The organism is Pseudomonas nitroreducens NBRC 12694, assembly GCF_002091755.1.
GTDB classification, from domain to species: domain Bacteria; phylum Pseudomonadota; class Gammaproteobacteria; order Pseudomonadales; family Pseudomonadaceae; genus Pseudomonas; species Pseudomonas nitroreducens.
The window spans coordinates 840,329-1,063,226 of the sequence record NZ_BDAI01000001.1; the positions used below are offsets into that span (position 1 = coordinate 840,329).

The 222,898-nt window shown below is 65.2% G+C and carries 204 protein-coding genes, 11 tRNA genes and 2 pseudogenes (2 of these 217 cut by a window edge); 98 read left to right on the forward strand and 119 right to left on the reverse strand.

Features of this window, described 5'->3' with window-relative positions; all coding sequences use genetic code 11:
• From wecB to PNI01S_RS03980, 5 genes are all read left to right on the forward strand, one after another.
• Positions 1 to 60 carry the final stretch of a non-hydrolyzing UDP-N-acetylglucosamine 2-epimerase gene (wecB, locus tag PNI01S_RS03960; RefSeq protein ID WP_024764911.1) on the forward strand. The gene continues 1,095 nt to the left of window position 1, outside the view, so only the last 60 of its 1,155 coding nucleotides appear in the window; the start codon falls outside the window, past its left edge; its stop codon occupies positions 58 to 60.
• The gene (gene nfrB, locus PNI01S_RS03965) at positions 57 to 2,231 is read left to right on the forward strand and encodes a cyclic di-3',5'-guanylate-activated glycosyltransferase NfrB (protein WP_084357460.1); all 2,175 of its coding nucleotides are present in this window, start codon (positions 57 to 59) and stop codon (positions 2,229 to 2,231) included. Before wecB ends, nfrB begins: the two co-directional genes overlap by 4 nt.
• Positions 2,228 to 5,413 carry an NfrA family protein gene (locus PNI01S_RS03970; RefSeq protein WP_084357461.1) on the forward strand — a complete coding sequence of 1,062 codons (3,186 nt, stop codon included), beginning with the start codon at positions 2,228 to 2,230 and terminating at the stop codon, positions 5,411 to 5,413. Before nfrB ends, PNI01S_RS03970 begins: the two co-directional genes overlap by 4 nt.
• Positions 5,413 to 6,288, forward strand: coding sequence for a DUF4434 family protein (locus tag PNI01S_RS03975; RefSeq protein ID WP_084357462.1), 876 nt, complete (start codon positions 5,413 to 5,415; stop codon positions 6,286 to 6,288). The genes PNI01S_RS03970 and PNI01S_RS03975 overlap by 1 nt, the downstream gene beginning before the upstream one ends.
• A gap of 96 nt (positions 6,289 to 6,384) precedes the next feature.
• Positions 6,385 to 7,452 carry a GGDEF domain-containing protein gene (locus tag PNI01S_RS03980; protein WP_038803635.1) on the forward strand — a complete coding sequence of 356 codons (1,068 nt, stop codon included), beginning with the start codon at positions 6,385 to 6,387 and terminating at the stop codon, positions 7,450 to 7,452.
• Between the two features lie 53 nt (positions 7,453 to 7,505).
• On the opposite strand, the gene PNI01S_RS03985 is transcribed toward PNI01S_RS03980, so the two are convergent.
• Positions 7,506 to 7,582: transfer RNA gene (locus PNI01S_RS03985), tRNA-Arg, on the reverse strand.
• 92 nt (positions 7,583 to 7,674) lie between these two features.
• Here PNI01S_RS03985 and PNI01S_RS03990 point away from each other — a divergent pair.
• Positions 7,675 to 8,145 carry a GNAT family N-acetyltransferase gene (locus PNI01S_RS03990; protein WP_084357463.1) on the forward strand — a complete coding sequence of 157 codons (471 nt, stop codon included), beginning with the start codon at positions 7,675 to 7,677 and terminating at the stop codon, positions 8,143 to 8,145.
• 2 nt (positions 8,146 to 8,147) lie between these two features.
• Here the strand turns inward: PNI01S_RS03990 and phnN are convergent, their stop codons facing one another.
• Positions 8,148 to 8,711, reverse strand: coding sequence for a phosphonate metabolism protein/1,5-bisphosphokinase (PRPP-forming) PhnN (phnN, locus tag PNI01S_RS03995; RefSeq protein ID WP_084357464.1), 564 nt, complete (start codon positions 8,709 to 8,711; stop codon positions 8,148 to 8,150).
• 486 nt (positions 8,712 to 9,197) lie between these two features.
• On the opposite strand from phnN, the gene amrZ reads away from it, so the two are divergent.
• Positions 9,198 to 9,530: a transcriptional regulator AmrZ gene (amrZ, locus tag PNI01S_RS04000; RefSeq protein ID WP_024764908.1), complete on the forward strand. Its 333-nt coding sequence runs from the start codon at positions 9,198 to 9,200 to the stop codon at positions 9,528 to 9,530.
• 129 nt (positions 9,531 to 9,659) lie between these two features.
• Here amrZ and mgtE read toward each other — a convergent pair whose 3' ends face one another.
• Positions 9,660 to 11,102, reverse strand: a complete 1,443-nt coding sequence (mgtE, locus tag PNI01S_RS04005; protein ID WP_038803637.1) for a magnesium transporter — start codon at positions 11,100 to 11,102, stop codon at positions 9,660 to 9,662.
• Positions 11,103 to 11,423: 321 nt separating this feature from the next.
• Between mgtE and bamE the strand changes: the two genes are divergently transcribed.
• A complete protein-coding gene (bamE, locus tag PNI01S_RS04010) occupies positions 11,424 to 11,948 on the forward strand; it encodes an outer membrane protein assembly factor BamE domain-containing protein (protein WP_084357465.1) in 525 nt (174 codons plus the stop codon).
• Positions 11,949 to 12,016: 68 nt separating this feature from the next.
• On the opposite strand, the gene PNI01S_RS04015 is transcribed toward bamE, so the two are convergent.
• The 25 genes from PNI01S_RS04015 to PNI01S_RS04135 all read right to left on the reverse strand — a co-directional run bounded on the left by PNI01S_RS04015 (position 12,017) and on the right by PNI01S_RS04135 (position 38,289).
• Positions 12,017 to 12,093, reverse strand: a tRNA-Arg gene (locus PNI01S_RS04015).
• Positions 12,094 to 12,191: 98 nt separating this feature from the next.
• Positions 12,192 to 12,268: transfer RNA gene (locus PNI01S_RS04020), tRNA-Arg, on the reverse strand.
• Between the two features lie 109 nt (positions 12,269 to 12,377).
• Positions 12,378 to 12,468 (reverse strand) — tRNA-Ser (locus PNI01S_RS04025).
• Positions 12,469 to 12,528: 60 nt separating this feature from the next.
• Entirely contained in the window at positions 12,529 to 12,714 is a 186-nt protein-coding gene (gene csrA / locus PNI01S_RS04030; RefSeq protein ID WP_003085981.1) for a carbon storage regulator CsrA, read from the reverse strand.
• Positions 12,715 to 12,900: 186 nt separating this feature from the next.
• The gene (locus PNI01S_RS04035; RefSeq protein ID WP_037011532.1) at positions 12,901 to 14,136 is read right to left on the reverse strand and encodes an aspartate kinase; all 1,236 of its coding nucleotides are present in this window, start codon (positions 14,134 to 14,136) and stop codon (positions 12,901 to 12,903) included.
• 101 nt (positions 14,137 to 14,237) lie between these two features.
• The gene (gene alaS / locus PNI01S_RS04040) at positions 14,238 to 16,862 is read right to left on the reverse strand and encodes an alanine--tRNA ligase (protein ID WP_084357466.1); all 2,625 of its coding nucleotides are present in this window, start codon (positions 16,860 to 16,862) and stop codon (positions 14,238 to 14,240) included.
• A gap of 121 nt (positions 16,863 to 16,983) precedes the next feature.
• Positions 16,984 to 17,988, reverse strand: a complete 1,005-nt coding sequence (gene ltaE / locus PNI01S_RS04045; protein ID WP_084357467.1) for a low-specificity L-threonine aldolase — start codon at positions 17,986 to 17,988, stop codon at positions 16,984 to 16,986.
• Positions 17,989 to 18,080: 92 nt separating this feature from the next.
• Positions 18,081 to 19,073 (reverse strand): succinylglutamate desuccinylase, encoded by a 993-nt coding sequence (gene astE / locus PNI01S_RS04050; protein ID WP_024766340.1) that lies wholly within the window; start codon positions 19,071 to 19,073, stop codon positions 18,081 to 18,083.
• A gap of 50 nt (positions 19,074 to 19,123) precedes the next feature.
• The gene (locus tag PNI01S_RS04055; protein ID WP_024766339.1) at positions 19,124 to 19,405 is read right to left on the reverse strand and encodes a GTPase; all 282 of its coding nucleotides are present in this window, start codon (positions 19,403 to 19,405) and stop codon (positions 19,124 to 19,126) included.
• Between the two features lie 151 nt (positions 19,406 to 19,556).
• Positions 19,557 to 20,903 carry an N-succinylarginine dihydrolase gene (gene astB, locus PNI01S_RS04060; RefSeq protein ID WP_084357468.1) on the reverse strand — a complete coding sequence of 449 codons (1,347 nt, stop codon included), beginning with the start codon at positions 20,901 to 20,903 and terminating at the stop codon, positions 19,557 to 19,559.
• Positions 20,903 to 22,369: a succinylglutamate-semialdehyde dehydrogenase gene (astD, locus tag PNI01S_RS04065; protein WP_089285720.1), complete on the reverse strand. Its 1,467-nt coding sequence runs from the start codon at positions 22,367 to 22,369 to the stop codon at positions 20,903 to 20,905. The genes astB and astD overlap by 1 nt, the downstream gene beginning before the upstream one ends.
• Before the next feature lie 25 nt (positions 22,370 to 22,394).
• Positions 22,395 to 23,414: an arginine N-succinyltransferase gene (gene astA, locus PNI01S_RS04070; protein WP_084357470.1), complete on the reverse strand. Its 1,020-nt coding sequence runs from the start codon at positions 23,412 to 23,414 to the stop codon at positions 22,395 to 22,397.
• 11 nt (positions 23,415 to 23,425) lie between these two features.
• Complete coding sequence (aruF, locus tag PNI01S_RS04075) at positions 23,426 to 24,442, reverse strand: arginine/ornithine succinyltransferase subunit alpha (RefSeq protein ID WP_054907242.1); 1,017 nt, start codon at positions 24,440 to 24,442, stop codon at positions 23,426 to 23,428.
• A gap of 152 nt (positions 24,443 to 24,594) precedes the next feature.
• Positions 24,595 to 25,815, reverse strand: coding sequence for an aspartate aminotransferase family protein (locus tag PNI01S_RS04080; RefSeq protein WP_045210109.1), 1,221 nt, complete (start codon positions 25,813 to 25,815; stop codon positions 24,595 to 24,597).
• A gap of 400 nt (positions 25,816 to 26,215) precedes the next feature.
• The gene (gene argR / locus PNI01S_RS04085; RefSeq protein ID WP_084357471.1) at positions 26,216 to 27,199 is read right to left on the reverse strand and encodes a transcriptional regulator ArgR; all 984 of its coding nucleotides are present in this window, start codon (positions 27,197 to 27,199) and stop codon (positions 26,216 to 26,218) included.
• 37 nt (positions 27,200 to 27,236) lie between these two features.
• On the reverse strand, positions 27,237 to 28,001 hold the full coding sequence (gene aotP / locus PNI01S_RS04090) for an arginine/ornithine transport ATP-binding protein AotP (RefSeq protein WP_024766334.1): 765 nt from the start codon (positions 27,999 to 28,001) through the stop codon (positions 27,237 to 27,239).
• A gap of 17 nt (positions 28,002 to 28,018) precedes the next feature.
• Positions 28,019 to 29,131: a succinylglutamate desuccinylase/aspartoacylase family protein gene (locus PNI01S_RS04095; protein WP_084357472.1), complete on the reverse strand. Its 1,113-nt coding sequence runs from the start codon at positions 29,129 to 29,131 to the stop codon at positions 28,019 to 28,021.
• Positions 29,132 to 29,141: 10 nt separating this feature from the next.
• On the reverse strand, positions 29,142 to 29,840 hold the full coding sequence (locus PNI01S_RS04100; protein ID WP_084357473.1) for an ABC transporter permease: 699 nt from the start codon (positions 29,838 to 29,840) through the stop codon (positions 29,142 to 29,144).
• Positions 29,841 to 29,856: 16 nt separating this feature from the next.
• Positions 29,857 to 30,546 (reverse strand): ABC transporter permease, encoded by a 690-nt coding sequence (locus PNI01S_RS04105; RefSeq protein ID WP_017517951.1) that lies wholly within the window; start codon positions 30,544 to 30,546, stop codon positions 29,857 to 29,859.
• A 140-nt stretch (positions 30,547 to 30,686) separates the two neighbouring features.
• Entirely contained in the window at positions 30,687 to 31,466 is a 780-nt protein-coding gene (locus PNI01S_RS04110; protein WP_084357474.1) for an ABC transporter substrate-binding protein, read from the reverse strand.
• 572 nt (positions 31,467 to 32,038) lie between these two features.
• The gene (gene acs, locus PNI01S_RS04115; protein ID WP_065327875.1) at positions 32,039 to 33,994 is read right to left on the reverse strand and encodes an acetate--CoA ligase; all 1,956 of its coding nucleotides are present in this window, start codon (positions 33,992 to 33,994) and stop codon (positions 32,039 to 32,041) included.
• 150 nt (positions 33,995 to 34,144) lie between these two features.
• Positions 34,145 to 35,425: a C4-dicarboxylate TRAP transporter large permease protein DctM gene (gene dctM / locus PNI01S_RS04120; RefSeq protein ID WP_037016050.1), complete on the reverse strand. Its 1,281-nt coding sequence runs from the start codon at positions 35,423 to 35,425 to the stop codon at positions 34,145 to 34,147.
• Entirely contained in the window at positions 35,422 to 36,060 is a 639-nt protein-coding gene (locus PNI01S_RS04125) for a TRAP transporter small permease (RefSeq protein WP_065327876.1), read from the reverse strand. The genes dctM and PNI01S_RS04125 overlap by 4 nt, the downstream gene beginning before the upstream one ends.
• Positions 36,061 to 36,105: 45 nt before the next feature.
• Positions 36,106 to 37,137: a TRAP transporter substrate-binding protein gene (locus PNI01S_RS04130; RefSeq protein WP_024766327.1), complete on the reverse strand. Its 1,032-nt coding sequence runs from the start codon at positions 37,135 to 37,137 to the stop codon at positions 36,106 to 36,108.
• Between the two features lie 204 nt (positions 37,138 to 37,341).
• Positions 37,342 to 38,289, reverse strand: coding sequence for a LysR family transcriptional regulator (locus PNI01S_RS04135; RefSeq protein ID WP_024766326.1), 948 nt, complete (start codon positions 38,287 to 38,289; stop codon positions 37,342 to 37,344).
• 349 nt (positions 38,290 to 38,638) lie between these two features.
• Here PNI01S_RS04135 and PNI01S_RS04140 point away from each other — a divergent pair, with 349 nt between their 5' ends.
• Positions 38,639 to 40,786 carry an FUSC family protein gene (locus PNI01S_RS04140; protein WP_084357475.1) on the forward strand — a complete coding sequence of 716 codons (2,148 nt, stop codon included), beginning with the start codon at positions 38,639 to 38,641 and terminating at the stop codon, positions 40,784 to 40,786.
• Between the two features lie 492 nt (positions 40,787 to 41,278).
• Positions 41,279 to 41,542 (forward strand): DUF2790 domain-containing protein, encoded by a 264-nt coding sequence (locus PNI01S_RS04145; protein ID WP_024766324.1) that lies wholly within the window; start codon positions 41,279 to 41,281, stop codon positions 41,540 to 41,542.
• A 58-nt stretch (positions 41,543 to 41,600) separates the two neighbouring features.
• Here the strand turns inward: PNI01S_RS04145 and PNI01S_RS04150 are convergent, their stop codons facing one another.
• Complete coding sequence (locus tag PNI01S_RS04150; protein ID WP_084357476.1) at positions 41,601 to 42,896, reverse strand: phospholipase C/P1 nuclease family protein; 1,296 nt, start codon at positions 42,894 to 42,896, stop codon at positions 41,601 to 41,603.
• A 221-nt stretch (positions 42,897 to 43,117) separates the two neighbouring features.
• Between PNI01S_RS04150 and PNI01S_RS04155 the strand changes: the two genes are divergently transcribed.
• Entirely contained in the window at positions 43,118 to 44,782 is a 1,665-nt protein-coding gene (locus tag PNI01S_RS04155; RefSeq protein ID WP_024766322.1) for an MFS transporter, read from the forward strand.
• A 59-nt stretch (positions 44,783 to 44,841) separates the two neighbouring features.
• Here PNI01S_RS04155 and PNI01S_RS04160 read toward each other — a convergent pair whose 3' ends face one another.
• Positions 44,842 to 46,179, reverse strand: a complete 1,338-nt coding sequence (locus PNI01S_RS04160) for a DEAD/DEAH box helicase (protein WP_089285742.1) — start codon at positions 46,177 to 46,179, stop codon at positions 44,842 to 44,844.
• A 171-nt stretch (positions 46,180 to 46,350) separates the two neighbouring features.
• Here PNI01S_RS04160 and PNI01S_RS04165 point away from each other — a divergent pair, with 171 nt between their 5' ends.
• The 3 genes from PNI01S_RS04165 (at position 46,351) to PNI01S_RS04175 (ending at position 48,243) form a co-directional block, all read left to right on the forward strand.
• Entirely contained in the window at positions 46,351 to 46,893 is a 543-nt protein-coding gene (locus tag PNI01S_RS04165; protein WP_024766320.1) for a dihydrofolate reductase family protein, read from the forward strand.
• Positions 46,890 to 47,294: an NUDIX hydrolase gene (locus PNI01S_RS04170; protein ID WP_024766319.1), complete on the forward strand. Its 405-nt coding sequence runs from the start codon at positions 46,890 to 46,892 to the stop codon at positions 47,292 to 47,294. The genes PNI01S_RS04165 and PNI01S_RS04170 overlap by 4 nt, the downstream gene beginning before the upstream one ends.
• A 391-nt stretch (positions 47,295 to 47,685) precedes the next feature.
• A complete protein-coding gene (locus tag PNI01S_RS04175; protein WP_413247433.1) occupies positions 47,686 to 48,243 on the forward strand; it encodes a C40 family peptidase in 558 nt (185 codons plus the stop codon).
• Positions 48,244 to 48,285: 42 nt separating this feature from the next.
• Here PNI01S_RS04175 and rarD read toward each other — a convergent pair whose 3' ends face one another.
• From rarD to mtnA, 11 genes are all read right to left on the reverse strand, one after another.
• Positions 48,286 to 49,182 (reverse strand): EamA family transporter RarD, encoded by an 897-nt coding sequence (rarD, locus tag PNI01S_RS04180; protein WP_084357477.1) that lies wholly within the window; start codon positions 49,180 to 49,182, stop codon positions 48,286 to 48,288.
• Entirely contained in the window at positions 49,179 to 50,048 is an 870-nt protein-coding gene (locus tag PNI01S_RS04185; RefSeq protein ID WP_084357478.1) for a carboxylate/amino acid/amine transporter, read from the reverse strand. Before PNI01S_RS04185 ends, rarD begins: the two co-directional genes overlap by 4 nt.
• A 139-nt stretch (positions 50,049 to 50,187) precedes the next feature.
• Positions 50,188 to 51,870 (reverse strand): 30S ribosomal protein S1, encoded by a 1,683-nt coding sequence (gene rpsA, locus PNI01S_RS04190; protein WP_038803317.1) that lies wholly within the window; start codon positions 51,868 to 51,870, stop codon positions 50,188 to 50,190.
• Between the two features lie 396 nt (positions 51,871 to 52,266).
• Positions 52,267 to 52,956 (reverse strand): (d)CMP kinase, encoded by a 690-nt coding sequence (gene cmk, locus PNI01S_RS04195; protein ID WP_084357479.1) that lies wholly within the window; start codon positions 52,954 to 52,956, stop codon positions 52,267 to 52,269.
• On the reverse strand, positions 52,956 to 55,175 hold the full coding sequence (locus tag PNI01S_RS04200) for a bifunctional prephenate dehydrogenase/3-phosphoshikimate 1-carboxyvinyltransferase (protein ID WP_084357480.1): 2,220 nt from the start codon (positions 55,173 to 55,175) through the stop codon (positions 52,956 to 52,958). Before PNI01S_RS04200 ends, cmk begins: the two co-directional genes overlap by 1 nt.
• Complete coding sequence (hisC, locus tag PNI01S_RS04205) at positions 55,168 to 56,280, reverse strand: histidinol-phosphate transaminase (protein ID WP_084357481.1); 1,113 nt, start codon at positions 56,278 to 56,280, stop codon at positions 55,168 to 55,170. The genes PNI01S_RS04200 and hisC overlap by 8 nt, the downstream gene beginning before the upstream one ends.
• Positions 56,270 to 56,905 carry an adenylyl-sulfate kinase gene (gene cysC / locus PNI01S_RS04210; RefSeq protein ID WP_024767048.1) on the reverse strand — a complete coding sequence of 212 codons (636 nt, stop codon included), beginning with the start codon at positions 56,903 to 56,905 and terminating at the stop codon, positions 56,270 to 56,272. Before cysC ends, hisC begins: the two co-directional genes overlap by 11 nt.
• 1 nt (position 56,906) lies before the next feature.
• Positions 56,907 to 58,004: a prephenate dehydratase gene (gene pheA / locus PNI01S_RS04215; RefSeq protein WP_024767047.1), complete on the reverse strand. Its 1,098-nt coding sequence runs from the start codon at positions 58,002 to 58,004 to the stop codon at positions 56,907 to 56,909.
• Entirely contained in the window at positions 58,004 to 59,089 is a 1,086-nt protein-coding gene (serC, locus tag PNI01S_RS04220; protein ID WP_084357600.1) for a 3-phosphoserine/phosphohydroxythreonine transaminase, read from the reverse strand. The genes pheA and serC overlap by 1 nt, the downstream gene beginning before the upstream one ends.
• Positions 59,090 to 59,103: 14 nt before the next feature.
• Positions 59,104 to 61,893, reverse strand: coding sequence for a DNA gyrase subunit A (gyrA, locus tag PNI01S_RS04225; protein ID WP_084357482.1), 2,790 nt, complete (start codon positions 61,891 to 61,893; stop codon positions 59,104 to 59,106).
• Between the two features lie 233 nt (positions 61,894 to 62,126).
• Positions 62,127 to 63,203: an S-methyl-5-thioribose-1-phosphate isomerase gene (gene mtnA, locus PNI01S_RS04230; protein ID WP_024767044.1), complete on the reverse strand. Its 1,077-nt coding sequence runs from the start codon at positions 63,201 to 63,203 to the stop codon at positions 62,127 to 62,129.
• 153 nt (positions 63,204 to 63,356) lie between these two features.
• Between mtnA and PNI01S_RS04235 the strand changes: the two genes are divergently transcribed.
• From PNI01S_RS04235 to PNI01S_RS04255, 5 genes are all read left to right on the forward strand, one after another.
• The gene (locus PNI01S_RS04235; protein WP_038803316.1) at positions 63,357 to 64,682 is read left to right on the forward strand and encodes a TRZ/ATZ family hydrolase; all 1,326 of its coding nucleotides are present in this window, start codon (positions 63,357 to 63,359) and stop codon (positions 64,680 to 64,682) included.
• 133 nt (positions 64,683 to 64,815) lie between these two features.
• Entirely contained in the window at positions 64,816 to 65,514 is a 699-nt protein-coding gene (ubiG, locus tag PNI01S_RS04240; protein WP_024767043.1) for a bifunctional 2-polyprenyl-6-hydroxyphenol methylase/3-demethylubiquinol 3-O-methyltransferase UbiG, read from the forward strand.
• On the forward strand, positions 65,511 to 66,188 hold the full coding sequence (gene mupP, locus PNI01S_RS04245; RefSeq protein ID WP_089285721.1) for an N-acetylmuramic acid 6-phosphate phosphatase MupP: 678 nt from the start codon (positions 65,511 to 65,513) through the stop codon (positions 66,186 to 66,188). Before ubiG ends, mupP begins: the two co-directional genes overlap by 4 nt.
• 53 nt (positions 66,189 to 66,241) lie before the next feature.
• Positions 66,242 to 66,985: a YciK family oxidoreductase gene (locus tag PNI01S_RS04250; RefSeq protein WP_065327882.1), complete on the forward strand. Its 744-nt coding sequence runs from the start codon at positions 66,242 to 66,244 to the stop codon at positions 66,983 to 66,985.
• Between the two features lie 267 nt (positions 66,986 to 67,252).
• Positions 67,253 to 68,179, forward strand: coding sequence for a GGDEF domain-containing protein (locus PNI01S_RS04255; protein WP_024767040.1), 927 nt, complete (start codon positions 67,253 to 67,255; stop codon positions 68,177 to 68,179).
• A 165-nt stretch (positions 68,180 to 68,344) separates the two neighbouring features.
• Here PNI01S_RS04255 and rluB read toward each other — a convergent pair whose 3' ends face one another.
• Positions 68,345 to 69,736 carry a 23S rRNA pseudouridine(2605) synthase RluB gene (rluB, locus tag PNI01S_RS04260; protein WP_084357483.1) on the reverse strand — a complete coding sequence of 464 codons (1,392 nt, stop codon included), beginning with the start codon at positions 69,734 to 69,736 and terminating at the stop codon, positions 68,345 to 68,347.
• 120 nt (positions 69,737 to 69,856) lie between these two features.
• On the opposite strand from rluB, the gene PNI01S_RS04265 reads away from it, so the two are divergent.
• From PNI01S_RS04265 to PNI01S_RS04280, 4 genes are all read left to right on the forward strand, one after another.
• Positions 69,857 to 70,291 carry an NUDIX hydrolase gene (locus PNI01S_RS04265; RefSeq protein WP_024766466.1) on the forward strand — a complete coding sequence of 145 codons (435 nt, stop codon included), beginning with the start codon at positions 69,857 to 69,859 and terminating at the stop codon, positions 70,289 to 70,291.
• 150 nt (positions 70,292 to 70,441) lie between these two features.
• Positions 70,442 to 71,869, forward strand: coding sequence for a cytochrome-c oxidase, cbb3-type subunit I (gene ccoN / locus PNI01S_RS04270; RefSeq protein ID WP_024766465.1), 1,428 nt, complete (start codon positions 70,442 to 70,444; stop codon positions 71,867 to 71,869).
• 1 nt (position 71,870) lies between these two features.
• Complete coding sequence (locus PNI01S_RS04275; protein WP_024766464.1) at positions 71,871 to 72,101, forward strand: hypothetical protein; 231 nt, start codon at positions 71,871 to 71,873, stop codon at positions 72,099 to 72,101.
• 259 nt (positions 72,102 to 72,360) lie between these two features.
• On the forward strand, positions 72,361 to 72,627 hold the full coding sequence (locus PNI01S_RS04280; RefSeq protein WP_024766463.1) for a DUF2790 domain-containing protein: 267 nt from the start codon (positions 72,361 to 72,363) through the stop codon (positions 72,625 to 72,627).
• 105 nt (positions 72,628 to 72,732) lie between these two features.
• Here PNI01S_RS04280 and PNI01S_RS04285 read toward each other — a convergent pair whose 3' ends face one another.
• The 4 genes from PNI01S_RS04285 to PNI01S_RS04300 form a co-directional block, all read right to left on the reverse strand.
• The gene (locus PNI01S_RS04285; RefSeq protein ID WP_024766462.1) at positions 72,733 to 73,257 is read right to left on the reverse strand and encodes a DUF2937 family protein; all 525 of its coding nucleotides are present in this window, start codon (positions 73,255 to 73,257) and stop codon (positions 72,733 to 72,735) included.
• 90 nt (positions 73,258 to 73,347) lie between these two features.
• Positions 73,348 to 74,121 carry a class II glutamine amidotransferase gene (locus PNI01S_RS04290; protein ID WP_024766461.1) on the reverse strand — a complete coding sequence of 258 codons (774 nt, stop codon included), beginning with the start codon at positions 74,119 to 74,121 and terminating at the stop codon, positions 73,348 to 73,350.
• A 3-nt stretch (positions 74,122 to 74,124) separates the two neighbouring features.
• The gene (locus tag PNI01S_RS04295) at positions 74,125 to 74,571 is read right to left on the reverse strand and encodes an HIT family protein (protein ID WP_024766460.1); all 447 of its coding nucleotides are present in this window, start codon (positions 74,569 to 74,571) and stop codon (positions 74,125 to 74,127) included.
• A gap of 64 nt (positions 74,572 to 74,635) precedes the next feature.
• Positions 74,636 to 75,106: an MFS transporter gene (locus tag PNI01S_RS04300; RefSeq protein WP_084357601.1), complete on the reverse strand. Its 471-nt coding sequence runs from the start codon at positions 75,104 to 75,106 to the stop codon at positions 74,636 to 74,638.
• Between the two features lie 98 nt (positions 75,107 to 75,204).
• Here PNI01S_RS04300 and PNI01S_RS04305 point away from each other — a divergent pair, with 98 nt between their 5' ends.
• Positions 75,205 to 77,265, forward strand: a complete 2,061-nt coding sequence (locus PNI01S_RS04305) for a S9 family peptidase (protein WP_084357484.1) — start codon at positions 75,205 to 75,207, stop codon at positions 77,263 to 77,265.
• A complete protein-coding gene (locus PNI01S_RS04310; RefSeq protein WP_024766457.1) occupies positions 77,265 to 77,612 on the forward strand; it encodes a CPCC family cysteine-rich protein in 348 nt (115 codons plus the stop codon). Before PNI01S_RS04305 ends, PNI01S_RS04310 begins: the two co-directional genes overlap by 1 nt.
• A gap of 1 nt (position 77,613) precedes the next feature.
• Here the strand turns inward: PNI01S_RS04310 and PNI01S_RS04315 are convergent, their stop codons facing one another.
• Positions 77,614 to 78,063, reverse strand: coding sequence for a YcgN family cysteine cluster protein (locus PNI01S_RS04315; protein ID WP_024766456.1), 450 nt, complete (start codon positions 78,061 to 78,063; stop codon positions 77,614 to 77,616).
• Between the two features lie 258 nt (positions 78,064 to 78,321).
• Here PNI01S_RS04315 and PNI01S_RS04320 point away from each other — a divergent pair, with 258 nt between their 5' ends.
• On the forward strand, positions 78,322 to 78,915 hold the full coding sequence (locus PNI01S_RS04320) for a nitroreductase family protein (RefSeq protein ID WP_024766455.1): 594 nt from the start codon (positions 78,322 to 78,324) through the stop codon (positions 78,913 to 78,915).
• 87 nt (positions 78,916 to 79,002) lie between these two features.
• Here the strand turns inward: PNI01S_RS04320 and PNI01S_RS04325 are convergent, their stop codons facing one another.
• The 3 genes from PNI01S_RS04325 to rnd all read right to left on the reverse strand — a co-directional run bounded on the left by PNI01S_RS04325 (position 79,003) and on the right by rnd (position 81,651).
• On the reverse strand, positions 79,003 to 79,935 hold the full coding sequence (locus PNI01S_RS04325) for a D-2-hydroxyacid dehydrogenase (RefSeq protein ID WP_084357485.1): 933 nt from the start codon (positions 79,933 to 79,935) through the stop codon (positions 79,003 to 79,005).
• Between the two features lie 249 nt (positions 79,936 to 80,184).
• The gene (locus tag PNI01S_RS04330) at positions 80,185 to 80,478 is read right to left on the reverse strand and encodes a YcgL domain-containing protein (RefSeq protein ID WP_084357486.1); all 294 of its coding nucleotides are present in this window, start codon (positions 80,476 to 80,478) and stop codon (positions 80,185 to 80,187) included.
• A 33-nt stretch (positions 80,479 to 80,511) separates the two neighbouring features.
• A complete protein-coding gene (gene rnd / locus PNI01S_RS04335) occupies positions 80,512 to 81,651 on the reverse strand; it encodes a ribonuclease D (protein ID WP_037007563.1) in 1,140 nt (379 codons plus the stop codon).
• 133 nt (positions 81,652 to 81,784) lie between these two features.
• Between rnd and PNI01S_RS04340 the strand changes: the two genes are divergently transcribed.
• Positions 81,785 to 82,846, forward strand: coding sequence for an SMP-30/gluconolactonase/LRE family protein (locus PNI01S_RS04340; protein WP_084357487.1), 1,062 nt, complete (start codon positions 81,785 to 81,787; stop codon positions 82,844 to 82,846).
• 22 nt (positions 82,847 to 82,868) lie between these two features.
• On the opposite strand, the gene PNI01S_RS04345 is transcribed toward PNI01S_RS04340, so the two are convergent.
• Positions 82,869 to 83,663, reverse strand: coding sequence for a lysophospholipid acyltransferase family protein (locus PNI01S_RS04345; protein ID WP_024766450.1), 795 nt, complete (start codon positions 83,661 to 83,663; stop codon positions 82,869 to 82,871).
• A gap of 80 nt (positions 83,664 to 83,743) precedes the next feature.
• On the opposite strand from PNI01S_RS04345, the gene PNI01S_RS04350 reads away from it, so the two are divergent.
• The 4 genes from PNI01S_RS04350 (at position 83,744) to PNI01S_RS04365 (ending at position 87,506) form a co-directional block, all read left to right on the forward strand.
• On the forward strand, positions 83,744 to 84,598 hold the full coding sequence (locus PNI01S_RS04350) for a sulfurtransferase (RefSeq protein WP_084357488.1): 855 nt from the start codon (positions 83,744 to 83,746) through the stop codon (positions 84,596 to 84,598).
• Between the two features lie 117 nt (positions 84,599 to 84,715).
• Positions 84,716 to 85,369, forward strand: coding sequence for a tetratricopeptide repeat protein (locus tag PNI01S_RS04355; protein ID WP_084357489.1), 654 nt, complete (start codon positions 84,716 to 84,718; stop codon positions 85,367 to 85,369).
• Positions 85,370 to 85,551: 182 nt separating this feature from the next.
• The gene (locus PNI01S_RS04360) at positions 85,552 to 86,031 is read left to right on the forward strand and encodes a hypothetical protein (protein WP_084357490.1); all 480 of its coding nucleotides are present in this window, start codon (positions 85,552 to 85,554) and stop codon (positions 86,029 to 86,031) included.
• A 185-nt stretch (positions 86,032 to 86,216) separates the two neighbouring features.
• The gene (locus tag PNI01S_RS04365; RefSeq protein ID WP_024766446.1) at positions 86,217 to 87,506 is read left to right on the forward strand and encodes an outer membrane protein transport protein; all 1,290 of its coding nucleotides are present in this window, start codon (positions 86,217 to 86,219) and stop codon (positions 87,504 to 87,506) included.
• Between the two features lie 72 nt (positions 87,507 to 87,578).
• On the opposite strand, the gene PNI01S_RS04370 is transcribed toward PNI01S_RS04365, so the two are convergent.
• The gene (locus PNI01S_RS04370; RefSeq protein ID WP_024766445.1) at positions 87,579 to 88,148 is read right to left on the reverse strand and encodes a MarR family winged helix-turn-helix transcriptional regulator; all 570 of its coding nucleotides are present in this window, start codon (positions 88,146 to 88,148) and stop codon (positions 87,579 to 87,581) included.
• 114 nt (positions 88,149 to 88,262) lie between these two features.
• Between PNI01S_RS04370 and PNI01S_RS04375 the strand changes: the two genes are divergently transcribed.
• Positions 88,263 to 88,484, forward strand: a complete 222-nt coding sequence (locus PNI01S_RS04375; protein WP_024766444.1) for a glutaredoxin family protein — start codon at positions 88,263 to 88,265, stop codon at positions 88,482 to 88,484.
• Positions 88,485 to 88,495: 11 nt separating this feature from the next.
• Complete coding sequence (locus PNI01S_RS04380; protein WP_024766443.1) at positions 88,496 to 88,774, forward strand: Rho-binding antiterminator; 279 nt, start codon at positions 88,496 to 88,498, stop codon at positions 88,772 to 88,774.
• A gap of 18 nt (positions 88,775 to 88,792) precedes the next feature.
• Here PNI01S_RS04380 and PNI01S_RS04385 read toward each other — a convergent pair whose 3' ends face one another.
• Positions 88,793 to 89,332: a DUF2058 domain-containing protein gene (locus tag PNI01S_RS04385; RefSeq protein ID WP_024766442.1), complete on the reverse strand. Its 540-nt coding sequence runs from the start codon at positions 89,330 to 89,332 to the stop codon at positions 88,793 to 88,795.
• A 161-nt stretch (positions 89,333 to 89,493) separates the two neighbouring features.
• Here PNI01S_RS04385 and PNI01S_RS04390 point away from each other — a divergent pair, with 161 nt between their 5' ends.
• Positions 89,494 to 90,426 carry an aspartyl/asparaginyl beta-hydroxylase domain-containing protein gene (locus tag PNI01S_RS04390; RefSeq protein ID WP_065086363.1) on the forward strand — a complete coding sequence of 311 codons (933 nt, stop codon included), beginning with the start codon at positions 89,494 to 89,496 and terminating at the stop codon, positions 90,424 to 90,426.
• 102 nt (positions 90,427 to 90,528) lie between these two features.
• On the opposite strand, the gene mazG is transcribed toward PNI01S_RS04390, so the two are convergent.
• The 6 genes from mazG to PNI01S_RS04420 all read right to left on the reverse strand — a co-directional run bounded on the left by mazG (position 90,529) and on the right by PNI01S_RS04420 (position 98,138).
• Positions 90,529 to 91,362: a nucleoside triphosphate pyrophosphohydrolase gene (gene mazG / locus PNI01S_RS04395; RefSeq protein WP_084357491.1), complete on the reverse strand. Its 834-nt coding sequence runs from the start codon at positions 91,360 to 91,362 to the stop codon at positions 90,529 to 90,531.
• Positions 91,355 to 93,613: a GTP diphosphokinase gene (relA, locus tag PNI01S_RS04400; RefSeq protein ID WP_024766440.1), complete on the reverse strand. Its 2,259-nt coding sequence runs from the start codon at positions 93,611 to 93,613 to the stop codon at positions 91,355 to 91,357. The genes mazG and relA overlap by 8 nt, the downstream gene beginning before the upstream one ends.
• A 92-nt stretch (positions 93,614 to 93,705) precedes the next feature.
• Positions 93,706 to 95,076: a 23S rRNA (uracil(1939)-C(5))-methyltransferase RlmD gene (gene rlmD / locus PNI01S_RS04405; protein ID WP_084357492.1), complete on the reverse strand. Its 1,371-nt coding sequence runs from the start codon at positions 95,074 to 95,076 to the stop codon at positions 93,706 to 93,708.
• Between the two features lies 1 nt (position 95,077).
• Positions 95,078 to 95,977 (reverse strand): cysteine synthase CysM, encoded by a 900-nt coding sequence (cysM, locus tag PNI01S_RS04410; RefSeq protein ID WP_037010266.1) that lies wholly within the window; start codon positions 95,975 to 95,977, stop codon positions 95,078 to 95,080.
• Between the two features lie 102 nt (positions 95,978 to 96,079).
• A complete protein-coding gene (locus tag PNI01S_RS04415; protein ID WP_084357493.1) occupies positions 96,080 to 97,426 on the reverse strand; it encodes a HAMP domain-containing sensor histidine kinase in 1,347 nt (448 codons plus the stop codon).
• Between the two features lies 1 nt (position 97,427).
• Positions 97,428 to 98,138: a response regulator transcription factor gene (locus PNI01S_RS04420; RefSeq protein WP_024766436.1), complete on the reverse strand. Its 711-nt coding sequence runs from the start codon at positions 98,136 to 98,138 to the stop codon at positions 97,428 to 97,430.
• Between the two features lie 127 nt (positions 98,139 to 98,265).
• Between PNI01S_RS04420 and PNI01S_RS04425 the strand changes: the two genes are divergently transcribed.
• The 4 genes from PNI01S_RS04425 (at position 98,266) to PNI01S_RS04440 (ending at position 102,941) form a co-directional block, all read left to right on the forward strand.
• Positions 98,266 to 101,037: a response regulator gene (locus PNI01S_RS04425; protein ID WP_084357494.1), complete on the forward strand. Its 2,772-nt coding sequence runs from the start codon at positions 98,266 to 98,268 to the stop codon at positions 101,035 to 101,037.
• A gap of 16 nt (positions 101,038 to 101,053) precedes the next feature.
• Positions 101,054 to 102,043, forward strand: coding sequence for a 2-hydroxyacid dehydrogenase (locus PNI01S_RS04430; RefSeq protein WP_084357495.1), 990 nt, complete (start codon positions 101,054 to 101,056; stop codon positions 102,041 to 102,043).
• 62 nt (positions 102,044 to 102,105) lie between these two features.
• Entirely contained in the window at positions 102,106 to 102,546 is a 441-nt protein-coding gene (locus PNI01S_RS04435; protein ID WP_024766433.1) for a hypothetical protein, read from the forward strand.
• Entirely contained in the window at positions 102,543 to 102,941 is a 399-nt protein-coding gene (locus tag PNI01S_RS04440; RefSeq protein ID WP_024766432.1) for an META domain-containing protein, read from the forward strand. Before PNI01S_RS04435 ends, PNI01S_RS04440 begins: the two co-directional genes overlap by 4 nt.
• A gap of 17 nt (positions 102,942 to 102,958) precedes the next feature.
• Here PNI01S_RS04440 and dinB read toward each other — a convergent pair whose 3' ends face one another.
• The gene (dinB, locus tag PNI01S_RS04445; protein ID WP_024766431.1) at positions 102,959 to 104,017 is read right to left on the reverse strand and encodes a DNA polymerase IV; all 1,059 of its coding nucleotides are present in this window, start codon (positions 104,015 to 104,017) and stop codon (positions 102,959 to 102,961) included.
• A 219-nt stretch (positions 104,018 to 104,236) separates the two neighbouring features.
• On the opposite strand from dinB, the gene PNI01S_RS04450 reads away from it, so the two are divergent.
• The 6 genes from PNI01S_RS04450 (at position 104,237) to PNI01S_RS04475 (ending at position 109,474) form a co-directional block, all read left to right on the forward strand.
• Positions 104,237 to 104,313 (forward strand) — tRNA-Met (locus PNI01S_RS04450).
• Positions 104,314 to 104,428: 115 nt separating this feature from the next.
• Positions 104,429 to 104,505, forward strand: a tRNA-Met gene (locus PNI01S_RS04455).
• Between the two features lie 115 nt (positions 104,506 to 104,620).
• Positions 104,621 to 104,697: transfer RNA gene (locus PNI01S_RS04460), tRNA-Met, on the forward strand.
• 161 nt (positions 104,698 to 104,858) lie between these two features.
• Complete coding sequence (mprF, locus tag PNI01S_RS04465; RefSeq protein WP_084357496.1) at positions 104,859 to 107,492, forward strand: bifunctional lysylphosphatidylglycerol flippase/synthetase MprF; 2,634 nt, start codon at positions 104,859 to 104,861, stop codon at positions 107,490 to 107,492.
• 1 nt (position 107,493) lies between these two features.
• On the forward strand, positions 107,494 to 108,768 hold the full coding sequence (locus PNI01S_RS04470; RefSeq protein WP_084357497.1) for a virulence factor family protein: 1,275 nt from the start codon (positions 107,494 to 107,496) through the stop codon (positions 108,766 to 108,768).
• 142 nt (positions 108,769 to 108,910) lie between these two features.
• Positions 108,911 to 109,474, forward strand: coding sequence for a cytochrome b (locus tag PNI01S_RS04475; RefSeq protein ID WP_024766128.1), 564 nt, complete (start codon positions 108,911 to 108,913; stop codon positions 109,472 to 109,474).
• Positions 109,475 to 109,558: 84 nt separating this feature from the next.
• Here the strand turns inward: PNI01S_RS04475 and PNI01S_RS04480 are convergent, their stop codons facing one another.
• On the reverse strand, positions 109,559 to 110,692 hold the full coding sequence (locus tag PNI01S_RS04480) for a GNAT family N-acetyltransferase (protein WP_084357498.1): 1,134 nt from the start codon (positions 110,690 to 110,692) through the stop codon (positions 109,559 to 109,561).
• Between the two features lie 213 nt (positions 110,693 to 110,905).
• Here PNI01S_RS04480 and PNI01S_RS04485 point away from each other — a divergent pair, with 213 nt between their 5' ends.
• Positions 110,906 to 111,154 carry a hypothetical protein gene (locus tag PNI01S_RS04485; protein WP_024766130.1) on the forward strand — a complete coding sequence of 83 codons (249 nt, stop codon included), beginning with the start codon at positions 110,906 to 110,908 and terminating at the stop codon, positions 111,152 to 111,154.
• A 3-nt stretch (positions 111,155 to 111,157) separates the two neighbouring features.
• Here the strand turns inward: PNI01S_RS04485 and PNI01S_RS04490 are convergent, their stop codons facing one another.
• Positions 111,158 to 112,201: a glycosyltransferase family 4 protein gene (locus PNI01S_RS04490; protein WP_143514242.1), complete on the reverse strand. Its 1,044-nt coding sequence runs from the start codon at positions 112,199 to 112,201 to the stop codon at positions 111,158 to 111,160.
• Complete coding sequence (locus PNI01S_RS04495) at positions 112,198 to 113,007, reverse strand: UDP-2,3-diacylglucosamine diphosphatase (RefSeq protein WP_084357499.1); 810 nt, start codon at positions 113,005 to 113,007, stop codon at positions 112,198 to 112,200. The genes PNI01S_RS04490 and PNI01S_RS04495 overlap by 4 nt, the downstream gene beginning before the upstream one ends.
• Positions 113,008 to 113,145: 138 nt before the next feature.
• On the opposite strand from PNI01S_RS04495, the gene PNI01S_RS04500 reads away from it, so the two are divergent.
• The 3 genes from PNI01S_RS04500 (at position 113,146) to PNI01S_RS04510 (ending at position 115,280) form a co-directional block, all read left to right on the forward strand.
• On the forward strand, positions 113,146 to 113,910 hold the full coding sequence (locus tag PNI01S_RS04500) for an AraC family transcriptional regulator (RefSeq protein ID WP_038803312.1): 765 nt from the start codon (positions 113,146 to 113,148) through the stop codon (positions 113,908 to 113,910).
• Positions 113,911 to 113,984: 74 nt separating this feature from the next.
• Positions 113,985 to 114,326, forward strand: a complete 342-nt coding sequence (locus PNI01S_RS04505; RefSeq protein WP_084357500.1) for a tRNA-binding protein — start codon at positions 113,985 to 113,987, stop codon at positions 114,324 to 114,326.
• Between the two features lie 87 nt (positions 114,327 to 114,413).
• Positions 114,414 to 115,280, forward strand: a complete 867-nt coding sequence (locus PNI01S_RS04510; RefSeq protein WP_084357501.1) for a DMT family transporter — start codon at positions 114,414 to 114,416, stop codon at positions 115,278 to 115,280.
• Positions 115,281 to 115,595: 315 nt separating this feature from the next.
• Here PNI01S_RS04510 and rfaD read toward each other — a convergent pair whose 3' ends face one another.
• Both rfaD and PNI01S_RS04520 read right to left on the reverse strand, forming a co-directional pair.
• Positions 115,596 to 116,588 (reverse strand): ADP-glyceromanno-heptose 6-epimerase, encoded by a 993-nt coding sequence (rfaD, locus tag PNI01S_RS04515; protein WP_024766133.1) that lies wholly within the window; start codon positions 116,586 to 116,588, stop codon positions 115,596 to 115,598.
• 123 nt (positions 116,589 to 116,711) lie between these two features.
• The gene (locus PNI01S_RS04520) at positions 116,712 to 116,996 is read right to left on the reverse strand and encodes an Rdx family protein (protein WP_024766134.1); all 285 of its coding nucleotides are present in this window, start codon (positions 116,994 to 116,996) and stop codon (positions 116,712 to 116,714) included.
• A gap of 70 nt (positions 116,997 to 117,066) precedes the next feature.
• Between PNI01S_RS04520 and PNI01S_RS04525 the strand changes: the two genes are divergently transcribed.
• Positions 117,067 to 119,253 carry a patatin-like phospholipase family protein gene (locus tag PNI01S_RS04525; RefSeq protein ID WP_084357502.1) on the forward strand — a complete coding sequence of 729 codons (2,187 nt, stop codon included), beginning with the start codon at positions 117,067 to 117,069 and terminating at the stop codon, positions 119,251 to 119,253.
• A gap of 133 nt (positions 119,254 to 119,386) precedes the next feature.
• Here PNI01S_RS04525 and PNI01S_RS04530 read toward each other — a convergent pair whose 3' ends face one another.
• From PNI01S_RS04530 to recQ, 6 genes and pseudogenes are all read right to left on the reverse strand, one after another.
• Complete coding sequence (locus tag PNI01S_RS04530) at positions 119,387 to 121,609, reverse strand: FimV/HubP family polar landmark protein (RefSeq protein WP_478369161.1); 2,223 nt, start codon at positions 121,607 to 121,609, stop codon at positions 119,387 to 119,389.
• A 261-nt stretch (positions 121,610 to 121,870) separates the two neighbouring features.
• Positions 121,871 to 122,306: pseudogene (gene slyA, locus PNI01S_RS04535) on the reverse strand (transcriptional regulator SlyA).
• A gap of 119 nt (positions 122,307 to 122,425) precedes the next feature.
• Positions 122,426 to 123,442: a DUF2804 domain-containing protein gene (locus tag PNI01S_RS04540; RefSeq protein WP_037010095.1), complete on the reverse strand. Its 1,017-nt coding sequence runs from the start codon at positions 123,440 to 123,442 to the stop codon at positions 122,426 to 122,428.
• Between the two features lie 97 nt (positions 123,443 to 123,539).
• Entirely contained in the window at positions 123,540 to 124,736 is a 1,197-nt protein-coding gene (locus PNI01S_RS04545; protein WP_065085948.1) for a GGDEF domain-containing protein, read from the reverse strand.
• 67 nt (positions 124,737 to 124,803) lie between these two features.
• Positions 124,804 to 125,073: a hypothetical protein gene (locus PNI01S_RS04550; RefSeq protein ID WP_084357504.1), complete on the reverse strand. Its 270-nt coding sequence runs from the start codon at positions 125,071 to 125,073 to the stop codon at positions 124,804 to 124,806.
• A gap of 103 nt (positions 125,074 to 125,176) precedes the next feature.
• Positions 125,177 to 127,321, reverse strand: a complete 2,145-nt coding sequence (recQ, locus tag PNI01S_RS04555) for a DNA helicase RecQ (protein ID WP_024766141.1) — start codon at positions 127,319 to 127,321, stop codon at positions 125,177 to 125,179.
• 196 nt (positions 127,322 to 127,517) lie between these two features.
• Between recQ and PNI01S_RS04560 the strand changes: the two genes are divergently transcribed.
• Entirely contained in the window at positions 127,518 to 128,105 is a 588-nt protein-coding gene (locus PNI01S_RS04560) for a UPF0149 family protein (protein WP_065085950.1), read from the forward strand.
• Positions 128,106 to 128,156: 51 nt separating this feature from the next.
• The gene (locus tag PNI01S_RS04565; RefSeq protein WP_084357505.1) at positions 128,157 to 128,555 is read left to right on the forward strand and encodes a YbaN family protein; all 399 of its coding nucleotides are present in this window, start codon (positions 128,157 to 128,159) and stop codon (positions 128,553 to 128,555) included.
• Positions 128,556 to 128,632: 77 nt separating this feature from the next.
• Here PNI01S_RS04565 and PNI01S_RS04570 read toward each other — a convergent pair whose 3' ends face one another.
• Genes PNI01S_RS04570 through PNI01S_RS04585 form a run of 4 tightly spaced genes read right to left on the reverse strand, consistent with a single transcriptional unit; the run spans position 128,633 to position 135,033 of the window.
• Entirely contained in the window at positions 128,633 to 130,060 is a 1,428-nt protein-coding gene (locus PNI01S_RS04570) for a heavy metal sensor histidine kinase (protein ID WP_083196222.1), read from the reverse strand.
• Complete coding sequence (locus PNI01S_RS04575; RefSeq protein ID WP_024766145.1) at positions 130,057 to 130,749, reverse strand: heavy metal response regulator transcription factor; 693 nt, start codon at positions 130,747 to 130,749, stop codon at positions 130,057 to 130,059. Before PNI01S_RS04575 ends, PNI01S_RS04570 begins: the two co-directional genes overlap by 4 nt.
• A 46-nt stretch (positions 130,750 to 130,795) precedes the next feature.
• Positions 130,796 to 133,891: a multidrug efflux RND transporter permease subunit gene (locus PNI01S_RS04580; protein ID WP_084357506.1), complete on the reverse strand. Its 3,096-nt coding sequence runs from the start codon at positions 133,889 to 133,891 to the stop codon at positions 130,796 to 130,798.
• Complete coding sequence (locus PNI01S_RS04585) at positions 133,888 to 135,033, reverse strand: efflux RND transporter periplasmic adaptor subunit (protein WP_024766147.1); 1,146 nt, start codon at positions 135,031 to 135,033, stop codon at positions 133,888 to 133,890. The genes PNI01S_RS04580 and PNI01S_RS04585 overlap by 4 nt, the downstream gene beginning before the upstream one ends.
• Before the next feature lie 208 nt (positions 135,034 to 135,241).
• Between PNI01S_RS04585 and lapG the strand changes: the two genes are divergently transcribed.
• Positions 135,242 to 135,943: a cysteine protease LapG gene (lapG, locus tag PNI01S_RS04590; RefSeq protein WP_045210266.1), complete on the forward strand. Its 702-nt coding sequence runs from the start codon at positions 135,242 to 135,244 to the stop codon at positions 135,941 to 135,943.
• Positions 135,944 to 135,954: 11 nt separating this feature from the next.
• Positions 135,955 to 137,910 (forward strand): cyclic di-GMP receptor LapD, encoded by a 1,956-nt coding sequence (gene lapD / locus PNI01S_RS04595; RefSeq protein ID WP_024766149.1) that lies wholly within the window; start codon positions 135,955 to 135,957, stop codon positions 137,908 to 137,910.
• A gap of 437 nt (positions 137,911 to 138,347) precedes the next feature.
• Here the strand turns inward: lapD and pap are convergent, their stop codons facing one another.
• Entirely contained in the window at positions 138,348 to 139,853 is a 1,506-nt protein-coding gene (gene pap, locus PNI01S_RS04600; protein WP_024766150.1) for a polyphosphate:AMP phosphotransferase, read from the reverse strand.
• Positions 139,854 to 139,962: 109 nt separating this feature from the next.
• Here pap and mnmC point away from each other — a divergent pair, with 109 nt between their 5' ends.
• On the forward strand, positions 139,963 to 141,930 hold the full coding sequence (gene mnmC, locus PNI01S_RS04605; RefSeq protein ID WP_084357507.1) for a bifunctional tRNA (5-methylaminomethyl-2-thiouridine)(34)-methyltransferase MnmC2/FAD-dependent 5-carboxymethylaminomethyl-2-thiouridine(34) oxidoreductase MnmC1: 1,968 nt from the start codon (positions 139,963 to 139,965) through the stop codon (positions 141,928 to 141,930).
• Positions 141,931 to 141,985: 55 nt separating this feature from the next.
• Positions 141,986 to 142,735 carry a sulfite exporter TauE/SafE family protein gene (locus PNI01S_RS04610; protein WP_084357508.1) on the forward strand — a complete coding sequence of 250 codons (750 nt, stop codon included), beginning with the start codon at positions 141,986 to 141,988 and terminating at the stop codon, positions 142,733 to 142,735.
• A 3-nt stretch (positions 142,736 to 142,738) separates the two neighbouring features.
• Here PNI01S_RS04610 and PNI01S_RS04615 read toward each other — a convergent pair whose 3' ends face one another.
• Positions 142,739 to 143,227: a MarR family winged helix-turn-helix transcriptional regulator gene (locus PNI01S_RS04615; RefSeq protein ID WP_024766153.1), complete on the reverse strand. Its 489-nt coding sequence runs from the start codon at positions 143,225 to 143,227 to the stop codon at positions 142,739 to 142,741.
• Between the two features lie 132 nt (positions 143,228 to 143,359).
• Between PNI01S_RS04615 and PNI01S_RS04620 the strand changes: the two genes are divergently transcribed.
• From PNI01S_RS04620 to PNI01S_RS04635, 4 genes are all read left to right on the forward strand, one after another.
• Positions 143,360 to 145,129, forward strand: a complete 1,770-nt coding sequence (locus PNI01S_RS04620) for an N-acetylglutaminylglutamine amidotransferase (RefSeq protein WP_084357509.1) — start codon at positions 143,360 to 143,362, stop codon at positions 145,127 to 145,129.
• 70 nt (positions 145,130 to 145,199) lie between these two features.
• Complete coding sequence (gene ngg / locus PNI01S_RS04625) at positions 145,200 to 146,999, forward strand: N-acetylglutaminylglutamine synthetase (protein WP_037009261.1); 1,800 nt, start codon at positions 145,200 to 145,202, stop codon at positions 146,997 to 146,999.
• Positions 146,996 to 148,216: an osmoprotectant NAGGN system M42 family peptidase gene (locus PNI01S_RS04630; RefSeq protein WP_024766156.1), complete on the forward strand. Its 1,221-nt coding sequence runs from the start codon at positions 146,996 to 146,998 to the stop codon at positions 148,214 to 148,216. Before ngg ends, PNI01S_RS04630 begins: the two co-directional genes overlap by 4 nt.
• A 59-nt stretch (positions 148,217 to 148,275) precedes the next feature.
• On the forward strand, positions 148,276 to 148,506 hold the full coding sequence (locus PNI01S_RS04635) for a YheU family protein (RefSeq protein ID WP_037009258.1): 231 nt from the start codon (positions 148,276 to 148,278) through the stop codon (positions 148,504 to 148,506).
• 41 nt (positions 148,507 to 148,547) lie between these two features.
• On the opposite strand, the gene PNI01S_RS04640 is transcribed toward PNI01S_RS04635, so the two are convergent.
• The 10 genes from PNI01S_RS04640 to PNI01S_RS04685 all read right to left on the reverse strand — a co-directional run bounded on the left by PNI01S_RS04640 (position 148,548) and on the right by PNI01S_RS04685 (position 156,849).
• Entirely contained in the window at positions 148,548 to 148,877 is a 330-nt protein-coding gene (locus PNI01S_RS04640; RefSeq protein WP_024766158.1) for a YnfA family protein, read from the reverse strand.
• A gap of 29 nt (positions 148,878 to 148,906) precedes the next feature.
• Entirely contained in the window at positions 148,907 to 149,332 is a 426-nt protein-coding gene (locus PNI01S_RS04645; protein WP_024766159.1) for a hypothetical protein, read from the reverse strand.
• Between the two features lie 229 nt (positions 149,333 to 149,561).
• Positions 149,562 to 150,374 (reverse strand): SDR family oxidoreductase, encoded by an 813-nt coding sequence (locus PNI01S_RS04650; RefSeq protein ID WP_038803310.1) that lies wholly within the window; start codon positions 150,372 to 150,374, stop codon positions 149,562 to 149,564.
• Positions 150,375 to 150,542: 168 nt separating this feature from the next.
• The gene (locus PNI01S_RS04655) at positions 150,543 to 150,842 is read right to left on the reverse strand and encodes a hypothetical protein (protein WP_084357510.1); all 300 of its coding nucleotides are present in this window, start codon (positions 150,840 to 150,842) and stop codon (positions 150,543 to 150,545) included.
• 208 nt (positions 150,843 to 151,050) lie between these two features.
• A complete protein-coding gene (locus PNI01S_RS04660) occupies positions 151,051 to 151,209 on the reverse strand; it encodes a DUF3309 family protein (RefSeq protein ID WP_017522017.1) in 159 nt (52 codons plus the stop codon).
• 120 nt (positions 151,210 to 151,329) lie between these two features.
• Complete coding sequence (locus PNI01S_RS04665) at positions 151,330 to 151,956, reverse strand: 3'-5' exonuclease (protein WP_065085957.1); 627 nt, start codon at positions 151,954 to 151,956, stop codon at positions 151,330 to 151,332.
• Positions 151,953 to 153,743 (reverse strand): DUF294 nucleotidyltransferase-like domain-containing protein, encoded by a 1,791-nt coding sequence (locus PNI01S_RS04670; RefSeq protein WP_065085958.1) that lies wholly within the window; start codon positions 153,741 to 153,743, stop codon positions 151,953 to 151,955. Before PNI01S_RS04670 ends, PNI01S_RS04665 begins: the two co-directional genes overlap by 4 nt.
• A gap of 75 nt (positions 153,744 to 153,818) precedes the next feature.
• A complete protein-coding gene (locus tag PNI01S_RS04675; protein WP_065085959.1) occupies positions 153,819 to 155,474 on the reverse strand; it encodes a cation acetate symporter in 1,656 nt (551 codons plus the stop codon).
• Positions 155,471 to 155,782 carry a DUF485 domain-containing protein gene (locus tag PNI01S_RS04680; protein WP_084357511.1) on the reverse strand — a complete coding sequence of 104 codons (312 nt, stop codon included), beginning with the start codon at positions 155,780 to 155,782 and terminating at the stop codon, positions 155,471 to 155,473. The genes PNI01S_RS04675 and PNI01S_RS04680 overlap by 4 nt, the downstream gene beginning before the upstream one ends.
• 212 nt (positions 155,783 to 155,994) lie before the next feature.
• Positions 155,995 to 156,849, reverse strand: a complete 855-nt coding sequence (locus PNI01S_RS04685) for a glycine betaine ABC transporter substrate-binding protein (protein WP_024763445.1) — start codon at positions 156,847 to 156,849, stop codon at positions 155,995 to 155,997.
• A 285-nt stretch (positions 156,850 to 157,134) separates the two neighbouring features.
• Between PNI01S_RS04685 and PNI01S_RS04690 the strand changes: the two genes are divergently transcribed.
• Positions 157,135 to 157,347, forward strand: coding sequence for a DUF2061 domain-containing protein (locus PNI01S_RS04690; protein ID WP_024763444.1), 213 nt, complete (start codon positions 157,135 to 157,137; stop codon positions 157,345 to 157,347).
• 74 nt (positions 157,348 to 157,421) lie between these two features.
• Positions 157,422 to 158,978: a glycoside hydrolase family 17 protein gene (locus PNI01S_RS04695; RefSeq protein WP_084357512.1), complete on the forward strand. Its 1,557-nt coding sequence runs from the start codon at positions 157,422 to 157,424 to the stop codon at positions 158,976 to 158,978.
• A 1-nt stretch (position 158,979) separates the two neighbouring features.
• On the opposite strand, the gene PNI01S_RS04700 is transcribed toward PNI01S_RS04695, so the two are convergent.
• Positions 158,980 to 159,345: a hypothetical protein gene (locus tag PNI01S_RS04700; RefSeq protein ID WP_038803309.1), complete on the reverse strand. Its 366-nt coding sequence runs from the start codon at positions 159,343 to 159,345 to the stop codon at positions 158,980 to 158,982.
• 111 nt (positions 159,346 to 159,456) lie between these two features.
• Between PNI01S_RS04700 and PNI01S_RS04705 the strand changes: the two genes are divergently transcribed.
• The 5 genes from PNI01S_RS04705 to PNI01S_RS04725 all read left to right on the forward strand — a co-directional run bounded on the left by PNI01S_RS04705 (position 159,457) and on the right by PNI01S_RS04725 (position 163,830).
• Positions 159,457 to 160,023, forward strand: coding sequence for a hypothetical protein (locus tag PNI01S_RS04705; RefSeq protein WP_024763442.1), 567 nt, complete (start codon positions 159,457 to 159,459; stop codon positions 160,021 to 160,023).
• Between the two features lie 70 nt (positions 160,024 to 160,093).
• Positions 160,094 to 160,579 carry a GNAT family N-acetyltransferase gene (locus PNI01S_RS04710; protein WP_024763441.1) on the forward strand — a complete coding sequence of 162 codons (486 nt, stop codon included), beginning with the start codon at positions 160,094 to 160,096 and terminating at the stop codon, positions 160,577 to 160,579.
• A gap of 83 nt (positions 160,580 to 160,662) precedes the next feature.
• Positions 160,663 to 162,012 carry an alpha/beta fold hydrolase gene (locus tag PNI01S_RS04715; protein ID WP_065085962.1) on the forward strand — a complete coding sequence of 450 codons (1,350 nt, stop codon included), beginning with the start codon at positions 160,663 to 160,665 and terminating at the stop codon, positions 162,010 to 162,012.
• Between the two features lie 4 nt (positions 162,013 to 162,016).
• Positions 162,017 to 162,829, forward strand: a complete 813-nt coding sequence (locus PNI01S_RS04720; RefSeq protein WP_024763440.1) for an MlaA family lipoprotein — start codon at positions 162,017 to 162,019, stop codon at positions 162,827 to 162,829.
• 140 nt (positions 162,830 to 162,969) lie between these two features.
• Positions 162,970 to 163,830 (forward strand): pirin family protein, encoded by an 861-nt coding sequence (locus PNI01S_RS04725; protein ID WP_024763439.1) that lies wholly within the window; start codon positions 162,970 to 162,972, stop codon positions 163,828 to 163,830.
• A gap of 33 nt (positions 163,831 to 163,863) precedes the next feature.
• On the opposite strand, the gene PNI01S_RS04730 is transcribed toward PNI01S_RS04725, so the two are convergent.
• Positions 163,864 to 165,048: a patatin-like phospholipase family protein gene (locus tag PNI01S_RS04730; protein ID WP_038803308.1), complete on the reverse strand. Its 1,185-nt coding sequence runs from the start codon at positions 165,046 to 165,048 to the stop codon at positions 163,864 to 163,866.
• Between the two features lie 42 nt (positions 165,049 to 165,090).
• A complete protein-coding gene (locus tag PNI01S_RS04735) occupies positions 165,091 to 166,020 on the reverse strand; it encodes a lipid A biosynthesis lauroyl acyltransferase (RefSeq protein ID WP_084357513.1) in 930 nt (309 codons plus the stop codon).
• Between the two features lie 144 nt (positions 166,021 to 166,164).
• Here PNI01S_RS04735 and minC point away from each other — a divergent pair, with 144 nt between their 5' ends.
• The 6 genes from minC to PNI01S_RS04765 all read left to right on the forward strand — a co-directional run bounded on the left by minC (position 166,165) and on the right by PNI01S_RS04765 (position 170,750).
• Positions 166,165 to 167,079, forward strand: coding sequence for a septum site-determining protein MinC (gene minC / locus PNI01S_RS04740; protein WP_024763437.1), 915 nt, complete (start codon positions 166,165 to 166,167; stop codon positions 167,077 to 167,079).
• 61 nt (positions 167,080 to 167,140) lie between these two features.
• Positions 167,141 to 167,956 (forward strand): septum site-determining protein MinD, encoded by an 816-nt coding sequence (gene minD / locus PNI01S_RS04745; protein WP_024763436.1) that lies wholly within the window; start codon positions 167,141 to 167,143, stop codon positions 167,954 to 167,956.
• Positions 167,953 to 168,207, forward strand: a complete 255-nt coding sequence (gene minE / locus PNI01S_RS04750) for a cell division topological specificity factor MinE (protein WP_017522035.1) — start codon at positions 167,953 to 167,955, stop codon at positions 168,205 to 168,207. The genes minD and minE overlap by 4 nt, the downstream gene beginning before the upstream one ends.
• A 75-nt stretch (positions 168,208 to 168,282) precedes the next feature.
• Entirely contained in the window at positions 168,283 to 168,918 is a 636-nt protein-coding gene (locus PNI01S_RS04755; protein ID WP_065085964.1) for an RluA family pseudouridine synthase, read from the forward strand.
• Positions 168,919 to 168,998: 80 nt separating this feature from the next.
• On the forward strand, positions 168,999 to 170,288 hold the full coding sequence (locus PNI01S_RS04760; RefSeq protein ID WP_037009241.1) for a M18 family aminopeptidase: 1,290 nt from the start codon (positions 168,999 to 169,001) through the stop codon (positions 170,286 to 170,288).
• Between the two features lie 60 nt (positions 170,289 to 170,348).
• Positions 170,349 to 170,750 (forward strand): GFA family protein, encoded by a 402-nt coding sequence (locus PNI01S_RS04765; RefSeq protein ID WP_024763433.1) that lies wholly within the window; start codon positions 170,349 to 170,351, stop codon positions 170,748 to 170,750.
• A 132-nt stretch (positions 170,751 to 170,882) separates the two neighbouring features.
• On the opposite strand, the gene PNI01S_RS04770 is transcribed toward PNI01S_RS04765, so the two are convergent.
• The gene (locus PNI01S_RS04770) at positions 170,883 to 171,599 is read right to left on the reverse strand and encodes a UTRA domain-containing protein (protein WP_084357514.1); all 717 of its coding nucleotides are present in this window, start codon (positions 171,597 to 171,599) and stop codon (positions 170,883 to 170,885) included.
• Positions 171,600 to 171,925: 326 nt separating this feature from the next.
• Between PNI01S_RS04770 and PNI01S_RS04775 the strand changes: the two genes are divergently transcribed.
• The 6 genes from PNI01S_RS04775 to PNI01S_RS04800 are packed head-to-tail and all read left to right on the forward strand — an operon-like array spanning position 171,926 to position 177,111.
• Positions 171,926 to 172,984, forward strand: a complete 1,059-nt coding sequence (locus tag PNI01S_RS04775; protein WP_084357515.1) for an ABC transporter substrate-binding protein — start codon at positions 171,926 to 171,928, stop codon at positions 172,982 to 172,984.
• A 56-nt stretch (positions 172,985 to 173,040) separates the two neighbouring features.
• Positions 173,041 to 173,850, forward strand: a complete 810-nt coding sequence (locus tag PNI01S_RS04780) for an alkaline phosphatase family protein (protein WP_084357516.1) — start codon at positions 173,041 to 173,043, stop codon at positions 173,848 to 173,850.
• Positions 173,847 to 174,689, forward strand: coding sequence for an ABC transporter permease (locus PNI01S_RS04785; RefSeq protein ID WP_024763429.1), 843 nt, complete (start codon positions 173,847 to 173,849; stop codon positions 174,687 to 174,689). The genes PNI01S_RS04780 and PNI01S_RS04785 overlap by 4 nt, the downstream gene beginning before the upstream one ends.
• Complete coding sequence (locus tag PNI01S_RS04790; protein ID WP_084357517.1) at positions 174,673 to 175,461, forward strand: ABC transporter permease; 789 nt, start codon at positions 174,673 to 174,675, stop codon at positions 175,459 to 175,461. The genes PNI01S_RS04785 and PNI01S_RS04790 overlap by 17 nt, the downstream gene beginning before the upstream one ends.
• A gap of 1 nt (position 175,462) precedes the next feature.
• Complete coding sequence (locus tag PNI01S_RS04795) at positions 175,463 to 176,458, forward strand: ABC transporter ATP-binding protein (RefSeq protein WP_065085969.1); 996 nt, start codon at positions 175,463 to 175,465, stop codon at positions 176,456 to 176,458.
• Positions 176,458 to 177,111: an HAD family hydrolase gene (locus tag PNI01S_RS04800; protein ID WP_024763427.1), complete on the forward strand. Its 654-nt coding sequence runs from the start codon at positions 176,458 to 176,460 to the stop codon at positions 177,109 to 177,111. Before PNI01S_RS04795 ends, PNI01S_RS04800 begins: the two co-directional genes overlap by 1 nt.
• 55 nt (positions 177,112 to 177,166) lie before the next feature.
• Here PNI01S_RS04800 and PNI01S_RS04805 read toward each other — a convergent pair whose 3' ends face one another.
• The gene (locus tag PNI01S_RS04805; RefSeq protein WP_024763426.1) at positions 177,167 to 178,129 is read right to left on the reverse strand and encodes an NAD(P)H-quinone oxidoreductase; all 963 of its coding nucleotides are present in this window, start codon (positions 178,127 to 178,129) and stop codon (positions 177,167 to 177,169) included.
• A 138-nt stretch (positions 178,130 to 178,267) separates the two neighbouring features.
• Here PNI01S_RS04805 and PNI01S_RS04810 point away from each other — a divergent pair, with 138 nt between their 5' ends.
• Together PNI01S_RS04810 and PNI01S_RS04815 are read left to right on the forward strand one after the other, a co-directional pair.
• Positions 178,268 to 180,346 carry a carboxy terminal-processing peptidase gene (locus PNI01S_RS04810; RefSeq protein ID WP_024763425.1) on the forward strand — a complete coding sequence of 693 codons (2,079 nt, stop codon included), beginning with the start codon at positions 178,268 to 178,270 and terminating at the stop codon, positions 180,344 to 180,346.
• 89 nt (positions 180,347 to 180,435) lie between these two features.
• Positions 180,436 to 182,184 carry a bifunctional diguanylate cyclase/phosphodiesterase gene (locus PNI01S_RS04815; protein WP_084357518.1) on the forward strand — a complete coding sequence of 583 codons (1,749 nt, stop codon included), beginning with the start codon at positions 180,436 to 180,438 and terminating at the stop codon, positions 182,182 to 182,184.
• A 1-nt stretch (position 182,185) separates the two neighbouring features.
• Here PNI01S_RS04815 and PNI01S_RS04820 read toward each other — a convergent pair whose 3' ends face one another.
• The 3 genes from PNI01S_RS04820 to PNI01S_RS04830 form a co-directional block, all read right to left on the reverse strand.
• The gene (locus PNI01S_RS04820) at positions 182,186 to 182,602 is read right to left on the reverse strand and encodes a tetratricopeptide repeat protein (RefSeq protein ID WP_226046613.1); all 417 of its coding nucleotides are present in this window, start codon (positions 182,600 to 182,602) and stop codon (positions 182,186 to 182,188) included.
• A 70-nt stretch (positions 182,603 to 182,672) separates the two neighbouring features.
• Positions 182,673 to 183,038, reverse strand: a complete 366-nt coding sequence (locus PNI01S_RS04825; protein ID WP_024763424.1) for a hypothetical protein — start codon at positions 183,036 to 183,038, stop codon at positions 182,673 to 182,675.
• Positions 183,035 to 183,352: a helix-turn-helix domain-containing protein gene (locus tag PNI01S_RS04830; protein WP_024763423.1), complete on the reverse strand. Its 318-nt coding sequence runs from the start codon at positions 183,350 to 183,352 to the stop codon at positions 183,035 to 183,037. The genes PNI01S_RS04825 and PNI01S_RS04830 overlap by 4 nt, the downstream gene beginning before the upstream one ends.
• A gap of 97 nt (positions 183,353 to 183,449) precedes the next feature.
• Here PNI01S_RS04830 and PNI01S_RS04835 point away from each other — a divergent pair, with 97 nt between their 5' ends.
• Positions 183,450 to 184,196, forward strand: a complete 747-nt coding sequence (locus tag PNI01S_RS04835; protein ID WP_037009232.1) for a substrate-binding periplasmic protein — start codon at positions 183,450 to 183,452, stop codon at positions 184,194 to 184,196.
• Here PNI01S_RS04835 and PNI01S_RS04840 read toward each other — a convergent pair.
• The 4 genes from PNI01S_RS04840 to PNI01S_RS04855 form a co-directional block, all read right to left on the reverse strand.
• Positions 184,184 to 184,609, reverse strand: a complete 426-nt coding sequence (locus tag PNI01S_RS04840; RefSeq protein ID WP_024763421.1) for a YkvA family protein — start codon at positions 184,607 to 184,609, stop codon at positions 184,184 to 184,186. The genes PNI01S_RS04835 and PNI01S_RS04840 overlap by 13 nt on opposite strands.
• Before the next feature lie 374 nt (positions 184,610 to 184,983).
• Positions 184,984 to 185,733, reverse strand: coding sequence for a BamJ family beta-barrel-assembly machinery protein (bamJ, locus tag PNI01S_RS04845; protein ID WP_024763420.1), 750 nt, complete (start codon positions 185,731 to 185,733; stop codon positions 184,984 to 184,986).
• A gap of 287 nt (positions 185,734 to 186,020) precedes the next feature.
• Positions 186,021 to 186,097: transfer RNA gene (locus PNI01S_RS04850), tRNA-Asp, on the reverse strand.
• A gap of 13 nt (positions 186,098 to 186,110) precedes the next feature.
• Positions 186,111 to 186,186, reverse strand: a tRNA-Val gene (locus PNI01S_RS04855).
• A 177-nt stretch (positions 186,187 to 186,363) separates the two neighbouring features.
• Between PNI01S_RS04855 and rdgC the strand changes: the two genes are divergently transcribed.
• From rdgC to PNI01S_RS04875, 4 genes are all read left to right on the forward strand, one after another.
• Positions 186,364 to 187,284: a recombination-associated protein RdgC gene (gene rdgC / locus PNI01S_RS04860; protein ID WP_024763419.1), complete on the forward strand. Its 921-nt coding sequence runs from the start codon at positions 186,364 to 186,366 to the stop codon at positions 187,282 to 187,284.
• 72 nt (positions 187,285 to 187,356) lie between these two features.
• The gene (locus PNI01S_RS04865; protein ID WP_084357519.1) at positions 187,357 to 188,313 is read left to right on the forward strand and encodes a bile acid:sodium symporter family protein; all 957 of its coding nucleotides are present in this window, start codon (positions 187,357 to 187,359) and stop codon (positions 188,311 to 188,313) included.
• Between the two features lie 133 nt (positions 188,314 to 188,446).
• Positions 188,447 to 188,761: a quaternary ammonium compound efflux SMR transporter SugE gene (gene sugE / locus PNI01S_RS04870; RefSeq protein ID WP_024763417.1), complete on the forward strand. Its 315-nt coding sequence runs from the start codon at positions 188,447 to 188,449 to the stop codon at positions 188,759 to 188,761.
• A gap of 205 nt (positions 188,762 to 188,966) precedes the next feature.
• A complete protein-coding gene (locus PNI01S_RS04875) occupies positions 188,967 to 189,176 on the forward strand; it encodes a cold-shock protein (RefSeq protein WP_024763416.1) in 210 nt (69 codons plus the stop codon).
• A gap of 63 nt (positions 189,177 to 189,239) precedes the next feature.
• Here the strand turns inward: PNI01S_RS04875 and PNI01S_RS04880 are convergent, their stop codons facing one another.
• The 4 genes and pseudogenes from PNI01S_RS04880 to PNI01S_RS04895 all read right to left on the reverse strand — a co-directional run bounded on the left by PNI01S_RS04880 (position 189,240) and on the right by PNI01S_RS04895 (position 195,325).
• Positions 189,240 to 191,114: an MFS transporter gene (locus tag PNI01S_RS04880; protein ID WP_038803305.1), complete on the reverse strand. Its 1,875-nt coding sequence runs from the start codon at positions 191,112 to 191,114 to the stop codon at positions 189,240 to 189,242.
• 168 nt (positions 191,115 to 191,282) lie between these two features.
• Positions 191,283 to 193,448 (reverse strand): TonB-dependent receptor family protein, encoded by a 2,166-nt coding sequence (locus tag PNI01S_RS04885; RefSeq protein ID WP_084357520.1) that lies wholly within the window; start codon positions 193,446 to 193,448, stop codon positions 191,283 to 191,285.
• A 207-nt stretch (positions 193,449 to 193,655) separates the two neighbouring features.
• Positions 193,656 to 194,507: a helix-turn-helix transcriptional regulator gene (locus PNI01S_RS04890; protein ID WP_065085974.1), complete on the reverse strand. Its 852-nt coding sequence runs from the start codon at positions 194,505 to 194,507 to the stop codon at positions 193,656 to 193,658.
• A 231-nt stretch (positions 194,508 to 194,738) separates the two neighbouring features.
• A pseudogene (locus PNI01S_RS04895) lies at positions 194,739 to 195,325 on the reverse strand (GNAT family N-acetyltransferase).
• A 244-nt stretch (positions 195,326 to 195,569) separates the two neighbouring features.
• Here PNI01S_RS04895 and PNI01S_RS04900 point away from each other — a divergent pair.
• Positions 195,570 to 199,046, forward strand: a complete 3,477-nt coding sequence (locus PNI01S_RS04900; protein WP_084357521.1) for a PAS domain-containing hybrid sensor histidine kinase/response regulator — start codon at positions 195,570 to 195,572, stop codon at positions 199,044 to 199,046.
• A gap of 64 nt (positions 199,047 to 199,110) precedes the next feature.
• On the opposite strand, the gene PNI01S_RS04905 is transcribed toward PNI01S_RS04900, so the two are convergent.
• Entirely contained in the window at positions 199,111 to 199,569 is a 459-nt protein-coding gene (locus PNI01S_RS04905) for a DMT family transporter (RefSeq protein WP_084357522.1), read from the reverse strand.
• Positions 199,570 to 199,652: 83 nt separating this feature from the next.
• Between PNI01S_RS04905 and PNI01S_RS04910 the strand changes: the two genes are divergently transcribed.
• Positions 199,653 to 200,561, forward strand: coding sequence for a LysR family transcriptional regulator (locus tag PNI01S_RS04910; protein WP_084357523.1), 909 nt, complete (start codon positions 199,653 to 199,655; stop codon positions 200,559 to 200,561).
• A gap of 4 nt (positions 200,562 to 200,565) precedes the next feature.
• Here the strand turns inward: PNI01S_RS04910 and PNI01S_RS04915 are convergent, their stop codons facing one another.
• On the reverse strand, positions 200,566 to 201,384 hold the full coding sequence (locus PNI01S_RS04915; RefSeq protein ID WP_024763411.1) for a MerR family transcriptional regulator: 819 nt from the start codon (positions 201,382 to 201,384) through the stop codon (positions 200,566 to 200,568).
• A 270-nt stretch (positions 201,385 to 201,654) separates the two neighbouring features.
• Between PNI01S_RS04915 and PNI01S_RS04920 the strand changes: the two genes are divergently transcribed.
• The 4 genes from PNI01S_RS04920 (at position 201,655) to PNI01S_RS04935 (ending at position 206,642) form a co-directional block, all read left to right on the forward strand.
• Positions 201,655 to 202,539: a M24 family metallopeptidase gene (locus tag PNI01S_RS04920; RefSeq protein ID WP_065085976.1), complete on the forward strand. Its 885-nt coding sequence runs from the start codon at positions 201,655 to 201,657 to the stop codon at positions 202,537 to 202,539.
• Positions 202,536 to 204,308, forward strand: coding sequence for an SDR family oxidoreductase (locus PNI01S_RS04925; RefSeq protein WP_084357524.1), 1,773 nt, complete (start codon positions 202,536 to 202,538; stop codon positions 204,306 to 204,308). Before PNI01S_RS04920 ends, PNI01S_RS04925 begins: the two co-directional genes overlap by 4 nt.
• Positions 204,309 to 204,316: 8 nt before the next feature.
• Positions 204,317 to 205,207, forward strand: a complete 891-nt coding sequence (locus PNI01S_RS04930) for a metal-dependent hydrolase (RefSeq protein ID WP_065085978.1) — start codon at positions 204,317 to 204,319, stop codon at positions 205,205 to 205,207.
• A gap of 88 nt (positions 205,208 to 205,295) precedes the next feature.
• Positions 205,296 to 206,642 carry an NAD(P)/FAD-dependent oxidoreductase gene (locus PNI01S_RS04935; protein WP_084357525.1) on the forward strand — a complete coding sequence of 449 codons (1,347 nt, stop codon included), beginning with the start codon at positions 205,296 to 205,298 and terminating at the stop codon, positions 206,640 to 206,642.
• A gap of 43 nt (positions 206,643 to 206,685) precedes the next feature.
• On the opposite strand, the gene PNI01S_RS04940 is transcribed toward PNI01S_RS04935, so the two are convergent.
• From PNI01S_RS04940 to PNI01S_RS04950, 3 genes are all read right to left on the reverse strand, one after another.
• Entirely contained in the window at positions 206,686 to 208,050 is a 1,365-nt protein-coding gene (locus PNI01S_RS04940) for a DNA recombination protein RmuC (protein WP_167632553.1), read from the reverse strand.
• Positions 208,051 to 208,906: 856 nt separating this feature from the next.
• Positions 208,907 to 209,671, reverse strand: coding sequence for an RES family NAD+ phosphorylase (locus PNI01S_RS04945; protein WP_065085981.1), 765 nt, complete (start codon positions 209,669 to 209,671; stop codon positions 208,907 to 208,909).
• Positions 209,672 to 210,040: an MbcA/ParS/Xre antitoxin family protein gene (locus PNI01S_RS04950; protein ID WP_024763405.1), complete on the reverse strand. Its 369-nt coding sequence runs from the start codon at positions 210,038 to 210,040 to the stop codon at positions 209,672 to 209,674.
• A 269-nt stretch (positions 210,041 to 210,309) separates the two neighbouring features.
• Here PNI01S_RS04950 and PNI01S_RS04955 point away from each other — a divergent pair, with 269 nt between their 5' ends.
• Complete coding sequence (locus tag PNI01S_RS04955; protein WP_024763404.1) at positions 210,310 to 210,801, forward strand: RcnB family protein; 492 nt, start codon at positions 210,310 to 210,312, stop codon at positions 210,799 to 210,801.
• A 6-nt stretch (positions 210,802 to 210,807) separates the two neighbouring features.
• Here PNI01S_RS04955 and PNI01S_RS04960 read toward each other — a convergent pair whose 3' ends face one another.
• Complete coding sequence (locus PNI01S_RS04960; protein ID WP_084357527.1) at positions 210,808 to 211,239, reverse strand: hypothetical protein; 432 nt, start codon at positions 211,237 to 211,239, stop codon at positions 210,808 to 210,810.
• A gap of 124 nt (positions 211,240 to 211,363) precedes the next feature.
• Between PNI01S_RS04960 and PNI01S_RS04965 the strand changes: the two genes are divergently transcribed.
• The 3 genes from PNI01S_RS04965 to PNI01S_RS04975 all read left to right on the forward strand — a co-directional run bounded on the left by PNI01S_RS04965 (position 211,364) and on the right by PNI01S_RS04975 (position 212,795).
• Positions 211,364 to 211,846, forward strand: coding sequence for a GreA/GreB family elongation factor (locus tag PNI01S_RS04965; protein WP_065085983.1), 483 nt, complete (start codon positions 211,364 to 211,366; stop codon positions 211,844 to 211,846).
• A 133-nt stretch (positions 211,847 to 211,979) separates the two neighbouring features.
• Positions 211,980 to 212,327, forward strand: coding sequence for a carboxymuconolactone decarboxylase family protein (locus PNI01S_RS04970; protein ID WP_017522075.1), 348 nt, complete (start codon positions 211,980 to 211,982; stop codon positions 212,325 to 212,327).
• A gap of 69 nt (positions 212,328 to 212,396) precedes the next feature.
• Positions 212,397 to 212,795, forward strand: coding sequence for a hypothetical protein (locus tag PNI01S_RS04975; protein ID WP_128082500.1), 399 nt, complete (start codon positions 212,397 to 212,399; stop codon positions 212,793 to 212,795).
• Positions 212,796 to 212,881: 86 nt separating this feature from the next.
• Here PNI01S_RS04975 and PNI01S_RS04980 read toward each other — a convergent pair.
• The 5 genes from PNI01S_RS04980 to dapA all read right to left on the reverse strand — a co-directional run bounded on the left by PNI01S_RS04980 (position 212,882) and on the right by dapA (position 216,586).
• A tRNA-Ser gene (locus PNI01S_RS04980) sits at positions 212,882 to 212,971 on the reverse strand.
• A gap of 95 nt (positions 212,972 to 213,066) precedes the next feature.
• Entirely contained in the window at positions 213,067 to 213,777 is a 711-nt protein-coding gene (gene purC / locus PNI01S_RS04985; RefSeq protein ID WP_038803299.1) for a phosphoribosylaminoimidazolesuccinocarboxamide synthase, read from the reverse strand.
• Positions 213,778 to 213,806: 29 nt separating this feature from the next.
• Entirely contained in the window at positions 213,807 to 214,565 is a 759-nt protein-coding gene (locus PNI01S_RS04990; RefSeq protein ID WP_054910995.1) for an MBL fold metallo-hydrolase, read from the reverse strand.
• Positions 214,504 to 215,694: an NlpB/DapX family lipoprotein gene (gene bamC / locus PNI01S_RS04995; RefSeq protein ID WP_024763380.1), complete on the reverse strand. Its 1,191-nt coding sequence runs from the start codon at positions 215,692 to 215,694 to the stop codon at positions 214,504 to 214,506. The genes PNI01S_RS04990 and bamC overlap by 62 nt, the downstream gene beginning before the upstream one ends.
• A 13-nt stretch (positions 215,695 to 215,707) precedes the next feature.
• A complete protein-coding gene (gene dapA / locus PNI01S_RS05000; protein ID WP_024763379.1) occupies positions 215,708 to 216,586 on the reverse strand; it encodes a 4-hydroxy-tetrahydrodipicolinate synthase in 879 nt (292 codons plus the stop codon).
• 170 nt (positions 216,587 to 216,756) lie between these two features.
• Between dapA and PNI01S_RS05005 the strand changes: the two genes are divergently transcribed.
• Positions 216,757 to 217,314: a glycine cleavage system transcriptional repressor gene (locus PNI01S_RS05005; RefSeq protein ID WP_024763378.1), complete on the forward strand. Its 558-nt coding sequence runs from the start codon at positions 216,757 to 216,759 to the stop codon at positions 217,312 to 217,314.
• Positions 217,315 to 217,326: 12 nt separating this feature from the next.
• On the forward strand, positions 217,327 to 217,797 hold the full coding sequence (locus tag PNI01S_RS05010; protein WP_024763377.1) for a peroxiredoxin: 471 nt from the start codon (positions 217,327 to 217,329) through the stop codon (positions 217,795 to 217,797).
• A gap of 60 nt (positions 217,798 to 217,857) precedes the next feature.
• Here the strand turns inward: PNI01S_RS05010 and PNI01S_RS05015 are convergent, their stop codons facing one another.
• Together PNI01S_RS05015 and PNI01S_RS05020 are read right to left on the reverse strand one after the other, a co-directional pair.
• Positions 217,858 to 218,937 (reverse strand): AI-2E family transporter, encoded by a 1,080-nt coding sequence (locus PNI01S_RS05015; RefSeq protein ID WP_024763376.1) that lies wholly within the window; start codon positions 218,935 to 218,937, stop codon positions 217,858 to 217,860.
• Positions 218,938 to 218,993: 56 nt separating this feature from the next.
• Complete coding sequence (locus PNI01S_RS05020; protein ID WP_024763375.1) at positions 218,994 to 219,245, reverse strand: sulfurtransferase TusA family protein; 252 nt, start codon at positions 219,243 to 219,245, stop codon at positions 218,994 to 218,996.
• Positions 219,246 to 219,471: 226 nt separating this feature from the next.
• Between PNI01S_RS05020 and PNI01S_RS05025 the strand changes: the two genes are divergently transcribed.
• Positions 219,472 to 220,908, forward strand: a complete 1,437-nt coding sequence (locus PNI01S_RS05025; protein WP_024763374.1) for a M48 family metalloprotease — start codon at positions 219,472 to 219,474, stop codon at positions 220,906 to 220,908.
• Between the two features lie 142 nt (positions 220,909 to 221,050).
• On the opposite strand, the gene nadA is transcribed toward PNI01S_RS05025, so the two are convergent.
• From nadA to queC, 3 genes are all read right to left on the reverse strand, one after another.
• Complete coding sequence (gene nadA, locus PNI01S_RS05030; protein WP_024763373.1) at positions 221,051 to 222,109, reverse strand: quinolinate synthase NadA; 1,059 nt, start codon at positions 222,107 to 222,109, stop codon at positions 221,051 to 221,053.
• Positions 222,110 to 222,267: 158 nt separating this feature from the next.
• Positions 222,268 to 222,343, reverse strand: a tRNA-Lys gene (locus PNI01S_RS05035).
• 59 nt (positions 222,344 to 222,402) lie between these two features.
• Positions 222,403 to 222,898, reverse strand: partial view of a 7-cyano-7-deazaguanine synthase QueC gene (queC, locus tag PNI01S_RS05040; RefSeq protein ID WP_024763372.1) — the 3' portion only. The gene runs 197 nt beyond the window's last position; only the last 496 of its 693 coding nucleotides appear in the window; its start codon lies off the right edge, out of view; its stop codon occupies positions 222,403 to 222,405.

The window sequence follows — 222,898 nt, forward strand, 5'->3', positions numbered from 1 at the left end:
ATCGTCGCCCGGCTGCTGTCCTGGTTCGGTGAATCACGCACGCGTAGCGAGTTCGAATGAGCCTCGAACTGGTCGATATCCTCACTTACGTTCTCTATGCCCTGAAGTACCTGGCGATCATCCTGGCCGCGCTGATGTTCCTGCTCGGTCTGGATGACCTGTTCATCGACCTGGTGTACTGGGGCCGGGTGCTGGTGCGGCGCTTCCGCATCTACAACCGCTTCGATCGGGCCGACGAGGAACGCCTGTTCGCCGCGCCGGAAAAGCCGCTGGCGATCATGGTCCCGGCCTGGAACGAAGTCGGCGTGGTCGGCGAAATGGCGCGCCTGGCGGCCTCGACGCTGGACTACGAGAACTACCAGATCTTCGTCGGCACCTACCCCAACGACCCACAGACCCAGGCGGACGTGGACGCGGTATGCCTGCATTACCCCAACGTGCACAAGGTGGTCTGCGCGCGCCCCGGCCCCACCAGCAAGGCCGACTGCCTGAACAACATCATCGACGCCATCCTGCGCTTCGAGGCCGATGCCCGCATCGAGTTCGCCGGCTTCATCCTGCATGACGCCGAGGACGTGATCTCGCCGCTGGAGTTGCGCCTGTTCAACTACCTGCTGCCGGCCAAGGACCTGATCCAGATCCCGGTCTACCCCTACGCCCCGGAATGGAGCGGCTTCACCGCCGGCCACTATGTCGACGAATTCGCCGAGAACCACGGCAAGGATGTGCCGGTGCGCGAAGCGCTGACCGGCCAGGTGCCCAGCGCCGGTGTCGGCACCTGCTTCAGCCGCCGCGCCATCGCCGCGCTGCTGGAAGACGGCGACGGCATCGCCTTCGATGTGCAGAGTCTCACCGAGGACTACGACATCGGCTTCCGCCTCAAGCAGAAGGGCATGAAGTGCATCTTCGCCCGCTACTCCATCACCGATCCGCAGCTGGCGCTGAAAAGCACCTGGGTGCCGGGCATGGACCGGCGCTTCTCACAGGTCATCTGCGTACGCGAACACTTCCCGCGCACCTGGCAGCACGCCATTCGGCAGAAGTCTCGGTGGATCACCGGCATCGTCTTCCAGGGCACGCGCAACCTGGGCTGGAGCAGCAAGGGAATGCTCAACTACTTCCTCTGGCGTGATCGCCGCGGGCTGATCGCCTACCTGCTGAGTTTCCTGGTCAACCTGCTGTTCCTGGTGCTGATCACCATGTGGCTGATCACCACCCTGTCGCCCAACGCCTGGCGCTTCCCGTCGATCCTCGAAGGTAGCCAATTGCTGGTGGTGCTGCTGTTCCTCAACGGCCTGATGCTCCTCAACCGGCTGTTCCAGCGCTTCTGGTTCGTCACCCGCTTCTACGGCATCTTCGAGGGACTACTGTCGGCGCCGCGGATGATGTGGAGCAACTTCGTCAACTTCTTCGCCAACCTGCGCGCGCTCAAGCAGGTAATGGAGATGGGCGATTCGCGCCGCGTCGCCTGGGACAAGACCACCCACGAATTTCCCGCCCTCGCCGGCCCGCAGCGCACGCCGCTGGGCCAGCGCCTCAAGGAAAAAGGCCTGATCAGCGAAGAACAGCTGCAATCGGCACTGACCAGCCCGGTGCGCCGACGGCTGGGCCGCGAGCTACTGCTGCGCAAACTGATCACCAGCACGCAACTGGTGGAAACCCTGGCGGAGGAACTGGGCGAGGAATGGGCGCCGCTCAACCCCTTCACCCTCGATGAAAAACTGATCGAAACCCTGCCGCGCAAGCTGGCCCTGCGCTACGCCGTGCTGCCGGTGGCCGTCGAGGGCGAAACCCTGGTCCTGGCCAGCGAACAGCAGATCAGCCAGGTCTCCCTCGGTGCCATCAGCCGGCAGCTCAAGCGCCCGGTACGCGGCCGACTGGCCCCACAAGGCCGTGTCACCCTCGGCCTGCGCCACTGGTACGGCGGGCGCCACCAGACCGATGAAACCCGGGCCATCGTCGAGGTGCTCCGGCGACGCCAGGGCGACGAATCCCTCATGGAGCGTCTCTGTGGTCACGTGGTGATGTTCGGTGCCTTGCTGCAGGTACGCGGCATGGTCCCGCCCAGCCTGTTCAACCAGGCCCTCATCGACTTCGACCCGGAACAGGACTCGCTCGGCGAACACCTGATCAAGCGCGGCATGATCACCCAGCAGGTGCTCGAGGAAGCGCTCAAGGAACAGGCCAGCGAACAGCACGAGGCCTATCGCATTGCCCGGGAGGCCGTGTGAAACCGCAACAAACCCTGCTTTACGGGCTCATCCTGGCGAGCATCGCCGCGCCGCTGGCGCAGGCCGCCGACGACCAGCTCAGCGAATTCCAGCGCTTCCGCAGCTATCCCTTTCTCGACAAGGGCTACAAGGAAGCGAAGAAGAACAACTGGGCGGAAGTCGAACGCCTTATGCGCCACCTGCTCGACCGCGTGCCGAGCAACACCGAGGCGCGTGCCCTGCTGATCCAGTCCCTGGCCAAGCAACAGCGCTACGCCGACGCCGAGAGGGAGGCCCAGGCCCTGGCCGGGACCGACGCCGGTGCGCAGGCGCTCACCGAGCTGCGCCTGGACCTGATCGAAAACGGCCCACCGCCCGAAGCCCAGGTCAACCAGTGGCTGGCTCACACCAGTAACGCCAACGAGCGCGTGCGCCTGTGGCAAGCCTACAGCCTCAAGCTCGGCCAGACCCAGGGAGCGGCCAAGGCACTGGACTGGCTCGGCACGCTGCCGCCCGGCAACGACGGCCGCGTGCTGCGCGAGGCCCGTGCCAACTGGGCCGAACAGCTGCGCGACTGGGACACCACCATCGCCCAACTGGCACCGCTGGCTGCCGCGCACCAGCTTTCGGCCGACGACTGGCGACGCCTGGCCAACGCCTACGCCCAGCGCCTGGAAGAAAAGCCGCTGGAGCAACTGATCCAGCAGGCACCTGACGCCGACTCGGCGCGCAGGGCACGGCTGGCGATCATCGACCGCGCCATCGCCGTCGAGCAGACCGAAGTGGCCAAGCGCTGGCTGCTCACCCTGCCCGAGCAGGACCGCCGCGACCCGACGCGCCAGGCACAGCTGCTGGAAGTCGCACGCGACAGCAGCGACGCAGCGCTGGTTACACAACTCAGCGACGCGCAGAACCGCCCCTGCCTGGAAACCACCGAATGGTTGTCGCGTCACGACCAGGCAGCGGCACTGACGAAGCTGCAGCAGTGCAAGCCCACTGACGATCCAAAGACCTGGCTGGTCCTGGCCCAACGCCTGGAGGCCACCGACCTGCTGGAAAACACCCGGCTTCCCGAACCCTGGGACACCGCCCGCCGCGACCAACTGGTGGACTCCTGGCGACGCCAGGGGCGCACCGACCTGGCCCTGGCCTGGCTATCCCGCCAGCCTCAGACACCCGATACCGTGCGCCAGCGCGCCGAGCTGCTGCAGGCCCGTGGCCGCACCGGCGAAGCGGCCGCGCTGTGGGAGCAGCGCTACCGCCAGACCGGCGACCTCAAGGCGCTGGACCAGGCCAGCTACCTTGCGCTCAACGCCGGGCGCACCGAGCGCGCCAAGCAGCTGCTGGAAAGCGCCTACGACCGACGCGGCGGCAACCTGCCGCCCACGTTGCTGCAGCGCCTGGCCGGCATCCATGCGCGCAGTGATACACCGCTGGACGTCGCCCGCATCGAAGCCCTGCTGCCCAAGGCAGACCCGGTCTCGCGCGGCTACCTGCTCGGTCGCCTGGCCGAAGCCGGGCGCTGCGATGCCCTGCAACGCTACCTGAGCCCGGATTCCAACACCCCCGGCGACCTGCGCGCCCTGGGCCGCTGCGCCATGCCCGCGCGCCCCGGCGAAGCGGTGGTCTACTACCAGGCCGCCATCGCCCACGGCGACAAGGACAGCCAGCTGCCGCTGGCCTATGCACTGGAGGCCGCCGGCGACCCGGTCGGCGCCCTGCGCATCTTCAATGCCCTGCCCGCCAGCGAACTCAACGACAATGCCCGCCTCACCGCCAGCCGCGCCGCGCTGCTCACCAACGACAATGCCGGCGCCGAGCGCTACTGGCAGCAGGCGAAGAAAGGCAGCGCGGACGATTGGGCACTGGGCGCCAACATCGCCGACGCCCGTGGCGACTATCCCCTGGCACTCACCCGGCACCGCGAGGCCCTGCAACACGAGCCCAACGGCCAGCACTACTACAATGCCGCCGGCAGCGCCCAGAAGGCCGGCGACAAGCAGCAGAGCAAACTCTGGCTCGCCGAGGCGGTACGCCGCGAGCCGAACAACCCGCGCTTCCGCGCCGACTACGGCATGCGCCTGGCCGGCACCGAGACGCCGGAAGAACGCCGTACCGCGATCCCCTACCTGGAGCGCGCCACCCGCGACTACCCCGAGGACTTCCGCCTGGGCGAAACCCTCGCCTGGCGCTACGACGAGGCCGAAGACAGTTTCGCCGCCCGCCGCGAGCTGCGCCGGGTCATCGACCTGGAGCAGGACCCGGTGGCCGCCGACGACGAATACGGCAGCCTCGAAGCTCGTCGCTTCCGTCAGCGCCGCGCGCATCAGACGTTGTCCCAGCGTGACAACCTGACCATCGCCAGTACCTGGTCGCCGGCGGGCGTCACCACAGTGCCGATCCTCAACGGCGACACCCAGACCGGTGACCGCCGGCGCGCCCAATCGCAGAACCTGCAGACCTTCATCTGGGACCACGCACTGGGCGAGGAACCGACACGCAACGGTAGTACCCTCTCGGTATATGGCCGGGCGATCGCCGGCAACGAAGGGCGCAAGAACTACACCCAGACCCTCGCGGCCGGCTTCGGCCTGCGCTACAAGCCTTTCGGCGACTACAACCTCAACCTCTACGGCGAGCTGTACAAGCAGAACACCGTGAACGACGACGTCGATCCTGAGGACGCCTTCGACGGTCTGCGCTGGCACGAGATCGGCACGCCGGAGAAGTTCGAGCGCTACATCCGCAAGCGCGACAAGTACGGTCAGACCAGCACCGACTTCCTGCTGCGCGCCACCGCTTCCTTCCTCGACCAGGGCGAGTACCGCAACGACTGGCGCGTGGACGAGAGCGACTGGGACGAACGCTTCCTCTACACCGACTTCGCCTGGTGGACCCACGCCGGCGACCACCAGTGGGTCTCGCGCTACCAGCAGGGCCACACCTGGAAACTGCCGGTGGATTCGCCGCAGACGATCATGCCCTACGGCTTTGCCGAATTCTCCGCACAGGACCCCAGCAACGACTGGCGCCAGGACCTGCGAAGCGGCGTCGGCCTGCGCTGGCAGTACTGGTACGGCGAGGACCGCTACAACGCCTACCGCGCCCACGTCACCGTGCGCACCGAGTACCAATTGGGCATGGCGGGCAATCTCTATGAAAAGGCCAACGGCTGGCTGGTGGGACTCGAGGTGAACTTCTGATGCGCCGCCTGATTTACGCCCTCGCCCTGCTCTTCTCCACCGTCGCAGCGCACGCCGACGACCAACTGTTCTATCAACCGCTGAATGTCGATGCCGCACTCAGCGAAGCGCAGTGGCAACAGATCTGGCGCGCCAGTGCAGCCCAGGGTGCGAAGACGCTGATCGTGCAATGGACCGCCTATGGCGACTCCGACTTCGGCGGCGCCACCGGCTGGCTCGCACATGCCCTGCAAAGCGCCCACGACAACGGCCTGCAACTGGTCCTCGGCCTGTACATGGACCCGGCCTACTACCAGCGCCAGAGCGAACTGGACACACCCGGTCTGGAGGCCTACTGGCAACACCAGCTCGGCCGTTCCCTGGCGCAGCAACGGCAAGTGAGCGAGCAATGGAAACTCCCTGTCGCCGGCTGGTATCTGCCGATGGAGCTGGATGACTGGCACTTCCAGGCCGCCGAACGCAGACAAGCCCTGCAACGCCAGCTCAAGGACTTCGCCGGCCAGATGAAGGCCCCGCTGCAACTGAGCGCATTCTCCGGCGGCAAGCTCGCACCACAGGTATACGGCAACTGGCTGGGCGAGATCGCCGGCCTCGGCGTACAGGTCTGGTGGCAGGACGGCGCCGGCACCGGCGCGCTGCCCGAGCGAGTACGCCAGGCCTACGCTGCCGCTCTACCCTGCTCGGTTGGCATCGTCCGCGAAGCCTTCCGCCAGACCAGTCCCACCGGCCAGACCTTCCGCGCCGAGCCTGCCACCCCCTCCAGCGCATCCACCGGCTGCCACGCCAGCGCCGTGTTCGAAGTGCGCTACCGGCCCTGGGGCAAGGTGCTGCTGGACAACCAGCGCGCCCACTCCGCCAGCTCCGCAACGCCCTGAAACAGCCGCCCAAACACATGCCCCGCGCCCGTGCGCGGGGCATAGTGAGTTCAGCTATGCTCGCGCAAGCGACCCCACACGCGCACAGGGCGGTTCATGTTCAAGACCATTGAATCCGAAGTACTCAAGCAAAGCGTTCCGGCCGGGATCAGGGCCGAATTCCTCCAGCACGACTTCGAACGACTCCATGGTTTCTGCCTGCTGGTATTTGGCGTCAGCATCGCCATGTGGCTGCTCTTCGACCTGATCGTCAGCTTCCAGGCCGGCCAGGGCTTCACCTGGGTTTCGGTGGCCTTTCTGGGGGCGTTATTCCTCATCACCGCCCTGACCATCTTCGTGCGCAAGGCCGTGCATTTCTACTGGCTCAACCTGGCCTTCGTCTTCGTCTTCTGCCTGGGCGCCCGCCTGGTGATCGACGGCGTTCCCGAGGCCGTCCGCCAGACCTGGCTGGTGATCGCCGCGGCAACTGTGCTCTACAGCGCAACGGCCATGCCGCTGAACAATCCCGCCTTCTATTCGGTCATGACGGTGACCTGGGTCTTCCTCAATCCACTGCTCGGCGACGTGCCGGACTTCGACGCGCGGCGCAGCCTGCTGGTGTGCTACCCGCTATTCATCAGCGCCTTGTCCATCTACATCTTCAACCACCTGAGCAAGGCCAAGCTCTACAACTACGCCATGGCCCGCCTGCTGCTGGACCAGGCCTATCTCGACGTGCTCACCGGCATCCCCAATCGCCGCTCCTTCATGACCCGCGTCGGACAGCGCCTGGCAGACGATGGCGACCAGCGTTACCTGGTGATGATCGACATCGACCACTTCAAGCGCGTCAACGACACCTACGGGCATGACATCGGCGATGAAGTGCTGACTCGCGTCGCGCGGGCCATCAAGAGCGAGATGCACGACTTCGAATTCGCCCGCCTGGGCGGCGAGGAGTTCGGTCTGTACCTGTGGGGCATCAACGCGGAGGACGCGCAGTCTCGGGTCGAACAATTGCGCCGCATCACCGCCGAGTTGCCCGGCACTCCCAGCGTCACCATCAGCCTCGGCCTGGCCCACGTTACCGCCGACGGCACCCTGAGCCAGGCGCTGATCAAGGCTGATCAGGCGCTATACAGCGCCAAGCACAATGGTCGTAACCGGGTGACCTATTCGCCCTGACGCATGACCGGTGCAGAAACGAAAAAGGCCCGCGAATGCGGGCCTTTTCATGCTGGTGTCCCGGAGAGGGGTCGAACCTCCAACCTTCCCCTTAGGAGGGGGACGCTCTATCCAATTGAGCTACCGGGACAATCGGGTCGGCATGTTAACCACCGACAAGCGTTTTGTCATGCCACCGCCACCGGAGCGGTCCATAATTTTGCCGTCAGCCGGAGAATCACCATGACCTCAGAAGACGGCGCCCTGCCCGACTCACCCTTCGCCACCTTCGATGTACGCGTCGCCACAGTCGAGGACGCTGCAGCCCTCGCTCCGCTACTGCAGCAACTGGGCGCCCGCGACCCGCTGCCCGACACCGCGCTGCTGGCCCTGGGCAACCAGTTGCCGTCGCGAGTGACGCTTGTCGCCGAGCGCGATGGAGCCTTGCTGGGCACCTGCACCCTGCACCCGATCGAACACATCGCCCACGGCTTCGCCCGCTCGGCGATCCTCGAAGACATGGTGGTGGACAGCCGTGCGCGCGGCCAGGGCATAGGCCAGGCGCTGATCGCCCGCGCCGTGGAGTGGGCCCGGGACTGGAAGTGCTACAAGCTGGCGCTCTCCAGCCACCAGGACCGGGAAATGGCGCACCGCTTCTACGCCGCAATGGGCTTCGCGCCCCACGGCGTCAGCCTGTCGCTGAGTCTGGACTGACCTCAGCTGGCCTGAGCATCCGGAGGAGCGAGCAGGTTCAGCAGATGGCCGACCGTCACATCCAGGGATACCGAGTTGTCCAACTCCACCAGCGGGCCCGACAGGCCATCGGCGAAGTGCGCATTGCGTGCCAGGCGCTCCTCGATTTCCACCGGCGTCTCCCGCCCACGCTTGAGCAGTCGCTGGCGCAGCACATCGGTCTCGACCTTCAGCAGCACCGCGATCAACGATGGATAGCGACGGCGGGCTTCAGGCAGGTATTTGCGTGAACCATTGACCAGGACGTCGTGACCAGCGGCGAGCCAGTCATCGATCTCGCGGGGGATTCCGTAGTGCAGGCCATTGGCACGCCAGCTCATGGCGAAAGCACCGGAACGCTCCAGGCGAGAGAACTCCTCGACGCTCACCGAAAGCGCCTCCTCGCCACGCGCTTCCGCGGAACGCGTGATGACGCGCCGGACGATCCGGCAATCCATTGCGGCCAGGGGAACGCTGGCTGCCTGCAATACGCTGTCCTTGCCGGATCCCGAAGGGCCCATCAGGAAAATCAGTCTACCTGGGGTCATAAGACTCTCGGTGCACCGGCGGCTCGGCGCTACTTCAATTCTGATCCGCGGGCCGGATAATACGCCGAGCCTTGTGGGATACCAGTGAAACTCGTGATGAAAGCCCCCTGAAGCGGGCATCCGCTGACTCGCCGCCGGGCGCTGTGCCATCATGAAAGCCTGCGTCGAAGCGGGAGTATCGGGCCGCCCAACGGCAGGCAGCCACGGACGACATATCGACTACGCTGACGGATATGGGCACATCGCCAGCTTTCCCCTTAACTCCCATCTAAAGAAGGGTCTGCCTAGGCGGTCTCATTTCGGACGATTGGTGCTGGCATTTAGCCTTCACCCAAGACACAATATGCCGAAGGTTTGACGTCAAGTTATTGGATATTTTCACAAAAGCTTTGACGACGCGCTGAACGGCCATTGGAAATCGCTGTCAAAGGGCCTGAACGAACGCTGACCCATGGCATCGGCCTCCCTGACTTACAGGTTTAAAGTATGCGCCCATTGAAACAGGCAACCCCCACCTACTCCAGCCGTACCGCTGACAAATTCGTCGTACGCCTGCCCGAAGGCATGCGTGAGCGTATCGCCGACGTCGCCCGCAGCCACCACCGCAGCATGAACTCCGAGATCATCGCGCGTCTCGAACAGAGCCTGCTGCAGGAAGGTGCCCTGCAGGACAACCTGGGCATCCGCCTGGACAGCCCGGAACTCAGCCTGCACGAACGCGAACTGCTGCAGCGTTTCCGCCAGCTGACCCATCGTCAGCAGAACGCTTTGATCGCCCTCATCGCGCACGATGCCGAGATGGCGCAGAACGAAGCCTGATTCGTTCGCGATAACCGAAACAGCCGGCCTTGAGCCGGCTTTTTCATGCCCGTGCTTTCGTACCCTCCAAATCCGCATGACGGGCACAAAAAAGCCGCCTCGCGGGCGGCCTTTTCGGCGGGGCGGGCACTACATCAGGAACAGCGTGGCCAACCCGAGGAAGATGAAGAAGCCGCCGCTGTCGGTCATGGCGGTAATCATCACGCTGGAGCCCATCGCGGGATCGCGCCCCAGGCGCAGCAGCGTCATCGGAATCAGCACCCCCATCAATGCAGCAAGCAACAGGTTCAGCGTCATGGCGCCGGTCATGACGGCGCCCAGCTCCCAGTTGCCGTAGAGGTAGAAGGCGACCAGGCCGATCACCCCACCCCACACCAGGCCGTTCACCAACGCTACGCCCAGCTCCTTGCGCAGCAGGCGGTTGGCGCTGCTGGTCTGGATCTGGTCCAGAGCCATGGCGCGGACGATCATGGTGATGGTCTGGTTGCCGGAATTGCCGCCGATGCCGGCCACGATGGGCATCAGCGCCGCGAGTGCCACCAGCTTCTCGATGGAGCCTTCGAAGAGGCCGATCACCCGCGAGGCGATGAAGGCGGTGACCAGATTGGTGGCCAGCCAGGCCCAGCGGTTACCGACCGACTTCCAGACCGAGGCGAAGATATCTTCCTCTTCACGCAGACCGGCCATGTTCAGGACTTCGCTTTCGCTTTCCTCACGGATCAGGTCGACCATCTCGTCGATGGTCAGACGGCCGATGAGCTTGCCGTTCTTGTCCACCACGGGGGCGGAAATCAGGTCGTAACGCTCGAACGCCTGGGCGGCGTCATAGCCGTCCTCATCAGGGCTGAAAGTCACAGGGTCGGTGGCCATGACTTCCGCCACGTCCTTGTCCGGATCGTTCACCAGCAGGCGCTTGATCGGCAGCACGCCCTTGAGCACGCCGTCATAATCGACCACGAAGAGCTTGTCGGTATGGCCCGGCAGCTCCTTCAGGCGGCGCAGGTAGCGCAATACCACTTCCAGGCTGACATCGTCGCGGATGGTGACCATCTCGAAGTCCATCAGCGCGCCGACCTGGTCTTCCTCGTAGGACAGTGCCGAGCGCACGCGCTCGCGCTGCTGCGCATCGAGGGTTTCCATCAGCTCGTGGACCACATCGCGCGGCAATTCCGGCGCAAGGTCGGCGAGTTCGTCGGCGTCCATGTCCCGAGCCGCGGCGAGAATCTCGTGATCGTCCATGTCGGCGATCAGGGTTTCCCGCACGGAATCGGATACTTCGAGGAGGATGTCGCCGTCGCGCTCGGCCTTGACCAGTTGCCAGACCGTCAGACGGTCATCCAGCGGCAGCGATTCGAGGATGTGGGCGATGTCGGCCGGGTGCAACTCGTCCATCTTGCGCTGCAATTCGGCAAGGTTCTGGCGGTGCACGAGGTTTTCGACGAGGTCTTGATGCTGGCCTTCCTGACGGTGCGTCAGGTCTTCCACCAGCTTGTGCTTGTGCAGCAGGTCGACCACCTGGTTGAGGCGGTCCTGCAGGCTTTCCTGCGGCTTCTTGGCTTCTACTTCGGTCATAGCACGCTCCACCCCCAGTGGCAGAACGGGCCAGAGGGGATCAATACATCAGGTCGTGTGTACGCAATCGGGGTTCTGAGTAACTACTGGGTAAGTCCATGGTGGTGTCCCATGCGCCCATCGAGGGCAGATGCGGGAAATGATAACACTCCGGGGTGTATTGCGCGTTACAAAATGGCGGCTAGAACAATCGCTTGCAGGTGAAAGCTCACTGCCGAATCACTGCCCGGTTCGACGCCCGAAAGCTCCCACAGGACACCCGGCTCCGACTGACAAATTCCACTCCTAGTCTGCAGGCAGGCCCGCCATCATGGAGGAACCATGCGCCTGTCTGCCCTGCTCTATTTGCTCCTGATTTTTCAAGTACCGACCAGCCAAGCGGCCTCTGTGTTCCGCTGCACCGCAGCCGATGGCAGCGTGCTGTTCAGTCAGTATGGCTGCCCAACCGAACGGCAGCAGGAAATCCAGGAAGCCAGCAATCAAACACCCGGCTGGGGCGAGCCAGTTCCCATGGCCGCGGTAAAGGCGCCGGCACCACAGAAGGCTCCTGCACGCAGCAAGGGCAAAGGCGGGGAACTCGAAGATCGCTCACTGGTTATCGTGGGAGAGCAGCAGAACGGTTGCGGCAACCGCGTTACCGGCAGCGCGCGGCGCAAGGCGATCATCGAAGGCAGGATCAAGACAGGCATGACCCGCAGCGACGTCGAGAGCGCGTTCGGAAAGCCGGATAAGGTCAGCCAGCACAACGAGACGCTGCGCTATCACTATGACGCGAACAAGAGGCACGGCGCGCGTACCGTGACATTCGACGAGGACGGCTGCGTGACGGGCAAGGCAAAGCGCTGAGCACGCTGCGAAGACTTTTTCGAGAGCAAAGAAAAAGGGCCTGCATTTCTGCAGGCCCTTCCGGTATATGGCGCACTCAGGAGGATTCGAACCTCCGACCGCTCGGTTCGTAGCCGAGTACTCTATCCAGCTGAGCTATGAGTGCGTCGTTGGTAAAGTTTAACCAGATTCACCAACTGGTTGCAGCTAATGGCCTTTCAGCCCTTTCGCCACTGAAGCCCCGCTTTCGCGTTGCCTCGTATATGGCGCACTCAGGAGGATTCGAACCTCCGACCGCTCGGTTCGTAGCCGAGTACTCTATCCAGCTGAGCTATGAGTGCGCTGATGAGGGCGCAAATTCTAGAGCGATTTTTCTGATTCGTCAACAAGATTTTTCAATCTTTTCAGTAACTTACGTTACCTGACAAACCATCGCACCAGAGGATGCAATGGCGGAGAGGGGGGGATTCGAACCCCCGACACCCTTTTGAGGTGTACTCCCTTAGCAGGGGAGCGCCTTCGGCCACTCGGCCACCTCTCCGCAACACGGGGCGCATGATATCCATGTTTTCCCCGTTTGCAAAGAAAAATTTTAGAAAAATTAATGGTTTGGTTCTTGGTCTTTCTCTTTCTGGATGCGCTGGTAGATTTCCTCACGGTGCACAGCAACTTCCTTCGGCGCATTCACACCGATACGCACCTGATTTCCTTTGACGCCCAGTACAGTCACGGTGACGTCATCACCGACCATCAGGGTCTCTCCGACCCGGCGAGTCAGAATCAGCATTCCTTTCTCCTTACGTGTTACGGGATAAGCAGTCTGCAAAAAAAGAAATGGTGGCAGATTCGTATAGATCAAGTGCACGAATCCTTCACCCAAGTATTGACCAGTCCTGCCGGAAAGAAAGTTCCTGTCAGACAGTCAAAAACGACAAAAGGCGCGGGGTAGCCGCGCCTTTCGGTAGTTCTCGCCTTACTCGCCCTGTCGGGCCGGGGCGTCGAGTTCGAAAGCGGTATGCAGAGCACGGACCGCCAACTCGAGGTACTTCTCTTCGATGACCACGGAAACCTTGATTTCCGAGGTGGAGATCATCTGGATATTGATGGTCTCCTTGGCCAGGGCTTCGAACATGCGGCTGGCCACACCGGCGTGGGAACGCATGCCGACGCCGACGATGGAAACCTTGGCGATGTTGGTGTCGCCGGTGGCTTCGCGCGCGCCGATGCTGGCGGCGGTCTGCTTGAGGATTTCCAGAGCGGCCTGGTAGTCGTTGCGGTGCACGGTGAAGGTGAAGTCGGTGGTGTTATCGTGCGCGACATTCTGCACGATCATGTCGACTTCTACATTGGCGGCACTGATCGGGCCGAGAATCTTGAAAGCAACGCCGGGGGTATCCGGTACGCCACGGATGGTCAGCTTGGCTTCGTCGCGGTTGAAGGCGATGCCGGAGATGATCGGCTGTTCCATGGATTCCTCTTCATCAAGGGTAATGAGGGTGCCCGGACCCTCCTGGAAGCTGTGCAGCACGCGCAGCGGGACGTTGTACTTGCCGGCGAATTCCACCGAACGGATCTGCAGCACCTTGGAACCGAGGCTGGCCATTTCCAGCATCTCTTCGAAGGTGATCTTGTCCAGGCGGCGGGCCTGCGGCACGACGCGCGGGTCGGTGGTGTAGACGCCATCGACGTCGGTGTAGATCTGGCACTCATCGGCCTTCAGCGCCGCCGCCAGGGCCACACCCGTGGTGTCGGAACCGCCACGGCCGAGGGTGGTGATATTGCCGTGCTCGTCCACACCCTGGAAGCCGGCGACCACGACCACGCGGCCAGCCTTCAGATCTGCGCGAATGTTCGCATCGTCGATGCTGAGGATACGCGCCTTGGTGTGGGAACTGTCGGTCAGGATACGAACCTGGTTACCGGTGTAGGACACCGCCGGCACGCCGCGCTTCATCAGCGCCATGCTCAGCAGGGCGATGGTCACCTGCTCGCCGGTGGAGACCATGACGTCCAGCTCGCGCGGGATCGGCTGATCCATGATCTGTTTGGCCAGACCAATCAGGCGGTTGGTCTCGCCGCTCATGGCGGACACCACCACGACGATGTCGTCGCCCGCTTCACGGAATTTCTTCACCTTCTCGGCTACCTGCTCGATTCTCTCGACGGTGCCGACGGAGGTCCCTCCAAACTTCTGTACGATCAAAGCCATTTCAAAAGCCGCCTGATTCCTGAAGGGCGCCCATTAAACATGCATCACCGCATGCTGCCAAGGCCCGCCGGACGCGCTGCGGGCCCCGTATTTCAGGGCCTTTAGAGGCCCTGTTCGACAAATGTCACTGCCAGCGCCAGCGCTTCGTCCAGCTTGCCGGCATCCACGCCACCGCCCTGGGCCATGTCCGGGCGACCACCGCCCTTCCCGCCCACGGCCGCAGCGGCCTGCTTCATCAGATCGCCAGCCTTGAGCTTGGCGGTCAGGTCCTGGGTCACGCCGGCGACCAGTACGACCTTCTCTTCGAACACGCCGCCCAGCAGGATCACGCCGCTGCCCAGCTTGTTCTTCAGTTGGTCGACCAGCGCCAGCAGCGCCTTGCCATCGAGGCCGTCGAGACGCGAGGACAGCACCTTCACGCCACCGACGTCCACGGCGGAACCCGCCAGGTCGTCACCGGCTGCACTGGCAGCCTTGGCCTTGAGCTGCTCCAGCTCCTTTTCCAGCTGACGGTTGCGCTCGATCAGGCCGGACAGCTTGTCCAGCAGGTTGTCGCGGCTGCCCTTGACCAGGCCGGCCGCTTCCTTGAGTTGCTCTTCGGCGCCATTCAGGTAAGCCAGCGCAGCAGCGCCGGTGACCGCTTCGATACGGCGCACGCCGGAGGCCACACCGCCTTCGCTGGTGATCTTGAACAGGCCGATGTCGCCGGTACGGGACACGTGGGTGCCGCCGCACAGTTCGACGGAGAAGCTGCCACCCATGCTCAGCACGCGCACCTGATCACCGTACTTCTCGCCGAACAGCGCCATGGCGCCCTTGTTCTTGGCGGATTCGATGTCGGTCTCTTCGGTCTCCACCTCGGAGTTCTTGCGGATCTCGGTGTTGACGATGTCTTCCAGTTGCTTCAACTGCTCGGGCTTGATCGCCTCGAAGTGGCTGAAGTCGAAGCGCAGGCGCTGGCTGTCGACCAGCGAGCCTTTCTGCTGGACGTGATCGCCCAGCACCTGGCGCAGCGCGGCGTGCAGCAGGTGGGTAGCGGAGTGATTCAGCGCAGTGGCCTGGCGCACGGAGGCGTCGACTTCTGCTTTGACAGCCGCGCCAACGCTCAGGCTGCCCTGGGCAACCACACCGTGGTGCAGGTGCGCGCCGCCGGCCTTGGTGGTGTCGCGCACGTCGAAGCGCACGCCGGCACCCTGCAGGTAGCCGCTGTCACCGACCTGGCCGCCGGACTCGGCGTAGAACGGGGTCTGGTCGAGGACGACGACGCCCTCCTCGCCTTCGTTCAGTTGCTCGATGGCCTTGCCGTCCTTGAACAGGGCGATGATCTGGCCGGCACCGGAAACGCCCTGGTAGCCGAGGAAGCGGGTGTCGCCGTCGACTTTCACCAGGCTGTTGTAGTCCATGCCGAAGGCGCTGGCGGAGCGGGCACGCTCGCGCTGGGCCTCCATCTCGCGCTCGAAGCCTTCCTCGTCGAGGGTCAGGCTGCGCTCGCGGGCGATGTCGTTGGTCAGGTCGACCGGGAAGCCGTAGGTGTCGTACAGCTTGAACACCACGTTGCCGGGGATGACGCTGCCCTTGAGCTCGGACAGGTCCTGCTCGAGGATCTTCAGGCCCTGCTCCAGAGTCTTGGCGAACTGCTCTTCCTCGGTCTTCAGCACGCGCTCGATGTGCGCCTGTTGTTGCTTGAGCTCGGGGAAGGCTTCGCCCATCTCGCCGACCAGCGCGGCCACGATCTTGTGGAAGAAGGTGCCCTTGGCGCCCAGCTTGTTACCGTGGCGGCAGGCGCGACGGATGATGCGGCGCAGCACATAGCCACGGCCTTCGTTGGACGGCAGTACGCCATCGGCGATCAGGAAGCCGCAGGAACGGATGTGGTCGGCCACCACTTTCAGCGACGGGGCGTCGTCGTTGGCGCAGCCGATGGCGTCGGCCGACGCCTTCAGCAGGCTCTGGAACAGGTCGATCTCGTAGTTCGAGTGGACGTGCTGCAGCACGGCGCTGATGCGTTCCAGGCCCATGCCGGTGTCCACGCTCGGCGCCGGCAGCGCGTGCATGACGCCGTCCGCGGTGCGGTTGAACTGCATGAAGACGTTGTTCCAGATCTCGATGTAGCGGTCGCCATCTTCTTCCGGCGAGCCGGGCGGGCCGCCCCAGATGTCGGCGCCGTGGTCGAAGAAGATCTCGGTGCAGGGGCCGCACGGACCGGTGTCGCCCATCGCCCAGAAGTTGTCGGAGGCGTATGGCGCGCCCTTGTTGTCGCCGATACGGACCATGCGCTCGGCGGGAATGCCGACTTCCTTGGTCCAGATGTCGTAGGCCTCGTCATCGGTGGCGTAGACGGTGACCCAGAGCTTGTCCTTGGGCAGGTTCAGCCACTTGTCCGAGGTGAGGAATTCCCAGGCATAGGTAATGGCATCGCGCTTGAAATAGTCGCCGAAGCTGAAGTTGCCCAGCATTTCGAAGAAGGTGTGGTGGCGCGCGGTGTAGCCGACGTTTTCCAGGTCGTTGTGCTTGCCGCCGGCACGCACGCACTTCTGGCTGGTGGTGGCGCGGGTGTAGGCGCGCTTTTCCAGGCCCAGGAAGCAGTCCTTGAACTGGTTCATGCCTGCGTTGGTGAACAGCAGGGTCGGGTCGTTCGCGGGGATCAGCGAACTGGACGCTACGCGGGTGTGCCCCTTCTCTTCGAAGAAGCGGAGGAAGGCTTCACGGATTTCAGCGCTTTTCATAGGTTCTTCCACGGAAAAATGCGGCCACGAATCGCCGGCAAAGGGCCGCATTATATCGGCCCCGCATCAAGGTTGTAGTGTCTTTGCGCGATAGTTAACCCCTATCGCGCAATAATTTCTGTCAGGAACGACGAAAGGCGGCAAAAGCTTCGACGATACGCGGGATATCGGTGCTTTTCACATCGAGGTGGGTGACCAGGCGCAGGCGCGCTGCCGGGCTGACGCGGATGCCGCGCTCGGCCAGGTGCTCGCCCAGCACGCCGGCCTGCTCGCCGATGCCAACGTAGACCATGTTGGTCTGTACCGGCTCGATGCTGTAGCCCAGCTCAGCGAGGCCACGGCCCAGCGCTTCGGCATTGGCATGGTCATCGGCCAGGCGCTCGACCTGATGGTCCAGCGCGTAAATCGCAGCCGCTGCCAGGCCGCCGGCCTGGCGCATGCCACCACCGACCATCTTGCGCAGGCGGCGCGCGCGGCCGATCAGCTCCACATCGCCGCAGAGCACCGAGCCCACCGGCGCACCCAGGCCCTTGGACAGGCAGACCGAAACGGAATCGAAGTGACGGGTGATCTCGGCGGCGTCCACGCCCAGCTTCACCGCCGCGTTGTACAGGCGCGCGCCGTCGAGGTGCAGCGCCAGGCCGCGACGGCGGGTCATTTCACGCGCAGCCGCCAGGTAGGTCAGCGGCAGGACCTTGCCTTGCATGGTGTTTTCCAGCGCCAGCAGGCGGGTGCGGGCGAAGTGGAAATCGTCCTGCTTGATCGCTGCCTCGACCTTGGTCAGATCCAGCGAACCATCGGCCTCGCCATCGATGGGCTGCGGCTGGATCGAGCCCAGCACGGCGGCGCCGCCACCTTCATATTTATAGGTGTGCGCCTGCTGGCCGACGATGTATTCGTCGCCGCGGCCGCAATGGGCCATCAGGCCGAGCAGGTTGCTCATGGTGCCGGTGGGGACGAACAGCGCGGCAGCGAATCCCAGGCGCTCGGCCAGGGTCGCTTCCAGGCGATTGACCGTCGGGTCTTCGCCGTAGACGTCATCGCCCAGCTCGGCCCGTGCCATCGCCTCGCGCATGCCGGCGGTGGGCAGGGTCACGGTGTCGCTGCGAAGGTCGATGATGGACATGGCAAGGCTCCTCGGGCATCAGGCACAAAGAGCCGATGCTAAGCGCTCGCCAGTGGGGAAACAAGGCGCGCGATGGGCGCGCGCCGGGGAGATCAGAGCTCGGTGGGAACGACCAGGATGCCGGCGCGCAGGCCGTTCTTCACCCGCGGATTGGGGAAGATGATTCGTGCACCCTGCTCTTCCACGATCCAGCGCGTTCCGCCGATGTCCTCGGCCAACAGGAAGCCATGGTCCAGCTCGGTGAAGTTGTCCACCGCGTCGTCCAGGTGCAGGCGGAAGTGGTCGCTGTGCTTGATCACTTCGCGGGAAACGGCGAACAGCTGCAGGCCGTCGATCTGCGCACCGTCTGCCTCCTGGCCGCTGATCACGGCTTCGAGCATGGCTTCCAGGCGATCCAGGTTCACCGCCTGGTTCTGCCCGAACGGCCGCGCCTTGCCAAGCTCCAGGGTAAAGGCCTCGGCGCCCAGGTGGCTGTAGGTGTAGGCGCTGAAGGTGATGCCCGGCTTGCTCTGCAACAGCACGGCGTCGATGCCGGCGCTGCGCAGGCGCGCCAGCTCCTCGCGGGAATGTTCGCGGCCGCTGGCCCAGGGGTAGAGCGCGAACTGCTCGATCTTCGAGCCGCGGATCGCGGTGTGCAGGTCGTAGTGCAGGCGCGGGCGGCCTTCGCGGGCGAAGAACGCGGCGGCCAGGCGCTCGAGCTCGGCTGCGCGCAGGGCCTCGTTGCCGCTGCCCTCTTCATGGCGACCGCAGAACAGGCGGTTGATGTCCTGTTCCAGGTAGCGCTCGCCACGGCGCATGGCCTCGGGGTTGCCGAGCAGGAACAGCACTCGCGCCGACGGCTTCAGCTCGCCGCGGGCGATGCGGTGCACCAGGCGGTCGAGCAGCTCGATGGGCGCGGTCTCGTTGCCATGGATACCGGCCGAGAGCAGCAGGTCGCGGCCATTGTCCCGCGCCACCGGCGGAGTAATTTCAAGGGCGCCTTCGGCCAGCCAGTGCAAACGGGTGCCGTCTGCGGTGAGCTGAATCTTTTCCGTCGGCTCACGGCCGGCGAGGGTCAGTTCGAGCAGTTTGCCCAGGGCTAGCATGCGGACGCCTCCATCATGTCCTGCGGCCTGGCCGGCCGTGGACTCCGCGGTCAGTGGTGGTGGTCACATCCACAGTCTGGACCATGTTCGTGGACTTCGGCGGCTTCCAGCTCCAGGCTCAGGCCCAACTGGTTCACCGCCTGCGGGCGCACCACCAGCAGCGGGATCTCGGCATCGTCCTCATGGGAGTCGGCGTAGATCACCAGGCCGCCCTTGCCGTCGGCCTCCAGCCACAGCTCGCGGCCTTCCAGGCGGATGGCCAGGCGCGCGGTGTGGGTCTCGCGGCGTTCGCCCTGGTTGTCTTCGAGAATCAGCGGGAGGCTTTCGGTCATGTCGTTCACCTGACCCGTTCAATACCTCGCCGAGCGTAGCTCAGGCGAGGCAAGAACAGGCGAAAGAGCGCAGTTTACGCGCTGTAAATGAGCATCTTGAGCCTGTTCCTAACGCTGCATGAGCAAGCGCAGGCAGGCAGTGGGCGGGTCGTCAGTTCTGCTGGAACGGATAAACCGAGCCCAGTTTAAGGATCTGGCTCAATTCATCCAACGCCGTCCGGCACTCGACCAGCAGTTGCGGGTCGGCCAGGTCGGACTCGGCCAGGCGATCGCGGTAGTGCTTGTCGACCCAGGTGACCAGGGTGTCGTGCAGGGTCGGGGTCATGATCACGCCGGGATTGACTGCCGCCAGTTCGGTGTCGTTCAGCGCCACGCGCAGGCGCAGGCAAGCGGGGCCGCCGCCGTTCTGCATGCTCTGCTTGAGGTCGAACACCTTCACCTCGCGGATCGGGCCGTCCTCGGCCGTCAGGCGCGACAGGTAGTTCCACACGCGCTCGTTCTTGCGGCACTCCTCCGGGACGATCAGCAACATGTTGCCGTCGGTGCGGGTGAGCAGTTGGCTGTTGAACAGGTAGGACTTCACCGCGTCCTCGACCGTGACCTGGTCGCGCGGCACGCACACGGCGCGGAAGCGGCCGCCACGGCGGCCCAGCTTGTCGTGCAGTTCGGCGAGGACGCGCTCGGTGTCGAGGAAGGCGTCTTCGTGGTGGAACAGCACTTCGCCGTTGCCCACGGCAATCACATCGTTATGGAACACGCCCTGGTCGATCACCGCCGGGTTCTGCTGGGCGTACACCACGCCGTCGTCGCCCAGGCCGTGCAGGCGGGCCACCGCCTGGCAGGCTTCCAGGGTCTGCCGCGCCGGGTAGCGCTGCGGCGCCGGGAAGCGGCTGTCGAAAGCGCTGCGGCCGAACACGAAGAACTCCACGCCGGCTTCGCCGTAGGACTTGCAGAAGCGCGTGTGGTTGGCCGCGCCCTCGTCGCCGAACTGGGCGACCGCCGGCAATGCGGCGTGGTGGGCGAAGCGCTGCTCGTCGTTGAACATCGCCGCGAGGATGCGGCTGGTCTGCGGATGCTCGATGGAACGATGGAACTTGCAGTTCAGGTTGGCCGCAGTGAAGTGCACGCGACCATCGGCGGTGTCGGCACTGGGACTGACGGTGGCGGCGTTGGCCGTCCACATGCAGGACGCCGAGCTGACCGCGGCCAGCAGCGGCATGGCCTCCTTGGCAGCCTTGGCGATGACGTCCGCATCAGTACCGGAGAAACCCAGGGCGCGCAGGGACGCAACCGCCGGGCGCTCTTGCGGGGCGAACACGCCCTGCTTGAAGCCCAGTTCCATCAGCGCCTTCATCTTCGACAGGCCCTGTTTCGCCGCTTCGCGCGGGTTGGACGCCGCCTGGCTGTTGCTCTGCGAAGCGACGTTGCCGTAGGACAGGCCGCCGTAGTTGTGCGTCGGTCCGACCAGACCGTCAAAGTTCATTTCATAGGCGGTCATCACAGGCTCACTCCCGGAGTCAGGGTTGCAGGCAGGCTCAGGCTGTCGCTCTCCAGCGAGGCGACCGGGTACGCGCAGTAGTCGGCTGCGTAGTAGGCGCTCGGGCGGTGGTTACCGGAGGCGCCGATGCCGCCGAATGGCGCGCTGCTGGCCGCACCGGTCAGCTGTTTGTTCCAGTTGACGATGCCGGCGCGGCTCTCGATGAGGAAGTCCTCGTAGCGCTCGCGCGAGTCCGACAGCAAGCCGGCAGCCAGACCGTACTGGGTGGCGTTGGCTTCGCGCACGGCGGCGTCGAAGTCGGCGTAGCGGATCACCTGCAGCAGCGGGCCGAAGAACTCTTCGTCCGGGCGCTCGGCCACGGCAGTCACATCGAGGATGCCGGGGGTCAGCAGCGCGGCGGTAGCCAGCGGCTGGGTCATCGCCAGCAGCGGCTTGGCGCCCTTGGCCAGCAGATTGTCCTGGGCCTTGATCAGATGCTCGGCGGCGGCAAGGGAAATCACCGAACCCATGAAGGGCGCCGGCTGCTCGTCGAAGCGGCCGACCTTGATGGTCGAGGCCACGGCGACCAGGCGCTCCAGCAGCGCGTCGCCCCAGGCCCCCTGCGGCACCAGCAGGCGGCGGGCACAGGTGCAGCGCTGGCCGGCGGAAATGAAGGCGGACTGGATGATGGTGTAGACGGCGGCGTCGACGTCTTTCACTTCGTCGACCACCAGCGGGTTGTTGCCGCCCATCTCCAGCGCGAGGATCTTCTGCGGGCGACCGCCGAACTGGCTGTGCAGCAGGTTGCCGGTGCGGCTGGAGCCGGTGAAGAACAGGCCGTCGATGTCGTCGTTGCTTGCCAGCGCCACGCCGGTATCGCGGGCGCCCTGGACCAGGTTGATCACGCCAGCGGGAATGCCCGCCTCGACCCAGGCCTGCAGGGTCAGCTCGGCCACTTTCGGAGTCAGCTCACTGGGCTTGAACACCACGGCGTTGCCTGCCAGCAGCGCCGGCACGATATGGCCGTTGGGCAGGTGGCCGGGGAAGTTGTACGGGCCGAACACGGCAACCACGCCGTGCGGCTTGTGGCGCAGCACGGCGGTCGCGTCGGCCAGCGGGCCGCTTTTCTCGCCGGTGCGCTCACGGAAGGCCTGGACCGAGATGGCGACCTTGTTGACCATGCTGGTCACTTCGGTGGCAGCTTCCCACAACGGCTTGCCGGTTTCCTCGCCGATGGCGCGGGCCAGTTCCTCGGAACGGCCTTTCAGCGTAGCAGCGAAGCGCTCCAGCACGGCGATGCGCTCTTCCACCGGGCGGCGCGCCCAGGCCGGGAAGGCGTTGCGTGCGGCAGCGACAGCAGCGGCGACCTGCTGCTCGGAGGCAGCACGGCCGGACCAGACAACGGCCTGGCTGACCGGGCAGAGCGATTCCAGCGGCTCGCCTTCGCCTGCCAGCCACTGGCCGGCAATGTAGTGGGTATTCATCATCAGGCTCCCCTGACGCCGGGCGGCGTCAGTTGCGTTTTCCGGCGAGAGGCACCGCGCGGACCGAGGCCCCGGCGGACAGGCGCAGGCGCTTGGCAGTCTGCGCATCGACCACCAGCGAACCAGCGGCCAGGCGCGCGGGCGCGGCGGTGATGCGACACTCCTCGCGCTTGCGGTTGTGGATCAGGAAGGGCTCGGCGTCATCGCCCGGCGTGCCGATGGCCAGCACCAGGTTCTGGCTGTCGGCGATGGCGCGGATCTTCTCGGTCGGCGCCTCGATGGCGGGGCCGGCATCGAAGATGTCGACGTAGCCCTGGTAGCTGAAGCCCTCGGCCTTGAGCATGGCCAGCGCCGGCTCGGTGTCCGGGTGGACACGGCCGATCACTTCACGCGCATCCTCGGAGAGGAAGCAGCTGTAGAGCGGGAACTTGGGCATCAGCTCGGCGATGAAGGCCTTGTTGCCCACGCCGGTCAGGTAATCGGCCTGGCTGAACTCCATCTTGAAGAAGTGCCGGCCCAGGCTTTCCCAGAACGGCGAACGGCCAGCCGCGTCGGACATGCCGCGCATCTCGGCAATCACCTTGTCGCCGAACAGCTCGCGGAACTCGGCGATGAACAGGAAGCGCGCCTTGGACAGCAGACGACCGTTCAGGCCGGCGCGGTGGTCGGCATGCAGGAACAGCGAGCACAGCTCGGACTGGCCGGTGAGGTCGTTGGCCAGGAACAGCGTGGGAATTTCGCGGTGGATACCCAGCTCTTGCGAGGCGCTGACGGTCAGGCCGACGCGGTAGTTGTACCAGGGCTCGCGCAGGCCGACAGCACCGGCGACGGCGGAAATCCCCACCACCTTGCCGTCATCGTTTTCGAGGACGAACAGGTAGTCGGCGTCGGCGCGCTCGGCCTCACCGCGGAAGGCTTTTTCGGCCCAGTTCACGCGGTGCTGCAGACGCTGCTCGTTGGCCGGCAGTGTGGTCAGGCCAGTGCCGGTGCTGCGCGCCAGATCGAAAAGAGCCGGCAGGTCGGCGCTGGTTACGGGACGGACGATCATGCTCTCTCCCCTCAGATCGCAACCAGGCGCACGCTGGCGCCCTCGCCGATGCCCAGGGCTTCGGCGGCTTGCTGGTTCAGAGTCACGGGCTTGCCCGGTACCCAATCGAGTTCGACAACGATGGCGCGGAAATCCTGCAACTGGCCGTTGGTCACCAGGTAACCGCGATTGCCCTTGCCGCCCTCGCCGATGCGCACCGGCACCTGGCGACTCTGGGCGATGGAACGGATGCCCGAGGTGCGCGCGTGCAGCGCCGGGCCGCCGTCGAAGATGTCGACGTAGTTGTCGGATTCGAAGCCGTCGCGCATCAGAATGTCGAAGGTGATCTGCGCGCGCGGATGCACCTGGCCCATGGCCTCCTGCGCGTCATCCGGCAGCAGCGGCACGTAGATCGGGTAATGCGGCATCAGTTCGGCGAGGAAGGTGCGGCTCTTCAGCCCCGAGAGCTTCTCGGCCTCGGTGTAGTCGAGGTCGAAGAAGTTGCGCCCGATGGCGTTCCAGAACGGCGACTGGCCCTGCTCGTCGCTGTAGCCGACGATCTCCACCACCACCGCGTCGGCGAAGCGCTCCGGATGGCTGGCCATGAACAGCAGGCGGCCACGGGAGTTGAGCTCGGCGATTGGCGTGTTCACCAGCTCGCGCTCGACGTAGAAGCTGGTCAGCAAGCTGTTGCCGGTGAGGTCGTGGCACAGCGAGAGGACGTGGATCTTGTTGTGGATCTTCAGCTCGCGGGAGGCGTGCACGAAGGTCTCGTTGCGGAAGCTGTAGAACGGTTCGGAGAAACCGGCCGAGGCGACGATGGCCGAGCAGCCGACCAGGCGGCCGGTGTCGGTGTCCTCGAGCACGAAGAAATAGCTCTCTTCACCGTTGAAGCTCACTTCGGCGGCGAACGAGGCCTCCGAAGCAAGGATCTTCTCGCGCAGGCGTTCCGCGTCGTCCGGCAGCGACGTGACGCCGACCGGGCTGTCCGCGGCGAGACGCTGCACTTGCTGCAGGTCGGCCACTTGGGCGGGGCGCATCACCAGCATGGCGTCACTCCTCTAACCAGACAAAATTCGTGATTGGCAGGCGCGACACAACCCGTGCCGCACTCATCAGGGCATTCGAAAGCACCAGCCGGGACGACCCGGCCGGTCAGGCGGCGAGGCGCGAGCCCCGCCGCTTCAGCGTAGCCGGGGGATCAGCCGCGGGTCAGCTTGGCGATGGCGCGCTCGAGGCGATCCAGGCCTTCGTCGATGTCGGCGTCCGGGATCACCAGGCTGGGGGCGAAACGCACCACGTCCGGGCCGGCCTGCAGGACCATCACGCCTTCCTTCTCGGCGGCGTTGAGCACGTCCTTGGCCTTGCCCTTGAAGGCGTCGTTGAGCACCGCGCCGATCAGCATGCCCATGCCGCGCACCTGAGTGAAGATGCCGTACTCGGCGGCGATCTTCTCCAGGCGGACCTTGAAGCGTTCGTGCTTGGCTTTCACGCCTTCGAGCACTTCCGGGGTGTTGATCACGTCGAAGGCGGCGCCAGCGACCGCACACGCCAGCGGGTTGCCGCCGTAGGTGGTGCCGTGGGTGCCGACGACCAGGTGCTCGGCGATCTTCGCGGTGGTCAGCATGGCGCCGATCGGGAAGCCGCCGCCCAGGCCCTTGGCGCTGGAGAGGATGTCCGGGTTCACGCCGTAGTACTGGTGGGCGTAGAGGTAGCCGATACGACCGAAGCCGCTCTGCACTTCATCGAAGATCAGCAGCGCGTTGTTCTCGTCGCACAGCTTGCGCACGCCTTCCAGGTACGCCTTGTCGGCCGGCAGCACGCCGCTCTCGCCCTGCACCGGCTCGATGATCACGGCGCAGGTCTTGTCGGAGATGGCTGCCTTGAGGGCTTCCAGGTCGTTGAACGGAATGTGGGTGATGCCTTCGACCTTCGGGCCGAAACCGTCGGAATACTTGGCCTGGCCGCCGACGTTGACGGTGAACAGGGTGCGCCCATGGAAGCTGTTGACCATCGAGATGATCTCGTACTTCTCGGGGCCATAGACGTCATGGGCATAGCGGCGTGCCAGTTTCAGCGCGGCCTCGTTGGCCTCGGCGCCGGAGTTGGCGAAGAACACGCGCTCGGCGAAGGTGGCGTCGATCAGCTTCTTGGCCAGGCGCAGGGCCGGCTCGTTGGTGAACACGTTGGAGACGTGCCAGATCTTGCCGGCCTGCTCGGTCAGCGCCTGCATCAGCGCCGGGTGGGTGTGACCCAGCGAGCTCACCGCGATACCGCCCGCGAAGTCCACCAGCTCTCGGCCGCTCTGATCCCAGACTCGCGAGCCTTCGCCACGCACCGGAATGAAGGCAGCCGGCGAATAGTTGGGAACCATGACCTGGTCGAAGTCGGAGCGTTGGACCTGAGCTTGCGGAGCGGACATCGGTGTTCTCCTGCCTGGTGAGGCGGCTATCGATGAATGGATTGTAGGGACGATCAGCGGGCCGGCATTGCCGCCATGCGACAACTTGTTATAGCGCCAACCCGCGAATTGCCGAGGCTTACGGAAATGCGACAGAAAGCGTCGGGAAGGCGCAGTGTAAGGCTTGCGGACTGCTGCGGGTACAAGAGGGCGTGGAATTTGTTCGCACGGCGAACGAACGGTCAGGAATAAGACAGAGAGGGTAATTCTGTAGGAGCGAGCTTGCTCGCGAACCGCATGACGCCGACGTATCCGGCGAGAGAGTCGTAGGGCGCATAACGCGCCAGCGTTATCCGCCGTGCCCGGAACGGCGGATAACCTGTTCCAGGTTATTCGCCCTACGGCGCTACAGACTGAGCCGTCAACCGCGCTCGGCGACCACCGGAGCGGCTTCGGCGGCGCCCTGGCCGCGGCGCTGGTTGCGGTCTTCGCGCGGGGTCACGCCGAAGAAGTTGCGGTAGGCGCTGGAGAAGTGCGGGCCGCTGGAGAAGCCGCAGGACAAGCCGATCTGGATGATCGACTTGCTCGTCTGCATGAGCATCTGCCGCGCACGGTTCAGGCGCAGCTCCAGGTAGTACTGGCTGGGCACGCGGGTCAGGTACTGCTTGAAGATGCGCCCCAGCTGGCGGCGCGAGACGCACACATGCTGGGCGATCTCGTCGGTGGTCAGCGGCTCCTCGATGTTCGCCTCCATCAGCAGCACCGCCTGGGTGAGCTTCGGGTGGCTGGAACCGAGGCGGTTCTTCAGCGGGATACGCTGGCGCTCGGAGCCTTCGCGGATGCGCTCCACCACCAGCTCTTCGGAAACCGCGCCCGCCAGTTCCGCACCATGGTCGCGGGACAGCACGGCCAGCAGCAGGTCGAGCACCGCCATGCCGCCGCAGGCGCTCAGGCGGTCGCGATCCCACTCGAACAGGTGATTGGTGGCGATGACCTTCGGGTAACGCTCGGTGAAGTCGTCGTGCCAGCGCCAGTGCACGGCGGCGCGGTAACCATCAAGCAGGCCCAGCTGCGCCAGCGGGTAGATGCCGGCAGACAGCGCGCCGATACTCACGCCACTGCGCGACAGCTGCTTGAGCGCGGCGCCCAGCGGCGCGGAGACCGTCTGGGGAATCTCGTCAGCGACCAGGAAAATACGCTGGCACTGTTCCAGCACACCGTTCCAGGACTGCCCCGGCAGGCGCCAGCCGTCCGCTTCGGCCACCGGCTCGGCACTCATGAACACTGGTTCGTAGAGCGCTTCAGGGTGCAGCCGGCGGGCGACCCGCAGGGCCTCCTCGGCCAGCGCGAGGGTCAGCGCCCGCGTGTGCGGCCAGAGCAGGAATCCGATGCGTTGTGCGGTCATGCGGCAGGTTCACCCAACGGTGCGAATAACAGACAGCTTACTTCAAGCTGCCGGAAAGGAACTGCTTGAGCCGTTCCGATTGCGGATTGGCGAGGACTTCCCTCGGGCAGCCCGTCTCTTCCACCAGGCCCTTGTGCAGGAACACCAGCTGGTTGGAGACCTCGCGGGCGAAGCCCATCTCATGGGTCACCACCACCATGGTGCGGCCTTCCTGGGCCAGGTCCTGCATGACCTTCAGCACTTCGCCAACCAGCTCGGGGTCGAGCGCCGAGGTCGGCTCGTCGAACAGCATCACTTCCGGCTCGACCGCAAGGGCACGGGCAATCGCCACGCGCTGCTGCTCGCCACCGGACATGTGTGCGGGATAGGCATCCTTGCGGTGCGCCACGCCGACTTTCGCCAGGTAGTGCTCGGCCTTCTCCAGCGCCTCTTTCTTCGACACGCCGAGCACATGGACCGGCGCTTCGATGACGTTCTCCAGGGCGCTCATGTGCGACCACAGGTTGAAGTGCTGGAACACCATCGACAGGCGCGAGCGCATGCGCTGCAGCTGCTTGGCGTCGGCGGCCTTGAGCGCACCGTCCTTGTTCGGGGTGAGCTTGAGCTCTTCGCCGTTGAGCAGGATCTTGCCGGCGTGGGGCTGCTCCAGCAGGTTGATGCAGCGCAGGAAGGTGCTCTTGCCCGAGCCGGAGGAGCCGATGATGCTGATCACATCGCCCGCCTTCGCCGCCATGGAGACGCCCTTGAGCACCTCATGGGTGCCGTAGCGCTTGTGCAGGTCCTGGATTTCAAGTTTGTACATGGTGTCGGTTCTCGAATTCAGTCGTTGATCAGCCGGCCCTTGCGGAACGGCTCACGCCCGGCCACCTTGGCCAGCCAAAGCCCTGGCTGGGCGTAGCGCCCACGCTCGATGGCGAACAGCACGCCGGAGGTCCCGGCGCGTACGGTGCTGACCTTGTCGTTCAGCGGGTCGACCACTTCGAACAGCGCGTCGCCCTTCTCCACCCACTCCCCCGCCTTGCGCAGGAAGCTCACGACACCGACGTGGGGCGCGTAGAGGTATTCGGTACCTTCGAAGGGCATGCCTTCGCAGCACTCGGCCGGGGCCGCCGGCCAGTCGCCAGCGATCAGACCCTGCTCGGCCAGGAAGCCGAGGATGGCTTCGCAATTGTCCTGCGCCTGGTCGACGCGGGTATCGCCTACGCCGCCCAGCTCGACGGTGGTCGCCAGGCACGCCAGCGGAATCGCCGCCTGCGGGAATGCTTGCGCCAGGCGCAGCCAGGGCAGCGAGCAGGACTCGTCGAAGGAACTGCCACCGGAGTCTTCGGCGAGCAGCGCCACGCCAGCCTTCAGGCGCGCGGCCAGGGACTTCCAGCGCGGCCAGTGCTGCGGGATCGCGTAGACATGGATGGCGGCGTCGAAGTCGCAGTGCAGGTCGAGTACGACCTCGGCATCACAGGCGTGGCGCAGCAGGATGCGCTGCATGCCCTGCAGCTCGGACGAGGCCGGCGGCAGCGCGTCGAGGCCGTCGCGCATGGCCTGGCGGATCAGCTCGACGTTGGCGGCTTCGTCAGCGCCCAGCTTTTCGCCGACACGCTCGGCAACCAGAGCGCTCAGCTCGACGAAATCGCGGTTGAAGTTCTTCCCGCTGGCGAATTCGAAACGGCCCAGATGACTGGCCTGCAGGGTCTGGCCCAGGCCGATGGGGTTGGCCACCGGCACCAGTTCGACAACGCAGTTCAGTTGCCCGCGCGACTCGAGGTCGGCCAGACGCTGCTTGAGTTCCCAGGCGGTGCGCATGCCCGGCAACTCGTCGGCGTGCAGGCTGGACTGGATGTAGACCTTGCGCGGGCCCTTGCCGTAGCGGAACACGCTCAGGCGGCGCTCACTGCCCAGGCTGCTCCACGGTAGCGGATGATCGATACGTTCCACGGTCTTTTCCTCAGTGCTTGCGCGGCGCGAGATAGGCCAGCCAGCGGCGCTCGGCCAGCTTGAACAGGCGCACCAGGGTGAAGGTCATGATCAGGTAGAAGATGCCGGCGGTAATGAACGCCTCGAACGGCAGGTAGTACTGCGAGTACACGGTGCGCGCGGCGCCGGTGATATCCACCAGGGTGACGATGGACGCCAGGCTGGTGGTCTGCAGCATCATGATCACTTCGTTGCTGTACTGCGGCAGCGCGCGGCGCAGCGCCGAGGGCAGCAGGATGCGGCGATACATCTTCAGGCGCGACATGCCCACGGCCTTGGCCGCTTCGATTTCGCCATGCGGCGTGGCGCGAATGCTGCCGGCGAGGATCTCGGCGGTGTAGGCGCTGGTGTTGATGGCGAACGCGGCGCAGGCGCAGAAGGTGGCGTTGGACAGCCACGGCCAGAGGAAGCTTTCGCGTACCACGGCGAACTGCGCCAGGCCGTAGTAGATAAGGAACAGCTGCACCAGCATCGGGGTGCCGCGGATCACGTAGGTGTAGAGCCAGGCGGGCAGGTTCACCGCCGGGTTCTTCGAACAACGCATCAGCGCCAGCGGCACCGCCGCGAGCAGGCCGAAGAACAGCGAGATGGCCAGCAGCTTGAGGGTCACCAGCAGGCCGCTGAAGTAGAGCGGCAGGCTGTCCCAGATGACGGAGAAGTCGAAGATCATGATCAGGCTCCCGGTCTCAAAGCTCGGCGACTTTCACGCCGACCGAATAGCGGCGTTCGAGCATGCGCAGCAGTACCAGGGAGACGGTGGTGACCACCAGGTACAGCGCCGCCACGGCGAGGAAATAGGTAAAGGGTTCGCGGGTGGCGTCCGAGGCTTGCTTGGCCTTGAACATCATGTCCTGCAGGCCGACCACGGAGATCAGCGCGGTGGCCTTGACCAGCACCAGCCAGTTGTTGGTGAAGCCCGGAATGGCCAGGCGGATCATCTGCGGCACCTGGATGCGGAAGAACACTTGCAGCGGGCTCATGCCATAGGCGAAGCCGGCCTCGCCCTGCCCTTTGGGGATCGCCATGAAGGCGCCACGGAAGGTTTCGGACAGGTAGGCGCCAAAGATGAAGCCCAGGGTGCCGACGCCAGAGGCGAACGGGTTGAGGTCGATGTAGTCGTCATAGCCGACCATCGGCGCGACCCAGTTCACCGCAGCCTGGCCGCCGTAGAAGATCAGCAGGATCAGCACTAGGTCCGGCACGCCACGGATCACGGTGGAATAGAGGTCGCCGCACCAGGCCAGCCACTTCACCGGCGACAGGCGGATGGCCGCGCCGAGCAGGCCCAACGCGATTGCCAGGGCCATCGACAGCAGGGACAGCTGAAGCGTCAGCCAGGCACCATCGACGATGGTGGCTCCGTAGCCATTGAGCATAATTTCCTACCTCATGAAACCGGACGCCGCCCGCAACGACACGGACGCTCAGGGCGAGCGCCATTGCAGGCTCACCCCCAATAAAAAAGTGGCACAAACTTCAGGGTCAGGCCTGGGTTTGCGCCACTTCCGGACGTGGATCAGTTCTCGCCGTAGACGTCGAACTTGAAGTACTTGTCCTGTACTTCCTTGTACTTGCCGTTGGCACGGATGCCGGCGATGGCCGCGTTGAATTTCTCGGCCAGGGCGGTATCGCCCTTGCGCACGGCGATGCCGGCGCCACCACCGAAGTACTTCGGATCGTTGTATTCCGGACCTACGAAGGCGTAGCCCTTGCCGGCGTCGGTTTTCAGGAAACCGTCGTCGAGGTTGACCGAGTCGGCCATGGTCGCATCGATGCGGCCGGAGACCAGGTCCATGTTGGCTTCGTTCTGCGAGTTGTAGCGCACCACTTCGATACCGGCCGGGGCCAGGACGTCGGTGGCGTAGCGGTCGTGGGTGGAGGCGCGCAGCACACCGACCTTCTTGCCCTTCAGGTCGACCAGCGGGTCATTCAGGGTCACGCCTGCCTTCATCACGAAGCGCGCAGGGGTGTGGTAGTACTTGTTGGTGAAGTCGACGGACTTCTTGCGCTCGTCGGTGATGGTCATCGACGAGAGGATGGCGTCGATCTTGCGAACCTTCAGCGCCGGGATCAGGCCATCGAACTCCTGCTCGACCCAGGTGCACTTGACCTTCATCTCTTCGCACAGGGCGTTGCCGATATCCACGTCGAAACCGGCGAGCTTGCCATCGGGCGTCTTGAAGGAGAAAGGCGGATAACCGGCTTCGATGCCGATGCGGACCGGCTTCTCGTCAGCGTGGGCAACCAGGGAAAGCGCGGACAGGGCCAGCGCACCGAGAAGTGCAAACTTCTTCATCAGTAACTCCTTCGAGGGTAGGACTTCGATTGGCAGGAGAAAGGGGTTGGCCCAGGCTGCCCGTGCAGAAGTGAAGGTTATTGTTCGTCTGCGCATTGCCGGCGCGATTCTTGTGAAAAGCGCGCCTACCGGGGTGAGCGGCATTCTAGCGACAGCCCCGAAGCGGTTATTTCTTCAATGCGACAACTAATTATAGAAGCGCCGGAGACAGAGCCCCGGCGGCTTGACGGCGCGGATTTTACGTGATCTTAAAGCGGGGAGTAAAACCTAATTTACTTGCAGTTATTGGGCCATAAACACCCATACCCTCACACTGCGCGGGGTGCGCGATATTGACTCATTCCGCACTGACAGAAAAGACACTCCCAAGCTGTGCGAATTGTTTCCTGACGCCTCATTTTGTCGCAGAGAAATGTTACCGGTGGGCAGGAAGCACACTGTAGGAGCGAGCTGGCGCGCGAACCGGATCGGCTCGGCGTCATGCGTTCGCGAGCAAGCTCGCTCCTACGAAAAGCCAAAACGCAGAAATGAAAACGCCCCGGCAAGCGGGGCGTTTTTCATGGAGCCGCAGATCAGGCCGCGCGCATGGCCTGGTGCGTGTCGATCAGGTGCTGTACCACACCAGGATCGGCCAGGGTGGAGATATCTCCCAGGGTGTCGTACTCGGCCGTGGCGATCTTGCGCAGTATGCGGCGCATGATCTTGCCCGAGCGGGTCTTCGGCAGGCCGGGCGCCCACTGGATCACGTCCGGGGTAGCGATCGGGCCGATCTCCTTGCGTACCCAGGCCTTGAGCTCCTGGCGCAATTGCTCGCTGGATTCCTCGCCGGCATTCAGGGTGACGTAGACATAGATGCCTTGTCCCTTGATGTCGTGCGGTACGCCAACCACCGCGGCTTCGGCGACTTTCGGGTGGGCGACCAGCGCGCTCTCGATCTCGGCGGTGCCCATGCGGTGGCCGGAGACGTTCAGCACGTCATCGACGCGACCGGTGATCCAGTAATAGCCGTCCTCGTCGCGACGAGCACCGTCGCCTGTGAAGTACATGCCCTTGAAGGTCTTGAAGTAGGTGTCCACGTAGCGGTCGTGGTCGCCGTAGAGGGTACGCGCCTGGCCCGGCCAGGAATCCAGGATCACCAGGTTGCCCTCGGTGGCCCCTTCCAGGATGTTGCCCAGGTTGTCCACCAGCGCCGGCACCACGCCGAAGAACGGCTTGGCGGCGGAGCCCGGCTTCAGGCCGTGGGCGCCCGGCAGCGGTGTCATCAGGCAGGCACCCGTTTCGGTCTGCCACCAGGTGTCGACGATCGGGCAGCGCGACTGGCCGACAGTCTCGTAGTACCACTGCCAGGCTTCCGGGTTGATCGGCTCGCCGACCGACCCCAGCAGGCGCAGGCTGGAGCCGTCGGCGCCTTCGACTGCCGCCTTTCCTTCGGCCATCATGGCGCGGATGGCGGTCGGTGCGGTGTAGAGGATGTTGACCTTGTGCTTGTCGACGATCTTCGCCACGCGGGAGATGTCCGGGTAGTTCGGCACACCCTCGAACAGCACGGTGGTCGCGCCGTTGGCCAGCGGGCCGTAGACGACATAGGTGTGGCCGGTGACCCAGCCGATGTCGGCGGTGCACCAGAAGACCTCGCCCGGACGGTAGTCGAACACGCGCTCATGGGTCAGCGAGGCGTAGACCAGATAGCCGCCGGTGGTGTGCAGCACGCCCTTGGGTTTACCGGTGGAGCCGGAGGTGTAGAGGATGAACAGCGGGTCCTCGGCGCCCATTTCCTTCGGCGCGCAGGTGGTGCCGGCGACCTTCATCAGGTCCTCGAACCACACGTCGCGGTGCTGGTTCCACTTGATGTTCGAACCGGTGCGCTTGCAGACGATGATCTTCTGCACGCTGTTGGTTTCCGGGTTGGTCAGCGCGTCGTCGACGTTGGCCTTGAGCGGGGTCTTCTTGCCGCCGCGCAGACCTTCGTCGGCGGTGATCACTACCTTGGAACGGCAGTCGATGATGCGCCCGGCCAGTGCTTCGGGGGAGAAGCCGCCGAATACCACGGAGTGGATCGCACCGATGCGGGCGCAGGCCAGCATGGCGACCACGGCTTCCGGGATCATCGGCATGTAGATGGTCACCACGTCGCCACGGTGCACGTCCTGGCCACGCAGGGCGTTGGCGAACTTGCAGACCTGCTCGTGCAGTTCGCGGTAGGTGATTTCCTTGTGCTCGGAAGGATCGTCGCCTTCCCAGATGATGGCGAGTTGGTCGCCGCGCTCGGCCAGGTGACGGTCGAGGCAGTTGTAGGAGAGGTTCAGGGTGCCGTCGGCAAACCACTTGATGTCGACGTGATGGTCGTCGAACGAGGTCTGCTTGACCTTGGTGAACGGCTTGATCCAGTCGATGCGCTGGGCCTGTTCGCGCCAGAAGCCGTCGGGGTTGACCACCGACTGCTGGTACAGCTTCTTGTAGGTGGCCTCGTCGGTCAGAGTGGTCGCGGCCACTTCGGGACGCACGGGGTACACGGATGCCGCTGTCATGGCGTTTTACCTCGGTGAAGAGTGTTGTTTTTGTTGCCCTAAGTTGTAACGGCGACACCCTTCCCCGAACCATACGACCATGGTCTTACCAATCCTTAGTCGTAGTGATGGGCCCCATAACTCCTACTGCCATGGGGCCGCGACAACCTGTCACATGCCCAGCGCGTGCGGCAGCGCCAGCGAGATGTAGGGCACGTAGGTCACCAGGATCAGGAACAGCAGCAGGATCATCAGCCACGGCAGCGCGGCGCGGATGGTCGAGCCCAGCGGCAGGCCGGTGACCGCCGAGGTGACGAACAGGTTGAGCCCCACTGGCGGGTGCACCAGGCCGATCTCCATGTTCACCACCATGACTATCCCCAGGTGGATCGGGTCGATCCCCAGGCGCATGGCGATGGGGAAGAAGATCGGCGCCAGGATCAGCACGATGGCCGACGGCTCCATGAAGCTGCCGGCTACCAGCAGCACGATGTTGACCATCAGCAGGAAGCCGATTGGCGTCAGCCCCTCCTGCATCACCCACTCGGTGATCTGCTGGGGAATCTGCTCGGTGGTCAGCACGTGGGCGAAGAGCATGGCGTTGGCGATGATGAACATCAGCATGATGCTCAGCCGCCCCGACTCCACCAGCACCTTGGGGCAGTCGCGCAGGCGCATGTCCTTGTAGACGAACAGCGCGACGAAGGCCGAGTAGACCGCCGCCACCGCCGCCGCCTCGGTCGGCGTGAACAGCCCGGAGTAGATGCCGCCGAGGATGATCACCAGCAGCAGCAACCCCCAGCCGGCACGGCGTGCAGCGGACAGCCATTCGCGCAGGCTGGCGCGCGGTTGCGCCGGGAGATTCTTCACCCGCGCGACGATGTAGATCACCACCATCAGGATCACGCCCAGCAGCAGGCCCGGCACCACGCCGGCGACGAACAGCTTGCCCACCGAAGTCTCGGTGGCGGCGGAGTACACCACCATGACGATCGACGGCGGGATCAGGATGCCCAGGGTCCCGGCGTTGCAGATGATCCCGGCGCCGAACTCGCGCGGGTAGCCCGAGCGCACCATCCCAGCCACGGCAATCGAACCCACCGCCGCCACCGTTGCCGGCGACGAACCAGACAACGCGGCGAACAGCATGCACGCCAGCACTGCGGCAATCGCCAGGCCGCCACGGATGTGGCCGACGCAGGCGTTGGCGAAATCGATCAGCCGGCGCGCCACGCCACCGGTGGTCATGAAGGCGCCGGAGAGCAGGAAGAACGGAATCGCCAGCAGCGTGTAGGCCTCGGAGGTCTCGAACAGCTTGATCGCCAGCGAGCGCACCGAGTCCGGGCTGAACAGCAGGATCGTCAGCGCCCCGGAAAGCCCCAGGGAAATGGCGATGGGCACGCCGATGAACATGAAGACGAACAGCAGGAGGAACAGCATCATCACGGTCATGGACGATTCTCCGCGGCTTCTTCGCCAGCCAGTTTCGAGGCCTCCGCAGCCTCGTCGGCAAGGCCCAGGCCGAGCTGGCGGCCGCGCAACAGGTTGACGAGGATTTCCAGGTAACGCAGGAGCACCAGGCCGAAGCCGACGGGCACGATCACCGCGATGTAGGCCTGGAGGATGCCGAAGTGGTCGAGGTCTTCGGCGCCGATGCCGGCGATGAACAACGTCTTCACCCAGTCGAAGCTCGCGACCATGAACAGCCCGGCATAACCCAGGCAGCAGAGGCAGGCGAGCACACCGATGAACCGCTGCAGCGGACGCGGCGCCAGCTTCACCAGCGCATCCACGCCCAGGTGGCCGGCGGTGCGCACGCCATAAGCGATGCCGAAGAAGATCAGCCAGCCGAACAGCGCCTTGGTCAGGGCGTTGCTCCAGGACATGTCCTGGGCGACGCCGAGGATGGCGTCACCGATGGCGTAAAACACTCCTTGCAGCGAGGGCACGCGGTCGCCCAGGTCATAGAACAGGGTGAAGACGTTGGTCATCACCACGTAGACGAAGGTCACCAGCGTCATGGCCGCCAGCAGGAAGGCGATGGCGCCCTCCTCGAAGTGGTTCCAGACGCGCACGAGTCGATTCATGGAAAAGGCTCCAGAAAGCCCCGCCATCCGGCGGAGCCGGACGGATCAATGGGGGCGGTTGGAGGCTTCGGCGGCCTGGAGAAAATCGGCGCCGACGTTGTCGCGGAATTTCTGCCACACCGGCTGCATCGCCTCGCGCCAATCGGCGCGCTGCTGCGCGGTAAGCGTGTGGATCTCGCTGCCGCCGCTGGCGAGGATGCGCTGGCGGGCGTCACGGTTCAGGCGCTCGGCTTCCAGGTTCACCTGCACGGTGACCTCGGCCATGATCTTCTGCAGCTGGGCGCGGATGTCCCGCGGCAGGCCATTCCAGAAGGTCGCGTTGGTGATCACCATGTAATCCACCAGCCCATGGTTGGACTCGGTGAAGTACTTCTGCACCTCGTTGACCTTCTGGCTCTCGTAGTTCGACCAGGTGTTCTCGGTGCCATTCACCACACCGGTCTGCAGGCCCTGGTAGACCTCGGCGAAGGACATCTTGCGGGAGATGGCGCGTAGCGTGCGGAACTGCTCGTTGAGCACATCCGAGGCCTGCACGCGGAACTTCAGCCCCCGCGCATCGCCCGGCTCCAGCAACAAGCGGTTGGCCGACAGCTGCTTCATCCCGTTGTGCCAGTAGGCCAGGCCAAGGATGCCCTTGCCCTGCATGCTGGTCAGCAGGCTCTGGCCCTGCGGGCTGCGCTGGAAATTGTCGACAGCCTGGATGTCGTCGAAGAGGAATGGCAGGTCGAATATCTGCACCTTCTTGGTGTACTGCTCGAACTTGGCCAGAGACGGCGCGAGCATCTGCACGTCACCCAGCAGCAGTGCTTCCATCTCCTTGCCGTCGCCGAACAGCGAGGAGTTCGGGTAGACCTCCACGCGCACCCGGCCGGGCAGGCGCTCTTCGGCCAGGCGCTTGAACATCAGCGCACCCTGCCCCTTGGGCGTGTTCTCCGCGACCACGTGGGCGAACTTGATCACTATGGGTTCATGGATAGTCGGATCATTGGCAGTTTGCGGTTCATCGGCAGCCTGCGTGGCAGTAGCGCAGGCCAACGCCAGGACGGCGAGCATCGCCCGCCCCATGGTTCCAAACATCGCGTCACCCTCAATTTGTTCTTGTGCTTGCGAGGTGAGCCTGGCGGCAGGCTCGCAGGGAGACTGACGTAAATGTTGGCGTTCGGAGAATTCATCTTTTCCCAAAGCAGCGTTCGCCAGAGCGGAACGCAAAAAGCAAAAAGAGGCGCCCGGCAGATGCCGGGCGCGAAAAGATTCAGAAGCTCAAGTCTGCGAGATGACGCGTCAGCCGGTTACCCGCGTCCGGTGGTCGAGCATCATCCGCTCGTGCTCTTCGAGCATGCCCGGCACGCAGTCACGGAGGAACTCCACCCAGGTACGGATTTTCGCATCGAGGTACTGACGCGACGGATACAGCGCGTAGACGTTGAGGTGGAACAGGCTGTAGTCCGGCAGCACGCGCACCAGGCTGCCGTCCTTCAGGCCCTGCACGGCGGAGTACACCGGCAGCGCACCGATGCCCATGCCGGCGCGTACCGCTTCGGTCATCGCGTCAGCGGTGTTGACCTGGAAGTGGCTATGGTTGATGCCGACCATTTCCTGGCCGTCGGGACCATCGAACAGCCACTTGTCCAGCGACATCACCGAATTCACCAGGCGCAGGCAGCGGTGATCGGTGAGTTCTGCGAGCTTCTTGGGCATGCCGTGCCGCGCCACGTACTCGGGGGATGCGCAGAGCACGCTGTAGGTCTTGCCGATGCGCTTGGAAACGAAGCCCGAATCCGGCAGCTCCTGGGCGATGACCACGGAGATGTCGTAGCCCTCGTCGAGGATGTCGGTGATACGGTTGGCCAGCGTCAGGTCGAAGGTGACCTCCGGATAGATCTCGCAGTATTGCGAGATTGCGCGGATCAGGTAGTGCTGGCCGATACCGGTCATGGCATGCACCTTCACCTTGCCGTGGGGCCGGGCGTGGGCGTCGCCCGCCTCGGCCTCGGCCTCCTCGATGTAGCCGAGGATCTGCTGGCAGCGCTGCAGGTAGCGCTGGCCGGCTTCGGTGAGCGCGATGCGGCGGGTGGTGCGGTGCAACAGTCGGGTGCGCAGGTGCGCTTCGAGTTTGGCCACCGTCCGCGAAACGTAGGCGGTGGTGAGGTCCATGCGCTGGGCGGCGGCAGTGAAGCTGCCGGTCTCGGCGACACAGACGAAAGCACGCATGTTGTGCAGCAGGTCCATCATTTCTCCTGAAGAGCCTGTCCCGGCGCCACGGCGGGCGGCCTCTGCAACGGCGCTCGACCGAGCAACGCCTTGTTACAGATTCATGACAGGCGGCGAATTGTCGCACAGGTGCGGCGCAGGGATTATTGTACTTTCAGGTAACAATAATTCGCCCATCCGTCAGCTTATCCTGCCCCCGGCGCACTTCTAGAATCGCCCTCCCCAACGCGGCCTGCCGCGACACCCCAGGATTCGCACCCGTGCTCCGCCTTTCGTGCAACGTGCTTCCAGCCCTTCGCTCCGCCTTCGAACTACAGGGTTCTGAAAACCCGGCCCAGCCCGACCACCGCCTGCCGAGATAAGCCTGATGAGCAGTCTGTCCGTGCGCCTGCCCAAGGCCGCCGCGGTGCGCTTCGCCCTGTCCGACTGGGCGCACACCGACGGCGTCACCTGGATGTTCATCCTCAAGACGCTGATCACCGCCTTCACGGCCTTGTGGCTGGCCTATCGCCTGGAACTGCCGCAGCCCAACACCGTGCTGGTGAGCGCCTTCATCGTGCTGCAGCCGCAGAGCGGCCAGGTACTGGCGAAGAGTTTCTACCGCATCCTCGGCACCCTGGCCGGGCTCACGGTGATGGTCACCTTCATCGCCCTGTTCGCCCAGGAGCGCGTGCTGTTCCTGCTCTGCGTGGCGATCTGGGTCGGCCTGTGCACCGCGGGCGCCGCGCGTTATCGGGATTTTCGCGCCTACGCCTGTCTGCTGGCCGGCTATACGGCGGTGATGATCGGCATCCCCGCAACGCTGCATCCCGAAGGCGCCTTCATGCAGGCGCTGTGGCGGGTGATCGAGATCACTCTGGGGATTCTCTGCACCGGCGTGGTCAGCGCCATCGTCCTGCCGCAGACCAGTACCGCCGCCCTGCGCAATGCGCTGAACACCCGCTTCGGTGACTTCGCCGGTCTTGCCAGCGCCGGCCTCAATGGAACGCTGGAGCGCGAGCGTTTCGAGCAGGCCAGTGCGCGCATTGCCGCCGAAGTGGTGGGCCTGGAAAGCCTGCGCAACGTCACTGCCTTCGAAGACCCGCACATGCGTCTGCGCAGTGGCCGCCTGGCGCGGCTGAACAGCGAGTTCATGCAGCTGACGACACGCTTCCACGCCTTGCAGCGCCTGCTCGACCGCCTGCGCGAGCGGCAGGCCAGCAATGTACTGGAAGTGCTGATGCCCTGCCTGATCGATGTCAGCGAACTGCTCGCCAGCTGGCACGGCCGGCCACTCGCCGAAGCGGATGCCGAGCGCCTGAGCGTGCAGCTCGAACTGTGCAAGCATCACCTCATGCCGCGCATCCGCGAAGCACGCGCCAGCCTCGGCCACACCTGCCCGCGGGAGGCCGACCAGTTGGATTTCGAGACCGCCGCCGAGCTGCTCTTCCGCTTCGTCGACGACATGCACAACTATGCGCAGACCCACGCCTCGCTCGCCGCGCACAAGCACGAGCGCGAGCAGTGGAAGGAGCGCTTCACGCCCAAGGCGAATGCGCTTGCCGCCGCCGTCGCGGGCTTCCGTTGCGCGCTGCTGGTGATAGTCGGCGGTGTGTTCTGGATCGAAACATCCTGGCTCAGCGGCGCCACCTTCGCGCTGACCTCGGTACTGATCGCAGCGCTCTCCTCCGCCTCACCCAATCCCAAGCGCCTGTCGCTGCAACTGACCCTCGGCACGCTGCTGGGCGCCACGCTGGGCTTCATCCTGACCTTCCGCGTGCTGCCGCATATCGACGGCTTTCCGCTGCTGTGCTTCGTGCTCGCCCCGGTGTTCGCCCTCGGCGCCTTCCTGATCACCCGGCCGAAGTGGAGCGGCTACGGCGTCGGCCTGCTGGTGTGGTTCTGCATCGCCTCGCTGCCGGCGAACCTGGCGCACTACGACGCTTACACCTTCATCAACGAATACCTGGCGATGCTGCTGTCCATGGGCATGGCGGTGGTCGCGGCGATCGTCATCCTGCCACCCAACCGGCCATGGTTGTGGGAGCGCCTGGAAGCCGAGCTGCGCCTGCGCGTGGTACGGGTGATCAGCGATCCGCTGAAGGGCCTGTCGTCCAGCTTCGAGAGCGGCACCCGCGACCTGTTGAACCAGGCGTATGGGTTATCCACAGGCCGCCCGGACGTACAGCGCCGGCTACTGCGCTGGACCTTCCAGGTGCAGGAGATCGGCCTGTCGATCATCGAGTTGCGCCGCGAGCAGGAGGCCCTGCCGAAAGAGCCCTGGTACGCCGAGCGCATGCCCTGGCGCCGGGCCATCCGCGCCCTGGGCCGCGCGCTGATCCGGCTGTTCATCCAGCCCAGCGAGAGCAACCGCCAACGCGCGCTGGCCGCGGTGGAACACGCGATCCACGCGACCCGCAACACCGATGACCGCCGCCCGCCGCACTTCGACTCCTCACCCTTGCGCCGCGTGTGCAGCTACCTGCACTTCATCCGCACGTCACTGCTCGATCCGCAGTCGCCGCTGCGCGATTGAGTCGTCGCCATCGCACCGAAGCCCACCCTAACAAGATCAAGAGCCCCTCACCCTAACCCTCTCCCGCAAGCGGGAGAGGGGACCATTCGTGCAGGATGAAACCCTGGTGTCCGCCGGCACGTACGGCTCCCTCTCCCTGGGGAGAGGGCTGGGGTGAGGGGAATGCGCAGGCACCGGACTCACCTGGCTAAGACAGTTGCTCCTACCCGCCCTGCAACCACGTCCCAAACTTGACCGAAACTGCGACGACCCGCCGCAAGAACACCCCTGCAACCCGCGTCAATCCTGGATTGTTGCCTCTGAGTACGAAGTCTTGTTGGCGCCTGGATATATGACTCAGGTCAGGCAAATCCTATTATTTCCGTGCTGTTACAGCGCGCGCCGCAACACCACCCAAGACCCGTAATCAACCCCAACGATTCCCGACGCAGCCATCCGCTGAACGTCACGGACCCGTCACGTCCGGACACCGGGAACAAGGCAGGTAAATTCATGAAAGCTGTAGTCATCCTGGCCATGCTGGGCTTCTCTTCGCTCGCCCTCGCCGAGCAGGTGAACGCCGCCGACCAGGCGCCAAGCGCGGCCGTGGAGCAGTACACCTACGACATGAAACTGGACGTCGCCCACGTGATCTCGACCACCGACGTGTCCAACGAGTGCGGCATCGTGCCGGCGCGCATGACCTACGAAGATACCCAGGGTCAGCGCCACACCGTCGAATACCAGGTGTGGGGCAACGGCTGCTCCGGCGGCTAAGCGACTTGTGCCGTTGCGCCGGGGCCCACGCAGCCCCGGCGCAACGGCCAGCCCTCTTTTACGGCTGCAGGGCCGCCTTCGCGATATTGCGACTGTGCGCACCGAAGTGCCGGATCAATTGCAGAATCTGCTCATCCAACGCCTCATCGTGCCGGAACGGCTCCGGTGAGTTCCCCGTACTGAAATCCCCCGCCGGCGCCTTCTCGTTTTCCAGCCAATGGCCGATCGCTGCATCGAACGCCGCCGCATGGGCATGGGATTCGCTCGCTACCACCTCACGCAGGTACTCCGTCGAGTACGGTGGATAGGTGCCGTCGGTACTGATATCCGCATAGGCCGTCAGCAACGGCGACTGCCCGCCCAGGCGCAGCGTCTCGCGCAGCCAGTCCACCTGATAACGCTCCACGCCCGTATGCCGGTCCGCCACGCGCTGGATCGCCGCCTGCTTGTCGGCATCAAAGCCCGCCATGGACTTGCCCGCCGTCCACAGCATGCTGGCGGTGGTCTCGCCCGGCAGCGGCGTCGAGTGATAGGGCTGCGTCATGTCCTGGATGTAATGCATCGCCCAGCCAAGGAAGCGGTAGCCCCAGTACGGGTGCCCCTTGTCGAAGGCAAAACGGGCCAGGCCGAAGAACTGGTACGCGCGCCACTCCGGCCAGTTGCGCTCCAGGTACGGTGCGCCGGTGAAGATGATCGCGTCCTCGTGGTAGAAGCCCATGTGGAACGGCGCCTGGGAGCTGAACTCGTAGCGCGGGTCGCCGAACGGCTGGGTGCCGAAGCCGTAGCGCTGGCCGGCTTCGCCAGGGTTGTCGCTGAACAGGTTGATGTCGTGACCGAAGTCCGGCTCGTCGGCGGCGCTGGCCAGCACGTCGATGGCCGGAATCTTTTCGCCAGCCTGCAACTGCACGAAGCGCCACTGGTTCCAGCCGGACAGGTTGCGGAACACCAGCACCTCGGCCGGCTGCAACGCCACATGATTCGGCAACTCACCACCAGGCGGAGGCTGCACGGCGGTGGCCAGTTTGATCTCCGGATTCAGGCGCAGCGCCATGAGGAAGGCCTGGCGCAGATCGTCGCGGCCATCCTCGGTGAAGCGCAGGTCATCCGGACGCGGCGGATACTCGCGGAAATGTTCGCGCGCATAGGCTTCCTGCTCGTCCAGCAGCTTCACCAGGCCGGCACGCTGCTGGCTGATGAAGCTCTCCAACGGCTCGACCTCGACGTCCGGCGCCTGGACGACGGCTGGCAACTGCTGCAGGGCGATGTAGCTGCCCAGGGTGTGATTGGACCAGGCCCAGAGACTTTGCGGCAGGACCAGCAGGCCAGCCAGCAGGCAGGTGGAAAGACGCTTCATCGGCTTTTCGCTCTTATTTGGCAATGCAATGCGGAAAATTCCGACGCAGACTAACAACACAAAGCCCTGCCGGCACTGTCGAAGCTTGCCAGCACAAGTCACCGATAACGCCACGCCTGACCATCATCAATGGCGCATACGGCCCCAGCCACTACACTTGCCCGGCATGGACAGGCACCGGTTCCACACGCGTGCCGACCACTTGAAATAAGGGCGTCCCCATGCTGCAGTCCGTTTCACCCAAGCACGACCTCCCCCTCAAGCCCGATCCAGCCGAACCTCGCAGTGGCGTACTCGCCCCCTTCAGCATCGCCGCGTTCCGCATCATCTGGATCTGCAACCTGTTCGCCAACCTGGGCACCTGGGCGCAGTCGGTCGCCGCTGCCTGGGTGGTCACCGAGGCCCACGCCAGCCCACTGATGGTTGCGATGATCCAGGTCGCCTCGGCATTGCCGCTGGTGCTGCTGTCGATCATGTCCGGCGTGCTGGCCGACAACCACGACCGCCGCAAGATCATGCTGGTGGGTTTGAGCGTCGAACTTTCCGGTGCCGCACTGGTGACGGTGCTGGCCTTCATGGGCTATCTCGACCCGCTGATGCTGATCGTGTCGATCCTCTGGCTGTCCCTGGGCAGTTCGATCACCATTCCCGCCTGGCAGGCGGCGGTCAACGAGCAGGTACCACCGCGCATGCTCGGCGATGCAGTGCTGCTCAACAGCGTCAACTACAACGTCGCCCGCGCCGTCGGGCCGGCCATTGGTGGTCTGCTGCTGTCGGCCACCGGCGCTTCCTGGGTATTCCTGTTCAACTGCATCTGCTACGCCTCGCTGATCTGGGCGATCTGGCAATGGCGCCGCGACGTACCCAAACGCACCTTGCCGCCAGAACACATCTTCGAAGGCGTGATCGCCGCGCTGCGTTTCACCCAATACTCCAGTGTCACCCGGCTGGTGATGCTGCGCTCGGCGGTGTTCGGCCTATCGGCCAGCGCCATCTGGGCCCTGCTGCCGCTGCTGGCGCACCGCAACCCGGACGGTAGCGCCTCGGTCTACGGCTACATGCTGGGGGCACTCGGGCTAGGCGCCATCGTCGCCAGCACCGTGGTGAGCAAGGCTCGCCAGTGGCTCGGCAGCAGTCGGTTGATCAGCTTCGCCGCCGCCACCCTGGCGCTGGTCATGCTGACCCTGGGCTGGGTCGACAACCTCTGGGTGATCTTCCCCGCGCTGGTGCTGGGCGGCGCCTGCTGGATCGCCGCGGTGGCCACCTACAACTCGGCCGTGCAGATCCTTGTGCCCGACTGGGTCAAGGCGCGGGCCCTGGCGCTCTACCAGACCGCGATCTATGGCGGGCTGGCGGCGGGCTCCTTCCTCTGGGGCCACTTTGCCGAAACCATGGGCGTACAAGGCGCATTGATCGCCGCCGGCTGCCTGCTGCTGATCTCCGTGGCACTGCTCTACAACTCGCGCCTGCCGGAGCTGAACTCCGCCAGCATCGCCCGTGCACCGGGCGGCGTGCCGGGCCAGCCGACCTTCGTGTTCAACCCCGAGCGCGGCTCGGTCCTGGTGTCCATCGAGTACCGGATTCCCGCCGAGCGCACCCGCGACTTCGTCCGCGCCGCCAAGCCGTTGCGCCGCCTGCGGTTGCGCAACGGCGCGGAACGCTGGGCACTGTATCGCGACGTGAGCAACCCGGAAATCTGGCAGGAATTGTTCCTGGTGGACAACTGGATCGGCCACCTGCGCATGCTCGACCGCCTCACCCTCGAGGACAAGACCATCATCGACAACGTCACTAGCCTGCACGCCGGCGATACGCCACCGGTGATTCGCCACGGGGTGAGCTACGAATCCGGCAGCTACGAGGCGCCGCCGGAAACGCTGGGCTAGCGGCGCACGAACAAAAACGCCTCTCGGTCAGGAGAGGCGTTTCCAGTGACGCGGAAGGCTTACTCCGCCGCCGGCTTCTTGCGTTTGAGCGGCGCCAGGCCATCCTGGCTCACGACCTTAGATGGGCCAGACCTGGGCTTGGCTGCGGGCTTCTTCTTCGCCAGTGACTTGCTGCCGGTCTTCTTCGCATCATCCTTTTTCTTCTTGGTACCGGCGGCCTTGCCGGATGCCTTGACCTTCTTCGGCCCCTTGTAGGTGCCCTTGAGTTCCTTGATGGTGCGCAGCTCGAAGCGCAGCTTGAGGTAGCGCTCGATGCTCGACATCAGGTTCCAGTCGCCATGGCCGACCAGCGAGATAGCGGTGCCGCCGGCGCCTGCGCGGCCGGTGCGGCCGATACGGTGCACGTACTCATCACCGCGACGCGGGATGTCGAAGTTGATCACCAGGTCCAGGCCGTCGACGTCCAGGCCACGGGCAGCCACGTCAGTGGCGACGAGAATCTTCACCGCGCCCTGCTTCAGGCGCTCGATGGCCAGCTTGCGGTCCTTCTGGTCCTTCTCGCCGTGCAGCACGAAGACCTTGTGCCCGGCAGCGATCAGGCGGCCGGTCAGGCGGTCGGCGGCGACGCGGGTGTTGGTGAAGACGATGGCCTTCTCATAGGTCTCGTTGGCTAGCAGCCACTGCAGCAGCTCTTCCTTGTGGCCGACGTGGTCGGTCAGGATCACCTGCTGGCTGACATCCTCGTTCAGCTCGCTGACGCGGTTGAGCTGCAAGTTCTCCGGTTCGCGCAGGACCTTTTCGACCATCTCGTGCAGGCCGTTGCCGCTGGTGGCGGAGAACAGCAGGGTCTGGCGCTCGGCCGGGCACTGCCCGGCGAGCTTGAGCACGTCCTCGGAGAAGCCCATATCGAGCATGCGGTCGGCTTCGTCGAGGATCAGCACTTCCACGTCGCCCAGCGGCAGGTTGCCGGCGTTGAACTGCTCGTTCAGGCGGCCGGGAGTACCGATGATGATTTCCGGATTTTTGCGCAGCCGCGCACCCTGCACCTTGAAGTCTTCGCCACCAGTGATCAGGCAGGCCTTGATGAAGGTGAACTGGGCGAAACGCTCGACTTCCTTGAGCGTCTGCTGGGCCAACTCGCGGGTGGGCAGCAGGATCAGTGCGCGGGCGCCGCTCTTGGGCTTCTCCTCAGCGAGCAGACGGTGCAGCAGCGGCAACACGAAGGCGGCGGTCTTGCCGCTGCCGGTCTGCGCCGTCACCCGCAGGTCGCGTCCCTCCAGGGCCTTCGGGATGGCCGCGGCCTGGACCGGAGTCGGCTCGGTGAAGGACAACGAATCGAGCGCCTTGAGCAGGCGTTCGTGGAGGGCGAATTGGGAGAACAAGGCAGACCTCGATATCACGTAAAGACCAAATAGCTGCATAGCTTAATGTTTGCCGAGCCTGTTCGCTGGAAATATTGCCGCCGACCACCAGGGACGCACTGCCGCGTCAATAATCCGACAAACGCACCGACGCTCTACAAAGGGCGATGCCATGCTCTGATGAGCCTGACAAAAAGGAGCACACAGGTGCCATCTCTCATTTACTACGTTGCGGCCAGCCTTGACGGCTACATCGCTCGCCCCGACGGCAGCGTGGATTGGCTCGAAGGCTATGGCGGCGAAACCGATGACCATGGCTACCATGCCTTCTATTCCAGTATCGACGGCCTGATCATGGGGCGCGCCACCTACTTGTTCTGCCTGAACCAGGGCGAATGGCCGTACCCCGACAAACCCGCGCTGGTCATGACCCGCTCCAACCACCTGCCCAAGGCCGCACCGCAGGTGGAGCTTGAGCACTATGCACCGGTAGACGCCCTCGCCTCTCTGGAGGCACGCGGCTGCCAGCGTATCTGGCTGGTAGGCGGCGGTAGCCTGGCAGGCAATTTCCTCGCCGCAGGCTTGCTCGACGAAGTGATCGTCAGCATCATTCCGCACCTGCTCGGCGCCGGTATTCCCCTGTTCAGCATCGGGCTCGAGCAACGCCTGCAGCTGCTGGAGCAGCGCAGCTTTCCCAGCGGCATCGTACAGATGCGCTACCAGGTTCTGAAGGAAACGCCCTCGCCATGAGCTCCACGATTCGTATCGCCGCCGCCTGCCTGCTCGATGACACAGGACGCTTGCTACTGGTACGCAAGCGTGGCACCCGCGCCCTCATGCTGCCCGGCGGCAAGCACGAACCCGGCGAGACATCCGTGCAGGCCCTGTTGCGCGAGTTGCACGAAGAACTCGACCTTCGCCTTGCAAGCTCCGCACTGACACCGCTCGGCCACTTCCAGGCCAAGGCCGCCAACGAGCCGGATATGCGGGTGGACGCGCATGTCTTCATTGCCACCCTACCCCATGCCGTCCAACCCGCCGCCGAGCTGGAAGAGCTCGCCTGGCTGGACACGACCGGCGTCTACCCGCAAAACCTTGCCCCGCTGCTCCGCGAACAGGTCATTCCCGCGTTACTCGCCCATCTGGGCTGATTCTTTCAGCTCAATTACCTGCATTTCGTCGGGTTTTTCCTTAAGAAGCCTTAAGTGTCTGGCTTTTGGCTACTAGCCCGCCAGCTTTCCGTCGCGTGGCCGAAAGTCCCGTTTTATAGGGCTTCCGGCTATAAGGTCAGGCCGTGACTGATGCGTCTGAACACATGTCACGCAGCGTCCTACAAGTCACAGGGGAATTGTGAGAATCGACAGACGGTACGAACTGTCATGAAAAGTCGTTCAGAATGCGTGGAATTTTTGAGCGGACCAAAGGAAACCACGCCGACAACAATGGCGATCCAGCGGAGTCTGGGCGATATCAACCAGCAAGAAGACATGCCGAATGCGAAGTACCCTTTTGACATGCCTTTCCATAGGCTTGGCGACCCTCTTGGCCGCCACCGAGGCAACCGCCTCCTCCAAGATCACGCGCACCTATCAACCTGCACCGGTTGATCTGCGAGTCCCGGTCCAGGGCAGTGCCCTACTGACCTTCAATGCCAAGTCGGTCAAGCCGACCAAGAGCGAGGCGCACCAGGTCACCCAGCGTGCCTACAGCATGATCGGCACGCCATACCGCTGGGGCGGCACTTCGCCCAAGCGCGGCTTCGATTGCAGCGGCCTGGTGAACTACGTGTTCCAGAACGTCGACGAAGTCGACCTGCCGCGCACCGCGCAGCAGATGTACAGCATGCGCGGCAACTCGAAAGTGGCGCGTGGCGATCTGCAGCCCGGCGACCTGGTGTTCTTCCGCATCCACAATCGCCGCAATGTCGACCATGTCGGCATCTACGTCGGTGACAACCAGTTCGTCCATGCGCCGCGCCGCGGCCAGAAGGTCCGTGTCTCCGACCTCAGTGGCGACTACTGGAAGAAGCACTACACCGCTGCCCGCCGCATCCTGCCGGAAACCCTGGCCAAGGCTGACGTCGGCGGTCGCTACGACTGATACTGAGCGCTCTCCCCTTGCGGGAGAGCGCCTGCCCCTCATCTACAAGCCGCGACGCGCCTGCCGGCGCAACAGTCGCGCGCTATCCCAACCGGTCAGCAGTACAGCGATCCAGATCGGCCCGTAGGTCCAGATCTGCGCCGGGTTGAATGCCTCGCCCAGAAACAGCACGGCGATGGCGAACAGCAGCACCGGCTCCACGTAACTCAGAATCCCGAACAACCCCATGGGCAACAGCCGGCTGGCCGCCATCATGGCGCCGAACGCCAGCGCGCTGATCAGGCCCAGCAGCGGCAGCAGCGCCCACAGGCGCGGCACCTCTTCCAGCACCCCGGCGCTATCAGTTATCCACAAGGCGGCCAGGGCGAACGGCAGCAGCACGATCATCTCGAAGACGAAGCCGGACAACGAATCCACCGCCATCTTGCGGCGCAGCATGAAGTACGGCGGATAGCCCAGCGCGGTAATCAGGGTGAACCACGAGAACGCGCGAGTGAGCCACAACTCGTGCAGCACACCCGCCAGCGCGAAGGCGACGGCAATGCCCTGCAACGTGGTCAGACGCTCGCCATAGAACACCCGGCCGCAGAGCACCATGGTCAGCGGCAGCAGGAAGTAGCCCAGCGACAGCTCCAGCGTGCGCCCAACCATGGGCGCCCAGATGAACACGCCCCACTGGATCAGCATCATCGCCGCCGTCAGCGGGAAGCACGCCAGCAGCCATGGCTCGCGCAGCAGCCTCCGACCCGCATCGCGCAGCACACCGCCCTGACGGGTGAAGAGCACCAGCAGCAGGACCATGGGAATCGACCAGACCACCCGGTGGGCGATCACCTGGATGCTGGTCAGCGGCTCCAGCGAATGGATGTAACCCGGCAGGGTCACGAACAGCACGGAAGACGCCAGGGACAGCGCTACGCCACGTCCGGAGATATTCATGCGCAGCGCTCCTTGCGACGACGCAGGCCAAGGCGATTGACGCCTAGCGACGCAACGATCACCGCACCGCCCAGCGCCAGGCGCGGTAGGTCGGCGGCCTCGTTCCAGATCAGCAGGTTGATCAGCAGGCCCACCGGCACGTGCAGGTTGTTCATCACCGCCAGGGTGCCGGCATCCACCATGGTGCCGCCCTTGTTCCACCAGAACTGCCCGAGCGCGGTGGCCAGCAGCCCCATCCAGATCAGCACACCCCATTGCAGGTCGGTGGTCGGCAGCTTCTGCGGATTGCCGAACAGCAACCAGCCCGGCAGGGCAACCAGCAGCGCACCGACGAAGAAGTAGCCGAAGCGGCGGTACTGCGGGATGTCCGAGGGATAGCGTCGTACCAGGTGTTTGTAGAACACCTGCCCCGCCGCGAAGGTCGCGTTGGCCACCTGCAGCAGGAGGAAGCCCTGGATGTAGTCGCCGCTGACGCCGTCGTAGCGGATGATCCCGGCGCCCAGCACCGCCACCGAGGCCGCCAGCAGCGCCCAGGCATTGAAGCGCCGGTTCAACGCGTCATCGATCAGCGCCACGTGCAACGGCGTCAGCACGGTGAACAGCAGCACCTCCGGGACCGTCAGCACGCGGAAGCTCTGGTAGAGACAGACGTAGGTAATGCCGAACTGCAGCGCGCCTGCCAGCATCACGCCAGCGATAAAGCGCGGCTCGACGCCGCGCCAGCGGGTCAGTGGCAGGAACACCAGGCCGGCGAGCACCACGCGGGTGAGCACGGCGAAATAGCTGTCGACCTGCCCGGCGAGGTATTCGCCGATCAGGCTGAAGGAGAACGCCCAGAGGACGGTGACGAAAAGCAGGTAAGGCATGGAGATAGCGACCGGAACGGGGCGGGCACCATAGCGCCAGTCTCGACTTGGAGAAAGCGCTGCGCGCCCGCGCCAGCGATAGGCAGAAACGAAAAAGGGCGACCGAAGTCGCCCTTTTCCTTGGATGGTGAATCAGGGATTAGCCCTGGTTCTCCATCTGAGCACGGATCAGATCACCGATGGTGGTCGGACCAGTGGCTTCTACGTCTTGCTTGTGACGCAGTTCTTTCATCGCATCTTTCTCGTCATCAACGTCTTTCGACTTGATGGAGAGGGAGATGACGCGGCTCTTACGGTCGATGCTGATGATCTTGGCTTCGACTTCTTCGCCTTCTTTCAGAACGTTGCGAGCGTCTTCAACGCGGTCACGGCTGATTTCGGAGGCTTTCAGGATGCCTTCGATTTCGCCGCCCAGGCTGATGACAGCGCCTTTGGCGTCCACTTCCTTCACGGTGCCGCGAACGATGGTGCCTTTCTCGTTGAGCGATGCGTAGTTGGAGAACGGATCGTCTTCCAGCTGCTTGATGCCCAGGGAGATGCGCTCACGCTCCGGATCAACGGAGAGGATGACGGTTTCCAGCTCGTCGCCCTTCTTGAAGCGGCGAACGGCTTCTTCGCCAACTTCGTTCCAGGAGATGTCGGACAGGTGAACCAGACCGTCGATGCCGCCTTCCAGGCCGATGAAGATACCGAAATCGGTGATCGACTTGATGGTGCCGGAGATCTTGTCGCCCTTGTTGAAGCGGCTGGAGAAGTCTTCCCACGGGTTGGACTTGCACTGCTTGATGCCCAGGGAGATACGACGACGCTCTTCGTCGATGTCCAGAACCTGAACTTCCACTTCGTCGCCAACCTGAACGACTTTCGACGGGTGGATGTTCTTGTTGGTCCAGTCCATTTCGGAGACGTGTACCAGGCCTTCCACGCCCTCTTCCAGCTCGGCGAAGCAGCCGTAGTCGGTGAGGTTGGTGACGCGCGCGGTAACGCGGGTGCCTTCCGGGTAACGGGCTTTGATGGCAACCCATGGGTCTTCGCCCAGTTGCTTCAGGCCCAGGGATACGCGGTTGCGCTCGCGGTCGAACTTCAGAACCTTGACATCGATCTCGTCGCCAACGTTGACGATTTCCGACGGATGCTTGATACGCTTCCAGGCCATGTCGGTGATGTGCAGCAGACCATCGACGCCGCCCAGGTCAACGAACGCACCGTAGTCGGTGAGGTTCTTGACGATACCTTTGACCTGCTGGCCTTCCTGCAGGGATTCCAGCAGAGCTTCGCGCTCGGCGCTGTTCTCGGCTTCCAGCACGCTGCGGCGGGAAACGACAACGTTGTTGCGCTTCTGGTCCAGCTTGATGACCTTGAACTCGAGCTCTTTGCCTTCCAGGTGAGTGGTGTCGCGCACCGGACGCACGTCGACCAGCGAACCCGGCAGGAACGCACGGATGCCGTTGACGTCGACGGTGAAGCCACCCTTGACCTTTCCGTTGATGACGCCTTTGACCACTTCGTCGGCAGAGAAAGCAGCTTCCAGAACGATCCAGCTCTCGGCACGCTTGGCTTTTTCGCGGGACAGCTTGGTTTCACCAAAGCCGTCTTCTACCGCGTCAAGCGCAACGTGGACTTCGTCACCCACATTGATGGTCAGCTCGCCCTGTTCGTTGTAGAACTGCTCGACCGGGATGACGCCCTCGGATTTCAGACCGGCATGGACGGTGACCCAGTCACCATCGATGTCGACCACGATGCCGGTGATGATTGCACCCGGCTGCATGTCGAGGGATTTAAGACTTTCTTCAAAGAGTTCTGCGAAGCTTTCGCTCATGTCTATACCTGTAGTCAAAGGCTTGTAAGCCCGATTCCGCGCCACCAGCGAACACGGTCAAGTGATGAAAAAGAAGCCAGCAGGATCAAGACTGGTATCCTGCCGGCCCCCTGTTGCACCCGCCGAAACGGATGCTCCACATTCAGATTTTAAGGGAACGCTTCGCTCAATATGGGCGAAACCCTCCCGATACAAGGTCTGGAATGGTAGCAACGGATGTCGGTTGCGTCAATCGGCGCCCCCGGTTTCCGATGTCCTTCACGACTCCAGCCTCATTCCTTCATTTTCGCCCAGCCTCGGAAGACGGGAGGACCGCCTGTCAGATCCGTCCTGCGACGCACTCGCCCCGGGAAAGAAAAATCCCCGGCTGGCCGGGGATTTTCGTGAGCCGTTCGACTAGTCCGTCAGGCCGCGACGAGAAACCTCGGCGAGGATACTGTCCACGACCTCTTCAATGCTCATCGAGGTGGAGTCCACCAGGATGGCGCCTTCGGCGGGCTTGAGCGGAGCCACGGCACGCTGGCTGTCACGCTCGTCGCGGGCGCTGATTTCTTCCGCCAGCTGCGCCTGATCGCTGTCGATACCCTTGCCCTTGAGCTGCAGGTATCGGCGACGGGCGCGCTCTTCGGCCGACGCTGTCAGGAATATCTTCAGCGGCGCGCTGGGGAAGACCACGGTGCCCATGTCGCGGCCGTCGGCGACAAGGCCGGGGGCTTCGAGGAAGGCGCGCTGGCGTTGCAGCAGCGCATCGCGCACCGCCGGCAGCGCGGCGACTTGCGAGGCGCCGGCGCCGACCTGCTCCGTACGGATGGTATCGGTGACATCTTCGCCTTCGAGGATGATGTGCTGACCCTGTCCGCCCTTGGCATGGGTGAACTGCACGTCCAGGTGTGCGGCGAGAACCTTGAGGGCTTCCTCGTTGGTCAGGTCGATACCGTGGTTACCGGCAGCGAACGCCAGCAGGCGATACAACGCGCCGGAGTCCAGCAGGTTCCAGCCCAGGCGCTTGGCCAGCAGGCCGGCGACGGTGCCCTTGCCCGAGCCGCTGGGGCCATCGATGGCGAGGACCGGCCATTCGCCGTTCATCAGTTTTTCTCCTCGGCGACGCGGATGCCCGCGCCGGACGCCAGCCCGAGGAAGTTCGGGAAGGAGGTCGCGACGTTGGCGCAGTCGTGGATGCGGATAGGCGCACCGGCACGCAGGGAAGCCACGCTGAAGGACATGGCGATACGGTGGTCGCCGTGGCTCCAGACTTCGCCGCCGCCATAGCTGCCGCCGTCGATGATGATGCCGTCCGGGGTCGGCTCGCACTTCACGCCCAGGGCCAGCAGGCCGTCGGCCATGACCTGGATGCGGTCGGATTCCTTCACCCGCAGTTCTTCCGCGCCGCGCAGCACAGTGCGGCCGGAGGCAGAGGCGGCGGCAACGAAGAGCACGGGGAACTCGTCGATGGCCAGCGGCACCAGGTCTTCGGGGATGTCGATGCCTTTGAGCTGCGCCGAGCGCACGCGAATGTCGGCAACCGGTTCGCCGCCCACTTCTCGCTGGTTTTCCAGGGTGATGTCGGCGCCCATGAGCTTGAGGATGTCGATGACGCCGGTACGGGTCGGGTTGATGCCGACGTGCTCCAGAGTCAGGTCGGAGCCTTCGGCGATGCTCGCGGCAACCAGGAAGAAGGCGGCGGAGGAAATGTCGGCCGGGACTTCGATCGAGGTGGCGGTGAGCTTGTGGCCGGACTCGACGCGAGCGGTGGCGCCTTCGACGTCGACCGGGTAGCCGAAGCCGCGCAGCATGCGCTCGGTATGGTCGCGGGTCGGGGCCGGCTCGGTGGTGGAGGTTTCACCGGCAGCGTAGAGGCCGGCAAGCAGCAGGCAGGATTTCACCTGGGCGCTGGCCATGGGCATGTCGTAGTGCATGCCGGTGAGCTTCTGGCCACCACGGATGGTCAGCGGCGGACGGCCTTCGGGGCCAGTCTCGATCACTGCGCCCATCTCGCGCAGCGGCTTGGCGACGCGGTTCATCGGGCGCTTGGACAGCGACGCATCGCCGGTCAGGGTGGTGTCGAACGGCTGGGCGGCGAGCAGGCCACTGAGCAGGCGCATGGAGGTGCCGGAGTTGCCCAGGTAGATCGGGCCGGGCGGCGTCTTCAAGCCATGCAGGCCCACGCCGTGCACGGTCACGCGGCCGTGGTGCGGGCCTTCGATGACCACGCCCATGTCGCGGAAGGCCTGGATGGTGGCGAGGGCATCTTCACCCTCGAGGAAACCTTGTACCTCGGTCGTGCCTTCGGCCAACGAGCCGAGCATGATCGAGCGGTGGGAAATGGACTTGTCGCCCGGTACGCGAACGCGCCCGGAGAGGCGGCCACCCGGCTGGGCCAGGAAAATCAGGTCATTGTTGTGCATGGCGTCCACATAGGCCCGGCGGGCCAGGATTTTGCTGAAATGCTCGCGGGCAACCCGGGCGCGGGTGAAGACGCCCATCAGTTGTTGCCCGTCCCCTTGATCGACGGCCTCGCGCAAGTCGTCGAGGTCGTCACGGAATACATCGAGGATGCGCAGCACCGCCTCGCGGTTGGCGAGGAAGATGTCGTGCCACATCACCGGGTCGCTGCCGGCAATCCGCGTGAAGTCGCGGAAGCCGCCAGCGGCATAGCGGAAGATTTCCAGATTCTCGCTGCGTTTGGCCAGCGAGTCGACCAGCGTGAAGGCCAGCAGGTGCGGCAGGTGGCTGGTGGCGGCGAGAACTTCGTCGTGGTGTTCGACGGCCATCTGCTCGACATCCGCGCCCAGCTCGCGCCAGAGGCTCTCGACGCACTGGATCGCGTCCGCGTCGGCATTATCCAGCGGGGTGAGGATGACTTTATGACGGCGGAACAATTTCGCGTTGGCCGCTTCCACCCCGCTCTGCTCGGAACCGGCGATGGGATGGCCGGGAACGAAGCGCGCGGGCATGCCACCGAACACGGCTTTCGCAGCGCGCACCACATTGCCCTTGGCGCTGCCCACGTCGGTGAGGATGGCATTGCCGATGTCGAGAGTGGCGAGTTCCCCGAGGACCTTCTCCATGGCCAGGATCGGCACCGCAAGCTGGATCACGTCAGCCTCGCGGCAACCGGCAACAAGGCTTTCCTCGCAGCGGTCGACCACTCCCAGTTCCACCGCCAGGCGACGGGTTTGCGGGTCACGGTCGACGCCGACCACTTCCTCGAACAGGCCCTTTTCGCGGATGCCCTTGGCGAAGGAGCCGCCGATCAGGCCGAGCCCCACCACCACCAGGCGCTTGCGCTGAACAACATCAGGCACGAGCAAGCACCTTGGCCAGCGCTTCGAGGAAGCGGGCGTTCTCGGCCGGCAGGCCGATGGAGATGCGCAGGTGCTGCGGCATGCCGTAGCCACCCACCGGACGGACGATCACGCCTTCGGCGAGCAGCGCCTGGTAGACCGGGCCGGCGTCACGCTTGAGGTCCACGGCGATGAAGTTGCCCTTGGAGGGAATCCAGTGCAGGTCCAGGGCGCGCAGGCCGTTTTCCAGCTGCGCCATGCCTTCGTCGTTGATGCGCTTGCCTTGGGCCAGGTAGTCGGCATCGTCCAGCGCCGCACAGGCGGCGGCCAGGGCCAGGCTGTTGACGTTGAACGGCTGGCGAACGCGGTTGAGCACATCGGCGACCTGCGCCGAGGAGATCGCGTAACCGACGCGCAGCGAGGCCAGGCCGTAGGCCTTGGAAAAGGTGCGGGAGACCAGCAGGTTCGGGTAGCGGGCCAGGTACTTCAAGCCGTCCGGCAGCTCCTCGCCTTCGGCATACTCGATGTAGGCCTCGTCGAGCACCACGAGGACGCTCTCCGGCACCTGCGAGAGGAAGCGCTCCAGCGCGTCCGGGCCGAACCAGGTACCGGTGGGGTTGTTCGGGTTGGCGATGAAGACCACGCGGGTGTTGGCGTCGATGGCCTCCAGCATGGCTTCCAGGTCGTGGCCCCAGTCTTTCGCCGGCACGACCTTGCCCTGGGCGCCGACGGCCTGGGTAGAGATCGGGTAGACGGCGAAGGCGTACTGGCTGAACACGGCGTTCAGGCCAGGCGCCAGATAGGCGCGGGCCACCAGGTCGAGAATGTCGTTGGAGCCGTTGCCCAGGGTGACCTGCGCGGTGTCGACGCCGCAGCGGGCGGCCAGGCGGGACTTCAGCTCGAAGCCGTTGCCGTCGGGGTAGCGGGTCAGTTCGGCCAGTTCGGCGCGAATGGCGTCTAGGACCTTGGGGCTCGGGCCCAGCGGGTTCTCGTTGCTGGCCAGCTTGACGATGCCGGCGGGGTCGAGCTTCAGCTCGCGGGCCAGTTCATCGACCGGCTTGCCGGGAACGTAGGGAGAAAGTTTCTGCACGCCCGGCTGGGCCAGGGCAAGGAAATCACAGCTCATGGACATCTCTCTCGACGGGGGCCGCACAGACTGACTCGATATAGCCGGCGGCAGCCATGTAATCGCAGATACGGTCAACAGATTCCTCTACCGACAGCACGGACGTATCGATGCTCACCTGGGCGGCCAGCGGCGCCTCGAACGGAGAGTCGATGCCGGTGAACTCCTTGAGTTCGCCGGCTCGCGCTTTGCGGTAGAGCCCTTTGGGATCGCGCTCCTCGCACACTTTCAGCGGCGTGGAGACATGCACTTCCACGAAACGCTCGGGTAACAGCTTGCGAACCCTGTCGCGATCCGCACGAAAGGGCGAAATGAACGCGGCGATGGTGATCAGGCCAGCATCCACCATCAGCGCCCCCACCTCTCCAACGCGGCGAATATTTTCACAGCGGTCTTCAGCGCTGAAGCCGAGGTCCCGATTCAAGCCCTGACGGAGATGATCGCCATCGAGCAGGTAGGTGTGCCGCCCGGACGCATGCAGGCGCTGCTCGAGGGCATCGGCCAGCGTCGACTTGCCGGAACCGCTCAGCCCAGTCAGCCAGACCAGGCAGGGGCGCTGGGCCTTGAGGCCGGCGCGCCCTGCACAATCGACCGTCTGCGACGGCCAATGGGCATTTCGCCCCATGTCAAAGCACGGCCTTGGGGTACGAACCCAGCACCTTAAGGGCAACGGCTTCGCTGTTGATCTTTTCCAGCACGTCCTTGATCAGCGGGTCCTTGTGGTGGCCGACGAAGTCGATGAAGAACACGTAGGTCCACTTGCCGCTGCGCGACGGGCGGGTCTCGATGCGAGTCAGGTCGACACCGTTGCTGTGGAACGGCACCAGCAGCTCGTGCAACGCGCCCGGCTTGTTGCGCATGGAGACGATGATGGAAGTCTTGTCATCGCCCGTGGGCGGCACTTCCTGGTTGCCGATCATGAGGAAGCGCGTGGAGTTGTCCGGGCGGTCCTCGATCTTCTCGTGCAGCTTGTCCAGGCCGTACAGGCTGGCCGCCATGTCGCCGGCAATCGCCGCGCTGTTCCACTCGCTCTTCACCCGCTTGGCGGCGTCGGCATTGCTGGAGACCGCCACGCGCTCGACGTTCGGGTAGTGCGCGTCCAGCCACTTGCGGCACTGGGCCAGGGACTGGGCGTGGGAGTAGATGCGGGTGATGTTGTTGGTCTTGGTGTTCTCGCCCACCAGCAGGTGGTGGTGGATGCGCAGTTCCACCTCGCCGCAGATCACCAGGTCGTGCTCGAGGAAGCTGTCGAGGGTGTGGTTGACCGCACCCTCGGTGGAGTTTTCCACCGGCACCACGCCGAAGTTCACCGCGCCGGCAGCAACTTCGCGGAACACTTCGTCGATGGCCGCCATCGGCGTGCTGATCACCGCATGGCCGAAGTGTTTGAGCGCCGCGGCCTGGGTGAAGGTGCCTTCCGGGCCGAGGTAGGCCACTTTCAGCGGCTGCTCCAGGGCCAGGCAGGAGGACATGATCTCGCGGAACAGACGAGCGACTTCCTCGTTGTCCAGCGGGCCCTTGTTCAGCTCCATGATGTGCTTGAGCACCCAGGCCTCGCGCTCGGGCCGGTAGAACACCGGCTTCTCGCCTGCGGGCAGGGCGGCCATTTTCACGCGCGCCACATCGGTGGCGCAGCGTGCGCGTTCGCTGATCAGCTCGAGGATCTTCTCGTCGAGGCTGTCGATGCGTACGCGCAAAGCCTTGAGCTGGTCAGCGTCGCTCATCAGCCGTGCTCCTTCTCGAACTCGGCCATGTAGCCGACCAGGGCTTCGATGGCATCCAGGCCCAGGGCGTTATAGATGGAGGCACGCATGCCACCTACCGAACGGTGACCCTTGAGGTTGAGCAGACCGCGCGCGTCGGCACCGGCGAGGAAGGCCTTGTCGAACTTCTCGTCGGCCAGGCGGAACGGCACGTTCATCCAGGAGCGAGCGCTGGGCTGGATCGGGTTGGTGTAGAAGTCGCTGCTGTCGATGAAGCCGTACAGCATGTCCTTCTTCGCGCGGTTGCGCTGTTCCATGGCGTCGACACCGCCCTGCTCCTTCAGCCACTGGAAGACCAGGCCGGAGAGGTACCAGGAGTAGGTAGCCGGGGTGTTGTACATGGAGCCGTTATCGGCAGCGACCTTGTAGTTGAGCATGGTCGGGCAGATGCTGCGGGCGCGGCCCAGCAGGTCTTCGCGAACGATGACCACCACCAAACCGGACGGGCCGATGTTCTTTTGCGCGCCGGCGTAGATCAGGCCGAACTTCGATACGTCGATCGGGCGGGAGAGGATGTCCGAGGACATGTCCACCACCAGCGGGACATCGCCGACTTCCGGAATCCAGTCGAATTCCAGGCCACCGATGGTCTCGTTGGACGCGTAGTGCAGGTAGGCCGCGTCCTTGGACAGGTTCCACTCGTTCTGGCCGGGGATCGCGAAGTAGTCGTACTTGGATGCGCTGGCGACGACGTTGACGTTGCCGTAACGGCGAGCCTCTTCGATGGCCTTCTTCGACCAGATGCCGGTTTCCACGTAGTCGGCCACGCCGTCTTCGGGCAGCAGGTTCAGCGGAATCTCGGCGAACTGCTGGCTGGCGCCGCCCTGCAGGAACAGCACCTTGTAGTTCGACGGGATCGCCATCAGGTCGCGCAGGTCCTGCTCGGCCTTCTCGGCGATGGCCACATAGTCGTCGCTACGGTGGCTCATCTCCATGACCGACAGGCCCTTGCCCTGCCAATCCAGCAGCTCGGCGCGGGCGCGCTCCAGCACCTCGGTGGGAAGCGCCGCGGGACCGGCGCAGAAGTTAAAGGCTCGCTTGCTCACATCCACTCTCGCTATCAGTCTTCGCTGGCTTGCGGGGCTTCTTCAGCCGCGACTTCGCCTGCTTCTTGGTTCTCGTCCGCTACTTCACCCTCGACGGTCTCGCCGTCGACGATCTCGCCTTCGATCTCTTCGCCTTCGACGACGGTCGGCTCCTGCACCCGCTCCAGGCCTACGACGGTCTCGTCGGCGGCCAGCTTGATGAGGATCACGCCCTGGGTGTTACGGCCAGCGCCACGGACTTCGTCGACGCGGGTACGCACCAGGGTGCCCTGGTCGGAGATCAGCATGATCTCCTCGCCGTCCAGCACCTGCACGGCGCCTACCAGGTTGCCGTTACGCTCGTTGATCACCATGGCGATCACGCCCTGGCCGCCACGACCGCGACGCGGGTAGTCGGCCAGCGGGGTGCGCTTGCCGTACCCGCGCTCGGAGGCGCTGAGGATCTGCGCTTCGCGGCACTCGGGGATCAGCATGGAAATGATCCGCTGGCCTTCGCCCAGGCGCATGCCGCGCACGCCACGGGCGTTACGGCCCATGATGCGCACCTTGCTTTCCTTGAAGCGGATCACCTTGCCGGCGTCGGAGAACATCATCACGTCCTTCGAGCCGTCGGTGATGGCGGCGGCGATCAGCGAATCGCCCTCCTCCAGTTTCAGCGCGATCAGGCCGTTGGAGCGGGGCTTGGTGAACTGGATCAGCGGGGTCTTCTTCACGGTGCCTTTCATGGTGGCCATGAAGATGTACGCGCCGGTCGGCTCGTCCTGGCTGAAGTCGGCGTCGTCGCCCTCTTCGCCTTCTTCGGCTTCCGCCACTTCGGCGACCTGCTCGGCGACCACGTCGTCATCGTCGTTCTCGTCACCGGCGAACTGGGCGCGCACAGCTTCCAGGTCGATCTGCAGCATCGCGGTGATGCGCTCGCCTTCGTCCAGCGGCAGCAGGTTCACCAGCGGACGGCCACGGGCGGTACGCGAGGCTTCCGGGATCTCGAAGGTGCGCAGCCAGTAGACCTTGCCCTTGCTGGAGAACAGCAGCAGGGTGGCGTGGCTGTTGGCGACCAGCAGGTGTTCGATGTAGTCCTCGTCCTTCACGCCACTGGCCGACTTGCCCTTGCCACCGCGACGCTGGGCCTCGTAGGCGGCCAGCGGCTGGGACTTGGCGTAGCCGCCGTGGGAGATGGTGACCACGCGCTCTTCTTCGGTGATCAGGTCGGCGATGGTCAGGTCCATCTGCGACGCGACGATCTCGGTGCGACGGGCATCGCCGAACTCCGCCTTGACCTTCTCCAGCTCCTCGCGGATGACTTCCATCAGGCGCTCGGGGTTGGTCAGGATGCGGATCAGCTCGCCGATCAGGGTGAGGATTTCCTGGTACTCGGACAGGAGCTTCTCGTGCTCCAGGCCGGTCAGGCGGTGCAGGCGCAGTTCCAGGATGGCCTGGGCCTGTTCCGGCGACAGGTAGTACTTGCCTTCGCGCAGACCGTACTGCTCATCCAGGTCTTCCGGACGGCAGGAATCGGCGCCGGCGCGCTCGACCATGGCTTCCACGGCGCTGGATTCCCAGGCCGTGGCGATCAGGCGTTCCTTGGCCTCGGCCGGGGTCGGCGAGGTCTTGATCAGCTCGATCACCGGGTCGATGTTCGACAGGGCGACCGCCTGGCCTTCGAGGATGTGGCCGCGCTCGCGGGCCTTGCGCAGTTCGTAGACGGTCCGGCGGGTCACCACTTCACGGCGGTGGCGAATGAAGACCTCGAGCATGTCCTTGAGGTTCATCGTGCGCGGCTGACCATCGACCAGGGCCACCACGTTGATGCCGAAGACGCTCTGCAGCTGGGTCTGGGCGTAGAGGTTGTTCAGCACGACCTCGCCCACTTCGCCGCGGCGCAGCTCGATGACCACGCGCATGCCGTCCTTGTCGGACTCGTCGCGCAGCTCGGTGATGCCTTCGATCTTCTTCTCTTTCACCAGCTCGGCGATCTTCTCGATCAGGCGGGCCTTGTTCAGCTGGTAGGGCAGCTCGGTGATGATGATCTGCTGGCGGTTGCCGCCCTTTTCCATGTCCTCGATGGTGGCGCGGGCACGGATATAGATGCGGCCACGGCCGGTGCGGTAGGCCTCGATGATGCCCGCACGACCGTTGATGATGCCGGCGGTCGGGAAGTCCGGGCCGGGGATGTACTGCATCAGGTCGTCGACGGACAGCTCGGGGTTGTCCATCAGCGCCAGGCAACCGTCGATCACCTCGGTGAGGTTGTGCGGCGGGATGTTGGTCGCCATGCCCACGGCAATACCGCTGGAACCGTTGACCAGCAGGTTCGGGACCTTGGTCGGCATGACCGCCGGGATCTGCTCGGTGCCGTCGTAGTTGGGCACCCAGTCGACGGTTTCCTTGTCGAGGTCGGCCAGCAGTTCGTGGGCCAGCTTGGACATACGCACTTCGGTGTATCGCATGGCCGCGGCGTTGTCGCCGTCCACCGAACCGAAGTTGCCCTGGCCGTCGACCAGCATGTAGCGCAGCGAGAAGGGCTGGGCCATGCGCACGATGGTGTCGTACACCGCGGTGTCGCCGTGCGGGTGGTACTTACCGATCACGTCACCGACCACACGGGCGGATTTCTTGTAGGGCTTGTTCCAGTCGTTGCCCAGTTCGCTCATGGCGTACAGGACGCGACGGTGCACGGGCTTCAAGCCATCGCGCGCATCGGGCAGGGCACGACCGACGATCACGCTCATGGCGTAATCGAGGTAGGACTGTCGGAGTTCGTCTTCGATGTTGACCGGGAGGATTTCTTTGGCCAGTTCGCCCATGAGAAGCCTGGTTCCTTTTTCAAATGGGTCTCCGTCATGCCCGTCCCGGGCCTGGCGGAGCGCGGTGCGCTATCAAAGCGCCACCGACTCTCTACAAATCAACGACTTGGCCGTTGATCCGCGATGCTGTGGGGGCCGTAAAAATGCCCCATCAAGAACCGTCGGAGCTTACCACAAGCCAGGGTCAAACCCTACCCTCGCCCAAGCCCCTCGATGAATTGCCGCAGGCCCCGTCAATGCAGGCGCTTGCGGCTCATCAACTGGGCCATCCGCTCGGCGTCCGGACGCTCGACGACGCCGCGCTCGGTCACGATGGCGTCGATCAGGTCCGCCGGGGTCACATCGAATACCGGGTTGTAGGCATCCACGTCGGCGGCGACACGTTTGCCGCCGATTTCCAGGAGTTCGCGACCGTCGCGCTCCTCGATCGGGATGTCCTCGCCACTTTCCAGCCCCATGTCGATGGTCGAACTGGGCGCCACCACCATGAAGCGCACGCCGTGGTGCATAGCGTTGACTGCGAGCTGATAAGTCCCGATCTTGTTGGCAACATCGCCGTTGGCCGTGATGCGGTCGGCACCGACGATGACCCAGGTGATGCTTTCGGTCTTCATCAGGTGCGCGGCGGCCGCGTCCGCGTTCAGGGTGACCGGCACACCTTCGTTCGCCAGCTCCCAGGCGGTCAGACGCGCGCCCTGCAGCCAGGGGCGGGTTTCGTCGGCGTAGACGCGCTCGATCAACCCTTCCAGGTGCGCCGCGCGCAGCACGCCCAGCGCGGTGCCGAAGCCGCCGGTGGCCAGGGCGCCGGTATTGCAGTGAGTGAGTATCTTCTGCGGGCCGCCGTGGTGCTTGCGGATCAGCTCCACGCCCAATTGGGCCATGGTCAGGTTCGCCTCGCGGTCGCTTTCGTGGATCGCCACCGCCTCGGCTTCGAGCAGCGCCAGCGGGTCCTCACCCGGCTTCAGGCGCTCCAGACGGTCACGCATGCGGTTCAGCGCCCAGAACAGGTTGACCGCGGTGGGACGCGATTCGGCGAGCACGGTGAAATCTTCTTCCAGCGCCGTACGCCAGTCGCCGCCGGCGGCCAGGCGGGCGCGCAGACCCAGCGCCAGGCCATAGGCGGCGGCAATGCCGATGGCGGGTGCGCCACGCACGACCATCTGGCGGATGGCCTCGGCCACGCCTTCGGCGGTCTCAAAGGACAGCCAGGTTTCCTCCAGCGGCAGCAGGCGCTGGTCCAGCAGTCGGAGTGTGCCCTTGCGCCAATCAATGGCCGTGACCCGTTCGGCCGCCAACAGTCGCTCACGCATGGAACACCTCTTCAATTCAATGGAATCGCGGGCCTTTCCCGGCCCCCAGGAATCTTCCCGCGCAGGCGGGTAAAAGCGCCGAGTATACCGAGCCTGCGGCGGTGGCGCTCGGCTATACTCGGGCGCTTTATTATCGCGCCCAGGATGCGCCATATGCCCACCACCAAAGTCCCGCTCGACCTGCTGCTCTTCCCCACCTGGATTGTCCCCGTGGAGCCCGCCGGCATCGTCCTGCGTGACCATGGCCTGGGCATCCGCGACGGTCGCATCGCCCTGCTCGCCCCGCGCGCCGAAGCGCTGCGCCATCCGGCGGCGGAAACCCGCGAACTGCCGGGCATGCTGCTCTCCCCCGGCCTGATCAACGCCCACGGCCATGCGGCGATGAGCCTGTTCCGCGGCCTGGCGGACGACCTGGCACTGATGACCTGGCTGCAGGAGCACATCTGGCCGGCAGAAGCCAAGTGGGTCAGCGAGGACTTCGTCCGTGATGGCACGGAACTGGCCATCGCCGAGCAGCTCAAGGGCGGCATCACCTGCTTCTCCGACATGTATTTCCTGCCGCAGGTGGCCTGCGAGGTGGTGCACAAGGCCGGCGTTCGCGCGCAGATCAGCGTGCCGGTACTGGATTTCCCGGTCCCCGGCGCCCGCGACGCCGACGACGCCATCCGCCAGGGCCTGGCACTGCGCGACGACCTCAAGCATCACCCGCGCATCAAGGTCGCCTTCGGCCCGCACGCGCCCTACACGGTCAGCGACGACAAGCTGGAAAACATCCTGATGCTTGCCGAGGAACTGGACGCCGGCATTCATATGCACGTCCATGAGACTGCCTTCGAGGTCCAGCAGGCGCTGGAGAAGCACGGCGAACGCCCGCTGGCCCGCCTGCATCGCCTGGGGCTGCTCGGCCCGCGCTTCCAGGCCGTGCACATGACCCAGGTGAACGACGAAGACCTGGCCATGCTGGTGGAGACCAACAGTTCGGTGGTGCACTGCCCCGAATCCAACCTCAAGCTGGCCAGCGGCTTCTGCCCGGTGGAGCGCCTGTGGCAGGCCGGAGTCAACGTGGCCATCGGCACCGACGGCGCGGCCAGCAACAATGACCTCGACCTGCTCGGCGAAACCCGTACGGCCGCCCTGCTGGCCAAGGCCGTGGCCGGCCAGGCCACCGCGCTGGACGCCCACCGTGCCCTGCGCATGGCCACCCTGAATGGCGCCCGCGCGCTGGGCATGGAACAGGAAACCGGCAGCCTGGAACTGGGCAAGGCTGCCGATATCACAGCCTTCGACCTTTCCGGACTGGCCCAGCAGCCGGTGTACGAGCCGGTTTCCCAGCTGATCTACGCCAGCGGCCGCGACTGCGTGCGCCACGTCTGGGTCGGCGGCAAGCAGTTGCTGGATGACGGCAAGCTCACCCGCCTGGACGAAGAGCGCCTGATCGCCGTAGCAGGCGAGTGGGGACGCAAGATCGCCGGTGCCTGAGCCCCTGCCATCCTGTCGCAGCGCCTGCCTCGGTCCAGCGCTGCGACAATCTGTCATGCCGCGCCCCATCCATTCGACGAAGCTGGCATCATAGCCAGTCTTCGTTTCCAGCTTTTTGATCAATAGGGACACCATGAGCAACGTCGACCACGCCGAGATCGCCAAATTCGAGGCCCTCGCCCACCGCTGGTGGGACCGCGAAAGCGAGTTCAAGCCCCTGCACGACATCAACCCGCTGCGGGTCAACTGGATCGACGAGCGCGTCAGCCTCGCCGGCAAGAAGGTCCTCGACGTCGGCTGCGGCGGCGGCATCCTCAGCGAAGCCATGGCCCAGCGCGGCGCTACCGTCACCGGCATCGACATGGGCGAAGCGCCCCTGGCAGTCGCCCAGCTGCACCAGCTGGAGTCCGGCGTGCCGGTGGAATACCGCCGCATCACCGCCGAAGAGCTGGCCGAGGAAATGCCCGAGCAGTTCGACGTAGTGACCTGCCTGGAAATGCTCGAGCACGTGCCCGACCCGGCCTCGGTGATCCGCGCCTGCCACAAGATGGTCAAGCCCGGCGGCCAGGTGTTCTTCTCCACCATCAACCGCAACCCGAAGGCCTACCTGTTCGCCATCGTCGGTGCGGAATACGTGATGCGCCTGCTGCCGCGCGGCACCCATGACTTCAAGAAGTTCATCCGCCCCTCCGAGCTGGGTGCCTGGTCGCGCGACGCCGGCCTGGCGGTCAAGGACATCATCGGCCTGACCTACAACCCGCTGACCAAGCACTACAAGCTGGCCAACGATGTCGACGTCAACTACATGATCCAGACCCTGCGGGAGGAGTGAATCGCATGCTCAAAGCGGTTCTCTTCGACATGGACGGCACCCTGCTGGACACCGCGCCGGACTTCGTCGCCGTGTGCCAGGCGATGCTCGCCGCCCATGGCCGCGCGCCGATCGACGACCAGCGCATCCAGGACGTGGTGTCAGGTGGCGCCCGCGCCATGGTTGCCGCGACCTTCGACATGGACCCGGAAGCGCCTGGCTTCGAGACCCTGCGCCAGGAATTCCTCGACCGCTACCAGGAGCATTGCGCCGTCTTCACCCGTCCGTACGAGGGCATGGCGGAACTGCTGGAGAGCATCGAGCGCTCCCGCCTGATCTGGGGCGTGGTGACCAACAAGCCGGTGCGCTTCGCCGCGCCGATCATGCAGCAGCTGGGCCTGGCCGAGCGCTCCGCGGTGCTGGTCTGCCCGGACCACGTGAAGAACAGCAAGCCGGACCCGGAAATGCTCCTGCTGGCCTGCAGCCAGCTGAACATCGACCCGTCGCAGGTGCTGTTCATCGGTGACGACCTGCGCGACATCGAGTCCGGCCGCGCCGCCGGGACCAAGACCGCCGCCGTGCGCTACGGCTACATCCACCCGGACGACAACCCCGCGCACTGGGGCGCCGACGTCATCGTCGACCATCCCCGCGACCTGCTGGCGGTTCTCGACCGCGCCCTCTGCTCCTGCTGAACCGAACCTCGCGAGCCCGCCAGCGCGCTGACGGGTTCCGCCAAGGAGAAACCATGTTCGACTATTCCGCCCGCCCCGACCTGCTCAAGGGCCGCGTGATCCTCGTGACCGGCGCCGGCCGCGGCATCGGCCGGGCCGCCTCGCTCGCCTTCGCCGCACACGGTGCGACCGTGCTGCTGCTGGGCAAGACCGAGGACTACCTCAACGAGGTCTATGACCTGATCGTTGCCGCCGGCCACCCGGAACCGGTGGTCATCCCGCTGAACCTGGAAACCACCCTGCCGCACCAGTACGACGAGTTGGCGGCCATGATCGAGAAAGAGTTCGGCAAGCTCGACGGTCTGCTGCACAACGCCTCGATCCTCGGCCTGCGCTCGCCCATCGAGCAGATTTCCACCGACAACTTCACCCGTGTCATGCAGGTGAACGTCAACGCCATGTTCAGCCTCACCCACACCCTGCTGCCGCTGCTCAAGCTCTCCGAGGACGCCTCGGTGGTCTTCACCTCCAGCAGCGTCGGCCGCAAGGGCCGCGCCTACTGGGGCGCCTACGCGGTGTCGAAGTTCGCCACCGAGGGGCTGATGCAGGTTCTGGCGGACGAGTGCGAGGACATCACCCGCGTGCGCGCCAACAGCGTCAACCCGGGCGCCACCCGCACCGCGATGCGCGCTCATGCCTACCCGGGCGAGAACGCTTACAACAACCCGGCGCCCGAAGACATCATGCCGGTCTACCTGTACCTGATGGGTCCGGACAGCAAGGGTGTGAACGGTCAGGCCTTCAACGCCCAGGACTGAGGTCCGGCCCTGCACAATCGGTACTGGCGTACCAGCGGCGTCGGCCTGCAGCCCAGCAACCACGCCGCCTCCCGCCATTTTTCTGGCTCCGCCCCGCTCTCCCCTCCGGCAAAGTGCCACTATTTCGCCAGACTTCTGGCGAAACCTTTCCCCGACTGGGAACCCTGACCACCACCGATCGGTCAATACGGCGTCTTTTCAGGCCTTTCCGCGCCCTGGCACGGAAATCGCTCTGTCCCTGCAAACGCCGTAAAAATGGTCGCCGCCATGGTTCCTCCCAAGCACTCCAATACCATCGATTTCGATGCTGCCAAGCTCCAGCGCGCGGCCAGCCAGGACATCCGCACACCCTCGCGGCGTCCGCTGGAGCTGCTGGAACTGCGCCAGCAGCTGAACCTGCAATTGCAGGTGAGCCTGGAGGCTGACCGCATCCTCGCGGTGTTCTTCCGCGAGATCCAGCAGTTGCTGCCAGTGGCCTACCTGGCGTACTACCACGCCGGCGCCGACCTGCGCCTGGAGTTCGGCGAAGCGGCCCGGCACAGTGCCGACTACCGCCTGACCCACGCCAGCGAATACCTCGGCGAGATCAGCTTCCGTCGTGCCCGGCGCTTCTCCGAGGTGGAGCTTTCGCAGCTGGAATCGCTGATGGCCTGCCTGCTCTATCCCCTGCGCAACGCCCTGCTCTACCGCGCCGCCGTGCAATCGGCGCTCCGCGATGCGCTGACCGGCACCGGCAACCGCATTGCCATGGACCAGACCCTGGGGCGCGAGGTCGAGGTAGCCCGGCGCCACCTGCTGCCACTGTCGATCCTCATGCTCGACCTGGACCACTTCAAGCAGATCAACGACGAGCACGGCCACAGCGTCGGCGACGATGCCTTGCGCGCCGTGGCAACGGCGCTGAAGAACAGCCTGCGCAATGTCGACATGGTGTTCCGCTTTGGCGGCGAGGAATTCCTCGTGCTGCTGTCCAACACCCCCGGCGTCGCCGCCGTGCAGGTAGGCGAACGGCTGCGGGCTGCCGTGGAGGAGCTGAACCTGGCCGCCGGCGGCAAACGCTTGCCGCTGTCCATCAGCCTGGGCTGCGCCACCCTCAATGGCGGCGAGTCGGTGGATGATCTGCTGCGCCGCGCCGACAGCGCGCTTTACGAAGCCAAGCGCGATGGGCGCAACCGACTGGCCTGCGCCAGCTGACCCAGCGAGAGCCCCCTGTAGGAGCGAGCTTGCTCGCGAACGGACTTCCCGGTAGCTCTGGCGTCAAGCGGGTTTGCGAGCAAGCTCGCTCCTACAGAAGACTTCCGCTAAATCGCAGGCAAGAAAAAGGGCTCCGAGGAGCCCTTTTCCATTTACCGCTGACGCTTAGCGCTTGAAGCCCGGACGCATGCCGTCACCGGCAGCCTGCGGACGGCGCTTGGCGATCGGCTTGCGCACCGGCTTGCCGGGACGCTCGGCCAGCGGGGCGCCTTTTTCGCGCGCCGGACGGTCGCTCGGAGCCTTGCGCGGCGCACGGTTCTCACCGGCATCGCTACGCGGGCCACGGGCCGGACGATCACCGGCATCGCGAGGAGCGCGAGCAGGACGATCACTGCCAGCGTCACGCGGCTTGCGCGGAGCGCGGCCTTCACCAGCGTCGCTACGCGGGCCACGGGCAGGACGATCACTGCCAGCGTCACGCGGCTTGCGCGGAGCGCGGCTGTCAGCGGAATCGCCACGCGGGCTACGGGCAGGACGATCACCGGCATCGCGCGGGGCACGAGACGGACGCTCGTCGGAATCGCGCGGACCACGAGCCGGACGCTCGCCAGCCGCCGGGCGCGGAGCACGCTGCGGACGCTCGCCTTCGGCGCGCTCGGTGCGGGTGCGCGAACCACGGCCCGGACGCTCGCTGGGCGCGAGCTTCTTGCCGAGCTTGCGCTCCTGGCGCTCGACCTTTTCCTTGGTCTTGGTGGAAACGGCCGGCAGGGCGACCGGGGTCAGGCCGACCTCCTCGCTGAGGATGTCCAGCTCGCGCTGGCCCATTTCGCGGTAGCGGCCCATGGTCAGTTCGGAGGTCAGGAACACCGGTCCGAAGCGCACGCGCTTCAGGCGGCTGACGATCACGCCCTGGGATTCCCACAGACGACGAACTTCGCGGTTACGGCCTTCCATCACCACCACGTGGTACCAGTGGTTGAAGCCTTCGCCGCCAGGCGCTTCCTGGATGTCGCTGAACTTGGCGGGGCCGTCTTCGAGCATCACGCCGGCTTTCAGGCGTTCGATCATCTCTTCGTCGACTTCACCGCGCACGCGTACGGCGTACTCGCGGTCCATCTCGTAGGACGGGTGCATCAGGCGGTTGGCCAGCTCGCCGTCGGTGGTGAACATCAGCAGGCCGGTGGTGTTGATGTCCAGACGGCCGACGTTGATCCAGCGGCCGCTGCGCAGGCGCGGCAGGCGGTCGAACACGGTCGGACGGCCTTCCGGATCGTCGCGGGTGCAGACTTCGCCTTCGGGCTTGTTGTAGATCAGGACGCGGCGCACATGCTCTTCGATCTTCTCGCGCTTGAGCAGGCGGTCATCGACGGCGATGGCATCGCGGTCGCCCACGCGCTGGCCAAGGGTGGCGACGGCGCCATTGACCTTGACCCGGCCTTCCTCGATCCAGGCCTCGACGTCGCGGCGCGAGCCCACGCCCATGCGGGCCAGGACCTTCTGCAGCTTTTCGCCTTCCGGAGCGGGGGTCAGTTCGGTGTTTTCGTGCTGGTCGTTCATCTCGGCACCTCCCGGTGTGTCGTGCAACGAAGAAAAAGGTCGCGCATCATACGCGCTTGTGCGCGGCAAAGCACCGCCCGCAGTCGGGAAAGACTAGTCGACTTACAGGGGAATGAAGCCATGCAGCGCGAAGACGACTTCACCGGGGCCAAGCTGGCGCTGTTCCATGGGGGCCAACTGGTGGTCTACAAGCGCGACGACAAGCCGGGAATCCCCTACCCCGGTTGCTGGGACTTTCCTGGCGGCGGCCGCGAAGGCGACGAGACCCCGGCGCAATGCGCGCTGCGCGAGTTGGAAGAAGAGTTTGGCCTACGCCTGGGCGAGCAACGCATCGAATGGCAGCGCCGCTACCCTGCTACGCACGGCCCCGCGCCCTGGGCCTGGTTCCTGGTGGCGCGGCTGCAACAGAACGAGTTCGAGGCCATCCGTTTCGGCGATGAAGGCCAGTACTGGCGGCTGATGCGCGTCAGCGAATATCTCGCCGAGGAACAGGCGGTGGGTTACCTGCAGGAACGCCTGCGGCATTTCCTCGCAGGGCGCATGGACATCGCCTGAATCCGCGCGCCGGGCCGCTGATACGCATTTGAGCGGCCCATCTGAATCTGTTTCCCCCGCCCGCATTTTCCTAGATTGCCCGCTCACCGGAGCGCCCTGGTTTTCCTCCAGGGGTGCGCCCGGACGTTCTGTCACAAGCGGGAATCCAGCATGAACTCGAGAAGCACGGAGCAGGCGTACAACTACAAGGTGGTTCGCCAATTCGCCATCATGACGGTGGTCTGGGGCGTCGTCGGCATGGCCATGGGGGTACTGATCGCCTCCCAACTGGTCTGGCCGCAACTGAACCTGGACCTGCCATGGACCAGTTTCGGGCGCCTGCGCCCGCTGCACACCAGCCTGGTGATCTTCGCCTTCGGCGGTTGCGCGCTGTTCGCCACCAGCTACTACACGGTGCAGCGCACCTGCCAGACGCGGCTGTTTTCCGACAGCCTCGCGGCCTTTACCTTCTGGGGCTGGCAGGCGCTGATCGTGGTGATGATGATCAGCCTGCCGCTGGGCTACACCACCACCAAGGAATACGCCGAGATCGAATTCACCGGCGCCGTGTGGATGGCCATCGTCTGGGTCGCCTACGCGGTGGTGTTCTTCGGCACGCTGATGAAGCGCAAGACGCCGCACATCTATGTGGGCAACTGGTTCTTCGCCGCCTTCATCCTGGTCACGGCGATGCTGCACATCGTCAACCACCTGGCCATTCCGGTGGACTGGTTCAAGTCCTACCCGGTCTACTCCGGCGCCACCGACGCCATGGTGCAGTGGTGGTACGGGCACAACGCGGTGGGCTTCTTCCTCACCACCGGCTTCCTCGGGATGATGTACTACTTCGTGCCCAAGCAGGCCGGACGCCCGGTGTATTCCTACCGACTGTCCATCGTGCACTTCTGGGCGCTGATCACTCTCTATATCTGGGCCGGCCCGCACCACCTGCACTACACCGCCCTGCCCGACTGGGCGCAGAGCCTGGGCATGGTGATGTCGCTGATCCTCCTGGCGCCGAGCTGGGGCGGGATGATCAACGGCATGATGACCCTCTCCGGCGCCTGGCATAAGTTGCGCACCGACCCGATCCTGCGCTTCCTCGTGGTTTCCCTGGCGTTCTATGGGATGTCGACCTTCGAGGGCCCCATGATGGCGATCAAGACCGTCAACGCCCTGTCTCACTACACTGACTGGACCATCGGCCACGTCCATGCCGGCGCGCTGGGCTGGGTAGCGATGATTTCCATCGGCTCGCTCTATCACCTGATTCCCAAGGTCTTCGGTCGCGAACAGATGCACAGCATCGGTCTGATCAACGCTCACTTCTGGCTGGCCACCATCGGCACGGTGCTCTACATCGCCTCGATGTGGGTCAACGGCATCACCCAGGGCCTGATGTGGCGGGCGGTGAACGCCGACGGCACGCTCACCTACTCCTTCGTCGAAGCGCTGCAGGCCAGCCACCCCGGCTTCGTGGTGCGCATGACCGGCGGGCTGATGTTCCTCAGCGGCATGCTGCTGATGGCCTGGAATACCTGGGTCACCGTGCGCCAGGCGCGCCCCGAGGCGATGCGTGTCGCCGAGCGGATGGCCTGAGATGACACTTTGGCTGGGGCTGGGCGGCCTGCTGGCACTGTATTTCGGCGTCGGCTGGAGCCTGCGGGCGCACCGCCAGCGCGGTATCGAGGAGGCCAGCATGCTGCCCTTCGCCGATGACGAGGAAGTGGCCCGGCGCATGGAAAAGGCCACCGGGCGCAGCCGCACCGGTTGCGCCTGCCCCGGCCAGTGCAGGGGCGACTGCGAACACTGGCGCGACTGGCAGCCCTAGCGCGCCAGTTTGCGGTCAGGCCTGCGACAGAGCGCCACATCACCTTCATCAATTTTCATTAGCAAGCACATCAATTTCCCGGCGGGCGTGCGGAGGCGGAATATCACTCCCGTGCCCCGCCACCTGATGGACGCCTGCAGCATCGTCCCCTGTCCTGTCTGGACCCCAGGACAGACATCATCGATGCCAGTGCTCCCCGGTGGGGCTTTCCATCCCACTCAAGGATCCCTGACCGGGTCCTTCACCGAGGAAATAAAGAATGAAGCTTGCCTCTGTCGTGTCGGCTGTCATCTCCAGCCTCGCCCCGATGGCTTTTGCCCAGGACGCAATCAAGAACCCCGGCGCCGACCTGCCGGTCACCGAATACCACTACGGCATGTCCCTGGACGTCGACAAGGTCCTGCACCGCACCGACAACTCCGGCAAGGTCGGCATCGTGCCGGCGTACATGGTCTACCAGGATCACGAAGGCCAGACCCACAAGGTCCGCTTCCTCGAATGGGGCGGCAGCACCAGCCAGGGCTGAGCCTTGCCTAGCATCGCCCTCCGGCCGTCTTGGCCAAACCCCGCGAGCCAGTGGTGGCGACCGGGGGGCGATCCTGATGAGTGGCCCGCCGCCAGGTGATGTCGCTCAGTTCCAATGCCGCCGCGAAGCGCGCCGGTTGTCCCCCAGGCCGACCAGCGCCGCCACCGAGGCCATCAGTACCTCGGCGATCCATGCCAGCAACAGACCACCGGCCAGCGCCCAGCCAATTGCCTCGGGCTCCAGCATCACCTGGTAGCGGTAGTTCTCGTAGGTTTCCTGCAGCAGTTCGTGATTCGGCGAGGTGAGCATGTGCAGTGCACGCTGGTACCAGGTGCCCTGCAACGCCTGCCATTCGTTGTCGAACAACTGGGCGCGACGCATCAACCGCTCGATATTGTCGGCGTCGCGCTGGAATACCGGGTCGGCGCTGCCGCGGTAATGCGCCACCAGGGCGCTCAGGTCGCCCTTGAAGAACTGCCCCGAGGTGTCCTTGAAGCCTTGCAGCGCCTGCGTTGCCTCGATGCGGTGGGCATCGACGCGTTGCGCGTAGTCCTTGATGAAACCCGGAATCTGGACCGCGACCATCAGACCCAGTGCGAACAGCACCATGCGTACATAGCTGCGCAGCATTCTTTCCCCCTTTCGTTCTTATGATGTGCAAGGCAACGCGGGATTCTCCCGCTTGCCGCGTCCACGTTCCGGGAATGCTTCACGTCCCGCTCAGATGCGCCCCTGGGTGACGATCTCGCCACGCCACCAGAGCATCCACTCGCCGCCCTGCATCAGGGTCCAGTTCTCGTTGTCGGTCAGCGGCTCGGTGGCGATCACCGTGACCACGTCGTTGGGTGTGGTTTCCGACTGGAAGTCCACGGTGACATCGGCGTCCTTCAGGCGCGCAGGCCCGAAGGGCGCACGGCGGGTGATCCACGCCAGCTTGGTGGAACAGAAGGTGAACAGCCAGTCACCGTCACTGAGCAGGCAGTTGAACACCCCCTTCTCGCGATAGGACGCGCAGGCAGTCACCAGCGTGGGCAGCAGCACCTCCACCGGTACGGGCTCGGGAAAGGCACGCCGCACGCGGTTGAGCAGGTCGCAGAAGGCCGCTTCGCTGTCGGTGTCGCCCACCGCGCGGTAGAGACCGGGTTCGGGATGGAAGTCGGCGAGCTGGCCGTTGTGGGCAAAGGTCCAGTAGCGGCCGCCCATCTCGCGCACGAACGGATGGGTGTTGGCCAGGCAGACCTTGCCGACGTTGGCCTGGCGGATGTGGCCGATCACCGCTTCGCTCTTGATCGGGTAGCGCTGCACCAGCCGCGCGACTTCCGAGTCGACGCTGGCGGACGGGTCCTGGAACAGCCGCACACCGCGCCCCTCATAAAAGGCGATGCCCCAGCCGTCACGGTGCGGGCCTGTGCCGCCGCCGCGCTGCATCAGCCCGGTGAAGCTGAAGACGATGTCCGTCGGGACGTTGGCGCTCATGCCGAGCAACTCGCACATGAATCAGTTCTCCTCCATCAGTGCCTCGCGCAGCTGATGCAGCTCGCGTTCCAGGCGATTCTGCATCCTTTTCCGCCCCAGTGGCAGGAACCGCGTCAGCGCGCGCAGCAGCAGGGCTGGCAGGTCGTTCAACTCACGCGGGATAAGGTGCAGATGAAAATGTGCGACGTGCTGGTTGGCCGCGGGGCCGTCGTTGACCAGCAGGTTGATGCCGACTCGCCCGTAGCCGGCGCGACGCAGCACCCGCTCCATGCGTTCGGCCAACGGGATCAGGTCCTGCTGCGCAGCCTCGGAGAGCTGGTGCAGGAAGGCCGCGTGCTCGCGGGCGACCAGCAGCAGGTGCGCGGGGCGCAGCGGATAGATGTCCAGCAGCACGATGAAATGGTCGTCTTCGTAGAGGGTACGGGCCGGCACGCGACCGGCCGCGATGGCGCAGAACACGCAGTCCATGGGAACTCCTGCAAAGGCCGTTCAGTTCATGCTGGACGCGTGCGGGGCAGTACGCAAGGCCGGACTACAGGCGCGGTTCGATCCGCATGCGGCGCTCGCCGTGATCGTCGGTGCGGCTGTCAACGTCGGGCATCAGCTGCGGTTGCATCAGCTGGCGCAGGGTCGGCTCGTCTTCGTCGACCTTTTCCTGGCGGCGCTTCTTCAGCGAGCGCTCCAGCGGCCAGCGGATGAGCACGAACAGCAGGTACACACCGAATGCCGCCAGCAGCACCAGGGCAAGGTCGGAGACGGCGCGCCAGGCGTTGTTGCCAACCTTGAACACCACGTCCAGCGCGGTGATCGCGATAGCCGGAGCATACAGGTTGTTCGCCGGGTCCACCGGGGTCGGGGTGAACAGCAGGACGATGACGATCACCCGCAGCGGCTCGCGCATCCAGCGCCACATCCAGCCGGTCATCAGGAACCAGACCAGGGTCAGGCCAAGGCCGGCGGCGATATAGGCGCCCCAGGCAAGCGTGTAATCGTGTTCGTTCATGCGCGTGCGTGCGGTGTCGACAGAGGGGTGCGTATGATAGCCGCTTTTCCCCATGGGTGCGCATCCGGGCGTCCCCCATGCCGTCCCGAGGAGCCACCATGACCGACCGCCAGCCCCCCATCGCCCGCCGCGAAGCCGCCGCCGATCCGTATGCCTGGCTGGAAAACCGTGACGCCGAGGACGTCCTCGACTACCTGAAAGCAGAAAATGCCTACCTGGAAGATCAGCTTCTTCCTCAGACGAAACTGCGCGAAACCCTGTTCCAGGAGATCAAGGGCCGCATCCGCGAAACCGACCTGTCGCTGCCCACGCCCTGGGGCCCCTGGCTCTACTACCAGCGCACCACTGCCGGCGACGAGTACCCGCGCCACTACCGCAGCCCCCGCCCGGCCGACGGCTCGCTCACCGTCGACGCGAGCGCCGAAGAGCTGCTGCTGGACCCCAACGCCCTGGCCGGCGATGGCTTCCTGTCCGTGGGCGCCTTCAGCATCAGCCCCGATCATTCGAAGCTGGCCTACAGCCTGGATACCAGCGGCGACGAGATCTACACCCTGTACGTGAAGGAACTGGCTGACGGCAGCGTCACCACCCTGCCCTTCGAGGACTGCGATGGCAGCCTGACCTGGGCCAACGACAACCGCACCCTGTTCTTCGGTGAGCTGGACGACACCCACCGCCCGCACAAGCTCTACCGCCACAGCCTGGGCGAGAGCGGCGCGCAGCTGATCTTCGAGGAGCCCGACGGGCGCTTCTTCCTCAACTGCTACCGCGCCAGTTCCGAACGCCAGCTGATCCTGCTGCTCAACAGCAAGACCACCAGTGAAGCCTGGGTACTGGATGCCAATACGCCCGAGGGCGAGTTCGTCTGCCTGGCACCACGGGAGGAAGACCACGAGTACTACCCGGACCACGGTCGCCTGAACGGCGACTGGGCCTGGATGATCCGCAGCAACCAGGCCGGCATCAACTTCGCCCTCTACCACGCCAGCGAGACGCAACCCACCCGCGCCCACTGGCAGGAGCTGGTGGCGCACCGTGACGACGTGATGCTGGAAGGCCTCACCCTGAACGCCAGCGCACTCACCCTGAGCCTGCGCGAAGGCGGCCTGCCGATCGTCGAAGTCCATCCCCATGGACAACCGGCACACCGGGTGGACCTGCCGGACGCCGCCTATAACCTGTACGTGCAGGACAGCCTGGAGTTCGACAGCGCCACGATCCGCCTGCGCTACGAGGCCCTCAACCGACCGGCGCAGATCCGACAGTTGAATCTTTCAAGCGGAGAGCAAAAGGTTCTGAAGGAAACGCCGGTAGAAGGCCCATTCGACGCCGACGCCTACGAAAGCCGCCGCCTCTGGGCCGACGCCGCTGACGGCGTACAGGTGCCGATCAGCCTGGTCGGCCGCCGCGACGTGCTGGAAAACGTCGCCCGCGGCAAGCCCGCCCCGCTCTATCTCTATGGCTACGGCGCCTATGGCGAGAGCCTCGACCCCTGGTTCTCCCACGCCCGCCTGAGCCTGCTGGAGCGTGGCTTCGTCTTCGCCATCGCCCACGTTCGCGGCGGCGGCGAGCTGGGCGAAGCCTGGTACCGCGCCGGCAAGCTGGCGCACAAGCAGAACACCTTCAGCGACTTCATCGCCTGCGCCGAACATCTGCTGGACCACGGCTACAGCACCCCAGCGCAACTGGCCATCAGCGGCGGCAGTGCCGGCGGCCTGCTGATCGGCGCGGTACTCAACCAGCGCCCACAGCTGTTCGCCGCGGCCATCGCCGAAGTGCCCTTCGTCGATGTGCTCAACAGCATGCTCAACCCCGACCTGCCGCTGACCGTCACCGAGTACGACGAATGGGGCAACCCGCAGGAGCCGGAGGTCTACGCACGGATCAAGGCCTACGCGCCCTACGAGAACGTCAGCGCCCAGGACTACCCCGCCCTGCTGGTGGTGGCCGGCTACAACGACAGCCGCGTGCAGTACTGGGAAGCCGCCAAGTGGGTAGCCAAGCTGCGCGTCAGCAAGACCGACGACCGCCTGCTGCTCCTCAAGACCGACCTGGGCGCCGGCCACGGCGGCATGAGCGGACGCTATCAGGGCCTGAAGGACGTAGCGCTGGAATACGCCTTCCTGTTCAAGGTGCTGGGCATCGAAGGCAACGCCTGATGCTCTACACCTGCCCGTGCTGCGGCTACTTCAGTTTCGGCGACCCTCCTGGGTCGTACGAAATCTGCGAGATCTGCTTCTGGGAAGACGATCACCTGCAACTCTGCTTCCCCGACGCACGCGGCGGCGCCAATGCCGTCAGCCTGATCGAGGCGCAGGTCAACTTCGTGCAATGGGGCGCATGCGAGCGGCGCTTCCGCGCGCAGGTGCGCCCGGCGACCATCGACGACGAGAAGGACGAGCGCTGGTTTCCGCTCTGGGAAAAGCGCGTGGACCTGCCGGATGGCGAGGCTCCACTGACCGGTGAGGAAGCCTGCTACTGGTTGCGCACACCCACGCCGGGCTGACTCAGCCGGCGCGGAAGATCAGGTGTTCTTCCCAGTCGTCCTCGGGCACCGAACCCTCCGCAAGCATGCGGCCGGACTGCGAGATGCGCTCATGGTGCACCGCCTCCGGATCACCGCAGACAAGGTGGTGCCACAGCGGCAGGTCCTTGCCCTCGGCCACCAGGCGGTAGCCGCAGGTCGGCGGCAGCCACTGGAACTCATCGGCCTGGGCCGGGGTGAGCTGGATGCAGTCGGGCACGCTGGCACGGCGATTGGCGTAGTCGGTGCAGCGGCAGGTCTTCAGGTCCAGCAGCTTGCAGGCGATGCGCGTGTAGTAGACGGTGCCGTCGTCCTCGTCCTCCAGTTTCTGCAGGCAGCACAGGCCGCAGCCGTCGCACAGCGACTCCCACTCTTCCTGGTCGAGCTGGTCAAGGGTCTTGCGTTTCCAGAAGGGCTCTACTTTGGCGGCCATTTTTTGTACAGGGGCAATTTCACGGGGCGCAAAGTCTAAGCCCGCCGCGCTCGCAGGCCAAGCGCAGGCGACCATTGACCGCGCGAGACTTGCCAGAGCGGGCCGTGCTGGTTAGTTTGATCGCCCCACGGGCCCGGTCCGCCGACACATCAGGCAGGACTCGCCAGCCGCTTCCCGCAGCCGCGCCGCCCGATCCCACCGCGATGCCCGGCCGACCACGGCACCATCGGCAGATTCCACGCCCTTCAAGGAGCCACCATGAGCGCCAACCCTCGCGTTTCCGAGCACCCCATCGACCCGCAATTCATCAATCGCTGGTCGCCCCGCGCCTTCAACGGCGAAGCCATTCCCCAGGAGACCCTGCTGAGCTTCATCGAGGCCGCGCGCTGGGCACCGTCCTCTTTCAACTCGCAGCCCTGGCGCTTCCTCTTCGCCCGGCGCGACACGCCGAACTGGCAGCGCTACCTGAACCTGCTGGGCGAGTTCAATCGTGGCTGGGCGCAGCACGCCTCGGCGCTGGTCGTCGTTCTGTCCAAGACCACCTTCGCCCCGCCCGGCTCCAGCGAAGAAAAACCGGCCCTGTGGCACAGCTTCGACACCGGCTCCGCCTGGGGCTTCCTCGCCCTGCAGGCGAGCCTGGCTGGCTGGCACACCCACGGCATGGCCGGCTTCGACCGCGAGCTGGCGCGCACCGAATTGAAAGTCCCGGCGGATCATGAGATCCACGCAGTGATCGCCATCGGCAAGCTCGGCGACAAGTCGATCCTCTCCGAGAGCCTGCAAGCCCGCGAAGTGCCCAATGCTCGCCGCCCGCTGGCGGAGATCGTGGCCGAGGGCGATTTCTCGCTCTGACGCCCAGCGCCGGACTTTCCGCCCTACAGCAGAACAAAAGAAAAGGCCCCGATCGGGGCCTTTTTTATGTCATCGGTGCGACAGCGATCAGTAACCGCGGGAGAAATCCACCTCGCCACGCATGGCCTGTCCCGCCCAGAAGCGGGTCAGGTTGTCGCGGAACAGCTCGATGAGCAGGCCCGGTAGGGTCGGCGCCGCCGTATGGCCAGTCAGCAACAGGCGCGGCGTGTGCCAGAACGGGTGCGACGTCGGCAACGGTTCCTGGCGGCAGACATCGATCACTGCGCCGGCCAGTTGGTTGGCTTCCAGCGCCGCGACAAGGTCCTCGTCCACCACCGAAGTGCCGCGCCCGGCGTTGAGGAACAGCGCGGTGGGCTTCATCCGCTGGAACAGCGCCAGGTTGTAGATATCGGCGGTTTCCGGCGTATCGGGCAACAGGTTGATCACGTAGTCGGCGGTCTCGGCCAGACGCGGCAGGTCATCCAGCCCGCCCATGCGGCCAAAGGGCACCAGCGCGCGCGGGTTCTTCGCCACGCCGACCAGTTCGACGCCGAACGGCGCGAGCATATGCGCTACGGCCTGGCCGATCTCGCCCGTGCCGACGATGAGGATCTGCCGGCCGCTCAGGCTGCCCGGCGAGCGGTCGTCCCACTGCACGCCGACCTGGCTGGCCAGGCGACCAAGGAACTGGCGCTCGTGGGCAAGCATGTAGGTGAGCAGGTATTCGGTCATGACCTGGCCGAAGATGCCGACGGCGCGGGTCAGCGCGTAGTCCTTGGGCAAGTCGTCGGCCAGCAGCGGGGTGATGCCCGCCCAGCTGGACTGGATCCACACCGGGTGCACGCCGTGGCGCAACAGCTGCGCGGCCAGGGTTGGCTCGCCGAGCCATACCGGGCACTCCGCCGCCGCTTCCACCAGGCCATCGGGGTTGTTGCCGGAGATCACCGTCAACCGGGGTTCGGCCGCCATCAGCAGGGCGGCGTAAAGGGAGTGTTCGCGATCGAGTACGAGCAGGCGCATGGTCAGGCCTTTCGCTTCGAGCGGTGGTGCATTTCCGGCTGGCGCATCTGGACTCGCTTCAAGGGAGCTTCCCTGGGATAAAACGTGGTCAGTTCTAGGGAAGTCAGGCGGCTATAGACACAGCCAAAGACCAAGCGTTCCGCTCCGTTGAACCCTATTCTCCGCGCATAATGCGCTCAAGCCGCGAACTTGCACAGTGCCAGCACTGGGCAAATCCGCGGCCTGAGCGCAGTGACGAGCCAGTCGGGATCAGACTGGATCGTTTCGCCGCAGCAGCTCTTCGGGCAGGTGCTCGATGTACTCGTCTTCGGCCGGTGGCATCTGCAGGTGGAAACCTTGTTTCTCGATGTTTTCCAGCACCACGTTGATGTCTTCGCGAGCCAGCTGGCGCTCGGGACTCAGGACCAGGTCGAAGGCGTGCTTCGGCACGCCAAAGGCCGCCAGCAGCGCCTCGGGAACGCGGCTTAGGGCTTCGCGCTTGTCGACGTACAGGTACATCTCGTTCTTGCGCGGACTCTTGTAGATGGAGCAGATGCGTTTCATGTCGGTTCTTTCTGCGTGATGGGGTGGGCCGCGTTATTCGGCAGTCGGGGCAGCCAGGCTGTCCAGCAGGGCCTGCCCCATCAGCTCGCGGCGCCAGCCTTGCAGCGAATCGGGCAGTTGATAGGGGCCATTGGGCCAACCGGTCTTGAGCAGGGCCTCGAGAATCTTCTTGCGCAGCATCAGCTCGGGCGCCATGTCCAGGCGCTCGGCTTCCTTCTGGCCGACTTCGCGCAGCTTCTTCAGCACCGGGGCGATCTCGCGCGGCAGCGGCTCGGGCAGGGGCTGCGGGCGTTCTGCCTCTGGCAGCTTCGCTGCATGGGCGATCAAGGCGATCAGGGTGTCGCCGTCCTGGCGCACCGTACGTGGGTGCATGTCGTCGATGCGTGCCAGTGCAACCTTGTCGCCAGGCTGGAAGCGCGACAGCGGCCACAGGGTATGCTCGCGCAGCACATGGTTGCGCGGCTTGTTGCGCAACCGCGCCTGCTCCTCGCGCCAGACACACAGTTCGCGCAGCACGGCCAGTTGCTGGGGATTGAGCTTCCACGCCAACTTGACGTCGAGGTAAGCCTGCTGCGGATCGCTGACGCGGCTCTGGTTCTGAGTGAGGTCGGCACCATCGGCCAGCAGCCACTGCAATTTCTCGTCGCTCAGGCGCGGCGCCAGTTTCACGTAGACCTCGGCCAGGTGCTGCACGTCCTCGGCGGCGTAACGCACCTGCATGTCGGTCAACGGGCGCTGCAACCAGTCGGAGCGGGTTTCATCCTTGGGCAGGTCGAGGCCGAGGATTTCCAGCACCAGTTTGGAGTAGCCCATGGAGTGCGGCATGCCCAGGTAGGCGGCGGCCAACTGGGTATCGAACAGCGGCTGCGGCAGGCTGCCGGTCAGGCGCTGGAATACTTCCAGGTCTTCGCCGCAGGCATGGAACACCTTGACCACCAGCGGCGATTCGAGCAACGCGGCAAACGGCGACCAGTCGCGGATCAGCAGCGGGTCGATCAGCCACACGCCGCTGCCGTCACCCACCTGCACCAGCCCGGCTTCCGGGTAGAAGGTATCGACACGCATGAACTCGGTATCGAGCGCGAGGTACGGCAGTTCTTTCCAGTCCTGGCACTTGCGTTCCAGGGTGGTATCGTCGCGAATCCACTGTATATCGAGGGCGGTCACGAACATCTCCTTCGTTTCGGTGCGCGCAGTATATAGAGATGCATGATGTGCGAGCATTCCACTCGGCCATCGGTGTGTGACGATCGGCCAGCGGTCTCTACGCTTTGCCCCGCTCACAACAACAATAAGGCAGCTTTACATGAAGAAGCTTCTCGGGTTGGTCGTCCTGCTGGTCGCCGCCCTCGCCGTTTACCTGGCCTTCACGCCCAGCCCCATCGATCCGCTGGCCTGGACGCCGCCCAAGGCGCCGCCGATGACCGGCGTGATGGAACCCAACGACACGCTGATGAAGGCCGAACTGCTTGCCCAGGGCCAGATCGTCGGCCCCGAAGACACCGCCGTGGACAGCCAGGGCCAGGTGTTTGCCGGCCTGGACGACGGACGCATCGTGCGCATCGGCGCCGACGGCAAGGCGCAAACCTTCGTCGAAACCGGCGGACGCCCGCTCGGGCTGGCATTCGACCAGGCCGGAAACCTGATCGTCGCCGATGCCTGGAAAGGCCTGCTTCAGATCGATCCGCAGGGCAAGATCCGCGTACTGACCGACTCGGCCGACGGCGTGCCCTTCGCCTTTACCGATGACCTGGACATCGCCAGCGACGGGCGCATCTATTTCAGCGACGCCTCCAGCCGCTTCCATCAGCCCGACTACATCCTCGACCTGCTCGAAGCCCGCCCCCACGGCCGCCTGCTGCGCTACGACCCGGCCACCGGCAAGACCGAGACGCTGCTCAAGGACCTGTACTTCGCCAACGGCGTGGCGCTGTCGCAGCACGAGGACTTCGTCCTGGTCAACGAGACCTACCGCTACCGCATCACGCGTTACTGGCTCAAGGGCGAAAAGGCCGGACAACACGACGTGTTCATCGACAACCTGCCGGGCCTGCCGGACAACCTCGCCAGCGACCGCAGCGGCACCTTCTGGGTTGCACTGCCCTCGCCGCGCAAGGCAGACGCCGATGTGATCCAGCAGATGCCCTGGCTGAAACGCCAGCTCACCAAGCTGCCGCGCGCGGTCCTGCCCAAGCCGGTGCCCTATGGCCTCGTGATCCAGGTGAACGAGAAGGGCGAGATCCTGCGCAGCCTGCATGACACCAGCGGCCAGCACCTGCGCATGGTGACCTCGGCCAAGCCGGTGAACGGTGTGCTGTACCTGGGCAGCCTGGAGAACGATCGTATCGGACGGCTGCCCATCCGCTGAAGGCTCCAGATTCACTGACGCCTCAGGCCGGCGTCTGCTCCTTAAGGGCAGGCGCCGGTACGGGCACGGTGGAGGGCTCCAGCAACTCCAGCATGCGCTCGCGCACCTCGCTCATCAGCGCATCGACGCCATGCTCGGTGAACCGGGTGGAGTCGATCGGTGCGCCGACATGCACTTCCACCGGCATGCCAAGATTCAGCTTCAGGCCGCCAGCCGGGAGCAATTGCTGAATGCCGCGAATCGCCACCGGGACAATGATCGCGTCGGTCTGCTGCGCCAGGCGGAAGCAGCCCTTCTTGAATGGCTGCAGCTTGCCATCCTTGGAACGCGTGCCCTCCGGCGCAGCCCAGAGCACGATACCGCTCTCCATCATCGCGCGCGCCCTGGCGAGGTCCGCCACGGCCTGGTGGCGGTTGTGCCGGTCGATGGAGGGAAACTCCGCCGCCCGCATGGCCGCGCCCCATACCGGCACGGCAAACAGCTCACGCTTGGCCAGCATGCGGATCGAGCCGGGCATGGTCACGAAGATCGCCGGGATGTCGTAGAAGCTGGAATGGGTGCAGAGGATCATGTAACGACGGCCATCGCCGAAGTCCGGTACCTCACCGTGGCGGCTCAGGCGCGCACCGGTCAGGCTCAACAGGCTGGCGGACCAGTCGCGTGTGAAGCCGTCGACCTTGGCGCGACGAAGCCGGCCGATGGCCCCCAGCAGCAGGACCCGGACGCTGTAGCCCAGAGTGATCAGAACGGTCGCCAGGCCCACCAGGGCGACTCGCAGCGGGCCGGCCTTGCGCGGCGCCGATTGCAGGTTGAGCATGTTCGCCAACTCCCCACCAACTTTTCTTCATACAAGCCTTATGATGCGTTTCGGCCCCGTCACGACACAGGAACGCGCCCATGACCCAAGCCCGCCTGCTCACGCCCGAGCAACTGGCCGCCCGCCTCGATGACCCGAACCTCGTCCTCCTCGACTGCCGCTTCGCCCTCGAAGACCCGGCCTACGGCGCACGCAGCTACCAGGAGAATCATATTCCCGGCGCGCATTTCGCCGATCTCAACCGCGACCTCTCCGCCCCGGTGCGGCCGGGTGTAACGGGCCGCCATCCGTTGCCTGACCCGCAGCACCTGCTGGAGAAGCTGCGTGGCTGGGGGCTGAATGCCGACAGCGAAGTGGTGCTGTATGACGATGGCCCCGGCGCCTTCGCCGCCCGCGCCTGGTGGCTATTGCTGTGGCTGGGCAAGAGCGAGGGCGTCTATCTGCTCGATGGCGGCCTGAGTGCCTGGCGCAACGCCGGCCAGCGCCTGACTACCGCCGAAACGCCGGTGCGACCCGGCGACTTCGAGGGCCAGCCGGACAACAGCCTGTTGATCAGTGCCAGCGAACTGGCCAGCAAACTCGGCGACGCCGAGCTGCCGCTGATCGACGCCCGCGGCCTGCCGCGCTTCCGTGGCGAGGTGGAGCCCATCGATCCGGTGGCCGGGCACATTCCCGGCGCCCAGTGCGCGGCCTTCACCGACAACCTGGGCAATGACGGCCGTTTCCTGCGCCCCGAGCACCTGCACCAGCGCTTCGCCGGGCTGCTGCGCGGCCGCCCGGCCGAGGATCTGGTGGCCTACTGCGGCTCCGGCGTCACCGCCTGCCACAACCTGTTCGCACTGAGCCTGGCTGGCTACCCGCTGGGTCGCTTGTATGCGGGCTCCTGGAGTGAATGGATCACCGATGCGCGGCGCCCGGTGGCAACAGGCGACTGATTGCCCACTTCCGGCAATAAAAGCGGAAGACGCGTCACACCAGCGTCTTCCGTTCTCATGGATAGGTGTAAGGGCATCCGTCAGACTCGTGCCCAATCTTCAAAGGAGTGATCCCCCATGCCCTCGCGCATCCACCAGACCCTGCTCGCCAGCCTGCTGCTTGGCCTGTGCAGCATTGCCCCGGCCTACGCCACCGAGCTCGAAGCCACCCCCTGTGAAATCCAGGACCAGTGGTCCGACCTCTATGGCGACGACCTGGTGAAAGCCGCCAAGGCTGGCCACGCCAGTGCGCAGTACACGCTCGGCCTGGAATACGACTCCGGTAGCGACGAGTACGACCAGGACTATGAGAAGGCCGCCTACTGGTACGAAAAGGCCGCCAGGCAGGGCCATGCCTGTGCCCAGTACAACCTGGGTAACGCCTACGACAACGGCGACGGCGTCGAGCAGGACTCGGCCAAGGCGGTGTACTGGTATCAGAAAGCCGTCGACCAGGGCGACAAGGACGCCCAGTTCAACCTGGCAATCATGTACGAGAACGGCACCGGCGTGACCCGCAGCTACAAGAAGGCTTTCGCCCTTTACCTGCAGTCGGCCGAGCAAGGGGATGTGGACGCCGAGTTCCAGGTAGCGGAGAGCTACGCCAAGGGCCGCGGCGTGGCGAAGAACCCCGCGCAGGCGCGCTCCTGGTACCGGAAGGCGGCGGAAAAGGGCCACGAAGAGGCAGCGGAAAAGCTCGCTGCGATGCCGGAGTTACCGCCGAGCATCTAATCGCCAGAAGGAATATGAAGGAAAGCGGCGCCGACTAAACAATTTAAAAACAGTCCTTTACATCACATTCATCGCACTACACTTCAATTCGAGCGGCTAAGTCCGCTTCCGGCGGGGCCGAGGATAATCATCAGAAGCTGCCAAGACGCCCAGCCCCGCCGGTCATTGATGACGAGGATGTCATGGGAATCGCCGCGAACGATCTCTGCCAGTATGTGATCCGCCCCACCCTGCACTACCTGGGGCGCCACAGTATCGCGGCCGAATCGCTGCTGCTGGGGGCAGCAGCCTGTCAGTCGGCGCTGGGGAGCGCCCTCGATGACAGCCATGGCCACGGGTTGTATCGCATCGGTGAGCAGCGGCACCAGACGCTCTGGGATGGATTCCTGGCGCTGGACCCCGAGCTGGCCAGCCGCGTCCGGGGGCTGGCCAGCCAGCATGCTTTCCTCGACGCACCGCATCTCGAACTGACGGTCAACCTGCGTTACAGCACGGCCATTGCCTGGATGCTGGTCGAGGCGGAACACCTTTCCCTGCCACCGGCGGACGACCCCATGGAACTGGCCCGCATCTGGCGCCAGGTGTTCCACCCTCACGGGCGCCTCCACGACTTCGTCGACGCCTGGCACAGCTATGTCGGCAATTTAAGTCGAGTCGCCTAGTACTTCCGTACCCGAAGCGTGACCGATCGGTCAGAAATTATTTACATACAGCGACGAACGGACATCATTCAGATGGAACGCTCGTTTGAGCCCTGAAGCCCAAGGTAGAGCGCCTGCCAACCACTACCCAAGACCCGGGAATCTTGGTAGCTTGCGCGCCGATAAACACAGGAGTTGCTCTTACAATGAAAACAACATGGCTCAAGACCACCCTAGCCCTGACCATTAGCGCTGCCTCTGCCCAGGCCCTGGCCAACGGCATCGCCATCAACGAGCAGAGCGCCAGCGGCGCCGGCACCGCTTACGCGGGCCGTGCTTCTTCGGCATTGGACGCCAGCACCATCTACGGCAACCCGGCCGGCCTGTCCAAGCTCAAGCGTACTGAAGTCAGCGGCGGTCTCGCCGTTGTTTCCGCCAAGGACGACATCAGTGACGCACACAGCACTGCCTCCGGCTCCAACAAGGGCGACTCCGTCCCTCTGGCCGCCGTGCCCTTCGGCTACTTCGCCACTCCGCTGGATGACAAGGTCAGCGTCGGCCTCGGCATCTATGTGCCGTACGGCATCATCAACGACTACGAAAGTGGCTTCCAGGGCCGCTCCCACGGTTCCTACAGCAAGGTCCAGGTCATCACCGTCCAGCCGACCATCAGCTACAAGTTCAACGACGTGGTATCCGTCGGCTTCGGCCCGACCATCAACCGCATCGACGGCAAGCTGGAAAACTACCTGAACACCGGCGCGCTGAACGGCGCCCTGGGCGGTAACGGCGACGACACCAAGATCAGCATCAAGGGCGACGACACCGCCGCCGGCTTCAACGTCGGCGTACTGGTCACCCCGACCGAGAGCACCTCCATCGGCGCCACCTACCACTCCAAGGTGAAGTACGAGCTCAAGGGCCACACCACCGTCTCCAACTCGCCGGCCGGCCTGTTCGATTCGCGCATGGATGCCAGCCTGGACATCACCCTGCCCGAGTCCCTGGACCTGTCCCTCACCCAGAAGCTGGATGACCGTTGGACTGTCTACGGTGGCACCACCTGGACGCGCTGGAGCCGTCTGAAGTCCATCGAAGTGCAGAACACCGGCGCCCCGATCTCTTCCTTCGACACCATCGGCGAAGACCTGAGCTGGCACGACACCTGGTCGGCCGCCATCGGTACCTCCTATCAGTGGAACGACCAGTGGGTGCTGCGTACCGGCTTCGCCTACGATCCGTCGCCGACCACCAACGAGCACCGCAACGTGCGCATCCCGGTGGGCGATCGCAAGATCTTCACCCTGGGCGCCGGTTACTCGCCCAATGCCGACATGACCATCGATGTCGCCTACGCCTACCTGTGGGAATCCACCGCCGGCGTAAACCAGCCGGACGGCCAGGAACTGGCAGGCCTGCAACTGCAGCCGGCCTACAGCGCCAAGTATGACAACAGCGCCCACGGCCTGACCGCGCAGATGACCTATCGCTTCTGATAGCGCCGCGGCGTAACGAAAAGCCGGGCTCATGCCCGGCTTTTTCTTGCCCGCGAATCGGCTCAGTGGACATCAGGCCACTTGATCGGGCTCGGCATGCTCGCGGCAGATCTGCTCGCCCTCGCCGCTCTCCAGCCGCTCCCCGGTCAGACCACACAATCCACCGCCGTCCAGTTTCTGGTGGAAGCGGCAAGTACGGCAAAGACCGAAGCCCGGCACGTCTTCCTGACGCTGCACGGTTGCCAGTAATTCCCGCAACAGCGAGACCAGCAGTTCGCTACGCTCCCCCAGCGCTTCCTCTGCGCGACGCAGGAAATCCGGCGGCACCAGTGCATCGATCAGCCCCCTGCCCTCCCGAGTCAGCTCGAGGTGCACGCTACGGCGGTCCTGGGCATCCGGGCGTTTCTCGATCAGCCCCTTGGCCTCCAATGCCTTGAGCGACTGGGAGACCGTGCCCTTGGTCAGCCCGAGGAAATCCGTCACCCCCAGCGGCGTATTCGAATAGCGGTTGCAGCGCGCCAGGTAATTGAGCGCGCTCAATTGGATCGGCTGCAGATCCGCCATCAGCGGCTGCTCACGAGCCCAGGCGCGCATCAGGCTGGCAATGCGTTCGAGGTAGTCGTACAGGGTCGTATCGGTCATGGGCTAATCCTCCCGATAGATAGTATCGATCAAAAACCAGTTTGACAGAAGGTCCATCTCGCTCGCAGACTGAAAAGGTATCGAATCGATACATAATTGATCAGGAGAAGGAACATGAACAAAGCCGTTTACTATCATGCCGGTTGCCCTGTCTGCATCGAAGCAGAGCGGGCACTGCTGCCGCTGCTGAACCGCGAAGTCGAAGTGGTGCACCTGGGCGAGCAGCCGCGTGTGGCCGAAGCCGAGGCCGCCGGGGTGAAATCCGTACCGGCGCTGGTGGTCGATGGGCAGGTGCTGCACCTGAACTTCGGCGCGGCATTGGCTGACCTGAAATAAGGCTTGGCGAGATGAGCGACTACCAGCCGTTGCATTGCGATCTCCATGACTACCTGGAAATCGCCTGCCTCTACCGCTACTGGCTGCGTATCGAGTTGCGTGACGGCCTGGCGTTCGATGCCCAGGCCTTCACCACGCACACGCGGCGAACTGTGGACGGATCGCTGGAGGAATATCTGGAAGTGCGAGTGGACGATGCCAGCCGGGAGTTCCGGCTGGACCGCCTGCGCGCCATCACGCCGTTGTCGGCGACGGCGCAGTTCGGCAGGGTGCAGCTGGGCCCCGCCTGAAACCGGACCTCCGCAACCTCACCACATGAGATCGTCGGGCACCACGTAATCCTTGTACGGATCGTCCTCGTCCGGTTCGCCGCTGGGCTCGCTGAGCAGGATGATACGGCGCTCGTCGCGTTCCTGGATGCGCAGTGCGGCATCACGCGGGACGATCTCGTAGCGGCCGTCGTAGCTGACGATGGCCAGGCTGCCGCGACTGAGCTTATCGCGGATCAGGTCGTTGACCGCGATGCGCTTGACCTTCTTGTTGTCGACGAAGTTGTAGTAGTCGTCCGACTCCAGCTTGGGCAGGCGCGTGCCCTCGATCAGTTGCTTGATCTGCGCAGCCTTGGCCTTCTTCTCGGCCTTTTCCTGCTGCTGGCGGTTCAGTTCGGCGTCGCGAGCCTGTTTCTCGGCCTGGGCCTGCAAGGCAGCCTGACGCTGACTGTCGTCCTTGGCCACCTGGTTCTTGTGCTCCAGGCGCTGCTGTTTCTGCTTCTGCTTGCCGGCCTGCTTGGCCTGCTTCTCGTTGACCAGCCCGGCTTTCAGCAACTGATCACGCAATGACATGCTCATGAATCAAGGCTCTCCAACAGCCCAATTGATGCAGGACAACTCCCAGACCAACGCATAGGTGCTGCGGGACTGTCCTCAGGGGGTATAATCCTCGGGCCTGTGCCAGCGCAGCGCAAGTGCCTGGCTCGAATTCACTCATCTGGAGCGGACTCGTTACCTCCATGCTGAAGCTCATCGTTCTCGCGATACTGGCCATTTTCCTCATCGCCATTCTCTACGTGCACCTGCGCGGCAAGGTGCGCCTGCCCTTCCTCCGCCAGGTGGTGAACCACTCGGCGTGGTTCGCCCCCTACAACTCGCTGATGTACCTGAACTCCAGCGTACCGTCCAAGCCGTACCTGGACCGCGAGCGCTTCCCCGAGCTCGACAAGCTGCGCGACAACTGGCAGACGATCCGCGAGGAAGCCGAGAAACTCTTCGATGAGGGCTACATCCGCGACGCCCTGAACAACAACGAAGCCGGTTTCGGCTCCTTCTTCAAGAAGGGCTGGACCCGCTTCTATCTGACCTGGTACGACGGCCCCCTGCCCTCGGCGCAGCAGCTGTGCCCGAAGACCGTGGAACTGGTGAGCAGCATCCCCAACGTCAAGGGTGCGATGTTCACCCGCCTGCCGCCACGCAGCCACCTGAACAAGCACCGCGACCCCTACGGCGGATCGCTGCGCTATCACTTGGGCCTGGCCACACCGAACTCCGACGACTGCCGCATCTTCGTCGACGGGCAGCCCTACGCCTGGCGCGATGGCCAGGACGTGATGTTCGACGAGACCTTCGTTCACTGGGTGAAGAACGAGACGGACGAGTCGCGCCTGATCCTCTTCTGCGACATCGAGCGACCGCTCAAGTCGCCGCTGCTGACCCGCGTCAACCGCCGCGTCAGTGCCTTCCTCGGCCGCGCCACGGCGCCGCAGAACGTCGAGGGCGAGCGCGTCGGCGGGATCAACCAGGCCTACTCGGTACTGATTCGCCTCGGCGACGCCGTGGGCAGCAAGGTGAAGGTGTTCAAGCGCGCCTATCCCAAGGCCTACCGTATTGGCCGCCCGGTGCTGGCAGTGGTGCTGCTGGTGCTGATCCTGCGCTGGCTGTTCGGCTGACGAGCAGACACCACGCGCCAACAGCTCGCTCCTACGAAGAGAAATAAAAAGCCCCGCAATCGCGGGGCTTTTTCATGGGCGCCAATTCAACGGAGGCAGCACTTATCCACAGCTGAGCGGATTCTTCTCGTCACGCTTGGCAGCGCCCCACAGTTCGTCCATCTCTTCCAGGTTGCTGTCTTCCAGCGTACGTCCTTGGTCGCGCAAGGCCGTCTCGATATAGCGGAACCGGCGCTCGAACTTGGCATTGGCGGCGCGCAGGGCGGTTTCCGGATCGACCTTGAGCTTGCGCGCCAGGTTGACCACCACGAACAACAGATCGCCCACTTCCTCAGCCTGGGCTTCGGTGTCGCCGCCGGCCATCGCTTCGAGCACTTCGTCCAGCTCCTCGCGAACCTTGTCCACCACCGGCAGCGCGTCGGCCCAGTCGAAGCCGACCTGGGAGGCGCGCTTCTGCAGCTTGGCAGCGCGGCTCAACGCTGGCAGCGCGTTGGGCACATCGTCCAGCAGCGACAACTGCACCGGCTCCGCGGCCTTGGCGGCGCGCTCCTCGGCTTTCAACTCTTCCCAACGCTGCTTGACCGCCGCTTCCTCCAGCTTCGCTGGGTCCGGCTCGCCGTAGAGGTCGCCATCAGGGAAGACATGGGGATGGCGGCGAATCAGCTTGGTGGTAATGCCGTCGACCACTGCGTCGAACTCGAAGCGGCCCTCTTCCCGAGCCAGCTGCGCGTAGTAGACGACCTGGAAGAGCAGGTCGCCCAACTCCTCGCGCAGGTGGTCGAAGTCGCCGCGCTCGATGGCATCAGCGACCTCATAGGCTTCCTCGAGGGTGTAGGGGACGATGGTCGCATAGCTCTGCTTGAGGTCCCAGGGGCAACCGTTCTGCGGGTCACGCAGGCGGGCCATGAGGTACAGCAGGTCTTCGAGCTTACGCATCCTTGGCACCCGCGCGATCACGCCGCGCCTCGATGATGTTGGGCAACTGGGAGATGCGCGCCAGCAGGCGGCCCAGCGAATCGAGACCTGGAATCTCGATGGTCAGGCGCATGATCGCGGTGTTGTCTTCCTTGTCCGAGCGGGTATTCACCGCCAGCACGTTGATGCGCTCGTTGAGCAGCATCTGCGAGACGTCGCGCAACAGGCCGGAACGGTCGTAGGCGCGGATGACGATATCCACCGGGTAGGTGCTGACCGGCACCGGGCCCCAGCTGACCTGGATGATCCGCTCCGGCTCGCGCCCGGCCAGTTGCAGTGCGGTGGCGCAGTCCTGCCGGTGGATGGTCACGCCGCGGCCGAGGGTGATGTAGCCGACGATCGGGTCGCCCGGCAGCGGCTGGCAGCAGCCGGCCATCTGCGTGAGCAGGTTGCCGACGCCCTGGATCTGGATGTCGCCGCGCTTGCCATGGCCGATCTTGCTCGGCTTGCGCGGGATGAGTTCGAGCTGCTCGTTCCCGCGCTCGGGCTCGACCAGTTGCTGCGCGTAGTTGACCACGTGGGCCAGGCGCAGATCGCCGGCGCCCAGGGCGGCGAACAGGTCTTCGCCGGTCTTGTAGTTGGCCTTCTCGGCGAGCTTTTCGAAGTCCACCGGCGGCAGAGCCAGGCGGCCGAGTTCGCGCTCGAGCATGGCCTTGCCGGCGGCGACGTTCTGGTCGCGCGCCTGCAGCTTGAACCAGTGGACGATCTTGGCTCGCGCCCGCGATGTGGTGACGTAGCCCAGGTTCTGGTTCAGCCAGTCGCGGCTCGGCCCACTCTGCTTGCCGGTGATGATTTCCACCTGCTCGCCGGTCTGTAGGCTGTAGTTCAGCGGCACGATGCGGCCGTTGATCTTGGCGCCACGGCAGTTGTGACCGACCTCGGTGTGCACGCGGTAGGCGAAGTCCAGCGGCGTGGAGCCCTTGGGCAGGTCGATGGCGTGGCCGTCGGGAGTGAAGACGTAGACCCGGTCGGGCTCGATATCCACCCGCAACTGCTCGGCCAGGCCGCCGATGTCGCCCAGTTCCTCGTGCCATTCGAGCACCTGGCGCAGCCAGGAAATCTTCTCTTCGTAGTGGTTGGAGCTGGCCTTGACGTCGGTGCCCTTGTAGCGCCAGTGCGCGCAGACGCCCAGTTCGGCTTCCTCGTGCATCGCGTGGGTGCGGATCTGCACTTCCAGCACCTTGCCCTCGGGGCCGATCACCGCGGTGTGCAGCGAGCGGTAGCCGTTTTCCTTGGGGTTGGCGATGTAGTCGTCGAATTCCTTGGGGATGTGGCGCCACAGGGTGTGCACGATGCCCAGCGCGGTGTAGCAGTCGCGCATTTCCGGCACCAGCACGCGCACGGCGCGCACGTCATAGATCTGGCTGAAGTCCAGGCCCTTGCGCTGCATCTTCCGCCAGATGGAATAGATGTGCTTGGCGCGTCCGGACAGGTCGGCCTTGATGCCGGTGGCGGCCAGGGCATCCTTGAGCTGCTGCATAACAGTAGCGATGTACTGCTCGCGGTCCAGCCGGCGCTCGTGCAGCAGTTTGGCGATCTGCTTGTATTGGTCGGGTTCCAGGTAGCGGAAGGACAGATCCTCCAGCTCCCACTTGATGTGGCCGATGCCGAGGCGGTGGGCCAGCGGGGCGTAGATGTCGAAGACTTCTCGGGCGACGCGCATGCGCTTCTCTTCGTCGCCGTTCTTCACCGCACGGATCGCGCAGGTCCGCTCGGCCAGCTTGATCAGCGCGACGCGGACGTCGTCGACCATGGCCACCAGCATCTTGCGCAGGTTCTCGATCTGCGCCTGGGTGCCGAGCACCAGCGACTGCCGAGGGCTGAGGCTGGTACTGATCGCAGCCATGCGCAGCACGCCTTCGATCAGCTTGGCGACGACAGGGCCGAAGCGCTGCGCCACGTCCTCGAGCTTGACCTTGCCCTCGCGCACGCCACGGTAGATCACCGCGGCGACCAGGGACTCCTGGTCGAGCTTCAGGTCCGCCAGGATCTCGGCGATCTCCAGCCCCGTCTGGAAGCTGGAAGTGCCATCCGCCCAGGAGTTGTCAGCCGTGCTGACAGCCCTGTCTTCCACCTCGCGAGCGAACTCGCAGGCTTCCAGCAGGACCTGGCGATCCAGGCCCGGGACCAGGGTCTGGACATGGTCCAGCCAGGCCTCGAGATTGATGCTGCCGTCCGTGTTGACCGGCTGATGCGCTCTCACCTGTACCATCGTGTCTACCCTTCCCCACGGTGCGCCACAACACACCGCTCACTGCGCCGGCCTTTCTTCTTGCTTGAGCCGGTCGGATTGCGCAGGCCTTCCTAGCCTGCCTCGAACAAAGCCATGGCCTCGACATGGGCCGTCTGCGGGAACATGTCGAGGATGCCGGCGCGCTTCAGGCGATAGCCCTGTCGGGCCAGTTCGCCAGCGTCGCGCGCCAGGGTCGCCGGGTTGCAGGACACATAGAGTACCCGCTCCGCGCCCAGTGAACGCATCTGCCGCGCCGGTTCGAAGGCTCCGTCACGCGGAGGATCGAGCAGCACGGCGGTGAAATCCTCCGCCGCCCAGGGGGCTTCGGCAAGCGGTTTCGTCAGGTCCGCCTGATGGAACCGGGTGTTGGCCAGCCCGTTGGCATGGGCATTGGCAGCAGCACGCTCGACCATGGTCTGCACACCTTCCACGCCCACTACTTCGCGCACCTGGCGCGCCAGCGGCAGGGCGAAGTTGCCCAGGCCACAGAACAGGTCCAGCACGCGCTCGTCGCTGCCGGGCTTCAGCCAGTCCAGCGCCTGGGCGACCATCGCCTCGTTCACCGGCTCGTTCACCTGCACGAAGTCGCCGGGCCGGTAGGCCAGGGTCAGATTCCAGGCTTCGAGCCGGAAGCCGAGCTCCCGGTTCCCGCCGTTTTCTGCGCCGCTGGAACAGAGTGTCGGCTCGCCGTCGCCCTGCAACCACAGTTGCACATCCCGTGCCGAACAGAATTCCAGCAGTCGCGCGCGATCGCTATCGGACAAAGGTTCGATATGCCGTAGCAGCAGCGCGCTGGAGGTGCCGTGGAACAGCTCGACATGGCCCAGCGACTGCGGCTTGGCGAAGCCGCGCAGCAGCGCCGGCAACTCGCGAGCGAGAACCTGCAGCTCGGGCACCAGCACCAGGCAGTCGTCGAAGGCGACGATGGCCTGGCTGGCAGCCGCGCGGAAGCCGACGTCCAGGCGCTTGGCCTTGACGTCCCAGCGCACGGCGAGGCGAGCACGGCGCCGGTAGCCGAATTCGGGGCCGACCAACGGCGCGGCCCACTCTTGCGGAACCAGGCCGGAGAAACGCTCCAGCTGCTCGGCCAGGGTGCGCTGCTTGAGCGCCAGCTGATCGGCGTGGGGCAGGTGCTGCAGGCTGCAGCCGCCGCAGGTGCCGGCTACCGGGCAAGGCTCGGTGCGACGGTTGGCGGCGGTGCTGAAGAGGCGTTCGCTGCGGGCGTCGACGATCTGCGCGCGTGCCGACAGCACACGGGCTTCCACCGCTTCGCCCGGCAAGGCGCCGGCGACGAACCAGGTGCGCCCGTCGGCGTGGGCAATGCCGCGGCCGTCATGGGCCAGGCGCTCGATGTTCAGGCGCTGCTTCTTGCCCACGGGTACCCCGGGGCTGCGGGCGCCACCGCTGGGCTGGAAGCGCAGGCCGGATCGTTGTTTGGCCATGTCAGTTGGCGTCGAACACGCCCGAGGACAGGTAACGGTCGCCACGGTCGCAGATGATCGCCACCAGGGTCGCGTTTTCCAGTTCGCGCGAGAGACGCAGCATGGCCGCCACCGCACCGCCGGAGGACACGCCGCAGAAAATGCCTTCTTCGCGAGCCAGGCGGCGCATCACGTCCTCGGCTTCGGTTTGCTGCATGTCGACGACGCGGTCGACGCGGGTGGCGTCGAAGATCTTCGGCAGGTATTCCTGCGGCCAGCGACGGATGCCGGGGATGGCCGAGCCTTCCATCGGCTGCAGGCCGACGATCTGCACGTTGGGGTTCTGCTCCTTGAGGTAGCGCGACACGCCCATGATGGTGCCGGTAGTGCCCATGGAGCTGACGAAATGAGTGATCTCACCGCCAGTCTGCTGCCAGATTTCCGGGCCAGTGGAATGGTAATGGGCGATCGGGTTGTCGCCGTTGGCGAACTGGTCGAGCACCTTCCCCTGCCCTTCGCGCGCCATCTGGTCGGCGAGGTCGCGGGCGCCTTCCATGCCCTGCTCCTTGGTCACCAGGATCAGCTCGGCGCCGTAGGCGGTCATCGCGGCCTTGCGCTCGGCGGTGGAGTTGTCGGGCATGATCAGGATCATGCGGTAACCCTTGATCGCCGCGGCCATCGCCAGGGCGATGCCGGTGTTGCCGGAGGTGGCCTCGATCAGCGTGTCGCCGGGCTTGATGTCGCCGCGCAGTTCGGCACGGGTGATCATCGACAGCGCCGGGCGATCCTTCACCGAACCCGCGGGGTTGTTACCCTCGAGTTTCACCAGCAGGGTGTTGGAGGTTTCCCCGGCCAGGCGCTGCAGGCGCACCAGCGGGGTATTGCCGACGCAATCGGCGATAGTCGGGTACTGCACGGTCATGGAGGCACTCGGATCTGGAACAGGGCGCCCTATGATACCGGCAAAAGACGCCCTGCCATACGAAACTTCCTAACAAGCCGTGTTCAGGGTCCGGGGCACGCCTCAGGCCGCCGCCGCATCCGCCAGGCGCAGGTGAACGCGCAGACCAGCGTCGGCGCAATCCGCCCAGAGTTCGCCACCCTGCATGCGCAGCGAGCTGCGGGCGATGCTCAGGCCCAGGCCGAAACCTTCGCCGGTGCGGGCATCGGAGAGCCGGGTGAAGGGCAGGAAGATACGCTCCAGGTCGCTTTCCGCCACACCCGGGCCATCGTCCTCCAGCCACAGGTGCCAGCCGCTCGGTTCGCGCCGGCCACTCAAGCGGATATGCCCCTCCTCCGGGGAGTGGCGGATGGCATTGCGCAACAGATTTTCCAGCGCCTGGGCCAGCCCATTCAGATGACCGCGCACGCGGCAGTCCGCCGGCACCTGATAAAGGAAGCGCTCCGAACTCCAGCCAGCCTCGAAGCGCGCGTCGTCCACCAGCAGATACCACAGCGAACGCAGGTCGATCTCTTCCAGCTCCACGCGCGGGCGCTCTGTATCCAGCCAGGCCAGTTCCAGCGTATCGGCGACCAGTCGCTGCATCACGTCCACCTCACGCTCCACGCGCTGACGCAGCGCGGTTTCGCTGATCGGACTGTCCCCTGCCACGCGCAGGCGGCTCAGTGGCGTACGCAGTTCGTGAGACAGGTCGCGCAACAGTTGGCGCTGCAGGCCGACATGGCCGCGCAGGCGCTCGGCCATGTGGTCCAGCGCGCGGCCCAGCTCGCCCAGTTCGTCGCGGCGGGTGACCAGTTCGGGGCCGGCGACCGAGCCCAGGTTATCCGCCTGCAAGGAATTGGCGTGCTCGCGCAGACGCCCCAGCGGGCGTACCAGATGCCGGTAGATCAGCCCACAGAGCAGCAGCGCGAGGATCGCCGGCACCAGTGCATGGCTGATGGACTGGCGCAGGAAACTCAGGCCACCGGGGAGGAAGCGCTGCGGCAGCTGCAGCACCAGGCGGCCGGCAGCCGGGTCGTCGGGAAACGGGATGCCGATGTAGGGCAGGTTGACCGAGCGCGAGCTTACCGGCCAGTCCAGCCCGCGCTGGAAGGTCAGGTGCGCCACCTCAGCCATGGGCAACGGCTGCGTGCCCAGCGACTGCAGGCGACCGTCCACCACCACCATCCACACCGGCTCGCGCTGCCTCATCCCCGCCAGCCAGCTGTCGACGCCCGCCGCCCCGCCGCTACGCCAGGCCTGCTGCGCCTCTTCGGCATAGCCACCCAGGACACGCCGCGCATCCTCGGAGAGGTTGTAACTGTCGCGCTCCATCTGCTTGCCCCAGTTCCAGGACAGCCAGATCACCGACAGGCACAGCACCACCAGGGCAAAGGCGAGCTTCCAGAACAGCGAGTGGCGGCCGGGCATGTCAGTCCTCGGCCTCTGCAAAGACGTAGCCTTTGCCCCACACGGTGTGCAACTGGTGGCGCGCGTAGCCTATAGCCTGAAGCTTGCGGCGCAGGTGGCTGACGTGCATGTCCAGGCTGCGGTCGTGGGCGGTGAAGGCGCGGTGCAGTACGTGCTGATAAAGGAAGGGTTTGCTGAGAGTCTCGCCCTGGCTACCCAGGAAAGTCTCCAGCAGGCGGTACTCGGTGCCAGTCAGACCGGCCCACTGGCCATCCAGCCCGACGTCGTCCTTCTGCGGGTCCATCTGCAGGCCGGTGACCGTACTGCCGAGGGACTGGCTGCCGCGTTCCAGCGCGACGCGGCGCAGCACTGCATCCACCCGCACGCTCAGCTCGGCGAGGCTGAAGGGCTTGGGCAGGTAGTCGTCGGCGCCCTGGGAGAAGCCGGCGATACGGTCCTGCTCGGCGCCCAGGGCCGACATCAGGATCACCGGCACCGCACGCTCGCGACGCAGGGTGCGGAGGATATCCAGGCCGCCAGTGCCGGGCAGCATGATATCCATCAGCACCAGGTCGTAATCGCCGCGGCGAGCCTGGGCCAGGCCTTCGTCGCCGTCCTGGCACCAGGTGACGTCGAAACCGCGTTCGATCAGGTGGGACGACAGGTGGGCGCCCAGGGTTGGGTCGTCCTCGATGGTCAGCAGGCGCAGGCCGGACGAAGCGATGGCATTCATATCAAATAAGAGTGATTAGCAATTGCGCGAAGTATTCACGATTCCGCGTCGTCTCGGCAAGGCAAAGGGCTCCCGCCCCAGGCCCGAACCGCTACACTGCCGGGGATAAACGCATCGGAGGAAACGCGTGTTCAAGGATCTCGGCATCAAGGGTCGGGTACTGCTGCTCACCCTGCTGCCCACCAGCCTGCTGGCGCTGGTGCTGGGCGGCTATTTCACCTGGGTGCAGCTGGCGGACATGCACGCCCAGTTGATCGAGCGTGGGCAGCTGATCGCCGAACAACTGGCGCCGCTGTCAGCCCCGGCCATGGCCCACCACGACAAAGAGCTGCTCGAACGCATCGCCAACGAAGCGCTGGACCAACCCGACGTACGCGCCGTGACCTTCCTCAACCCGGACCGGGAGAAACTGGTCCACGCCGGCCCCAGCATCCTCACCCCCATTCCTTCCGGCGACGGCTCGCACCTGAGCATGTCCAGCAACCTGGACACCACGCACTTCCTCCTGCCGGTGCTGGGCAAGCACCGCAGCCTCTCCGGCGACCCCGACGATGACGCCGAGAAGCTGCTGGGCTGGGTCGAGCTGGAGCTGTCCCACCACGGCACCCTGCTGCGCGGCTACCGCAGCCTGTTCACCAGCCTGCTGCTGATCGGCGCCGGGCTTGCCGTCACCGCCCTGCTCGCCCTGCGCATGAGCCGCGCGATCAATGCGCCGCTGGGGCAGATTGCCCAGGGCGTAGCCCAGCTCAAGGAAGGCCGCCTGGAAACCCGCCTGCCGGCATTGGGCAGCCACGAACTGGATGAGCTGGCCGGCGGCATCAACCGCATGGCCGAGGCGCTGCAGAGCGCCCAGGAAGAAATGCAGCACAACATCGACCAGGCCACCGAGGACGTCCGGCAGAACCTGGAGACCATCGAGATCCAGAACATCGAACTGGACCTGGCGCGCAAGGAAGCCCTGGAGGCGAGCCGGATCAAATCCGAGTTCCTCGCCAACATGAGCCACGAGATCCGCACCCCGCTCAACGGCATCCTCGGTTTCACCAACCTGCTGCAGAAGAGCGAGATGACCACGCGCCAGCAGGACTACCTGGGCACCATCCACAAGTCCGCCGAAAGCCTGCTGGGGATCATCAACGAAATCCTCGACTTCTCGAAGATCGAGGCCGGCAAGCTGGTGCTGGAGAACATCCCGTTCAACCTGCGCGAACTGATCCAGGACACCCTGACCATCCTCGCCCCCGCCGCCCACGAGAAGCACCTGGAGCTGGTCAGCCTGATCTACCGCGACACCCCGCTGCAGCTGGTGGGCGACCCGCAGCGCCTGAAGCAGGTGCTGACCAACCTGGTGAGCAACGCCATCAAGTTCACCCACGACGGCAGCATCGCCGTACGCGCCATGCTCGAAGACGAGAGCGACGACCGCGCGCAACTGCGCATCAGCGTGCAGGACACCGGCGTGGGGCTGACCGACGCCGACCTGCGCGCCCTGTTCCAGGCCTTCAGCCAGGCCGACAACTCGCTCTCGCGCCAGGCCGGCGGCACTGGCCTGGGGCTGGTGATCTCCAAGCGCCTGATCGAGCAGATGGGTGGCGAGATCGGCGTGGAAAGCAGCGCCGGCGACGGTTCGGAATTCTGGATCAGCCTCAACCTGCCCAAGGCCCGCGACGACGGCGACGACCTGCCGCCCGCCATGGCCGGCGGCCTGCGCGTGGCGCTGTACGAGCCCCATGAACTGACCCGCACCGCGCTGCACCACCAGTTGGAGGACTGCGGCCTGGAAGTCACCGAGTTCCCCGACCTCGCCACGCTGGAAAAGGCGCTGCTGGCCGGGCCGTCGGACAAGGCGCCGATCACCCTGGCGCTGCTGGGCGTGACCGCCGCCGAACACCCGCCCGAGGCGCTGCGCCAGTCCATCCGCGAGCTGGAACAGCATGGCTGCAAGAGCCTGGTGCTGTGCCCGACCATCGAGCAGGCGCACTACAACGACGTGCTGCCCGACGCCCAGGTGCAGAGCAAGCCCGCCTGCACGCGCAAGCTGCAACAGGCGATGAACGAACTGCTGCACCTGCGCCCCCTGCGCAAGGACAAATCGGCCAACGGCCGGCTCGAGCGCACGCCGCACCTGCTCTGCGTCGATGACAACCCGGCCAACCTGTTGCTGGTGAAGACCCTGCTGACCGACATGGGCGCGCAAGTGACTGCCGTGGACAGCGGCCTCGCCGCCGTCGAGGCCGTGCAGCGCGAGCGCTTCGACCTGGTCTTCATGGACGTGCAGATGCCGATCATGGACGGCCGCCAGGCCACCGAGGCGATCCGCCACTGGGAGGCCGACCGCGAGGTCAGTCCCGTGCCGATCATCGCCCTCACCGCCCACGCGCTGGCCAACGAGAAGCGCGCCCTGCTGCAGGGCGGCATGGACGATTACCTGACCAAGCCGATCGACGAGCGCCAGTTGGTCCAGGTGATCCTCAAGTGGACCGGCCTGGCGCTGGGCGAGCCGCGTGACGAACGCCCGCGCCACTCCGAATCAAAACTCGACGGGCTCAGCGTCCTGGACCCGGAGGAAGGCCTGCGCCTGGCCGCCGGCAAACCGGAACTGGCCGCCGACATGCTCGGCATGCTGCTCGCCTCGCTGTCCGCCGACCGCCAGGTGATTCGCCAGGCCCGCGAGCGCAACGACCGCAACACCCTGCTCGAGCGCATCCACCGCCTGCACGGCGCCACCCGCTACTGCGGCGTGCCGATGCTGCGCGCCGCCTGCCAGCGCGCCGAAACCCTGCTCAAGCAGAACGAACCGGACGCCCCCGCCGCGCTGGATGAACTCGACATGGCCATAGCCGAACTGGCACAAGCGACCGAGGGCCAGCTGGAAGCAGAGGCCGGCCAGCCGCACTGAGGACGGAATCCAAGCGATGCGCATCATCCTGTTCAGCAACCAGACCTACGACCGCGACAGCTTCCTCGCCGCCAACCACGGCCACGGCTTCGAGCTGCACTTCCAGCAGACCCAGCTGCGCCTGGACACCGTCGCCCTGGCCATGGGCTTCGAGGTGGTCTGCCCCTTCGTCAACGACGACCTGTCACGCCCGGTGCTGGAGCACCTGGCCGCCGGCGGCACGAAACTGATCGCCCTGCGCTCGGCCGGCTACAACCATGTCGACCTGGCCGCTGCCCACGCGCTGGGGCTGGCCGTGGTGCGCGTACCGGCCTATTCGCCCCACGCCGTGGCTGAACATGGCGTGGGATTGGTCCTGGCGCTATGTCGGCACCTGCACCGCGCCTACAACCGTACCCGCGAAGGCGACTTCTCTCTGCATGGCCTGACCGGCTTCGACCTGCACGGGCGCACCGTGGGCGTGATCGGCAGCGGGCAGATCGGCGAGGTCTTCGCCCGCATCATGAGCGGTTTCGGCTGCCACATCCTGGCCTACGACCCCTATCCCAATCGCGCCATCGAGGCCCTGGGCGGGCGCTTCGTCGAGCTGGACGAACTGCTCGCGCAGTCCGACATCATCAGCCTGCACTGCCCGCTCAACGAGGCCACCAAACACCTGATCAATGCCCAGAGCCTCGCGCGCATGAAGCGCGGCTCGATGCTGATCAACACCGGCCGCGGCGCGCTGGTGGACACCCCGGCGCTGATCGAGGCACTGAAAAGCGGCCAGCTCGGCTACCTCGGCCTGGACGTCTATGAAGAGGAAGCCGACATCTTCTTCGCCGACCGCTCCGACCAGCCGCTGCAGGACGATGTGCTGGCGCGCCTGCTGACCTTCCCCAACGTGATCATCACCGCGCACCAGGCTTTCCTGACCCGTGAAGCCCTGGCCGGGATCGCCCAGACCACCCTGTCCAACATCGCTGCCTGGCAGGCAGGCCGGCCGGTCAATCGGGTCGAAGGCTGATCAGTTGCCCCTCGCATCCCGGCGCTGCGCCGCCTAGAATGCCGCGCTTTCCCGGAGGACCCATGGCTCAGCACGATTTCCGCTACACCCTGCTCAACCCGCAATTCACCCTTAACGAGTGCCGCGCGCTGACCCCGGGCCGCTACCAGGTCACCGGCATCGGCGGCTCGATCAAGGCCGGCGACACCCTGCTGGTCAGCCTCAAGGGCAGCAAAAGCCTGAGCATGACCCTGGAAGTGGAAAAGGTCCGCCACCTGATCAACCCGCCGGGGCAGTGGATGGCCGTGGCCAGGGGGCCGGCATTCCGTGAACTGGGTATCCACGAGTGGACGGTCAAGTGCGACGGTTGCGCGGCTACACTGGACTTCGAATTCGCCGTCGATGCCACCCTCGGCAAGGCCGCCCAACAGCCGGCCGCCGAAGCGCGCATCGCCGAACTCGGATGGGCCAAGGCCGGCAAGCGCCACCTTTGCCCGGATTGCCAGAGCAAGGAGACCGCATGAAAACCCTGATTGCCAGCGCTTGCGCTGCGCTGGCCCTGGCCGGCTGCGCCAGCAAGCCGGTGCCCGAAGCCGAGCAGAACTACCGTGTGGAATGGATCGGTGAGCGCCCGCTGATCGACTACACCCACATCAGCCTGACCCTGGACGGCAACGGCCGCGCCTATGGCAGCGCCGGCTGCAACCACTGGTTCGCCAGCTACAAGCTCGAGGGCGACCAGCTGACCTTCGGCCAGCCGGGCGCCACCCGCAAGCTCTGCGCCGATCTGGTGATGGAGCAGGAACAACAGTTCCTCAAGATGCTCGGCCAGGTGCAGCGCTGGGACATCACCGAAGAAGGCGAACTGCGCCTGTGGCCGGCCAGCGGCCGCGCCATGCGCCTGTGGCCGGAAGGCTGAGGCTCTTCCGGGCAGGGCTAGAAGAGCGTCAATTGCTCGTGGGCGCCGCGCAGATCGACGAGGCGCACGCCTACACCGATCAGCCGAACCGCCTTGTTGCCGCGCTGGAAGGCCTGCCCCAGCAGCAGCCGATAGCTTTCCAGATCCCGCGCGGCGCCGGCCTGCTCCAGGGTAGTCTGGGTGAAGTCGTGGAACTTCAGCTTGATGAACGGCTTGCCCGGCCGATAGCTGGCGTCCAGGCGCGTCATGCGCCGCTCCAGTTCACCCAGCAGTGACGGCAATTCTTCCTGGCAGGCTGCCAGGTCCGGCAGGTCCTGGTCGAAAGTGTTCTCCACGCTGATCGATTGCCGCCGGCTGTCCACCTGCACCGGGCGCTCGTCAATGCCACGCGACAGTCCCCAGAGCCGCTCGCCGAAACTTCCGAACTCCTTGGCCAACTGGATCCGCGACCAGTCGCGCAGGTCCGCGCAGGTACGGATGCCCAAGCGCGCCAGCTTCTCGGCGGTGACCTTGCCCACGCCATGCAGCTTCTTCACCGGCAGTTCGGCGACGAAACCGTCGACCTCATCGGGGGTGACCACGAACAGGCCGTTGGGCTTGCGCCAATCGCTGGCGATCTTGGCAATGAACTTGTTCGGCGCCACCCCGGCAGACACGGTGATGTGCAGCGTCTCCCAGACGCGCTGGCGAATCTCTCGAGCAATACGTGTGGCGCTGCCGCCGCAACGCTCGCTGTCGCTGACGTCGAGGTAGGCCTCGTCCAGGGACAGCGGCTCGATCTGGTCGGTGTAGTCGCGGAAGATCGCGTGGATGTCCCGCGAGGTCTCGCGATAGACGTCCATACGCGGGCGGACGATGGTCAGGTCCGGGCAGAGTTTCACGGCGGTACGCATGGCCATGGCCGAATGCAGGCCGTAGGCACGCGCCTCGTAATTGCAGGTCGCGACCACGCCACGCTTGTCCGGTGACCCGCCCACGGCCAGCGGCTTGCCCGCGAGGCTGGGGTCGTCGCGCATCTCGATGGCGGCATAGAAGCAGTCGCAATCGATGTGGATGATCTTTCTCTGCCGAGTCACGAAGGAGGCGCCTGCATCACCAACGGAAACCGCCTTTATAGAAGACGGAAAACCCGCCCATGGTAATGCAAAAACCTGCCGTCCCGGTTATCCACAGCCGCGGAAATCACCCTTGTCGATCCCTGCGACGATTCCATTCCTGGCGGCTAAATATCTGATAGAAAATCACTTTTCCCCTTTTTTCATTGACACCCGGGCGCACCGGCGTAGAATGGGCGTCGCGGGATGGAGCAGTCTGGTAGCTCGTCGGGCTCATAACCCGAAGGTCGTAGGTTCAAATCCTGCTCCCGCAACCAGATACAGGAAAAGGCCACTCTTCGGAGTGGCCTTTTTCGTTTGCGCGTCATTTAAATTTTTGATCGCAGAACAAATATCGATTGACAGAGACTTTCATTTACGTAGAATGGCCGGCGCGGGATGGAGCAGTCTGGTAGCTCGTCGGGCTCATAACCCGAAGGTCGTAGGTTCAAATCCTGCTCCCGCAACCAGACACAGGAAAAGGCCACTCTTCGGAGTGGCCTTTTTCGTTTGCGCGCGATTTAAATTATTGATCGAAAACGAAATATCGTTTGACACGAGGCTTCATATCCGTAGAATTGCCGCCGCGGGATGGAGCAGTCTGGTAGCTCGTCGGGCTCATAACCCGAAGGTCGTAGGTTCAAATCCTGCTCCCGCAACCAGACATCAAGAAGAAAGCCACTCTTAGGAGTGGCTTTTTTCGTTGTGCGCAGAAAAAACCACGTACGGGTGGCGCCAGCCGAATGACGAAAATACTCTCCAAGGACTTGGGAATTCGCGACAGTGCCCCTACTCTGTCGCGCAGGATCGTTAGAGGTGCCCGATGAGCGCCAACCCTGCCACACCCGATACACCTGCCCCCGACGAAGCCTCGCCACGAGCGGCATGGCTCGACTGGATCAACGCCAACCGCCAGGCACTCGGCCTGGGCGTAACCCTGGTGCTGTTCAGCCTGGCGTTGATCGCCTGCTACCACCTGCTGCGCGACATCGACGCCTATTCCCTGCACGACGCCCTGCTCGATGTGCCGACCACCGCGCTGGCCGGCGCGTTCGCGGCCACCGTCGTAGGCTTCATCTTCCTGCTCGGCTATGAATGGTCGGCCAGCCGCTTCGCCGGTGTGAAACTACCCACCCCGGCACTGCTGACCGGCGGCTTCTCCGCCTTTGCCATCGGTAATGCCGTGGGGCTGTCGATGCTGTCCGGCGGTTCGGTGCGCTATCGCCTCTATGCCCGGCTGGGACTGGGCGCCGGCGACGTCGCGCTGATGACCCTGTTTGCCAGCCTCTCGCTGGGCTGCGCCTTGCCAGTGCTGGCAGCCGTGGCCGCGCTGAGCGACCTCGCGGACGCATCGCTGGCCCTGCACCTGCCACAGTGGCTGGTGGCTGTCCTCGCGCTGGGCATCATCGCCTTCTGCCTGCTGCTGGTGGTGGCTATCGAACGTCGCCGCCTGCCGGAGCAACCCTCGCCGGACAGCCATCTGGTTCGCGTCGGCCGCCGCACGCTGCGCCTGCCCGGCCTGCGGCTGTCGCTGCTGCAACTGCTGATCACCGCGCTGGACGTTGCCGCTGCCGCCACCGTGCTCTATCTGCTGCTGCCCGAGGCCCCGCCCTTCGGCGCCTTCCTGCTGGTCTACCTGATCGCCCTGGCGGCTGGCGTGCTCAGCCACGTCCCCGGTGGCGTCGGCGTATTCGAGGCCGTACTGCTGGCCGCCTTCGCCGGGCAACTGGGTGCCGCACCGCTCGCCGCGGCGCTGCTGCTCTATCGCCTGATCTATGTCGTACTGCCGCTGATCGTCGCCTGCCTGCTGCTGCTGTTCCTCGAGGCACGCCGCATCCTGGTGGCCAAGCAGGCGGTACGGATCACCTCCGGCTTTGCCGCGCAGATCCTCTCGCTGCTGGTGTTCATCTCCGGCATCGTGCTGCTGTTCTCCGGCGCTACACCGTCCATCGATACCCGCCTCGACGAAGTCGGCTTCCTCGTCCCGCACCGCCTGATCGACGCCTCACACCTGGCCGCCAGCCTGATCGGCGTGCTCTGCCTGCTGCTCGCCTATGGTCTGCGCCGTCGCCTCTCCGCTGCCTGGGCGCTGACCCTCGGCCTGCTGATCGCCGGCGCTGCCTTGTCGCTCCTTAAAGGCTTCGACTGGGAAGAAGCCCTGATCCTCAGCTTCACCGCCGCCCTGCTGGTGATCTTCCGCAGCGCCTTCTATCGTCGCAGCCGCCTGATGGACCTGCCCTTCTCGCCGCTGTACCTGGGCGCAGCCGCGTGCGTCATCGCCGCTTCCATCTGGCTGCTGCTGTTCGCCTACCAGGACGTACCTTACAGCCATGAGCTCTGGTGGCAGTTCGCCCTGGACGCCGATGCCCCGCGCGGCCTGCGCGCCGCCCTGGGCAGTTGCCTGCTGCTGGCCGCCCTGGCGCTGTACTGGCTGCTGCGCACCGCGCCGCCGGCGATCCACGCGCCCACACGCGAGGAGCTGGACAGCGCAGCCGGCATCCTGTCCAACTCCGCCCAGCCCGACGGCGGCCTGGCCCTGTCCGGCGACAAGGCGCTGCTGTTCCATGAGGGCAACGACGCCTTCCTGATGTATGCCCGCCGCGGCCGCAGCCTGGTGGCGCTGTTCGATCCGATCGGCCCGGCACAGGCCCGCGCGGAGCTGATCTGGCAATTCCGCGACCTTTGCGACCTGCACCACGCCCGCCCGGTGTTCTACCAGGTGCGAGCGGAGAACCTGCCGCTGTACATGGATATCGGCCTGACCGCGCTCAAGCTCGGCGAAGAAGCACGGGTCGACCTGCGCCGCTTCGACCTGGAGAGCAAGGGCAAGGAGATGAAAGACCTGCGCTACACCTGGAACCGCGGCCAGCGCGACGGCCTCAGCCTGGAGTTCCACGACGCCGGCCAGGCGCCGATGGAGGAGCTGCGCGCCATCTCCGATGCCTGGCTGGGCGGCAAGAACGTCCGCGAGAAAGGCTTCTCCCTCGGCCGCTTCACCCCTGAATACCTGCACTATTTCCGCATCGTCGTGGTCCGTTTCCAGGGCCGCGCCGTGGCTTTCGCCAACCTGCTGGAAACGTCCGGCAAGGAACTGGCGAGCATCGACCTGATGCGCGTCGTCCCCGATGCGCCCAAGCTGACCATGGAGTTCCTCATGCTCGGCCTGATCCTGCATTACAAGGAGAGCGGGCATACCCGCTTCAGCCTCGGCATGGTGCCCCTGGCCGGCTTGCAGCCGCGCCGCGGCGCCCCGCTGACCCAACGTCTCGGCGCGCTGGTGTTTCGCCGGGGTGAGCAGTTCTACAACTTCCAGGGGCTGCGTCGCTTCAAGGACAAGTTCCAGCCCGACTGGGAACCCCGTTACCTGGCCGTGCCCGCCGGACTGGATCCGCTGGTGGCCCTGGCCGACACAGCCGCCCTCATCGCAGGCGGCCTGAGTGGATTGGTAAAACGCTGATATGTTGAAACGACGCTGGCGACACCTGCTCGCCCTTCTCCTGCTGATCGTCATTGCCGTCGGCCTGCTGCTATGGAGCCGCCCGGCCCCGCAGGCCTCCCTGGACCACCGCCAGTTGCCCGACGGCAGCGCCGCCAGCCTGGCCAACCCCGGCAAGCAGCCCAATGCACGCGTGCTGCTGGCCGTGCAGGCCGACCAGAAACTGGACGACGCCCAGTTGCTGGCCCTGGCCCACGACAGCGGCGCCCGTGTGGTGCAGTTCGTCTTCCCGGAGAACGACTGCAAGGCCCAGCAGGCTCGCATCCAGGCCGCTGGTGAACTTCTTGACGGCCAGCCGACCCTGGTTGCCGGCATCGGCCCCGGCAGCGCCTGGGCCTTCCGCTGGCTCGCCGGGCAGACCGACGACAAGGCCAAGGCGCTGTCCGTGGGCTTCTCTCTGGAGAAACCCGACTGCGCCGCCTCGCCTCTGCCGCAGACCGCTCCGCACGGCCACTGGCTGGCTGCCTGGAATGACAACCCGGACGATGCCAGCGCGCGCTTCGCCCGAGGCCTGAAAAACGCCGAAACGGTGATCACCGACTACGACGCGCCGCTGCCCAAGGTCCTCGCCGATCAACTGCGCCAGCAGCTGCAAGGTGGCGGCGATAACGTGCCGGTGGTGGAAGTCCCGGCCGCCAAGCCCTCGGAAACCGTCACCCTGTTCTATTCCGGCGACGGCGGCTGGCGCGACCTCGACCGCGACGTCGCCGCGCAGATGGCCGAGCTCGGCTACCCCGTGGTGGGCGTCGATGCCCTGCGCTACTTCTGGGAGCACAAGACCCCGGAGCAGAGCGCCGCCGACCTTGCTCTGCTGATGCAGCACTATCGCGAGAAGTGGGGCGCCAAGCACTTCGTGCTGGCCGGCTACTCGTTCGGCGCCGACGTGCTGCCGGCGATCTACAACCGCCTGCCGGCGGACGCCAAGAAGGACGTCAGCTCGGTGATCCTGCTGGCCTTCGCCCGCAGCGGCAGCTTCGAGATCGAGGTGCAGGGCTGGCTCGGCAAGGCCGGCCAGGAAGCGTCCACCGGCCCGGAAATGGCGCGCCTGCCCGGACCGAAGGTGCTCTGCGTGTACGGCGTGGAAGAAAAGGACGAGAGCGGCTGCACCCAGCCCCAGGCCGTGGGCGAGAACCTGCAGTTGCCCGGCGGGCACCACTTCGACGAGGACTACCCGGCCTTGGCCAAAAGACTGGTGAATGCCATCCGCTCCCGCCAGTCAGCCGACGACGAAGGCTGACCGACGTCAAAAGGGCCGCACATAGCGGCCCTTTCACTTTGCCTTCATGGTGTTTCAGGCACATTTAAGGTTCTATGCTCAGACTGACAAGCCCGTCGCCAGAACGGGGCGTCACGATAACCGAGCCAAACAAGGAACCGTCATGAGCCTGTCCAAGACCCCGTCCCGTTACGGCAGCCTGTCCATTGCCATGCACTGGATCATGCTGGTGCTGATCGCCGCCACGTACTTCTGCATGGAATACCGCACTAACTTCCCCAAAGGCAGCGACACCCGCGCGCTGTTTTCCCAATGGCACTTCATGCTTGGGCTGAGTGTGTTCGTGCTGGTCTGGCTGCGCCTGATCGGCCGCTTCATCTACCCCACCCCGCCCATCGTTCCGGCACCGCCGGCCTGGCAGATGGCGCTGGCAAAGCTCGCGCACCTGGCACTGTACGGCCTCATGATCGGCCTGCCGCTGGCCGGCTGGATCATCCTCAGCGCCGCCGACAAGCCGGTGCCGTTCTGGGGCATGGAGCTGCCGCACCTGGTGGACAAGAACCCGGACCTGGCCAAGCAGGTGAAGTACTGGCATGAAACCATCGCCGTGCTCGGCTACTGGCTGATCGGTATCCACGCGTTGGCCGCGCTGTTCCACCACTACATCAGCCGCGACAACACCCTGGTGCGCATGCTGCCGGGCAAGGGCGAGGCAAAGCCGGAGTAATCGCCCCGCCGCGCAGCGCCGACCAGCCGTGAGCAAGGTCTGCTCCTGCAGGGAAAGCTGCACTTCGTAGGAGCTTGCTCGCTCCTACGAAGTGCAGTCCTGACGATAGGGCAGCGCAGCACGGGCCTCCTCGGCATAGGCCAGGATGCCCGCCCTCTCCCCTATCAGGAACTCCTGCACCGCCTCGCGCAGTCCGGGATGTCCCAGGCGGTGCCAGGAGCGGGTGATCACCGGCTCGAAGCCACGGATCAGCTTGTGCTCGCCCTGCGCTCCGGCGTCGAAGCGCTGGAGGCCGTGGCCGATGGCGAAGTCCAGGCCCTGGTAGAAACAGGTCTCGAAGTGCAGGCGGTCGAACTCCGCCAGGCAGCCCCAGTAGCGGCCGTACAATGTATCGCCGCCGAGCAGACTGAAAGCCATGGCCACGGGCCGGCCATTCTGGTGAGCGAAGACCACGCGGATCGCCTCGGGCATACGCTCGCCGATCAGGCTGAAGAACGCCCGGCTCAGGTAGGGCGCCTGCCCGCGGACCTCATAGGTGCTGCTGTAGCAGGCATAGACGAAGTCCCAGTGCGCTTCGGACAGCTCGCGCCCTTCCATCCAGACGAAATCCAGCCGCAGCCCGGCGACCTGCTCACGCTCCTTACGGATCTGCTTGCGCTTGCGTGAGCTGAGTGCATCGAGAAAGTCCTGGAAGTCGCGGTAGCCGCGGTTGCTCCAGTGGTACTGGCAACCCAGGCGCTCCAGCCAACCGTCTGCAGCGTCCAGCAGGGCATCGGCGGCAGCATCGGTGAAATTCACGTGCACGCCGGAGCAATGCCCTTCGTCCACCTCGCCCGCCAGCGCGCCGACCAGGCTCAGCGCCGCGTCCGGCGCGCCGAGCAGGCGAGCGCCGCCGACCGGGGTGAAGGGAATGCCCACCAGCAGCTTGGGATAGTAGGGAATGCCGGCGCGCAGGCAGGCATCCGCCCAGCTCCAGTCAAACACGTACTCGCCGTAGGAATGGCTTTTCAGATAGGCCGGCGCCGCGGCGAGCAGACGGCCATCGTCGGCCAGCAGCACCCGGTGGGAAGGTTTCCAGCCGCTGCGGCCGCCGACGCTGCCGCTTTCCTCCAGGGCGGAGAGAAAGCCATGGCGCAGGAACGGCTGGTCGTCCGGCAGCAGGGCGTCCCACTGGCGGGCGTCGACTTCGGCAAGGCGGGAAAGGGTCTGGATAGGCATGGCCGACAGTCTGGCGCGAGGCGCGAGCGAAGGGAAGATTCAAGCGGGAAAACTCGCACGCCGGTGACATTCACGTTCGTCGGTATCCGCCGGAGAGGCCGGCAGAGTGGTCTATGTTGGGGGTTAGCAAGGCTTGCCGGCGCACGACGCCAGCACCGTTCCGCTCGCCACACGCCCTCGCGGGCTGTTGGCGACCAGCCAGGAGGACGCCCCATGAGCCTGATGCAATGCGAGTACCGCAAGTACACCATCACCGCCGATGTCGTCGAGCATCCCGGCCTGCCCACTCCCTGGGCCGGCGGTTGCCACATCACCGCCCCGGACGGCCAGACCACCAAACGCAAGACGCTACCGGTGGAGTTTGCCTTCATGTCGGATCTGCAGAAGGCCCAGCACGCTTCCATCGCCCACGGCAAATGGCTGGTGGACCAGAACCTGGACCACGACCGTCGGCTGTTCTGATCTCTAGCTGTTCACGTAGCCCGGTTCTTCGCTGACCGGCGCACCGACTGGCAATGGCGTCAGGCTCACCTGAAGCGCCAGGAACTCCTGCGCGGATGCCCGCCAGGTCTGCCCGCGCGCCCACTGCGCGCAGGCCTGGCGATCCAGCTCCAGCGCCCGCAGACAGGCGCTGCGCAAATCCGCGTCCATCACCCCGGTGACGCCGTCCTCCAGGACATCCAGCGGCCCCGTCACCGGGAACGCCGCCACTGGCGTACCGCAAGCCAGCGCCTCGACCATCACCAGGCCGAGGGTGTCGGTCAGCGATGGGAAGGCCAGCACACTGGCGCTGCGATAGGCCTCCGCCAGTTCGTCGCCGTGCCGATAGCCGAGGAACTCCGCCTGTGGATAAGCCGCTTGCAGCTCCGCGCGCTGCGGGCCGTCGCCCACCACGCGCTTGCGTCCCGGCAGGTCGAGCGCAAGGAAGGCTTCGAGATTCTTCTCCCGCGCCAGCCGGCCGACATAGAGGAATATCGGCTCCTGCAGCGGTGCGCCCTCCCCCGGCTGAAAACGCTGGAGATCCACGCCCTTGCGCCACAGCGCCAGATTGTCGAAAGCGTGATCGGCGAAAGCTCCGCGCATGCGCTCGCTGCTCACCAGCACGGCCTGGCTCGGTGCATGGAAGCGGCGCAGGAAGGCGTAGCCCCAGGCCAGCGGCAGCCAGGGCCAGCGAGTGTTCACGTATTCGGGAAAGCGCGTATGGATGGCGCTGCTGAACTTCATCCCGCGGCGCACCAGCCAGCGCCGTGCAGCCCAGCCCAGCGGGCCTTCCGTGGCGAGGTGGACGCAGTCCGGGGCGAAGTCGGCGATCTTCTCGCCGACTGTCCACAGGTTCCACGCCAGGGGGATTTCCGGGTAGCTCGGGCAAGGCCGGTGACGAAAATCCTGCGGGGTGATCAGGCCGACCCTGTGCCCCATTTCCTCCAGCTCGGCCACCAGTGCCCGGAGGCTGGTGACCACGCCGTTGACCTGCGGCAGCCAGGCATCGGTGACGATCAGCAGCCTCATGCCGCCGACTCGACCACCGCAGGCGCCTCGGCGCGCACCGGTTCCTCGGCCAGGCGGTAAAGCTCGATGCTGCCATCCCAGTGCTCGATCAGCGCCGAGCAGGATTCCACCCAGTCACCGCAATTGAGGTATTCCACCTCGCCGATCTGGCGGATTTCCGCGTGGTGGATGTGCCCGCAGACCACGCCGTTGAGGCCGCGCTTGTGCACCTCGTGGGCGATGGCTTCCTCGAAGTCGCTGATGAAGTTCACCGCCGTCTTCACCTTGTGCTTGAGGTACGCCGACAGCGACCAGTAGCCGTAGCCATAGCGGCTGCGCCAGTGATTCAGCCAGCGGTTAAGCGTCAGGGTGAACTCGTAGGCGGAGTCGCCGAGGAAGGCCAGCCACTTGTGGTAGCGCGTGATGACGTCGAACTGGTCACCGTGGATCACCAGCAACTGGCGGCCGTCGGCGGTGGTGTGGACGATCTCGTCGACCAGGCGGATGTTGCCCAGCAGCAGCGAGGAATAGCGGCGCAGGAACTCGTCGTGGTTGCCGGTCACGTAGATCACCTCGGTGCCCCGCTTGCTCATGGTCAGCAGGCGGCGGATCACGTTGGTGTGCGCCTGCGGCCAGAAGATGCCGCCGCGCAGCTTCCAGCCGTCGATGATGTCGCCCACCAGGTAGATGCGGTCGGCGTGGTAGCGCTTGAGGAAGCCGGCCAGATGCTCGGCCTGGCAGTCGCGGGTGCCGAGGTGGACATCGGATATCCACAGGGTCCGCACCCGTTGTTTCTTCGTCGGCGTCATGCGTTGCGCGCTGCTCATCGTCGGCGACCTCCAGAGGGGTTTCTCCGAGTGTCGGCCGCCGCGGTGAAGCCAACATGACCGACTGGCGACAGTCCCGTGACAGGCCGCGGCGCGCTAGACTGTCCACCTGCCCGCCAGCTTCGGAAAGCAGTTCGCATGAACCCGATCCTCTCCCTGCGCCACTACAGCCACGACCATCTCGCCCATAGCCACAGCCATGCGCAGCTGGTGCTTGGGCTGTCCGGCAGCCTGGATTTCGAAGTGGGCGGACGCGGCAGCCTGGTGACCCGGCAGACTTTCGCCGTGGTGCCGCGTGACGAGCACCACGCCTGCGCCAGCCCCGACGGCAGCCGCTGCCTGGTGGTAGATCTGGAGGACGAAGATAACCTGCTCGCCGCCCTGGGCCTGCACAGCGACGCCGGCCGCCGCCTGCTGGAAACCCCCGGCCAGCGCCTGCTCAACAACGACCAGGCGCAACTGGTGCACTGGCTGGCCGGCAGCCCCCTGCATGACCCGGTGCTGGCGCGCCAGGGTGCGATCCTCCTGCTCGCCAGCCTCGCCGCCGGCCAGCAGCGCGTGGAGGAACCTACGCAATTGCCGTTGGCCAGCCTCGACAGCTACATCGACCGCCACGCCGCGCACCCGCTGCAGGTGGCCGACCTGGCGCGGCTCGCCGGGCTTTCCGCCGCGCGCTTCCATGCCCGCTTCCTCGCCGAGACGGGGCAGACGCCCATGGACTACGTGCGCCAGCGCCGCCTGCAATTGGGCCGCGACCTGCTGCGCGGTTCGCACCAGTCGGTCGGCGAGATTGCCGCACAAGTCGGCTACGCCTCGCAGAGCGCCTTCACCGCCGCGCTGGTGCGCCAGTTCGGTACCACCGCGCGCCAGCTTCGCCAGGAGGCGCGCGACAATTCCCGCTAGCCGCGCGACAGACAGCCGCGCGCCCAGGGCCTAGACTGCCGGCCATCGAACCCAATAACCCAACGGGAGCAGCGATGTCGGCAGACACTATCGAGTGGCAGGATTTCGAGCGCGTCGAACTGCGCGTGGGCACCATCGTCCAGGCCGAACCCAACGTGAAGGCGCGCAAGCCCGCCTACATCCTCCAGGTCGACCTCGGCCCGCTGGGGATCAAGACCTCCAGCGCACAGATCACCGCGCACTATGAAGCCAACGAGCTGATCGGCCGCCAGGTGCTCTGCGTGTGCAACTTCGAACCCAAGTCCATCGCCGGTGTGCGCTCGGAAGTGCTGGTCACCGGCGCCTACGACAGCGACGACAAGGTGGTGCTCGCCGGTTTCGACAAGCTGCTGCCCAATGGCGCGCGGCTGGCCTGATCTTCGACTCACCGCGCGCCAGCCAGCCCGGCGCGCTTGCCTCTTTCCCGACAAGGCCCCGCCACAGCAATCGGCGGGAGCTCAGGCATGAATCGCATTACCCAACTCACGCCCCGCGGCGCCCTGATCGGCCTGCACATCGGCGCCCTGATGTTCGGGCTGTCCGGCATCTTCGGCAAACTCATCCTCGCCGGCCCCCTGGTCATCGTCTTCGGCCGCGCGCTGTTCGGCTCGCTGTCGCTGGCGGCGGTTTTCGCCGGGCATCTACGGCAGCAGAAGCGACCTACGCTGAAACAGGCCGCCATGCTGCTGGGTGGCGGCGTGCTGCTGTGCACCCACTGGCTGACGTTCTTCCTCGCCGTGAAAGTCGGCAACGTGGCGGTCGCCACCCTCGGCTTCGCCAGCTTCCCCGCCTTCACCGTGCTGCTGGAAGGCCTGCTGTTCCGCGAACGCATCCGCAAGGGTGAATACCTGGTGGTGGCGCTGGTGTGCATCGGCCTGGTGATGGTCACGCCGACACTGGACCTGCGCGACGGCGCCACCGCAGGCCTGCTCTGGGGGACACTCTCCGGGCTGCTGTTCGCCCTGCTGTCGCTGGCCAACCGGGTCAGCGTGCGCGGGATCGACCCAATCCAGGCGGCGCTGTGCCAGAACCTGACGATCATCGCCTGCCTGCTGCCGCTGGTGCTCTTCGAGTTGCCCGCGATTCGCGGCATGGACTGGTTGTGGCTGGTGGCGCTGGGCGTCCTCTGCACCGGTGTCGCCCACAGCCTGTTCGTCGCCAGCCTGCGGCTGATCAAGGCACGCACGGCGGCGGTGATCTTTGCCCTGGAGCCGGTCTACGGCATCGCCTTCGCCGCCGTGCTGTTCGGCGAGGAGCCGAGTCTGCGGATGCTGGCGGGTGGCGTGCTGATCATCTTCGCGACCTTCCTCAGCGCACGCGGCTCGCATTAACGACCTGCAGGAGCGAACTTGCTCGCTCCTGCACTTGCCGGGTAGTGAATACGCTGAAAAGGAAGGCTGCCCCGCAGCGCGCGTATCTCGAACCTTGCCCCGGGGAGGGACTGCCAAGGATTCATCGCACGACAGCCTGCGAGGCGGCCTGTTCGGTGTGGTGCCTGTGGATAAGGCGCCGAGATTGGGTGAACCTTTCCACGACGCCGGAGGGGGCGAGGCAGCTTCAGCTCTGGGCGCAATGATCGCGCGTCTGCCCTGCCTGGAACGTCAGCACTGGGTAAAGAGTAGGTAAAAGGTCCGATACACGGGCTATCAAGCCTGTTGCAGCAACCACCGGCAGTAACGCTGCACCCCTTCCTCCACGCCCATCATCGGCGCGCGGTAGCCCGCCTCGCGGAGGAAGGCGATATCGGCGCAGGTGTAGCACTGGTACTTGCCGCGCAACTCGTCCGGGAACTCGGTGTACTCCAGCAGTCCATCGCGGATCGCTGCGTCCAGGGTCAGCGGCTGCAGGTCCTGCTGTTCGCGCAGGGTGTTGATCACCGCCAGCGCCACGTCGTTGAACGGCTGGGCACGGCCGCTGCCGAGGTTGAAGATGCCGCTGCGCTCGGGGTTGTCGAGGAAATGCAGGTTGACCCTGGCCACATCCTCCACCGAGACGAAATCGCGCAGGTGGCCGCCGGCCGGGTAGTCGCCGTACTCGCCGAACAGCTTCACCTTGCCGGTCTCGCGGAACTGGTTGAAGCAGTGGAAGGCCACCGAGGCCATGCGCCCCTTGTGCTGCTCGCGCGGGCCGTAGACGTTGAAGTAGCGGAAGCCGGCCACCTGGGTGCGCGCCGTGGGCAGCACCTTGCGCACGCGCTGGTCGAAGAGGAACTTCGAGTAGCCGTAGACGTTCAGCGGCCGCTCGCAGGAGCGCGTCTCGCGGAACTCCTGGCCGCCGCCATAGACCGCCGCCGACGAGGCATAGAGGAACGGCACGCCCAGGGACAGGCTGGCGTCCAGCAACTCGCAGCTGTAGCGGTAGTTGTTGTCCATCATGTAGCGCCCGTCGCGCTCCATGGTGCTGGAGCAGGCGCCCTGGTGCAGCAGCGCACGCACCACGCCGAAGCGTCCGCGAGCGTAGCGCGCAATGAAATCGCCCTTGTCGAGGTAGTCGCTGATGTCGCAGTCGGCGAGGTTGGCGAACTTGTCACCCTCGGTCAGATCATCGACCGCGATGATGTCGGTCTCGCCGCGCTGGTTCAGCGCCTTGACGAGATTGCTGCCGATGAAGCCGGCGGCGCCAGTGACAATGATGCTCATGAGGGCACCTCCTGTGGAGAATGGGTGTCCTCAGACTAAGAGTGGTACGCGCGTACCCCGTTGATATGAAGCAAGGAAGTTAGCCAGCTATCGAATGGTTCCGCCGACCGGTACCGCGACGCTTCAGGAGCGATCGTTATGGCCCAGGTCGCGCTGCGGATCGATGCGGTCGCGCACGCGCTGCTTGAGCACCTTGGCCTCGGGGAAACCACCGTCGACCTTGCGCTCCCAGATCTGCTCGGCGTCGCAAGTGATGTGGAAGACCCCGCCCGTGCCCGGCACCAGGCTGACCTTGCCCAGGTCGTCGCCAAAGGTGCTCAGCAGTTCCTGGGCCAGCCAGGCGGCGCGCAACAGCCACTGGCACTGGGTGCAATAGGTGATGACGATTTCGGCTTTGGCTTCGGACATGAATCAGACTCTGCAGTAGGACGCGAACCTATAATACCGCTCTGAAATGCCCTACCGGACTCTTCTCTTCATGCGCCGACTGCTGTTCGCCCTCCTCCTGCTCCTTCCCCTCGGCGCCCTGGCGGCGAACACTCCACCGAAGATCGGCCTGGTCCTCTCCGGCGGCGCAGCGCGCGGCCTGGCGCACATCGGTGTGCTGAAGGCGCTGGACGAACAGGGCATCCACGTCGACGCCATCGCCGGCACCAGCATGGGCGCAGTGATCGGCGGCCTGTATGCAGCGGGCTATACGCCCAAGGAGCTGGAACAACTGGCCCTGGGGCTGGACTGGAAGGAAGCGCTGTCCGACTCGCCGCCGCGGGTCGACGTGCCCTTCCGCCGCAAACAGGACGACCGCGACTTCCTGGTGAAGCAGAAGCTCAGCTTCCGCGACGACGGCACCCTCGGCCTGCCGCTGGGGGCCATCCAGGGGCAGAACCTGTCGATGCTGCTGGAAAGCCTGCTGGTGCACACCAGCGATACCCGCGACTTCGATCAGCTGGCGATTCCCTTCCGCGCGGTGGCCACCGATATCTCCACCGGCGAGAAAGTGGTGTTCAGCAAGGGCCACCTGCCCCAGGCGATCCGCGCCAGCATGTCGATCCCGGCGGTGTTCGCGCCGGTGGAGGTCAACGGCAAGCTGCTGGTGGACGGCGGCATGGTCGACAACATCCCGGTGGACGTGGCCCGGCAGATGGGCGTCGACGTGGTCATCGTGGTCGACATCGGCAACCCGCTGCTGGATCGCAAGCAGTTGGCCACCGTGGTGGACATGCTCAACCAGTCCATCACCCTGATGACCCGCAAGAACTCCGAAGCACAGCTGGCCACCCTGAAATCCAGCGACATCCTGGTGCAGCCGCCGCTCAGTGGCTACAGCTCAACCGACTTCGGCCGCGTGCCGCAGCTGATCGACGCCGGCTACCGCGCCACCAGCATCCTCGCCCCGCGCCTGGCAGCGCTGCGCAAACCCGCCGACGCCCAGGCAGTGGCACTGAACGAGGCGCGCACACCGGGCGAGCGCCAGCCGCTGATCGACCGCATCGAGGTGGAGAACAACTCCAAGGTCAGCGACGACGTCATCCTCCATTACATTCGCCAACCGCTGGGCGAGCACCTGGACCTGGAACGCCTGCAGCGCGACATGAGCACCCTCTACGGCCTGGATTACTTCGACCAGGTCCAGTACCGGGTCGTGCACCGCAAGGATGGCAACGCGCTGGTGATCCACGCCTATGGCAAGCGCGGCGGCACCGACTACCTGCGCCTGGGCCTGAACCTCTCTGACGACCTGCGCGGCGACAGCACCTTCAACGTCGGCGGCAGCTACCGCATGAACGGTATCAACCGCCTCGGCGCGGAATGGCTGACGCGCCTGCAGATCGGCGACCAGCAGGAGCTCTATAGCGAGTTCTACCAGCCGCTGGACGTGGGCTCGCGCTACTTCGTCGCGCCCTACCTGTTCAACGAGGCGCAGAACGTCGAGGCCACCGACAACGACGACCCCATCGCCGAGTACCGCCTGGAGCGCTATGGCTATGGCCTGAACCTCGGCCGGCAGATCGCCAACAACGGCGAGATCCGCCTCGGCGTGGCCCAGGCCTTCGGCAAGGCCGACGTACGCGTGGGCGAGCAGGACCTGCCGGACTTCCACTTCACCGAAGGCTACGCCGAGCTCAAATACTCCTTCGACACCATGGACAACGTCGACTTCCCCCGTGAAGGCGAGAACATCCAGACCTCCTTCCGCGAACACACGCCGTCCCTGGGCGACGACGACCGCTACCGGCAATGGGATTTTCGCCTGGACAAGGCGCTGAGCAGCGGCCCCAACACCTGGGTGCTGGGCGGCGGCTACGGCCGCACCATCGATGACGCCGAGGTGGTGGTGTCGAGCTTCCTGCTCGGCGGCGCGCGGCAACTTTCCGGTTATCGCCAGGACGCATTGGCCGGACAGAACTACAGCCTCGGACGGGTCATCTACTACCGGCGCATGACCGAGCGATCTTTCCTGCCGCTGGACTTCCCCTTCTACCTGGGCGGCAGCCTGGAGCGAGGCAGGGTGTGGAACAACGACAACAGCTACGACACCGGCTACGTCAACGCCGGCAGCATTCTCATGGGCTTCGAGACACCGCTGGGGCCGCTGTCCTTCAGCTACGGCCTGAACGATGCCAGCGAGCACGCGGTGTACATCAACCTGGGCCGTAACTTCTGAGCCGGTCTTGTAGGAGCGAGCTTGCTCGCTCCTACAAGAGCCTTCGCGCCCGATCCTCGGGAGGTAAGCAATGTCGACCTCTCGCAAATGAAAAAGCCCGGCAAGTGCCGGGCTTCTTCATTCAGACAGCGGATCAGGCAATCAGCGCCAGCAGCTCGCGCGCTTCGGCCTTGGCCTTGGAGTCGCCGCTGGCGATCACCTGCTTGAGGATGCCGTAGGCTTCTTCCAGGTTGCCCTGGTCGATGCATTTGCGCGCACGGTCGAGGCTGGCCAGCAGCTCGTCATGCTCGTGGCCGATGTCGTCGGGCAGGTCGAAGGTCAGGTCGTCCTCCACCTGGGCCTTGCTGCCATGACCGAACATCTCGCCGTGCTCGCCCAGATCCAGCTCGGTGATTTCCGGCAGTTCATGCAGGTTGCTGCGGAAGTCCGATGGCACTTCCTGGGTGGCCTTGGAAGCAGCCTTGCCCTGCTTGGGCGACTCGAAGGGGTTGTCGAGCTTGTCCCAGTCCAGGTCCAGCGACAGGTCGCTGAGGTTCATGGCGAAGTCCGGCTGGTCCTGCGCCGCCTTGGGCTGCTCCACGGGCGCAGCCACCGGTTCGCCCAGCTCGAGATCGTCCCAATCGGTCAGCGTCTCCCCGGTGGGCGCCTGGAGGGTGTCTTCCGGGCGGATCAGCATCGCCGGGTAACGCGACTTGAGCTGGTCGATCTGTTTCTGGTCGCCGCCGACAGCCACCAGGGCGTGCTCTTCCTCATGGAAGCCCGCCACGTCACCCAGCTCGGCCAGCACCAGCAGCAGCTTCATGCGCAACTCGCGGCGGTTCGGCTCGGCATTGACGGCCTTGCGCAGCATGTCGCGGGCCTGGTTGAAGCGGCCGTAAGCGATATAGATGTCCGCACCTTCCAGGCTGTCCGCGCTGGCGGCCGGCAGCCGGGCGACGCCCGGTTCCGGAGTGGCGATCACCACCGGATGCGGAACCGGTACCGGGGCCACGACGGCAGCAGCCAGCGGTTTGGCCGGCGGAAGCGGTCTGACTGGCTCGGCAGCCGCCTGCAGGGGCGGCATCTCGACCGGTTTTTCCTCGCGCTTGCGGCGGGCGAACAGCAGGCCGACCAACAGTGCGCCGAGAGCACCAGCGCCCAGCCATGGCCAGTAGTTGAAACCGCTGTCCTGCGCGTCCTGCACCGGAGTCGCCGGCTGGGCAACGCTCGCAGCCGGGGCATCCTGCTGCGCCGGCGCCACCGCATTGGGGGCAGCGGGAATGGCATTGGTTGGCGCACTGGCCGCGGGAGCATCGGCTGCCGGGGCATTACCCGAGGCAGCTTCGCCCTGGCGGCGATCCAGCTCGGCCTGCAGCGTTTGCACCTGCTGGTCGCGGCTCTGCAACGCCTGCTGCAGAGACTCCAGCTGCTTCTGCATGTCGTCCATGCGCTGGTTCAACTGGTCGCGCTGGGCGTTGGCCAGGAGCAGGTCGGCCTCGACCTTGGCGGCATCGGCTCCACCGGCCGGCGCGGCGGTGTTGCCCGGTGCCTGGGGCGGGGCAACGGCTGCGGGCGCGGCCGGCGTAGATGCTTCTGTTGAAGCGGCCTGCGGAGCGGGCGCGGCAGTATTACCGGCGAGCTGCTGGCCCTGCGGCAGGATCAGCGTCTGGCCGACCTTCAGTCGATGCGGATCGCCATTGACGAAGGCCTGCGGATTCAGCGCGACGATGCTGTCCATCAGTTGCGAGCGCGAAACGCCAGTGCCGCTCAGGCGCGAACTGATCTTCCACAAAGTGTCATTGCGCACCGTGGTGTAGCGGCCGTCGCCAGCCGGCAACGACGGTTGCGCCGGAGCCCTGCGTACAGGTTCCGTGCGATACCCGGAAGCCCGCGAAGGCGCCGGCACGCTGGTCGCCAGATTGGCGGCCAGGCTGCGGTTGGCGCTGTACTCCGGCGGATCGATCAGCACGGTGTATTCGCGCAGCAGGCGACCGTTGGGGCGCTCCACGGCGATCAGGAAATTCAGGTAAGGCTCGTGTACCGGCTGCGTGGACACCACCTTGATGTAGCCACGGCCGTTGCGAATCACCGGGGTGAAGCGCAGGTTCTGCAGGAACACGAAGCGGTCGACCCCGGCATTCTCGTAGTCCGCGGGGCTGGCGAGCTTGGCCACCAGTTCGTCGGACGTCATGTCGCCGGTCTGCAGCAGAGCGATCTCGGCATCCAGCGGCTGGTTCAGGCCGGAATGCAACGTGATTTCCCCGAGACCGAGGGCATTCGCGTGAGCGGATACAAAAACCGACAGTGCGGCCAGCGTCAGCGGAATTCTCTTTATTCGAGCCATAACCCCATCCCATTGTCCGGGTCTGCACGCCATTCCCTGACCACTCGAAAGCAGCAGGCTGAACCTGTCCTCACACCTGAAGCCATGCCGGACTGCAGACCGTCACGCACTACCCACTGTACCTTGCAGAGTACAGGCCGTCTGATATCACGGATTAGGTGGTGCGCTGGATTTGGTCAAGATAAATCGTCGAAAAACCGGCGAATGGTTGGGGAGTGGATAGCGAATGGCCAGCAGCCCCACAAAGGACCGCCAGAAAAATGGCTACTTTACCTGAATAACGTGATGAATTGCTCAGTTCCGCTCAAGATTGCCGAGAATCCGACTGAGCGTTTTCTGGCACAGGGCGATTTCATCTTCGGTAATGCCCGCCAGCACTTCGTTGCGAACCGCGGCGGCGATATTCTCGATGTCGGTGATCAGCACGTCTGCCTTGGGGGTCAGGGCGATACGCTTGGCGCGACGGTCTTCGGCCACGGCTTGCCGCCGGACCAGACCTTGGGCTTCGAGGCCGTCCAGCAGCCTGGCCAGCGTCGGACCTTCGACCCCGACCGATTGCGCGAGCTCGCGCTGCGTGGGTGCGGCCGAGTGGCGCGCCAGGTGCAGCAGCACCAGCCAGCGCGCCTGGGAAAGTCCGAGATGACTGAGACGGCGGTCGAGTTCAGCCCGCCATGCCACGCGAAGCCTGGGCCAATTGGGTACCGAAGTAGTGCTTATCGTTATCTGACATTGCGTCGGGCTTTCTACTGAGAGAATCGAGGATGAGTCGGCTAAGTTGATTTGACTAATTATTAGCCAGCTAATCAAGCCCGTACAATGACAGATTGTCGCAGGGTGTGACCTCGGGCCTCACCATTTCGCATATTGGTCTTCGACGAAGCCCCACAGATTGTCGATACGCACCTCGGCCTGCCCTGCCGGCTTCAGCACGCCACTGAAGCGCCCGAAGATCTGCTTGAAGTTGCTCGCCAGCACGCCGAGGTTCAGGCGTTCCTGGTGCAGGCCGTGGGCTTCGAAGCGCAACTCGACCTGGCCGTCATAGGAACGGATGGTCCAGGGCTGCAGCGGATGATCGCGGTCGAACTCGAAACGCACCGTATCGACCTTCACCAATTGGCCGTCGAGCCAGTAGCAGTTCTCGGTGAAGCTGGTCTCGTTGACCCCGCAGGACAGATTCAGGCCGACACGCCGCCCCTGCGCCTCGCCGGACAGGCACGCCCAGTTCCAGAACGTCTCGCGGCGCATGTAGCCGGCGGACCAGTCGTGGTGGGCGTAGGCATCCAGCTCCCGCAGGTCGTAGTCGCCCAGCGCGCTGCGCACTTCGCCATGGCAATGCACGCCGGCCACCTTGCGGGCGTAGACCCAGCCGTTGACCGCCGTCGGCGTGCAGATACTCATGGGTTCGAACGCCGGCTGCTCCTCGCTGAAACGGGCGTCGATGCGGGTGCCGTCGTCCAGTTCCACCAGGAGGCGCTTTTCCAGGGGCGAGGAACCATTCTCCAGGCGCAGCAGGTTGCGCCCCTGGCGCAGTTCACAGACACCGTCGTTGGGCGTCTGCGAGAAATTCGAGCCCTTGCCCAGCGGGCACTTGAACTGGCGCTCGATCATCCGCCCGCTCTCGGGGTGGTAGAGGTAGACGAAGCCGATGGACAGCAGGCTGAGGTCCGCCAGCGCGCAGCCGCCGATCAGCGTCGGGCTGATCAGGCCGAAGTACTGGAACTGGTGGAAGCTGCGCCACTTGCTCAACGCGCCGAGACGGCGCCCCATGGGCGAGCGGAAGTCAAAGTCGCGGTGATTGATGGTCGCCGGGGTGCCGGGGAAGATGCCGTAGTGCGGTTGGCCGTTGGGCTGGATCAGCTGCTGCATGGGCGCGGGCTCGGAGGCAAGGTGCGGCGAATCCTAGCACCGCGCCTGCGCACGCCGCAGTCACGCACGGCGCCAGCTCGGGGGACGGAATGGGCCATCAGGCGACAACCTGGTTGCGCCCGAACGCCTTGGCCTCGTAGAGCGCACGGTCGGCGTGCTCGTAGATGCTGCGCAGCGGATGCCCTGTCTCCGGCCAGAGGCAGGAGACACCGATGGACAGCGTCACCTCATCCGCCGTCAGCGATCCTTCGTGGACGATGCCCAGGCCCTGCACCGCTCCGCGCAACACCTCGGCACGCTCCCTCGCCTCCCGCTCGCTGGCGCCATAGAGCAGCACGGCGAATTCCTCGCCGCCCAGGCGCACAGCCATGTCCAGCGGGCGCCGGGCGCTGGCCATGAGCACCTCGCCGATACGCTGCAACACACCATCGCCGGCCTGGTGGCCGTAGCGGTCGTTGTAGGCCTTGAAGTGGTCGACATCGCAGAGCAGCAGTGCCAGCCCCACGCTCTCGCGCTGCGCCTGGCGCCACAGGCGCTCGAGCTGGCGATTGAAACTGCGGCGGTTGTGCAGGCCGGTCAGCGCATCGTGCTCGGCCATGACCTTGAGCAGGCGGCTGATCAGGAAATGCTGGCGGGACTTGTAGTCCAGCAGGTAGCAGCCCACTGCGCCGACCAGGTTGCCGAACAGCAGGAAGACCACATTGCTGATCAGCTTGGGCAACGGCAGTCCCGCATACAACTCGAAGCCCACGTAGGCCAGCAGGATCACGGAAGCGCTGCCCACCGCCTCGGCGAAGCGCAGGCCGATCAGAAAGTAGGCGGCCATGCTGACCAGCAACAGGCCTTCGTAGGGATAACTCTGGTCCACTGTGTGGGCGATGCCGGCGACTGCCGCCGCGCCGATGCCGACGCTGAGGATGCAGGCCAGGCTCAGCGGCACCAGCAGGTGGATATGGCGACGCTGCAGGATCAACCCGCCGCAGACGGTCAGCAGCACCAGCACGCCGATGCGCACGGCAAGCATCTGCCAGTGTTCGGGGCCACGGATAAGGAGGAAATCGATGGCCGCCAGCGCCAGCCAGATCAGCACGCCGATGGTCAGCGCGGTGCGCTTGAGGTCGAAGCTGTCTTCGAGCAGGTAATGACGGTACTGGGTCTCGAGGTCGGGCTCGAAACGCAGGCGGCGAAAGCCCCGGGAGAGCTGTTCGGCATAGGCATTGGAGCGGACGTCGTCCAGCCAGCTTTGTTGTTGTGGCACGCTCACCTCTTCTCGTGGAGGTCTAAGTGCCACCATAGCTGTTCGGGACGTGCGTCACAAGTTTGTCGTTTTGCCCCGTCACGAAACTGACGGATCAGTGCAATCACCAGCGATCGTCACGGGAGTTCCGGTAGCGGTCGTGGTCGTGGTCGTAGTAGGAGCCATTGCAATAGCGGCGCTCGGAGCGATTGTGATGCTTGCGGCAGTCTCGATCATCGTCCTTGGACATGATGACCAGCCCTGCTACCAGCGCGACCGCCGCAACGCCGATCAAGGCGTTCTTGCCACCTTCGGTCAGACCGCCACCACTGGCACATCCGCTGAGTTGCCCGACGACCAGCAGCCCCGCCACTACCCGCACCCAGCTCGCCATCTGTCACTCCGAAAGTGTTCCGTACTGACAGATAGGACTGGTGGAAAAAGGCGCCGTTGCTGGCACATTGATATTTCATCTGTAACGCCGTATTTCGGCGCGATCAGACTTCCAGCTCGGCCTGCAGGGCGGCGCGCACGCAATGCAGAACGCCCAGCGGGACGCGGCCCTCGAACAGCTCGGCGATCGCTGTCACCGGCGGCAGCTCACCGTCCTCGTCGAGGAAGGCGTCCTGGATTTCACCGAGCAGTTCCTCGGGCAGGTCCAGCGCCTGTTCCAGGCCCAGCTGCTGCTTGCCGATGGCCTCGGCCAGCAGGCTATAGACGTTCTTCTCGCTGCAATCGAGCTGGCGGGCGATCTGCGCCGGGGTCATGCCGGCGCGGGCCAGGGTGACCAGTTCGTGGCTGAGGTCGGCCACCGGTGCCGGGGTGGCGGGCGCCGCCTCGGACTCGGTGAGCACGTCGAGGAAGGCCTGACCGTAGCGCTCCAGCTTGCGCGCGCCGACGCCACTGACCTGAGCCATGGCGGTGAGCGTGGTCGGCTGGCTGCGCAGCATCTCCAGCAGCGTCGCATCGGGGAAGATGACGTAGGGCGGCACCGAGTGCTCCTGCGCCAGCTTGCGCCGCAGGGTGCGCAGGGCTTCCCACATCTCGCGCTCTTCCTGGCGCACCAGCTGGCTGGCCGAACTGGCCCCGCCAGAAGAGGACGACTTGTTGCGCTGCGGCTTCGGATCACGGCGCAGGGCCAGCGTCTCTTCGCCGCGCAGCAACGGACGGCAGGCCTCGGTCAGGCGCAGGCCATTGAAGCCGTCGACGTCCACATCGGCGAAGCCACGGGCGACCAGTTGGCGGAACAGCGTGCGCCATTCGTCCTCGGCGCGGGATTTGCCGATGCCGAATACCGCCAGGTGCTGGTGGCCGACGCTGCGCACCTTCTCGGTGTCCTTGCCCAACAGCACGTCCACCAGATGACCGACGCCATAGCGCTGGCCGCTGCGGTAGATGGCAGACAACGCCTGGCGCGCGGGCTCGGTGGCGTCCCAGGTCTCCACGCCATCGACGCAGATGTCGCAATGGCCGCAGGGGTTGGGCATCACCTCGTCGAAATAGGCCAGCAACGCCTGGCGGCGGCAGCGGGTTTCCTCGCACAGCGCCAGCATGGCTTCGAGCTTGTGCCGCTCGACGCGCTTGTGGCGCTCGTCGCCCTCGGAGTTCTGCATCATCTGCCGCAGCAGCAAGACGTCCTGCAGGCCGTAGGCCATCCAGGCATCGGCGGGCAGGCCGTCACGGCCGGCGCGGCCGGTTTCCTGATAATACGCCTCGAGGCTTTTCGGCAGGTCCAGGTGCGCGACGAAGCGCACGTTGGGTTTGTCGATGCCCATGCCGAAGGCGATGGTGGCGACCATGATCAGCCCTTCCTCGTTGAGGAAGCGCTTCTGGTGATAGGCGCGCAGGTCGTTGGACAGCCCGGCGTGGTAAGGCAGCGCCGGGAAGCCCTGGGCGGAGAGGAACTCGGCGACCTCCTCGACCTTCTTGCGCGACATGCAGTAGACGATGCCGGCATCGCCCCGGCGCTCGGCGAGGAAGCCCAGCAACTGCTTGCGCGGCTGCTCCTTGGGCACGATGCGGTAGAAGATGTTCGGCCGGTCGAAGCTGGAGAGGAACTGCTCGGCGTCCTGCAGGTGCAGGCGCTGGATCATCTCCTCGCGGGTGCGCATGTCCGCCGTGGCGGTCAGGGCAATGCGCGGCACGTGCGGGAACAGCTCGGCGAGCTGGCCCAACTGCAGGTATTCGGGACGGAAGTCATGGCCCCACTGCGACACGCAGTGCGCCTCGTCGATGGCGAACAGGCCGATCTCCAGGCGTTGCAGGAAGTCCAGCATGCGCGGCTGCACCAGGCGCTCGGGCGCCAGATAAAGCAGCTTGATTTCGCCACGCTGAAGGCGAGCGGCGATTTCGCGCTGGGCCTCGGGGCTCAGCGAGGAGTTCAGCGCCGCCACCGGCACGCCCAGTTCATCGAGTGTGGCGACCTGGTCTTCCATCAGCGCGATCAGCGGCGAGACCACCACCGTCAGGCCGTCGCGCAGCAGCGCCGGGACCTGGAAGCACAGCGACTTGCCGCCGCCGGTGGGCATCAGCACCAGGGCATCGCCGCCGCTGGCCACGCGCTCGATGATCCGCGCCTGATTGCCGCGGAAGGCGTCGTAACCGAAAACGTCTTTGAGGATGCGCAGTGCCTGATCGAGCATGGGGGACTCCGAATGAAGCCGCGCATTATACGCAAGCCGTCCGCCCACGGCCGGCACCTTGTCCGGGAAACTGCGGAAAAATCCGTCACATGCGTCCGAACCCCGCGTCGGCTCAGGCTGCACGGGCATTTGGCTTTTGCCGCGGGCCCCCGGAAGGACTACAATTCGGGACCGATCACCTCCGAGGTAGTACCCGATGTCCTTCGCCGACCAATTGTCCCGCCTGCAAGCCTTTCTCGATGCCGATGACCTGCACGAGGAAGCCTTGGACTACGTGGCGGCACACGGCTACCTGACCGCCCTGGCGATCTGCCCGGAGGAAGTGCCGGAGCGCGAGTGGATCGACGCCCTGTTTGCCGAGCCGCCGCACTACCGCAGTGAGGAAGAGCGCAACGAAATCGAATCGACCCTGGCCCAGCTCAAGGCGCACATCATCCGCCAGATGGCCGGTGACGAAGAGCTGGAGCTGCCCTGCGAACCCTACCTGGGCGACGAGCCGGACGACTCCGACATCCGCGGCTGGTGCATCGGCTTCATGGAAGGCGTGTTCCTGCGTGAAGCGGTGTGGTTCGAGCAGGCCGAGGAAGAAGTCAGCGAGCTGCTGCTGCCGATCATGGTCGGTTCCGGCCTGTTCGACGAACAACCCGAGTTCGACGAGATCGCCAGCGACCGCGGACTGGTGGATGACATGGTCGCGCAGATTCCCGAACTGCTGACCAACCTGTTCCTGCTGTGCCAGGCCCCGGAAGAGAAACCGGCCCTGCTCAAGCCCCGCACCCACTGATCCACTGCCGGAGCCGCGCAACGCGGCTCCGGATTCGCTACGCGTACGTCGATGCCACGAGAAATCCGCCAAAGCCGTCACGCCTGGGTTCGCTACTGCCTGCTGGGCATCGGCTGGCTCAGCGTGGCACTGGGCGTGATCGGCATCTTCCTGCCGGTACTGCCCACCACGCCCTTCCTGCTGCTCGCCGCCGCCTGCTTCATGCGCAGCTCCCAGCGCTTCTATGACTGGCTGGTGAATCACCCGAAACTCGGCCTGTGGATTCGCGACTACCTCGACGGCGAAGGCATCCCGCTCAAGGGCAAGGTCTACGCCATCGGCCTGATGTGGTGCAGCATCCTCATTTCAGGGTTCATCGTGCAGCGCCCCTGGGCCTGGGCGTTCATGCTGACCAGTGCGACGCTGGTGAGCATCTACCTGATTCGGACGAAGACGCGGCGCCTGGATTGAGTCCGCTGCGGGCTCGAAAACCCTCTCCCCAGCCCTCTCCCGGAAGGGAGAGGGCTATTGCCCGAGCACTGAAGCCTTCAGACTGGCACCACTTCGCCCGTCACATCCTGCTGATCATCCTGCGCCGGCCCGACTGGCCCCACCCCATCCACCGTAAAGCCGAAGGTATTCACCCCGCCCTCGCTGCGCACGAACACCGAGCCGCCGTGCATGCTCGCCACCGCCTTGACGATGGACAACCCCAGCCCATGGTTGCTCTGGCTGTTGGCGCGAGCCATGTCGGCGCGATAGAAGCGCTCGAACAGCCGCGCGCGTTGCTCGGCGGTGATCGGCTCGCCAGGGTTGCTGACTTCCACCAGCGCGGCGCCGCGCTCGACGCTCAGGCGTACGTCGATGCGCCCGCCCGGTGCGGTGTGCTGGGCGGCGTTGTAGAGCAGGTTGGTCACCGCGCGCTGGAAAAGCGCGCGCTCGACGCAGGCCCGCGCATCGCCGCGCAGATTCACCTGCACGCCCTGTTCGTCGAAGATCACCTCGAGGAAGTCCAGCGTCGTCGCCACCTCGGCCGCCAGTGAGGTTTCCACCCTTTCGGCAGCCAGCCCGCCCTGGTCGACACGGGCGAGGAACAGCATGTCGTTGACGATGGCACGCAGGCGCTCCAGCTCCTCCAGGTTGGACTGCAGCACCTCCTCGTAATCCTGTGCGCTGCGCTCGCGGGACAACGCGACCTGGCTCTGGCCGATCAGGTTGGCCAACGGCGTGCGCAGTTCGTGGGCGACGTCGGCGTTGAACGACTCCAGACGCAGATAAGCCTGCTCCAGCCGGTCCAGTGCTTCGTTGAAGGCACCGGCCAGCGCCGACAGCTCCGCCGGCAAACCGGCCAGGCGCAACCGCTGTGACAGCTGGCGGGGGCTGATCTGCCTCGCTTCGGCAGACAGTTCGTGCAGCGGCCGCAAACCGACGCGGGCAATCCAGTGGCCGCACAAGGTCGCCAGCGCGATCCCCAGCGCGGAGAGCACGAACAGCGTCACCAGCGTCGCCTCGCGGGCGTGCTTGAATGCCACGCTGTCGATCGCCGCCAGCAGCACCAGCGCCGGTCGTCCATCGCTGGCCGGCAGGCGGCCGACACGGGCGGAGAGCGGTGCGTCGTGTTCGGGCAGCTCAAGCTCGGCATAGCCGTTCCCGGTGCCGAGCATCCGGTTGACCGTCTCGTTGGGTTTGCCGTAGCGGAAGCGCGCGTCGTCGCTGTCGATCCAGAAGCGGATCAACTGGTACTCCTGGCTCAGGGTGTTGAGCTTGAGCTGCATGTGCGGCCAGCGCTCGGCGAGGTCGGGCTTGTCGAGCATGCGCGCGACCATGTTGAAACGGGTGTCCAGCTCCGAGCGTTGCAGGCGCTCGATCTGCGCATCGAGCACGCAATAGATGGCCGAACCGATGAGCAGGAAGATGCCCAGTGCGGCGACGGCGAACATGCCGGCCAGGCGCGTCGACAGCGACAGGCCTTTCACGCTTCGCGCTCCTGCACGGTGCGGCTCTCCAGCACATAGCCCATGCCGCGGATGGTGTGCAGTAGCTTGGTGTCGAACGGCCCGTCGAGCTTGGCGCGCAGGCGCTTGATGGCGACCTCGACGACATTGGTATCGGTGTCGAAATTGATGTCCCAGACCAGCTCGGCGATGGCCGTCTTGGAGAGGATTTCGCCGCTGCGCTGGGCCAGCACGCACAGCAGCGAGTATTCCTTGGCGGTCAGTTCCAGGCGCGTGCCGCCGCGCTGCACGCGGCGGCTGACCAGATCGATGGCCAGGTCGGCGATGCGCATCTGCGTGGCGCTTTCCAGGTGCGCGCCACGGCGGGTCAGCGCTTGCAGGCGCGCCACCAGTTCGAGGAAGGAGAACGGCTTGATCAGGTAGTCGTCGGCGCCCTCGCGCAGGCCGCGCACGCGGTCTTCCACACGCTCGCGGGCGGTGAGCATGATCACCGGCGTCTGCCGCTGTTCGCGCAACGCGCGCAGTACGCCGTAGCCGTCGATACCGGGGAGCATCACGTCGAGCACGATGACGTCGTATTCGCCGTTGAGCGCCAGGTGCCGGCCGTCGATGCCGTTGGCCGCGACGTCCACGGTGAAGCCCTGCTCGCTCAGGCCGCGCTGCAGGTAATCGGCGGTCTTGCTCTCGTCTTCAACAATCAGTACGCGCATGCCGGCCCTCCGTTCGCCGCGTCCAGCCATGCTACCCAGCCGCGCTTCATGCCGCACCTCCGGCAATTACCTGCGCAGGCTGCGGGCGGTGGAAGACACGGTCCAGCGCCAGGTACACCACCGGGGTGCTGAACAGGGTCAGCGCCTGGCTGAAGATCAGCCCGCCCACCACCGCCACGCCCAGCGGCTGGCGCAGTTCCGAGCCGGTGCCGAAGCCGATCATCAGCGGGATCGCGCCGAGCAGCGCGGCCAGCGTGGTCATCATGATCGGCCGGAAGCGCGCCAGGCACGCCTCGCGGATCGCATCGTAAGGCGACAGCCCGCGCTGGCGTTGCGCAGCCAGGGCGAAGTCGACCATCAGGATGCCGTTCTTCTTGACGATGCCGATTAGCAGCACCAGGCCGATCAGCGCCATCACCGAGAACTCCAGGCCCCAACCCCAGAGCAGGAACACCGCGCCGATGCCTGCCGAAGGCAGGGTGGAAAGAATCGTCAGCGGGTGCACGAAGCTCTCGTAGAGCACGCCGAGGATCACGTAGACCGCGAACAACGCCGCGAGGATCAGCAGCGGCTGGCTCGCCAGCGAGCTCTGGAAGGCCGCCGCCGCGCCCTGGAACTCGCCGCTGATGCTGGACGGCATGCCGATCTCCTGCTGCACGCGCTGGACGAGACTCACGGCATCGCCCAGGGCCACGCCCGGCGACAGGTTGAAGGACAGGGTCACCGCCGGGAACATGCCGTTGTGGTTGATCTGCAGTGGCCCGGACTTGTCCGGCACGACCCGCGCCAGCGCCGCCAGCGGGACCATCTCGCCAGTCAGCGGCGAGCGCAGGTGGAACCACGCCAGGCTGTCAGCGCGACCACGCTGCCGGGAATCCAGTTCGAGAATGACCTTGTACTGGTTGACCTCGGTCTGGAACTCACCCACCTGGCGCTGGCCGAAGGCATCGTAGAGCGTCTGGCTGACATCCTCGGCGGACAGTCCGAAACGCGCCGCCGCCACTCGGTCGATCTGCAGCGAGGTCACGCTGGCGCCCATCTGCAGGTCGTTGGACACGTCCTGCAGGCCGCCCTCCTCCTTCAGCCGCTGGGTCAGCCGATCCGCCCAGAGTGCCAGTGCCGCGCTGTCGTTACTGCGCAGGGCGTACTGGTACTGGGTGCGCACCGGGCCGGTGGCAAGGTTGATGTCCTGGGCCGAGCGCAGGTAGAGAACGATACCCGGCACCTTGGCCAGCTTGGGCCGGATGCGGTTGATGAACTCGTCCACCGATACGTCGCGGTCGCCGCGGTCCTTGAGCACGATCCAGAAGCGCCCGTTCGACAGGCTCTGGCTGCCGCCGGTGATGCCGATGGCGTGGTTGTAGCTCTGCACGGCAGGGTCGGCGGCGATGATATCCGCCAGTTGCTTGTGCTTCTCGGCCATGTCGGCATAGGAGATATCCTCGGCGGCCTGGGTGGTACCGAAGATGAAGGCGGTATCCTGGGACGGGAAGAAGCCCTTGGGAATCCCGACATAACCGGCCACCGCAATGGCCACGCAGACCACGAAGCCGGCGAGCACGGTGCGCTGGTGCTTGAGCGACCAGTCCAGCCCCTTCGCGTAGCGCGCCAGCAGCCACTCCGATATCCCGCCGTGATCGTGCCAATGCTTCGGCGCGCCCATGAAGCGCGAGGCGAGCATCGGCGCCACGGTCAGCGAGGCCAGCACGGAAATCAGGATGGCGGCCGTGACGCTCACTGCGAACTCACGGAACAGCCGACCGACGATGCCGCCCATGAACAGTAGCGGGATAAATGCGGCGATCAGCGAGAAGCTGATCGAGACCACGGTGAAGCTGATCTCCGAGGCGCCGGCCAGCGCCGCCTCGACCCGGTCCTTGCCCTGCTCCAGATGGCGGTGGATGTTTTCCACCACGACGATGGCATCGTCGACGATGAAGCCCACCGCGATGATCAACGCCACCAGCGTCAGGTTGTTCAACGTGAAGCCCAGCAGATACATCGCCGCGAAACTCGCGCTGAGCGACACCCCCAGGACAGTCGCGACGATCAGGGTCGCCGACAGCTGGCGCAGGAACAGCCCCATCACCAGCACCACCAGCCCCATGGTCAGCAGCAGGGTCAGTTCGACTTCGTGCAACGAGGCACGAATGGTGCGGGTGCGGTCGTTGAGCACTTCCACCTCGACGCCCGCCGGCAGCATCTCGCGCAGGCGTGGCAACTCGGCCTGGATGGCATCGGAGGTCTCGACGATGTTCGCGCCGGGCTGGCGCAGGATCACCAGCGCAACGCCCGGCCGGCCATCCGGCCAGGCCTGCACGTAGTCGTCTTCCGGCGCCTTCACCACCTTCGCCAGGTCGCGCAGGAACACCGGCGCGCCCGCTCGGTAAGCGACGACGAGATCGCCGTATTCGTCGGGGCTGAACAACTGGTCGTTGGCCGCCAGGGTGGACACGCGACCGTCGCCGAACAGCGCGCCCTTGGCCAGGTTGATGCTCGCCGATTGCAGCGACTGGCGCAGGTCAGCCAGGGTCAGGCGGTACGCCGCGAGCTTCTCCGGCTGAGCCTGGATGCGGATCGCCGGGCGCTGCTGGCCGACCACGAAGATCTGCCCCACCCCGGCAATCTGGCTGAGCTGGCGCGACAGCAGCACTTCGGCCAGGTCGCTCAGCTCGATCAGCGGCATCAGCTCGGAGTTCACCCGCACGATCATGATCGGGCTGTCCGCCGGATTGATCTTGCGCCAGGTCGGCAGGTTCGGCATGTCTGCCGGCAGCCGGCCGGCGGCGGCGTTGATCGCGGCGGTGACCTCCTGGGCGGCGACGTCGATGTTCTTGTCCAGGTCGAACTGCAGGGTCAGGGTGGTCGAGCCCAGGGCGCTGGTGGAAAGCATCTGGGTGATGCCGGGAATGGCGCTGAACTGCACTTCCAGCGGGGTCGCCACCGACGACGCCATGGTCTCCGGACTGCCGCCGGGCAGCAGGGCCTGGACCTGGATGGTCGGGAAATCCACCTGCGGCAACGGCGCGACGCCAAGCCGGAAGAATGCCAGCAGCCCGAGCAGCAGCGAGGCGATGGTCAGCAGGCAGGTGGCGATGGGGTGGCGCACGCACCAGCCGGACATGCCGGCGCGCACGCTCACGGCTCGCTCCGGCGGGCCAGGGCCTGCACGTCGCCCTGCACCTCCACGAGTGCACCGGGCGTCAGGCGGGAATGGCCATCGAGCACCACTTCATCGTCCACCGCCAGGCCCTCGACTATGGTGCGCCCGTCCACTTCCGCGACGATGCGCACCGGCACCTTCTGCGCCTTCCCGTCCTCGATGCGGAACACGAAGGCACCGTCCAGGCCACGGCGCACGGCGCGGCTGTCCAGCACCAGGCCGTTGTGCAGCACGCCGGACTGCAGGTCGATGGCAACGAACTGCCCCGGCCAGAGCTGGCCGTCCTTGTTGTCGAAAACCGCACGGACACGGATGGTGCCGGTGCTGGCGGCCACCTGGTTGTCGATGCTGCGCAGGCGGCCCTCGCCGAGCAACTGGCCGCCGTCGCGGCTGCGCGCCACGACCGGGGAATCGCTGCTCATCAGCGGTTGCAACTTGGGCAGGCTTTCCTGCGGCAGGGCGAAGACCACCGAGATCGGCGACATCTGCGTGACGGTGAACAGGCCGCTGCTGTCGTTGGTGCGCAGCAGGTTGCCGACATCCACGTTGCGAATGCCGACGCGGCCGGCAACCGGAGAGGTGATCCGGGTGTAGGACAGGCGCACGCGCTCGGCGTCGATGGTGGCGTCGTTGCCGCGCAGGGTGGCACGCAGGCGAGCGGCTTCGGCCTCGCTCTGCTCCACCGTCTGCCGGGAAATCGAGCCGCGCTGGATCAGCGTCTGGTAGCGGGCCAGGTCCTGCTCGACGATGCGCAGCTGCGCCTGGTTGCTCTGCTTGGTGGCCTCGGCCTGCTCCAGCGCAGCCTTGATCGCGCGGTCGTCGATGGTCGCCAGCAGCTCGCCCTGCTTGACCATCTGCCCCTCTTCGACAAGCAACGCGGTGAGCTGGCCTTCCACTTGCGGGCGGACCAGCACGCTGGCCAGCGAGGTAACGGTGCCAACGCCGTCGAGGTTCTGCGCCAGGTCCTCGCGGGCCACTCGCGCCAGGGTTACCGGTATGCCGGCTGGCTGGGCTGCGGCCTGCGGCGCCTCGTGCCGGCCGGCAAAGCCCCAGATGCCTGCTCCCAGCGCCGTCACCCCCAGCAACCCTGCCGCCAGCCAAACCCGCCGTTGCCCCTGCATCCCGCTCTCCTGCGTCTGGATCGGCCACAGCGGCCGCATCCTGGGGTTATAAGCCAGCAGCCGGGACCGGACGCTGACCCTTAAATGACAATCCTGTCAGTTTCGTCTTCAAGCCCCGTACAGCGGGGCTTTGCGCCTAATGGCGATAGGCCGGCGCAAGTTCTCGAAGAGCGCCTAGACTCCACACATCCCACATGGAGCGCTGGCGATGCAGCCACCCCGAGGAGCCCTCTGGCTGTTCGCCAGCCCGCTGCGTCTGCGGGCCGGCGTGCTGCTGCTCGCGCTCCTCGCGCTGAGCGCCGGCGCCGCCTGGAACTTCGACACCATCCTGAAGAACGCCGAGCAGCGCTACGGCAACCTCGGCACCGCCAAGACCCGCATCGAATCCTGGGGTCGCCTGATCGCCGACAGCGAGAATCTCGACGAGATGGCCAAGCTCAAGGCCGTCAACGCCTTCTTCAATGGCGCGCTGGTGTTCACCGACGACCGCACCGTCTGGCACCAGGAGGACTACTGGGCCACCCCGGTGGAGTCGCTCTACAAGGGCGCCGGTGACTGCGAGGACTACTCCATCGCCAAGTTCGTCACCCTGCGCCGCCTCGGGGTCGCCAGCGACAAGCTGCGCATCACTTACGTCAAGGCGCTGCAGCAGAACCAGGCGCACATGGTGCTCACCTACTACGCCTCCCCCACTGCCGAACCGCTGGTGCTGGACAACCTGATCCCGCAGATCAAGCCCGCCTCCCAGCGCAAGGACCTCCTGCCCGTCTACGCCTTCAACGCCGAGGGGCTGTGGCTGCCCGGCCCCGGCGGCGGCAAGCGCACCGGCGACAGCAAGAAGCTGTCGCGCTGGCAGGACCTGTTGACCAAGATGCGCGCCGAGGGCCTGGACCTCGACGAGACGCGATAGGAGAACCCGGCATGTCATTGCTCAAGCAACTGTTCCTGGCGATCTGCCTGTTCCTCGTGGTGGCCTTCGCCGGCAGCTTCGCCGCCAGCCTGGAAAGCTCCCGCGAGCAACTGATCGGCCAGTTGCGCTCCCATGCCCAGGATGCGGCCACCGCGCTGGGCCTGTCGCTCACCCCGCACGTGGACGACCCGGCGATGATCGAGCTGATGGTCAGCTCGATCTTCGACTCCGGCTACTTCGCCACCATCCGCGTGGTGAGCATTCCCGAGGGCAAGGTCATCGTCGAGCGCGACAGCGACACGCAGAACCAACAGGTGCCGGCCTGGTTCGCCAAGCTGGTCAACCTCAAGGCCCAGGGCGGCGACGCGCTGATCATGCGCGGCTGGGAACAGGCCGCGCGGGTCGAGGTGGTCAGCCATCCGCAGTTCGCCCTGGCCAAGCTGTGGGACGGTGCGCTGGGCAGCCTCGCCTGGCTGCTGGCCTGCGGGCTGGTCAGCGCCATCCTTGGCGGCTGGCTGCTGCGCACCCAATTGAAGCCTCTGGACCAGATGGTGCAGCAAGCCCACGCCATCACCCGCCGCGAATTCCTCACCCTGCCCAGGGAACCGCGCACCCCGGAGCTGCGGCGCGTGGTACAGGCGATGAACCAGATGGTCGACAAGCTCAAGGCCCTGTTCGCCGAAGAAGCCAGCCGCAGCGAGAAACTGCGCGAGGAGGCCTACCAGGACAGCCTTTCCGGCCTGGCCAACCGTCGCCTGTTCGACGCGCGGCTGGATGCGCAGCTCTCGCCCAGCGAGCAGAACGCCGCTGGCTACCTGCTGCTGCTGCGCCTGAACGACCTGGCCGGGCTCAACCAGCGTCTCGGCGGACAGCGCACCGACGCGCTGATCCGCGACGTCGCCGAGTTGCTGGAACGTGAGCGCGAGCAGCACGGCACGCCGGACTGGCTGGCCGCGCGCAGTCGCGGCGGCGAATTCACCCTGCTGGCGCCCGGCCTGGACAGCGCCAGTGCAGAGCATCTGGCGGACGAACTCAGTGCCGCCCTGGAAAACCTGCGCGGCACGGGCGCCAGCGATTGCACGCCGGTGGCGCATCTGGGCCTGGCGGCCTTCCGACCGGGCGAGCCCTCCGCTGGCGTGCTGTCGCGCGCCGACCAGGCACTGGCCCAGGCACAGGCCACTCCGGACCGCACCTGGCAACGCCTGGACAGCTCCGGCAGCCAGCCTGCCCAGGACTCCCGTGCCTGGCGCGACTGGCTCGACGACGCCCTGCAGAAGGGCAAGCTGCAGCTGTGGTTCCAGCCCGTGCGCGCCTGCGCGGAAAACGGCGAGTTGCTGCACCAGAAGGTCCTCGCGCGGCTGCTCGATCCCAAGGGCGAGGCCGTGGCCGCCGGGCAATTCCTGCCCTGGATTGAGCGATTCGGCTGGTCGGCGCGTTTCGACCTGGCGATGCTCGAACACGCCCTCGCCCACCTCGCCCAGCAACCGGCACCGCTGGCCCTGTCGCTCTCGGCGGAAACCGTGCGCAGCGCCGAGCCCCTGCGCCAGCTCTTCGAAATCCTGCGTGCCCACCCGCAGGAAGCGCAGCTGATGACGCTGGAAGTGGACGAACGCTACCTGCCGCCGCCGGCCGAGCTGGAGAAGCTCGCCCAGTCTGTCCAGGAAGTCGGCGCCAAGCTCGGCCTGCAGCACTTCGGCGGGCGCTTCAGCCTGATCGGCAACCTCACCCGCCTGGGTCTTGCGTACCTGAAGATCGACGGCAGCTACATCCGTGCCATCGACCAGGACAACGACAAGCGCCTGTTCATCGAGGCCATGTACCGGGCTTCCAACAGCATCGACCTGCCGCTGATCGCGGAGATGGTCGAGACCGAGGGCGAGCTGCAGGTGCTGCGGGAGATGGGGATTGCCGGGGCGATGGGGCGACTCATTGGCGCGCCGAAGCCGTCGCAGAAGAACACCTTGTAGGAGCGAGCTTGCTCGCGAACAGAGCCCGCTGCGGAGTCAGTTCGCGAGCAAGCTCGCTTTTACGAAGAGCTCGCAACCCCTGTCTCAGGCTCTGACACTTCAAAGACTTCCAGAAAAACAGCCGAGCACTCCGAACCGCCCCGTTCAGGAGGCCTCGTTGAAACTTCGATTCGACGAGGGAATTTTTCGCCCAAGCGAAAAACCGGATGTCCGGGGCAAGACCTTTGCCCACTTTGGATGGGGCGGCCATCCGTCGTTTGCCAAAGTGGGTCGCCCGAGGGGGCGAAACGAGAAGTCGCAGCGCACGCTGAAGCGGCGCTGGAAACCTCAAAGCTAGGCAGACACATCGCGGACAAAGCCCGCTCCTACACAAGGGCAAACGCCGGAGCAGGCCTTGAAGGCCGCATTCGCGAGCAAGCTCGCTCCTACACCAAACGTCAGTCCTTCTTGCCCTTCTTCGCGCTTCCGTAAGCCGCCTCCAGCGCATCATTGATCGTCTTGAGCACCTTCACCCGCGCATAACGCTTGTCGTTGGCCTCGATCAGCGTCCAGGGCGCAATCTCGGTGCTGGTACGATCGACCATATCCCCCACCGCATCCACGTACTGGTCCCACTTGTCGCGGTTGCGCCAGTCCTCCTCGGTGATCTTGAAGCGCTTGAAGGGAATCGACTCGCGCTCCTTGAAACGCTCCAACTGGGTCTGCTGGTCGATGGAGAGCCAGAACTTCACCAGCACGATACCGTAGTTCGTCAGTTGCTCCTCGAAGTCGTTGATCTCCGCATAGGCGCGCAACCAGTCAGCGTCGGAGGCGAAGCCCTCGACCCGCTCCACCAGGACCCGGCCATACCAGGAACGGTCGAAGATGGTGAACTGCCGCCGCCCCGGAATGTGCCGCCAGAAACGCCACAGATAGGGCTGCGCACGCTCCTCCTCGGTGGGCGCGGCGATCGGCACGATGCGGTACTGGCGTGGGTCCAGCGCATCAGTCACGCGGCGGATGGCGCCGCCCTTGCCGGCGGCGTCGTTGCCTTCGAACACGGCGATCAGCGAATGGCTGCGGAAACGCTTGTCGCGCATCAGCGTGGCCAGGCGCGCCTGCTGCTTGGCCAGGTGTTCCTTGTACTGGTCCTTGTCCAGCGACAGGCTCAGGTCAAGCGCATCCAGCAGCCCCTTGTTGTCCAGGCTGGAGACCAGTGGCGCCGCATGGGGCTGCGGGGTCGGGCGGTCCTTTCGCTTGAGTGCGGCCTGCAGGCTCTCGAGGATGGTGCGGCCCACCGTCAGGCTGCGGTAGCGCTCATCGGAACCCTCCACCACGTACCAGGGCGCGTAGTCGCGGCTGGTGCGGCGCAGCACGCGCTCGCCGTAACGCACGAACTTGTCATAGACCTCGCTCTGCTTCCAGTCGATCTCGGAGAGCTGCCAACTGCGCGTCGGGTCGTTCTCCAGTGTCTTGAGCCGCTCCTTGAGCTGCTTCTTGGAGAGGTGGAACCAGAACTTGAAGATCAACGCACCCTCGTCGGAATACATCCGCTCGAAACGCTCGGCATCGTTGATCAGGCCATCGAGCTGGCTGTCCTTGATCTCGCCGGTGACCCGCGCGTAGAGCATCTGGCTGTACCAGTTGCCGAAGAAGATGCCGGTCGTTCCCTTGGGCGGCAGACGGCGCCAGAAACGCCATTGCGGCGGCCGCGAGAGTTCCTCGTCGGTGGGCTGGAGGAAGCTTTCCACCCGGATCAGGCGCGGATCCATCCACTCGTTGAGCAGCTTCACCGTTTCGCCCTTGCCGGCGCCCTCGATGCCGTTGATCAGAATGATCACCGGGAAGCGCGCCTGCTGCTTGAGCTCGTACTGCGCCTCGAGCAGGGCTTCGCGCAGCACCGCGACCTCCTTCTCGTAGGTTTCCTTGTCGATGGAATGACCGATCTCGGCGGATTCGAACATGCACCTCTCCTTGTCTCGAAGTGAGTAAAAGGTAGCGGAAGTGACGCAGCCTGTCCTCGGAACGGATCAGCTAAACTGCCGCCTTCGTTTCACTGCCCTGCCTTCCTTCATGCCAGACATCAGCAGCGCCCAGATCGACTGGGACGAGAACGGCCAGCCCACTTCCCGCGTCTATGGCGACGTGTATTTTTCCCGCGACTCGGGCATTGCCGAGACGCGCCACGTATTCATCGACGGCAACCGTCTACCCGAGCGCTTCGCAGCGCTGCCAGCGGGCGGGCGCCTGTGCATTGGCGAGACCGGCTTCGGCACCGGGCTGAACTTCCTCTGCGCCTGGCAATTGTTCGAGACGCTGGCACCTGGCGATGCACGGCTGCACTTCGTCACCACCGAGAAGTACCCGGTAGCACCTGAAGACCTGCGCCGCGCCTTCGCCCTCTGGCCGGAGCTGGCGCACCTGTCGGGGCAGGTGCTGGAACAGTACGTGGCGATCAATCCCGGCTTCCAGCGCTTCGTCTTCGCGGGCGGCCGCGTGGTGCTGACCCTGCTGGTGGGCGACGTACTGGACACGCTGCCGGAACTGGACGCACGCGTCGATGCCTGGTTCCTCGACGGTTTCTCCCCGGCGAAGAACCCGCAGATGTGGAACGACGCGCTCTATGCGCAGCTGGCCCGTCTTTCGGCGCCGGGCACGACCCTCGCCACCTTCACCAGCGCCGGTTTCGTCCGCCGCGGACTGGGCGCAGCCGGCTTCAAGATTCGCCGTACCCTGGGCTTCGGCAAGAAATGGGAGATGTCCCAGGGCGAATTCATCGGCCTCGAACAGCCCACCGGCAAGCCCTGGTACGCCCGCCCCGTTCGCTCGAAGGGAACGCGCCAAGCCCTGGTGATCGGCGGCGGCATGGCCGGTTGCGCCAGCGCCGCGAGTCTCGCCGCACGCGGCTGGCAGGTGACTCTGATCGAGCGTCATGCCAGCCTTGCCGAGGAAGCCTCGGGCAATCCCCAGGGCGTGCTCTATCTCAAGCTGTCTGCCCACGGCACCGCACTGTCACGGCTGATCGTCAGCGGCTTTGGCCATTCGCGACGGCTGATCCAGCGTCTGCAGAAAGGCGAGGAATGGTCCGACTGCGGCGTGCTGCAACTGGGTTTCGATGAAGCCGAGGCCGGCCGCCAGGCGAAGCTCGCCGAAGCCTTCCCCGGCTCGCTGCTGCGCCTGCTGGACAAGGCTGAGGCAGAAACCCTCGCTGGCGTCGGCCTGCCCGCCGGTGGGCTGTTCTATCCCGAAGGTGGCTGGGTACATCCGCCGGCCCTGTGCCGGCACCTGGCGCAGCATCCGAACATCCGCGTGGTGGCCGGCGAGGAAGTCCGCCTGCAACGCGAAGCCGATGGCTGGAGCGCCTGGAGCGGCGACGCGAAACTTGCCAGCGCGCCCGTCGCCATCCTTGCCACCGCCGCCGAGGTGCGCCGCTTCGAAGGCGCATCGAGCCTGCCGATGAAGCGCATTCGCGGGCAGATCACCCGTGTGCCGGCCACCGCCGACAGCGCCGCGCTGAGTACCGTGGTTTGCGCCGAGGGCTACGTCGCCCCGCCGCGTCACGGCGAGCACACCCTGGGCGCCAGTTTCGAATTCAAGCGAGACGACACTGAGCCATCATTGGCAGAACACCTGGGCAACCTCGACCTGCTGGCGGAGATATCCACAGACCTGAGCGAACGCATGCACATCGCCCAGCTCGACCCGGCAACTCTGCAGGGCCGCGCCGCCTTCCGCTGCACCACGCCGGACTATCTGCCACTGGTGGGCCCGCTGGCCGACCGCGAAGCCTTCGCCAGCGCTTACGCTGTACTGGGCAAGGATGCGCGCCAGGTGCCGGAAACTCCGTGCCCCTGGCTCGACGGCCTGTACCTGAACAGCGCCCACGGCTCCCGCGGGCTGGTCACCGCGCCGCTGGCTGGCGAGTTGCTCGCTGCCTGGATCGACGACGAACCGCTACCCTTGCCCCGTGCCGTGGCCGAGGCCTGCCACCCGAACCGTTTCTTCCTGCGCGACATCGTGCGCGGCCAGAAGAACGCCTGATCATCTCGCGGTCCAGCGACAGGACCGCGACCAGCTTCCAGAGCGGACCACCGACATGGATGCACTGCTGCTTGAATCCTCCGCCATCGGCCTGATCCTCGGGCTGCTGCTGGGCCTGACCGGCGCCGGCGGTTCGCTGGTGGCGCTGCCATTGCTCCTCAGCCTGCACCTGCCGCTGCACGATGCCATCGGCGTCAGCCTCGGCGCCGTTGCGCTGTCGGCAGCCATTGGCGCGGTGCCGCGCGCGCGGCAGGGCCAGGTGGCGTGGAAGCCGCTGTTCTGGCTGGTGATCACCGGCTGGCCGGGCAACGCCATCGGCCAGTGGCTGGGCAAGTTCGTGCCCGATGGCTGGCTGATCATCGGCTTCTGCGTGCTGGTGCTGTGGTCGGCCTGGCGCATGTGGCAGGGCTCCAGCCAGCCGCGCGTGTCCGAACTGCCGACGCGCAACGGTCCGCTGCTTGCGGTGGGGTTGGCGGTGGGAGTGCTGTCCGGCCTGATGGGTGTGGGCGGCGGCTTCCTGATCGTACCGGGGCTGCTGTGGTTCACGCCGCTGTCGATGATGGCGGCAACCGCGACGTCCATGGCGGTGATCGCGCTGGTGTCCGGCGGTGGATTCCTGCTTTATCTGACCCACGCACAGCCACCGCTGCCCTTGCTGGCGTGCCTGGCGGCGGGCGGTGCACTGGGCGTGCTGTTCGGCAATCGCCTGGCGGTGCGCCTGGGCGGCGCGACGTTGCAGCGCCTGTTCGCGCTGATGCTGGTGGCGGTCAGCCTGTCCCTGGCGGCACAGAAACTGATGAGCTGACGCTCAGAACTCTTCTTCCTCTTCTTCCTCGACGCCGCTCCCCGGCGTCTCGAACAGCTCGGCCGCGCGCAACAGCCCGGCGAGAATCGCGTGCTGCTCCCATTCGGGCAGCCCGGCGAAGCGCTCCAGGGCGTGCTCGGGCAATAGCGCCGGGCTGTGCTTGAGCGCTTTGCGGCCATCGGCTTCAAGGCTCATCCACTGCTTGCGGCGATCACCATCGTCGCGCCGCCGCGTCAGCAGCCCCTTGCTCTCCAACCGGGCCAGTGCACCGGAAAGCGACGACTGGGACAGCGCCACGTGCCGCGCCAGCTGACCAGCGGTTATTTCCCCTTCCAACTCCACCACCTGCAGGATCAGCAACTGCAGCGGCGTCAGTTCGCCATCCCGGCCCAGGCTCTTGGAGTGCACCTCCGCCGCCTGTTGCAGGCGCCGCAGGGCCTGCAACATCGAGAGTGCGTGGGCGTTGCGCATCGAAGTCTTGCTGTCAGCCATGTCAGTCCACCTGCTGCTCCGTCATTTTTCCTCAATGAAATCAAATAGAACTCTCGCCGGATCGACGGGTCATCCCCTAAGGCGTCCGTGAGACGCCACCCACTTCATCCCCAACGGAGATCCGGTAAGGACATGTGCGGAATAGCAGGAGAGTTACGTTTCGATAAACAGGCTGCGGACCTTGCCGCAGTCGAACGCATCACCCATCACCTGGCCCCGCGAGGCCCCGACGCCTGGGGTTTCCATAGCGAAGGTCCGGTGGCCCTGGGCCATCGGCGGCTGAAGATCATGGACCTGGCTGAAGCCTCCGGTCAGCCGATGATCGATACCGCCCTGGGCCTGTCACTGGTCTTCAACGGCGCCATCTACAACTACCCCGAGCTGCGCCAGGAGCTCGAAGCACTGGGCTACCGCTTCTTCTCCGGTGGCGACACCGAAGTGCTGCTCAAGGGATACCACGCCTGGGGTGAACAACTATTGCCCCGCCTCAATGGCATGTTCGCTTTTGCCATCTGGGAACGCGACAAACGGCGCCTGTTCATCGCCCGCGATCGTCTCGGCATCAAGCCGCTGTACCTGTCACAGACCGGCAAGCGCCTGCGCTTCGCCTCCAGCCTGCCGGCGTTGCTCAAGGGCGGCGATATCGACCCGGCGCTGGACCCGGTGGCACTCAACCATTACCTGAGCTTCCACGCCGTGGTGCCCGCGCCGCGCACCCTGCTGGCCGAAGTGCAGAAGCTGCCGCCGGCCACCTGGATGAGCATCGACGCCGACGGCCACACCGAGCGCCAGCGCTGGTGGTCCCTGGACTACGGCCCGCTGCCCAATGAGCGCGAGCTGACCCTGGACGATTGGGAAGACCGCCTGCTGAGCAGCCTGCGTGACGCCGTGAGCGTGCGCCAGCGCGCTGCCCGCGAGGTTGGCGTGCTGCTCTCCGGCGGTGTCGATTCCAGCCTCCTGGTCGGCCTGCTCCACGAAGCCGGCGTCGAAGACCTGCTGACCTTCTCCATCGGCTTCGAAGATGCCGGCGGCGAGCGCGGCGACGAGTTCCAGTACTCGGACCTGATCGCGAAACGCTATGGCACCCGCCACCACCAACTGCGCATCGACGAGAACGAAGTCATCTCGCAGTTGCCGGCGGCCTTCCGCGCCATGAGCGAACCGATGGTCAGCCACGACTGCATCGCCTTCTACCTGCTCTCGCGGGAAGTCTCCAAGCACTGCAAGGTGGTGCAGAGCGGCCAGGGCGCCGACGAGCTGTTCGCCGGCTACCACTGGTACCCGAAAGTGGCCGGCGCGAAGGACCCGCTACAGGCCTACCGCGCGGCCTTCTTCGATCGCAGCCACGGCGAGTACCTGGACACCGTCCGCGAGGCGATGCGGGTCGAGGACGTGGCCAGCGAGTTCGTCCGCGACCACTTCGCCCAACCCGGCGCAGAAGACCCGGTGGACAAGGCGCTGCGCCTGGACAGCACCATCATGCTGGTCGACGACCCGGTCAAGCGCGTGGACAACATGACCATGGCCTGGGGCCTGGAAGCCCGCGTGCCGTTCCTCGACTACCGCGTCGCGGAACTGTCGGCGCGCATCCCGTCGCGCTTCAAGCTCGGCGACGGCGGCAAGCAGGTGCTCAAGGCCGCCGCGCGCAAGGTCATCCCCAGCGAGGTGATCGACCGGCCCAAGGGCTACTTCCCGGTGCCCGGCCTCAAGCACCTGCAAGGCAATACCCGCGCCTGGGTCAGCGAATTGCTGCTGGACCCGAGCCAGGACCGTGGACTGTTCGAGACGGCGATGTTCGACCGCCTGCTCAGCGACCCGGCGAGCGACCTCACTCCGCTGCGCGGTTCCAAGTTGTGGCAGTTGGCGGCCCTCAACCTCTGGCTGACGGAACAAGGCCTCTAGAGCCCGGCGGCGCCGTGCGTGGCGCCGCCATCCCCACAGCCCAGGACAGATGCTTATCAGGGAGCGCACGATGAAACCCCATTCCAACCTGCCCCATCCCCACAACCAGAGGCTGCTGCGCGGCCAGACGCCGACCTACGAGCGCCTGCAGGCGCGCTTCGCCGGCGACCACGCGGAAAGCCACGGCCCGCTGATCCTGCAATGCGGCTGGGGCCGCCTGCTGATCGGCCATACCTTCTCCAGCCCGGACAAGCTGGCGGCCGAGTTGCTCAACGAACAACCCGGCGAGCGCGACATTGCCCTCTACGTCGCCGCGCCACAGCAGGTGCTGTCCCACGCCCCGCAGCAACTCTTCCTCGACCCCTCGGACGCGCTGCGCCTGTGGTTCACCGACTACCGCCCGGCGCGCCGCCCCTTCCGCGGCTTCCGCATCCGCCGCGTGCACAGCGACGACGACTGGACGGCGATCAACCGCCTCTACCTCTCGCGCGGCATGCTGCCGGTCGATCCCTCCAACGTCACCCCGCGCCACCAGGGCGGCCCGGCCTACTGGCTGGCGGAAGACGCCGAGACCGGCACGGTGATCGGCACCGTCATGGGCATCAACCACGCCAAGGCCTTCCGCGATCCCGAAGGCGGCTCCAGCCTCTGGTGCCTGGCCGTGGACCCGCAGTCCAGCCGGCCCGGCGTCGGCGAAGCGCTGGTACGCCACCTGATCGAACACTTCATGAGCCGCGGGCTGGCCTATCTGGACCTGTCGGTGCTGCACGGCAACCAGCAGGCCAAGTCGCTGTACCGCAAGCTGCGCTTCCGTGAACTGCCGACCTTCGCAGTGAAGTGCAAGAACGGCATCAACCAGTCGCTGTTCCTTGGCCCCGGCCCGGAAAAGGGACTCAATCCCTACGCCAAAATCATCGTCGACGAAGCCCATCGACGCGGCATCGAGGTGCAGGTGCAGGACGCCGACGCCGGCCTCTTCACCCTCACCCAGGGCGGCCGACGCATTCGCTGCCGCGAGTCGCTGTGCGACCTCACCAGCGCCGTCAGCATGAGCCTGTGCCAGGACAAGACCCTCACCCACCGCGCCCTCGACCGCGCCGGCCTGCGCCAGCCGCAGCAACGCCTGGCCGCCAGCGCCGAAGACAACGCGGCATTCCTCGAAGAACACGGCGCGCTGGTGGTCAAGCCGGTGGACGGCGAACAGGGCCAGGGTGTCGCCGTGGACCTGCGCACGGCCGAGGAGGTGGAGAGCGCCGTCGCCCACGCGAAGCAGTTCGACACCCGCGTCATCCTCGAGAGCTACCACCCCGGCAATGACCTGCGCATCGTGGTGATCGGTTACGAAGTGGTGGCCGCCGCCATTCGCCGCCCCGCCGAGGTGATCGGCGATGGTCGGCACAGCATCCGCAAGCTGATCGAGGCGCAGAGCCGCCGGCGCCAGGCTGCGACCGGAGGCGAAAGCCGCATCCCGCTGGACGGCGAGACCGAGCGCACCCTGGCCGCCGCCGGCTTCAGCTACGACGATGTGCTGCCCAGCGGTCAACGCCTGGCTGTACGCCGCACCGCCAACCTGCACACCGGCGGCACCCTGGAAGACGTCACCGAGCGCCTGCACCCGGCCCTGGCCGACGCCGCCATCCGCGCCGCGCGAGCGCTGGAGATTCCGGTCACCGGCCTCGACCTGCTGGTCACCGAGGCCGACCAGGCGGACTACGTGATCATCGAGGCCAACGAGCGCCCCGGCCTGGCCAACCATGAGCCGCAGCCGACCGCCGAACGCTTCGTCGACCTGCTCTTCCCGCTGAGCCGCGAACTCCTGCATCGCGACAACCGTGATCAGCCTCACCCTAACGAAGAGGCCCCGGCATGACCCAACTGCCACAACCCGACCTCAACTACCTGCAGCGCGTGCTGCTGGAAATGCTCGCCATCCCCAGCCCCACCGGTTTCACCGACACCATCGTGCGCTACGTCGCCGAACGGCTGGAGGAGATCGGCGTGCCCTTCGAGATGACTCGCCGCGGGACCATCCGCGCCACCCTGCTGGGCCGGCGCAAGAGCCCGGACCGCGCCGTCTCGGCGCACCTGGACACCATTGGCGCCATCGTCCGCGAGATCAAACCCAACGGCCGCCTGGCCCTGGCGCCGGTGGGCTGCTGGTCGAGCCGCTTCGCCGAGGGCAGCCGGGTCACGGTGTTCTGCGAGAACGGCGTATTCCGCGGCAGTGTGCTGCCGCTGATGGCCTCCGGGCACGCCTTCAACACCGCGGTGGATACGCTGCCGATCAGCTGGGATCACGTCGAGCTGCGCCTGGACACCTACACCGCCAGCCGTGCCGACAGCGAATCCATCGGCGTGGCCATCGGCGATTTCGTCGCCTTCGACCCGCTGCCCGAGTTCACCGAGAGCGGCCACATCAGCGCCCGCCACCTCGACGACAAGGCCGGCGTGGCCGCACTGCTGGCCTCGCTCAAGGCCATCGTCGAAGCCGGCCAGGTGCCGCCGATCGACTGCCACCCACTGTTCACCATCACCGAAGAAATCGGCTCCGGCGCGGCCGGTGCGCTGCCCTGGGATGTGAGCGAATTCGTCGGCATCGATATCGCGCCGGTGGCCGAGGGGCAGAACTCCAGCGAACATGCGGTCAGCGTGGCGTTGCAGGACTCCGGTGGGCCTTACGATTTCCACCTGTCCCGGCACCTGCTGCGCCTGGGCGAGCGCCACGAGATCGCCGTGCGCCGGGACCTGTTCCGCTACTACCACAGCGATGCGCAGTCGGCGATCACCGCCGGCCACGACATCCGCACAGCGCTGCTGGCCTTTGGCTGCGACGCCACCCATGGCTACGAGCGCACCCATATCGACAGCCTGGCCGCACTATCGAAACTGCTGACTGCTTACCTGCTCAGCCCGCCGGTCTTCGACAGCGACGCCGAACCCAGCGAGGGCACGCTGGAGCGCTTCAGCAAGCAACTGGAGCACCCGGTGCACATGGAAAGCACCACCCATGTACCGCCGGTGGACGACCTGATCGACAGCACCGACAGCGGCGACCGGGGCAAGGACTCGGATAAGGGCAAGAACTGAAGCTGCACTCACCGCATCGCGGGACTACAATCCCGCGCTGCGATTCCGAGTACTCCGCCATGCTGATTCCTTACGATCTGATCGAAGCCGACACCCTGAACAACCTGCTGGAAGACTTCGTCACCCGCGAAGGCACCGACAACGGCGACGACACGCCCCTGGACGTGCGCGTAGAGCGCGCGCGCCATGCGCTCAAGCGCGGCGAGGCGGTGATCGTCTTCGACCCGGAAAGCCAGCAGTGCCAGCTGATGCTGAAAAGCGAAGTGCCGAGGGAGTGGCTGGAGGACTGATAGAGCGTCAGGAACTCCTGCAGCTGTCGATCCCGCTCAGATCACGGCGCGAGACGAGGCCCGAGCAACACCACGCTGGCGCCGATCACGCAGAGCGCCACGCCGACCCAGTCGCTCCACAGCGGGCGACTCTTTTCCACGAAGGACAGCCAGAACAGCGACGCGGCCACATAGATACCGCCGTACGCCGCGTAGGCGCGTCCGGCATAGTTCGCCTCGACGCGGGTAAGCAGCAGGGCGAACAGCGTCAGGCTGAGCAACCCGGGAATGATCCACAGGGCGCTCTTGTCCAGGCGCAGCCAGAGGTAGAAGGCGTAGCAGCCAGCGATCTCGCAGAACGCGGCGAGGACGAACCAGAGGTAATTGATCATGGATGCTTTCCGTAACGGGAGGCGCGCCATCAGCCGCGCAGGCCGCCCTCGCGCTCCCAGGCGCAACGCACTTTCAGCTCACCTTCGCGCGGGCTGTGGAAACCATTCTCGGATTCCCAGCGGAAAGTGTGGCTGCCGTTGACCTCGGTTTCCAGGTGCACCACCGCACTGGCCCAGTAAAGGCGGCGCAACAGCGCTTCGAACTGTTCGACCCAGAGTTTCCACTCGTACTCGATGGTCTGGTAACTGGCGCCGAAATGGATCACCTGGGACTGGTACAGGCCCGCGCCTTCGGTCTCGCAGCGGCTGAACATTTCGCGGCCCAGGAACGGCCAGGCCTCGCCCATGGGCAGGCTGTCGAGGACCTTGCGGTTGGCGGCGCGGCGCAGGCGGCGCTCCATCGAGTCGCCGGGCCAGTCGCGGATGCAGCCATAGACGATGGATTCACAGTGCAAGCGGGTTCTTCCTTCAATGACACCGGAGCCTTCTAACACAGGCCCGACGATGCGCAAAGCACGAATCCCAAGAGCTGGGCGGTAGCCCGAAAAAGCAAAAGCCCCGCGACATTCGCGGGGCTTTTACCGGGGTCCAACGTACATCAGCCAGGCAGGCCGGTGACTAAAACTAACCCTTTGCACCGGCCTGGGCAAGCCCTGTCTTTCATTGCACCGAAAGAGGGCAAAATCAGGAAAGGCTGCGGCGCTTGGCCTGCATCTTCTCCGCCATCTTGGCCATCTCGTCGTAGAGCGCCTGGGGGTTCTGCTGCTTGATCTGCCAGGCCATGCGACCCTGTTCATGAGGCAGGATCATGAAGACGTCGCGGGCCACTTCCTGGTGGATGTAGTCGGCGATGTCGGCGGCGCTGATGGGCGAGCTTTCCAGCAGCTTGCCGACCTGGGTCTTCATTTCCGGGCTGGGGCCGCGGAAGGAGTCCAGCAGGTTGGTCTGGAAGAACGACGGGCAGACCACATGGACCTTCACGTCCACCAGGCTGAGGTCGGCCAGCAGGCTTTCCGACAGTGCCACCACACCGGCCTTGGCCACGTTGTAGTTGCTCATCGCCGGGCCCTGCATCAGCGCGGCCATGGAGGCGATGTTGATGATGCGGCCCTTGCTCTTTTCCAGCAGCGGCAGGAAGGCCTTGCAGCCCTTGACCACACCCATCAGGTTGATCGAGATCTGCCAGTCCCAGTCCTCCAGCGACAGTTCGCTGAAGAAGCCGCCGGAAGCGACGCCGGCATTGTTGACGATGATGTCGATGCCGCCGAACTTCTCTTCGCAGTTCTGCGCCAGCTGGGTCAGCTGACTGTAGTCGCGCACGTCGCAGCGCTGGGTGAAGCCGTCGCCGCCAGCCTCGCGCACCAGCTTGAGAGTTTCCTGCAGGCCTGCTTCGTTAACGTCGGCCAGCGCCAGCTTCCAGCCCTCGCGGGCCCAGCGCAGGGCGATTTCGCGTCCGAGGCCGGAACCGGCGCCGGTGATCATGATGCGATTTTGCATAAGGGAGGTCTGCCTTTTCTTGTCTTGTTCGGGACGGGTGGTCGACGAGGATCTGTCGACGACTGTGGCCCGAAGTGTAACCAAGGCTTTCGACCATCAGCGGTGAAATCAGGGCGCTGAATGCCCCTGGCAAACCGCCGGCGCATTAGTGATTCACGGCTTGCAGGGTCAGGCCTGGGCGAGCACGCAGAGCTTGCCCAGCACCAGGGCGATGCCGGCGGAGACGAGCAGGTGGGCAGCGCAGTTGATACGTTCGCGCTTGAGCTGGGCAAAGCCCTGGATACGGTAGCGGAGGAGGAAGACGCCCAGCGCCACCGGAAGCGCCGGACCGAGGAAAACGAATTGCCAATAGCGGTCGGGGTCGACCACCGGGTCCAGGGTCATGGCTTCGGCCAACGGCGGCAGGCCCAGCCCGCACTGGACGAGCAACCACACCACGCCCAGCAGAACCAGTACAACGCCCAGCATCCCTACGACTCCCTGATGGCAAAGGCCCAGTATGTTAGTACAGGCCTACCCAGCGGGCTGTGCGACGAATCACCCTGTGGCGTATCAGCGCGGTGACAAAAACCGACTTACCTGGGGCCTCCGTGGTCGGGTATTCCCCTCACCCCAGTCCTCGCCACTGGGAGAGGGCTGGGGTGAGGGGTTTAACGGGTCACGCCGATCCACTCGGTCAGATACGTCCGAGCAACAACAGCACCAGCAGAACGACCAGTACGACACCGATGACGCCCGACGGGCCGTAACCCCAGTTGCGCGAGTGGGGGAAGACCGGCAGGCCGCCGATCAGCATCAAGATCAGGATGATCAACAGGATGGTCCCGAGTCCCATATCGTCTCTCCTCTTTCAGTCGACGAGGGGCGATGGCTCGCGGGATGCGATTGGCCAGCGCTTATGTGTTCCGACCGGGCGGTTGCGCGGAAGATTCAAAGAATCTGCACGCCGCCGGGATCAGCTCAGATCGCGGGGTAATGAGCCCTTGCGCAGGCGCAGGAACATCAACGCGGCAGTGCGCGCATCGCCGATGGCGGTGTGGCGACCTTCGATGGGAATTTCCAGGTTGCGCGCCAGGGTATCGAAGCGCAGGTCCAGGTGCAGGTCGGGAAAGCGCCGGCTCATCTTGCGGTGGTAGATCTCGGAGACCTCGACGCGGGGATTGTCGAGCCGCGCGCCGAGCTGCTCGCGCAGATGCCGGCGCAGTACGGCGACATCGAAGGACAGGTAGTAACCCAGCAGCGGGCGGACGCCGATGAACGCCTGTACCCGCTTCAGCGCCTCCGCCAGCGGCAGCTGGCCTTCGAGGTCGGCGCGGCGCAGCTTGTGGATGCGGATCGACTCGCCGTCCAGCGATGGCGGCGGTTCCACCAGCAGCTCCAGGCGCTCGCCGAGGATCAGCTTGCCTCGGCGGATCACCACGGCGCCGATGCTGAGGATGTCGGCCTTGCGCGGATCGAGGCTGGTGGTTTCCAGGTCCAGCGACACCAGTTCCTCCGCCTCGGCCGGATCATGCCGCCACCAGTAGAGGCGACGGCGCCAGGCGGACCAGTGCGGATCGGGGGCGGCGACGCAGGCGTTCATCGGGTCTCCAGATGGAATTGGCGGGTCAGGCTCTGCTTGAACTTCTTCACCGTGTGCAAGCCGAAGCGCAGCAGGTCGCGCTCGTGGCGGCTCAGTCGGGAAACATCGAGCCCCTGCTCGCGACCGTCACGCTTGCCGTCCAATTGCTGGCGCAGGCGCAGTTGAAGGAACAGCTCGAAGGACTCGACCAGGTTGTCCACCAGCGACTCGTCCAGCACGCCGAGCGCCTTCAGCGCAGTCAGCCGGCCCAGCGTGCCGCGCTCCTCCAGGCCTTCGCGCACAGCCAGCACGCGGGCGCCGTGGACGATGGGGAAGATGCCGCCGCGCTTCACGTCGAGCTGCGCATCCTGGGTCTTGAGTTGGCCGAGGAAGGTCAGCGGCGTGTCGAATTGCAGCGCCGGCAAGGCGAGGTCGCTCATCCAGCGGCTGCTGTCGCCAGCCAGTTCACCCAGGCATTCGCGCAGGCCGTCGAACAGCCGCCGGTTGCCCGCCACCGGCCAGGCATCGGCAAGAATCGACAGGCGCATCAGTTGCTCCGGGCGCCCCTGCAACGGCAACTCGCGCAATTCGCGCTGCCATTCCGACAAGGCTTTGCACCACTCCGGCCGGCTGGCCATCACGCCACCGGGACATGGCGGATAGCCGAATTCCAACAAGGCGGCAGAGAAGCGCTGCATCAGCAGCAGGCCCTGCTCCACCGGCAGACCGTCGTCGAGGATCAGCGCGTTGTCCTGGTCGGTTTTCAGCAGTTGCTCCGCGCGCCCTTCGCTGCCCATCACCAGCAGGCAGCAGCGGCCGCGCAGCACCGGCGGCACTTGCAGTTCGAAGAGGCGCTCGAGCAATTGTTCGTTCAGCGCGCTGACCAGTTGCATGATGAAACGCAGGCGGATGCCATTGCCCGCCAGGGTGGCGATCAGCGTGTGCAGGGTCTCGGCCGCGGCGCGCAGCTCGGCCTCGCTCTCGGCGCGAGCGATGCGCAGCGCCAGCACATGGGAGTGGGTGGAGAACAGGCTGAGCACCTGGGTCAGGTGCAACAGGCCGACCACCCTGCCCTCCTCGCACACCGCCACGCGTTCGATGCGCTGGCGGGTCATGAGGATCATCGCGTCGAAGAGAAAATCCCCCAGCTCGACATGGCTCAGCGGGCGGTGCGCCAGCGGGCCGATGGGTTGCGTCTCGCTGAAGCCGTCGCGGAAGTGCGCGGTCATCAGGTCGGTGCGGGTGACAATGCCCAGGGCACCTTCCTCGCGCACCAGCAAGGCGTCGGCACCATGGCTCAGCTGCAGGCGCGCCGCATCGCCCAGCGGCAACGTAGGCTCCACTTCAATGGCCGGCAACAGGTGTTCGGAGGCGATACGGGTGAGGATGAATTCGGCCAGGTTCTGCCCGTCGCGGCGCTCCAGCTGGCGCTTGCTGGCCAGGTCCGCGCGGAAGAATTGCGCGAACTGGGGATTGTCCGCGCAGAGCTGATGGAAAACCGCCGCGGGCAGTTCGTAGACGATGCTTTCTTCCACTGCCTGGTAACGGTGCTTGCTGCTGCCGGAGAGCAATCCGCGAACATCGAACAGGTCTTCGGCGCCATATTGCGCGAACAGCCTGCCGTCCTCGCCGCGCTCTTCGATCACACCCTTCATCAGGATGAACAGGCAGGGCACCGGCGCACCCGCCTCGAGCAGTACTTCGTCGACCGTGTAGTAACCCACACTCAATGCATCGCGCAGCTGCTCGCGCTCCAGCGGACGAAGCTGGTCGAAAGGAGGCGAGGCGAAGTTGAAATCGTCGGACATCCGTTATCCATCCCTGTCAAAAAAGCAGGGCCGGAGGTGTTTCCACCTCCGGCCCCGGCAGGTTAGCTCAAGCGATCAGTGGGCAACGGCGCCAGTGGCACCCAGGCCGGTCTGCGAGCGAATGAATTGCGGGAAGAAGCGTGCGCGCTCCTCGTCGGCAGCGGCGGACTTGTCGGTGATGGAGAAGAACCAGATACCGATGAAGGCCACGGCCATGGAGAACAGCGCCGGGTATTCGTACGGGTAGATGGCTTTCTCGTGGCCGAGGATCTGTACCCAGATGGTCGGGCCGAGGATCATCAGGGTCACCGCGGTGATCAGGCCGAGCCAGCCGCCGATCTTCGCGCCACGGGTGGTCAGTTTCTTCCAGTACATCGAGAGCAGCAGCACCGGGAAGTTGCAGCTGGCGGCGATGGAGAAGGCCAGGCCGACCATGAAGGCGATGTTCTGCTTCTCGAAGAGGATGCCGAGAACGATGGCCACCACGCCGAGGCAGACGGTGGTGATCTTCGACACGCGCAGCTCATCCTTCTCGTTGGCCTTGCCGCCTTTGAGCACGCTGGCGTACAGGTCGTGGGACACGGCCGAGGCACCGGCCAGGGTCAGGCCGGCAACCACCGCGAGGATGGTGGCGAACGCGACGGCGGAGATGAAGCCGAGGAACAGGCTGCCACCCACTGCATTGGCCAGGTGCACGGCGGCCATGTTGTTGCCGCCCAGCAGGGCGCCGGTGGCGTCCTTGAAGTCCGGGTTGGTGCTGACCAGCAGGATCGCGCCGAAGCCGATGATGAAGGTCAGGATGTAGAAGTAGCCGATGAAGCCGGTAGCGAAGAACACCGACTTGCGGGCTTCCTTGGCGTCACTGACGGTGAAGAAGCGCATCAGGATGTGCGGCAGGCCGGCGGTGCCGAACATCAGCGCGAAGCCCAGGGAGAACGCGGAGATCGGGTCCTTCACCAGGCCGCCGGGGCTCATGATGCCCTCGCCTTTCGGGTGGACCTTGATGGCTTCGGAGAACAGGGTGCTGATGTCGAAGTTGACGTGCTTGAGCACCATGATCGCCATGAACGTGGCGCCAGAGAGCAGCAGCACGGCCTTGATGATCTGTACCCAGGTGGTGGCGAGCATGCCGCCGAACAGCACGTACAGCACCATCAGGATGCCGACCAGGACCACGGCGACGTGGTAGTTCAGGCCGAACAGCAGCTCGATCAGCTTGCCGGCGCCGACCATCTGCGCGATCAGGTAGAAGGCCACGACCACCAGCGAGCCACAGGCCGACAGGGTGCGGATGTCCTTCTGTTTGAGGCGATAGGACGCCACGTCGGCGAAGGTGTACTTGCCCAGGTTGCGCAGGCGTTCGGCGATCAGGAAAAGGATGATCGGCCAGCCGACGAGGAAGCCGATGGAGTAGATCAGGCCGTCGTAGCCGGAAGTGAACACCAGCGCGGAAATACCCAGGAAGGACGCGGCGGACATGTAGTCGCCGGCGATCGCCAGGCCGTTCTGGAAGCCGGTGATGCTGCCGCCGGCGGTATAGAAGTCAGCAGCGGACTTGCTGCGCTTGGAGGCCCAGTAGGTGATGCACAGGGTCAGGCCGACGAAGGCGACGAACATGACGATGGCGGAGATGTTCAGCGGCTGGCGCTGTACTTCGCCGGTGAGGGCGTCAGCCCAGAGTGACGGAGCGAAAGCGGCCAGTGCGAGGGCCGCAGAAATTCGGCCTTTCATTGCTGGGCCTCCTTGAGGATTTCCTGGTTGAGGCGGTCGAATTCACCGTTCGCCCGGCGCACGTAGATGCCGGTGAGCACGAAGGCAGAGAAAATCAGCCCGACGCCCATGGGGATGCCCCAGGTGACGGACGAATCGGCACTGATCTTCGCGCCCAGCAGCTGCGGCTGGAAGGCGATGAGCAGGATGAAGACCACGTACAGGCCCAACATGATCAGGGAGAGCAGCCAGGCGAATCGCTCGCGCTTGGCCACCAACTCTTTGAAGCGCGGATTGGTATCAATCCGCTGGTAGATGCTGTCGTTCATTTTGTTCTTGTCCTCACAGCGGGGATGACGCGGATGTCGTCGATCCCTAATTTATTGGAGCGCTGCAAGCTCTCCAGACGACTTTAGTCGTAGCGATTTGCCCTCTCTTGCGAACAAGCCCGGAATAGACGCCTCGGAATAAAAAAATCCCCCGCGAACGATGGCGTTCGCGGGGGATTCTTCTGTTGCTGGCGTCAGTTCGGCCTAGAAGATCACAGCCATTCCTTCACGCGATCCGGATGCGCTTCGACCCATTTCTTGGCGGCCACTTCCGGCTTCTCGCCATTCTGCACGGCGAGCATGACTTCGCCGATTTCCTGGCCGTCCTTCCACTGGAACTTCTTCAGGAAGGCCCAGACTTCCGGCGCCTTCTTCTCCAGCGCCGGGTTGGCCACGCTGTCGACGTGCTCTTCTTCGCCGTAGACCTTTTTCGGGTCTTCGAGGAACTTCAGCTTCCACTTGGCGAACATCCAGTGCGGAATCCAGCCGGTCACGGCAATGGCCTTCTTGTCGTTCTCCGCACGTGTCAGCTCGGCGATCATGCCGCTGCCGGAACTGGCTACCAGCTTGTAGTCCAGGCCGTAGTCCTTGATCGCCTGGTCGGTCTTGAGCATCACGCCGGCGCCGGCGTCGATGCCGACGATGCGGCCGCCGAAGTCATCCTTCTGCGCCTTGAGGTCCTCGATGCTGTTGGCTTTCACGTATTCGGGCACGATCAGGCCGATCTTCGCGCCCGGGTAGTTCACGCCCAGGTTGGTGACCTTGTCCTTCATCTTCTCGTAGTAGGCGCCGTGGGTGACCGGCAGCCAGGCCGAGAGCATGGCGTCGAGCTTGCCGCGCGCCACGCCCTGCCACATGATCCCGGCGGCAACCGGCATCAGCTTGACCTGGTAGCCGAGCTTCTCGCGCATGATCTCGGCGGCGACGTGGGTGGTCGCCACGCTGTCCGACCAGCCGTCCACGTAACCGATGGTGATTTCCGGCTTGGCCGCCGCGCCGGCCAGCCCGGCCGCCGCCGACAGCACCAGACCTGCGCCCAGGCCCAACAGGCGTCGCATCATTGTCATGGTTTTCTCCCCGTGATTTTTCGTTGCGGCGTCCGGGTAGACCCGGCGCCATTCGCGGTCTTGGCCGCCCTTTCATGATCGGCGCCCGCTGCTGGCGAACTGCTCTGAGAACGACGCCAAACGGTCCGATCCACGACAGAAACCGTCCATCCACGACCGCGCCATTCCATCCGCGACGAAGGTGCCGGCCTATCGCCTCCATACAGAGGCTCGATTACTCGAGAGGGTTCCTGCGCAGTAGGCTTTCAGCAACGGAGAATCATTCTCGACTGGAGGATCGCCACCATGCTCAAGACCGTCACCTTCACCCTGATGCACTTCGCCATCGCCTTCAGCGTCGCCTACGCGCTGACCGGCAGCATCACCGTGGGCGGCCTGGTGGCGATCGTCGAGCCGCTGTGCAACGCGGTGGGCTTCCACTTCCACGAGAAGTTCTGGAAGCGCATCGAGGGCAACGCGGCCCAGCCGACGCACAACTGGATTCACCGCCACGCGTGAACGCCACGCACGGGCACTGACGGCGGCAAGCGGCGTTGCTAAGATGCGCGCCTCGCCACGGTTCGCGTGCCCCCATGCCCCAGTCCTCGCGCTTTCCGCTTCTCCCTTACCTTCTCGCCCTGCTGCTTGCCCTGATCGCCCTCGGCGGCCTCTGGTACGGCCTGGGCAGACCGGTGGCCCTGCCCGACGCGGCCACGCCCACGCACAAGCTGCAGTGCGCGTCCTACAGCCCGTTCGCCAAGGACCAGTCGCCCTTCGACCAGCCCTTCGTCCTGCGCCCGGAGCAGATGGACGCCGACCTGGCGCTGCTGGCAACGCGCTTCGAGTGCGTGCGCACCTATTCCATGACCGGCCTGGAAGGCATCCCGGCGCTGGCGCGCAAGCACGGCCTGAAGCTGATGCTCGGCGCCTGGGTCAATGCCAACCCGGTGGATACCGATCGGGAAGTCGAGGCGCTGATCAAGGCGGCCAACCAGTACCCGGACGTGGTACAGGCGGTGATCGTCGGCAACGAGACCCTGTTGCGAAAGGAAGTTACCGGGCGCTACCTCGCCGGGCTGATCCACAAGGTGAAGGCTCGTGTTCGCCAGCCGGTGACCTACGCCGACGTCTGGGACTTCTGGCACCAGCACCCGGAGATCGCCCCGGCGGTGGACTTCATCACCATCCACCTGTTGCCGTACTGGGAAGACAATCCCAGCGGGATCGACGATGCACTCGCCCACGTGGCGAAGATCCGCGAAGACTTCGGCCGCGAGTTCGCCCCCAAGGACATCCTGATCGGCGAAACCGGCTGGCCCAGCGAAGGCCGCCAGCGCGAAACCGCACTGCCCAGCCGCGTCAACGAGGCGCGCTTCATCCGCGGCTTCGTGCACATGGCCGAGGAGAAAGGCTGGCGCTACAACCTGATCGAAGCCTTCGACCAGCCCTGGAAACGCCAGAGCGAAGGCGCGGTGGGCGGTTACTGGGGCCTGTTCAGCGCCGATCGCGCAGAGAAAGGCGTGCTCGCCGGGCCGGTCAGCAACCTGCCGGACTGGCCGCTCTGGCTGGGACTTTCCGGCGTGATCCTGCTCGCTGGATTGCTGGTCGGCGGCCGCCCCACCTCTGCCCGCCATGCCTTCCTGTTGCCGCTGGCTGGCGCCCTCGGCGCCGGCTGCATCGGCCTGTGGCTGGAGCTGTCGGTGATCACCAGCCGCTTCTGGGGCGAGTGGCTCTGGTCGGCGGCACTGGTTGGCTTGAATCTGCTGGTACTGCTGCACATCAGCCTGGCGCTGTCAGCCCGCGCGGGTCGGCGGTCGAAGGCGTTCGACTGGCTGCAGCGCCACGCCGGCCTGTGGCTGGCGGCGGCCGGTTTCGCTGGCGCGGTACTGATGCTCGGGATGGTCTTCGACGCGCGCTACCGCAGCTTCCCCAGCGCGGCACTGCTGTTCCCGGCGCTGGTCTATCTGTGCCGGCCGGTCGCGACGCCACGTCGAGAAGCACTGTTGCTGGCATTGATCATTGCCGCCGGGATTCCCGCACAGCTGGCTCTGGAAGGCTTGAGCAATCTTCAGGCACTGGGCTGGGCAGCGGTGAGCCTGCTCCTGCTCGGCGCACTGTTACGCGGACGGCTGGCACCGCAAAAGGCCTGACTCAGCGTCCTGTTGCCCGCACCAGGCGCAACCCGGCCAATACCACCGCGAACACCGCGAGGCCGGCGTTGTACAGCACCAGCGCCGGCAGCGTAACCAGCATCGCCAGCACCGCCAGCCACCAGCCGGCCTGGCGCGGCACGAAGAACGCCAGCAGCGAAAGCCCCAGGGCCAGCTTGCCGAATACGCCGAAGTGGATCGCCCAGCCCAGCTGCGAACGCACGCCGCACTCCCAGCGCGCGGCCTCGTCGGCGCAGATGCCGACCCAGCGGCCATCCTCCATCAGCCCGAAACGTACGCCATAACTGGCGGCCAGCCACAGGGCCAGGGCGAGCAGCAGGAGGATCAGGGGCAAACGACGGGACATGGCGCCACTACTCCGGGCAGGCGGGAAATCGGCGCCCAGCATAACCAGCGCAAGGGCCGATGCAAGGGGGGCCGGTTGCAGCCTAGACTTCGCCCAGCAATGGAGCCTTCGATGAAACGATCGACCCTGTTCCTGCTGGCCTGCCTGGCGGGCAGCTTCTGGTGGCTCTGGCCCACCGAACGTCCCCAGGCACCGCAGCAGCACAGCCAGACACTGGCCAATGGCGGCTTCCGCCTGGCGCGCTACTCCATCTATCCGCTGGAGGATTTCAGCATCGAGGCGCGCGTGCTGGGCCGCGAGGATTACCGCCTGGGTCGCGAGGCAGAGTTGTCGCCCACCGACCTCGCCCTGGGCTGGGGGCCGATGGACGATCCGCGCGTGCTGGCCGATATCCGCATCACCCAGGGCAACCGCTGGTTCTACTGGCACGCCGACAAGCTGCCGATTCCCCGCCGGGAGCTGGAGACCCATGCCGCCAACATGCACATGATCCCGGCCAGCGACGACGTGGCGCGCACCCTGGCCCAGGTCAGCGCCGGCGAGCACATTCGCCTCTCCGGCAAGCTGGTGCGCGTGGAGGGTGATGACGGCTGGCGCTGGGTCAGCTCACTGACCCGCGAAGACACCGGCGCCGGCGCCTGCGAGCTGGTCTGGGTGGAAAGCCTGGAGCTTTACTGAGGCGCCCGGTTGCCAGCCGCGCCCGCCTTTGGGCATCCTCGCCGCGACCCCGCCCTGCAAGGAATGACCGATGCCTCGTGCCACCCTGCGCCCCGCCGTCCCGGGCGACATCCCGCTGATTCTCGACCTCATCCGCGAACTGGCCGACTACGAAAAGCTGGTCCACGAAGTGAAGGCCGACGCCCAGCGCATGCACGACCACCTATTCGGCCCGCGCCCTTTTGCCGAGGTGCTGATCGGCGAAGTGGACGGCACGCCCCAGGGTTTTGCGCTGTTCTTCCACAATTATTCCACCTGGCTGAGCCAGCCCGGCATCTACCTCGAAGACCTCTACGTGCGCCCCGCCGCGCGAGGCGCCGGCCTGGGCAAGGCGCTACTCACGGAGCTGGCGCGACTGGCGGTGGAGCGTGGCTGTGGCCGGCTGGAATGGTCGGTGCTGGACTGGAACGAACCGGCCATTGGCTTCTATCGCAGCCTGGGCGCGCGCCCACAGGACGAATGGACCGTCTATCGTCTAACCGGTGACGCGCTGAAAGACCTGGCACGCAAGGGCTGAACGCCAATCGCACTTGTCGGAAATGCGCTGGTCTTATTCGGCGGTCACCCTAGAGTTGGCCTCTCCTGAAAGGACTTCATACGATGACATTTCTTTACCGCGCGGCGGCCCTGATAGGCTGCCTCGCACTGGGGCTCGCCGGCCCGGCATCGGCCCGCGACGTGGATCAGGCCAGCTACGGCTACCCATTGATCAACCCGTTCGAGGCGACCATTGCCACCACCCCGCCGGAGCTGCGCCCGCAACTGCCGGCGGACGACGATATCCGCCAGTCGGACTACGCGCTCAAGCTGCGCCCGGAGCGCGAGTACGAGCTGCCGAGCAACTTCTGGCCAGTGAAAAAGCTCCACTATCGCCTGGCCTGGCAGAACCACAAGGCGCCGCTGGTATTCATCATTGCCGGCACCGGCGCCAACTACGCCAGCACGACGCCGGAGTACCTCAAGCGCCTCTTCTACGGCGCCGGCTACCACGTGGTGCAACTGTCCTCGCCCACCAGCTGGGACTTCATGGTTGGCGCTTCCCACGTCGCCACTCCGGGCTACACGCCCGACGATGCCGACGACCTGTACAGAGTCATGCAGGCGGTGCGCGCGCAGCATCCGGAGCTGCCTGTCAGCGACTACTACCTGACCGGCTACAGCCTGGGCGCGCTGCACGCAGCCTTCGTCAGCAAGCTCGACGAAACCCGCCGCAGCTTCAACTTCAAGCGTGTGTTGCTGCTCAACCCGCCGGTGAACCTCTACACCTCGGTCAGCAACCTCGACAAGCTGGTGCAGACCCAGGTCAAGGGCATCAACGACACCAACACCTTCTACCAGGTGATCCTGGCCAAGCTGACCCGTTACTTCAACCAGAAGGGCTATGTCGACCTCAACGACGCCTTCCTCTTCGACCTGCAGCAGTCCAAGCAACACCTCTCCAATGAAGAAATGGCCATGCTGATCGGCGCGGTATTCCGCTTCTCCTCCGCCGACATCGCCTTCACCTCCGACCTGATCAACCGCCGCGGCCTGATCACCCCGCCCAAGTACCCGATCACCGAAGGCACCAGCCTGACGCCGTTCTTCAAGCGCGCCATGCAATGCGACTTCGAGTGCTACATGACCGACCAGTTGATGCCGCTCTGGCGCGCCAAGTACGACGGCGGCAGCCTCCCGCAGCTGATCGACCAGGTCAGCCTGTATGGCGTCCAGGACTACCTGAAGCAGAGCCCGAAGATCGCCGTCATGCACAACGCCGACGACGTCATCCTCGGCCCGGGCGATATCGGCTTCCTGCGCCGCACCTTTGGCGATCGCCTGACGCTCTACCCCCGCGGCGGCCACTGCGGCAACCTCAATTACCGCGTGAACGCCCAGGACATGCTGGGCTTCTTCAAGGGACAGGGTGCCCCGGCCGACGGCCTGGCCACCGCGCAGACAGGAAACTGACTCCATGCCACTCCGCCATTCCTGGACTCTTGCCCTGCTGCTGGCCTGCGGCGTCGCCCAGGCCGAGTCCGCGCAACCGGTACAGACGCCCATCACCACCAAGTTCGACATGGCGCCGGACGACGACGGCTTCAAGCACCCGCTCGACGCGCTGAAGTTCAACCCCGGCCTGGACCAGCGCGAGTTCGAGCGCGCCACCTTCGACGCCCTCAACGTCTACGACCCCTGGGAGTCGTGGAACCGCCGGGTCTATCACTTCAACTACCGCTTCGACGAGTGGGTCTTCCTGCCCGTGGTGCACGGCTACGAGTACGTCACCCCGCACTTCGTGCGTACTGGCGTGAGCAACTTCTTCAGCAACCTGGGCGAAGTGCCGACGCTGCTCAACAGCGTTGCCCAGCTCAAGCCCCAGCGCGCGGCGAACAGCACCGCGCGGCTGCTGTTCAACACCATCTTCGGCATCGGCGGCCTGTGGGACCCGGCCACCGCCATGGGCCTGCCCAGGCTCAGCGAGGACTTCGGCCAGACCCTGGGCTACTGGGGCGTCCCCGATGGCCCCTATCTGATGCTGCCGATCCTCGGCCCGTCCAACCTGCGCGACACCGGCGGGCTGGTCACCGACTTCGTCGCCGCCCGCGAAGTGAACTACCTGAACTACTCCGAGCTCAGCCGCGAGTACTGGGAACTGCCGGTGCTGGAGATCATCGACAAGCGCTACAGCAACGGCTTCCGCTACGGGCAGATGAACACGCCCTTCGAGTACGAGAAGCTGCGCTACTTCTATACCGAAGCCCGGCGCCTGCAGATCCAGGAGTGAATCGGAACCGTCGCCCTTGGGCGGCGGTTTTCTTTCCATTGATACATCTATTTTATCGATTGGTAAGCTGAAAAACTCGTAACCATTGATCCACCATTTGGGACTAGGATGATCTCCATTCACAGATCAAGGAGGTCCCCATGACCCGCTTACGTACCGTGATCGACCAGCACATCGGCCACCCGGCCTCCGACGGCGCCGGCGTGCGCCTGACCCGCGTCATTGGCGGCGCGGGCATCGAACGCTTCGATCCGTTCCTGATGCTCGACCAGTTCGACACGCAGAACCCCGACGACTACATCGCCGGCTTCCCTTCGCACCCGCACCGCGGCTTCGAGACCGTCACCTACATGCTCGAAGGGCGCATGCGCCACGAAGACCACCTGGGCAATACCGGCCTGCTCAAGCCCGGCGGCGTGCAGTGGATGACGGCGGCCCACGGCATCATCCACAGCGAGATGCCCGAACAGGTGGAAGGCGCCATGCGTGGCTTCCAGCTGTGGCTGAACCTGCCGGCGAAGGACAAGCTGTCCCCGGCCGGCTACCGCGATATCGAGCCGGAAGACGTGCCGCGCGTGACCACCGGGCAAGGTGTGGGCGTGACCGTGATCGCCGGGCGCTTCGACGATGGCGAGACCGCCGTCGATGGCGCGGTGCAGCGTCCGGGCACCGAACCGCACTATTACGATCTGGTCCTGCCGGCGGGCACTTCGGTGGCTCCGCAGATTCCGGCGGGCCATCGGGTGATGCTGTACGTCTATGAGGGTTCGCTGCAGGTGCCGGGCGAGCGCGGCAACGAGACCGTCGCCACCAACCGCCTGGTGCGCCTGGGCCAGGGCGACGAGATCCAGCTGTCCAGCGACCAGGGCGCGCGCGTCCTGCTCCTGGCCGGCAAGCCGCTCAATGAACCCATCGTGCAGTACGGCCCGTTCGTGATGAACAGCCGCGAGGAAATCGAGCAGGCCCTGCGCGACTATCGCGATGGCGTGTTCGCGGTCTGACTGAAGCCCGATGAGCTTTCGTAGGATGGGTGCCTAAAGCGACCATTCCTCCATCCCCAGAAAGCGCGCGATCTCCGCGCGCTTTTCCATGGCATCGCGGTACCCCAGATCGATCAGCGCATTGCAGTAGCCCGGCTCGAACAGCAGGTAGCTGAGCACACCCGCGCCGCTCGCCCTGGTCGCCCCCGGCCCGCGCAGGAACAGGCGCAACGCTCGCGGCAACTCATGCCGGTATTGCGCGGCGATCTCGTCCAGCGGCCGGCTTGGCGAAATCAGCAGCACATCCACGGGAGCCAACCCCAGCGTCGAGCGGCGCGCCTCTTCGGGCACCAGTGAACTGAGGAAGTTGATGCGGTGCAGCAACTCGATATCGCCTTCCAGGTTGTCGATGAAGGTGCTGTTGAGGAGATGGATACCCACCTGCGCCAGGCTCGGCGGCTGGCCGGTACGGTAGTTCGCCACGGACTCGTTGGCACTGCCGACGGTGGGATTGCCGCTCACACCAATCACCAGAACGCGGTTGGCGCCCAGGTGCAGCGCCGGGCTGATCGGAGCCTGCTGCCGCACCGCACCATCGCCGAAGAACTCGCGGAGAATCTTCACCGGGCGGAACAGCAACGGAATCGCCGAGCTGGCCAGCAAATGCTCGATCTGCAGGCGCGTCGGCACGCCGATACGCCGGTGGCGCAGCCAGGGATCGATGGTGGCGCGGCCCTGGTAGAAAGTCACCGCCTGCCCCGATTCGTAGCCGAACGCGGTGACTGCCACCGCGCGCAGGTTGCGGCGGCGCACGGCCGCGGCGATGCCGGACAGGTCCAGTTCACGTTCCAGGAGATAGCGCAACGGCGTGCTGTCCAGCAGCGCCACCGGCTCGCGCTTGCCCAGCCCGAGCAGACTGTGGCCGAGGAACTTGAAGGCCTGGCTGAACACGCCCGGCCAGTCGGAACGGTAGACCTGCCCGGTGCGAAAGCCCTTCCAGACCTTGGTCAGGCGCTGCACCGCGCCGGTGAAGGACAGCGCACCGCAGGCGAGACCGACGGCATTGATGGCGCCGGCTGAAGTGCCGACGATCACCGGGAAAGGATTCTCCGCCCCCTCGGGCAGCAGCTCGGCGATGGCGGACAGCACGCCGACCTGGTAAGCCGCCCGCGCACCGCCGCCGGAAAGAATGAGGCCGGTGACGGCCGGGGAAGTCGGTGCAGTGGCGGAGTCGGTCACAGCTGAAGTCCTTGTCGCGTCGTTACCAGCGTAGCCCCCGGCCTACTTCTTGTCGTAGAGCTTCGGCTCGCCCTCAGGGCGGCTCTTGAAGCGCCGATGCGCCCAGAGGTACTGCTCGGGCTGGCGGCGAATCTCGCGTTCCACCCACTGGTTGATGCGCAGGCAGTCGGCCTCTTCGCTCTCGCCGGGGAAGTCTTCCAGCGGCGGATGGATGGTCAGGCGGTAGCCCGAGCCGTCGGCCAGGCGCGACTGGGTGAAGGGCAGCACCAGCGCGCGGCCCAGGCGGGCGAACTTGGTGGTGGCAGTGACGGTGGCGGCCTGGATGCCGAACAACGGCACGAACAGGCTCTGCTTGGCGCCGTAATCCTGGTCCGGCGCGTACCAGATGGCGCGGCCGGCGCGCAGCACCTTGAGCATGGCGCGCACGTCCTCGCGCTCGATGGCGGTAGCGTCGGCGTTATGCCGTTCGCGGCCGGTACGCTGGACGAAGTCGAACACCGGGTTGTCGTGCTCGCGGTACATGCCGTCGATGGTCTGCACCTGACCCAGCAGCGCCGCGCCGATCTCCAGGGTGGTGAAGTGCATGGCCATGAGGATCACGCCCTTGCCTTCGGCCTCGGCCTTCTTCAGGTGCTCGATGCCTTCGATGTGGGCGAGCTTGGCCAGTCGGGCCTTGGGCCACCACCAACTCATGGCCATTTCGAAGAAGGCGATGCCGGTGGAAGCGAAGTTTTCCTTGAGCAAGCGCTTGCGCTCGGCGGCGGAGAGTTCCGGGAAGCACAATTCCAGGTTCCGTGCAGCGATTGCCCGGCGGCTGCCCACCACGCGGTACATCAGCGCCCCCAGCGCACGCCCCAGGGCCAGCAACGCCGGGTACGGCAACTGCACCACCAGCCACAGCACGCCGAGGCCGAGCCAGAGCGGCCAGTGGCGGGGATGGAGAAACTCACGGCGAAAGGTGGGGCGGTCCATGGAACTTTCCGGCTAGGTCAAAGCCCGACATTCTACCTTGCCGATGCACACCGCGCCCGCCTTCACGCCCTGGCCCTCCGCCACGCTTGCGGCTGCCGGGGCGCTCCGTTATAAGTCCACACCATTTAGTGATGCAGCCTGACCATGAGCCAAGCCGACCTTCTCGACCACGATCCCGTATTCCAGCTCAAGGGCAGCATGCTGGCCGTCACCGTTCTGGAACTGGCCCACAATGACCTGCCGCGCCTGGACCGCCAGCTCGCCGACAAGGTCGCCCAGGCCCCCAACTTCTTCCGCGACACCCCGCTGGTGCTGGCGCTGGACAAGCTCCCCGACGGCGAAGGCCAGCTCGACCTGCAGGGCGTGCTGGACATCTGCCGCCGCCACGGCCTGCGCACCCTGGCCATTCGCGCCAGCCGCGAGGAAGACATCCGCCTGGCCACCATGTTCGACATCCCCGTGCTGCCGCCGTCGGGCTCCTCCCGCGAGCGCCCGGTCGAACCCAAGGACGCCGTCCCGCAGGTGACCGGCGCCGCGCCGGTACGTCGCCCGCGCGGCGAAAAACTCTCGGAGAAGGTGGTCGAGCAGGCCGCCGGCGCTGGCACCCAGGCCGAGAAACCCGCCGCACCCGGCGAGCCCATTGCAGCCGCGCAGCCCGCAGCCGAGGCCCAGGCGCCGACCCAGGAAGCTGCTGCGGAAAAACCTGCCGAGCCGCCGGCACCGGTCGTCCGTCCGACCAAGCTGGTCACCACTCCGGTACGCGGTGGCGTGCAGATCTACGCCGCCGGCGGCGACCTGATCGTGCTCGCCCCCGTCAGCCCGGGCGCGGAACTTCTCGCCGACGGAAACATCCATGTGTACGGTCCGATGCGCGGACGCGCCCTGGCCGGCGTCAAGGGCGATACCAGTGCCCGCATTTTCTGCCAGCAGCTGGCCGCGGAACTCGTTTCCATCGCTGGTAATTACAAGGTCGCCGAAGACCTTCGACGCAGTCCGCAATGGGGGCAGGCAGTGCACGTCAGCCTGTCGGGTGACGTGTTGAACATCACCCGCCTTTAACGGATACTGCCGCGACTTTCAGGGACCAGAATTCTTCGTTTTTTCTTTGGGGTGAATCACCTTGGCCAAGATCCTCGTAGTCACTTCCGGTAAAGGTGGCGTCGGTAAAACCACCACCAGCGCAGCCATCGGCACCGGCCTGGCCCTGCGCGGCCACAAGACCGTCATCGTCGACTTCGACGTGGGCCTGCGTAACCTCGACCTGATCATGGGCTGCGAACGCCGCGTGGTGTACGACTTCGTCAACGTCATCAACGGCGAAGCGACCCTCACCCAGGCCCTGATCAAGGACAAGCGCCTCGAAAACCTGTACGTGCTGGCCGCCAGCCAGACCCGCGACAAGGACGCCCTCACCCAGGAAGGCGTCGGCAAGGTCATCGAAGAGCTCAAGCAATCCTTCGACTACGTCATCTGCGACTCCCCGGCTGGCATCGAGAAAGGTGCCCACCTGGCCATGTACTACGCCGACGAGGCGATCGTCGTGACCAACCCGGAAGTCTCCTCGGTCCGCGACTCCGACCGCATGCTGGGCCTGCTGGCCAGCAAGTCCGCCCGCGCCGAGAAAGGCGAGGACCCGATCAAGGAACACCTGCTGCTGACCCGCTACAACCCCGAGCGCGTCACCAAGGGCGAAATGCTCGGCGTCGAAGACGTCGAGGAAATCCTGGCCATCCGTCTGCTCGGCGTGATCCCGGAATCCCAGGCGGTGCTCAAGGCATCCAACCAGGGCGTACCGGTCATCCTCGACGAAGAAAGCGATGCCGGCCAGGCGTACAGCGACGCCGTCGAGCGACTGCTGGGCAAAGAAATGCCCCACCGTTTCCTCGACGTGCAGAAGAAAGGATTCCTGCAACGACTGTTCGGAGGACGTGAATGAGCCTTTTAGATTTCTTCCGCAGCCGGAAGTCGCAATCCAGCGCATCCATCGCGAAAGAAAGACTCCAGATCATCGTCGCCCATGAGCGCGGCAACCGTTCGCAACCGGACTACCTTCCGCAGCTGCAGAAAGACCTGCTGGAAGTGATCCGCAAATATGTGCCCATCGATCAGGAACAAGTCCAGGTCGAGCTGGCCAACCAGGGCAGCTGTTCGATCCTGGAACTCAACATCACCCTGCCGGAGCGTTGATCCGGTTGTGGTGGACCTGCGGCGGCTTCGGCCGCCGCAGTCGTTTTCGTCATTCTTATTCGCGCAAGAGCTTCCATGCCGCTTTCCCAGATCGAATTCGTCCATGAGGACGCCGCCCTGCTGGTGGTGAACAAGCCCACCCTGCTGCTCTCCGTGCCCGGCCGCGCGGACGACAACAAGGACTGCCTGATCACCCGTCTGCAGGAGAACGGCTACCCGGAAGCGCGCATCGTCCACCGGTTGGACTGGGAGACCTCCGGGCTGATCGTGCTGGCCCGCGATGCCGACAGCCACCGCGAGCTGTCCCGCCAGTTCCACGACCGCGAAACCGAAAAGGCCTACACCGCCCTCTGCTGGGGAGAGCCGGAACCGGACAGTGGCCGCATCGAGGCACCGCTGCGCTACGACCCGCCAACCAAGCCGCGCCACGTGGTGGACTTCGAACAGGGCCGTCATGCGCTGACCTTCTGGCGGGTCATGGAGCGCCACGGCAACTGGAGCCGCGTGGAGCTGACGCCAATCACCGGGCGCTCGCACCAGTTGCGTGTGCACATGCTCAGCATCGGCCACCCGCTGCTCGGTGACCGCCTGTATGCCGAGGGCGAAGCCCTGGCCCTGCGCGACCGCCTCTGCCTGCACGCCAGCATGCTGGCCCTGACCCATCCGCAGACCGGCGAACGCCTGCGCTTCGAATCGCCCGCGCCGTTCTGATTGTTTTACAAGGTCCTCCCCTGGCCGCAGATTTGCCCATTTACGTTAAACTTCCGGCCATTCGCTGTCCGGAGTTACCCATGCGTGCAGAACTCAACCAGGGCCTGATCGATTTCCTCGCGGCCTCCCCCACCCCCTTCCACGCCACCCAGGCCCTCGCCCTCCGCCTTGAAGAGGCCGGCTATCAGCGCCTGGACGAGCGCGAGGCCTGGCGCACCGAAGCCGGTGGCCGCTATTACGTCACCCGCAACGACTCCTCGCTGATCGCCTTCAAGCTCGGCACAGTGCCGCTGCTGGAAAACGGCCTGCGCCTGGTCGGCGCCCACACCGACAGCCCGTGCCTGCGCGTCAAGCCGAACCCCGAACTGGTGCGCAACGGCTACTGGCAGCTGGGCGTCGAGGTCTACGGCGGCGCGCTGTTTGCGCCCTGGTTCGACCGCGACCTGTCCCTGGCCGGCCGCGTCACCTTCCGCCTGGCGGGCAAGGTGGAAAGCAAGCTGATCGACTTCAGGGCGCCCATTGCGGTGATCCCCAACCTGGCGATCCACCTCAACCGCGAAGCCAACCTGGGCTGGGCGATCAATGCGCAGACCGAGCTGCCGCCGATCCTCGCCCAGGTCGCCGCCGGCGAGACCCGCGACTTCCGCGACCTGCTCGGCGAGCAGTTGCAGCTGGAGCACGGCATCACCGCCGACGCCATCCTTGACTACGAGCTGAGCTTCTACGATACCCAGCGCGCCGCCGTGATCGGCCTCGACCAGGCGTTCATCGCCGGTGCCCGCCTGGACAACCTGCTGTCCTGCTACGCCGGCCTGCAGGCGCTGCTGGGCAGCAGCGACGAGCAGAGCGGCGTGCTGGTCTGCACCGACCACGAGGAAGTCGGCTCCTGCTCCGCCTGCGGCGCCGATGGTCCGTTCCTCGAGCAGGTGCTGCGCCGCCTGCTGCCCGAGGGCGATGCCTTCACCCGCACCGTGCAGCGCTCGCTGCTGGTCTCCGCCGACAACGCCCACGGCGTACACCCGAACTACGCCGATAAGCACGACGGCAACCACGGCCCGAAGCTCAACGGCGGTCCGGTGATCAAGATCAACAGCAACCAGCGTTACGCCACCAACAGCGAGACGGCCGGCTTCTTCCGCCACCTGTGCCTGGAAAACGAAGTGCCGGTGCAGAGCTTCGTGACCCGCAGCGACATGGGTTGCGGCTCCACCATCGGCCCGATCACCGCCAGCCAGATCGGCGTACGCACCGTCGACATCGGCCTGCCGACCTTCGCCATGCACTCCATCCGCGAACTGGCCGGCAGCCAGGACCTGCACTACCTGGCCAAGGTTCTCAGCGCCTTCTACGACAGCGCCGACCTGCCCTGACCCGAACGCCCGGCGCCTGCCGGGCGTTTTTGTATGGAGAGTCTTAGAGGAGAGCCAGCCATGTCCTTCAACGGAAGCTGCCTGTGCGGCGATATCGCCTACGAGATCGACGGCCTGGACATGCCTATCGGCCATTGCCACTGCCGGACCTGCCAGAAGGCGCACGCTGCGGCCTTCGCCAGCACGGCAGGGGTCATGCGCGAACACTTCCGCTGGACCCGTGGTGCGGACAAGCTGGCAGCCTATGAATCCTCGCCCGGCAAGCTGCGCAAGTTCTGCCCGCGCTGCGGCACGCAACTGATCGCCGAGCGCGCCGGCCAGCCTCACGTCATCGTGCGGGTAGCCAGCCTGGACGAGGATCCAGGCACCCGGCCGGCGCGGCATATCTGGGTGTCCCACGACCGCCCGTGGCTGGCGCAGGATGGGATTCCGGCCTATCCGGAGTGGAATCCGGACCGCTGAATCGACCTTTGATCCTGTAGGAGCGAGCTTGCTCGCGAACCACGCAGTTTCGGAGTCGTCTGCACGCCCCGCGGCGGAAACCAGTTGTTCGCGGGCAAACTCGCTCCTGCAGGCTCGACCGCAACTCAAAGATCAATCCGGCACTTCCACACTCACGTGGATGGCATCGTGCCGCCAGAATTCCAGGTCGCAATCGATGATGCGCCCATGCTGGTCGCCATTGATACGGGTGATGCGCAGCGCCGGGCTGCCCTCGGCGACACGCAGCACGCTGGCCGCCTCACCGTGCAGGGCGGTGGGCACCATGTCGAAGCGCACGCGGCCGTAGCGGATGTCATAGCGGCTGGCGTACAGCTCGGTGAGTGAACAGGTCAGGTCGCTGTCGAGGATGCCGGGGAAATACGCTGGATTGAGGTAATGCTCGACGTACAGCACCAGGCGGCCATCTACCCGGCGCAGCCGGCGAATCTGGTAGACGCTCGATAGCGCCGGCAGCTCCAACAGCTCGCAGATCGCCGCACTGGCGGGCACCTGCCGGGCCGACAGCACCTCGGTCGCCGGCACCCGGCCCTGGCCTTCCACCATGGCGTGGTAGTGGCTGCGCACCAGCGGGTTGTAAAGCAGGCGCGGCGGCGAGACGAACCAGCCGCGACGCTCCTCGCGGTAGATCAGCCCCTGAGCCTCCAGTTGCCCCAGCGCCTCGCGCAGGGTGATCCGCGTGGTGTCGAACAACTCGCTCAGCTTGCGCTCGGCCGGCAGCTTGCCGCCAGCGCTGAGCAGGCCGCTGTCGATCTGTTCGATGAGCGCGCGGCAGATCGCCGTGACTGTGGGTAGCGCCGAATCGCGCATTCGATTCCCTCTTTTGGACTAGTCCAGCCCCAGAACAGGGCATTTCTTACCCCCGCCGGGGTGTCGTCATCCTAGGAAAGCCCGATGACCGTCCCGTGACAGTGCCTTTGCAAGCAGCGCCCATGCCAGTTAACGACACCAGCGTAGACCAGGCGGATCAAGGCGTTGGCCATGGTCTACGCTTTTCCCCGACGACCCACTGGCCGCGCAGGGCCGGGCTGGCGCGCCGGGTGCCTACATCAAACTGTCATCCACGCCGCTTAGATTGGCCTGCGTCTTGCTGATCTAGACCACGCTTGAAATCACTCAAACCGAAGGAGCACCGAATGAAACGCTTGCTTGCTTCACTGCTGGGATCGGCCATTGCCTTGGGCAGCGGCCTCGCCATGGCGGCCAACGCCGATCTGCAATCGCTGGAAGCCGCCGCCCGCAAGGAAGGCCAGGTCAACAGCGTGGGCATGCCCGACAGCTGGGCGAACTGGAAGGACACCTGGAAGGACCTGGAAAGCAAGTACGGCTTGAAGCACATGGACACCGACATGAGCTCGGCCCAGGAGCTGGCGAAGTTCAAGGCCGAGAAGGAAAACGCCAGCGCCGACATCGGCGACGTCGGCGCCGCCTTCGGCCCTATCGCCATGCAGATGGACGTCAGCCAGCCCTACAAGGCCAGCACCTGGGACCAGGTCCCGGAATGGGCCAAGGACAAGGACGGCCACTGGGCGCTCGCCTACACCGGCACCATCGCCTTCATCGTCAACAAGCAGTTGGTCAAGGAGGTCCCGCACAGTTGGGCCGACCTGCTCAAGGGCAAGTACAAGGTCACCATCGGTGACGTCAGCGCCGCTGCCCAGGCCGTCAACGGCGTACTGGCCGCCAGCATCGCCAATGGCGGCGACGAGAAGAACATCAAGCCTGGCCTGGAGTTCTTCGCCCAGCTCGCCAAACAGGGCCGCCTGTCGCTGACCAACCCGGTGATCAACACCCTGGAGAAGGGTGAAGTGGAAGTCGGCATCGTCTGGGACTTCAACGGCTTGAGCTACCGCGACCAGATCGACCCGTCGCGCTTCGAGGTGCTGATCCCCTCCGACGGCTCGGTGATCTCCGGCTACACCACCATCATCAACAAGTACGCGAAGAACCCGAACGCCGCCAAGCTGGCCCGCGAATACATCTTCAGCGACGCCGGGCAGATCAATCTGGCCAAGGGCAACGCCCGGCCGATCCGTGCCGAGCACCTGACCCTGCCGGCCGACGTACAAGCCAAGCTGCTGCCCAACGAGCAGTACGCCAAGGCCCAGCCGATCAAGGATCCCAAGGCCTGGGAAGAGACCTCCAAGCGTCTGCCGCGGATGTGGCAAGAGAACGTCATCATCAACATGCAATGACGCCCAGCCGCCTCGGTTCACGCCGGGGCGGCCGCGTTTCGCCGAAGGCCCCGCCCATGCGCCACGACGTCATCCTGGTCGTCCTCGACGGCCTCAACTACAGCGTCGCCCACGACTGCATGGGCCACCTGCAAGCGCTGTGCAATGCCGGCCGCGGCCAGCTGTACCGGCTCGAATGCGAGCTGCCGTCGCTGTCGCGCCCGCTCTATGAATGCATCCTTACCGGTGTGCGCCCCATCGACAGCGGCATCCTGCACAACGATGTGTCGCGCCGGTCCAACCAGCGCAGCCTGTTCCACTACGCCCGCGCCGCCGGCCTGACGACCGCCGCAGCGGCCTATCACTGGGTCAGCGAGCTGTACAACCGCACGCCCTTCGACCCGGCGCGCGACCGGCATACCGACGATGAATCCCTGCCGATCCAGCACGGGCACTTCTACTGGACCGACCACTACCCCGACTCGCACCTGTTCACCGACGCCGAGTCGCTGCGCCGCCGGCACGCGCCGAACTGCCTGCTGGTGCACCCGATGAACATCGACGACACCGGCCACAAGCACGGCCTCGGCACGCCGCAGTACCGCAACAGCGCGCGGCACGCCGACATCATCCTCTCCGAATACCTGCACCAGTGGCTGGCCGCCGGCTACCAGGTGATGGTCACCGCCGACCACGGCATGAACGACGACCGCAGCCACGGCGGCATCCTCCCCGAGGAGCGCGAAGTGCCGCTGTTCGTCTTCGGCGAGGCATTCAGCCTCGATGACCAGGCCCGCCCGCGCCAGGTCGAACTCTGCGGCACGCTGTGCGAGATCCTCGGCGCGCCCCACGACAAACCGGTCTGCCGGGAGCTGCTCAAGGCATGAGATCGAACACCGGAAAACGCTTCGCCCTGCTCTGCCTGCTGCCTTTCGCACTGTTCTTCTTCGCCTTCCAGCTCGCGCCGCTGCTGTGGGTGATGATCAACAGCGTGCGCACCGGCGACGGCTGGGGCCTGGGCAATTTCAGCGAGATCTTCGGCTCGCCCTTCTACCTCCAGGCGATCCGCTACAGCCTGGAAATCTCGCTGTGGTCGAGCCTGATCGGACTGTTCATCGCCATCCTCGGCAGCTACTCGCTGCGCCAGGTGGACAGCAAGCTGCGCGACTTCGTGATGGCCTTCGCCAACATGACCAGCAACTTCGCCGGGGTGCCGCTGGCCTTCGCCTTCATCATCATCCTCGGCTTCAACGGCGCCATCACCCTGCTGCTGAAACAGGCGGGGATCATCGAGGACTTCAACCTCTATTCGAAGACCGGCCTGATCATCCTCTACACCTACTTCCAGATTCCCCTGGGCGTGATGCTGCTCTACCCGGCCTTCGACGCCCTGCGCGAGGACTGGCGCGAATCCGCCGCGCTGCTGGGCGCCAGCCAGTGGGCGTTCTGGCGGCACATCGGCATCCCGGTGCTGACCCCTGCGCTGCTGGGCACCTTCGTCATCCTGCTGGCCAACGCGCTGGGCGCCTACGCCACCGTCTACTCGCTGACCACCGGCAACTTCAACGTGGTGCCGATCCGCATCGCCGGGCTGGTCTCGGGCGACGTGTTCCTCGACCCGAACATGGCCAGTGCTCTGGCGATGGTGCTGGTCGGCCTGATGAGCATCATTACCCTGGCCCACCAGTGGCTGCTGCGCCGGAGCTACCATGTCGAGAAACGCTAACGCGCTCTACCACCGCGTGGTGGTCTACGCGCTGTTCCTGATCCTGCTGGTGCCGCTGGCCGCCACCCTGCTCTATTCGCTGGCCACCTCCTGGAGCGCCAGCGTGCTGCCCGACGGGCTGACCCTGAAGTGGTTCCTGACCCTGTGGAGCGACCCGCGTTTCCTCGTCGCCTTCGGCCAGTCGCTGCTGGTGTGCTTCGGCGCGCTGATCCTGAGCGTGGCGCTGGTGCTGCCGCTGATGTTCGTCATCCACTACTACTTCCCGCGCCTGGACGCGCTGATGAACGTGCTGATCCTGCTGCCCTTCGCGGTGCCGCCGGTGGTCTCGTCGGTCGGCCTGCTTCAGCTCTACGCCTCGGGCCCGGTACCCATCGTCGGCACGCCGTGGATCCTGATCGGCTGCTACTTCACCATCGCCCTGCCTTTCATGTACCGGGCGATCAGCAACAACCTGCAGGCGATCAACCTGCACGACCTGATGGACGCCGCCCACCTGCTCGGCGCCAGCACCTGGCAGGCCGCCCTGCTGGTGGTGCTGCCGAACCTGCGCAAGGGCCTGATGGTGGCGCTGTTCCTGTCCTTCAGCTTCCTCATCGGCGAGTTCGTCTTCGCCAACCTGCTGGTGGGCACCCGCTACGAGACGCTGCAGGTGTTCCTCAACAACATGCGCAACAGCAGCGGCCACTACACCAGCGCAGTGGTGGTCTCCTACTTCCTCTTCGTCCTGCTGCTCACCTGGGCGGCAAATCGTTTGAACAAGGACAAGACCTGACATGAGCTTCCTCAGCGTCGAAACACTGAACAAGAGCTACGGCAGCACCACGGTATTCCAGGACATCGACTTCGCCGCCGAGCGCGGCGAGTTCGTCACCCTGCTCGGCCCCAGCGGCTGCGGCAAATCCACCCTGCTGCGCTGCATCGCCGGCCTCACCGCGGTGGACAGCGGACGCATCCTGCTGGACGGCGAGGACATCGTGCCGAAAAGTCCGCAGAAACGCGGCATCGCCATGGTGTTCCAGAGCTACGCGCTGTTCCCCAACATGACCGTGGAGCAGAACGTCGGCTTCGGTTTGCGCATGCACAAGGTGCCGGGAGCGGAATCCGCCCAGCGCGTGGCCGAGGTGCTGGACATGGTCGAACTCGGCCCGCTCGCCACACGCTATCCGCACCAGCTCTCCGGCGGCCAGTGCCAGCGCGTCGCCCTGGCCCGCTCGCTGGTCACCCGCCCACGCCTGCTGCTGCTCGACGAGCCGCTGTCGGCGCTGGACGCACGCATCCGCAAGCACCTGCGCGAGCAGATACGGCGCATCCAGCAGGAGCTGAAACTGACCACGGTGTTCGTCACCCACGATCAGGAAGAAGCACTGACGCTGTCCGACCGTATCGTACTGATGAACGCCGGGCGCATCGTCCAGAGCGGCGACGCCGAGACGCTCTACACGGCGCCGGAAAACGCCTTCGCCGCCGGCTTCATCGGCAACTACAACCTGCTCGACGCGGCCCAGGCGACCAGGCTCCTGGACCGCCCCTTCCGCCAGCAGGTGGCGATCCGCCCCGAATCCCTGCGCCTGAGCGCCGAAGCGAGCGAGGGCATTCCGGTTCGGGTACTCTCCCACAGCCTGCTGGGCAACGTGATCCGCTACCGGGTGGACGCCAATGGCGTCGAGCTGACCGTGGACGTCCTCAACCGCAGCGCCGAGCGCCTGTACCCAGCCGGCACCACGCTCGGCCTGCACGTAGACATTGAAAGCATACGGGAGGTGGCCTGATGGCCCTGGTGATATTCGACCTCGACGACACCCTGATCGACGGCGACTGCGCGAGCCTGTGGAGCAAGCGCATGGCCGATCTCGGCTGGGTCGACGCGGAGTCGTTCCTCAAGCGCGACGCCGAACTGATGGCGCTGTACGCGCAGGGCAAACTGCCCATGGAGGACTACATGGCCTTCGCCCTGGAACCGATGGCCGGGCGCAGCGTGGAAGAAATCGAGCGCGATGTGGAAGCCTTCGTCGAGGACGTGATCGAGCCGCTGATCCATAGCGACGCGTGTGCCACCCTCGCCCGCCACCGCGAAGCTGGCGACCGCCCGCTGGTGATCTCAGCCTCCGGCGTGCACCTGGTCCAGCCCATTGCCGAACGCATCGGCATCGACGAAGTGCTGGCCATCGACCTGGAAGTAGTGAACGGCCACTACACCGGCCGTACCGTTGGCGTGCTCACCTACCGCGAAGGCAAGGTGCTGCGCCTGCTCGACCTGCTGGAGGGCGACGACAGCCCCCTGGCCCAGGCGCACTTCTACTCAGACTCGCGCAACGACCTGCCACTGCTCAAGCTGGTGGGCAACCCGCACGTGGTGAATGCCGATCCGGTCCTGCTGGAGCATGCACAGAAGATGGGCTGGGACGTTCTGAACTGGAAATGACCTCTTGCGCAGAAAAAGGGCCGCTTCAGCGGCCCTTTTCATGAGTGCAATCGACTCAACCCAGGCTCTCGTCGATCACTACCACCACCTTGCCCTGCACCTGGTTGCTCGCCAGCGCATCGAACGCGCTCTGCGCATCGCGGACCGGGAAGGTGCGCTCCAGTTGAGCGCTGATTTGGCCGGACTCGAACAGCGGCCAGACCTTCTGTCCGAGTTCAGCGATCAGCTGCGCCTTGAAGTCCGCATCCCGCGAACGCAGGGTCGAGCCGATGAGCTGGATACGCTTGCCCAGCAGTAACGCCAGGTCCAGCTCGGCCTTGCGACCGCCCATCAGGCCAATGACCACCCAGCGACCGTCACGGCCGAGGATTTCCAGGTCGAGCTTGGCGTAGTTGGCGCCCACCGGATCGAGGATTACATCGAAGGGCGCGAAATCCCGAAGCGATTCGAGGCTCTCGCCGCGCAGCGCGCCGCCTTCGGCGCCCAGGCTTTCGCAGTAGGCCAGTCGATCGGCGGAGCCAACGCTGACCCAGCATGGGCTGTTGAACGCCTTGCACAGCTGGATGCCGGCCGAGCCGACGCCGCTGGCGCCGGCGTGCAGCAGGACTTTTTCACCGGGTTGCAGAGCGCCAAGCATGAACAGGTTAAGCCAGGCGGTAGCGTAGACCTCGGGCAGCGCAGCAGCCTCGGCCATGCTCAAGCCGGCAGGCACCGGCAGCGCATGGCGCTGGTCCACCACGACTTCCTCGGCCATACCGCCGCCAGCCAGCAGGGCGCAGACGCGGTCGCCCACCTGCCAGGTACTGCCGGCACCGACTTCGGTCACCACGCCGGCGCACTCCAGGCCGATAACGTCGCTCGCCCCCGGTGGCGGCGGGTAGAGACCGGCCACCTGCAACAGGTCGGCGCGGTTGAGTCCCGCGGCGGCGACCTGGATGCGGATCTGTCCCTGCGCGCAAGTCGGGTTCGGGCGCTCGGCCCACTCCACTCGCCCTTCGATGCCTTGCAATGCGTTCACGCTGCCTCCATAGTGATCCTGCAGGGCCCGATCCGAAAGGTCGGGCCCTTTCTTCGCGCCGAATTCACCTGCGATTGAACCCGGCGCCGCCAATTAAGGCCTAATATGCGTCATAACTCCGCGATCAGTCGAATCAGCATGAAGCGATTTTTGCCCCGTACCGCCCTGTTGTTCATCCTCGGCGCAACAGCCTTTTCCTCGTTCGCGGCAACCACCAGCCCGAATGTATGGGACGGCCTGCAGCCTGACCGGGATCAAGTGATCGCCAGCCTCAACATCGTTGAGTTGCTAAAGCGCCATCACTACAACAAGCCGCCGCTGAACGACGAGCGCTCGGCAAAGATCTATGACAGCTACCTGAAGACGCTCGATCCGGCGCGAATGTACTTCACCCAGGCCGACATCGACCAGTTCGCGCCCTGGCGCACCCAGTTCGACGACTTCCTCAAGAGCGGCGAACTGGAGCCCGGCTTCACCATCTACAAGCGTCACCTCGACCGCCTGAAGGAGCGCCTGGACTTCGCCCTGGCCACCCTGAACAAGGGCGTCGACAAGATGGACTTCAAGACCGACGAATCGCTGGAGATCGACCGCGAGAAATCGCCCTGGGCGAAAGACAGCGCCGCGCTCGACGACCTGTGGCGCAAGAAGGTGAAGGACGAAGTCCTGCGCCTGAAGATCGCCGGCAAGGACAACAAGGCCATCCAGGAACAGCTGACCAAGCGCTACAAGAACCAGCTGATGCGCCTGGAGCAGACCCGCAGCGAAGACATCTTCCAGGCCTACATCAACGCCTTCGCGCAGACTTATGACCCGCACACGCAGTACCTGTCGCCGGACAGCGCGGAAAACTTCGACATCAACATGAGCCTCTCGCTCGAAGGCATCGGCGCCGTACTGCAGAGCGACAACGACTACGTCAAGGTCGTGCGCCTGGTACCGGCCGGCCCCGCCGAGAAGAGCAAGCAGATCGCCACTTCCGACAAGATCATCGGCGTCGCCCAGGGCAAGGGCGAGATGGTCGACGTGGTCGGCTGGCGTCTGGATGAAGTGGTCAAACTGATCCGTGGCCCGAAAGGCTCTCAGGTCCGCCTGGAAGTGATTCCGTCCACCAACGCGCCGAACGATCAGACCAGCAAGATCGTCACCATCACCCGCGAGGCGGTGAAGCTGGAAGACCAGGCGGCGAAGAAGTCGGAAATCACCATCGACCACGAAGGCAAGAACTACAAGCTGGGCATCATCGACGTGCCCGCGTTCTACCTCGACTTCAAGGCCTATCGCGCCGGCGACCCGGACTACAAGTCCACCACCCGCGACGTGAAGAAGCTCATCGCCGAGCTGCAGAAGGACAATGTCGACGGCATCGTCATCGACCTGCGCAACAACGGCGGCGGCTCCCTGCAGGAAGCCACAGAACTGACCGGCCTGTTCATCGATCAGGGCCCGACCGTGCTGGTGCGCAACAGCGACGGCCGCGTCGACGTGCTCAACGATGACGAGGGCAAGGCGTTCTACACCGGCCCGATGACCGTGCTGGTCAACCGCCTGTCCGCCTCGGCCTCGGAGATCTTCGCCGGTGCCATGCAGGACTACCACCGCGCGCTCATCGTCGGCGGCCAGACCTTCGGCAAGGGCACCGTGCAGACCATTCAGCCGCTCAACCATGGCGAGCTGAAGTTGACCCTGGCCAAGTTCTACCGCGTCTCCGGCCAGAGCACCCAGCACCAGGGCGTGATCCCCGACATCGGCTACCCGTCCATCGTCGACGACAAGGAAATCGGCGAAAGCGCCCTGCCCGACTCGATGCCGTGGGACACCATCAAGCCCGTGCTGAAGGCCCAGGCCGATCCGTTCAAGCCGTTCCTCGACCAGCTGCGCACGCGCCACGACGCGCGCACCGAGCACAACGCGGACTTCGTCTACGCCCGCGAGCGCCTCGCCCTGGCCCAGGAGTTGATGAAGGAGAAGACCGTCAGCCTCAATGAAGCCAAGCGTCGCGCCCAGCAGACCAGCATCGAGAACCGTCAGCTGGCCATGGAGAACGCCCTGCGCAAATCCAAGGGCCAGGAACCGCTCAAGGAGCTGAAGAAGGAAGACGAGAACGCCCTGCCGGAAGAGGACAAGACCAAACCGCAGGACGACGCCTACCTCACCGAGTCCGGGCACATCCTGATCGACTATCTGAACCTGAACTCCCAGGTGGCCAAACACTGATCGGATGACATCAAACAGTCATGACACTGTCGTGAAATGCACAGGGCCGGGAAACCGGCCCTTTGCATTTCCAGCCACCGAGAACCGTCATGACCGTCACCGAGCAGTTGAGCGCGCTGGACCAGATCCTCGCTCACGGCGACCTGCACTGCCTGTTCCAGCCCATCCTGTCGCTTTCGGAAAGGCGCCTGGTGGGCTACGAAGCCCTTACGCGCGGCCCTTCCAACGGCCCTCTGCACTCGCCCCTGCCGCTGTTCAGCATCGCCCGCAGCAGCGGTCGCCTGAGCCAACTGGAGCTGCTCTGCCGGCGCAAGGCCTGCGCGCGCTTTCGCGACCTCAAGCTCGAGGGCAAGCTGTTCCTCAACGTGTCGCCCGAATCCCTGCTGGAACCAACCCACCAGCCCGGCCGCACACTGCAGTTGCTGCAGACTTTCGGCATCTCGCCCAGTGACGTGGTGATCGAACTCACCGAGCAGACACCCATCGAGGATTTCACCCTCCTCGACACCGCACTTCACCACTATCGCGCCATGGGTTTTTCCATCGCCCTGGATGACCTGGGGGCGGGCTACTCCAGCCTGCGCCTGTGGTCCGAGCTTCGACCCGACTACGTGAAGATCGACCGTCACTTCATCGAAGGCATCCACCTGGATGCGGTGAAGCGCGAGTTCGTCGGCTCGATCCTGAAGATGGCCCACGCCTCCCGCGCCCAGGTGATCGCCGAAGGCATCGAGATTCCCGAAGAGCTGGCCGTGCTTTCCGAGATGGGCGTGGACCTGGTACAGGGCTACCTGCTTGGCCGCCCCAACGAAACTCCGCCCCGCGACGCTCGTGCCCTGCTACCGGAAGTGGACAGTGCTGGCGCGTTGCTGGCCGAAGATCAAGCGGACCTCGAGCCCCTGCTGCTGGAACAACCGGCGGTGCGCGACAGCACGCCCATCGCTGACGTGCTGGAGGCCTTTCGCGCCCAGGCCAACCTCAACTCCCTGGCGGTGCTCGACGGCCACGATCAACCGGTCGGCATCGTCCATCGCCATGCACTCTCGGACACCCTGCTCAAGCCGTTCGCGCCGGAGCTGTATGCGCGCAAGCCGATCAGCCGGCTGATGAGCGACGACTTCCTCGCGGTGGAACGCAGCCAGTCGCTGCAGCAGGTCAGCCGGCTGCTCACCAGCCGCGCGCGGCAACGCATCGAGGAAGACTTCATCATCACCCTGAACGGTCGCTACCTGGGGTTGGGCCGGGTGATCGACGTGCTCAAGCTGATCACCGAACTGAAGATCCGCCAGGCCCGACACGCCAACCCACTGACGCTGCTACCGGGCAATGTTCCCATCCAGCAGTGCCTGTCACGCCTGCTGCAACAGGGGCGCGAAGCGGTGGTGTGCTATGTCGACATCGACAGCTTCAAGCCCTTCAACGACCTCTACGGCTATGCCCGCGGCGATGAAGTTCTGCTGTGCCTGGCGCAGTGCCTGGGCGAGCGCGTGGACCCGACGCGGGACTTCGTCGGCCATATCGGCGGCGACGATTTCATGCTGGTGCTGGGGACGCAGGACTGGCGCGAGCGGCTCAACCACCTGCTGGAGGATTTCCAGGGCCAGTGCCGGCGCTTCTACAGCCGCGAGCACCTGGACGCGGGCTGCTTCGTCGCACACAACCGCCAGGGGTGGCGCGAGGAGTATCCGCTGCTATCCCTGTCGATCGGCGTGGTGCACGTGAAGAGTGGCGCCGGTCAGCGTCTGGACGCCAGCCAACTGGCCGGGCTGGCCTCGGAGGCCAAGCGCCATGCGAAGAACATGCCCGGCTACAGCCTGCACATTCTCACGGCAGAATGATTCAGAGCCCCAACTGGCGGGCGCGCGTCTCGTAGCGTTCGGCCTGGGCCACATCGGGTTCGAGACCGGGGCCACCACTGCGGTACAACTCGCCAAGCTTGCGGGCCGCCAGCGGATGCCCCGCTTCGGCGGCCTGCCCCCAGTAGCGCGCCGCTTCCTGCGCATCGCCGGCATGGCGGGTATCGCCCTTGAGGGATTGCACGCCCAACTGGTACGCCGCCTTGTGGTCGCCTGCAGTGGCGGCCAGGCGCAACAGGCGCAGGCCTTCCTCGCGGGCGCCAAACCCCTGTCCGCGGAACAGCAGCAGGTGGCCGTAGAAGCTCTGTGCGCCAACATCCCCCAGCGCGGCCATGCGTGCGAACTGGCCCTGCATCCAGGCCCAGGAACGCGGCTGGCGGACCATCCACGGCCACCCCATCAGGCGCCGCGCCACCGCATAGCTCAGCCGTGCACGCAGACGCCAGAACAGCTCGCGAGGCGTCGCCACGTCAGAGCTCCTCGGGGTACTCGAACTCGAACACGCGCACCACTTCCGCCGCATGCCAGCCGGCGGCAGCAGGACCATCCGGCGCACCGGAGAATCGGCCCAGGCGTTCGACATGCTCGAAGAAGCCGGTTCTGGGCAGGCGGCTGGCGCCCTGGCTGATCACCAGCGAGCTGCGTATCGGCCGCCCCGCACGGGCATCCAGCGCAGCCAGGTGTTCCAGCGCGGCGGTCAGCACGGTCATGGCCGGGGTCGGCAATTGCAGGCGCTCGATCAGCGCCCGGTAGGTGAGCAGGTGGCGCTGGCGGCGGGCGTCTTCCAGCTCGCCGAGCAGACCTTCCCAATGCTTGCGACTGATCTGCACGCTCAAGAAGCAGACTCCCCAGTGCCCAGGGCACGACGCAGGCCATGCTGGATGGCGTCGCTGGCCTCGCGCTCGCCGTTCTCTATCAGTGCCAGGTAGGACGGGCTGATGCCCACCGAGCGCGCCAGCGTTTCAATGGCGATGCCACGGGCTTCCCGCAGGGCTTTCCAGTCCGGCTTCTCGTCGAACACCGGGGACGCATCCGGTTTGACGAGCTGAGCAGCTCCGCGGCCGGCAGCCGCCAGCAGCGCCTGGTACTCAGCCCAGGGAACCACGGCGTACTCCGCTTCGCCGTCACGCATGATGACTTGAACGTTCATGACAACACTCCTTGCAGGCGGCCATCTTAACAGCCTGGCGCCGGGCTGTGCCGGCTATACTGCGGTCGCCGTCACGCCCACAAATCGGGGGAACGATTTGCAGCGCCTGATTCCACTCTGCCTGTGCCTGGCCAGCGCCCTGTGTGGCGCCGAAGAGCTGCGCTGGGGCTATTCGCCAAGCAACGGCATGCCCTATGCGGAAAGTATCGACCATGAATTGGCACCTGGCTTCATCCGCGATCTGGGGGAAGCCGTCGGACAGCGCCTGGGGCTCGAGATTCGCTTCGTGGAAACGCCGGACAAGCGCGCCGAGCCCGCCCTCGCCCAGGGCGCGATCCACCTGCTGTGCATCAACAATCCGCAGTGGATGAAGGCGCCGGAGAAACTGCACTGGTCTCCCAGCCTGTTCGAGGAAGAAGATGCCCTGGCCCAGCGGGCGGATGCGCCGCCTGTGGAGAACCTCGCGCAGCTGCACGACATCCGCATCGGCACCAGCCTGGGCTACGTCTACCCCGCCCCGCTGATGCAGGCCTTCGCCGAAGGACGGGTGAAGCGCGCCGATGTACGCGACCTGGATACACGTCTGCACATGCTCGAGGCCGGCCGCCTGGATGCATTGATCGAAATGCGCCGGCCGCTGGAGTTTCTCCTTGCCCAGCACCACGAATTGCCCGTGGCGATCCACAGTAACAACGTGCAGCACTACTCGATCCATTGCTCGTACGGCCCTGCCCTGCCGCTGCCCGCCGAGCGACTGGATGCCGTGCTGCAGGCGATGGTGAGCGACGGTTCCATCCAGCGCCTGCTCGGCGAGCAGAGCGCGCGGCTGCGTCAGAGACGCTGAATCGCTTCCGGCGGCGGCAGTTGCTTCAGGGCTTCGCGGGTTTCCACGCCCTGCGCGTCGCGCCAGACCTTGAAGGCATCGATCTCCGATTGCCAGCGACGTACCACCCAGGCCAGCACCGCCAGGTCGTCAAGGAAGCCGACGCCCAGCAGCCAGTCGGGCACCAGGTCCACGGGAGAAAGGAAATACAGCAGCGCCGCCACCACGGAAACCAGCGCCTGGGAACTGATGCCGCGGTAGTCGCCGCGCACCCAGGCCACCAGCAATTCCTGCAGCAGCTTCAGATCGGTCCTGGCCAGCTTCACTCGGCCACTCTTGCGAGCGACGGCGAACAGCAACGCAGGCACTCGCCCACCCGCGATGAAACGGCTGGCGAGCTTGAGGAAACGGTCAAATCCCGGAGGCTTTTTCATCGACTTACCTCGATAGGAAGATTCGTACAGAGCAGGTTCAGGTTATCCACCTTTCCTGTGGATAACTCTGTTGAAAGACACCCTCGATGTCGCCCAAACGCCCGCGCCACGAGGGCTGGAGACAGATCGGCGATTTTTTGTTCACCCCTACAAATGCGTTAAAAATCATGCAGTTGCGGCTAAGCGAAGGGCCCGGCAATGTCAAGGGGAGGAGATTGTTTCAACTGCGTCAAATATGTGCATAAGGGTAACACCGGAATGAAGGTTACTCCCCTTCAGACCCGACGGTCAGCGCACCGTTCCAGAGCGTTCCCCGCACAAACGAAAACGCCCCGCAGGTTACGGGGCGTTTCCACTGGTACGAAGGTACTCAGTTACTTCTTGGGCTGCTCTGCCGAAGCTTCCGGAGCCTCAGCCGCGTCAGGCTGATTCGGGTCCTTGATGGCCAGCAGTTCGAGGTCGAACACCAGAACCGAGTTGGCCGGGATGGTCGGGCTCGGGCTCTGGGCACCGTAGGCCAGTTCGCTCGGGATGAAGAGCTTGATCTTCTCGCCGACGTGCATCAGTTGCAGGGCCTCGACCCAACCCGGGATCACGCCGCCGACCGGCAGGTCGATCGGGCTGCCACGCTGGATGGAGCTGTCGAAGACAGTACCGTCGACCAGCTTGCCTTCGTAGTGAACGGTGACGACATCGGTAGCCTTGGGCTGTGCGCCGTCGGCTTTCTTCACGACTTCGTACTGCAGGCCGGACTTGGTGGTGACCACGCCCTCACGCTTGCCGTTTTCCTCGAGGAATTTCTTGCCGGCTTCCAGGGCCTCGGCGTTCTTCTTGGCAACCTGCTCTTCAGTGCGCTTCTGCAGGGCAGTGAAGGCTTCGGTCAGCTCTTCGTCGGTCAGCTTCTGCTTCTGCTTGCCGACGGCATCTTCGATACCCAGGGCGACGGCTTTCGAATCCAGGTCATTCATGCCTTCCTGGGCGAGGCTCTTGCCCATGTTCAGGCCGATGCCATAGGAAGCTTTCTGCGCAGGAGTCTTGAGTTCCACTTCGGCGGCCTGTTTGTCGCAGCCCGCGAGAACCAGGCCGACCAGCGCGATCGCTGCCGCCAACCGATGTTGTTTCATGCTGAATCCTTGTCTTTGCGCCGTCATGGCTTAAGTAATGAAGCCGCGAGCTTATCAGGCGCTCGTGGCCAGTGGCTATGGGCAATAGGAACCACTGCCGAGAGAGAAGTTCCCACAGCAAACTTATAAGAAAATTAACAGGATAAGACAGACGGCCAGCACGCAATCACGGTGATCGAAGCGGGCAACTTTGACGGGACGCTTTCGCAGGAAAGGCTTTTGCAGACAAGGAAAGGAAGGAAAAGAAAAAGCCCCCAGGTATCGCTACCTGAGGGCTTTTCAGAATGTGGCGCAGCGGACGGGACTCGAACCCGCGACCCCCGGCGTGACAGGCCGGTATTCTAACCGACTGAACTACCGCTGCGTCGGACCTCGAGTGGTGGGTGATGACGGGATCGAACCGCCGACCCTCTGCTTGTAAGGCAGATGCTCTCCCGGCTGAGCTAATCACCCTTCGTCTCGAAGTGGGGCGCATTCTACGGAGGACATTTGCACCTGGCAAGCCCCTCGATGAAAAAAATTTTCAGATGTTCCAAAGGCTTAGATGAAGAGGGGGAATGACGAAACGGGGTTGGCCTGAACCGCGCCGAACGGAATAATGGCTCCTTTGTGTCCAGGAGTTAGCCCCTCATGTGGTTCCGCAATCTGCTCGTATATCGCCTCACCCAGGATCTGCAGATCGACGCCGATGCCCTGGAAAAGGCCCTGGCCAGTAAACCGGCGCGCTCCTGCGCCAGCCAGGAGCTGACTACCTATGGTTTCTCCGCCCCCTTCGGCAAGGGCCCGGACGCGCCGCTGGTGCACGCCAGCGAGGGATTCTTCCTGATCAGTGCCCGCAAGGAAGAGCGCATCCTCCCCGGCAGCGTGGTACGTGACGCGCTCAAGGAGAAGGTCGACGAGATCGAAGCCGCACAGATGCGCAAGGTCTACAAGAAGGAACGCGACCAGCTCAAGGACGAGATCGTCCAGACTCTGCTGCCACGCGCCTTCATCCGTCGTTCCGTGACCTTCGCCGCCATCGCTCCGAGCCTGGGGCTGATCCTGGTCGATACCTCCAGCGCGAAGAAGGCCGAAGACCTGCTGTCCACCCTGCGCGAAGCGCTGGGCTCGCTGCCGGTGCGCCCGCTGACCGTGAAGACCGCACCGACCGCCACCCTGACCGAATGGGTGAAAACCCAGGAAGCCGCCGGCGACTTCTTCGTCCTCGACGAGTGCGAGCTGCGTGACACCCACGAAGACGGCGGCGTGGTGCGCTGCAAGCGCCAGGATCTGACCAGCGAGGAAATCCAGCTGCACCTGACCGCCGGCAAGCTGGTTACCCAGCTGTCCCTGGCCTGGTCCGACAAGCTGTCCTTCGTCCTCGACGACAAGGTCGCGATCAAGCGCCTGCGCTTCGAAGACATGCTGCAGGAGAAGGCGGAGCAGGACGGCGGCGAAGACGCCCTCGGCCAGCTCGACGCCAGCTTCACCCTGATGATGCTGACCTTCGCCGAATTCCTTCCAGCGCTGATCGAAGCGCTCGGTGGCGAAGCGATGCCTGAAGGCATCTGATGCCGTGACAGGCGCCGCGTCCTCGCGGCGCCTGTCCTGACAATAAGGCCCACATAAAAAGAAGGACGGCCCATGCGTGCTCTCATCCTGCTCAGCCGCTTCATGGGCAACACCTTCGCCCTCTGGGTGCTGCTCTTCGCCATTCTGGCGTTCTTCATCCCCTCACTCTTCACTCCGCTCACCGTCGCCATCGTCCCCATGCTCGGCGTGGTGATGTTCGGCATGGGCCTGACGCTCAAGGTCGAGGACTTCGCCGAAGTCGCCCGGCACCCGTGGCGCGTCACCCTCGGTGTGATCGCCCACTTCGTGATCATGCCCGGCATGGCCTGGCTGCTCTGCCAACTGATGCACCTGCCGCCGGAAATCGCCGTGGGCGTGATCCTGGTCGGCTGCTGCCCCAGCGGTACCGCTTCCAACGTGATGACCTGGCTCTCGCGCGGCGATCTGGCGCTTTCCGTGGCCATCGCCGGTGTGACCACCCTCCTCGCCCCGCTGCTGACTCCGGCGCTGATCTGGCTGCTGGCCTCGGCCTGGCTACCGGTGTCCTTCGGCGCGCTGTTCTGGTCGATCCTGCAGGTCGTCGTGGTACCCATCGTCCTCGGCATCGTCGCTCAGCGCATGCTCGGGGCGCGAGTTCGTCACGTGGTCGATGTGCTGCCGCTGATCTCGGTGATTTCCATCGTGATCATCGTCGCCGCCGTGGTCGCGGCCAGCCAGGCGAAGATCGCCGAATCCGGCCTGCTGATCATGGCCGTGGTGATCCTGCACAACGGTTTCGGCTTCCTGCTCGGCTACTTCACCGCCAAGGTCTTCGGGCTGCCGCTGGCGCAGCGCAAATCGCTGGCGCTGGAAGTCGGCATGCAGAACTCCGGGCTTGGCGCCGCGCTGGCCAGTGCGCACTTCTCGCCGCTGGCGGCCGTACCCAGCGCGCTGTTCAGCGTCTGGCACAACATTTCCGGCGCTACGCTTTCCACCTGGTTCCGACGCATGTCCGATGAGCCACCCGTCCAGAAAGAAGCCCCGCAATAGGGCAACCTCCCGCGCCGGGTTGCCCGGCGCACCGCTTTTGTGCAAAATAATGCACATTGTGAGGACGACCTCACCACCTTCCGGTGCTCCAGCGGGGACGGCCCTCCATTCCATCCACCGTCTGGAGAGTTCCATGTCCTGGATCATTCTGTTCGTCGCCGGCCTGTTCGAAGTGGGCTGGGCTGTCGGCCTGAAATACACCGAAGGCTTCACCCGACCGATACCGACCATCCTCACCGTGCTGGCGATCATCACCAGCATGGGCCTGCTTGGCCTGGCCATGAGGAATCTGCCCCTGGGCACCGCCTACGCCATCTGGACCGGTGTCGGCGCTGTCGGCACCGTCATCGTCGGGATCGTGCTGTTCGGCGAGTCCATGGCGCCGGTACGCCTGCTCAGCGTTGCGCTGATCCTGTGCGGACTGGTCGGACTGAAAATGAGCCACTGACGCTGTATCGGTTCTCGATACCGGCGGGTTGTCGCTTTCCCGAAAATTTGTCGGTATGCTGCGGGCCACTGTGTTTGCTTGGGTCACTGTGGCTCGTGACCTGGTGGGGCCATTCCCCACCACCCGGCTTCGACTGCACCTTGCAACTCAGGACGAGCGCGGACCTTTCCGCAAAACAATATTCAATTGTTCAAGGTGTATCTCCATGTCGAATCGTCAGACCGGCACCGTCAAGTGGTTCAATGACGCCAAGGGCTTCGGCTTCATCACTCCGGAAAGCGGCAACGATGTCTTCGTGCACTTCCGCTCCATCCAGGGCACCGGCTTCAAGTCGCTGCAGGAAGGCCAGAAGGTCTCCTTCATCGTGGTTGAAGGCCAGAAGGGCCTGCAGGCTGACGAAGTTCAGGTCATCTGAACCGCGACACGCCCATGAAAAAGCCCCGGCATTGCCGGGGCTTTTTCTTTGCCGCCAATAAAGTCAGCGCGCCGCGCCGCGCAGCATCGCGACCTGCTCCTGCAGCGCCAGGCGCCTGGCCTCTTCCGGTGCCACCGGTTGACCAGCCACCAGGCACACCCGCGACCACAGCCGGCGGAAGAAGCCCTTCTGCGGGTCACGGCTGAAGAAGCTGCCCCACAGGCCCTGCAACGCCATCGGGATCACCGGCACCGGCGTCTCCTCGATGATGCGCTCCACGCCGCCGCGGAACTCGTTCATCTCGCCATCCAGGGTCAGCATGCCCTCGGGGAAGATGCACACCAGCTCTCCTTCTCGCAGGTACTCGGCGACTTTGGCGAAAGCCTTTTCGTAGGTCTCCGGATCCTCGTTACGCCCGGCGATCGGCACCGCGCCGGCCGTACGGAAGATGAAATTGAGCACCGGGATGCGGAAGATCTTGTAGTACATGACAAAGCGCACCGGGCGCCGCACCGAACCCGCAATCAGCAGCGCATCGACGAAGGACACGTGGTTGCACACCAGCACCGCGGGGCCTTCGTCGGGGATGGCTTCAAGGTTGCGATGGTCGACTCGGTACATCGAATGGGTCAGCAGCCAGACCAGGAAGCGCATGGTGAACTCGGGCACGATCTTGAAGATGTAGACGTTCACCGCGACGTTCATCAGCGAGAGCACGAGGAACAGCTCGGGGATCGTCAGCTTCGCCACCGACAGCAGCAGGATCGAGACGATCGCCGCCACCACCATGAATAGCGCATTGAGGATGTTGTTCGCCGCGATCACCCGCGCGCGCTTGTCTTCCTCGGTGCGCGCCTGGATCAGTGCGTACAGCGGCACGATGTAGAAGCCGCCGAAGATACCGATGCCGAGGATATCCGCCAGCACAGCCCAGGACTGCGAGTGCTCCAGCACGGCCAGCCAGTTGTAGGGCTGCGCGCCCTGCGGGAAGCCGCCCGAATGCCACCACAGGAGGATGCCGAACAGGCTCAGGCCGATGGAGCCGAAGGGCACCAGGCCGATTTCCACCTTCTTGCCGGAAAGCTTTTCGCAAAGCATCGAGCCCAGCGCGATGCCCACCGAGAACACGGTGAGGATCAGCGTCACCACGCTCTCGTCGCCATGCAGCAGTTCCTTGGCGTAGGTCGGGATCTGCGTCAGGTAGACCGCGCCGAGGAACCAGAACCAGGAGTTGCCCACCAGCGAGCGCGACACCGCCGGGCGCTGGCGCAGACCGAGCAGGAGGATGCTCCAGGACTGGCGGAAGATGTTCCAGTCGACCTTCAGGTCCGGCAGCGCAGCTGCCGCACGGGGAATGTTGCGGCTGGCGAGGAAACCGCAGACAGCCACCAGCACCACGGCGATGCCGACGCCGGCCGCATAGTCCTGCCGCGACATCAGCACGCCGGCGCCGATGGTGCCGCAGAGGATGGCGAGGAAGGTGCCCATTTCCACCAGGGCGTTGCCGCCAACCAGTTCGTCCTCGCGCAGGTGTTGCGGCAGGATCGAGTACTTCACCGGGCCGAACAGCGCCGAGTGCGTGCCCATGGCGAACAGCGCGAGGAACAGCAGCGGCAGGCTGCCGAACACGAAGCCCGCGGCGCCCACCGCCATGATCACGATCTCGGCCAGCTTCAGCGCGCGCATCAGCGCGTCCTTGTTGAACTTCTCGCCGAACTGGCCGCCCAGGGCGGAGAACAGGAAGAACGGCAGGATGAACAACAGCGCGCAGAGGTTGACCAGCAGGTTGCGGTCACCGCCGACGGTGAGATGGTAGAGGATCGCCAGGATCAGCGACTGTTTGAAGATGTTGTCGTTGAACGCACCCAGCAGCTGGGTAATGAAGAAGGGCAGGAATCGCTTGGTGCCCAGCAGGGCGAATTGCGAGTGTTGAGACATCGTCCTTGTTTACCTGCGTAGCGGCCTTGAGCCGGAATGACAGCACGGATATGACGGCAACAGCGTGAAGAAAAGCCACATTTTCCGCACAAATCCATTCGAACGCCGTAATCCGTGCAAGAAAAAGCCCGTCGCGAAGGACGGGTTTTTCAATGAGCCGGGAAGACGTCAGAAGCCGACGCTGCCCTGCACGTAGAAAGTGCGCGGCTCGCCCAGGTAAATCCCGGCGTTGTTGTCGCTGGAACGGGTGTAGTTCATCTGGTCGAAGATGTTCTTCACCCCGGCGGCGACTTTCAGGTTCGACGCCTGCGGGCCGAAGTCGTAGCCCACGCGGGCGTTCCACAGCACGTAGCCGGGGATGTCGCCGTACTGGCCATCGGCGCTCGGCTCGGTGATGTAGTTGCCGGTGAAGCTGCCGTTGGAGTTGGTGGTCGGGCCGGGCGCGCGCTGCCCCGACTGGGCGAAGCCGTCGACGTTGTAGGTCCAGCGGTCATGCTCGTAGCGCAGGCCGATGGTCGCCACCTGGCGCGAGTACAGCGGCAGGTCGCGGCCCTTGAACGACGGGATCTCACCTTCGTAGGTAGCGCGGGTATAGGTGAAGGTGCCGTAGGCAGTCAGGCCGGCGAGTACCGGGTCCAGCGCAGCCATGTCGTAGTGCGCGGAGGTCTCGATGCCCTGGTGCTTGGTGGCGCCCAGGTTGGTCCAGCCCACGTCGTTGCTGATGTACTGCAGCTCATCGTCGAAGTCGATGTAGAACAGCGTGACTTCGCCACCCCAGGTGCCGTTGTCGTAGCGCGTGCCCACTTCGTAGGTCTTCGCCTTCTCGGGCTGCAGGCCGCTGGCGGTGTCGTTGCCGCTGCCGCCCTGGCCGAGCTGGAAGTATTGCAGGCTGCCGAAGGAGGTCTCGTAGTTGGCGAACAGCTTCCACTCGTCCGACAGGTGATACATCACCGCGAGCGCCGGCAGCGGCTCGTTGTAGTCCTTGCTGCGGTTCTTCTCCTGGACCGGCTTGCCCTTGTTGTCGAGGACCGGGCGCTCGTGCCAGTCAGTGGAGATGCGCTCGAAGCGGATGCCCGGGGTAACGGTCCAGTTGCCCACGTCGATCTTGTCGTCGAGGTAGAGGGAGTTCGCCTCGGTACCGCCTGTGCGGTCCTGGTAGGTGTGGCCGTCGGCGCCGGGTATCGGCGTCGGGATGTTGTTCACCAGGCCGACCTGGCTGGCGCGCTCGTGCATCGCCTCCTTCAGGTAGCGATAGCCGATGCTGGCTTCCTGGGTGGTCGGGCCGACCATGAAGATCTTCGACACGCGTGGCTCGATACCGAAGGTGTGGTAGTCGCGCGGGTAGGACGCCAGGGTCTTGAGGTCGCGGTTGGCGATGTTGCTGCCACGGAAGCTGTCGCTGTAGTAGGTCAGCACTTCGACCTGGGTGAGGTCGTCGATCTGCCGCTTGTACTTTAGCGAGACGTCCTTGCGACGACCGGTGAAGTTGTCGTAGTCGCGCACCGACTGGTACGGGTCCTTGTCGAACTGCGCCTGGGTCAGGCCACCGGGCATGTCGGCGCTGCCGTCGTAGTAGTGGAAGTTGGCGGAGAACTCGTCGACATCGGTGGGCGCCCAGTGGGTCTTGAACATCACGTCGTCGATGTCGGTGGCGTCGTTGCCGTCGCGGTAGCCCGCGCCCTTCACGCCCGAATACAGCAGTGCAGCGCCCATGCCGTTGTCGGCGGTACCGCCGAGGAAGGCGTTGTAGAGCTTCTTCCAGCCGCCGTGGGAAGCGGTTTCTACGGTGCTGCCGACGTCGCCGGAGAACTCCTTGGGAATCGCCCGGGTGACGAAGTTGATCACCCCGCCGACGTTCTGCGGTCCATAGCGCACGGAACCGGCGCCACGTACGACGTCGACGCTGTCGAGGTTGCCCACCGACAGCGGGAACATCGACAGCTGCGGCTGGCCATAGGGCGCCACGGCGGCCGGGACGCCATCGATGAGTACGGTGGAGCGTGGCGACAGGCGCGAGGTCAGGCCGCGCACGCCGACGTTGAGGGAAACATCGCTGCCGCCGGTGCCGTTGTTGTCCTGCACCTGCACGCCGGGAATACCGCGCAGCACGTCGCGTACGTTCTGCGCGCCCTCTTCGATCATCTGCTCGCGGCGTACCACGGTGCGCGCGCCGGGGTGGTTCTGCACAACCTGCTGGTCGGCCTCGCCGAGCCAGTCACCGACGACGGTGACGGTCTCCAGTTCCCTGGTGTCTTCTTCGGCCTGCGCCGGCAGCAGCGGCGTGGCCAGGGCAACGGCGATCGCCAGGCGCGACCACGAACGAACGTGCGACATGCTCCCCCTCCCCGGGTACTTCGTGAAGGGGTGGCAAATTAAAGCCGAATGTAAATTTTGTAAATGCAAATGTATCGCAAATGAAAAAATATTCCGATTGACTCAGATTCTCTTTCCGTCGTATCGAACGATCGCTCAATGGCGTGTCGATAAAAAAGCCGGCCCCCCATCAAGGGCAAGGTTCTTCAGGGGAATACGGCAGAAACGTCAGGCCTGGCGGAGCGACCGCGCGCAGGCCTGGCGATACTCGCCAGGGCCGACCCCATAGGCCTGCTTGAACTGCCGGCTGAGGTGGCTTTGATCGGCGAAGCCCAGTTGCATGGCCACGTTCACCGGCATGCAGCCCTGCTTGAGCAGCGCCCTCGCCTGTTCCAGCCGACGCTGCTTGAGCCAGGCATGGGGCGGCAGGCCAGTGGCCTTGCGGAACACGCGGGCAAAGTGGAACGGAGAAAGCCCGACGGCGGCGGCCAGTTCCTCCAGCGACGGCGGCTCCAGCAAGCGCGAGCCAAGCAGCTCGCGGGCCCGCGCCACCGCCACCGGTTCATTGCCCGCGGGCTGCGCCTCGGGAATCCGCCCGTGGCGCTGGAACAGCAACAGCAGCGCCTCGCGCCAGCAGGTCTGGCGCTGCAGCACAGTAGCGTCGGAATCCGCCAGCCGGTGCGCGGCGAACAGCGCCTGCACCAGTTCCGGATCATTCACCACGCTGGCAGCGAAAGACGGCGTGCCGCCCTTGCCCAGCTCCAGCTCCTCCAGCACGCCGGAAACCTGCGCCAGCTCCGGATAGAAACCACGGTAGCGCCAGCCGGCCTCGTCGGCCTTGGAGCCGGTGTGGACCTCGTCGGGGTTGATCAGCACTACGCTGCCGGCCGGAGCGAAGTGCTCGGCACCGCGATGGTGAAAGCGCTGCGCCCCCTGCTCGATCATGACGAAGGCGAAGCCTTCATGGACGTGGGGCGAGAACACCTGCTCGATGTAGCGTGCGTGCAGCAGCTCGACGCCGCCCAGTTCCTGGGCGCGCCAGAAGCGGGTGCGTTCGCCGCTTGCGTGGTCTTCTGCCATGTACCACTCCCGTCAAGGGACTCTTTGTATGCCGTGCCCTGCCGGCATATCAGCCATTACTGGAAAATGGCGTCCGGGCTGTCCCTCACCCCAGCCCTGGCTACGCGCCCCGCTCAGAGGGAGAGGGAGCCGTCTGCGCCGGCTGACACAATAGTTTCCTCCTGCGCCGAACAGTCCCCTCTCCCTTGGGGAGAGGGTTAGGGTGAGGGGGCAAGCGGTGCAGAGTATCACTCAGCCGACGAAACCGGCTTCCAGCGCGGCCTTCACCTGTGGCCATTCCTGGTCGGTGATGCTGTACAGAATGGTGTCGTCGAGCCGCCCGCCAGCCAGGCGCCGATGGTTGCGCAACACACCCTCGCGCACCGCGCCGAGCTTCTCGATGGCGCGCTGGGAGCGCTCATTGCTGGCGGCGGTCTTGAACTGCACGCGGACCATCTTCCAGCTGTCGAAGGCATGGCGCAGCATCAGGTACTTCATGGTGGCGTTGAGGCCGCTGCCGTGCTGGGCCTGGTCCAGCCAGGTGGCGCCGATCTCGCAGGCCGGCAGCGCCGGGAGGAAGTCCATGAAGCGCGTGGTGCCGACGATCTGGTTGCCCAGGCGCACCACCAGCGGCAGGGCGCGGCCCTCGCGCTGGTCGGCCAGCCCCTGGCGGTACCAGTCCGGGCGTCCAGGCGCGCTCATGAACTGCAGGACCTCGCGGTTCTGCTCCGCCAGCGTCACCAGGTCCGGTACGTCGGCCTCCACCATGGGCTCCAGGCGCAGGGCCCCGCGCTGCAAGGTGATGGGTAACGGTCTGAACATGGCGCCCTCCTCGACACACGACGCAGAATCATCGCTCACATCAGAGCGTAGCGGCCCGATGAAGTGCCGCGCGCCGGCAGGCGCACGACAGACGGACCGCGAAAAGGCCGGCAAGCTATCAGTCCGGCGCGCCGCCCTCAAGTGTGAAGCGCGACACGGCGCCACTGAGACATTGGTAGCAGGCGTCTGACAGTTCCGGACTTTGGTGCGAAACTGCTGCCAGCGCTCCTGCGGGGGAGCCAGTTCATTTCCGGAGTCAGCATGTCGTTGTCCAGTGGGTTGATCGCAACGGTCGCCCTGCTCTACATGGCGGTCCTGTTCGCCATCGCGTTCTATGGCGACCGCCGTCGCGCCCCTCTTTCGCCGCGCGTCCGCGCCTGGGTCTACAGCCTCTCGCTGGCTGTGTATTGCACCAGTTGGACCTTCTTCGGCGCCGTCGGCCAGGCTGCCGACCAGTTGTGGTCATTCCTGCCGATCTATGTCGGCCCCGTGCTGCTGATGCTCTTCGCGCCCTGGGTGCTGCAGAAGATGATCATGATCAGCAAGCAGGAGAACATCACCTCCATCGCCGACTTCATCGCCGCGCGCTACGGCAAGTCCCAGGCGCTGGCAGTGGTGGTGGCGCTGATCTGTGTGGTCTGCGTGTTGCCCTACATCGCCCTGCAGCTCAAGGGCATAGTCCTCGGGGTGAACCTGCTGATCGGCGCCGGCCCCGATTCGGGCGGCATCCGCGCCCAGGACACGGCGCTGATCGTGTCGCTGATTCTCGCCTTGTTCACCATCGTCTTCGGTACCCGCAACCTGGATGTCACCGAGCACCACCGCGGCATGGTGCTGGCCATCGCCTTCGAATCCCTGGTCAAGCTGACCGCCTTCCTCGCCGTCGGCATCTTCGTCACTTACGGCCTCTATGACGGCTTCGGCGACCTAATGGACAAGGCCCGCGTCGCCCCGCAGCTCAACGAATACTGGAAGGAGACCGTGCACTGGCCAGCCATGCTGCTGCAGACCGGCGTGGCGATGACCGCCATCATGTGCCTGCCGCGCCAGTTCCACGTGCTGGTGGTGGAGAACATCGAGCCGCGCGACCTGAACCTGGCGCGCTGGGTGTTCCCGATCTACCTGGTGCTGGCCGCACTGTTCGTGGTGCCGATCGCGCTGGCCGGGCAAATGCACCTGCCGGCGGGCGTGATGCCGGACTCCTTCGTGATCAGCCTGCCGCTGGCCGAGGCCCATCCCGCACTGGCACTGCTGGCCTTCATCGGTGGCGCCTCGGCGGCCACCGGCATGGTCATCGTCGCCAGCGTGGCGCTGTCCACCATGGTCTCCAACGACATGCTGCTGCCCTGGCTGCTGCGCCGCAAGGGCGAGGCCGAGCAGCCGTTCGAGGTGTTCCGCCACTGGCTGCTGACCGTGCGCCGGGTGAGCATCGCGCTGATCCTCCTGCTGGCCTACGTCAGCTACCGGCTGCTGGGCTCCACCGCGAGCCTAGCCACCATCGGCCAGATCGCCTTCGCCGCCATCGCCCAGCTCGGCCCAGCGATGATCGGCGCGCTGTACTGGAAGCAGGCCAACCGTCGTGGTGTGTTTGCCGGGCTGGCCGCCGGCTCGTTCCTCTGGGCGTACACCCTGGTGCTGCCGGTGGTCGCCAAGGGCCTGGGCTGGCCGCTGGAAACCTTCCCCGGCCTGGCCTGGCTCGCCGGCCGCCCGTTCGGCCTGTCCATCGAACCGCTGACCCTGGGCGTGCTGCTCTCGCTGATCGGCAACTTCGCGCTGTTCGGGCTGGTCTCGGTGTTCTCGCGCACCCGCGTGTCGGAGCACTGGCAGGCCAGCCGCTTCATCGGCCAGGAAATCTCGCAGAAGCTCAGCTCGCGTTCGATGCTCGCGGTGCAGCTGGAAGACCTGCTGATGCTCGCCGCGCGCTTCGTCGGCGAGGAGCGCGCGCGGCAGAGCTTCATCCGCTTCGCCTACCGCCAGGGCAAGGGCTTCACGCCCAGCCAGAACGCCAACGACGAATGGATCGCCCACACCGAACGCCTGCTCGCCGGCGTGCTCGGCGCCTCCTCCGCGCGCGCCGTGGTGAAGGCCGCCATCGAAGGCCGCGAGATGCAGGTGGAGGATGTGGTGAAGATCGCCGACGAAGCCTCCGAGGTCCTGCAGTTCAACCGCGCACTGCTGCAGGGCGCCATCGAGAACATCACCCAGGGCATCAGCGTGGTCGACCAGTCGCTGCGCCTGGTGGCCTGGAACCACCGCTACATCGAGCTGTTCGAGTATCCGGAGGGGCTGATCTACGTCGGCCGGCCCATCGCCGACATCATTCGCTACAACGCCGAACGTGGCCTGTGCGGGCCGGGCGACCCGGACCTGCACGTCGCCAAGCGACTGTACTGGATGCGCCAGGGCACGCCGCACACCTCCGAGCGGCTGTTCCCTAACGGCCGCGTCATCGAGCTGATCGGCAACCCGATGCCCGGCGGCGGCTTCGTCATGAGCTTCACCGACATCACCAACTACCGCGACGCCGAGCAAGGCCTGAAGGACGCCAACGAGAGCCTGGAACAGCGTGTGCAGGAGCGCACCTTCGAGCTGTCGCAGCTCAACCAGGCACTCACCGAGGCCAAGGGCACGGCCGAGGCGGCGAACCAGTCGAAGTCGCGCTTCCTCGCTGCGGTCAGCCACGACCTGATGCAGCCGCTGAACGCCGCGCGGCTGTTCTCCGCCGCCCTCGCCCACCAGGACAAACTGCCCGAAGAGGCCACCGAACTGGTGCGCCACCTGGACTCCTCATTGCGCTCGGCGGAAGACCTGATCACCGACCTGCTGGACATCTCGCGTCTTGAGGGTGGCCGCGTCAGCGCCGACGTCGCAGCCTTCCCGCTGAGCAACCTGTACGACACCCTCGGCGTGGAATTCCGCGTACTGGCCCAGGAGCACGGCATCGACTTCCACGTGCGCGGCAGCAAGCTGCGCGTGGAAAGCGACATCAAACTGCTGCGCCGCGTGCTGCAGAACTTCCTCACCAATGCCTTCCGCTATGCCAAGGGCCACGTGCTGCTGGGCGTGCGCCGCGAGGCCGGGCACCTGCGGCTCGAAGTCTGGGACCACGGTCCAGGCATCCCGCCGGACAAGCTGCAGGTGATCTTCGAGGAATTCAAACGCCTGGACAGCCACCAGACCCGCGCCGAAAAGGGCCTGGGTCTGGGCCTGGCCATCGCCGACCGTCTGTGCAAGGTCCTCGGCCACCGCCTGGAAGTGCGTTCCTGGCCGGGCAAGGGCAGCGTGTTCAGCGTCAGCGTGCCGCTCGCCCGCCAACCAGCCCCGGCGCCGCTCAACGGGCACAAGGTGGAAACCCCGGAACAGCTCAACGGCGCGCAGGTGCTCTGCGTGGATAACGAAGACAGCATCCTCACCGGCATGAACAGCCTGCTGACCCGCTGGGGCTGCCGCGTGCTCACCGCACGCAGCCGCGAGGAATGCCAGGCGCTGCTGGACGGCGATGCACGCCCGCAACTGGCCCTGATCGACTACCACCTGGACGACGGCGAACTCGGCACCGACCTCATGGCCTGGCTGCGCACCCGCCTGGGCGAGCCGGTGCCAGGCGTGGTAATCAGCGCGGACGCCCGCCCCGAACTGGTGGCGCAGATCCATGCGGCCGGGCTGGACTTCCTGCCCAAGCCGGTGAAGCCGGCGGCGCTACGGGCATTGTTGAGTCGGCATCTGAGCCTGAGATAATTCGTCTAGCCGCGCCTTGGCAGCGGCGTCGCGAACCCACCCAAAACCAGCAGCCAGCGATACTTCACGCCACCCTCCCACGCCACTGCAAAACCACCACCCCGGCAATGATCAGCCCGATGGCCAGATAACCTTCGGGCGACAACCGCCGCACTGAAAAACCCGCCCAGCCGAACTGATCGCACAACGCCGACATCAGCATCTGCCCCGCCACTACGCAGGCGAGGAACGTTGCCGCGCCCAACTGCGGCGCCAGCATCACGGCCACCGTCAGGTACGCTGCACCGAACAGCCCACCCAGCCAGCCCCACCAGGGCGTGGCGGCAATTCCGGCGGCGGCCGGGAGCGGTACGCGGAACGCCAGCAGCGCAATGATCACCGCCGCCAGGCTGACACCCAGCGAGGTCAGGCTGGCACTCAGCGGATGCCCCAATTGGCGCGCCAGCAGCGAGTTGCTGCCCGCCTGCAAGGCAACCAGCGCGCCCACAGCGATGGCAGGCAATAACAGAAGCAGTTTCGACATCGAAGATTCTCCATGGCTTGTCGATGGGGCTCAGCTTCTGCTATCCATCCAGCGCATGGAAATGAATGATTGGTACAACCTGAATGCACTCGATTCATGACTTGCGCCGCATCGATCTCAACCTGCTGGTGATCCTCGACGCCCTGCTGGAAGAGCGCCACGTCTCCCGCGCCGCCGAGCGGCTGGCCATGACCCAGCCGGCGGTGAGCCACGCGCTGAATCGCCTGCGCGACCTGCTGGATGACCCGCTGTTGGTGCGCTCTGGCAACCAGATGCAGCTGACCCGCCGCGCCTTCGAGCTGGCCGGCCCGCTGCGGGAAATCCTCGGTGGCGTGCGTCGGCTGGTACTGGGCGATGACTTCGATCCGGCCAGCGCTGAGCTGGAGCTGCGCCTGGGCATGTCCGACTACGGCGCCTGGGTGGTGTTGCCGACGCTGTTGCCGATCCTGCGCCGCGAGGCGCCGGGCATTCACCTGGACGTCCGCCAGGCTTCGCGCGGGGGCATGGCCGAGCAGGTGGCGAGTGGCGAGCTGGATGGCGCCCTCGGGGTCTTCCCGATGCTGCCGGACGGGCTGCGCGTGCAACGCCTGTTCGAGGAACGCTTTGTCTGCCTGTGCTCGCGCGAAACCCTGGGCGGCCGCAAGCGCCTGGACCTGGAAGACTACCTCGCCGCCCCGCACCTGCGGGTCGCCCTGCAGCAGAGCCCGGCGGAAGAGATCGACAGCCATCTGGAAAAACTCGGCCGGCGCCGTCAGGTGGCCTCCACCGTGCCGCATTTCAGCGTGGCGCCCAGCCTGTTGGCAGGCACCGACCTGGTGCTGACGATCGCCGCGCGGATGCTTCCGGACGATCTCGAAAGCCACGGCCTGGCCAGCTTCGAGACGCCGCTGAAACTGGCACCGTTCGATTTCGTGCAGATCTGGTCGGAGGCCAGCGAGGACGACCCCGCGCGGCGCTGGCTGCGTGGCAAGCTGGCCCAGGCAGCCCGCTGACCGCCTATTCCGGGGTTTCCAGGCGACGGAGGATTTCCCCGACGCGCTCGCCGAGCATCTCGTTGGCCGAGCGCTTCAGGCCTCGCGCCAGCTCCACCAGCACCACCTGTTCGGCCATGGGACGCAGGCGCTGGAAGACTTCGGCAAGGCGCTCCAGATCGGCCGCGCCGGGCAGCAGGTCGGCACCGGGCTTGTCCACCAGGTGGGTCACCACCAGGCGCACGATACCGGCAGCCAGGTGTTCGGTGTCGGTTCGCAGCACGGCCAGATGATCCAGCAACGACGCCAGCGGAATACCCGCACGGTAGAGCTCGACACCGGCATTGAACAGGCGCGGGCTGGGGATATTGATGCGTTCGCCATCGAAAGCGAGCAGCCCTTGGGCCAACGCCTGGTCGATCACGGCGTCGTTCAGCTCATCGCCAAACAACGCCTGCAGGTCGCTGAACTCGATGCTGCCGGGCGACTCCAGGTTCCATGGCCCGACGATGGCTTCGTCGAGGCCGAGCACATGGTCCAGGTCATGGCCGCTTTCCCAGCTCTGCAGCAGCTCCTTGATATTGGCAATGTTGTAGCCGCGCTCCAGCAGTCGATTGATCAGCCGCAGGCGGCGCAGGTGGCTGGCGAAATACACCCCGGCGCGGCCCCGGCGCTCGGGCGGCGGCAGCAGGCCACGATCCTGATAGGCGCGCAGGTTGCGTACCGTGGTGCCGCCCTCGCGGGCCAGTTCATCCACGGAATACTCGCGCTCGTCTTCCAGTGCGGAAGGCGCGTCGTCCGGGCGCTGCAGCAGGCGCTGCAGGAGGTTCAGGGGTGTGCTCATGGCCGGATGATAGCCATCGACATGCCCACGGAACAATCGGAAGGATTAATCCTTCGGTGATCCCCTTCGCATCCCCGAGGCCCAACCAAAGACGGGAACTGCACCCACCGGATTCCCCGCTCCCGCCCACAACCCGCGCCATCCGCGGCTCCCCGCTCCGGTAACACTCCAGGCCCGCGACGCACGCATGGCGCAATGGCAACCGATGGGTCAGCATCGATCGTGACATCGCCCGATGTAACGATAACAACAACCAGCCTGGAGAAAGTCATGTCCCAAGGCGCCTGGGTGCCCACCCCCGAAGACCTGCGGCACTTCCGCGAGATTCAGCAACTGGCCTACCGCTGCTGCGAAACCATTGCCGGCGAACTGCGCCCGGGCATCAGCGAGCGCGAGACCGCCGCGCTGATGAAGACCTGGCTGCTCGATCACGGCGTGCGCGACTGGTTCCACCAGCCCTTCGCCTGGTTCGGCAGCCGCACCTCCTTCAAGGGCTTCGACGGCCTGCGCCACCTGGGCGGCTTCAACCTGGCCTTCTACCCCGGCAAGCAGCGCCTGGAGGAAGGCATGCCCTTCATCCTCGACTGCGCACCGACCCTGGGCGCCTACACCGCCGACGTCGGCTACTCCGGCGCACTGGGCCACAACCTGCTGGTGGAGCGCCTGATGGACGATCTGCTGGCGCACCGCAACCTGATCGTCGAACAAGTGCGCCAACGCCTGCCGCTGGCCCATGTCAGCCAATCGGTGGACCGTCTCTGCCACCGCCAAGGCACCCTACCGCGGCACAAGGCCTATCCCTTCGAAGTGCTGGCGCACCGCGTGGAAAAACTCGGCGCACGCACCACCGGCCCGTCGGTCGCGCGCTTTGGCGTGCGCAACATCGCCACGCTGATGAAGAACGCCCTGATCACCGGCCGCCGCGAGGGCTGGTCGCCGCTGTGGTCGAGCAATGATCGTTCGCAACATGCGCCCACGCCCGGCCTCTGGGCCGTCGAACCGCACCTGGGCCTGCGCGGCGTGGGCGCCAAGTTCGAGGAGTTGCTGGTGGTCACCGAGGACGATGCCTACTGGCTGGACGACGACCTGCCCCACGTGCGCCGCTGGACCGAGCGCGGCCTGATCAGCGCCCCGGCGCGGCGGGAGGTGGCATGAACGCCATGCTGGAGAAGACCCTGCCGGCGCCGGAACGGCTGGACGTGCAGTCCGGCAACGTACGCCTGGCCGTCTGGCGCTGGGGCGAGGCGCACCTGCCGATGGTGCTGTTCGTCCACGGCTATCCGGACAACCACGAAACCTGGCTGCCGCTGATCCGCCATCTCTCGGGGCGCTTCCAACTGGTAGCGTACGACGTGCGCGGCGCCGGCGAATCGGACAAGCCGCGCAAGACCCGCGACTACCGCCTGGAACTGCTCAGCCAGGACCTCAAGGCCGTGCTCGATGCCGTCAGCCCGCAGCGCGCGGTGCATCTGGTGGCGCATGACTGGGGCTCGATCCAGACCTGGGAAAGCGTCACCGATCCACAATTGCGCGCCCGCATCGCCTCCTATACCAGTGTCTCCGGCCCCTGCCTGGACCACGTCGGTTTCTGGATGCGCGACCGTCTGCGCCGCAAGACGCCGCGCGCGCTGCTGCAGATGGCCAGCCAGCTGCTGCATTCCTGGTACATCTACTACTTCCACCTGCCGCTGCTGCCGTCGCTGTCCTGGCGGTTCGGCGCGGCGAAGGCGTGGCCGCTGTACCTGCGCAAGGTCGAAGGCATCCGCAACCCGGTGCGCAACCCGCACCAGGCCAGCGATGGCGAGCACGGTGTGAAGCTCTACCGGGCCAACTTCATCACCTCGATCTTCAAGCCGCGCAAGCGCCACACCGAGGTGCCGGTGCAACTCATCGTGCCCACCCGCGACCGCTACGTCGGCCAGCAACTCTTCCAGCAGCTCTCGCTGTGGGCGCCGCGCCTGTGGCGCCGCGATGTCACTGCTGGACACTGGCAACTGCTCGCCGAACCGGTCCGACTGGGCAAGTGGATCGACGAATTCGTCAGCCATATCGAGGGCGGCGAAGCCCCGCCGGAGCTGCGGCGCGCGGCACTGAAGCCCGGCGCCGGCCCCTTTGCCGGCAAGCTGGTGGTGATCACTGGCGCGGGCGGCGGTATCGGCCGCTCGACCCTGCTGAGCTTCGCCGAACGCGGCGCCAGCGTGCTGGCCGCGGACATTGACCCGGCCGCTGCCGAACGTAGTGCCGAGCTGGCCCGCGCAGTCGGCGCCACGGCTCACAGCTATTGCGTGGACGTGGGCGACAGCGCCGCCATGGAGCGCTTCGCCCAGTGGGTGAAGAGCAGCCTCGGCGTGCCCGACGTGGTGGTCAGTAACGCCGGCATCGGCATGGCTGGGCCGATGCTCAAGACCACCCCGCAGGAATGGGAGCGTCTGCTGCGCATCAACCTGTGGAGCGTGATCGACGGTTGCCGGTTGTTCGGCAAGCAGATGGTCGAGGCCGGGAAGCCGGGGCACCTGGTCAACGTCGCCTCCGGCGTGGCTTTCGCGCCGTCACGCAACTACCCGGCCTACGCCACCAGCAAGGCCGCGGTACTGATGCTCAGCGAATGCCTGCGCGCCGAACTGGCGGGCAATGGCATCGGCGTCAGCGCCGCCTGCCCGGGCTTCGTCGATACCGGCATCGTCCAGGCCACGCGCTTCGCCGGCCTGGATGAGGAACAACAGGCGAAACACCGCGCCAAGGTGCAGCGCTTCTATCGTCGGCGCCGACTCAGCCCGGACACCGTCGGCGAACGCATCGCCCTCGCGGTGGAACGCAACCAGCCGGTGGTGAAAGTCGGCAGCGAAGTGCACCTGGGCGCCCTGCAATGGCGCTTCATGCCCTGGCTGTCGCGCCTGTTCGCCCGCCTCAATCTCACTGCCTGAGAACTGCCATGAACGACCATCATCACAAGCTCGTGCAACGCAAGGTGCAGTTCGACTACACCGATTCGCCGCTGCACTGGATTCCCGGCGAACCCGAAGCGTCCCACGCGATCAACGTCATCCACATGATGCTGCCGGCGGGCGAGCTGTGGTTCTGCCGCCTCTACAACAAGGCACTGCCCTTCGTGAAGGAAGGCCGGCTGCGCGAGGACGTGCAGGGTTTCATCCGCCAGGAAGCCATGCACGCCCGCGCCCACTCGGGTGCCTTGGAGCGCTACCTGAGTCACCACGGCATCGACTCCACACGCTATCTGAAGGTCATGGACTACCTGTTCGAACAACTGCTCAGCGACACGCCGCTGGGCACTGAACTGTTCAACCGCACACCCTGGCTCAAGCGCTGGTGGATCGGCCAGCGCTGCGCCATCGTCGCCGCGGTGGAGCACTTCACCTGCATCCTCGGCAAGTGGATTCTCGAAGCCGATGCGCTGGACCGCGCCAAGGCCGACCCGGTGCTGCTCGACCTGTTCCGCTGGCACGGCGCCGAGGAAGTGGAGCACCGCAACGTTGCCCATGACCTGCACGTGCACCTGGGCGGCACCTTCGTCAGTCGGCAGCTGTGGATGTTCGTGGTGTGGCCGCTGATCATCTATCTGTTCGCTTTCGGCACCCGCACCCTGTCGCGGCAGGACCCGACCATCGCCAAACCACGCTCCTTCGCCGCGATCTGGCGCGATGGCTCGAAGTCCGGCGTGCTGCCGAAGATCAGCTCCCTGGCCACCAGCTTCCTGCGCTACTTCAAGCCCTGGTACCACCCGGACCACGAGGCCAACACCCAGGAAGCGCTGGACTACCTGGCCCGTTCGCCGGCCGCCAGCCGGGCCGCGCGCGCTTCGTAGCGCCTGTCGGCGCGCCCGCACAGTGGATGCGCGGCGCACGTCAATCGCATACTGCGGCATCCGTTATTCGACTCAGGGATGCCGCCGTATGCCGATGGGAACCTATCCGCTTCACCCCGCCCTGTCCTCCCGCGTGGAGCGCCTGCCGGAGCAGGTGGACGTGGTCATCGCCGGCAGCGGCATCATGGGCTGCGCCACCGCCTGGCAGCTCGCCGGCCAGGGCCTGAGCGTACTGGTGCTGGACAAGGCCGGGATCGCCAGCCAGCAATCCACCCGTGCCTGGGGCTTCGTCCGCCAGCAGGCACGCGATCCGGCGGAAGTGCCGCTGATGATGGCGGCGATTCCGCTGTGGGAACGCCTGGAAGAAGAGCTGCAACTGCCGCTGGAATGGCGCCAGGGCGGCTGCCTGTACCTGGCCGAAACGCCGGAGCAGCAGCGCAAGTACGAAGACTGGCTGAAGGTCGCCGCCAACTTCGACCTCGGTACCCGGCTGCTGAGCCGCGCGGAAGTCGCGCAGTTGATGCCGGCCCTGAGCGACCCGGTACTGGGCGCCCTCTACACCGCCAATGATGGCCAGGCCGAGCCGCGCCGCGTGGCGCCCGGCTATGCGCTGCGTGCCATTGAGCGTGGCGCCGTGTTCGTCGAAGGCTGCGGCGTCACCGGCATCGACCGCGCCGCCGGCGCCGTCTGCGGCGTACAGACCGAACGCGGCTATGTGAAAACCCGTCACCTGCTGATCTGCGCGGGCGCCAGCAGTTGGCGCCTGGTGCAGAGCCTCGGCCTGGAGCTGCCGCAACAAGCCGTGCGTTGCACCGTTTCGCGTACCTGCCCCGGCCCGGACGTGGGCGCGCAGAGCTTCATCGGCCACGGCATCGGCTTCCGCCAGCGCGCCGATGGCAGCATCAACCTCGCTGACGAAACCCAGGCCGACATCGACCTGAACCTCGACTACCTGCGCGGCGCCAGACACTACCTGCCGCACCTGCCAGAGCATCGCGCGGGCTTCTCCTTCAAGCTCAACGGCGCGTTGTTCCACGACTTGCGCCAGCGCCTGCCCGGTTCGGAAAGGAGCGTGAACGGCCCGGTACTCGGCGAGCGCGATCCGCAGGTAAAGGCCAACACCGCGCGTGTCTTCACAGCACAGCAGAATCTGGCAAAAGCCTTCCCGGCACTACGCGATGTGAAAGTCGTGGAAAGCTGGGCGGGACTGATCGACGTGCTGCCCGATGGCATTCCGGTGCTCGATGCGCCCGCGCAAGTACCCGGACTGCTGATCGCCACGGGCTTCTGCGGCCACGGCTTCGCCATGGGGCCGATCGTCGGCCAACTGATGAGCCAGTGGATTTACAAAGGTGATCCTGGAATGGATCTGCATGCCTTCCGGCTGCGGCGCTTCGCCGATGGCACGGCGGGCAAGCCCTACTCCCTGTTCTGACGGAGCGGCCAGTGTTTTTTTGTAGGCGCGTCCCCAGGCGCCCCTACTCGCCCTCTTCCACCAGCGGCGCATCGTCACTCAATGCCCGCTCCAGCCACTCCGTCGGCAGGTTCTTGCTCGCCCGCGCGCCCAGCAGCTTTACCTGCTCGGCGCGGCTGATCAGGTTGCCGCGCCCTTCGCAGAGCTTGTTGCGCGCAGCAGCATAGGTCTTGTCCAACTGCTGCAGGCGGGTCCCCATCTCATCCAGATCCTGCACGAAGAGCACGAACTTGTCGTACAGCGCCCCGGCGCGCTCGGCGATCTCGCGGGCGTTCTGGTTCTGCCGCTCCTGGCGCCACAGGCTGTCGATCACCCGCAGTGTGGCCAGCAGGGTGGTCGGGCTGACGATCACGATGTTGCGTTCGAAAGCCTCCTGGAACAGGTTCGGCTCGGCCTGCAGTGCCGCCGAGAAAGCCGCTTCGATCGGCATGAACAGCAGCACGAAGTCGAGGCTGTGCAGCCCTTCCAGGCGTCGGTAATCCTTGTCGGACAGCCCCTTCACATGGTTGCGCAATGACAGCACATGGGCCTTGAGCGCCTGCTGGCGGATCACCTCGTCCTCGGCGGCAATGAACTGCTGGTAAGCGGTCAGGCTGACCTTGGCGTCCACCACCACCTGCTTGTCGCCGGGCAGGCGGATCAGCACGTCCGGCTGGAAGCGCTCGCCATCCGGCGCGCGCAGGCTGACCTGGGTTTCATACTCGCGGCCCTTCTCCAGGCCGGCGTGTTCCAGCACGCGCTCGAGCACCAGTTCCCCCCAGTTGCCTTGGGTTTTCTGGCCCTTCAGGGCACGGGTCAGGTTGGTGGCTTCCTCGCCCAGGCGCAGGTTCAACTGCTGCAGGCGCTCCAGCTCCTTGGTCAGCGAGAAACGCTCACGAGCCTCGGCCTGATAGCTCTCTTCCACGCGCTTCTCGAAGGACTGGATGCGCTCCTTGAGCGGGTCGAGCAACTGCCCCAGGCGCTGCTGGCTCGACTCGGCAAAACGCTGCTCGCGTTCGTCGAAGATTTTCCCGGCCAGCTCGGCGAATTGCGCCCGCAGATCGTCTCGCGCCGATTGCAGGTCGCCCAGTCGCTGCTGGTGATTGTCCTGCTGCTCACGCAGCTCGGCGGAGAGCGCCGCGTGCTCAGCGGAAAGACGGCGCAGCTCGGTTTCCTTGTCGGCGCGCTCGGCCTGCCAGTCTTGCTCGGCGTTAGCCAGGCGGGCCCGCTCTTCCTTGCCCAGTTCAACTTCGCGGCGTAGCGCCGCCGCCTCGGCGGAGAGTTCGCCGTGCCGGCCACTCAAGCGCTGGAAAGCATCGCGATCCGCCTCAGCCCGCGCGGACAGCCCGTCCTGCGCCAGTTGCGCCGTCGCCAGCCGCTCGCGCAGCAGGGTCGCCTCCTGCTCCACCTCCACCCTTCGCGCTTGCAGACGCCAGGCAAGTGCAGCCATGGGCAGCAATCCGGCGAGCGCACCGATCAACAGGGCGGACAGATCGAGGGGCATGCAGGACTCCGAGGTGTGGCAAAGGATCGCGCCAGTCTACCAGCCGCTCGCCGGGAGCGGCCTCTCCGCCGTAAAGGCCCTGGCACAAGGCTCCTGAGCAAGCGCTCGGGACAATCCACAGAAGCTGTGGATAACTCGGTGGAGAACTTGCTGAAAACCACCCATACCCCCAGTGAACTGGGGCCGTGTGACAGATTGGTGATTTTTTCACCAATCAAAATTCTCTTTATTTTTCAACAAGTTAAAAAACGCAAGGGAATTCACAGGGTGGCCAAGTGCAATGTTTCGGGGGCTTGACAGAGTGCGTCAGCATTGTGCACAAGTGCGCGCCACGCAGCAGCCGACCGCCCCGTTTCAGGGCAGTGGATAAGAAGTGTTCTCAGGCAAGCAGTGCTTGCTACCGGGCAATGCACGGGGCGGAAGATCCGTTTTCCGACGCCGATGCCCGGCAAACTTCAGGCGATCTGAACCTCGCGCCGTGACACACGCTGCGGCCGGACAATGCGAGGTGGTTCGGGAAGCTGAATCGCCAACTGCTCCGCGGCGCAGACCCGCGCATAAATACGCTCGGCCGAACTGCGGCTCTTGCAGTCATAAAAGAATTGGTTGAGGTACACACGCCAGCGACGATCATCGCTGGGATGGACAGCTATCCGTATATCCATGGTCTGGCACTCCCTGCTTGGCCATCCCGCAACATACACCGCACAACATGACGCGTAAGCGGCGAAACGATGAACGGTCAGGCAGGATGGGGTAGCCTGCCATCCACCAGGTACTGTTCACGCCGGTAAATGCGGGGGCTGTCGGGCACCTGGGCATGCTTGAAGGCGACGTACTCCGAAGTCGTCTCGCAAAGCCAGGGCATCAGGTTGCGCGGGCGCTTCTCGGTAAAGGCCGAAGGCACGAACAACGCCACATTGATGCCCCCCTGCGGACAACGCGCCGAACGATATTCGAAAGCCTCCACCCCTGCATCGCGCATCGCGCTGCCCATCCCCTGAGTCACGCTGTAATCCTGTGGATCAAGCAGGGCCGCGTGCTCGCGGAACGGCGGCAGGTGCAGCCGCACGCCCTTCTGCACCTGGAAGCGCGCCTCGAAGGAAGCGTGCTCGGAAAGGATCCGTCCACTGGGCGGCGGCGTGGCCATCCCCTCCCACAGCACGAAGCGGTAGAACGCCGATTCCGCCATCGCCGTTTCCAGCTTGAGCGCGCCGTAGAACAGGCTCGGCTCATGGCGCCGACCAAAGCGCGAGCCCCAGCGCAGCGGCGGGTAGCGGAACGGTGTCTTCAGCAGGTAATGCAGTGGCTCGGCGCTGGACGGCATGCGCGGTTTGCTGGTTTCCAGCAACTCCTCCAGCAGTGCCTGCTCTTCCAGCGTGTCCACCAGTTGCAACGTCGCCACCTGGCCCTGGCTCTCCACCAGTCGCACCAGGCGCCCACGGATGGGCGCGACAACCGAGTCCTCATACTTCGCCCATAGACGAGCGCCGGCTTCGAAGGACATTCAGACCTTGCCCCGGATGGCGTCCAGGTACTCGACCACTGCGACCAGCCCCTGCACCCGCTCCATCAACTGCAGCGGCACACCGCCCAGGTGGCGGTTCTCGGTGCGCAGGAAGTGGCGCATGTCCTCATGATTACCGCCGAACAGAGCGAACAGCGCGCGGTAGATGCGCACCAGCAGCAACGCCAGCTCGCCGGTCTTGCTGTCCACGCGCAGGCCATTCTGCTTCCAGCGGCTCACCGCGCTGCGGTCCACGCCGACAATGGCAGCCAGCTCCTGCTGTGTCATCGCCAGGTGCTCGCGGGCAGTCAACACCGCCTTCGCGAGGACGGTATCGGCAGCCGGGTTTTCCTTCAGCAGTGCGCTCATGGCAAAGCTCCAACAAGTGCATTTGTTGCAAACATATCACCAAATGCTGTAACTACACAAAGACTGCAGTGCTGGAAAAATCACCTGCTGCTCTCCCCCGACAGCCCCGTATCAAAGCGCTGACAAAGCAGAGAATTTCTTTACCGAACATTTACTTAGGCTTGGCATTCATTGACCCGACGACGCGCTCTCATGAAGTACCCGGATCGTCCGGGAGATGAAAGCAGGAGTCACGCACCGGCAACGCCGGCTGCGCCAGGAGAAACACCATGAAGAAGTCTGTCGCCCTGTTTTGTGCCGCCCTGATGCTCGGCAGCCCGCTGGCGAGTTTCGCCCAGCCGGGGGGCGGCCCGGACTATGGTCCGAACCATCCGGATAATCGACCGCCGCAACAACAGCAGCGGCCGCCCCAGCAGCAACAGCAACGACCTGACCAGCAACAGCACTATCAACAGCGGTCCCAACAGCAACAGCAGCCTCACGGCAACTACAACCAAGGGCGCAATGGCCACGCGGATCCGCGTTACTACAGGAACCCGGACTACCGCCCTCAGGCCGGCATGCCCGTGCCCCACCGCGACTGGCGCCGCGGCGTGATCGTGGAACCGAACTATCGCGGCGACCGTTATTGGGTCACCGACTGGCAAGCGCGCCACCTGTACGCACCGCCGCGCGACCATCGCTGGCTGTACGTCAACGGCGACTACATCCTGGTGACCATCGCCAGCGGGTTGATCGTCAACATCCTGGCCGGCTATTGATCCACGTCAGGCGCTGGCGCTGAGCATCGAGCCGGCGCCACTGCCACCAGCCCTGCGGATCGCCTCGGCCAACGCCGCGGCGGTCTGCTGCATGGCCGCACTGGTACTGGCGATGCGGCTCTGCACGGCCATCAGCGCCGCGGTGCGCTCGGCATCCGAGGAATAGTGATGCTTCTGTGCGTCGGCCAGCTCCCGCTGCTCCTGCTGCAACTGCTTCTGCAATTCCTTCAGGCGCTTCTGTAATTGCTCAACGGTGGTGCTGGCCTTGCCGGAACTGGCGGAGCTGCTGCTCTTCTCGCTTTGCGCCGCTCCGCCGGCCTGCAGACGAGGGCTGCCGGAGCTTTCATTGGCGCTGTCGGCCTGCGTACCCGCGGCGGTGGTGGCAACGCGTAGCTGACTGGCGAAAGCCTGGTTCGCCGAGGTAATCGAAAGGCTCATGCCGGATGTCCTTTGTACCGGGAATTCAGCCGCTCTATCGGCTGCGGCCGGAAAATCTTGAAAGCGCCTTCGCAGGGCTGGGCAAAGGCCCTAGGATAGGCGGCCTTATTTCCAGCCCGCCGCCATGGACAAGAAACGCGCCTACCAACTGATCCTCGCCCGCCTCGCCGAAGACTTGGAGGTCGCCGTGCGCGCCGCCCAGACGGCCCACGAGACCGCGACCCACGAGGAAAACATCGCCGAGAACAAGTACGACACACTCGGTCTGGAAGCGGCCTACCTCGCTGCCGGCCAATCACGGCGCGTGGAAGAGATCCGACAGGCCCTGTCGCTGTTCGAGAACCTTCAATTGCGCGATTTCGACGAGGAACAGGGCATCCAGACCAGCGCCCTGGTGCAACTGATCAACGAGCGCGACCAGCAGCGCTGGGTATTCCTCGGCCCGGACGGAGCCGGCCTCAAGGTGCAGCACGAAGGCACCGAAATCCTGGTCATCACCACCCGCGCCCCACTGGGCAGCGCCCTGCTTCAGCGTCAGCCCGGCGATGAAGTCGAAGTGGGAACCGGCAGCGCACGCCAGCGTTATGAAATCCTCGACGTCTGTTGACGCTTGCGCCCTGCAAGGCAGCAGTCGAGCGCATTGATGAAAAATCTGAGCGGAACAGACAATACCCGGCACGCGGACTGACGCAGACTAAGCTTCAAGGCCACACCCACTCCCGGCCTCAAGGAGAAGCATCATGCTGTTCAACTGGTCCGAGTACGTCCCCGCCGTGAAAAAAGCCTTCGGCGCCCTGGGCAAGAAACACCCGAAAATGATCGCCGCCTACCAGGCCCTGGAAGCCGCCGCCGCTGACGGCGACGCCCTGGATGCCAAGACCCGCGAACTGATTGCCATCGCCGTGGCCATCACAACCCGCTGCGACGGCTGCATCGGCGTCCACGCCGAGGCTGCCCGCAAGGCTGGCGCCACCGAAGCCGAGATCGCCCAGACCCTGGCCACCGCCATCTCGCTCAATGCCGGCGCCGCCTACATCTACTCCCTGCGCGCCCTCGAAGCCTACGAGTCCGCCGCCGCTCCGAAATGAGCCCTGCACCCGCGGCGCTTCGGCGCCGCGGGCCTGCCTCTTTCCCTTGAGGGGTGCGATGGGTTATCTGTGCTGCTCAGCCAACCAAAGCCGCTGCCCATGCCCCAGCCTACCCTCAGCTTCTGGAAACTCACCCTGGCCATCGCCGTCGGCACCTGGCTCGGCTGCCTGGCCGTCGCCGCCACCGCGTGGCTGGTTTGGCGTAACATTCCGCTCGCTCTCGCACCTCACCTCGCCCCACCATCAACGGCAACGTCCACGGCGCCCCCACCAACCCGCAGCAACGAAGAAATGTTCCAGCAATACCTGCAACGCCAGCAGGCCCTGCAGGAGCAGCAGAATCGTCAGGTAGAGAAATCGGAGCAGGAAAAACGCTTCAACAGCGCGCCATGCCAATTCTGGCTGCAGCAGTATCAAGCGGATCCGACGCAGAAGAATCGAGAGAAGATGGATGGGTATTGCGGGTGATGGGGATCAGGGTGGAGATTTTCATGACGTAGAAAAGACAAAACCCCTGAAACGCTAAGCATTTCAGGGGTTTCGGCCATATGTAATGGCGGAGAGATAGGGATTTGAACCCTAGGAACCATTGCTGGTTCAACGGATTTCGAATCCGTCCCGTTCGACCACTCCGGCATCTCTCCGTGCGGCGCGCATGATACCAGCTTGAAGTCCGAACGCGAAGCTTTGTTTTCGGATTTTTTTGCGTGGTATCAGGCGCTTGCGTGATTTCGCCGGTTTACAGCGGCACGCCCAGGCGGTGGGCCACTTCTTCGTAGGCTTCGATGACGTCGCCCAGCCCCTGGCGGAAGCGGTCCTTGTCCATCTTCTTGCGGGTTTCCTTGTCCCACAGGCGGCAGCCGTCCGGGCTGAATTCGTCGCCCAGGACGATCTTGCCGTGGAACAGGCCGAACTCGAGCTTGAAGTCCACCAGCAGCAGGCCGGCGTCGTCGAACAGCTTGCTCAGTACTTCGTTGACCTTGAAGGAGTAGGCCTTCATTTCGGCCAGTTGCTCCAGGGTCGCCCAGCCGAAGGCCTGGACGTGGGATTCATTGATGAACGGGTCGCCCAGGGCGTCGTTCTTCAGGAAGAGTTCAAAGGTCGGCGGGGTGAGCTGCAGGCCCTCTTCCACGCCCAGGCGGCGCACCAGGCTGCCGGCGGCGTAGTTGCGCACCACGCACTCGACCGGGATCATGGCGAGCTTCTTGACCAGTACTTCGTTGTCCGACAGCAGGGCGTCGAACTGGGTCGGGATGCCGGCGGCTTCGAGCTTCTGCATGATGAAGGCGTTGAACTTGTTGTTCACCATGCCTTTGCGATCAAGCTGCTCGATGCGCTTGCCGTCGAACGCCGAGGTGTCGTTGCGGAACAGCAGGACGAGGCGGTCGGCGTCATCGGTGGTGTAAACCGACTTGGCCTTGCCGCGATAGAGTTCTTCGCGTTTTTCCATGATGGGCTCCGCTTGCTTAGGGGGTGGGCTCAGGCGATGGTGCGCCAGTCGAGTCCAGAATGCTGATCGGCTACCTGCAGCCAGTCCGGGTCGCACCCTAGGGTGTCGACGAAACATTGCCGGGCCAGCTGCGGCGAGTTGTTCTTTTCGCTGAGATGCGCCAGCACGAGGTGCTGCAAGCTTTCCCAGCCCAGCTGGGCCACCAGTTCGGCGGCCTGCCGGTTGTTCAAATGTCCCCACTGGCCGCCAACACGGGCTTTGAGTGGGTAGGGATACGGACCGCGGGCCAGCATGTCGGTATCGTGGTTTGCCTCGATGATCAACGCATCGAGGCCACGATAGCATTCCAGCACCTGCGCCGTGGCGGCCCCCAGATCGGTGAGCTGGCCAAAGCGCTTCCGGCCATCGGAAAACACGTACTGCAGGGGCTCCCGCGCATCGTGGGAGACGCTGACTGCAGTGACTTCCAGGTCTTTCAGTACCAGGCGGTCGCCGCATCTGAGCAGCCCCGCCGGCGTGACCGGCTTGCGCATTCCCTGCAGGGTGCCGGCGCTGAGATACACGGGTATTCGATGGTGCCGGGCCAGCAGTTCGACGCCGTTGATGTGATCGGAATGCTCGTGCGTGACCAGCACCGCGTCCAGCTGCCCGGGCTCTACGCCCAGGCGCGCCAGACGGCGGATGGTTTCACGCAGCGGGAAACCGCAATCGATCAGTATCCGGGTGTCAGAACTGCTCACCAAGGCCGAATTGCCCCGGCTTCCGCTCCCCAGGACCGCGAAGTGCATTCCGCATACTCTCCTGGAGTTTCTCCAACACGCCCTGCGCCACGTCAGCCGGTGCGGAAGTGTTGATGTCTTTGTCGACGGTGATCTGGACGGTATTGCTCACGCTGGTCAGGCGAACCTGGTAGCGCTGGGCCTTGGCGTCTTCCTCTTCCTTGGTCTTCTCGCCACCGCCGAACAGACGGCTGAAGAAGCCAGGCTTGTCTTCGTCCTTCTTCTTCGCGCCTTCGGCGATGTTGACGTAGTACACGCCCAGGCTGCGGTTGAGGTCGTCGACACGGATGTCGGCACGATCCAGAGCGCGGCCTACGCTGACCCAGGCACGGTCGAAGTCGGAGTCGACGGTCAGTACCGGGTTGCCACTGCCGTCCTTGTTCAGCTGGACGGCGCCGGGGGTGTCGTAATCCGAATGGGCGGCGAGCAGGGAGACGGAGCCGCCCTTCTCGGCACTGGTGGCCATGCTGGCGATCATCTCGTCGAGCAGCGCAGCATCCAGGCTCGGCACCGCCGGCTTGGTCGGCCAGTCACCACTGGCGGTGCTGCCGGCCGGGCGGGTTTCGCTCAGCACGTAGACTTCACTGGTGTTGGTCTGCACGCCCGGCTCGATGCGTACGCGAACGCGCGCTTCGCTGTCGGGTTCAACGCCCGACACGCGGCTGCTCAGTCGACGCGCCAGGGGCGCGGAAAGCTGCGACAGCGGTTGCCAGTTGGTGCTGAACTCGCCAGTCTGCGGACGCTCGTTGGCGATGGAGAAGCCATTGTCCTGGAAGAACTGGTGGGCGACCGGCCAGACTTCCGCCGGCGGGCGCTGGGCGACCAGCCAGCGCGAATCACCGCTCTTCTGCAAGCTGAAATCGCTGACTTCACCAGCGCCGGACAGGGGCTGCGGCCGTGGCACTTCGAACTCGCCTTCCTTCTCGGTGCTGGTGGCGACGTTCATCGGGATCGGCAGCAGCGGGTCGAGCGGCTTGCTCTGCATGCCGTCGGGCACCTTCATCGGTGCCGTTTCGCGGGCGTTCAAGTAATCGTCGCCACGGTCACGGAAGTAGCCTTCCGGGCCCCACAACCAGCCGCAACCGGAGGTGTTGCCGATAACCAGGGCGAGCGCAGTCAGTCCTGCCAGTCGCTTCATGCGAGGGAGCTCCTTAAGCCAGGACGCCGGTCTGGCGCATGGCCTGACGCAGCGGTTCGTGGCAACGCGGGCTGAGCCAGGTCAGAGGCAGGCGGATGCCCTCTGGAATCAGCCCCATTTCGTGCAGGGCAAACTTGACCGGGATGGGGTTGGATTCGATGAACAGGGTCTTGTGCAGCGGCATCAGACGATCGTTGATGGCGCGGGCAGCGGCGGCATCGCCACGCATGGCGGCGGCGCAGAGGTCGCTCATGGCGCGCGGGGCGACGTTGGCGGTCACCGAGATGTTGCCCTTGCCGCCCATCAGCATCAGCTCGACGGCGGTAGCGTCGTCACCGGAGTAGACGAGGAAGTCCTTGCCAACGCGGTCCAGTACTTCCTTGCCGCGCTGCAGGTCGCCGGTGGCTTCCTTGATGCCGATGATGTTCGGCACCTTGGACAGGCGCTCCACGGTCTCGGGCAGCATGTCGCAGGCGGTACGGCCCGGCACGTTGTAGAGGATCTGCGGGATGGCCACGGCTTCGGCGATGTGGCGGAAGTGCTGGTACAGGCCTTCCTGGGTCGGCTTGTTGTAATACGGAGTCACCAGCAGGCAGGCGTCGGCGCCGCCGGACTTGGCGGCCTCGGTCAGCTCGACGGCTTCGCGGGTGGAGTTGGCGCCGGTGCCGGCGATGACCGGGATGCGGCCGTTGACCTGGTCGACTACGCGACGGATGACTTCCAGGTGTTCGTTCACGTCCAGGGTGGCCGATTCACCAGTGGTGCCGACCGCTACGATGGCGTTGGTGCCTTCCTGCAGGTGGAAGTCCACCAGCTTAGCGAGGCTGTCCCAATCCAGTCGACCCTGAGCATCGAAGGGGGTGACCAGCGCCACCATACTGCCCGCAATCATGCAACCGCTCCTGCCGGAAAAAGAAAGCCGTAATGGTACTGTCGCCACCGGCCACGCACAAGGTGACGCAGCGACCCGCGAACGACCAGACATTCCCCTCATCGGCGCTTTTCGCTACCCTTCCTTCTTTGTCGATGCGGCCCGCTTGGCCGCCACTCCAGGAAAGCTGCATGTCCGCCTCTCACCCTCGTGAACAATTCCTCCTGATCAGCGCTCTGGGCCCGAACCCGATGGAGTTGACCAGCGTGCTGTGCCGCACCTGCGTCGACAACCGTTGCTCGGTGGTCAGCAGCCGCCTGACCCGCCATGGCGAGTTCAGCGCGCTGATCCTGCAGATCTCCGGCAGCTGGGATGCCCTGGCCCGCCTGGAAGGCGGCCTGCCGCCCCTGGCCAAGCGCCATGGTTTCACCCTCAGCGTCACCCGCAGCAATGTCCACGTTACCCGCGCCCAGGCCCTGCCCTACGTGGCCTATGTCAGCGCCGTCTATCGCCCGGACATCCTCAACGAGCTGTGCCAGTTCTTCATCGATCACAACATCGAACTGGAGAACCTCACCTGCGACACCTACCAGGCGCCGCATACCAACACCAGCATGCTCAACGCCACCCTCACCGTGACGCTGCCAGCCGGCACCCAGATCAGCTGGCTGCGCGATCAGTTCCTCGACTTCGCCGATGCGCTGAACCTGGACGCGCTGATCGAGCCCTGGCGTCCGCAGCATCCGTAAGGAGAGAGCCCTATGGCAGTCGAACTGAACAAACCCGTCGCCGATTTCCAGGCCCCCGCCACCAGCGGCGTCGAATTCCGCCTGTCCGAACTCAAGGGCAAGCAGATCGTCCTGTACTTCTACCCCAAGGACAGCACGCCTGGCTGCACCACCGAAGGCCAGGGCTTCCGCGACAAGATCGAGGACTTCGCCAAGGCCAACACACTCGTGTTCGGCGTTTCCCGCGATGGCATCAAGTCCCACGAGAACTTCAAGGCCAAGCAGTGCTTCCCCTTCGAACTGATCAGCGACAAGGACGAAGCCGTCTGCCAGCTGTTCGACGTGATCAAGCTGAAGAAGCTCTACGGCAAGGAATACATGGGTGTTGACCGCAGCACCTTCCTGATCGACGCCAAGGGCGTGCTGCGCCAGGAGTGGCGCGGTGTGAAAGTGCCCGGCCACGTGGATGCCGTGCTCGCCGCCGCCCAGGCGCTGAACCAGTAAGCCACTCAGCCAGCTCCATGAAAAAGGCCGCTGATCAGCGGCCTTTTTCCGTTCCCGACGTCACATCATCGGGCTGACCTGCGGCTGCACCGCCGATTGGCGCGGCCAGGCATCCAGGACAGCCTTCACCAGGGTCGCCAGCGGAATGGCGAAGAACACTCCCCAGAAGCCCCACAGCCCGCCGAACAACAGCACCGCACAGATGATCGCCACCGGATGCAGGTTCACTGCCTCGGAGAACAGCAGCGGCACCAGCACGTTGCCATCCAGCGCCTGGATGATCGCGTGGGCTGCCATCAGGTAGATGAACTGGTCGCTCCAGCCCCACTGGAACAGCGCGATCATCGCGACCGGGACCGTGACCACGACTGCGCCGATGTAGGGCACTACCACCGACAGACCAACCAGCAGAGCGAGGAGCGCCGCGTAGTTCAGGCCGAGCACGGCGAAGGCGATGTAGGTCACCACGCCGGTGATGAAGATCTCGATGACCTTGCCGCGAATGTAGTTCGCAATCTGCTGGTTCATCTCGTTCCACACCTGCTTCATCAGCCCGCGCTCGCGCGGCAGGTAGCGGCGGAACCAGTGGTAGAAGCGCCGGCGATCCTTGAGGAAGAAGAACACCAGGATCGGTACCAGCACCAGGTAGATCATGATGTTGACCACCACCGGCAGGCCCGACAGGGAGAAGGTCAGCGCCCACTGGCCAAGCTGCCCCAGCTCGTTGCGCGCCGCCTCGACGGTACGCAGCACCTGTTCCTCGGTCACCATGTCCGGGTAGCGCTCGGGCAGCATCAGCAGCGTCGCCTGCCACTCGCCGAGCATGCCGGGCAGCTCGTTGAACAGGGTGAAGAGCTGCTTCCACAGCAGCGGCACCAGCACCAGCAGGAACACCGCGAGCAGGCCGAGGAACAGCGAATACACCAGCCACACCGAGAACAGGTGCGGCACGCGCAGGCGCTCCAGTACACCGACCATGCCCTGGATCAGGAAGGCGATGACCATCGCCGCCAGCACCGGAGCGAGCATCCCGCCGAAAGCCAGGATGACGGTGAACCCGAGTCCGAGAATGACCGCCAGCACTATCGCCTCCTCGTCGGAGAAATAGCGCTGCATCCAGTCCTGCAAAACCTTGAGCATGTAAGGGCCTACGAAACGACAAAGGGTAACGTCCCGGTTACCCGGAAACTTCAGAGCTACTTCTTGCGAAGCCAGTAACGATAGACGCCGCCTTCGACCTCTTCATGCAGCAGCGAGTGCCCGGCAATATCGGCAAAAACGCGGAAGTCGCGCTGGGAGCCAGCGTCGGTGGCTATCACCTTGAGCACCGCCCCGCTGGGCAGCTTGTTCAGCTCGAGCTTGGCCTTGAGCAGCGGCAACGGACAATTGAGACCGCTGGCGTCCAGCTCCGCGTCACAGGCGGGGACGGACGGCGTGGAATCGGACATCGAAACGAACTCCGGTCAGGGCGCCCAAGAATACCGAAAGCCTTGGAAAAGTAACCAGGCCCAGGCAAGACGGTGTTCATTAATCAAGCCGTCAGCATCAAGGCCTAAAAGGAAGACCAAGCGAAAATACCCATTTCGAATTGCGCCGCACTTCCGCCCTGCAAACTAGGCATAGGCGTTAGCGTGCGGCTAAAGTAGAGCCTTTCTCGGAACGAGCCTCGTGTACATGAAAGTACTCCGCCCTGCCCTGCTGTCGCTCGCTGTCGCCCTCGCCACGCCGGCCCTGGCGGACGACTTGCCGTCTCTGGGCGATGCCAGCTCGTCCATCGTCTCTCCGGAGCAGGAATTCCAGCTCGGCCGCGCCTGGCTGAGCATGCTGCGCAACCAGGTCGATACGCTCAACGACCCGCAACTCAAGGATTACGTCGAGTCCAGCGTTTACCGCCTGGCGGAGTCCAGTGAACTGCAGGACCACCGCCTGGCCTTCATCCTGATCCGCGACAAACAGATCAACGCCTTTGCCGCCCCTGGCGGCGTGGTCGGCGTCAATGGCGGCCTGTTCATCTATGCCCAGACCGAAGGCGAATACATCGCAGTACTGGCACACGAACTCGGCCACTTGAGCCAACGCCACTTCGCCCGTGGCATCGAGGCGCAACAGCGCATGCAGGTACCGGTGATGGCCGCCATGCTGGCCGGCATTATTGCCGCCGCAGCGGGTGCCGGCGACGCCGGTATCGCTGCCATCGCCGGCACCCAGGCCGCAGCGATCCAGAACCAGTTGCGCTTCTCCCGGCAGAACGAGCAGGAAGCTGACCGCGTCGGCGTCGCCACCATGGTCCGCGCCGGCTACGACCCGCGCTCCATGCCCAACATGTTCGAGCGCCTGGCGCGCCAGTACCGCTACGAGGGCAAGCCGCCGGAATTCCTACTGACTCACCCGGTGACCGAATCGCGTATCGCCGACACCCGCAACCGCGCCGAGCAATACCCCAAGGGCGGCAAGGAAGACTCGCTGCGCTACGAGCTGATGCGCGCCCGCGTCCAGCAGATGTTCGAGGACACCCCGGGCATGGCCAGCAAACAGTTCCGCGCGCAGCTCGATGAAGACCCGAAGAACGATGCCGCCCGCTATGGCCTGGCGCTGTCGCAGACCAAGATCGGCCAGCTCAACGACGCCCGCAGCAACCTCCAGCAACTGCTGGCCAAGGCACCCAACGACATCAGCTACAACCTGGCGATGTCCGACCTGGACATCACCGCCAACAAGTTGCCCGATGCCCAGGCGCGCGTGCAGAAAATGCTCACCCAGTACCCGGACAGCTATCCGCTGATCCAGGCCAACGCCGACCTGATGATGAAGACCAACCGCGCCGCCGACGCCGAGAAGACGCTGTTCAAGCTGTCCCAGCGCCGCCCGCTGGACCCGGACGTGTGGAACCGCCTGGCCGATGCCTGCACCCTGAGCGGCAACGCCATCGGCGTATACCAGGCCCGCGCGGAGTACTACGCGCTCACCGGCGACTACAAGCAGGCGATCGAGCAACTGGACTTCGCCAAGCGTCGCGCCGGCGGCAACTTCACCCTGGCTGCGCGCCTGGATGCACGCCAGCAGGAGTTCCGCGACCAGGAACGCATCCTGAAGGAGATGATGGGGCGCTGAGCAACCACGCAGCCCTTGCCTGTGCTCACGAACAGCTTGATGCCACTGATTCCCGTGGTGGGTTCGCGAGCAAGCTCGCTCCCACAAAAGCCTCAAAGAAAAAGCCCGGCATCTGCCGGGCTTTTTCATGGTGCCGAGAGAGTCAGGCGTTGCCCGCCAGTTTCAGCTTCGCCGCCTGGGTGAAGTCGAGCATGCGCTTGAGCGGCTTGATCGCCTTGGGAATCAGCGCCGGGTCGACGAAGATTTCGCCCGAGCCTTCCTTCAGGCATGCCAGGGTGCGCTCCAGGGTGTTCATGGCCATCCACGGGCAGTGTGCACAGCTGCGGCAAGCCGCGCCGTTGCCGGCGGTGGGCGCCTCGATGAACTCCTTATCCGGGCACAGCTGCTGCATCTTGTAGAAGATGCCGCGGTCGGTGGCGACGATGAAGCGCTTGTTCGGCATCGTCTGCGCGGCCTTGATCAATTGGCTGGTGGAGCCCACCGCATCGGCCAGCTCAACCACCGCTTCCGGTGACTCCGGGTGCACCAGGATCGCGGCGTCCGGATAGACCGCTTTGAGGTCTTCCAGCTGCTTGGCCTTGAACTCCTCGTGAACGATGCAGGCACCGTCCCAGAGCAGCATGTCCGCACCGGTTTCGCGCTGGATGTAGCGCCCCAGGTGCTGGTCCGGCGCCCAGAGGATCGGCTCGCCGTTGTCCATCAGGTGCTCGACGATCTCCACGGCGCAGCTGGAGGTCACCACCCAGTCCGCGCGAGCCTTCACCGCCGCCGAGGTGTTCGCGTAGACGACCACGGTGCGCTCCGGATGCTTGTCGCAGAACGCCGAGAACTCTTCCACCGGGCACCCCAGGTCCAGCGAGCAGGTCGCCTCCAGCGTGGGCATCAGCACGCGCTTTTCCGGGTTGAGGATCTTCGCGGTCTCGCCCATGAAGCGGACACCAGCCACCACCACGGTCTGCGCCGAGTGCTGGTTGCCGAAGCGGGCCATTTCCAGCGAATCGGAAACGCAACCGCCGGTCTCTTCAGCCAGCGCCTGGATCACCGGATCGCAGTAATAGTGCGCGACAAGCACAGCGTTCTGCGCCTTCAATTCGGCAGCGATGGCCGCACGGTAGTCGGCCTCTTCCTCTGCGCTCAGCACCCGCGGCTGTTTCGCCGCCAGATGGGCCTGGACCAGAAGGCGTTCGGAAATCTGGGACATCGTGTGGAAACCTCAACAGGCACGGTCTGATTATGCCGGCGATTTTATCACCACCATCCCTCGTCGCGGCGGGCCGAGAAGTGCCGCGCGGCGGACTTTTTCCGGCACATGGCAAAAGCCCCGTGACCTTTCGATCACGGGGCTTTCACAAGATTTGATGGTGGGTCGTGTAGGATTCGAACCTACGACCAATTGGTTAAAAGCCAACTGCTCTACCGACTGAGCTAACGACCCGACGTGGTGCGTATAATACTGATTTCTAACGTAAAAACAACACCCCGAGAAAACTTTTTTCAGAAATATCGCGTAGGGTCGGAAATTCCAGCGGCGGAAAAGCCCTCGGAGCGCAGTCGGCAGCTGTCACATTTGCGGCAAGCACGCCCCTCATCATCAGCCTGATAGCAGGAAACGGTGAGGCCGTAATCGACGCCCCGAGCGACGCCTGCCTCGATGATCTGCGCCTTCGAAAGGAACTGCAGCGGCGCCTGGATACGGAAGCCGTCGCCCTCCACTCCTGCCTTGGTAGCCAGGTTCGCCATACGCTCGAAGGCCTCGACGAACTCCGGGCGGCAATCCGGGTAGCCGGAATAATCCACGGCGTTCACGCCGATGAAAATGTCCCGTGCGCCCAGCACTTCCGCCCAGCCCAGCGCCAGAGAAAGGAACACGGTATTGCGCGCCGGCACATAGGTCACCGGAATGCCTTCACTGGGAGCTTGGGGAACATCGATGCTGCTGTCGGTCAGCGCGGAGCCGCCGATACCATTCAGGTCGAGGCCGATCACCTTG

What these genes read in the sequence shown, in the direction of transcription:
- PNI01S_RS04815 (WP_084357518.1), top strand. Translation starts at nt 180,436, where the DNA reads ATGACCGTCACCGAGCAGTTGAGCGCGCTGGACCAGATCCTCGCTCAC.
- PNI01S_RS04360 (WP_084357490.1), top strand. Translation starts at nt 85,552, where the DNA reads ATGGGAATCGCCGCGAACGATCTCTGCCAGTATGTGATCCGCCCCACC.
- csrA (WP_003085981.1), bottom strand. Translation starts at nt 12,714, where the DNA reads ATGCTGATTCTGACTCGCCGGGTCGGAGAGACCCTGATGGTCGGTGAT.
- mprF (WP_084357496.1), top strand. Translation starts at nt 104,859, where the DNA reads ATGAGCGCCAACCCTGCCACACCCGATACACCTGCCCCCGACGAAGCC.
- PNI01S_RS04490 (WP_143514242.1), bottom strand. Translation starts at nt 112,201, where the DNA reads ATGAGGCTGCTGATCGTCACCGATGCCTGGCTGCCGCAGGTCAACGGC.
- mtnA (WP_024767044.1), bottom strand. Translation starts at nt 63,203, where the DNA reads ATGCGTGAGCGACTGTTGGCGGCCGAACGGGTCACGGCCATTGATTGG.
- PNI01S_RS04440 (WP_024766432.1), top strand. Translation starts at nt 102,543, where the DNA reads ATGAAAACCCTGATTGCCAGCGCTTGCGCTGCGCTGGCCCTGGCCGGC.
- PNI01S_RS04365 (WP_024766446.1), top strand. Translation starts at nt 86,217, where the DNA reads ATGAAAACAACATGGCTCAAGACCACCCTAGCCCTGACCATTAGCGCT.
- relA (WP_024766440.1), bottom strand. Translation starts at nt 93,613, where the DNA reads ATGGTACAGGTGAGAGCGCATCAGCCGGTCAACACGGACGGCAGCATC.
- PNI01S_RS04035 (WP_037011532.1), bottom strand. Translation starts at nt 14,136, where the DNA reads ATGGCTTTGATCGTACAGAAGTTTGGAGGGACCTCCGTCGGCACCGTC.
- PNI01S_RS04315 (WP_024766456.1), bottom strand. Translation starts at nt 78,063, where the DNA reads ATGGCCGCCAAAGTAGAGCCCTTCTGGAAACGCAAGACCCTTGACCAG.
- PNI01S_RS04255 (WP_024767040.1), top strand. Translation starts at nt 67,253, where the DNA reads ATGGTTCCTCCCAAGCACTCCAATACCATCGATTTCGATGCTGCCAAG.
- PNI01S_RS04885 (WP_084357520.1), bottom strand. Translation starts at nt 193,448, where the DNA reads ATGTCGCACGTTCGTTCGTGGTCGCGCCTGGCGATCGCCGTTGCCCTG.
- PNI01S_RS04565 (WP_084357505.1), top strand. Translation starts at nt 128,157, where the DNA reads ATGCCACGAGAAATCCGCCAAAGCCGTCACGCCTGGGTTCGCTACTGC.
- PNI01S_RS04510 (WP_084357501.1), top strand. Translation starts at nt 114,414, where the DNA reads ATGAATCGCATTACCCAACTCACGCCCCGCGGCGCCCTGATCGGCCTG.
- aotP (WP_024766334.1), bottom strand. Translation starts at nt 28,001, where the DNA reads ATGTACAAACTTGAAATCCAGGACCTGCACAAGCGCTACGGCACCCAT.
- PNI01S_RS04140 (WP_084357475.1), top strand. Translation starts at nt 38,639, where the DNA reads ATGAGCAGTCTGTCCGTGCGCCTGCCCAAGGCCGCCGCGGTGCGCTTC.
- PNI01S_RS04780 (WP_084357516.1), top strand. Translation starts at nt 173,041, where the DNA reads ATGCGCCACGACGTCATCCTGGTCGTCCTCGACGGCCTCAACTACAGC.
- sugE (WP_024763417.1), top strand. Translation starts at nt 188,447, where the DNA reads ATGTCCTGGATCATTCTGTTCGTCGCCGGCCTGTTCGAAGTGGGCTGG.
- PNI01S_RS04520 (WP_024766134.1), bottom strand. Translation starts at nt 116,996, where the DNA reads ATGTCCGAAGCCAAAGCCGAAATCGTCATCACCTATTGCACCCAGTGC.
- PNI01S_RS04955 (WP_024763404.1), top strand. Translation starts at nt 210,310, where the DNA reads ATGAAGAAGTCTGTCGCCCTGTTTTGTGCCGCCCTGATGCTCGGCAGC.
- PNI01S_RS04715 (WP_065085962.1), top strand. Translation starts at nt 160,663, where the DNA reads ATGACATTTCTTTACCGCGCGGCGGCCCTGATAGGCTGCCTCGCACTG.
- PNI01S_RS04685 (WP_024763445.1), bottom strand. Translation starts at nt 156,849, where the DNA reads ATGACAATGATGCGACGCCTGTTGGGCCTGGGCGCAGGTCTGGTGCTG.
- PNI01S_RS04235 (WP_038803316.1), top strand. Translation starts at nt 63,357, where the DNA reads ATGCCCACCACCAAAGTCCCGCTCGACCTGCTGCTCTTCCCCACCTGG.
- PNI01S_RS04900 (WP_084357521.1), top strand. Translation starts at nt 195,570, where the DNA reads ATGTCGTTGTCCAGTGGGTTGATCGCAACGGTCGCCCTGCTCTACATG.
- PNI01S_RS03980 (WP_038803635.1), top strand. Translation starts at nt 6,385, where the DNA reads ATGTTCAAGACCATTGAATCCGAAGTACTCAAGCAAAGCGTTCCGGCC.
- PNI01S_RS04105 (WP_017517951.1), bottom strand. Translation starts at nt 30,546, where the DNA reads ATGCTCAATGGCTACGGAGCCACCATCGTCGATGGTGCCTGGCTGACG.
- PNI01S_RS04905 (WP_084357522.1), bottom strand. Translation starts at nt 199,569, where the DNA reads ATGTCGAAACTGCTTCTGTTATTGCCTGCCATCGCTGTGGGCGCGCTG.
- PNI01S_RS04150 (WP_084357476.1), bottom strand. Translation starts at nt 42,896, where the DNA reads ATGAAGCGTCTTTCCACCTGCCTGCTGGCTGGCCTGCTGGTCCTGCCG.
- PNI01S_RS04310 (WP_024766457.1), top strand. Translation starts at nt 77,265, where the DNA reads ATGCTCTACACCTGCCCGTGCTGCGGCTACTTCAGTTTCGGCGACCCT.
- PNI01S_RS04695 (WP_084357512.1), top strand. Translation starts at nt 157,422, where the DNA reads ATGCCCCAGTCCTCGCGCTTTCCGCTTCTCCCTTACCTTCTCGCCCTG.
- PNI01S_RS04340 (WP_084357487.1), top strand. Translation starts at nt 81,785, where the DNA reads ATGAAGAAGCTTCTCGGGTTGGTCGTCCTGCTGGTCGCCGCCCTCGCC.
- PNI01S_RS04585 (WP_024766147.1), bottom strand. Translation starts at nt 135,033, where the DNA reads ATGCAGGGGCAACGGCGGGTTTGGCTGGCGGCAGGGTTGCTGGGGGTG.
- acs (WP_065327875.1), bottom strand. Translation starts at nt 33,994, where the DNA reads ATGACAGCGGCATCCGTGTACCCCGTGCGTCCCGAAGTGGCCGCGACC.
- PNI01S_RS04620 (WP_084357509.1), top strand. Translation starts at nt 143,360, where the DNA reads ATGTGCGGAATAGCAGGAGAGTTACGTTTCGATAAACAGGCTGCGGAC.
- alaS (WP_084357466.1), bottom strand. Translation starts at nt 16,862, where the DNA reads ATGAAAAGCGCTGAAATCCGTGAAGCCTTCCTCCGCTTCTTCGAAGAG.
- PNI01S_RS04970 (WP_017522075.1), top strand. Translation starts at nt 211,980, where the DNA reads ATGCTGTTCAACTGGTCCGAGTACGTCCCCGCCGTGAAAAAAGCCTTC.
- PNI01S_RS04350 (WP_084357488.1), top strand. Translation starts at nt 83,744, where the DNA reads ATGACCCAAGCCCGCCTGCTCACGCCCGAGCAACTGGCCGCCCGCCTC.
- PNI01S_RS04765 (WP_024763433.1), top strand. Translation starts at nt 170,349, where the DNA reads ATGTCCTTCAACGGAAGCTGCCTGTGCGGCGATATCGCCTACGAGATC.
- PNI01S_RS04880 (WP_038803305.1), bottom strand. Translation starts at nt 191,114, where the DNA reads ATGTCTCAACACTCGCAATTCGCCCTGCTGGGCACCAAGCGATTCCTG.
- PNI01S_RS04875 (WP_024763416.1), top strand. Translation starts at nt 188,967, where the DNA reads ATGTCGAATCGTCAGACCGGCACCGTCAAGTGGTTCAATGACGCCAAG.
- PNI01S_RS04390 (WP_065086363.1), top strand. Translation starts at nt 89,494, where the DNA reads ATGCTGAAGCTCATCGTTCTCGCGATACTGGCCATTTTCCTCATCGCC.
- PNI01S_RS04330 (WP_084357486.1), bottom strand. Translation starts at nt 80,478, where the DNA reads ATGAAACGCATCTGCTCCATCTACAAGAGTCCGCGCAAGAACGAGATG.
- phnN (WP_084357464.1), bottom strand. Translation starts at nt 8,711, where the DNA reads ATGACCCCAGGTAGACTGATTTTCCTGATGGGCCCTTCGGGATCCGGC.
- nadA (WP_024763373.1), bottom strand. Translation starts at nt 222,109, where the DNA reads ATGTCCCAGATTTCCGAACGCCTTCTGGTCCAGGCCCATCTGGCGGCG.
- PNI01S_RS04945 (WP_065085981.1), bottom strand. Translation starts at nt 209,671, where the DNA reads ATGTCCTTCGAAGCCGGCGCTCGTCTATGGGCGAAGTATGAGGACTCG.
- PNI01S_RS04130 (WP_024766327.1), bottom strand. Translation starts at nt 37,137, where the DNA reads ATGTTTGGAACCATGGGGCGGGCGATGCTCGCCGTCCTGGCGTTGGCC.
- PNI01S_RS04925 (WP_084357524.1), top strand. Translation starts at nt 202,536, where the DNA reads ATGAACGCCATGCTGGAGAAGACCCTGCCGGCGCCGGAACGGCTGGAC.
- ccoN (WP_024766465.1), top strand. Translation starts at nt 70,442, where the DNA reads ATGAACTCGAGAAGCACGGAGCAGGCGTACAACTACAAGGTGGTTCGC.
- PNI01S_RS04560 (WP_065085950.1), top strand. Translation starts at nt 127,518, where the DNA reads ATGTCCTTCGCCGACCAATTGTCCCGCCTGCAAGCCTTTCTCGATGCC.
- PNI01S_RS04495 (WP_084357499.1), bottom strand. Translation starts at nt 113,007, where the DNA reads ATGAGCAGCGCGCAACGCATGACGCCGACGAAGAAACAACGGGTGCGG.
- PNI01S_RS04080 (WP_045210109.1), bottom strand. Translation starts at nt 25,815, where the DNA reads ATGTCCGCTCCGCAAGCTCAGGTCCAACGCTCCGACTTCGACCAGGTC.
- rlmD (WP_084357492.1), bottom strand. Translation starts at nt 95,076, where the DNA reads ATGGCCAAACAACGATCCGGCCTGCGCTTCCAGCCCAGCGGTGGCGCC.
- PNI01S_RS04610 (WP_084357508.1), top strand. Translation starts at nt 141,986, where the DNA reads ATGGATGCACTGCTGCTTGAATCCTCCGCCATCGGCCTGATCCTCGGG.
- bamJ (WP_024763420.1), bottom strand. Translation starts at nt 185,733, where the DNA reads ATGAAACAACATCGGTTGGCGGCAGCGATCGCGCTGGTCGGCCTGGTT.
- astA (WP_084357470.1), bottom strand. Translation starts at nt 23,414, where the DNA reads ATGATCGTCCGTCCCGTAACCAGCGCCGACCTGCCGGCTCTTTTCGAT.
- PNI01S_RS04385 (WP_024766442.1), bottom strand. Translation starts at nt 89,332, where the DNA reads ATGAGCATGTCATTGCGTGATCAGTTGCTGAAAGCCGGGCTGGTCAAC.
- lapD (WP_024766149.1), top strand. Translation starts at nt 135,955, where the DNA reads ATGTCATTGCTCAAGCAACTGTTCCTGGCGATCTGCCTGTTCCTCGTG.
- PNI01S_RS04295 (WP_024766460.1), bottom strand. Translation starts at nt 74,571, where the DNA reads ATGGACTGCGTGTTCTGCGCCATCGCGGCCGGTCGCGTGCCGGCCCGT.
- nfrB (WP_084357460.1), top strand. Translation starts at nt 57, where the DNA reads ATGAGCCTCGAACTGGTCGATATCCTCACTTACGTTCTCTATGCCCTG.
- dapA (WP_024763379.1), bottom strand. Translation starts at nt 216,586, where the DNA reads ATGATTGCGGGCAGTATGGTGGCGCTGGTCACCCCCTTCGATGCTCAG.
- PNI01S_RS04635 (WP_037009258.1), top strand. Translation starts at nt 148,276, where the DNA reads ATGCTGATTCCTTACGATCTGATCGAAGCCGACACCCTGAACAACCTG.
- PNI01S_RS04285 (WP_024766462.1), bottom strand. Translation starts at nt 73,257, where the DNA reads ATGCTGCGCAGCTATGTACGCATGGTGCTGTTCGCACTGGGTCTGATG.
- bamC (WP_024763380.1), bottom strand. Translation starts at nt 215,694, where the DNA reads ATGAAGCGACTGGCAGGACTGACTGCGCTCGCCCTGGTTATCGGCAAC.
- mazG (WP_084357491.1), bottom strand. Translation starts at nt 91,362, where the DNA reads ATGCGTAAGCTCGAAGACCTGCTGTACCTCATGGCCCGCCTGCGTGAC.
- PNI01S_RS04865 (WP_084357519.1), top strand. Translation starts at nt 187,357, where the DNA reads ATGCGTGCTCTCATCCTGCTCAGCCGCTTCATGGGCAACACCTTCGCC.
- PNI01S_RS04110 (WP_084357474.1), bottom strand. Translation starts at nt 31,466, where the DNA reads ATGAAGAAGTTTGCACTTCTCGGTGCGCTGGCCCTGTCCGCGCTTTCC.
- PNI01S_RS04810 (WP_024763425.1), top strand. Translation starts at nt 178,268, where the DNA reads ATGAAGCGATTTTTGCCCCGTACCGCCCTGTTGTTCATCCTCGGCGCA.
- rdgC (WP_024763419.1), top strand. Translation starts at nt 186,364, where the DNA reads ATGTGGTTCCGCAATCTGCTCGTATATCGCCTCACCCAGGATCTGCAG.
- PNI01S_RS04415 (WP_084357493.1), bottom strand. Translation starts at nt 97,426, where the DNA reads ATGCCCGGCCGCCACTCGCTGTTCTGGAAGCTCGCCTTTGCCCTGGTG.
- mnmC (WP_084357507.1), top strand. Translation starts at nt 139,963, where the DNA reads ATGCCAGACATCAGCAGCGCCCAGATCGACTGGGACGAGAACGGCCAG.
- PNI01S_RS04640 (WP_024766158.1), bottom strand. Translation starts at nt 148,877, where the DNA reads ATGATCAATTACCTCTGGTTCGTCCTCGCCGCGTTCTGCGAGATCGCT.
- PNI01S_RS04790 (WP_084357517.1), top strand. Translation starts at nt 174,673, where the DNA reads ATGTCGAGAAACGCTAACGCGCTCTACCACCGCGTGGTGGTCTACGCG.
- PNI01S_RS04755 (WP_065085964.1), top strand. Translation starts at nt 168,283, where the DNA reads ATGCCGCTTTCCCAGATCGAATTCGTCCATGAGGACGCCGCCCTGCTG.
- PNI01S_RS04675 (WP_065085959.1), bottom strand. Translation starts at nt 155,474, where the DNA reads ATGAAAGGCCGAATTTCTGCGGCCCTCGCACTGGCCGCTTTCGCTCCG.
- PNI01S_RS04300 (WP_084357601.1), bottom strand. Translation starts at nt 75,106, where the DNA reads ATGAACGAACACGATTACACGCTTGCCTGGGGCGCCTATATCGCCGCC.
- PNI01S_RS04530 (WP_478369161.1), bottom strand. Translation starts at nt 121,609, where the DNA reads ATGGCGTGCAGACCCGGACAATGGGATGGGGTTATGGCTCGAATAAAG.
- PNI01S_RS04935 (WP_084357525.1), top strand. Translation starts at nt 205,296, where the DNA reads ATGCCGATGGGAACCTATCCGCTTCACCCCGCCCTGTCCTCCCGCGTG.
- PNI01S_RS04680 (WP_084357511.1), bottom strand. Translation starts at nt 155,782, where the DNA reads ATGAACGACAGCATCTACCAGCGGATTGATACCAATCCGCGCTTCAAA.
- PNI01S_RS04305 (WP_084357484.1), top strand. Translation starts at nt 75,205, where the DNA reads ATGACCGACCGCCAGCCCCCCATCGCCCGCCGCGAAGCCGCCGCCGAT.
- rfaD (WP_024766133.1), bottom strand. Translation starts at nt 116,588, where the DNA reads ATGAGCATCATTGTCACTGGCGCCGCCGGCTTCATCGGCAGCAATCTC.
- argR (WP_084357471.1), bottom strand. Translation starts at nt 27,199, where the DNA reads ATGACCGCACAACGCATCGGATTCCTGCTCTGGCCGCACACGCGGGCG.
- mgtE (WP_038803637.1), bottom strand. Translation starts at nt 11,102, where the DNA reads ATGACCGAAGTAGAAGCCAAGAAGCCGCAGGAAAGCCTGCAGGACCGC.
- PNI01S_RS04145 (WP_024766324.1), top strand. Translation starts at nt 41,279, where the DNA reads ATGAAAGCTGTAGTCATCCTGGCCATGCTGGGCTTCTCTTCGCTCGCC.
- PNI01S_RS04775 (WP_084357515.1), top strand. Translation starts at nt 171,926, where the DNA reads ATGAAACGCTTGCTTGCTTCACTGCTGGGATCGGCCATTGCCTTGGGC.
- amrZ (WP_024764908.1), top strand. Translation starts at nt 9,198, where the DNA reads ATGCGCCCATTGAAACAGGCAACCCCCACCTACTCCAGCCGTACCGCT.
- astD (WP_089285720.1), bottom strand. Translation starts at nt 22,369, where the DNA reads ATGATGAATACCCACTACATTGCCGGCCAGTGGCTGGCAGGCGAAGGC.
- PNI01S_RS05010 (WP_024763377.1), top strand. Translation starts at nt 217,327, where the DNA reads ATGGCAGTCGAACTGAACAAACCCGTCGCCGATTTCCAGGCCCCCGCC.
- PNI01S_RS04910 (WP_084357523.1), top strand. Translation starts at nt 199,653, where the DNA reads ATGCACTCGATTCATGACTTGCGCCGCATCGATCTCAACCTGCTGGTG.
- pap (WP_024766150.1), bottom strand. Translation starts at nt 139,853, where the DNA reads ATGTTCGAATCCGCCGAGATCGGTCATTCCATCGACAAGGAAACCTAC.
- cmk (WP_084357479.1), bottom strand. Translation starts at nt 52,956, where the DNA reads ATGAACGGCGAATGGCCGGTCCTCGCCATCGATGGCCCCAGCGGCTCG.
- PNI01S_RS04345 (WP_024766450.1), bottom strand. Translation starts at nt 83,663, where the DNA reads ATGCTCAACCTGCAATCGGCGCCGCGCAAGGCCGGCCCGCTGCGAGTC.
- PNI01S_RS04990 (WP_054910995.1), bottom strand. Translation starts at nt 214,565, where the DNA reads ATGCACTTCGCGGTCCTGGGGAGCGGAAGCCGGGGCAATTCGGCCTTG.
- PNI01S_RS04320 (WP_024766455.1), top strand. Translation starts at nt 78,322, where the DNA reads ATGAGCGCCAACCCTCGCGTTTCCGAGCACCCCATCGACCCGCAATTC.
- PNI01S_RS04420 (WP_024766436.1), bottom strand. Translation starts at nt 98,138, where the DNA reads ATGAATGCCATCGCTTCGTCCGGCCTGCGCCTGCTGACCATCGAGGAC.
- PNI01S_RS04185 (WP_084357478.1), bottom strand. Translation starts at nt 50,048, where the DNA reads ATGCCTTACCTGCTTTTCGTCACCGTCCTCTGGGCGTTCTCCTTCAGC.
- lapG (WP_045210266.1), top strand. Translation starts at nt 135,242, where the DNA reads ATGCAGCCACCCCGAGGAGCCCTCTGGCTGTTCGCCAGCCCGCTGCGT.
- PNI01S_RS04370 (WP_024766445.1), bottom strand. Translation starts at nt 88,148, where the DNA reads ATGACCGATACGACCCTGTACGACTACCTCGAACGCATTGCCAGCCTG.
- PNI01S_RS04690 (WP_024763444.1), top strand. Translation starts at nt 157,135, where the DNA reads ATGCTCAAGACCGTCACCTTCACCCTGATGCACTTCGCCATCGCCTTC.
- PNI01S_RS04795 (WP_065085969.1), top strand. Translation starts at nt 175,463, where the DNA reads ATGAGCTTCCTCAGCGTCGAAACACTGAACAAGAGCTACGGCAGCACC.
- PNI01S_RS04265 (WP_024766466.1), top strand. Translation starts at nt 69,857, where the DNA reads ATGCAGCGCGAAGACGACTTCACCGGGGCCAAGCTGGCGCTGTTCCAT.
- PNI01S_RS04930 (WP_065085978.1), top strand. Translation starts at nt 204,317, where the DNA reads ATGAACGACCATCATCACAAGCTCGTGCAACGCAAGGTGCAGTTCGAC.
- bamE (WP_084357465.1), top strand. Translation starts at nt 11,424, where the DNA reads ATGCGCCTGTCTGCCCTGCTCTATTTGCTCCTGATTTTTCAAGTACCG.
- PNI01S_RS04470 (WP_084357497.1), top strand. Translation starts at nt 107,494, where the DNA reads ATGTTGAAACGACGCTGGCGACACCTGCTCGCCCTTCTCCTGCTGATC.
- PNI01S_RS04430 (WP_084357495.1), top strand. Translation starts at nt 101,054, where the DNA reads ATGCGCATCATCCTGTTCAGCAACCAGACCTACGACCGCGACAGCTTC.
- astE (WP_024766340.1), bottom strand. Translation starts at nt 19,073, where the DNA reads ATGCTAGCCCTGGGCAAACTGCTCGAACTGACCCTCGCCGGCCGTGAG.
- PNI01S_RS04100 (WP_084357473.1), bottom strand. Translation starts at nt 29,840, where the DNA reads ATGATCTTCGACTTCTCCGTCATCTGGGACAGCCTGCCGCTCTACTTC.
- PNI01S_RS04380 (WP_024766443.1), top strand. Translation starts at nt 88,496, where the DNA reads ATGAGCGACTACCAGCCGTTGCATTGCGATCTCCATGACTACCTGGAA.
- pheA (WP_024767047.1), bottom strand. Translation starts at nt 58,004, where the DNA reads ATGAGCGACGCTGACCAGCTCAAGGCTTTGCGCGTACGCATCGACAGC.
- PNI01S_RS04375 (WP_024766444.1), top strand. Translation starts at nt 88,263, where the DNA reads ATGAACAAAGCCGTTTACTATCATGCCGGTTGCCCTGTCTGCATCGAA.
- PNI01S_RS04725 (WP_024763439.1), top strand. Translation starts at nt 162,970, where the DNA reads ATGACCCGCTTACGTACCGTGATCGACCAGCACATCGGCCACCCGGCC.
- recQ (WP_024766141.1), bottom strand. Translation starts at nt 127,321, where the DNA reads ATGCTCGATCAGGCACTGCGCATCCTCAAAGACGTTTTCGGTTACGAC.
- PNI01S_RS04770 (WP_084357514.1), bottom strand. Translation starts at nt 171,599, where the DNA reads ATGCGCGATTCGGCGCTACCCACAGTCACGGCGATCTGCCGCGCGCTC.
- PNI01S_RS04840 (WP_024763421.1), bottom strand. Translation starts at nt 184,609, where the DNA reads ATGAAAAAGCCTCCGGGATTTGACCGTTTCCTCAAGCTCGCCAGCCGT.
- rluB (WP_084357483.1), bottom strand. Translation starts at nt 69,736, where the DNA reads ATGAACGACCAGCACGAAAACACCGAACTGACCCCCGCTCCGGAAGGC.
- PNI01S_RS04735 (WP_084357513.1), bottom strand. Translation starts at nt 166,020, where the DNA reads ATGGACCGCCCCACCTTTCGCCGTGAGTTTCTCCATCCCCGCCACTGG.
- PNI01S_RS04820 (WP_226046613.1), bottom strand. Translation starts at nt 182,602, where the DNA reads ATGGGGTGGCCGTGGATGGTCCGCCAGCCGCGTTCCTGGGCCTGGATG.
- PNI01S_RS04525 (WP_084357502.1), top strand. Translation starts at nt 117,067, where the DNA reads ATGCGCCGACTGCTGTTCGCCCTCCTCCTGCTCCTTCCCCTCGGCGCC.
- hisC (WP_084357481.1), bottom strand. Translation starts at nt 56,280, where the DNA reads ATGAGCTGTGATTTCCTTGCCCTGGCCCAGCCGGGCGTGCAGAAACTT.
- PNI01S_RS03975 (WP_084357462.1), top strand. Translation starts at nt 5,413, where the DNA reads ATGCGCCGCCTGATTTACGCCCTCGCCCTGCTCTTCTCCACCGTCGCA.
- PNI01S_RS04800 (WP_024763427.1), top strand. Translation starts at nt 176,458, where the DNA reads ATGGCCCTGGTGATATTCGACCTCGACGACACCCTGATCGACGGCGAC.
- PNI01S_RS05025 (WP_024763374.1), top strand. Translation starts at nt 219,472, where the DNA reads ATGAAAGTACTCCGCCCTGCCCTGCTGTCGCTCGCTGTCGCCCTCGCC.
- PNI01S_RS04950 (WP_024763405.1), bottom strand. Translation starts at nt 210,040, where the DNA reads ATGAGCGCACTGCTGAAGGAAAACCCGGCTGCCGATACCGTCCTCGCG.
- PNI01S_RS04280 (WP_024766463.1), top strand. Translation starts at nt 72,361, where the DNA reads ATGAAGCTTGCCTCTGTCGTGTCGGCTGTCATCTCCAGCCTCGCCCCG.
- PNI01S_RS05005 (WP_024763378.1), top strand. Translation starts at nt 216,757, where the DNA reads ATGTCCGCCTCTCACCCTCGTGAACAATTCCTCCTGATCAGCGCTCTG.
- PNI01S_RS04500 (WP_038803312.1), top strand. Translation starts at nt 113,146, where the DNA reads ATGAACCCGATCCTCTCCCTGCGCCACTACAGCCACGACCATCTCGCC.
- PNI01S_RS04760 (WP_037009241.1), top strand. Translation starts at nt 168,999, where the DNA reads ATGCGTGCAGAACTCAACCAGGGCCTGATCGATTTCCTCGCGGCCTCC.
- PNI01S_RS05020 (WP_024763375.1), bottom strand. Translation starts at nt 219,245, where the DNA reads ATGTCCGATTCCACGCCGTCCGTCCCCGCCTGTGACGCGGAGCTGGAC.
- PNI01S_RS04965 (WP_065085983.1), top strand. Translation starts at nt 211,364, where the DNA reads ATGGACAAGAAACGCGCCTACCAACTGATCCTCGCCCGCCTCGCCGAA.
- PNI01S_RS04960 (WP_084357527.1), bottom strand. Translation starts at nt 211,239, where the DNA reads ATGAGCCTTTCGATTACCTCGGCGAACCAGGCTTTCGCCAGTCAGCTA.
- PNI01S_RS04575 (WP_024766145.1), bottom strand. Translation starts at nt 130,749, where the DNA reads ATGCGCGTACTGATTGTTGAAGACGAGAGCAAGACCGCCGATTACCTG.
- PNI01S_RS04650 (WP_038803310.1), bottom strand. Translation starts at nt 150,374, where the DNA reads ATGCAAAATCGCATCATGATCACCGGCGCCGGTTCCGGCCTCGGACGC.
- PNI01S_RS04170 (WP_024766319.1), top strand. Translation starts at nt 46,890, where the DNA reads ATGAGCTCCACGATTCGTATCGCCGCCGCCTGCCTGCTCGATGACACA.
- PNI01S_RS04660 (WP_017522017.1), bottom strand. Translation starts at nt 151,209, where the DNA reads ATGGGACTCGGGACCATCCTGTTGATCATCCTGATCTTGATGCTGATC.
- PNI01S_RS04915 (WP_024763411.1), bottom strand. Translation starts at nt 201,384, where the DNA reads ATGAGCACACCCCTGAACCTCCTGCAGCGCCTGCTGCAGCGCCCGGAC.
- PNI01S_RS04665 (WP_065085957.1), bottom strand. Translation starts at nt 151,956, where the DNA reads ATGAACGCCTGCGTCGCCGCCCCCGATCCGCACTGGTCCGCCTGGCGC.
- PNI01S_RS04475 (WP_024766128.1), top strand. Translation starts at nt 108,911, where the DNA reads ATGAGCCTGTCCAAGACCCCGTCCCGTTACGGCAGCCTGTCCATTGCC.
- PNI01S_RS04275 (WP_024766464.1), top strand. Translation starts at nt 71,871, where the DNA reads ATGACACTTTGGCTGGGGCTGGGCGGCCTGCTGGCACTGTATTTCGGC.
- PNI01S_RS04920 (WP_065085976.1), top strand. Translation starts at nt 201,655, where the DNA reads ATGTCCCAAGGCGCCTGGGTGCCCACCCCCGAAGACCTGCGGCACTTC.
- PNI01S_RS04355 (WP_084357489.1), top strand. Translation starts at nt 84,716, where the DNA reads ATGCCCTCGCGCATCCACCAGACCCTGCTCGCCAGCCTGCTGCTTGGC.
- PNI01S_RS04435 (WP_024766433.1), top strand. Translation starts at nt 102,106, where the DNA reads ATGGCTCAGCACGATTTCCGCTACACCCTGCTCAACCCGCAATTCACC.
- PNI01S_RS04720 (WP_024763440.1), top strand. Translation starts at nt 162,017, where the DNA reads ATGCCACTCCGCCATTCCTGGACTCTTGCCCTGCTGCTGGCCTGCGGC.
- PNI01S_RS04630 (WP_024766156.1), top strand. Translation starts at nt 146,996, where the DNA reads ATGACCCAACTGCCACAACCCGACCTCAACTACCTGCAGCGCGTGCTG.
- rnd (WP_037007563.1), bottom strand. Translation starts at nt 81,651, where the DNA reads ATGTTCGTGACCGCCCTCGATATACAGTGGATTCGCGACGATACCACC.
- PNI01S_RS04700 (WP_038803309.1), bottom strand. Translation starts at nt 159,345, where the DNA reads ATGTCCCGTCGTTTGCCCCTGATCCTCCTGCTGCTCGCCCTGGCCCTG.
- PNI01S_RS04540 (WP_037010095.1), bottom strand. Translation starts at nt 123,442, where the DNA reads ATGCAGCAGCTGATCCAGCCCAACGGCCAACCGCACTACGGCATCTTC.
- PNI01S_RS04550 (WP_084357504.1), bottom strand. Translation starts at nt 125,073, where the DNA reads ATGGCGAGCTGGGTGCGGGTAGTGGCGGGGCTGCTGGTCGTCGGGCAA.
- PNI01S_RS04325 (WP_084357485.1), bottom strand. Translation starts at nt 79,935, where the DNA reads ATGCGCCTGCTCGTACTCGATCGCGAACACTCCCTTTACGCCGCCCTG.
- rarD (WP_084357477.1), bottom strand. Translation starts at nt 49,182, where the DNA reads ATGAATATCTCCGGACGTGGCGTAGCGCTGTCCCTGGCGTCTTCCGTG.
- PNI01S_RS04615 (WP_024766153.1), bottom strand. Translation starts at nt 143,227, where the DNA reads ATGGCTGACAGCAAGACTTCGATGCGCAACGCCCACGCACTCTCGATG.
- minE (WP_017522035.1), top strand. Translation starts at nt 167,953, where the DNA reads ATGAGCCTTTTAGATTTCTTCCGCAGCCGGAAGTCGCAATCCAGCGCA.
- purC (WP_038803299.1), bottom strand. Translation starts at nt 213,777, where the DNA reads ATGGAAAAACGCGAAGAACTCTATCGCGGCAAGGCCAAGTCGGTTTAC.
- PNI01S_RS04830 (WP_024763423.1), bottom strand. Translation starts at nt 183,352, where the DNA reads ATGAACGTTCAAGTCATCATGCGTGACGGCGAAGCGGAGTACGCCGTG.
- PNI01S_RS04705 (WP_024763442.1), top strand. Translation starts at nt 159,457, where the DNA reads ATGAAACGATCGACCCTGTTCCTGCTGGCCTGCCTGGCGGGCAGCTTC.
- PNI01S_RS04125 (WP_065327876.1), bottom strand. Translation starts at nt 36,060, where the DNA reads ATGAATCGACTCGTGCGCGTCTGGAACCACTTCGAGGAGGGCGCCATC.
- PNI01S_RS04505 (WP_084357500.1), top strand. Translation starts at nt 113,985, where the DNA reads ATGTCGGCAGACACTATCGAGTGGCAGGATTTCGAGCGCGTCGAACTG.
- PNI01S_RS05015 (WP_024763376.1), bottom strand. Translation starts at nt 218,937, where the DNA reads ATGCTCAAGGTTTTGCAGGACTGGATGCAGCGCTATTTCTCCGACGAG.
- PNI01S_RS04545 (WP_065085948.1), bottom strand. Translation starts at nt 124,736, where the DNA reads ATGGTGGCACTTAGACCTCCACGAGAAGAGGTGAGCGTGCCACAACAA.
- rpsA (WP_038803317.1), bottom strand. Translation starts at nt 51,870, where the DNA reads ATGAGCGAAAGCTTCGCAGAACTCTTTGAAGAAAGTCTTAAATCCCTC.
- cysC (WP_024767048.1), bottom strand. Translation starts at nt 56,905, where the DNA reads ATGGGGCGAAATGCCCATTGGCCGTCGCAGACGGTCGATTGTGCAGGG.
- ngg (WP_037009261.1), top strand. Translation starts at nt 145,200, where the DNA reads ATGAAACCCCATTCCAACCTGCCCCATCCCCACAACCAGAGGCTGCTG.
- PNI01S_RS04485 (WP_024766130.1), top strand. Translation starts at nt 110,906, where the DNA reads ATGAGCCTGATGCAATGCGAGTACCGCAAGTACACCATCACCGCCGAT.
- PNI01S_RS04135 (WP_024766326.1), bottom strand. Translation starts at nt 38,289, where the DNA reads ATGGACCTGCTGCACAACATGCGTGCTTTCGTCTGTGTCGCCGAGACC.
- PNI01S_RS04655 (WP_084357510.1), bottom strand. Translation starts at nt 150,842, where the DNA reads ATGCTGGGCGTTGTACTGGTTCTGCTGGGCGTGGTGTGGTTGCTCGTC.
- cysM (WP_037010266.1), bottom strand. Translation starts at nt 95,977, where the DNA reads ATGACCGTGCAGTACCCGACTATCGCCGATTGCGTCGGCAATACCCCG.
- PNI01S_RS03990 (WP_084357463.1), top strand. Translation starts at nt 7,675, where the DNA reads ATGACCTCAGAAGACGGCGCCCTGCCCGACTCACCCTTCGCCACCTTC.
- PNI01S_RS04785 (WP_024763429.1), top strand. Translation starts at nt 173,847, where the DNA reads ATGAGATCGAACACCGGAAAACGCTTCGCCCTGCTCTGCCTGCTGCCT.
- dctM (WP_037016050.1), bottom strand. Translation starts at nt 35,425, where the DNA reads ATGACCGTGATGATGCTGTTCCTCCTGCTGTTCGTCTTCATGTTCATC.
- PNI01S_RS04055 (WP_024766339.1), bottom strand. Translation starts at nt 19,405, where the DNA reads ATGACCGAAAGCCTCCCGCTGATTCTCGAAGACAACCAGGGCGAACGC.
- PNI01S_RS04890 (WP_065085974.1), bottom strand. Translation starts at nt 194,507, where the DNA reads ATGGCAGAAGACCACGCAAGCGGCGAACGCACCCGCTTCTGGCGCGCC.
- PNI01S_RS04290 (WP_024766461.1), bottom strand. Translation starts at nt 74,121, where the DNA reads ATGTGCGAGTTGCTCGGCATGAGCGCCAACGTCCCGACGGACATCGTC.
- ubiG (WP_024767043.1), top strand. Translation starts at nt 64,816, where the DNA reads ATGAGCAACGTCGACCACGCCGAGATCGCCAAATTCGAGGCCCTCGCC.
- gyrA (WP_084357482.1), bottom strand. Translation starts at nt 61,893, where the DNA reads ATGGGCGAACTGGCCAAAGAAATCCTCCCGGTCAACATCGAAGACGAA.
- PNI01S_RS04480 (WP_084357498.1), bottom strand. Translation starts at nt 110,692, where the DNA reads ATGCCTATCCAGACCCTTTCCCGCCTTGCCGAAGTCGACGCCCGCCAG.
- PNI01S_RS04710 (WP_024763441.1), top strand. Translation starts at nt 160,094, where the DNA reads ATGCCTCGTGCCACCCTGCGCCCCGCCGTCCCGGGCGACATCCCGCTG.
- minC (WP_024763437.1), top strand. Translation starts at nt 166,165, where the DNA reads ATGAGCCAAGCCGACCTTCTCGACCACGATCCCGTATTCCAGCTCAAG.
- PNI01S_RS04155 (WP_024766322.1), top strand. Translation starts at nt 43,118, where the DNA reads ATGCTGCAGTCCGTTTCACCCAAGCACGACCTCCCCCTCAAGCCCGAT.
- ltaE (WP_084357467.1), bottom strand. Translation starts at nt 17,988, where the DNA reads ATGTCCATCATCGACCTTCGCAGCGACACCGTGACCCTGCCCACCGCC.
- aruF (WP_054907242.1), bottom strand. Translation starts at nt 24,442, where the DNA reads ATGCTGGTGATGCGCCCCGCCCAAGTGGCCGACCTGCAGCAAGTGCAG.
- astB (WP_084357468.1), bottom strand. Translation starts at nt 20,903, where the DNA reads ATGACCGCCTATGAAATGAACTTTGACGGTCTGGTCGGACCGACGCAC.
- PNI01S_RS04250 (WP_065327882.1), top strand. Translation starts at nt 66,242, where the DNA reads ATGTTCGACTATTCCGCCCGCCCCGACCTGCTCAAGGGCCGCGTGATC.
- PNI01S_RS04670 (WP_065085958.1), bottom strand. Translation starts at nt 153,743, where the DNA reads ATGTCCGACGATTTCAACTTCGCCTCGCCTCCTTTCGACCAGCTTCGT.